Below are 230,686 nucleotides of genomic sequence, written 5' to 3'. Positions count from 1 at the left end.
ATCCATTTTATCAATCAAAGAAACCACATCCTTGAATTTCTCACCACCCGGAGCCTGATAATCGCCAAGATTAATTCCTGATATTACTACTTCCTTATATCCTGATTCTACAATCTTATAAATATGTTGAGGAATACGTTCGATTTCCATACTACGGCTGTTTCCTCTTGCATAAGGAATCGTACAAAAGGTGCAAAAATAATTGCAACCGTCCTGCATCTTGAAAAATGCTCTTGTGCGGAGTTCATTATCTGTAGTAACAGCACCGTCAAAAGGCAAATCGTCAATACAGGAAACATTTACCTGAGTTTTTTCACCGCCTAATATATCATTAATCAGAGTTGGAATTCTGAACTTCTCTCTTTGACCAAATACTGCATCCACCCCTTCGATTGATGCTACTTCTTCAGGTTTCAACTGAGCATAGCAACCCATCACACCTAAAAATGCTTTGGGTGACTCCCTCTTCAGGCGTCTGATAAGTTTGCGCGCTTCGACATCGGCATTATTTGTTACAGAGCAAGTATTAATCAAAACAATATCAGCTAAGCTTCCATTTGCACCAACCTGATAGCCCATCTGTTCAAATTTATCTTTAATCTGGGCTGTTTCGGCAAAATTCACCTTGCAACCCAATGTATGTAATGCTACTTTTTTCATAATTGTAAATTCAAAATAATTCGAACATTTATAGACGTTATATTTTTTCTTTAATTGAAAATTAATGTTAATTGCAAATCACCAACAAATTATTATTTGATGAATAGATTTAAGTATAATTTATTTAACAAAGCGAAGAACATGTGAATTGAATTTTGATAAGTTAATTGACTGTTGAATTGATTTATTGTTCATGAATTTATAAAAATATTTCCCAATGTTTGCATTGACATTTTCGTCATTTTATTTTTTTGAACTCAATTCTAAAAATATAAAATAGTAACATACTGAGACAAAAACATGAAATTATATATACCGATCTTATTTTTATTGATTTTATCTTCAGCTTATTCACGAAAGGACTTCACCGGAAAAGTTTTTGAGCAGGGAACGGAGCAGTCTTTACCGGGTGCAAGTGTAAGAATTGAAAATACTCAATACGGTGCTAATGTAAATTCAAAAGGCATATTTACAATTAAGAACCTTCCTCAAAATTTTAAGAATGGTACATTAATTATATCAATGATCGGTTATGAATCAATCAAAAAAAGGGTTGATTTTGATTCTGATAATGCCGCTGTCTATTATCTCAAAGTTCAACCGCTCCAAACAGGCGAAGTAATTGTATCGGCAAATAAAAAAGTTCAGGCAATTCAAGATGTACCGATTTCTGTATCGGTAATTGATAAAAGAGTACTTATAGATAGAGGCATTAACCGCCTTGATGACGCTCTTGAATATGTTCCCGGAATAGAAGTAAATCAGGATGATGTCAGCATTCGCGGCTCTGCGGGATTCTCTTTTGGAGTCGGTTCAAGAGTTACTCTGTTAATTGATGGCTTTCCAATGATGGCTGGTGATAACGGAGATATTAAATTTGACGCTTTGCCAATTTTTAATATTGACAGAATTGAAGTTGTCAAGGGTGCCGGCTCTGCTCTATGGGGTACAGGTGCAATTGGCGGTGTTATTAATTTGATGATTGAAGAGCCAAATGAGAAGGCAAATATCAAGTATCGCGCATTTTCAGGGCTGTATACTCAGCCGAGATACGAGCAATGGAGATTCACAGACGGAGCGAACCTCAGTAGCGGTTTAAATTTGTCATATTCCCAAAAATTTAATAAATTATCGCTTGTTACATCAGGCAGTTTATACGGCGATCAAGGATACCGCGATTTTGACGATAATTTCCGCTGGAACCTTTTCTCGAAAGTTGGCTATGAATTTTCTGCCGATACTAAGCTAAAAGTCATACTGAACGGGGCACTTGAAGACAGGGCAGACTGGGTTTACTGGAATTCTCTCGATTCTGCTACAAGACCTCCAACTTCTGCTAATCGTGATATAAGAATTGATTCCTACAAATATTCTGCATTTTCCGAGCTTTCTCATTCATTTAATCAGAATCATTTTGGTTTAGTCAAATTAGGAATTAATCAAACTCAGTATAATAATTCATATCCTCTTGATAATCCCGAATACCGCCAATCAGATGCAACTGCCTATTTTGCAGAACTTCAGGGGGTAAGTAATTTCGGTATTTTAGGTAGAGGCATAAACCTGACTTACGGAGCATCACAAGTTTATACCGATGTGAAATCGTTTACTTATGGTGACCGCTATCAGCATATTGTTTCAGGATATGCTCAGGCAGAATATTCACTTCCTGATGTTTTTACTTTGACATTTGGGGGTAGACTTGACAAAGAGCTAACCGAAGGAATCGAAAGCGATTTAGAGTTTTCTCCAAAGGTTGGAATCAACGTTCCTGTGGCTCAAGGTCTTAATCTCAGGGCTTCAGCCGGTCGCGGATTTCGTGTTGCTGCTGTTGCCGAAAGATATTCAGCAATATTGCTTCAGGGATTTGAAGTATTGCCAAATCCGGACTTGAAACCCGAAACCAGCTGGTCTTACGAAGCAGGTGGCTCTTGGCAGACATTGCTTGGAAACACACCGTTTGAAATTGATTTTGTAGTATTTAATAATGATCTCGAAAATTTGATTGAGCCGACTTTTGTTACTGACGGAGCTGCAAATATTCAGTTCAGAAATGTTGTCAAAGCTAGAATTCAAGGGGTCGAAACCGGATTGCGCACATTACTTTTTGGAGCTGTTGGACTTGAAACATCACTAACTCTGATGAACCCGCGTGATTTATCAACAGACAGGATACTGAATTACAGATCTGAAGTATTATGGTATTCCAGAGTATTGCTTCCACTTAAATATTTTGAATTCCAGATAGACTACCGCTATAAATCAAGAGTTCAAAATATTGATGCTCAGCTCGGATTAATTGTTCGCGACACAGAAGCAAGGGTTGATATGAATGTAGTTGATGTCAGACTCATTTTTGATATGAAAAAACTTGCGGACCTGCCTTTCAGATTTACTCTGAATGCAAACAATTTGTTTGATTATTATTATACAGAAATGGTTGGAAATCTTGCTCGTACAAGATATCTCAGTTTGCAGTTCGATGGAGAGTTATAATCATTGATTAGGTTTATAATTATAACTATTATCAATACAATATTTTTAACTCTAAATTGACTTAAATGATTATTTATTTTTCTTCCGGAGCCAACACAATGCTTAGAAATATTTTAGCGGCAGTCTTCATTTTCGTAATATCACTTCCACTGATAGCGGAAGATAATATTCCAAATAAAAGTAATCATCCTGTAATTGGATTTATCAACAAAGAAAAATTCAGAGTAAATGTCAGAGAAATTGTCGACAGATATATGCACCCTGAAAAGTACGAAAATGAAAAGCAATTTACAGAAACAAGTCCGAATTTTCAGGCATCGGAATCCGAGCTGCTTATCTCAGGGAAAAACCTACCCGAGTCAGAAGTTCATGCGGCAATAAGCCCTATCAATCCTGACATTATGGTAGTATCGCCAATACTTCAAAATGTCTCAAACCCCTCGATGACTGTCACTTGTCCTGTATATTTCAGCAAAGATGGCGGGAAAAACTGGTCACAGAGTTCATTTATATCAAAACCAAAAATTGATAATGTTTTACTTGTAGGCGGAGGTGACCCTGTATTTGTATTTGATGCCGAAGGAGTGCTTTATTTTTCATGGATAAATCTGTATTTAACAACAAAAGGCGGCAATCCTGATTCAATTCATGTGGCTTTATTCTGGGCAAGATCTTACGACGGAGGAGAAACATTTGAATTCGAGAATGACTATTATTTTGGTAATAGAATATTCAGTAATGTTTATACTCAACAAGTAGATATACCCGGAATGCTTGACAAGCAATGGATGGCGGCTGATTATTCAAATTCACAATATCGCAACAGTGTTTATACCTCAGCGTTGTCGCTCGTAAATAGCGGTTTCTTTCCTGAAATAAATATGAACGTTTACAGAAAAGGTCCTGATGATGATGTATTTGACAGAATACCGGCTGTAATCAATACCGGTCAGTTGTTTATTGTCCAATATGGCAGTATTGATGTTGATAGTAAAGGTACCGTTCATTTGACTTTCTACGGTTCAAATCTTGTAACACAGTCATTATATTACACTTCTTCTAATGATGGTGGCAAAACTTTTTCAAATCCTGTTTTAATCAGCAATCTTGTCGGCTCCATGAGACAAACGCAGAATGTTACTAATGTACCCGGTATTTCTACGGAAAGAATGTACCCATCTCCATATATGGTTGTTGACAAAAGTGGTGGAGTTAATGACGGCAACATCTATATTACTTGGTCAGCTACAGGAATAAATGCACCTCTTGCCAAGGGGATGGATGTCTATTTTTCTAGTTCAACCGACGGCGGAAAAACATGGGCATCTCCAGGACTGGTCAATAATGACAATCTAAACGGCATTCATAATTTTTATCCTTCAATAGGTATAAATTCAAAAGGTGTGATAGCTGTCAGTTGGTACGATAACCGCGAGCATATTGCTTCGTCAAACCAATCACTTACAGATTATTATATTGGATTTTCTCACGATGGCGGCAAGTCTTTCTCAAATATCAAGATAAGCAGTACTCCATCAAATTTCAGAACAATTGGCAATATCAATGATGGTTTTGGAATTGGAGAATATAATGCAATAATGATGACAGATGATTACGCTTATCCTGTTTGGGGAGATGGCAGAACTAATAACGGAAATGTCAATATATATATGGCAAAAGTTTCGCTTGACCCTACAGTTTCAGTAAAAGTAAGCGAGATAACTCCTATTAGTGAGGCTGTGAAAATTGATAATTTGTCACCAAATCCTGCTAACGATTTCCTGAATTTGGAATTTTCATCATTACGCTCTGATGATTTGATTATTGAAATTTATGATAATTCAGGTAAATCATTTCTAAAGTTTTATAAACATTCTTCATTAGGTAAATGCTTTGAGAAAGTCAATATTTCAAACTTACCTTCAGGAGTTTATATGTTGAGAGTTTCAGGTAAAGACAGCTACTCAGTTAAACAGTTCAATATTGTCAGGTAATTTTATATGAAATTATTATCAGGTTATGTTGTTATAGTATTGTTGACTTGTTTTGCATTTTCATGCAACTCGACAAAAGTCGCTAACACAGATACTATTTCAGGAAAATATTGGAAATTAGTGGTATTAAACGGCAAAGATATTGAAGATTATACCACTCCCGGTAAGGAGCCGCATATTATTTTCGATGGCAATGAAAATAGAGCTTACGGAAATGCCGGCTGTAATAATTTTTCCGGTGGATATGAAATAAGTGAAGACAGCAGAATTCATTTTAATGCAATGGCATCTACGAAAATGATGTGCGAAGAAATGGAAATTGAGCAATTTTTTTTAAATGTTTTTTCAAACGCAGAAAAATATATTTTAACAGGAGACACTCTGGAACTTCATAATTCCAAAATGGAGACTCTCGCTATTTTTGTGGCAATGAAACTAAATAAACTTCAGTAATGATAGAAAAATTATTAAATAATCTTAGTAATATTAAAATTGTATTGATATATGTACTCCTCGGATTTGGAGGATTATGGAATTATCTCGGATATTTTCAGAATGTTATGCAGACTCTTGCGGGACCTCTGATAATAATTATATCTCTTATTCTGCTTTATGAAATGCAGAATAAGAAATTCTCAGCAGCTGAAAACTTAATGGAAAAATCTGAATCAAAATATAAAAAGAACCTTATTTTCTTTTTTATATTTGTTGTAATTGCAAGCTGGATACTTGAATTTGTTGGTGTTAAAACCGGCTATCCTTTTGGCACTTATGAATATGGCAAAGTTCTGAAACCACAAATTTCAAGCGTCCCTGCAGCTATTGGATTTGCATGGTTCAGCACGCTTATAGTTTCCGTTGGAATCATGCAAAAATTCACAAAAATTAATTTGAGACTTTTTTCACCTTTAAAAAAAGCATTAATAGCCGGCTTTCTAATGACAGTATTCGATTATGTACTCGAAATGGCTGCAATCAAACTTGGCTACTGGACCTGGCAGATTGGCATTGTTCCGACCGTTAATTATTTGGCGTGGTTTGTTTTTGGAAGTATGTTTGCATATATTGGCTACAAATTTGAAGTATTGGATATTAGGCTACCTAAATCTGCTCATCATTTTTTCTTTGCCCAAATTATATTTTTTATAATTTCAATTTTATAAAAAAAAGAAACCTAAATTAACAAAAAATAATCTTTTTATTAACAAAATTTCCTTATTTTTGTTAATTATGTTATTTGTATTAAAAATATATTAGGTGGATTTATGTACAGACAATTTGCACTAATTTCAATGTTATTGATTTGTTCTTTCAGCATTACCCTTTTTTCCAACACACCGGAAATTGGGAAGACTGCCAACGGTATAGAATATGTTAAAGGCGAATTAATAATCAAACTTGCAAGCCATGTTGATATTAATAATGTTGATGCTGTAAATCGCTCATCGAGTCCCGGAAGCTTTTTCGGTATTCCATCTCTCGACCGCACTTTACAGCAAAATGGTGGATATGCAACTCAAAAATCCTTTAGAAATGCCGAACAAGTTACATTTAAACGTGCTGCCGGTAATAATAAATTAATTGAGCAAGCACGTAGCTTGGAGCGATATTACAAGGTAATGATTGACCAGTCAATTCCAATTGAAAAAATTATCGCCGGTTTAAAACGCGACCCGAATGTTGAATTGGTCGAATATTCATACGTTTACGAGCCATACGATGTTCCTAATGACGCACTTTACAATACTTTGCAACATCTTCCCCAAATCAAAGCTGAAGAAGCGTGGCAGATTCACAAAGGAGAAAACGGACCGGAAGTAATTATAGGTATTCACGACACAGGTTGCCAGTGGGACCACCCTGATTTATTTGCAAATCTTCATATTAACTACGATGAATGGACTAACCAAAATGAACCGCTTTTCGTTCAGCAAGGCAGCAGACTTGTAATTAATCCTCTTGCAGTAAATGGCGAGGATAGTGACGGAAACGGCTATATTGATGATGTTATCGGATACAATTTTTATCCTTATGACACAACTCCACGTAACGACCCATACGGCTCGACTTCAAATACTCATGGAACACATGTTGCAGGTATAGCTGCGGGGGTCACCAACAATGATGTAGGTATTGCTGCAATCAGCTATAATGTTAAATTTATTGCTACACGTCATAGTGCACTTAGCGGTGCTCAATACTTATATGCTGTTGACCAGGGGTTATGGTATATGGCTGCAGCAGGAGTGGATGTTGTCAATATGAGCTGGGGCGGTGGTGGATTTTCATTTATGATGGCTGAACTGTTCCATTATCTCGATGACATTGGTGTAACTCTTATTTCATCAGCCGGAAACAGCAACCGCGACGAAATTCTATATCCAAATTCATATCCAAAAGTTATGAGTATTGCTTCAGTAGCATCAAGTGATGCAAGAGCATACTATTCAACTTACGGCATTCAGGTTGATGTTTCATCCCCGGGCGGAGATGCTTATGTAGATGGTGGTATTAACAGTACATACCCACTAAATACTTATAGGAAACTTCAGGGTACATCAATGGCAGGACCGCTTGTAGCAGGACTTGCAGGTCTTATTAAATCTTACAAACCAAACTGGACTCCGCTTCAGATTCGCAAGCAGATTGCTGGAACTGCCGATGATATTTATCCCGTGAATCCATCTTTGACAGGGAAACTTGGCGCCGGAAGGATTAACGCCTATCGCTCTCTAACGGAAACGAATGTAACTGTTTCGACTGAGCCAAGACTTGCACTTTTAGATGTTGATTATTACAACCAAGATGGCTCGCAATCAATAAATCCCGGCGATATTGTTTATATTGATGCGCTTATGCGTAATTTCAATATGTTTCATGATGCCGGTGCTCTTGTTTTCAAACCTGTTTCAAGCAATCCGTTGATAACTCCTTATGGTCAAAATATTGTGCATTATGTCAAAGCAGACGATATGACCACAGTCGAAGGTATTGCTTTAAAAGTATCAGATAATGCTAAACCGGCAATTGTTGAAATTGATATTTTAGTTGAAAAATTAGACGGTACATTCCTGATGCAGTTCCCTGCACAATTTAATATATCAGGTGGTGTGCTTGTATTCGAACATATTATGCAAAGCCAGTATCAATCAGGTACATTCATAAAAGATGAACTTGAGAGTAAAGGATTTGATGTAGTCTATACAAATAAAATGCCTGGAAGTTTTTATGGATTTGATGCTGTTTTTATGTCGTTTGGTAATTATTCACAGTCTCCGATTTATCAACTCTCTAACTCTGATTTTGATAAAATAGGTTCCTATTTACAGTCCGGCGGGAAGTTATATTATGACGGCTCATCTTTGTTTGCCGGCCAGGTTGTTCCAAATATTTCAAATTTTGACTTACAGATACTTTTCGGTATCAGTGCCGCAAATTATGGCAATCCAACCAATCCTGCTTTCGGTTCTGTTGCCGGACAAGCAAACTCTGCTGCAGAAGGTATGCTCTTCACAGGCACAAATCAGCCGGGAACATATTTAACTGAACGATATACACCATCGGCTAACTATGGCGGCAAAGCAATGCTTAATGAAGCAAACTACGGTACTGTCGGTATTCAGACGGCAGGCTTAATGGGACAGAGAGTAGTGCTTATGTCATTTGCTCTCGGTCAGCTTCAGGATGGCGACTGTCCTTCAACCCGCTCGACACTACTTGATAATATTATTGATTTTATGGGCTTACTAAGACCTATTCAAATTAATTTGCCATCTCACTTATCAATTTGCAAGAATGGCGAAGTTGAAATTCATCCGGGACTAACTTACGATTGTAAAACTGATTCATATTTGAATAAATCAGTAACAGGTGGCTCAGGTAATTATAATTTCAGCTGGACTAACAGTCAATATTTGGAAAATTCAAATACTGCCAATCCAACTGTTGCTAACTTGCCGAATAATACTACTTTCAAATTAACTGTAACTGACCAGTATTTTGACCACTCCGCTGAGACGATAACTAATGTAAGCGTTGTTCAACCTCCGAATGTCGGTATTATTACTTTAGTAAGAATCAAAGCAGGTACTTATGTGAATATTAATAATTATATTACAAATTATTCAAGTGATAATACTTATTACTGGTATGTCGGAAACAGCTCTGAACCACTTGATACTGAAGAAGCAGAAAACTGGAAAGTTCCAACCGGAATGACATATCTCTATGTTGTTGCAGCTAACAGCCACGGATGTGTTTCGGAACATACACGTCGTGTTACTGTTGTTGGTTCATTCAGAAAAGACAATATTGACATCACAGAAAGCATAAATGGTTTTGCTTCAATGATTTCATATCCTTCAGTAGTCAATGATTATATGAATATCAGTGCTGAATTTGCTTCCGAAACACAATACTCTGTAGTAGTTACCGATTTGCTTGGCAATACTGTTTATATCGGTGAAAATGGTTATTCAAACAATTATGAAAGCGTAATTGACCTTACGAATCTGACTTCCGGGGCTTATATGCTGATAATCAAAACTGATTCTGACAGACTTGTCAAGAAATTTATTAAAATGTAATTATACTATCATTTTTATTTAATTAAATTAAATAAGGGCTGACCGGCATTTCGGACAGCCCTTAAAATTAATAAAGAGAAGAGTGAGATTCTTAAACTATGAAAATAATATCAAAATGTCAATAAAAAAGTTATAAATATTTTTTAATAAAATAATATATTAATATAAACTTTTTAACTATTTTAAATTGGTAATACTAATGATAATTGAAGAATCTAACAAATTACTAACGATTAAGGAAGCAAGTAATTGGGCAACCGATTACTTAGGAAAATATGTTACTACCTCGAATATATCGTATTTAATACAATATGGAAAAATCAGAAAAATAGGTGATAACGGTTCAACTGTTATTGATTTGAAAGAGTTAATTGAATATTACGAAAATCTTCACGGTAATAAGGAAGATAACTGGAGACGCCAATTAGGTGAAGACCTCAACTGGACTTTATCATTTGATGGATATAAAGAGGCAGAAACAACAAAACATGTTCACAGACTGCATCCATACAAGGGTAAATTTATACCACAGTTAGTTGAATATTTCTTAGATAGTCATACTGATAAATTTAAAAAGGAAGTCTATTTTAAGCCAAATGATATAGTATTAGACCCTTTCAACGGAAGTGGAACAACAATGGTACAGGCAAATGAACTTGGAATTCACGCAATTGGTGTAGATGTCTCTGCATTTAATGCTTTGATTTCAAATTGCAAAGTAAAACGGTATGATATTTTAAATCTTCAAACCGAAATTAACAAAATAACCAATAATCTAAAAGAATTTTTAAAACTTAGCAATACTACACAATTTGAAGAAACACTTTTATCTGAATTAGCTAAATTCAATAATAAATATTTTCCTATACCTGAATATAAATATAATGTTCAGAGAAAAATTATTGATGGTGATAAATTTGGAAAAGAAAAAGAAATTGAATTTTTACCAATTTATATGAATTTAGTTAAGCAGTTCGGAATTGAATTATTGCAATCCAGTTCATCATCATTTTTAGAAAAATGGTTCAGCCGACATGTCAGGAATGAAATTGATTTTGTGTTCTCACAAATTAAAGAGATTCAAAATTTAAGAACAAAAAGTTTAATGAGTGTAATATTAAGTCGTACAATTAGGTCATGCAGAGCAACAACTCATGCAGATTTGGCTACTTTAAAAGAACCAGTTGTTACTACTTATTATTGTGCCAAGCATGGTAAAGTTTGCAAACCACTTTTTTCAATACTGAAATGGTGGGAGAGTTACAGTAAAGATACAATCAATAGACTTAACCAGTTTCAAAAGATAAGAACAAATACTTATCAATATTGCATAACTGGAGACAGTAGAAATGTTAATATTTTTGAAATACTTGAAACTAAAAAGCCTGATTTTGCTAAAGTATTAAAAAATCAAAAAATTAAAGGTATTTTCTCAAGTCCCCCTTATGTTGGATTGATAGATTATCACGAACAGCATGCTTATGCTTATGATTTATTTGGATTTGAACGAAATGATAATCTTGAAATCGGTCCTTTGTTCAAAGGTCAGGGAAGAGAAGCAAAAGAATCTTATATAAATGGTATTTCAGATGTATTGTTGAACAGCAGAAAATATATGATTGATGATTTTGATGTTTTTCTTGTTGCAAATGACAAATATAATATGTACCCTACAATCGCAGAAAAAGCAGGTATGCAGATAGTAAATCAGTTTAAAAGACCAGTACTAAACCGCACCGAAAAAGATAAAGGTGCTTATTCAGAAATAATTTTTCACTTAAAAAGGAAGTAAAAAATGGATAGAATTAATAAAAAAATCGAAGATTTTATTGAAAAATATTTTTCTGACGTAGATTTTGAATTCCAAAATACGAACAAAAGAAAACCAGATTCAGAAAATTTTTCAGATGAAGAAATTTTAGAACAGGATAAGTTGATTAATTCTATCTATTCAAATATATTTTGGGTTATCAATGACAAAGAAATTTTTCAAAAGTCAGTAAATTACATAATTGATGTTTTAAATAATGACTATCCTATTCTTACTGCAAATCTTACGAAAGATAAAGAAAAAATTCTATACAAAACAGTAGATAGTATTCAACAAGGCGAAAAGGTCTTTGGTAATTTTGATGAAAAATTCCAAAAAACAATTAAAGAAATTATTCAAAGCTAAAAAAGAAATAAATGCCCCTTACTAATACACAAACAGAAAATATTGAAACTGTTCTTAAAAACAGTTTAAGACGCAGGTTTCAGACATATAATCCAGAACCTGCGGTAATGCCTTTTCATACCAGATTATTAGGAAAAGACAGATTAGCTCTGTATGCTTTTATTCATTCATTGAATACAAATTTTGGTACTACTATATTTGAACCGGTTGCATTGGTTTTGGCTTCAACAAGTTTCGCCGAAGCTTCATCACAACAAATTGCTGGCGTAAAGATTTCTACTGAAGCACATCATGTGATTCAAAATATAATGGATGGTCTCTCAATCGCGGTTAGAACTCCAAATAAAGCTGACGAAATTGAAGCAATAAGAGAAGTTTGTCAAAGTGGTGAAATGCGAACAGTTAAACCGACTAGAGTTGATTTAAAATTGATTAATCATGAAAATACAATTTATCTGATTGATATTAAAACCGCTAAACCTAATGCTGGGGGTTTTAAAGAATTCAAAAGAACATTGTTGGAATGGGCAGCTTCTACACTTGCAATTAATCCTGAAGCTAAAGTTGAAACTTTAATTGCGATTCCCTATAACCCTTATGAGCCACAACCATATAACCGATGGACAATGAGAGGAATGTTGGATTTGGATAAAGAATTGAAAGTCGGTGCTGAATTCTGGGATTTCCTCGGTGGTGAAGGTGCATATACAGATTTACTCGACATATTCGAAAGAATAGGCTTGGAGTTACGAGATGAAATTGATGATTATTTTTCAAGATTTATAAGATAACCATATATATATTGACAATTTGATCACTTTACGATACTTACAGAGCGAGTTTAAAAAACTCGCTCTGTAATGAAGTAATGGCTTAATCAATTCTTAAAACGGCACTTCATCATCATCTGATACTTCAGAATCGTAATCAGGCGAAGGTGGGTCGTAAGATTTAGTTGGAGCAGGAGATGAACTTGTTACATTTGCTGAGCCACCATAACCTCCACTATAACCACCACTACTGCTGCCTCCTGAGTAAGAGCTGCCACCTTCAACTTTCTCCATACTGACAACTTCTCTTCCAAGAACTTCGGTAGTATATCTTGTTACGCCATCTTTTTCGTAGCTTCTATGTCTCAGCGAGCCTTCAATATAAGCTTTGCTTCCTTTTTTAAGCCGTTGAGCCCAATATTCGGCAAGTCTTTCCCAAAGAACTACATTGTGCCATTCAGTGGCATCTTTCCATTCGTTTGATGCTTTATCAAGGTATCTTTCAGAAGTTGCAATACTAAATGTACATACAGATTTGCCCTGAGGTGTTGAACGCAATTCGGGGTCTTTACCCAGATTGCCGACTAAAATTACCTTATTTACACTAATCGCCATAATATCTCCAAAATTTGCATTCAAAAAAAAGTAAAATAATGAAATATTTTGATTTTTCAATCAAAAATATATAATTTGGAATCCAATTCCATCATAATTATCAAAATCTTTATAAAACATTCCGTGCATACTGCTACCGTGATATTTATAATATCCGATAAATATACCAAAATCTTTAAAAAATTTGAAATTGAGACCCAACTGACCTGCGATATTTGTTCTGGAGACTTCACCATTTCGTATGTCAAGACCACCTACCAGTGCAATATTTTTAGATAATAGTTTGGTAAAGTCAGCACCTATGTAATACGTAATATTGTTAACATCATCAGGGGTAGTTGAAAAAATATACATAAAACCTGAATAAATTCTGTAATCAATGAATCCTGATTTTTTATTCAAAGCGATTGACAAATCTGTAAATTCCCGGCTGTAAACAAATGGCTCACTAAAAAATATCCCATCCTTTGAATAACCGTCAACTAAATGCGAAGAAATATGTGCAAGGCGAAATCTGGAAGTAAAATTCTGATTAAATGCTTTAAACACAGCAGCAGAATTAATTCCGAAGAAATAGTCAGAGGTTTCGACGGGAAATTTAAAATTTTCTTCTGAGCGTAATCTGGTGAATGTAAAGAAATCAGTACCCATGCTCATCTTAAAATCTGAGTTGATTTCAAAACGGTATAAATCGAATGAAGCGCCGATATCAAGTCGCAGATTTTCATCAGTAGTATTTATTATACTTCCAATTCTCGGTTCGAATACTGATGCGGTAAACGGTTTGAACATCAATACACCGTCATTTGCATTAGCAATTACGGCGAATGATATAAATAAAATTAAATACTTCATAATTTCGGAATAATGTTGGTGATTACCGGTGAATTCCTCTGACAGAATTTTCTATAAAATCTATGCAATACTTTACATCATCACAGATTTGCTTACGCTCATTAAATTTAGCTATTCCGTCGCGGTTATTAAATCCCGAGAAAAGTATTGTATCATAGAATTGTTCAATTTCCTGAATTGTTTCTTTGGAAAAACCACGTCGCCTCAAACCTACTTTATTAACACCCTCAACCTGCGCTGGTTTTCTGTCAACCAAAGTAAACGGAGGCACATCTTTAACAACCTTGCAGTCAGCACCAACCATAGAATGTTTACCAACTGTGCAGAATTGATGTATCTTGGCTGCACCACCTAAAACTACCCAATCTTCTATATTTACGTGTCCTGCAAGTTGAGTAATATTTGAAATAATGACATTATTACCTATATGGCAGTCATGAGCTACGTGGCAGTAAGCCATAATCAGGCAGTTAGAGCCAATTACAGTTTCGCCGGTCTCATTGGTTCCACGATTAATAGTAGCAAACTCACGAACTACTGTGTTATCGCCAATTCGAACATAAGTAGGCTCACCATCGAATTTCAGATCCTGAGGCTCTGTACTTAAAATAGCGCCGGCATATATTTTGCAGTTATTGCCAATTCTGGCACCATCAGCGATTATAACACTTGAGCGAATCTCGCAGTTATCGCCAATTTCAACATCATCTTCAATAATTGTAAAAGCACCAATCTTTACATTTGCTCCGATTTTAGCTTTCTCGGATACAATAGCGGTGCTATGAATTAAACCTAGCATATTATCTTTCCACAATTGCGGCTTGAAATTCGGATTCAGTAACTAAAGAACCATCAACATAAGCCTTGCTGTCAAATAAATAAGTATTGAATCTTTTTGAAACCAGCTTAACTTCCATGATAAGTTGGTCACCCGGAAATACCGGTTTGCGAAACTTCGCATTTTTAATTCCCATAAAGAATGCAAGTTTGCCATAAACTTCAGGGAATCTTTTGAAAAGCAGTAAGCCACCTGTCTGAGCAAGAGCTTCAAGAATCAGAACGCCGGGCATAACTGGTTTGCCGGGAAAATGACCGTTAAAATATGGCTCATTGATAGAAACATTTTTATAGGCAATGAGTATTTCATTTTCTTCATCGAATGAAGTAACTCTGTCAATTAACAAAAATGGGTATCTGTGAGGCATTATATCAAGTATCTGATGAATATCCATCAGGGTAGTTTGGTTTTTGGAAGGCAATACTCTTTGAATTTTTTTCTTCTCAAGATATAATTTTCTTATTTTTTTACCAAATTCAATATTACTTGCATGTCCCGGTCTGGCAGCTAAAATCTGTGCTTTAATCGGAACACCGACAAGAGCCAAATCACCAATCATATCCAGCAGTTTGTGCCTTGCAGGTTCATTTTTAAACCTGAGTTCTTCGCCGTTCAGTATGCCGTTATTACCTCTTATTGGCGGTTTATTAAGTTTGAAGACTTCCTTAAGTTCTAAGAGCTGCTCATCAGAAATTTGTGCATCATTTATAACAATTGCACTATCAAGGCTACCACCCTTAATAAGTCCTTGCTTATGAAGCTCCATAACCTCAGTCAAAAAGCAAAATGTTCTTGCCGGAGCAAATTCTGTAACAAATTCTTTCTCAAGGTCAAACATTCCTGTATGTTGACTTCCTAAGGCAGGATTGAAATAGTCAATCATCACTGTAATTCTGTACTCAGGATTTGGGAGTGCTACAATATCAACATGCTTATCTTCATTTGTATATCGAAGAGTTTCATCTACAATGAAATACTCTCTTTCAGCATCCTGATCATGTACGCCCGCTGAAATCAAAGCATTTACATAGGGCATTGAGCTTCCATCAACTACCGGAGGCTCATTTGCGGATAACTCAATTCTGCAATTGTCAATTTTAAGCCCGACCAGTGCAGCTAATACATGCTCTACAGTATGAACGTGAATATCACCTATACCGAGTGTTGTTCCTCTTGAGAGGTCAACAACATTTTCTATTAACGCTGGTACTTCAAAATTAGGTTCAATGTCTGTTCTGATAAAAACATAACCATAATTAGCCGGAGCCGGATTGAATGTTATAGTTGAAGGGTTGCCCGTATGTAAACCTGTACCCGAAAATGATACGGCTCGTGCAATTGTGCGTTGTTTTTCCATATATCTAATTTAAATTTATATTCGATATTTCAGATGATACTTCTACAAAATACAAAAATACGAAAATCTATGTTAAAAAGTTGCATTTTTTTCTAATTATATTAATTTCAAACACCTTAAATTGCAATTATGTATAAAAATTAATTATTATTATATTTTAAATTTATATTATAAATAACGACTTTTGCGTCTCTAAATTTTTAGTATTAATTCATTTATTTATGATAATTTCAGAAGATACAAAAGCAGTAGTTGATTATTTAAATCAATATACAAATGGAAATTTAAGAAAGAAAAATGATTTCGAATCAATATTGGAAATATGTGCCAATTATGATAATGCTGACACTTTAAACAGATTGGTTTTCTCAGGAAAAAGTCTGTGGAATATATATTCTAAGATGAGAAAAGTAAATCCAAACGCTGAGGGTATCGAGCTTCTTCAAAAGGAAACCGAGCGACTGTGCAATGAAATGTCAGAATTCCTGAGAGAAATTTCAGAATTTGCTGATTTTGAATTAAAATCAAGATTTGAAGATGTTTATTTAGCTCTGACACGCGGAGCTGTAAAGAATTTAATTGATTTAGCGCACGATCTTGCAAAATTTAAGGATTTGCAGACGGAATTAAGGCAAAGAAACAGTCATTAAGTCAATTATATTTGAAATGCTGATGTTTATTATTTAGTAGTCGAAAATTAAGAAAATTATAAAATACATAATTTCTATTTATTAACTCTTATCACAATACTAAGTATTGTATTTCAGTAAATCATTATATGCAAAAGGCTGAATTAACTTCAGCCCTTTGAAAAATTTTGTAAACAAATAAATTACTTCGCAGATATAGGATTGCTCAATACCGGTGGTTTTCTGAAATCTTCATCGGGAGTTTTGATTTCCATATCTTCGAAAAGAAGGTCAGGTGTTACAATACTAGCTCCGACATACTGGTCACCGCCCGTCATAAAAGGCGAAATTACCGAAGGAGATAGATAATTATAAACAAACTGTCTGTTGCTTGCCATTATTATATCCTTAAAAGTCTGTGGTGAAATTCCTGCAACTTCAGCTCCGCGAATAAGTTCTTCACTTCCATCGGGATAAACTTTATATGCGTTAAGCAGATTCATCGCTCCGTCACCTCTGGCAAATCCAAGCCCACCCATTGATAATTTGAATAGTGTAGTGAAAATCATATTCTGGTTGGAAGTCTTTCTTACTATAACACCAAAAGGCAATTCTCTGTCTTTGCAAAGCATCATCATACGGTTTTTTAAGTCTTTTAATTCGGCAGTATTTGTTTTGTCAGTCGTTACTATCATATTGCTAAGCATAGCACCGCCTCCTCTTCTGTGACCATTAGATGATTTAACACGTCTTGTGGGTACTCTTTCAGAAAGTAAATTTCTGAGGTAACCATTTTCAACAAGTTTAACATCCTGTGGTTTTATACCTGATTCATCAAGGTCATATGTACCGATTAATTTAGTAGAAGCATGTTTTTCAATATTTGGTTTGGCTTCAACGGACATAAATTCGGGTAGAACTCTTCCGCCAATTTTTGTTTGAAATGCCTGAAATCTGTTAGGCTGCTGAATGCCACCTTCGCTGAGCTGAGAGCGTTGAGCCACAAGATTAGGCATAAATACCTGTGCCCAGACTTCTGCAGCGGCAGCACCTTCAAATATTACAGGTCCGGAATACGGCTCTTCAAGAAATGGTGCATCCAAAATTTTTGAGAATGTGGCTGCCATTATTTCTGTACCACGTTTGAGCGAGTCGGCATTAGGCAAGTCCTGCGGCGCAAGCGAAAAAGCAGTGTAATAATCTGAAAGCGGCATACCGTCATTTGCCTGAGCGAAAGCTGCTACTTCAAGTCCTGTTTGATACTCGGTTTTGATATATTCCATTCCTTCGCTATTGACATAATATACAGTTTCGGGAATAAACTCAAATCCTACCTGAGAGCGGTGAATTGACGGATATTTTAGGAAAACACCGGATAATTCCTTAGCAACATTTTCAAAATATTTAAAGTCAAAATTTGGATATTCCTTCTTTTGATAATTTTTTTGTGGCGTTACCTGAATAAAATCGGGTGTTGTATCTCGTCTCATTCTGCCTTTGAGAGTAGATTCCTTCTTTGTGTAAATTTCTGACGCTTGTTTGTATGCGGCATCAGTCGCAAGCCAAAGTTCTCTCCGGAGCGTGTTGTAATCCTGCTCATATTGAACTCTTCGGTTTTTGAACGACTCTTCATCATCCGAACTGCCAAAGAAACTCAATCCAACATCAAAGAAGTTGGTATTATCGAAATTATAATCACCAATTCGCAGATCAACTGTAAGTTGTGCAAATTTTGTATTATCAGATTCCAGGACTTTCCCAAGCGAAGCAACGACTTTGCCGGCTTCACGAAGGCGCAATTTATACTCAATAAAGTAAGGCTTCTTGAGCGATTCGAGTTGGAGGCTTTTCATTGAGCGTTTAATTTCATCCCGCATTGCCATCAGAATATCTTCATCGTTCGCTGAAAAAAGTGATTTTAATGAAGTAAGAAATATTAGAAATATTATAATTAAAAATTTATTCTTTTGCATTTATTTTAATTGCCTTGTTATTTATTAATATAAATTAAGATTATTGTCCTGAAGCAACCGGAGATGATAATATCGGTGGTTTCGCCTGAGATTTCTGCTTTTTCTGAACCTCAATAGTTGATACAAGCAGGCTCGGTGAGCAAGCCGATACAGGTACTCCACCGGATTCAGCTCCGCAGATTCCGTTAAAAATTCCCATATCATCAGCTGCAGCAACTATATTTGCGAATGTCATAAGTGGGGTACCGATTAAATCAACACCACGAACCAGCTCGTCAGGACGGTCATCGGGGAAGACTTTATAAACAACCAGCGGAGTTACATTAAAAGCATTTGGAATTGTCCGGGATGTAAAAGTAAAACCACCGGAAACTTCCTCGAAATATAGCCCATAATCCTTGTTTTGTTTTTTTATTTCTGCTTTTAGCATATCTTTAAGCTGTTTGTTTGAAACAGCTTCCTTAGATTCAACTATTAAATTGGACTGCCGCGATACAGCCGAATATCCGGCCTGACGCCTGCCATGACCGTTGGAATTATTGAAGCCCTCTATAGGTGAGCGACTCATAAGAAAATTCTTGAAAATACCTTCCTCAACTGTAACTACACGCTTGCCGGGCATACCTTCATCATCATATTTGTAATAACCTGAAAGCTCTGTACCACGAAGATTATTCATAGTTGGGTCAAAAACAACATCTATAAATTCCGGTAAAATTTTCTTGTCAATTGATTTTTTAAATGTCTGGCTGGAATTTGGGTCTTTTTCGCGGTGACCTTCCACACGATGACCAAAAATTTCATGGAAAAATACGCCGGATGCTTCGCCTGATAATATTGCCGGACCCGAAAATGTCTCAGCAAGCGGAGCAAATCTTAATGCAGAAAGTAATTCTACCATTCGCTCAATATCTTTCATTACTGTTTCTGCTGAAGGGAGCCCATCGGGAGTAAACGAAAAGTAACTTTTGTAAAGAGGCAGGCTCATTCCGTCATCGGATTTTGTTGATGCACTGACGAACAAACGGCAAGCCGTTTCGTACCATTCCAATTTACTTCCTTCAGTTGAGATAAAATATTTGGCTTTATTCTCACCAGTGAATGAAACAGAACTGCTTAATATCCATGGGTATTTATTAAACTCAGCCGAAATTGATCGAGTATATTCTTCCCACTTTGATTTGTTGATTGCTATTTTACTTAATTCACCCTTATACTTTACAGGCTTTTCGCGGGAAAAGTCTGCCGACTCGTCATCTTCTTTCACTTTAACTGCCTGATTAGTGATTGCTTTGTCGAGTCTTTCGATTGCTGAACGGTATTTCTTGTCAATAGCAAACCAAACAGCATTTCGGATTGTTGACTCATCATCCTCGAGTGGAAGAAGAATTGTGCCTGCGCCACCACCAAAATTGAATGGATTACCGCGAATTATATGAGTATTATCGAACTCATAATCACCAACTCTTAAATCAATATCCAAAATTCGTGAATCATTATCGCTTGAATTTATCAACTTGCCGAATCTTGACGAAATGCTGACTGTTTCAACATCAGTAACATTGAGGGATATGAAATATGGCGGTTTTTCCTCTTTGGAAAGCACATCCATTGTGCGTTTAAGCTCTTTATCCATCGCTCGGAAAAGCGTTTCGGAATCATTTGAAAAAGCATTTACCGCATAAATAAATAAAATGAGTATTATCAGCGGGGATTTAATTATTGTCATTCCTGAGACTTATTTTAATAAAACATTTATATTGCAATAATATACGCAAATTAAACAGAATTATTGGAGTATCTTTATGGATTTAAATATAAGTAGGAGAAATATAATTTGATTTTGAATAATAATGCCGGTAGTCAAGTATATTATATCGTAAGATATTATATAGTTTACTTATATTTTGAATTGTCTTCAACCAAAATTTGAAATAGCTGCAGAACCTGATTTACATATTTTAGTTAGATTTGGTATTTGGACATCATTTTTCTCGAATTACTGTCAAGTTTGATCAGGAAAAGACTCAATCGGAATTGTGAACCAGAATTTACTACCTTTACCAATCGTACTGACCACACCAATCTCTCCGCCGTGCATTTCAACAAATTCTTTGCACAAAATCAATCCAAGCCCTGAACCTTTCTCATTAGAAGTGCCAATAGTGGTAGTACTGATATCTATTCTAAAGATTTTTTCAATATCTCCAGGTGACATTCCTATTCCATTGTCTTCGACTGAAATAAGTGCTTTTTTATCTTTAACTTCATAATAAATCTTTACTTCGCCATTAATATCAGTAAATTTAACTGCATTTGAAACAAGATTACGAACTATAGCATTAATTAAATTCGGATCAGCAAATATGATTGAATTTTCAATAGTATTATTGATTATCTTTATATTTTTATTCTCAGCTGCAGGATTCAAAAGATTTATATTGAATGAAACAATTGAATGAAAATCAAATGGTTCCGGGTTGAAATCAATTTTTCCTTTTTGAGTTCTTGACCACTCCAATAAATTTTCAAGGAGATTATATACTTTATCAGCAGACTCATTCATCAATCTCAAAAAATTAACTCGCTCTTCAGCAGAAAATTCATCATGTAAATCAAAGAGTGTTTTTGTTATATCACGAAAACTTCCAAGAGGATTTCTTAAATCATGTGCAATAATAGAGAAAAATTTATCCTTTGTGGCATTAAGCTGTTGTATATCTTTATAAGCAGCTTCCAGCTCACTCTTAGCCTGACTTATTTCTTCCTTTTGCTTAATTAGAACCAGATTTTCTTTCATTTTATTCTTAATCTGAAACCATAAAAGAATACCCGCAATAATTACAAGTACCACAATTATTATAAGGAGATAGTTAATCAGCTGATTAAAAATACTCTCTTTTTTTAGTAAATTAAATTCATTCTCTTTCGCTTGAAGTGAACGCTCGACTTCTATTGCTGAGATATTTTGCTGATACCTTAATTTTCCGGTTATTTTCTCAAGTTCATACAAATTGAATAAATATTTTATAAGCGAATCTTTCTTATTCAGCTCTTTGTAAATATTTACAGCTGCTTCATAAGCATTATACAACTCATAATCAGAGTGTCTGCCATCAAGCATTTCAATTGATTTGGTTATGTAGCTGATTGCTTCTTTTGACTTTCCGTGCTTAAGATTAAGGTCAGCAAGGGATGTGTAATTTTCGGCAGCCTCAGAAATTTCTCCTGTAGGCAATAGCCACTCCAGAGATTTATTAAAATAATAGGCGCTTGAATCATAATTATTTCTTAGCATGAATAAATCGCCTAAATTATTGAAATTATTTGCCATTACTGCTGTATCAAGTTTGTCTGCAATAGAAAGGCTTAGGTGATAATAATGAAATGCGCTATCAATTCTACCCATATCTCTTAAAATATCACCATAATGATTCATCACTTTCGATTTTTCTCTAACATTGGTATCAGGAATAAACTCGAGTGCTTTAGCAAAATAATGACTTGATTTATCAAAATCTTTCATGTGCCTGTAAGCCGCTCCTATGCTACGGTAAACGATACCTAAATATTCATTGTTCCCTGCTTTTAGGAAATATTGTTCAGCTTTAAAATATTGTTGAATTGCTTTCTCAGACAGTCTTTTCCTGCCATAAAAAAAACCGGTATAGAGTTCTGCAAGAGCAAAAAGCCCGGGAGATTCTTTTTCGTTTTCAATTTTTTTAAGTAAATCGGCTTCAAAAATAAGGGAATCCGGATTATTATTTAATAAATCATCAAATTTCTCTTTATAGTCCACGAACTGATTGGAATAGAGAGATACTGCATTAATGCAAATAATAATAAATAAACTTAATACAATTTTCATAATTTCAAAATAATTTTTAATATCTTTGCAAAGTACTCAAAATTTATTAAATAGAGAGTAATTTTTTTTTATTTCACGAGATTAAGGTTGATATTTTTTTATATAAATTTAAAATGTTGTAGAAATTGAGCGCAAAAACAATCAAAAATGAATTTTTCTTCCAAGGAATTATCTCTTGATTAAATCATTCAAATACTTATAAATGCTTTGAGGTACTAAATCTTTTACATCTTGGTTCTGATTAAGGAGTTTTCTTATATTTTCAGATGATATATCCAAAAGCGGAGTATCCAAAAAAATTACCTTTTCTGAATTATAGAATAAGTACTCCGTTAATACATCATTGATAGAATTATTTTCAATATCACGACCTGCGATACATAGTTTTACCTTATCCAGAATGAGTTTCCAGTCTTTCCATTTATGAAAACTAACCCATTGGTCAGACCCAATCAGCAAACAGAGTTCAGATCTATGCCCAAATTTATCAACAAAATAATTTATAGTATCAATGGTAAATGATGTATCGCCTTTCGTAATTTCATAATCGTCAACAAAGATTTTATCCAAATTGGTGGCGACGAGATTCAGCATCTGAATTCTCTGGCTGTCACTGAACATAAAATCACCTCTTTCTTTAAAAGGTGATTTATATGCCGGAACTAAATATACCGCATCAAGATTTAAAATATCCCGAAAGTGCCCTGCCAAGTCAATATGTGCATTATGAACCGGATTGAATGAGCCGCCGTATATTCCAATTTTCATTTATTATCCAATTATCAGGAATGTTTCTTAAGAATTTCACGCGCAATTACTAATTGCTGAATTTCAGATGTTCCTTCGTAAATCTCTGTAACTTTTGCATCACGCATCATTCTCTCAACCTGATACTCTCTGACATAGCCGTAACCACCATGAATCTGCACAGCTTCTCTTGTAACTTCGTTTGCAATAGTAGAAGCAAAAAGCTTTGCCTGTGATGCTTCCTGTATATGGTCTTTGCCATTATCTTTGAGCCATGCTGCTTTGAGAGTGAGTAGTCTTGCGGCATCAATTTTCATCGCCATCTGAGCAAGTTTTGCCTGAATAAGCTGATGCTCAGCAATCGGCTTGCCCATTGTTTTGCGTTCCAGAGAATATTTTACAGCAAGTTCAAATGCCCCCTGAGCAATTCCGACAGATTGAGAAGCTATACCAATTCGTCCGCCGTTAAGCCCTCGCATAGCTATATAAAAGCCCTCGCCTACAGAACCAATCAGGTTGTCATTACTTACTTTTACATTAGTCAGTCCAATTGAGCAAGTTTCGCTTGATCGCATACCCATTTTGTCTTCTTTCAGACCCGGTTCCAGACCGGGAGCATCCTTTGGAATAGCGAAGCAAACTATACCTTTGTGCTTTAGTTCAGGATTCGATTGAGCAAAAACAATATGAACATCAGCATTTTTCGCAGTTGAAATCCAGTTTTTTGTACCGTTAATAGTCCAGTATCCATCGCTGTATTCTGCAAGTGTATGTTGGTCGCGTGCATCTGAACCGGCTTCAGGTTCACTCAGACAGTATGCACCAAGATATTTTCCTTCAGCAAGCGGCTTGAGATATGTTTCTTTAAGATAATGATTTCCGTAATTTTCCAAAATCCAACATACAAGCGAATTTTGAACGGAAGTAGCGATTGCTATACTTGCATCAACTTTGGCAAACTCTTCAAGTGCCAGCACATAACTCACAGCGTCAAGTCCACTTCCACCCCAATCAGGCGATACCATCATACCAAGAAATCCGAGTTCGCCCATTTTCATTAGAATATCGCGTGGAAATTCTGTAGAAATATCCCGCTGAATAACTCCTGGAGCTATTTCTTCTCTTGCAAATTTTCTTGCTGCATCCTGAATTTGTTCTTGTATTTCACTCAGTTCAAAAGAAATCATTACTTATCTCCGATTAAATTTCTAAAAATCATTTTCATATAATCATAATTAACTATTTAGATGGATATTTATTTAATCATAATGAAACAAAATCTACTTTTATCAGTCTTATTACATATTAACTATGTTTTTAAACAAATTGATTTTATATTTATTCAGGAGTTATATTCATGTTAAATATACTTAAGTTATCAATAGTTGCATTAATGGCTGCTTTTATATCACTTTCTGCACAGCCAAAACTATTCATCGAAAACAACTCAGTTCATGACTGGGGAAACGTCAAGCCTGAGCAAGGCGTTTTAAAAGGTGATATCAAATTACATAACAAAGGCGACAAGACTCTGGAAATCAAAAGGGTTAAGCCGGGTTGCGGATGTACTACCGATTCGCTTGATACCGACATTATTGCTCCGGGGAAATTCGCTACTTTAAGAGTAAATCTTAATATTTCCGGTTATCAGGGTAATACTGTTAAATCAGTAAGAATATCTTCAAATGACCCTGAAAAACCTGAGCAGAATTTACTTTTAAAATGTAATGTTGTAGTACATGTTGGTACTGCACCAAAATATCTGGGCTTCAACAGATTGATCGTAGATGAGGAATCATCAACGCGCTCAGTTATTACGAACAATACGGATAAACCAATCAAAATTATAAATTTTTCACTAAGAATGGCTTCTAAAGATATTGACCCTACCGAACTTAAACATAATATCAGAAGAAATACAATTATCGAACCTAAAGCTTCTTATACTGTTGAAATGAAATATAAGCCAAAGAAAACCGGCAGACTTCAGTCTACTTTGACTATCCAAACTGACAGCAAGGAATCCCCAACAATAGAATTACCAATTTGGGGTAACATTATAGAACCACAAACCGGCAAAAATTAATTTCAATAATTTATTATATTAAAAAAACTGCTTCATTACTTGCATTTTGAAGCAGTTTTTTTATTATAAATACTGAATATTTTTAGCTAAATTCAAAAAAACTAATCTGCTTAATACTAATCAACAAAATAATTCGTATTTTCATTTTATTAATTATATATTTGCTTTTTGATTTTTTCCTAATTCTGAAAATTCGTTTTTATAATAAATGGAGTTAATATGCTTTCTAACCATAACCTGAAAGTAAAATATGATTCTGATGATGTTGATGTTTTAGAAGCATATCAGCATGAAACTAACGGGCAGTATGGTGCAGCAATTGAGCATTACCATAAAGCTTTAGAGAGGAACCCTGAACTTGGCATTGTACATAAACATCTTGGCAATGCATATTACCGCTTGGGCAATATGGATGATGCTGTAAAGCATTTAGAAATTGCTACAAGTTTTTTACCCGAATTCCCAACAGTATATTATGAATTAGGTCTTGCATATTATAGAATAGGCAGTATCAAGAAAGGATTGAAATTTCTTGCAAAAGTAATTGAACTTGACAAGGAATTCATTATGGCTTATTACTGGTCAGGGATTTTGTCTTATCACTGTGGTCACCTAAACGACGCCCATGGGTTTTTCAAGCATGTTACAAGAAATAATCCAAAGTTTCTGGTTGCTTTTTTTCATCTTGGTGTTGTATGCCTTAGACTTGGTCTGTATGAAGAAGCTGCAGCGAGCTTGAATAAGGTTGTAACGGATAATCCTGAAAGTCCTTCTGCCTATGCACTTCTTGGTGATGCTTACTTAAGTCTGGACAGAAGATTTGATGCAAGAACTGCATACCGTAAAGCTTTAGAGCTCGACCCGGATGACATCAAAGCAAGGAATGGGCTGTCCCATCTGGATGACTTTGGCGAAACTGTGATTTGATTTCATAGAATACATATAATGAAAAAAGCCCTGACAATAATATAATTTGCAGGGCTATTTTATTACGATTATAATCATAACAACATTTCTGTCGGAAATGTTACTTTTAAATATTTATACTAATTCTCAAAAACCAGTGTTTCGGCTGTTTCGCGTTTTCCGTGAACTACATTAAGTGCTTTGAAAGTACGTTTGTCCTGAACTCTTGCTTCAAATTCATCCCGGAATTTCAGTATAAATCCTCTCACGGGCCAAGCCGCTGCATCACCAAGAGCGCAGATAGTATTGCCTTCGATATTATCGCAAACAGAAAGAAGTAAATCAAGGTCTTGTCTTGTTCCTTCACCCTTACTGATACGTTTCAGGATTTTTTCCATCCAGCCACAACCTTCGCGGCAAGGAGTACACTGCCCGCATGATTCGTGATGATAGAAGTGTGCAATTCTCTGGGTAATTTTAACAATATCTGTGTCTTCATCCATTACCATTACTCCGGCAGTACCGATATGAGTGCCCAATTTCTTGAGTGATTCTTCATCCATCAGTATGTCGTCAATTTCGTCACCTCTGAGCGGAGGCATTGATGAGCCGCCCGGAATAACTGCCTTGATTTTTTTATCGCCGGGCACACCCCCGCATACTTCATAAATTAATTTCTTGAGCGGAAAGCCGGTAGGCAGTTCGTAAACTCCTGGTTTGTTAACATGGCCGCTAACACCAAAAAGTATAGTTCCGGGATGACCTTCAGCACCGATTTTAGCATATTCTGCAGCACCGATTCTGAATATAGCGGGGACAGTTGCAATAGTTTCCACATTATTGATGGTTGTAGGCATCTGCCATAATCCTACTTGAGCAGGAAATGGCGGTTTGAATCTCGGGTAACCTCTGTCGCCTTCGAGTGAGTTCATCAGTGAAGTTTCCTCACCGCATATATAAGCACCGGCACCTTTGTGTACATAAATATCAATTGTATAATCAGAGCCGAATTTTTCTTTCATTTTCTCACCGATATAACCTGCAGAGTATGCCTCGTCAACTGCATCCTGCATACAATTTACCCATTTATGGTATTCACCGCGGATGTAAATATAAGCGGCTTTAATACCCATAGCATATCCGGCAATAAGTATGCCTTCAATCAACTGATGGGGATTGTATTCAAAAATCTGTCTGTCTTTAAATGAACCCGGCTCGGATTCATCTCCGTTAATAGCAAGATATTTCGGTTTATCATTGCCTTTTGGCATGAAACTCCATTTTAATCCCGTTGGAAAGCAGGCGCCACCACGACCACGAAGTTTGGAAGCTTTCACTTCATTGATTACTTCGTCTTTAGTCATTTGACATGCTTTGCGATATTGTTCGTAGCCACCATTTGCAACATAGACATCTATTTTATGCAAATCAGTTATATCAGGTAACAACAGTTTAGGAAAATTTTCACTCATATTTATTACTCGAAAAATTATATAATTTCATATTTTTAAAAATATTTTTCATTTTTGTAAAATACAAATTTGAAAAATAAGCAAATTTACTTAATTTTACAATCAGTTTTGTTACAAAAATAAAAATAATTATTTAAATTGAACTTATCAGATATTTTTGGAGACGTATTTACTTCATGGTTCTTGATACCATTTTTAATTTTTCTTGCAAGAATTTTAGATGTCAGTATAGGAACCATAAGAATTATACTCATTGCAAAGGGATTGAAGAAGATTGCACCTATTTTAGGATTTCTGGAATCATTTATATGGATTATCGCTGTAAGCCAGATTATGCTTAATCTCAATAACTTTTATTACTATTTTGCTTATTCTATGGGATTTGCCACGGGCACTTATTTTGGGATTGTTTTGGAAGAGAAATTATCTTTGGGATTTGTTATTGTTAGAGTGATAACTTATAAAGATGCTACCGAACTTGTAAGACATCTGAGAGAGTCCAACCATCCTGCAACAGTCATTGACGCAGAAGGTCAAAATGGAGACGTCAAAGTAATATTTCTTGTTATTAAACGCTCAAGCAGTGCTGATCTTATCCAATCAATCAAGCATTATAATCCTAATGCTTTTTATACAATTGAGGATGTCAAATTTGTTAGTGGAGGGGTATTTCCCTCGCAAACCAATCCAATGTTTGCAGGCAAGTATTTCAGATTTATAACGAGGAAAAAATAAATATGGTGATGTTAGGTGTAATTACCGACAAACGTGGATTTAACGGCGAAATGAGTGTTAGCAATCTCATAGCCGAGAGAATTGAAGTTCCGGCTGATATTGATGTATCAGTCGGATATTCTGAAAGATTTTCACATAAGTATAAATTAGTCTATTGGAAATCAGGCAAGAGAAGTGCTAAGCTAAGGCTTGAAGGAATCACAAGTGATGAAAGAACCAAGGCGCTTATGGAAATGGGTGTTTTCGTTGAAGAAGATATGCTTAAGAAAAGCAATCCCGAAACGACTTTTTCTCATGAAATTGTCGGGCTTATGGCAATTGATAATTCTACCAAAAATGAAATCGGACTGGTCGCTGATTTGATTATGCTTCCGGCAAATGATGTTATCGTTATTGATACAGGGTTGACAATACTTAGTCTTCCCTTTGTTGAAGAATTTATTGCAGATATTGATCTGAACGCCGGAAAATTATTTCTAAATCTGCCTGATGGAGTTGAAGAACTTGAAGAGCCAAAAACAGGTGCAGGCAATGATTCAATTGATTAGAATTGATATTCTCTCGGCTGTGCCTGAAATAATGGAATCAGCAATTAATGCAAGCATCATCAAAAATGCCAGAAACAAAGGCATTGCGGAGATTATTTTGCACAATTTGCATGACTATGCTGATAATAAATTTAAACATATAGATGATTATCCCTTTGGTGGTGCTGCCGGTATGCTTATTAAATGTCAGCCGGTTTTCGATTGTATCGAAAAGCTGAAAGAAGAACGTGATTACAATGAAATTATCTATATGTCAGCTGATGGTGAAAATCTAAATCAAACAATTTGCAATGAACTATCACTTAAATCAAATATTATAATTATCGCCGGACACTACAAAGGTATTGACCAGAGGATTCGCGATACTTTCGTAACACGCGAAATCTCGGTCGGTGACTATGTACTGAGCGGTGGAGAGCTCCCGGCTATTGTTCTTACTGATGCTATCGTAAGACTACTTCCGGGAGTGCTCGGAGATTTATCTTCAGCTCTTGAAGATTCATATCAGGATGGTCTTCTTGAGCCGCCAAGATATACAAGACCGGCTGATTTCCGCGGCAAAAAAGTACCGGAGATTCTCCTTTCAGGTGACCCGAAAAAAATCCGTGATTGGGAAATTGAAAAATCAATTGAAAAAACAAAGCTCAGAAAACCTTATTTACTTGAGTAAAAATTCAATCTGGAAATTTATTCTTTGCCTGAATTCCGAAAATGTTTCGGGATAAAGCCTATTGTTGTACAGAAGTAATCCGCCATTGATAATATTTATAAACAAATCAAGCATTTCTCTGGATTTATCACCAAATATACTCCCGAACTCTGTACCAAATACATTTTGGTGCATTTTCAGTAATGCATGATTATAATTTTTAATATCACCAATTGATTTTTTTCCTGATAAAAATAATAAATTATAAATACCGCTATATTGAACAAAATATTCAATATACTTACCGGATTTAAACTTAATTCTGTCGGATGGATTAGTGCTTTCAGGAGTATTTTCAAGAACATATTCTTCACATTCTGCAATAAATTCAAGTCCGCTTTGAGTTACTAACTCCTTGATATCTTTAAAATATTTATACAGTGTACCAAATGAGTATCCTGCATTATCAGCAATACTTCTGACTGTTAGAGCATCTACTCCCTCAGATTTAATAATATTCTTTGTACTTTCCAGAAAGTAACGGAGTAATCTCTCTGTTTGAATATCCTTTTTAGACATTTTAATAATTCCTTTAATAATAAGCAACAATGTTATTTAAATATAACGTAGTTAACGTATTGATAATAAATATATTATAAGCATTGTATAATGATTTAATAATAAAAAATTATTTTCTTTTTCAAGTTCTCGTAAACAATAATATTAAAACTTTTTATAAAAATAATTAATTAATTGGAAAATTAAATAAATAGTCGTATTTTTATATCAGATGAATTTGTCTGATTTAAAAAACTTTTGGAGAATTACTATGAGTTACAAAAAATACTGGTATATTTTAAGTGCAGTAATCGGTATTTCGTTCGCCGTATTGCTTTATTATGGCGGAGAAATCTACCGTGAAAAACCGCCCATCCCTTTGAAGATAATAGATGCTAACGGCAATCTGATTGCAGAAAGCGAAGACATACTTGACGGACAAAATGTATGGCATTCTACGGGTGGTCAGCAACTGGGCTCTGTTTGGGGACATGGAGCATACATTGCTCCGGACTGGACAGCAGACTGGCTCCACAGAGAAGCAGTTTTTATACTGAATGACTTTAGTAGAGCCGAATTTGGCGTTGAGTATGAAAAACTTGATGTCGAAAAGAAAGCAGCACTGAAAGCGAGATTAATCAAGGACATAAGATTCAATTCTTACGACCCTGAAACAGAAACTGTAGCAATATCTGAAGTCAGAGCAAGAGCATATCAGTCAAACAGCGAGCATTACAGAAAGCTCTTTATGAATGACCCTGAGTATCTCGAGTTGCGAAAAGCGTATGCAATGAAAAATAATACAATCCAGGATGAAGATAGAATGGAAAAGTTAAATGCGTTCTTCTTCTGGACTGCATGGGCGGCAGTAACTCAACGTCCCGGACAGGATATATCCTATACTAATAACTGGCCCCACGAAGAATTAGTAGAAAATAAACCGGCAGGAAGTCTTATGCTCTGGACAGGTTTCAGCGTAATTATGCTTATAGCCGGTATTGGTGGAATGATATTCCTGCATGCATCTACGAAAGAAGACCACCCTGATTCCTATCCAGTTACTAATCCGATGGCTGGACTTACCATCACCCCATCAATGCATGCAATACTGAAATATTTGTGGGTTGTGGTATTGTTAATTGTAGCACAGATAATTTCAGGTATTGTAACAGCTCACTATGGTGTTGAAGGTCAGGCTTTCTATTCAATCCCGATTGCTGATTTTATGCCTTACAGTCTTACACGTACCTGGCACGTTCAGCTTGGGATATTCTGGATTGCTACTTCATGGCTTGCAACCGGAATGTTCATTGCTCCGGCTATTTCAGGTTATGAGCCGAAATATCAAAAATTTGGGGTGAATTTCCTGTTTATAGCTCTTTTAATTATAGTTGTCGGCTCTCTTGCAGGTCAATGGTTCGGAATTATGCAGAAATTAGGTTATACTGCAAACTTCTGGTTCGGTCACCAAGGTTTGGAATATGTTGATTTAGGGCGATTCTGGCAGATATTCCTCTTCGTAGGTTTAATAATATGGTTAGTACTGATGTTCAGACCACTTATGCCTGCCATCAAAAAAGCTGATGAGAACAAACCCTTGCTGATACTTTTTGCAATATCAATCATCGCAATAGCTCTTTTCTATGGTGCAGGATTGATGTGGGGACAGCGCACTCATCTTGCTATTACTGAGTACTGGCGCTGGTGGGTGGTACATCTCTGGGTTGAAGGTTTCTTTGAAGTTTTTGCAACTGTTGTAATTGCATTCTTATTTGTGAAACTTGGTTTGCTTAAAATAAAGACCGCAACAGTCGCATCATTAACATCTACTACAGTATTCCTGTCCGGTGGTATATTAGGTACATTTCATCACCTGTATTTTTCGGGAACACCAATCGAAGTACTGGCTCTTGGAGCAACATTCAGCGCTCTGGAGGTCGTGCCTCTTGTGATGATTGGCTTTGAAGTATTTCATAATCTGAAAATAAGTAAAGCAACTGTTTGGCTTGAAAAATATAAATGGGCAATATACAGCTTCATTGCAGTTGCCTTTTGGAATCTTGTAGGTGCCGGAATTTTTGGCTTTTTGATTAATCCGCCTATTGCATTATACTATATGCAGGGCTTAAATACAACGCCACTCCACGGTCATACTGCACTTTTCGGAGTATATGGAATGTTGGGTATCGGATTGATGCTATTTGTTCTCCGCAGTATGAATACAGAGATCGCGTGGAATGAGAAACTGTTAAAATATTCATTCTGGAGTATAAATATTGGTCTTGCGGCAATGGCATTACTCAGTTTGCTTCCGGTCGGACTTTTGCAGACAATAGCAAGTGTAAATCACGGATTATGGTATGCACGTTCAGCTGAATTTTTGCAGACACCGGTTGTAGGTTTCTTCAAGTGGATGCGTGTTTTTGGTGATACTATTTTCGCAATTGGTGCAATCGGATTTGCCTGGTTCGTATTGACATTAAAAGTTAATAGAAAGTAGAAAGAACTATCGCAGATAAAAATAAATCCATCGTATGAAAAATATACGGTGGATTTTTTTATAAAAATGGAAAACATTTAAAATATTTTAAAATAAAATTTGGAAATTAATTGAAAATGAATTAAGTTGCATATAGGAATCAGCACTTTGATAATTTATTTTAATGATTTGGGGCTTTATCATGTACAAATTAACAAAATTTGTACCAATTTTATAAATTTTTGGAGGATTTTTTATGATGTCGAATATTTACTTAGTAGCTGCTCGCAGAGCTGCAGAGCAGCAGAGCAGCAGAGCAGCAGAGCAGCAGAGCAGCAGAGCAGCAGAGCAGGTTTAATGGTTCTACTTTATTCTTTACAATAATAGTTGCAATTATGATTTGTTATCATAATTCATACTCTTTAACAACGTGTCCCGAAGGAGTTTGTTGTTGGTGTGTCAGTGTAGATTATAGACCGGCTGACAATTGCTGTGTTGAGATTTCTGCATACAACCTGGATTGTGACGCCAATTTTAAGTTCCAATACTATAATCCTGTTACCCAACAATATGAAACAAAACATTTAGAAGGAGTTTATAATGATACAGTTAAGTTCATTATTTGTCCTGAAAATGGGGAAACTATTTTAAAATTCAGAGTTTCGGTTGTTGATACGGGAGATGAAAATAAGTACTGGTGTAATACAGGATTCTATCGCGAAGAAGGGTGGAATTCATTTACCTTTGAAACTGATGCCAGCCAGTGCTGCGAATGTCCTCCTCATCAAAATACTTGGTTTACCGTTCAAGCTTTTGCAGACCCAAGTTGTCCTGATGGATGCCGATACGTTCATACCCTAAATATACCTGAGAATATTACTTGTTATAAATATTACTCTTATGAAAATATCCCACAAGGCATTAATGATATTAATATAAACAGAAGTCTTACAAATGAACCTATTTCGATGTATGATGGTTGTATGCCTTATGGTACAACTACATCACCGGCGATAATGCTGCAACGCTATCCTAATGACCCGGAAGCTTGTGAGATGTTTGCTGAAGCAATATGTGATACTACTATAGCACCTGATCCTGATGTTCCTGACCCTTGTTCAACAGATTGTGCAGGAATATGGGATTTGAGAACAATTGATATGCCATTGGATGTTGATTGTAACGCGAAAATTTACTATTATACAAGAGACAACTGTGGTAAACAGGAATTAGAAATTACTATGATTTCGATAAGTGGCCCGGGATGTAGTAGCAGTTATAATAATGCTTCATTAATGAGAAAGGCTTTTAATTTTATTGTTTATGAAAATCAGATGCAATTTCAACCTCAAGATCCAGGTCAATGTGATACTACTTGGCAGGTAGGTTCAGGTGGCTGTTGGGCGTCATACTATTTGTATTATTGGAAAATCGTATTTCCAGACCCAATGCCTGACCCAACTCAAAATCCATTTCCCATATTCGTTCGCGACTCAATACTTCATCATGTGAAATGTGATTCTACAGACTGTTGTTTTATCCCAATTAAAGTTTGTAGGTATCCTGATGGTATTAGAGTTTATCGTGATATTGGACCACTTCACAGCAATTGTGATTCTATTAAGACTACTGACATTTATGGAAGACAATTTGACTGTGCTCCTAATTGTAACTGGTTAGATTCCCTTGAAATAGAACCATGGTCTCCCCCAGTGTATGAGAATATTATGTTAAATAAAAATATTATTAAGAATTTAAATAACAAGGAAATACATACTCAATGGGTTAATTCAAAATTAGGACTTACTTACTTTAAACCGGACATTACGAGTGCTTCTATTAAAATATTCGATCTACAGGGCAGAGTAATTAAGAATATTCAATTGAAAACAACTAATAATGTAACAAATGAAGAATTCGATTTTTCAGATTTGAATAACGGTATTTATTTTTATAATATTTATTTTGATGGTGTTGTTATCAAATCCGACAAAATTATTATTATAAAATAGACACTAATAAAAAGGAGAAACTAATGATTTTCCACAGATTGCTTATACTTGTTATTTTAATATTGCTTTCTTATATAAATAACTCATTTGCAGAAATCACTTGGGCACAGAAAAATATTCCTGCAAAAGATATGATGTACCGAAGTCTGATATGTGCAGATAACAGTAATTGTTATTGTCTTACAGCTATGCAAGGTTATACAGGAGTTTTGAAATCAGAGAATCCACAAAGACTTTGGCGAAGTAAGTTGAATGAGTTTTATACAAAAGTGGATACATTTCCCCGACCTAAATATTCTAAAGCGTATGAAATTGCTGCACCTTTTAACGGGCATGTTTTTTTGGCATCAGACCGAGGTATGATACGAAGAACAAAGGACGATTTTAAAACTATGGATACAGTTCGTCTTATACTTCATGAAGAATGGGAAGAAGAAAATTTATATGCTTCAGGTATAAGACATATATCTATGGTTGATACAAATTATGGTGTAGCTTCAACCTCAAAACAAATGTTTTTCACCAGAGACGGGTGGAATACTTTTGATAGTATTCCGGGTCCTTTGGAACATAAACCTGACGGCTATATAATGGCATTAGGACTTGGTGCTGGGAATCCATTATATATGATTGACAGTAATAATTTTTTACTTTATGTTAAATTTTATCATAATCCCAGTCAATTTGTCTTTATAAGTAAATCAGGAATAGCAAAAACAAGCAATCGTGGAAAATCATGGGACTTTTTTACTTTATGTGATAACGATACACATGAACAACCAGTATATTATGTCATACGCTTCGACTTTGTAAATGACAAAATTGGTTGGGCAGTAGGTAGTGGTAGAATTGGTAATGATTCATCCTATGTCTATAAAACAACGGATGGTGGTTTAAACTGGAAGGTTCAACTTGCATATTCTGACCCATTTGTATTTGAACTTAATAATTTGTTCTTTCGTGATTCACTTCACGGATTTGTATTAGGTAGAATCGGAAAAATACTTTCCACATACGATGGCGGAGAGACCTGGAATGATGAAAATCCAAATATGTCAAGCGAATGGAGTCATGGTAAATCACTTATGAGTGGTGATTTTGCGGGCGATATACCCATGTTAAGTTGTCTTGATGATGGAATATTCGTCGGCACTTATAATACATCATCAGTTGATTATCAGGATGGTGGATTTGGTTTATACCCCAACCCTGCAAGTGATTATATTACAATTTCTATCCCTGAAATCAACCCTACGGTTAACCGCAGGGTTGATGGGTTGGTTGATAAAGTGCAGATATTTGATATGCTTGGAATTGAAGTCATATCTACCCCGTCAGCTGCGCTGACACCCACGGGTGAGGGGAATTTAAGAATTGATGTCTCTCATTTGCCGGCAGGAGTGTATTTCATAAGAATTGGAAGTTATTTTGATAAATTCATTAAAATGGAGAGATAGAGATGAAAAGAATAGCAATAATTATCATATTTTTTATGTTGTATTTTGTAATCGGCTCAGTATCTAATGAGATACTTATAAAAGAAATTGCATCAAAAGTCAATATTGAAAATATTGAACAGATAATCAAGGATTTGTCAGGCGAAAACACTGTGATTGTTGATGGACAGGAGATTAAATTTATTAACAGGTATTACAAGTCAGACCTTAATAAATTAGCTGCAAAGTATATAACAAATAAATTAGCCGAATATGGTTATGATGCACACTTTGTATCAGTATTTCCTTCAAACTGGACTGTTTCTTTGGAAACCTCTTATGCTATTAAGCCCGGAAGAACTAAACCTCAAAATGTTGTTTTATTTTCAGCTAACTTTGATACACGCTATTCATTAATGGTAGATCCACTAACTGATACATTGCCCGGTGCAAATTTAAATGCTACAGGTATTGCCATTATGCTCGAAGCAGCAAGAATCTTGAAAAGTTACGAAAATGAGAAAACTATTGTATTTGCAGGATTTGATGATGTTTATGATTCAGGTTATGGTCCCGGTCATTTGTTGGATTCTTTAAATAAATCAGATATTGAATTTCAGGAGAATATTTTTCTTACGGGTTTAGGAAGAGAACTTTTCCAAAATGAAAATACATTTTTTACTTCAGATACTGTAAAAGCATCTCATCTTGTATCCACTTTTAAATTCTCCACTGAGGTTTTGAATCTGAATACTTTTAAAAACAATACAGTTAAAGGCTTTGCTACACTTAGGTCGCAATTACCTCATGTTTCTGACCTAACTTTTACTAATTCTTACAGAGCAATAGATAGCATTGCTTCCGGTATAAATGATAAGTTCGAAAATTTGAATTTAGATTATTTGTATGATAACTCAAAAATAGCAATTTCTTCATTATCGGTTTTGGCAGAAGTAATCTCTAAAAATACTTCCGTAAATTCTAAAGAAGCAACAGAATTAGGGATCTATCCCAACCCGGCAAGTGATTTCATTACAATTTCTATCCCTGAAATCAACCCTACGGTTAACCGCAGGGTTGATGGGTTGGTTGATAAAGTGCAGATATTTGATATGCTTGGAATTGAAGTCATATCTACCCCGTCAGCTGCGCTGACACCCACGGGTGAGGGGAATTTAAGAATTGATGTCTCTCATTTGCCGGCAGGAGTGTATTTCATTAGGATTGGCACACGTGTAGAGAAATTTGTGAAGATGTAAATCAGTTTAATTTTATAGAGTTAATTTTATAGATGGACTCCACTTTGTCAGTGTAGTCCATCTGCTTTTTGATTAATCCGCCTATTGCATTATACTATATGCAGGGCTTAAACACAACGCCACTCCACGGTCATACTGCACTTTTCGGAGTATATGGAATGTTGGGTATCGGATTGATGCTTTTCGTTCTCCGCAGTATGAATACAGAGATCGCGTGGAATGAGAAACTGTTAAAATATTCATTCTGGAGTATAAATATTGGTCTTGCGGCAATGGCATTACTCAGTTTGCTTCCGGTCGGACTTTTGCAGACAATAGCAAGTGTAAATCACGGATTATGGTATGCACGTTCAGCTGAATTTTTGCAGACACCGGTTGTAGGTTTCTTCAAGTGGATGCGTGTTTTTGGTGATACTATTTTCGCAATTGGTGCAATCGGATTTGCCTGGTTCGTATTGACATTAAAAGTTAATAGAAAGTAGAAAGAACTATCGCAGATAAAAATAAATCCATCGTATGAAAAATATACGGTGGATTTTTTTATAAAAATGGAAAACATTTAAAATATTTTAAAATAAAATTTGGAAATTAATTGAAAATGAATTAAGTTGCATATAGGAATCAGCACTTTGATAATTTATTTTAATGATTTGGGGCTTTATCATGTACAAATTAACAAAATTTGTACCAATTTTATAAATTTTTGGAGGATTTTTTATGATGTCGAATATTTACTTAGTAGCTGCTCGCAGAGCAGCAGAGCAGCAGAGCAGCAGAGCAGCAGAGCAGCAGAGCAGCAGAGCAGCAGAGCAGCAGTTATTACATAACAGCTTTTCAAAATATTTACTGATAGCAGCTATTATGATTCTATTTTTGTCAAATTATAACAAAGCAATATCAGATGAAATAAGTAGTAGTTTATGCTGTGACTATATTGATGTGAATTTCACTGATACTACAAATTGTTGTGTTTTTATTGAAATTTATAATCCCTACTGTTCTGCAAAAATCCTGTTTCAGTTGTTTAATCCAATAACGCAAGAGTATGAAACAGTTGACTACAATGATTCTTATAATTCAAATATCAGCTTCTTAATATGTCCGAAATATGGATTGGACATCTTTGAAATAAGAGTCGCTTTCATTGACCCGGGAACAAGTAACTATTTCTGTATTTGGAGTTCAGAACCTGCCGAGGGTTACAATTCATATTCTTATTCAAGAGATGCCAGCCAGTGCTGCGAATGTCCTGATGAAACCACTAATGGCTGGTTTACAACTACGGTTGGACCTAATCCCGATTTATGTCCTGATGGATGTGCCGTTGTTCATAATCTTAATATTCCTGATAACATTACTTGCTTTAAATACTACTATTACGATAATCTGCCTATGAATGTTATTGCTTCAGAGCCACCTCATAGTATAGAAACTTATCCTATATCAAATTATAACGGATGTATTAATCCGGGTGAAACAAGTGAAGCATATATAACACTTCTCAGGTATCCGGGCGACCCTAATCCATGCATTCTTTCACATACCAAATTTTGTGATACAACAAATATTCCTGACACAATTGATATTGATTTACCCGAACCATGTATGACAGAATGTGAGGGAGAAACTTGGGAATATCATGTAGCAATCTACCCATCTGATATTTGCCCGGGATGTAATGTTCAAGTAAATTATGTTACAAGAACTTGCCAAGGCAAGCAAGAATTGGAAATACTTGCATTAGTTAGAAAAAATTGGCAATGTGAGTTATGCAGCAAGGATTTGTTGATGAAAGAAGCTTTCGGAAAAATTATTAATATGAACGAAATGCAATTTAAACCTCAACAACCAGGTCAATGTGATACTACTTGGCAGGTAGGTTCAGGTGGCTGTTGGGCAACTTATCCTGAGTACTATATGAGAAGAGCTGACCCGATATTAGACCCTACTTATAATCCTTTCGATTTTGTGATTGATTCTGTTATGGTGTCTGTAAAATGTGATAGTTCTGATTGTTGTATATTGCCAATCACAGTTTGCAAGGATTCAAATGGTGTGCATGTAATGCCAAATATTGTACCGGATTGGCTTTCAATTTGTGGTTTTAATTTCATAAACATTTGGGGAAATTTGTATTTTTGTTTGCCAAATTGTGATTGGATGCTATTAATAGGTGATTTTTACCCTTTAGCAATAAATAAAAAATTAATTGAAAATTTCAACATTGAAAATATAAATACTACAATCGGTACTATTAATTACAATAAAGAAAGTATTGATTTAAGTAAATACATAAAAAAAGGTCAGAAAGCAGAACTTAAAATTTATAATTTGCATGGTTCTGTGATTCATAATATTGTGTTTACTGATACAAACAAACATCTTAATCTTAACACTATAAACCTTTCAAACGGTGTTTATTTTTATTCACTTGTTATTGATGGTATTTCAGTTAAGACTGAGAAAGTGATTATTGTCAATTAACTTTAAATACAGAGCTACTTTTCATAAAAGTAGCTCTACCTTTTGGGAGAAAAATGAAATGAAATTATTTGTATTAATTATTCTTATTACCTGTCATAGCACATTGCAAAGTCAAATAAATTGGGAACGAACAAAAACTGTTGCTCAATTGGAAGATTTTTTGTACATTAATTGTCTTGGAAGCAAATGTTATGTATTAGGACATCATTTTGAGGATTTGATAAATGTAATTAGTTCTTCTGACTATGGCGAAACCTGGAATCAGGTTTATAGTTCTTATACAATTCCGTACCTTGCTTATGGATGTGCAATGTCCTGTCCATCACCGGGAGTAGTTTATATATCAACGGATTTCCCTGTTTTATTACGTACATTGGATGATTTTAAAACGATGGATACAATACCTTTAAGAGATTCAATCCACCCTTCTAAGAAAGAATATTTCAGAAGTCTCAGTATGTCTGATTCGCTTTCCGGTATAACTTTTTCACTTACCTCATTATTTAAAACAACCGATGGATGGAAAACTATTGAAGACTTAACTGATATAAGATATAGTTCTATTATTCCCGAGGGCTATACTATGTACTTTGGAGGTTTATTTGGCAATACAGCCCATACATTTGACAAAGATAATATTTTACTCAACATAAATGCTCTTAAGTATGTAACTCAATATGAAGCAATTAGGTATAATTATATTTCAAGATCAAGCGATGGCGGTAAAACATGGAATATGTTTGAGTTAGCAAATCAGGAAACCTTAAATGACACTTCAGTCATTTTATATGATTTTCATTTTTTAGATAAAATGACAGGGTGGGCATTGGCTCTAAGATATAATGTAAAAGTTTATCCCAGAGTGGAACATAATATAGTTTATAAAACAACTGATGGTGGATTTAATTGGGAAATAATATGGGAGGATGATCCGCATATTAGTCGGGAACTATTCAGTATTAGCTTCAGAGATTCAGAATTCGGCATAGCAGCTGGGCGTATTGGAACTATAATGGCTACTTATGATGGAGGTAGGAATTGGATTGATGTTACAGATTCCAATATCACAGCCCACCAAATGAGCAAAAGAGCAGTTCAAAGAGTTGCATTTGCAGGTGAAAACCCTATTCTTGTAACAATTGGCGATGGTATTCTAAAGGGATATTATACAACTTCATTTCTAGATAATAATGAATCATTTCATAATATCTATCCCAACCCCGCAAGTGATTTCATTACAATTTCTATCCCTGAAATCAACCCTACGGTTAACCGCAGGGTTGATGGGTTGGTTGATAAAGTGCAGATATTTGATATGCTTGGAATTGAAGTCATATCCACCCCGTCAGCTGCGCTGACACCCACGGGTGAGGGGAATTTAAGAATTGATGTCTCTCATTTGCCGGCAGGAGTGTATTTCATAAGAATTGGAAGTTATTTTGATAAATTCATTAAAATGGAGAGATAGAGATGAAAATTCGATTTATTATAATTGGTTTAATTTTCATAACATTTGTACCATCCATATTAAATTCACAAATTGAATGGGACAGGGTTCGAACAAATAGTGAGTATGTGCAATCAATTGACTGTGCAAACGGTAGTCTTTGTGCTGCTTTAGCACATAAGTCTTTTTATAGAAGACTTATGTATTCTACTAACGCTGGTTTAAATTGGGATGTACTATACGATGATGTGAATCAACCAAACAAACCATTTCCACTGACTTCAACCAATATTTCATATCCTGTTGGGGATAAAATATTTATTGGTTCAAGTGATGCACATTTGATTATTCATAACTTGATTACTAATATTCATGATACAATTATTTTTGTAAGTCAGAAACATACAGGAAAAATAAATATGCCTGTATGGGATATTGATATGTATAACAATTTATCAGGAATAGCCGGATTTCCTGCTTATGTTTTTATAACAAATGATGGTTGGAATAGTTACCGTGAGTTAATTTTTGATGAAGAAATGATACCTGAAGGATTCAGTGTTCGTAATAGTAATACTCCGACAAAATTTGTATGTTCAATTGATGAAAGAAATTTCTTTGTGAGTGTGATTTTTCACAAGAAAATAACTGAGCAATTTCTTGAAACAAAATCAGTAATAGCAAAAACAAGTAATTTTGGAGATACCTGGCATCTAACAACATTGTTTGAAAGGAAAACGATGGATGAGCCATATATATTTATAAAGAATATATATTTCTTCGATAAATCAACTGGCTGGATTATAGCAACAGAAGATGACAATGTTGAAAAAGACCAAAAAAAGTCTGTACTTCTCAAAACCATTGATGGCGGTGAAAGTTGGCAAGTTATCTATGAATTTATGGATTCAAGTTCAACATTCAGCAATATTTCCTTTCATAATTTAGATATTGGTATTTTAGTCGGTTCAAACGGCTTAATACTTAGAACGACCGATGGTGGCAACTCGTGGATAAATGAAAGTCCTGAGGATGTTAGTCAAAAGCAAAACAGAGTTTATCAATTTATCACATTTTTAGGAGAAAATCCTCTGTTAGCCACTTCAAATGATGGTATTTTTAAAGGGAAACTACCTTTATCTGTAAATTCTAAAGAAGCAACAGAATTAGGGATCTATCCCAACCCGGCATACTCATTCATCACTCTAAGTCACGATATGATACAACATTACGAACGATACAAAATTTACGATATTAAAGGCAGGAAATTGCAAAGTGAGTTGTTGTCAAGCTATCGTATAGATATTTCCGGTCTTGAGCAGGGAACGTATTATTTGCAGCTTTACAATAGTTCCGGCTTATCTGTTACAAGCGGTTTTGTGAAAATAGGTAATTGATAGAAAAATTATGGCACCACACATAAAGTTGGGATTTATTTTATCTCTATATTTGCAGTAGGTTCAATCGGCTTTGCCTGGTTTTTGATAATGCAAATATTAAATAAATTATTTAAATAATATTATTATTCAATCCGCTTTTATAACTTAGTATAAAAGCGGATTTTTTCTTATTTTTGTAATACTTATAAATTTGAAAATGGAAAAAAGATGAATAAGTCAACCGACAATTTTGGATTTTATCGTGTTGCAGCAGTCAGTCCTGAGCTCAGGATTGCAAATCCTGAATTTAATACCAATGAAATTGCAAGAATAATCTCAGAAAATAAAGCTGCTTTGTATGTTTTTCCGGAGCTGAGCATTAGCGGATATTCTTGTCAGGATTTGTTTTTTCAAAAGAAACTTTTGAAATCTGTAGAGCAGTCACTGGTTGAATTATGCAAAATCAGCAAGAAATCAGGGGCAGTCATAATTGTCGGCGCACCACTCGAAACTGAATCCCGACTTTTTAATACCGCTGTGGTTATTTCAGGCGGGAAAATTGCCGGAGTAGTTCCGAAAACATATCTTTGCAATCATTTGGAATATTATGAGGAAAGGTGGTTTGCCTCAGAATTTGACAGAGATACTGAAACAATAATGATTGGCAATGAGGAAGTTCCTTTCGGCGGGGATTTAATCTTTGAGAATATTTTCGATAAAAGATTCAAAATTGGTATAGAGATTTGCGAGGATATGTGGTCTCCAAAGCCGCCTGCAGGTGATTTATCTGTATCAGGAGCAACAGTTCTGGTTAACTTATCTGCAAGCAACGAATATTTAGGCAAGTCTGACTACAGGTTAAATAATGTCAAAATGCACTCCGGAAGATATTTAGCAGCATTGATTTACTCATCTTCAGGTGTATGGGAATCATCAGCAGAAACAGTATTTGCAGGCAAATCAATGATATTTGAAAATGCATCACTTCTTGCTAAGACTGATAATTATTCTTTCAAATCTGAAATATGTATTGCTGATATAGATATCGAAAGGTTGATAAATGACCGCCTTAAAAACAATACTTTTTCCGGGACTTCATCGGATATGGATTTCAGGATTGTTCGGATTGAAATTCAAGCAAATCTGAATCAGCCACTAATGCGTAAAATATCCAAAACACCATTTGTACCTGAAGATGAAAGCTCTATCAATAAAGTGTGCTCCGAAATAATTGATATACAGGTAGCAGGACTTGCTCGCAGGCTTGCCCACATATCATCGAAAAACGCTGTGATAGGAATATCCGGCGGTCTGGATTCCACTTTGGCACTGATTGTAACATATTTTGCGTTCAAAAAATTAAATCTTGATACAAAGGGAATTCATGCTGTTACGATGCCGGGATTTGGTACAACTCAACGCACAAAAAATAACGCTCTGAGATTAGCCGAAAAGCTGGGGCTAAATACATTGGAAATATCAATAAATGATAGTGTCAAACTGCATTTTGAAGAAATCGGACACGACCCTGAAATTCATGATGTGGTCTATGAAAATGCTCAAGCCCGCAAAAGAACCCACATACTTATGGACCTCGCAAATAAATATAACGGGATTGTAATCGGCACAGGCGATTTGAGCGAGACTGCACTCGGTTGGTGTACATATAATGGCGACCACATGTCAATGTATGGTGTTAATTCGGGTGTACCGAAGACACTTGTCCGCTATCTTATCGAATGGTATGCACGCACTAATGGAGACCTCGAGATTTCAGAAATTCTAAATGATATTTCAAATACTCCGATTTCACCTGAGCTACTTCCTCCGGATGAAGCCGGAAATATTGCTCAGGAAACAGAATCTGCAATCGGTCCTTATATACTACACGACTTTTTTCTTTATTATGCCGTAAGACATTCATTTCAGCCTGAGAAAATTTTATTTTTAGCCGGAATCGCATTTGATGGAATATATGATAAGAAATTTATAAAAAATACTTTAAATACTTTCTTTAAGCGATTTTTTGGAAATCAATTTAAACGAAATACTCAGCCTGACGGACCCAAAATCGGTACTGTTGCACTATCGCCAAGAGCTGACTGGCGTATGCCGCCTGATGCTGACTCAAAAATCTGGATGTTGGATTAGTATTGTTTTTCCACAATTTAAATAAAATATTGTGGAAACATATTTTATAAAAAGTCCTCAAAAATTGATATTTTTAAGGTTCTGAATTTTGCAATTTTCAAAAAAGTCATAAACACAAATTTATGTATCTTTCTGACATAGAAATAATTGGTTTTAAATCATTTGCACAAAAGACTAAGCTCAAGTTTGCTCCGGGTCTTTCGGCTGTTGTTGGACCGAATGGCTGCGGTAAAACGAATGTAGTTGATGCAATCAGATGGGTTTTAGGTGAAAAGAAAGCATCTACTCTTAGGTCAGACGTTATGGAAAATGTCATTTTCAATGGCACTCGCGACCGCAAACCCCTAAGTCTTGCAGAAGTTTCGATTACTTTTGATAATACAAGAAATATTTTACCTACAGATTATAATCAAATAGTTGTTTCTCGCCGACTTTTCAGAAATGGCGACAGCGAATATCTTCTCAATAATACTCATTGCCGGCTAAAAGATATACTCGATTTGTTTATGGATACCGGTATAGGCTCCGATTCATACTCAGTAATTGAGCTAAAAATGGTTGATGCAATTCTCAGCGGCAAAGTTGACGACCGCAGAGCTATGTTCGAAGAAGCAGCCGGCATCAAAAAGTATAAAGCGCGCCGAAAGGAATCAATGAAAAAGCTCGACTCAGTCACATCCGATATGGAGCGTATTCAGGATATTTTGCAGGAGGTCAGAAAAAATGTCAATTCTCTTTCCCGTCAGGCAGCAAAAACAAAACGATATAATCAATATTTGGGTGAACTCAAAACTCTTGAAATTATGCTTTTTGCTCATGAGTTTGCACATTTCAACAATAACAAAAAAGTAATATCAGAAAAGTTGAAAGTGCTGTCAGCTGAAAAAATTAAAACTGAAATTGCTCTAAGCAGCAATGAAACTGAAATTGCAAAACAAAAGGAAATTCTGTTTCGAATCGAGCAGGAACTTACATCGGCAACTGAAAATGAGCGAATCCTTATCCGAGAAATTGCCGATTTGAAGCAAAAAATAGCAGTATCATCTGAAAAAACAACTTCCTTCGACTCTACAGCCAAAAGACTGACCGATGATATTTTGGAATCTGAAAATAGTTTAAAATTAAGAGAGCAGCGACATAAAGATATTTTACTGAATATTGAGGAAGTTAAAAGCAGACTTTCAGAGCATACCGAAAGAGTAAAATCTTTGTCAGCATTACGAGATACAGCTTTAGCCAAAGTTCGGGATGCTGAATCTAAAGTTAATAATGCAAATAATGAAATCTCAGGTATTAGAAATAAAATTGAATCTCTGAATAATATACTCAACAGAAGTAAAGAGAGAAAAATAAATCTTGAGAGAAAAATTCAGCAGTTATCAGAGGATAAATTTCGTTACTCAAAGCAAATAGAAGAGATTAACGAAGACAACCGTCGTAATAAATTGAAGTTACCTGAACTTAAAGATTACCTTCAACATTTAGAAAATGAGCTGAAACTTGCTTTTGAAAAGAAAATTTCCCTTGAAAGTGAAATCGAAAAAATAAAGCAAAAAATCAACGATAACAAGAATGCTCTCGGCGGTAAAAAAGCATCCCTTGATTTTCTTAATTCGCTTGTTGACAGCAGTGCTGCAACGAAATTTTTATCTGATTCACAGAGCTGGCAAACAAGTTCAGAAAAAGTCATTCTCGGAGAAATTATCGGGACTGATGATGAATATCGTCTTGCTGTACTTACTGCACTTGGTGATTTTGCCCATAGCTTTGTTGTAGAAAATCAGAATGAAGCATTTTTTGCGATAAATTTACTTCGTGATAAAGCCAAAGGTAAATCCGGTTTTATATGTCTGGACATTATTCCTGAAGTAGCAGATTTAGGTGTCAAACCCAATATTTCCGGCGTTATTGGATGGCTAAGCGAAACCGTTAGGGTCGAAAACAATATTCGCAACCTGCTTCGGGCAATTTTAGGCAAGACCTTGATAGTTGAAAATAGTGACACAGCAAACAGAGTAATAACGGAGAAACTTGCTGATGTCTGTGTGACCACTGATGGTACTCTTTTTCACTCTGCCGGTATTATTTCCGGTGGTTCTGTTTCACAAAAAGAAGGACAATGGGTCGGCAAGAAAGAACGTATTTCAAAGTTAAAAAAGGAAATTGGTGAACTATCCTCCAATATTGATGAGCTTCAAGTTAGTCTTTCCTCTCTGAATGAGGAACTCGCTTTTATTGAAATCAGCAAACTTCAACAGGATATCAAACTTGCAGAAAATGAAATTGCCGAAAACAGCCGCAAGTCCGAACAGTTAAAACTTAAGCTTGAGTCGCTGACAAATAATATTAATTTCATCGAGGATAATACTTTTCGACTACAGGACGAAATCAGCGAAATAACAAATGATGACTCATCCTCGGCTGATGAAATAAGTGAACTTACAAATAAGCTCACTCAAAAACAAACAGAGCTTCTTGAACTTAAAGCAATGCTTGCTGATGCTCATAGCGATTTATCCGAAAAGCAAAACATATTAAGAGATGCTGAGCTCGAATCGGTTGAAATTGAGTCAGAAATTAAATCACTGGATGGCGAAATAAGAAGAATCGAAAACGAAATTCAGCAATACCTGCAAAGGATTAAATCAAGAAAGGATGAGTTTGATTCTCTTGATTTACAAAAAGATGAATTAGCCAAGAAAATTGAGACTTATACTGAAAATCTTAGCAGTTCTGAAGTCAGAATTACCGAACTGAAAAATAAAATTGATATTCTTTCAGACAACAAAAAAAGCACAAATTCAAAATTTGATGAAGTTAATAACGAATATAAAATTTTGATGCGTGATTTTGATAAATTGAAGGAAAATATTCACCAGCTCGAAATTCAGGAGACTGAAGCTAATTCTCATATTCAAAATATCACCGAACGGGCTTTGGAGCAATATGAAACAGACATCGAAACTACTTTGGTGGAGGATAATCCCGAATTTGATATACAGTCATCAAAAACTGAAATTCTATCACTGAAAGAGAGACTTTCCCAGCTCGGAAATGTCAATTTTATGGCTCTCGAAGAATACGATGTTCAAAACGAAAGGCTTGAATTTTATGAAAAGCAAATGGGCGACCTTGAAGAGTCGGGCAAAATATTGCGAGAAACTATCGAAGAAATTAATTCTACAGCCGAAAGAAATTTCAAAGAAACTTTTGATAAAATACAGAGTAATTTCAAATTACTATTCAAAAAGCTATTTGGCGAAGAGGGTGAAGCTGACCTTAAGCTTGAAAGTGATGATTTGCTCGAATCCGATATCGTAATTACTGCCAAGCCACCAAACAAAAGACCACACTCAATAGAAATGCTTTCAGGTGGCGAGAAAACACTCACAGCTATTGCACTTCTATTTGCAATTTATCTTGTAAAGCCAAGCCCATTCTGTATCTTAGATGAAGTTGATGCTCCGCTTGATGATGCAAATATAGAAAAGTTTGTACATCTAATCAAAGAATTCAGCATTGACACGCAGTTTTTGATTGTAACGCATAATAAAAAGACTATGGAAGCCGCCGATACTCTCTATGGCGTGACGATGCAGGAAGACGGTGTATCAAAAGTAGTTGCTGTTCGTGTTGATAATGAAGCAGCTTAAAATATGTATCTCAGTGCAATTTCCGGATTCGTGCCTAATAATTCATTATGCTCGATAGACAGCATAATTGATATATCCTGAAATGCCGAATATATGACACCAAGCTCAAAAATATTAGGATTTGTCCTGTAAGCCGTCCTTACAGAAATATCCGTATGAGGCATATATTTAAATCCCAGACCTAATGTTGTATTAGAGTTTATGATTATCCCTGCATCAGCTTCGATTATCATATTGTCTGCAATTCGGTATGCCAATCCGATAACAGACTGCTGATAGATTGTTTTGTCATAGGATTCCGTGTAATTACGTGTGACATTTCTTAGCAAAAATCCAGCGTTTAAATCATCAGCCATTTCAAGTACTGCACCTATATTAAAAGTTGAAAGCCCTGTAATGCCGTAATCTTTTATTGAAAGACGTGAATATTCGTAAGATAATCCAAGTGTCAAAATATCTGCAAACTTATTTGAAAATCTTATTTCACCGGATACTTCTGAATATAAATTTCCACCAAGCCCTGTGAGATTTAGCCCGATACTACGCATTTCATCAATTGAAAATTTGCTGTTTAACATAAATGGCGATAGCTCGCTGATTCCGAATCTCGACGGTTTTGTTCTTAGAATTACATAATCAGATGTGTCCAATGTCATTGCAGCAGGATTTACAGCAGAATTTGACTCAAGCAGGGACTGACCTAATGAATTAGCCATAGAAAAATAGCTTACGCTTCCAAAGTTTTGCGATAAAATAGAATAATTGCAAAATATGAAACTAAATAGTACCACAATCAAATACTTATTCGTCATAAAATAAAAATCGCAGTATGTTGTTTTTAAAAATACGAAATTATGAAAAAAATTATTAATAATATTCAAATATTTTAGGTGAAGTAATGAAAAAACTATTTTTTGTATGTTTTTTGAGCATTTTCTTATTTGCTTTTACAAAAACTGATGCTCAGGAGATTGAGGCAACAGTAGTAATAAATATGGACCAAATTCCACAGGAATACAGAATCAGTGTCAATTCTCTTGCTACAGATATAGAAAGATATTTGAGTTCGCAAAAATTTACAGATATAGATTGGGAAGGACCAAAAATTCCGGTTGATATCAGTATAGCACTTGCCGGTGGTGCACGCAATATGTATTCGGCACAGATTTTCATTGCTTCCAAGCGGCATATCGCCGGAACTGACGGCGGTCAATCTATTGTCTTGAGACTTCTTGACAAGACATGGTCATTTGAGTACAATATGGGCGCAAATCACTCATATAATCCACAAAGGTATGACCCATTCACTACATTGCTTGATTTTTATATGTTACTTATCATCGGATTCGATTTGGATACTTATGGTGAGCTCGACGGTACACGCGCTTATGAGCAGGCAAAACTAATAGCTACTATGGCAGCATCTTATCAGGCTGATGGCTGGCAGACAATTTCACAGCCCGGAGAATTTACAAGATTCAATTTCATTAACGAACTTACTAATATGCGATATGAAGATTTGAGAAAGCTCATTGCCAGCTATTATCTTGACGGACTGGATTATATGAACGAAGACAGAGAAGCAGCTCTCGAAAATCTTGCTTTTGTGATTCAGGAAATGGCGGACTATAAGAGAAATAAACTTGTTGAGCAGAGTATAATTTTTCAGGCATTTTTTGAAGCTAAATCATTTGAACTTGCTGAAACATTTAAAGGCTACACAAAGCATCCCGGTGTTTTTCGTGATTTGATTTATCTCGACCCCTCAAATACTCCTGTATATGAAGATGCTCAAAAAGGCAAGTAATTTATTTAATTAAATTCAAAGTGTCACATTGGTTTATTTAGATTACAACCAATGTGACATTTTAATATTAATTTAATCAATTCTTACCATCATACGCTTTGTTATTGAGTTGTTATCAATGAAGAGTACGAAATACACGCCTCTTATGAAATTGTTACTTATATCATTTGGTGTGCCGCTATATAGTTCTCTGCCGGATAAATTAAATACTTTCATAATTATATTCTGACCAAAGTCATTATTTGCTGCAATACTTCTCAAATCACTAACGATTGTAAACTCCAGAGTTACTTCACATTTTGTATTTATATCGGAGGGGAAATCAGCAATTGTATAACTCACAGGAATCCTGTACTTACGGTTACAATCATCAAGGAGGATCAAATTATCGCTTGTACTGCCCATAAAATCTGCATAAACACAAAATGGTACGATTGTATCCCTTGTCGGCTCTAAAGTTATTGTAGCATAGCTTGGCGGGACAGATATTTCAGTATTTTTTTCAAAATAAAGATGAAATGTACGCTTTGATAAGCTGCGATTTGACAATTTTATTGAATCGCATCGAAATTCTGAATAAAACAATGTATCAAAATAACCTGCAAAATGATGGGATAAATCAAATCCGAAAAGCCGCATTGTATCAAGCCGCTCATGCCCTTTTACATCACGGGACTTCAGAATAGCAAAGCCATCGAGGTTTTCATCAATAAGCTTCATGTTTATTACAGCTTTAAATGCACCCTTTTCAAAAACCGGAATATCCACTGTTAAATTATCTTGTTCAACTAGCTTAATGCTTTCAATCCCTGAATCGTATTCATTTAATTCAGTTATGACAATTTCGGCATCGCAATGAATTTTTGACTGTAATTCAGGCGGATTTGAATCCATAATTTTTTCGAGCAGTCTTTCGGTCTTCATACCGCCTGTGTAGCCGTAACTGATTATTATACCATAGCCATAAACTAAAAGAGAAAAATTACTATCTGCTTCAATACTGTGAAGTCCCTTTTTTACTTCAACATAACCGGAATAGTACTCTGTTCCTTCCACATTTGTAAAATTACCGGTATCAATAATTTGACCATCAAGAATAATTGAATTTAGTGAATTTTTATGAATAGCAATATTTATCCAATGTTCTGTAAAATCCTCAAGTTCAGGACTGAAAAATTTATAATTATTCTTCCACTGCTGAATAGGTGGAATGAAAGCTAAAAATGGGTCTCCTTTAGTTAAAGGAATCTTTGCAGATTGCTCGAATTGAGAGAATAGAACAGATTTATCTGATTTAATGTAGAATGGTTTATTACTATTTAAAATTAAGAACTCTCCTTTTGATATAACAGTATCATTGTTCATCCAAGTGATAGTTGTTGAATCAAAAGCTGCGACTATTTTTGAGTATATATTACTATTAAATAATGGGAACTTAGTTAAAGTAAAAATTGTTTCATTTCCAAGTATATTGATTGGTGGTACTTGTTCAATAATGTGATCTTGGGTACCTATATGAGTTGGCAAGGAAGTTCTGTCATGTGATGAAAAAATTGAGATCGGATTGTTTGAAGTTATATGAGTACCTGAAAAATCGCTATTATCTTTAATATTTGCTACAAGCACATAGACTTCGCCTTCATCTAAATTTAAGGTTTTCTTTAATCCTAAATCTACATGACTGTTGTATATTCTGACATCAGAATTGATCTCAACTAAAGTATTATTTGTAATAGCAACAATATTAATTCGTGCTAAATTAAATTCATCTCTATTAGAAATATTAGCGATTACATAACTATTGCTAATAGATGAAATAGGAAGAAGAAGACACGCATCAGCAGACTCTCTTGTTTTTGAAAGCATTAAAACTGAAATATCGGTGTTTGATTTAATTCTTATACTATTTCTTTCAATGCCATTTATTGTTGCTAATTCATATTTCGAATCAATTTTTATAATTTTTGATCCTAATGGATTAATATTATCATTGAGTAAAGTATCATCATAACTAAAATTTATTGATAATTGAGTTTCTTGATTTTCATAATTAATAATCAATAATTGTAAAATTGCACCAATACTTTCTCCATCATCATTTTTTGGAAAACAAACGATAAATTCCTTGCCAATATTATCCGGATTTTGAGATTTTAAAAATATTGGGATTAAAAGCAATAAGCTGAATATAAATATTCTTAGCCGAATCATCTGCTTACAGGTATTTTGTAATTAAAAATATTTCCTGATGAATGTATTTGAAGAAAATAAATGCCACTACTTATATTTGAAATTGGTATAGATACATCACCAAAAACAATAGTCTTTTGAAAAACAAGATTACCGTATAAATCATAAATTTTAATCAAATCAATTTTATTTATAAATTCTGAATTTGATTTGATATTAAGTACATCGTTAGCGGGCTGGGGATATATTAAAAATTTTGAGCTGACTTTCTCAGACTCAACAATACTTGAAAGTGTTAATACAGTAATATTTATGTCTATGCATCTGAAGAATTTATCGTTATTAGAATTTGAAAAAACTGCACAAACTTGCTTCTGTCTAGTTCCTGGTTTTACTGATTTAAATTCAATAAAAGCATTATAATTTGAATCAGTATTAAGAAAAATAGGAAATGAATCAAATGGTTCGAAAATAGTATATATTTCATCTTTCTCGTTATCAACTAAATACAAAGTATCTAAAACCATATTTTCATTTTTGCATGTTAGTAAACTCATTCTGACTTTTTGTGATTCTCCTTGATAAAAAACAATACTTCTGTTTGACATTGATAACTTACCTTCGTCTGCAACTGAATGATATTTTATAACTGTTGAATCCTCTGCTATTAAATTTAGTTCATTATTATTCTTATCAGAAGCATAAAACCTGACTTTTCCTATTGAATTTTCAAAATTCTTATATTCATATTTGAATTGATACCACAAATAGCTATCTCTTAAAAGTAAATCGGTTTCAAAGCCATCTCCATCTATCAATTTGTCTGGTATTAAATTATCCCCAAGTATATTAACATCAATCGAATCTATTTTTAAATCTGAGTTTGATTTGTTTATTACTCCAACAAAAAAATGATTGCTTATAAATTTCGAACCTGATTCACATAGATAAAAATCGTATTTATGTCCAAAGGCTTCTATTTCACTACCTTCAACCGACCTAGCATAAAATGAAACAGAATCTATATTGTATTCAGTTTCATTCTCGTATCTATAAAATATATATACAGATTTACTCAGTTTTTCCCCGGACTGACTTATTGGATCAACATAAACAGAGTTATAGGAAACATTCATTGTATATGATGAATTCGGTTTTATCTCAAGGGGTCCATTCATATATCTGAAAATATATCCCGGTATAAATCTGATAATATTTCCACTGTCAACAATTTTTCGGTCGTAATTATTCACTACAGACATGTGCTCAATAATCAGTAGATTATCACTTTTATTAAGAATTGAAAAAGGGAGCATTTTAATATTGGGCATTGATTTATTACCGATTGGTACATCCCCGAAATCTATTTCAGTATACTCTATCTGTGTTGAAAAAATTTTGCTTGATATTATTGTCAAAGAAAATAATATAAAAAAAACTCCCTTCATTTCACTCTCTCTCTATTTTATGATTGAAAAAATAAATGTAGCTAACACTTCTGTCCCATAATTTCGGCTAATATAGCCAAAATATTTACCATTACTGAGGTTTGATAAATTAATTATAGATTGATTATGATTAAAAATATCATTAAGAAGATTCTCACCATTTAGATTGCTAATTATTATTCTCAAATCTTTTTGTTGAAACTTTGTAATTAAGTGGCTGTAGTCAATAAATAGATTCTCTTCTTTGTGGTTGTAGTGTACGTATTCACTAATATCATCAGGTGTAACAGAGCTAACCCATGCAAAAGTTAAAGTTTTGTTAATAGTAGGACATGGTGGGTCACCTTCAGCAAATATTAAATTGATACCAATGTTAAAAGATTTATATCTGCAGTGCATAATGTTTTCAGGGCATATTCTAAAAGAAAATGGTCTTGTTTCGCAAGGTTGTACTGGCGGATCAAAGAAACCAAATGTCGGATTAGTTACAGTTGGATTATAAATGCCAATAATCTGGTTAGTTACCTTGTCTCTAACTGTCCAATTCTGATTCAAACAAGGATCATCGGGGTCAATCGCAAAATCCAAAGTAAAACCTAAAACAGTCCTTTCGTTACATCCTGTTATATCAACAGAAAAAATTGAGCAATCATTCCCATCATCTAACAATATAATGCTGTTCTCGTCATAAAAATACTTAGGTTTTAAAATTTCATTGCAATTGCAATCACAAGAGGTGGGATCAGAATCAGCATAAATGTTCATATTACCTAAAATGAACATTATCAAAACAAGTAAGAAGGTTTTATACTGTACTGTACTGTACTGTACTGTACTGTACTGTACTGTACTGTACTGTGAATTAAGTAATTGTTTAGGCATAAAAGTACCTTTTATTAAAAGTTTGACAAATAAACATACTCAAATCTAAATAAAATTTAGTAAACAACCAAATTTTTTTTTATTTTTAATAAATATATTTAATTTCACTCCATATTTCTTCCTATCATCCATCATTAAGGGTTGCAATGTATTAAAAATATTCAGAACAGAAAATTATACTTCTTCAAATCAACATAGTCTCTTTATCGCCAGAAAAATACTTCGTAAAACTACAAAAAGAAATTAACATCTTAATTTTATTAATTTTTCAGAAAATATTGAAGAAAAGAACAAGGAAAATATTAATAATTATCCTTGAAGTAATATTATTAGCAGTAATCTGCTTTTATATGAAGTTTTATATTCTTATTTTTGTAATCTTATTTTATATACAAATTACAGAAATATGTTAAACTTAATATTATATATATCAAAAGATCTGAATATTGAAATCAGTAGAGTAGAAAATGCATTAAAGCTTCGCTCTGAAGGTGGTACTGTTCCATTCATTGCCAGATACAGAAAAGAAATAACCGGAAATCTTGATGAAATAGAGCTAAGGAATATTTTTGATAAATTCGATTATCTCACTGAACTTGAAGACCGAAAGAAAACAATACTTGCTTCAATTGAAGAGCAGGGCAAACTTTCTGATGAATTAAGAGAAAAAATAGTTGCCTGTCTCCAAAAAAATGAGCTCGAAGATTTATACCTGCCTTATAAACCAAAGCGCCGGACACGTGCAACAATTGCTAAAGAAAAGGGTCTGGAGCCACTTGCAGCATTTATTAAAAACGCAAATTTAAATAAAATACAGAATCCAAATCTTGAGCTTGAAGCTTCCAAGTATATATCTGAGGAACTTGGAGTTACAGATATTAAGTCAGCTCTTGCAGGTGCATCAGATATCATAGCTGAGGAAGTTGCCGAAAATGCTGATTTTAGAAATTGGGTCAGAGATTTCTTTATTAAAAATGGTAAATTTAAATCAAGCATTAAAGATGAATTTCCGGAAGGCTCAACAAAATATGAAAATTATCGTAATTTTGAGAAACCGGTAAGTGAGATTGCACCTCACGCTATGCTTGCATTAAGGCGAGGCGAGACAGAAGGAATTCTTAATCTGGACATAACTTTTGATGAATCAGAAATTTTAAATTTTATGAATTCTAAAAATATTCATAATTCAAATATTGAAATATCAAATTTTCTTGTTTCAGTAAATAAAGATGCTTTTTCAAGGTTAATGAAACATTCTCTGATTGGTGAAGTGAGAATGTTAAAAAAAGAATTTTCAGATGAGGAATCAATAAAAGTATTTGAATCAAATTTACGTCAAATGCTTCTTGCCGCTCCGGCGGGTATGAAACCAACTATTGGTATTGACCCCGGATTCAGAACAGGTTGCAAAGTAGTAGTTCTTGATGGTACGGGAAGATTCCTTGAATATTCGGCAATATTTCCGCATAGTTCAAAATTTCAAAAAGACGAAGCAACAAAATATCTGAAAAATGCCATTGAAAAATATGGTATAGAACTCATCGCCATTGGAAATGGTACTGCAGGCAGGGAAACAGATGAGTTTGTTACTGAGACAATAAAGGATGTGCCTAAAAAGCCCATAAAAGTAATGGTTAATGAATCAGGTGCATCAATTTATTCAGCAAGTGAAACTGCAGGAAAGGAATTTCCTGAATTAGATCTTACTGTCAGAGGTGCTATATCAATTGGAAGAAGACTGCAGGACCCTCTTGCTGAACTTGTAAAAATAGACCCAAAATCAATTGGAGTAGGGCAGTATCAGCATGATGTAGATCAAAAACTTTTAAAGAAAAAACTTGATGAAACAGTAGAAAGCTGTGTAAATTATGTTGGTGTTGACTTGAATACTGCTTCAAAAGAGCTGCTTACTCATGTTTCGGGACTATCAGACAAAATTGCTGAAAATATTATAAACCGGAGAAATGAAATAGGTATGTTCAAGAACAGAAAAGAGTTATTGTCAGTACCTAAACTTGGCAACAAGACTTATGAGCAGTCAGCAGGTTTTCTAAGAATCAGAAATGGTGAAAATCCACTTGATAATACAGCTGTTCATCCGGAGAGCTATCATATAGTAGAAAAAATAGCTAAGGATATAAATGTTGGACTTAAAGAAATCACCAAAGCTCAGGATAAATTGTCTGCAATTGACTTAAAAAAGTATCTCAGTGATAAAATTGGTGAGCATACATTGAAGGATATATTGTCTGAACTCGAAAAACCCGGTCGCGATCCTCGTGAAGAATTCAAATACGCAATATTCAAGGAAGGAATAACTGAAATTTCTCATCTCAGACAAGGAATGGAGCTTGAAGGTATTGTAACTAACATTACTAATTTCGGTTGCTTTGTTGATGTTGGAGTTCATCAGGATGGACTTGTTCATATTTCTGAAATGTCCGATTCATTTGTTAAAGACCCGACAAAGATTATTAAAGTCGGTCAGCTTGTCAAAGTAAAGGTGCTGGATGTAAATGAAAAATTAAAGAGAATTCAGCTTTCAATGAAATCAGGCAAAGGAAATATTGTATCAAAGCAAAAAGAGCAAATAAGTTTCAATTTGAATGACCTTAAATCAAAATTCAAATGAAATTAGTTATCCAAACATATTATTAACATATTTATTTTTTTCATTTTTATCTATATAGTAATATGTTATAATAATAAGGTCTGTTGAAATGTTGATTTTATTAATTGGATTACTGATAAATAGCTGCAATTAAATAATTTAATTGATATAGATTGAGAAATTTTAAGTGTTGAAAACTATGTTGACAATAAAAAGTTTTCAACGATAATGTTGACAAAAATAAATTTTAGGTTAAGAAAATACTTTTCCACAAATTTATAGTAAGTTTTCCGTTAATTATTAGTGAATTTACTAATAGTTTGTGGAAAAAAATATTATAAATACTAAATAGTTTTATAAATCAGAAGAAATACAGATATTTAAATATAAATGAAGGAATTTATAAATATGAAAATAGCATTGGCATCAGACCATGCAGGTTTTGAGCTAAAGGAGTTCATAAGAGAATATTTAACCCAAAAAGAATATAAAATACTTGATTTTGGTGCATTTTCATCAGAATCAGTGGATTATCCTGACTATGCCTTTCCGGCATCAGAAGCGGTATCAAGTGGAGTAGCAGATATAGGAATACTAATTTGTGGCACCGGAACAGGTATGGCTATTACTGCAAATAAAATTCACAATATCAGAGCCGCTAATTGCGTAACACCTGAAATGGCAGTAATGGCAAGAAGCCATAATAATGCAAATATACTTACTTATGGCTCGAGATTAATTTCACCGGAATTAGCAGTCGAAATTACAGAAAAATTTATATCTACTGAATTTGAAGGTGGAAGACATCAGAAAAGAATAATTAAAATTCACTATCTTACCGGGAGCTGATAAGAATTGTATTCAGGCGGTCTAATAGTTATTTTTTTGTTTTTCTTAGCAGCAATTTTATCCCCTGATTTTTTCTGGGGGCTTAACTTGTGGTCATATTTGGGTTTGCCTGTTATAATAGCTTTTACAGGCGGTGGGATGATATTGCTTAACAAAAAGACATATCTGAAATTTGATGAATTAATTTCGAATCTAAAAATATCTAATAATCAAATTATAGCCGCAATAATAGCATTTACTATATTATTTATAATATTCAGTCAATCGGCATTCTTCCTTGGTGATGGATATCTGAGAATTAAAAATACTGAAGCACTCCAGTATTACTCATCCGGCTCGCCACTAGGAAATTATATTACAATTTTATTTTATGATAAAATTCTTAAGCCGATGGGATTTCCTGCGATAACTGTCTGGAGAATTATCAGCTATTTAGCAGGAATAATCTCACTCATTACATTTTATGTAATCGGAAGGAAGTTGTTTGATGATTCAAAGCAATTCACTTATGCCGGAATGATACTATTTTCATCTGCAATTATTCAAATGTATTTCGGCTACGTAGAGTCTTATCCTTTCTTTTTTACATTTCTTTTTGGATATTACCTTTCAACACTTTTAATGCTTAAAACCGGAAATTTTTCATTGAATCCGGCATTATGGATAATTTCTGCTTTTTTTATTTCGCCGACTGCTGTGTTTTTATCACCTGCAGTGCTTTATGCATATTATGAAGTAACAATCAGGAAAGAAAATTCACAATGGTTTAATTTTGTGCTTCCTGTTATTTCAGTTGTATTTATAACTGTCGTTGTTGCTTTATTACTTAATTACTTAGGCTTTACAGCTGAAAAATATTACGACGGGCTTACGAAAGTAAATCATATTTTGAGCATTTTTCCAAGCGAAAGTGACCAGGGAATACTGGATTTTACACATTTTAATGATATTTTAAATCAAATTTTCCTTGTCTCGCCGGGGATTTTTCTAATTTTCTTTTCATTGAAGAATATGAGAAATTCGATAAATGACAATAGCATCAGATTTACAATTTTATCAATCATACTTGCACTGTTATTTATGCTGATATTCAGAGCTGATATCAGCTTTGTTCGTGATTGGGATTTATTTTCAATCGTTGCTTATCCTTCATTATTGCTGATGATCCTACTTTTTTCAAGAAATAATAATTATTATGGAAAATATGTCATAATTGTTATAGGCTTGCTTCAAACTATACCATTTATTATAATTAATTCAAATGAAAAACTTTCGCTTGAACGAATGATGAGCATCTCGAATATATCGTATCTGCCTGACTATGCAAAAAGTAATAACTATGACATATTGAGACAATACTTCAAAGAAGGGGTTGAAATAGTAAATCCTTCGGATTTTAAATTAACAGAATTAACCCGGTTTAAAATTGAGAAATCATTATATTATACAGAGCTTGCATATAATTACGAAAAAAACGAGCGATATCTCTATAATATGGCACTGTATGCTTATGTGCTTAAAAATGCTGAATCAGCAAAAAAATATCTTAGAATGCTTCTTGAATCAGACTATGATAATAAGCATCTGGCATATGCTCTACTTTCGAAAATATTTATAGATGAAGGAAATCTGACAGCGGCAATTGATGAGCTTAAGAAAATTGAAGAAATATTTCCTGACAATGAAACTCCTAAACTTGACCTTGCACATTTGTACTACAATGCCGGCGAACCCAGAAATTCCTATGATTATTTTAAAAAAGCATATAGCATTAATCCTGAAAATGAAGAAACTCTCGATTATCTGATAGAGTTAAGCTATTTATCCGATAATCGGAAAAGTACAATTGAATTTTACAGAAAATATGATAAAATAAAGCCCGGAAATCCTGCTACATATTATAATATGGCGTTATGCTTTAATGATTTGAAAATGGCAGACTCAGTTAGATATTACGCCGTTAAAGCTGAAAAAAGCGGAATGGGCAAAGAAATAATTGAAAAATTACTAAAAGAATTAAAGAATTAATAAATAAAAAAACGGAAAAAGGGATTGTCTCAAAAATTTAAATAATATGTAGTAAGACTACTATATTACTTACTAAAATATTTTGAGACAACCCCTTTAAATATTTCTAAGGGATATAATCCTAAATTACTTAATTTCTTTATGTAAAGTATGTCTTCTTAAGAATGGATTATATTTCTTAATCTCCAGACGGCTTGGCGTATTTTGTTTATTCTTTGTAGTCGAATATCTTGAGGGCGGCTTGCCTTCGGCTCTCGCTTCAGTACATTCAACTGTAATTACAATTCGTTGCTCTTTCTTAGCCATTGTTATAATCCTTAAATTCAAATATTGAAAATTATAGAACTACAAAAATAATACTATTTTTTTAAATAAGAAAATATTTTTTTCATAAGTTTATTAAAAAGCAAACATTTCTCAAAATTATACATTATTTTTAAAACAAAATCATAGTGCTCTTAATAAAAAAATACGCAAATAGTTATAAATTATATATTAAAAAAACAATTACTTAAGAATTTGGAACAATTGATTTTGATAGTGTACCAAAGCAAAATTATTAAATATATATAATTAATTTCTCTGCTTAACCACTTTTGCTGTTTAAAAATTACAGTAGTTTTACTGAATTTTAAGTTGTTTATTATAAAAATCAAATTAATTCAAACTTAATTAGCAATTATATCGTTTATTGGTACTTAATCATACAAATAAAATGAACGGAGATATTTTAAATGAGAAAAAAAATTATTTTGACAGGTGCGATTCTTGTTATTGGTATAGTGCTTGGAGTATTGATTAATCCCGTCGTATCAAGTGACAATGTATATAATCAATTTGAAAAGTATAAGAAAGTATTTGGTTTGACTGTCAAAAATTATGTTGATGATGTAGATACCCAAAAGCTTACAGAAGCCGCAATCAAAGGGATGCTTAATGACTTGGACCCTCATTCGGTATATATAGATGCTAAAGAAATGAAAGATGTGCAGGAAGATTTTCAAGGCAGTTTCGAAGGTATTGGTGTTCAATTTGACATAATAAATGACACTATTACAATCATCACTCCTATTACCGGCGGACCTAGTGAAGCACTTGGAATACAATCCGGTGACAAGATAATTAATATTGACGGCGAATATGCAGTTGGTATTGACCGTGGCGAAGTTCCAAAAAAATTGAAAGGTCCTCGTGGAACGACAGTAGTAGTAGATATTCAACGCGGTGATAATCCTGAATTAATCGAATTTTCAATTATAAGAGATAAGATTCCATTATATAGTGTAGATGCTTCATTTATGTTTGATGGGACTGATGTAGGCTTTGTAAAAGTAAACCGCTTTGCAGCTAATACATATTCAGAACTTAAAGAAGCATTAAAAGATTTGAGGAGCCAGGGTATGAAAAAGTTGCTTCTGGACTTGCGAGGCAATCCGGGTGGATTTTTGCAACAAGCATATTATATGGCAAATGAGTTTTTAAAATCAGGCGATACTATAGTCTATACTAAGGGCAGAAGACCTGAGTTTGACGAGTTTTTGATAGCTCAGCGTACAGGAGAGTTTGCAACTATTCCTATAATTGTACTGATTAATCACGGTTCAGCATCTGCCAGCGAGATTGTATCAGGTGCAATTCAGGATTTAGATAGAGGGCTTGTTGTAGGCACTACTTCTTTTGGCAAAGGCTTGGTGCAGCGCCAGTATGATATCGGAGACGGGTCAGCTTTCAGACTCACAGTATCAAAATACTATACACCATCTGGTAGAAGCATTCAAAGACCTTACAAAGATAAAAAAGAGTATCGTATGCTCGCCGGAAGACTTGAACTCGAAGAAGGCTCTAATATCGAACATGCTTTGGAAAAAGTAAGAAAAGCAGTTGATGAAGAGAACGCCAAAGAGTTAGAGAAAAATCCAAATAGCAAAAATATTTATAATCTTGACTCACTGGCAATACATTACACTAAAAGTGGAAGAATGGTAATGGGTGGTGGTGGTGTTACACCTGACTTTATTGTCAAGAGTGATACTATAACTAATTTGTCAGTTAATTTGAGAATTAAGAGAATATTTTATGAATTTGTTAATTCAAATCTCAAAAACGGAAGCGAAATAAAAGCTAAATATAAGAACAATTTTAACGACTTCAAAAATGATTTCAAAATTTCAGATAAGATGTTCGAAGACTTCCGCAAACTTGCAGAAAGCAAAGATATTAAATGGAATGAAGAGGAGTTTGTAACAGATAAAGAGTTTATCGTAGCTGAGCTTACAGGCACTTTGGCAAGCAGTATCTGGGGCTCTAAAGAAAGACATGAGCTTTTTTATACGACTATTGACAGACAAATTCAAAAAGCTCTGACTCTATTTCCTGAAGCAGCAAAAATTGCAAAAATTAAATAATTTATTTGGTTGATATTTTTTAAAAATGGGTTGACTATATTTTATATTGGTCAACCCATTATTATATAAAAATTTATTCGTTTTTATAGTCCAAAATTGGATATCAAATTATACAATAGCTGCCTTTAATTAAATTTGAATTATTTGAATCCAAAAATCTGACTAATGTACCATGCCTTCTGTCAACTACAAATCCACGCTTCAGATAAAAATTCTTAAGGAAGAAGTGTGCTTTTACTGAATCAAATCCATGCGATGCCATTCTTCCGCAAAAATCTTCGAGCATAGCACTTCCAAGCCCGCGATTACTCAAAGCTGAAATTACGACACTGCCATCAATTAAGACTGAATTTTTATCGGTTTTTCGGTAGCATATTCCTCCGACAATTCGGTCAATCGAATCGAAAAGTACAATATATTCATCATTTTCTGAAATTACTTTAGGATATTTTTCCTTAAAAAATATTCTGTATAAGTTGCCGACTTCGGATGCACTTTCAGCTTCTCTGAATGTATAAATCTCGCCTGCCTGGTCTTTTATGAATGTCTTGACTACCGGTGCTGAAGTATCCGAATAAACAGGTTTTGCCAATTTGAAATCCACCGCTTCTGATTTAGGAAATAACATTCTTGAAAATATTAGTCTGTCGTCAGTATTTTCAATTAAATTTTGAAGGTCAGTAGTTTCAATAAGGTGTGTGGCATATTCATCAGAATTTCTATATAAGCGATGAATAATCAATAGGATTTTATCCTTGACTTCTTTGCTTGCATTTTTGAAGTAAGTATGAAGATAAAGATAAAATCTTTCGGGTTCACTTTTAACATTTATGTTGTATAAGCTGATAAGCTCACGGATTGTTTGCTCTTTAGCCTGTACTGTAGCTTCTTTATTGAGGCTGAACCAATCATCATATCTCTCTATCGCATTTGATATTCTAAGAGGAGGGAAGTAATAAGTGTTAATTTCATTTAGATATTCATTCAGTTTTTTCAATAGCAGATCACTTCCGCTCTCAAAATTTTCCAATTCAGGTCTAAGCTGAGTTAAAAATATTTTTGTTTCTTCTATTCCAATAGCTTCGTGGCAGGCTTCGAATATCCACCTGTAATCAAGAAAACTCTCTATCCATGGATAGTGAAGAGCCGGTTTGACATAAAAATTTCTTATTAGTGGGCTGATTATTGAAACAGGTGATTTATATTCTTTCCAGTCATTTATTGAATTTATAATTGCTCCATCTCTGAAATCAAGCTCGGGGATAATCACATTTTCGGGCGACATAATTCCCGGTAAAATACTCTTGCCTGAATTTCTCCAACCTACAAACAATGCTGACATTGCAGAAATATAATATTTTCTGAGTGATAAACCTTTGTCAAAATATGAACCTGTAATCCTTCTTCCTGAAAATTCACGGATTTTTGCCCAAAGAGACAGCTCTCCGAAATATTCAAAAGACCACGCTCTCAATTCCTCACGGTATGCACCTAATTTTGGAAGTACTCTATAGCCAAAAGGATAACCCGAAATCGCTACATGTCTTAAAATCGTTTGTAAGATCTCATTTTCATTGGCAGATTTATTGATAAAAATCTGCAAGTCAAATCGGCGGTTATTTTTAAGTACTATAACAATTCGGTAGTGCAAAGTATGGCTGTAGCTGTTTAGAGGTGATATCCAAACGCCTCCGTCTTTAGCATTATCAATTACAAAATCCTGCTCATCAAAGCAAAGCATAACTGATTGCTTAAGAAATCCTCTGTTGATGATAACTGAACGCAAGACCTCTTCTTCATTTTTTGAGATTCCATCATCAAAAACAAGTTTAGAGTTCCATAATTCAGCAGGAAATTTAAGAGTTGTTGAATCAAGCATTTGTTCGTAAAATTCATGAATTTTATGGAAGTAATCCTCAGCAATTTCCTGTATTTCTGGAATTTTGTCATAAAGCATCCATGAAATAAGCTCATAACGGACAGATGTGTAATAATCGGGGTTATGCTTGAGAAAATTATACAAAAGTCTGAATAAATTCTTGAATTGCGTTATCATAAATTCGTCATTTGTTATCTCTACACCTGTTCTGTAAGCTAAAAGTCTTTTCCTTAGAGCTTCCAGCCTACGGATTTCGAGCTTGCCGGCGGCAATTTTCTTGATTGAATTTTCGGTAAGATAAGATAATCCAGACCTGACAAATGCCGGAAATGCCTTGCTGTAATCAGGGCTTGGCTCATCAAGAAGCAATATCCTGTAAGCTTCAGCTCTTATTTCCTCAGCCGGATGTCTTGCAAGAGTTTGAAGTCTCTTTCTCAATAGCTGAATCATTTTCTCAGAGCCGGATTCCAGTCTCCGCTCTATCTCAGAAAGAGCGTATTCTGCTTTTTCGATGTCCCCGAAATATGTATCGCAAAAGAAAGTATTTATTATTCTGAAATTATAGCTGATTTTGAAATTATCCGATATTTCAATATTGGGGTAGTCTTCCGAAGCCGGAGTATAGGGTAAAAATACATTATCCGATATTCCTTCGATTTGTGCGTCCCAACCCTCCATAACAGGAGCAAAAAGAAATAATGAAGGATTACCGGTCCATAGCAAAGGTTGCCTTGAGAATGCGCCAAGATTAATTAAATTGCCTGATAATTCATAGTATAAATCACCAATTTGTACTTTGCTTTCCTCAACAAATTTTATGGTTAGTTTTCTGCCGCTCCGATGATTTATAAGTCCGTGATTATCAGCGGATATATCGGTTTCGAGTATTCCTAAATCACGGAAAAACCAGCGTGGTATTCTAATTACAAATGTATCAAATTTAATATCAATATGATTTTTCTCATATAACTTTTCAATATCATTATTGAAATTAGCTAAAATATTTTTTCGATTATACGAACCTTTTGGTGTTAGCTCACCCCTTTCAAGCTCGAAATCCCTTTCAAGAATTGTAAAGTTAATAATCCTTTCGTATGGAATTAGCTCTGTATTTGCTGTTAAAATTATTTGTTTTAAATAATCGCTAATTTCATTTTCCGGCTTTGACATAATTATTTCTTCTGACCTGTCAGGTACTATGAAAAGGGTATTGTAAGGCTTTCCATCTCCGACTAAAAATGTTCTTTTTATTCCGGGTACACCCTCAAATTTATTCTCAACATTTTTGGGTGATACAGTTTGACCGCGATTATTTTTATAAATATCCTTGACTCTGTCCACTATCTCGTAATAGCCTTCTTCATCTTCTTTGAAAACATCGCCTGTAGAGATGAAATCCTCTGCTTGGTCAGGATAAGGAATATGAGAATATGGAGAAGCTGTTTCCAGATATCTGGCTACATAATGACCGCTGATTTCAAGCACACCTTCGTTGTCAATTCTTATGAATACACCGGGAAGTGGTTTTCCAACTGTTCCGGTTTTATATCCGTAAGGTGGAGTCATTGTAATGCCGCCGGTAGCTTCAGTCATACCGAAACCGCTACATAATTCAACATCATTTTTACTGAAAAAGTTGAATACTTTTGGGTCTAAATATCCGGCTGCAGAAAGTCCCCATTTAAGTCTTGTACCAACAACTGATCTGAATATTTCGCGTATTTCATTGGAGTCTTTGGCTGAATTCATAAGCTCAACTGCTGACTCATAAAGCTGAAGCCATCTCAGAGGAATACTTATAAATACAGTTGGATTGACCTTCGGGAATAGTCCTAATAATGTATCGGATGATGTATTTCCTGCAAAAGTATAAGTTCCACGCCAGTATATTGAACCCATTAGCTCTAGAAATCTACCGAATGTATGATAAAGCGGAAGATAACAAAGCATGACTTCATCATTGCCGACTTCCGGAACTGCGGCGCCGCGTGCATATCGCTTAGTAATCAGATTATACATTGTAAACGATATTCCTTTCGGCATTCCGGTGCTGCCTGATGTGAACATTACTGTACACACCTGATTGACATCAAGAATCTGCCGCTTTTGTAAAATTTTGTCAATTTCGCCTGTTGAAAACTTGGTTTCATACTCTCCAAGATAGAAAATATCGTTGCCATATTCGAGAAAATCATTTTTTGTAGAAAATATTTTCAAGTCTCGTCCGCTACTTTCCTTAATGCTTAGCAACAAATCCAAACGAGATTTTGAATCACTGATTACAATATTGATATCCAAAGTATCAAAAATATACTCTATAATATCCCTGTCAAAACTTACATTAAGTGGCGTTACAAATATATCATAGCTCAGGCATGCTAAATCGCAGCTTGCTGAAACTACGCTATTCTCGCATAAAATTGCAACTCTAGGAATATCACCTTCTTCGCATACATCATAAAATGAGGCAGCAAGCTCTTTTGTATAGTGGTGAATTTTTTTATAAGTCCATTTTCCGGGCTTTCCTATTGACATATCCCTAAAGAGAATTCTGTCCTGAAGTTCGTTTGTCCTTGATGTAAGCAAATCAAGAAGTTTATAGTTGAATTTTCTGATAATTTTAAAGCATAATTCTGCCCATTCAAGGCGCTTTTCGTCAGATGTTAAGCCATTTAGAAATTGTGGTTTGGATGTAAAATCAAGGAAATATGAAGCATCCTCTTTTGAAGAGAGCTTTCCATTTTCGAAAATCATACTTACATTTTGAAGTATATCATCAGAATTTTCTGTATTATTAAGTATATATTTCATTTTATGCCGGAATTATTGCCAAAAAAAAATATACGTAATAATCTTAAGAATAGTATTAATATATTTATTAATATATGTAAGAATATGAACACATTTCATTTTTCCGATAAAGTGAAAATTATTGATATTTTATAATTATGATTTGGATAAAATTTTGTATTTTTGCGTAACAATACGGTGTGTAGCGCAGCCCGGTAGCGTACTTCGTTCGGGACGAAGGGGTCGCAGGTTCAAATCCTGTCACACCGACAGCAAGCATTGAATAATAAAGACTTACGTATATTTATCCTCCAATTCTTTCATATAATTTGCCGATAAATATAATTTCAATCAAGCTAATGCCAACATTACTATTTTTCGCAAATATCAATTATCAAAAGTCATTATTGCAAAATTCGTTTTGTAAAATAAATCAATATATTATTTCCAAATAAACAACTACAAAAATATTTTTTTAATTAAGATTCGTCGAAATATATTATTAAATAAAAGGATTTAAATTATGCAAACACATATAGCAATCCGATACGAGCAGATTCTCAATCCAGCTTACTTTCTCCCCAAACAGGAGAATAACAATTTGAATTTGGTAATTAGGAAAATTTGTCCGATATAATTCATATATTCTTAAGTATATTTTAAAATCTATAGTTAAGGGCAAATTATATATATGTTTTTCACGATTCATTTTATATTATTAGCAATAAATATGTGTAAAAATATATAATATTTTGGGAAATAGAAAATAATTCCATAGATTTGTAATGACACATATCGAAGATTTTCAGATAGTTATATTGTCGCATTAGTTTCTTAATCAAAAATGCTAAATTATCTGTTTAAATTTGTAAGAATGAATACAAATATACTGAAAAATGCAAGTTCATATAATTGATATATTGGTATTTACACTATACATGATTGCGATGCTTAGTGTCGGGTTCTATTTCTTAAAACGCAATAAATCACAAGAAGACTATTATGTAGGAGGTAGAAAATTATCGTCATTACATATAGGTTTATCATTAGTAGCTACAGATGTAGGTGGTGGATTTTCAATTGGATTAGGTGGGTTAGGATTTTTGATTGGCTTGTCGGGAAGTTGGATGCTTTTCACAGGTTTGATAGGTGCGTGGATTAGTGCTGTCATTCTAATTCCAAGGATATACCCCTTGTCCAGTAAATTTGATTTCTTAAGTTTTCCTGAAGTATTAAAGCATTATTACGATGGCAGGGTAGCAATAATTGCCGGTATAATTTCCTTGATTGGCTATATTGGATTTACAAGCTCTCAAATATTAGCCGGAGCAAAATTAGCTTCTGCCACTTTCCCTTCTGTAACAATCGTGGATGCAGTGTTATTTATGGGTGTAATCGTTATTGCTTACACAGTCCTTGGCGGGCTGAAAGCAGTTATCTATACAGATACCATTCAATGGATAATTCTGATGTCCGGACTAATTTTAATCGGTATTCCTTTAGGATATATTAAAGTTGGTGGTTGGGATGCTATCGTTATGTATTTACCGGAAAATTTCCTATCATTAACAAATATTAGTTTTGTACAATTTGTAAACTGGTTGATTACAATTGTGCCAATTTGGTTTGTTGGTATGACACTATATCAAAGAATTTACGCTTCCCGAGATGAAAAAACTGCAAAAAAAGCATGGTTTATTGCAGGTTTGTTTGAGTGGCCCATCATGGCATTTATGGGAATAACATTAGGATTATTAGGTAGGGTAGCATTTGAGCAGGGAATGTTTACTGATTTTGGCTATGCTCCGGGAGACTTAATTGATGAGGAAATTGGGTTGCCTTTGCTGTTAACACATATTTTTCCTGTTGGTTTGATGGGATTGCTAATGTCATCTTACTTTTCGGCAATAATGTCCACCGCTGATAGCTGTCTGATGGCAGCTTCAGGGAATTTTATCACTGATATAGCCAAAATTTCAAAAAACAACACAAAGAGTATCAGATATTCACAATTGGCAACATTGGTGATTGGAATATTCGCAATTTTACTTGCTACTATGATGGAAAATGTGCTTGATTTGATGTTGTATTCTTATGCTTTTATGGTGTCGGGATTATTCGTGCCTGTTATCGGCACTATTCTATTGAAAAAGCCCTCTGCAATAGCAGCATTTTATTCAATGATTATAGGAGGTGGTATCACACTGTTACTGATATTGACGAAAATCATATTGCCATTTGGCTTGGATGCCAATTTCTTTGGAATTACTTGTTCGGCAATGACTTTTATAATAATTCAATCACTTTTTACAAAGAAATAAATTTTATATTGGAGTTAAAGTTGAACAAGATTGCATTACGATACCACAAAATTCGTTGATGGATATACTAAGAAATCAACCGGAATCAATACTGATAGAAATATTTGATAAACTTTTAATAAGTTATGATACTTCACCCCTGATAGATGAAGAAAAAATTGATATTACCGATGCCAAAAAGGAATATTATTATGAATTATTAAGTTCATTCAAATCCACATCTACAAAATAATTTGATATACAGATTCGTCGATATATTATTAAATAAAAGGATTGAAATTATGCAAACACTAACACTTCAGATTCCGGATTCTCAATTTCCTTTAATTTTAGCTGAAATTAAAAAATATAAGGATGTTAAAATTGAATTCAGTTCTAAAGAAGATGTTGTTCGATTGTCCGATGAGATAAAACAAGCTGTCAAAGAAATAAATTTAGTAAAAAAAAGCCTTATGAAAGCACGTCCTGCACGTGAATTACTCAATGAGTTATGAATTATTTATTTGAACGGAAAATGTCTATTTCCAAATTAATAATTCTTATTATAGATAACACACCTCAAACTTCAACATCCTCCTCCTCTATTCAAAAAAATTAAAAATGTATCAAGAATAATGTTTACAAATTTCCTTTTTATTAATTAATTATTAACGTTATACTTATAGTAGAATATTACTTTTGCATAATTATTTTTTTCATTTGGAGGTTTATATGTTAAGATTTATTTCTTTAGTTTTTTTACTCAATACTTATTATTGTGCAATCGTTTATACTCAAACACTTAACTTTAAAGATAATCCCGGGCTACAGTCTATGGGTAAAGTGGTTTTTTCGGATAAAGTGTTAAGCAGTGATATAAAGCATTTATTCGATGAAGCACTAAAGCCATTCTACCATGGTGTTGCCTCAGGTGATCCAACAAGTAACAGTGTTATAATATGGACAAAAATTACACCTGATAATGTTGATGACCAGACAATTTCGTGGAAAGTTTCAACTGATGTTGAATTAAAGAATATTGTCAAATCCGGTGAAGTTGTAACAAGCTTTGAAAGAGATTTCACAGTAAAAGTTGATGTAACTGGTTTGGAAGCAGGTAAAGTATATTATTATGGATTTACAAACAAAAATATAAATTCAATAACCGGACGTACCAGAACTCTACCAACTAACAATGTAGATAGAGTTAGGTTTGGATTAGTAACAGGGTCGAATTTTGCTTGGGGTTATTTCAATGGTTACGGTAGATTAGCTGAGAGAAATGATTTATTCGCTATCATACACACAGGTGACTATTTCTATGAATATGGAAAAGATACTTATTATCAACCATATCTTGAAGGACGTGAAGCATATCCTGCAAACAAATGTATAACTGTTGATGATTATAGAGGGCGTTTTTCTCAATACAGGTTAGACCCTGATTTAAGAAGATTACATCAGCAATTACCAATGCTGTCGGTATGGGATGATCACGAGACAGCAAACGACTCTTGGACCGACGGTGCAGAAGCCCATAATGTTGAAACTGATGGTGATTGGAAAACAAGACGTGATAACGCTGTTAGAGTTTATTATGAATGGATGCCTATAAGACAACAAGATGCAAATAATCCTCTTAAAATATACAGAAATTTCAAGTTCGGGGATTTGATTAATTTGACTATGTTAGAGGCAAGACTTGTAGGCAGAAATCAACAACTTGCACCAAAAGGGCAAGGAGATGTGAAAATCAATCCACTCGAATGGCTAAATCCAAGCAGAACATTATTGGGTGCCGAGCAATTCAATTGGGCATTGCAAAATATTCTTACATCAAATACTAATTGGAAAATATTTGTAAGTTCTGTTATGATGACGCAACTATTTGGGTTCGGTTACCCTGTAGAAGGATTTGGTGAAGATCCTATGGGAAATCAGGATTCTTGGGATGGATATCCAATAGAAAGAGCAAGAATATTAGGTGCTGTTTTACAAAATAAAGTATCAAATTTCGGAGTTCTTTCGGGCGACTTCCATACAGCTTTTGCTTCATATTTAACTCCTAATCCACACAATCTACCTATTAATCCGGTTAATCCTACAGAAGCTAATCCCTGGCCCAAGTTCGACCCTAAAACCGGAGAAGGTTCTTTGGGATTTGAATTTACGACACCAAGTGTAACAACTGCAAATTTGAACGAACAAACAAGTTTTGCAGGTATTCCTGTTTTTGGATTAAAGGAAAGAAGTCCAGAAGCATTTATGATAGAATCATTGGTTATGAACGGAAATCCGCAAATGGTTTATGCAAATACCGACCAGCACGGTTATACCATTATTGATTTTAGTAAGGACAAAGTTCAAGCGGATTGGTGGTATACTGTTAATAATGTATTTGAAAAACCTGCTGATTCATTATATAAATCATTCCCTAATTTGATTAGGGTTAATACTGAAATGTTTGGTAAAGGTTTATATATCAAATCCGGTGAAAATAAAATCAACGATGCAGATGAGCCAATGACGGACATACCTAACGCTCCAGCAGCAACACCATTACTACCTCCGGTAAGCACCTCTGTAAATGAAAATAACCATGGCATTATTATTCATAGAAATTTCCCAAATCCTGCACAAAATAGTACTACTATTAATTATCTTAATTCTAAGCTTCAAAATGTAACAATTAAGTTATACAATAGTTTAGGTAATCAAATTGCACTTATACTTAATGAATTACAGGAACCGGGTGCTTATGGGGTAGAATTTAATTGCTCCGACCTCTCTACAGGTGTTTATTTTTACTCTATAGAAACACCAAGCGGTAAAGTTATTAGAAAATTTAATGTTATGAGATAATCTTATAGTAAGAATAATCCTTTTGCGATAGTTGTGAAGATTTTAATCATTTAAAAACACTCGATAATATGAATGTATTAATTCATTATTGATGCCATAATTCAGCACAATTTTTAAAGCCAGTCCTTTGGTAATTAAATTACATATTAGGATTGGCTTTTCCATAATTTACAATCCTTGTTAAAAAAATAATCCAAAAAAACAACGACTAATATGGTAAAAAAAATGATTTCAAAATAATCAAATCCACATCTACAAAATAATTTGATATACAGATTCGTCGAAATATATTATTAAATAAAAGGATTGAAATTATGCAAACTCAAATATCTATTGGTTACGAACACATTCTAAATTTGGCTTACCTTCTCCCCAATCAAGAGAAGAAAAAATTAATTCTGGATTTACAAAAGCTCGTAGAACCCCAAAAAGACCGCGTATTTGGTGAATATGACGGACAGGGCTGGATGTCACATGATTTTAATGAGCCTTTGGAAGAATTTGCAGAATATATGCCATGAGATACTTAATTGATACACAAATATTTACGGTCATTTTACCCCCTCTTACCTGTCTCCAATAAATCCAAAGAATCAATCTGCTGTTGAGCAAGAAATTCGTTAATGTCGCCGATGTACTCTCTAATTTTTCCTTTTTTGAACTCATAAGTTTTGGTAGTTATGCCCTGCAAAAACTCTCTGTCGTGGGATACAATAATCATAGTTCCTTTGAAATCAAGCAGTGCATTTTTCAATACGTCTTTCGATAACATATCAAAGTGATTTGTCGGCTCGTCGAGAATCAAAACATTGATTGGAGAAAACAACATTTTGCATATACTCAAACGGGATTTTTCCCCACCGGAAAGCACTCGTACTTTTTTATCAACAGCGTTTCCGCTGAAAAGAAAAGCACCAAGCATTGAGCGGATTTTCTTTCTCATTTCACCTGTGGCAACCCTGTCAATAGTTTCAAATACAGTTGCATCGGGGTCAAGTGATTCTGCCTGATGTTGAGAGAAGTATCCAATGCTAAGATTAGCACCTTTCTCCAAAATACCTTCGCAGTCAATCATTCCGGCTAATATTTTTGATAAAGTTGATTTACCTTCACCATTCTTTCCGACAAAACAAACCTTTTCGCCTCTTTCAATTTCAAAATTAATATCACTCAAAACAAGTTTTCTGTCATATCGTTTTATGAGATTTTTCGTTTCAAATATCAGTCTTGATGAGCGTGGTGGCTCAGGGAACGAAAACCGCATTTTTGATAAATCTTCTTCTTCAACTTCAATCAAATCCATCTTTTCAAGTTGCTTAACCTTCGACTGTGCACGAGCAGAGAATGCCGCTTTTGCCTTAAATCGTTCTATGAAACGCTCCTGCTGTGCAATTTGCTTTTGCTGATTATTATAAGCTGCGAGCTGTAATTCCTTTTGGGTTGACCTTTCAGCCACAAATCTTGAGTAAGGATAGGGTAAATCATAAATCTTGCCAAGTGAAAATTCAATCGTTCTGTTTGTGATATTATCGAGGAATCTTTTATCATGGGATACAACCATAATTGCACCCTGATAAGACTTCAGAAAAACCTCAAGCCAACGGATTGATTCAATATCAAGGTGATTTGTAGGCTCATCAAGGAGAATACAATCATTTTGTCTGAGGAGAATTTTTGCAAGGTGAACACGCATCTGCCAGCCACCACTGAACTCATCCATACCTCTGGTAAAATCAGAACGCTCGAACCCGAGACCGATTAGCACTTTTTCGATTTCCGCTTCGATTGACTGACCACCTAAATGATGAAAAACGTCACTTGCTTCGGTTAGCCGTTCGATGATTTTCATATATTCATCTGATTCGTAATCAGTACGCTCTTCAAGTTCTTTAGTATATCCGTTAATATCATCTTCAAGCTTTTTAAATTCATCCAAAGCAGATTCGGCTTCTTCAAAAATAGATTTCGTTGAATCGGTTTTGATTTCCTGTGGCAGGTAACCAAGTTTATAATTATTGGGAATCGAAATTTTACCGCTTTCAGGAGATTCCAAGCCATAAATGAGTTTAAGCATAGTAGATTTTCCGGTACCATTACGACCAATCAGACCAATTCTGTCATTCTCACCAACTGAAAAAGAGACATTATCAAACAGATAACGTCCTGCAAATTGAATAGTTACATTTTGTATATTAAGCATAATATTTTTCGGATTTCAAAATTAAATAGCTACAAAAATAATCATTTTTTGGGGGAATAATGGTGAATTTAATTATTAATACTAATTCGATATAAATATTATCAAATTGATTTTGAATTATTTCCAAATTATTTCTCTTTTTGGTGTTCCTCTTTTGCCGTATTTTGAATCAAGCAATTTATCAAAATCTTTCACATCATTTTTTACCTTAGAAATAATCCTTTTTTAGTTTTTTGTTCCACAACTAACTACTATGCCATCGCAGTAATTATTGAAAGGAATCTGCCTCATTTTTAACAAGGTCAAGTTTAACAATGATTTCCTTTAAGGTTATAATTTAATCCGAAATTACATCTAATTAATTCAAAGACAAAGCTAATATTATAAAATTGTACAAAGAACAAATTACGATTTCTTTGAAGACAATCGAATCTTCCCAATTATTTTGAGCAATTCTTCTAAATCCAACAACAAACTGTCTGATTCATAGTGCACAATCATTTCTTTCCATTACCTTGCATTAGTTTCTTTTCTTCACCAACAAGTTTTCGCTTTAGTTTCCTGACATCTTCGTCTGCCGGTAAGTTTTCCGGAACTATACCTCTTTGTGTAAGCATGTTTCTAACCGCAAGGTTGTTGTCAATATGTTCTGTTGCAATATTTGTCTGACCTGTTAAATCTTTGATTTGAACATTATGACCGGTCATTTCAGCCGCAAGGTCTTTAGCTTTAATACTTATGATTGGAAGGAAATCTGCAATAGGTCTGCTATCCGGTACGCCCAATTTGCGTTTAAGCATTTGAGTGTTTAAGCGGAACAGTGCCTGGTCACCTTTACTTCTAATCACTGCGAAATCCTGATTGTCAATACCTCTTTCGTATAAAATACCTGATAGTTGTTTTTCAGTTTGGCTCAGTTTTTCACGGGCTTTTACACGTTCATATTCCAACAATCTCTTTTCAACCAATTCTGCTCTGCGTGTTTGCACAGCGAAGTAATTTTGAGCAAAAGCGATTTCAACTTTACGGCTATCCCCATTCTGAGCGATTAAATAGCAGGCATAACGTGTTAAAGCTATATCATCCAAGGGTCTTTCGGTATTTGAACCAATTTCGACCATTTTCCTGATGTCAGGAAAATGGTTTTCTAATATTTCACCGGCATTAGTGCAGGCATCCTTAGCTTTTTGAATTACTTTTTCAAAGTTTTCCCATTTGCTGTAACCCAATAATTTTTGCAAATCACGGGCGCTCCAACATTCTACCCCCTCTAACTCTGAAGCGGCGGCTTCAAACTTTGAGAACATATTTATAATATCGTCTGTTTTCATTGTTTTAATTTTCCAATTTTGTTACTAATGTTTTAACCTAATTTCTAAATCTTTCACATCATTTTTTATCATCGAAATACTCCTTTATAGTTTTTTGATTCACAGCCAACTACTATGCCATCGCTGTAATTATTGAAAGGAGGATTTCTTCGCCAACATAAATGTCAACATAAGCTCCTCCAACTAATGCAGCATTTTTGTTTCCCCATTCAACATCCTCAATAACAACTTTTTTTATAAACTTCTCAGTTCGTTTATCATAAATCCAACAAAGTTCATTTTTGATTAATAGGTAAACAATTTCACTACTTATCACTTCAAAATCGGGTGGATTCAGACACACGACAGTATCTTTTTCGGGAAATTTGTCTATAACATCTTTTAATAAACTATACCTTGGGATTTGTTTGATTGTTATGTCAGCATCTAAGCTTTCTGAACATGAATAAACCATGAAATGTTCAGTATCCATAAGAAGTAAATATTGACTGCAATCCAATGACGGTTCCAACGAATATGTACTTCTTGACCTCTCAGACCAGAAACCTTCCGAGTCATAAGTTCTGCAGCTGCTGCAAAGTATTATGACTAATAGTATAGCATAATATCTGACAATAGTTTTCATATATTAATCCAGATTAAACCAACATCATACCATTAAAAGACTTAAAACTATCCGCCTCATTTTTGAACTATTAAATTTTTTAAACTCGTAATTGATTCTACTCCCACTCAATTGTTCCCGGTGGTTTACTCGTAATATCATAGACTACTCTGTTGATACCACGCACCTCATTTATGATGCGGTTGCTCATTTTGGCAAGGACATCGTAAGGCATTGGGAACCAATCAGCTGTCATGCCGTCCACGCTCGTTACGGCACGGAGAACGCAGGTGTTTTCGTAAGTGCGTTCATCGCCCATAACACCTACGGATTTTACAGGTAAAAGCACTGCAAATGCCTGCCAGATTTGGTCATAAAGTCCGGCATTGCGGATTTCCTCGATGTATATTGCATCTGCTTTTTGCAGAGTAGCGATTTTTTCGCGTGTGATTTCACCAAGTATGCGAATTCCAAGCCCTGGACCCGGAAATGGATGACGATTTACAAACCAGTCCGGTACACCAAGCTCACGACCTACAGCACGAACCTCATCTTTGAATAATTCACGGAACGGCTCAAGCAGCTTCAGACCCATTTTTTCAGGTAAACCGCCGACATTATGATGAGATTTGATTACAACTGAAGGGCCCTTCACTGATACTGATTCGATTACATCAGGGTAGAGGGTTCCCTGCGCAAGCCACTTTGCATTATTGAATTTTTTAGCAGCAACATCGAAAAGGTCTATAAATGATTTTCCAATAATTTTGCGCTTCTGCTCGGGGTCACTAACTCCATCAAGCCGCCCAAGAAATGTATCAGTACCGTCAATAAGTTCAATTGACATATTAAAATTTTCATCAAAAAGCTTCATCAGTTTTGAGCTTTCGTTCAGTCGCATTAGTCCGGTATCTATATGAATACAATGGAGCTTATCACCAATAGCTTTATGCAGAAGAACAGCCAAAACAGTAGAATCTACTCCACCGGACAAGGCACAAATCACTTCACTCGTGCCGACCTGCTCACGAATACTTTCAATGGCACGTTCAACGAATGAATGCGCATCCCAACTTTCCTTACATCCGCAAATTTTGCGGAGGAAATTATCAAGAATCTTTTTACCCTCTGCAGAATGATGAACTTCCGGATGGAACTGCACGCCACGAATATTCTTTTCCAAAGAGCGGATAGCACAAATTGGAGCATTTCCGGAATGGGCGATAATTTCAAATCCGGCAGGAATTTTTGTCAGTGAATCACCATGGCTCATCCATACGGTAGAATTTTCAGAAATACCTTCAAAAAGTTCATCTTTAATGTCAATGACAAGTTCAGCCCTGCCGTATTCACGGTGTGCGGCTTTGTCCACTGCACCGCCAAGTTTGTAGGCAATAAGCTGGAGTCCGTAGCATATACCAAGCACGGGAATATTCAGTCCGAAAACATCAAAATTTGGATGCGGTGCTTCTTCAGCATATACACTTGAAGGACCACCGGAAAGAATTAATCCTTTCGGGTTTAGTTCCATAAGATTCTCTTGCGAGATATTATAAGGGAAAATTTCAGCAAAAACGCCACATTCGCGGACTTTGCGTGCTATTAGCTGCGTGTATTGCGAGCCGAAATCAAGGATAACTATTTTTTCTGTATTTTTCATAATGTATTTTATTTAATTAGTAATTTCGATGATGTAGATTTTAATCTATACCTATTTTTACCAAAATATTTGTTTTTACAATTTATAATAATATTAAGATAATTGAAATTTCTCAATTTCCAAAAATACTGATTTTTATTCAGTTTAAAAAGGAATTCAAGTTGATAATGGGGAATTTGTTAATATTTTGATAACACAAAGTAAATTTATAATTTGATTATTTCCTTTATTAGGCATTTCCTCGCATAGAATGCACGACTTGTCGAACCGTGACCTGTTCCTTTTGTTCTTGCCTGAATCCATTTACCGTCTCTGCCTGTTAGGGATTGGAATCCTTGTTCAATCAATTTATATCGAATAAACTCATAATCTGCCTGAATTTCCTGAATCAAAGTATTACTTTCTAAAAAGTCAAACGATTCAACCTTTAGTAATTCCGATTTTACATTGTGTTTTCCATTCCATGTTACTGCACAGTAAACGAGCGACTTTAGCTTATCCCAACAATGGCTTTCAAAAAATGATGTTTCAATTAAATATTTCGGATTAATCATAGTAATTGCAAATGTTTCTTTTGGTGTCCAAACCCCTTTTACTTTATAAAATGCCGTTGATTTCAATTCAAATCCAAGTCCGTTTGGTGCTTGCTTGTTATCATTTGATAGCCCAGCCAAATGTTCTAATGTCAATCCCTTCCAACCTTTATTTTGTTTGCCGTCTTTATAGGTTGTAATTCCATGTTTAGCTGCTAATTCAGATAAGTCTTGCCCAATGTATTTTTCTAAGTTGCGCATTGCAACAACACGTGTTACCATTTATTCTTTTCCTCAACCCATGTATAAATATATTTCAAATGTTGTTGACCATCTTTCAAATTTAAATTTGAATCGAATATAATGGGATAAAATCCGAAAGCTGATTAATTTTCTATCATCTCCAACACTTGATTCATTAATAATGAAATTGGATTCAATTGGATTATACTTGATACTTTCAATTAGAAAAATTTCAATTAATTTCCATCCTGCTTTAGATCCATCACCCAGCATATCAGAGCTAAGAAAATAACTTTGCCTTTTAATCCAACTCCCTTTTAAAACTTTATTGTTAGTATAGCTTTTCATTATAAAAATCCATTCTGCATTTTCAAAGACTCATACTTTCTTATCGTTAAATCAATATATTCACTATTTAAATCGCAACCAATATATTTACGTGCTCCAATCAAAGTTGCAGCAATACCTGTGGTACCACCTCCATTGAACGGGTCAAAAATAATATCGCCCGGTTTAGTTGATGCCAATACAATTCTTTTTAGTAATGCCAAAGGTTTTTGAGTTGGATGCTTTCCAAACTCCTTTTCACTTTGTGAAGGGGTTGGAATGCTCCAAACTGATCTCATTTGTAAGTCAGGTTTCTTTAAATTATCTTCAGGATATTTTCCGTTTTTCATTGATTCATAATTGAAATAATGTTTAGCATTTTTATCCTTTCGTGCCCATAATAAAGTTTCGTGTGATGCTGTAAAAAATCTGCAACTCAAATTGGGTGAAGCGTTCGGTTTAAACCAAGCGATGTCATTAAGTAAATGATAGCCAAGTTTTTGTAGTAAAAAACCGCATTGGTATATTGAATGATATGTGCCACTAATCCAGATTGTCCCCTCAGGCTTCAATACGCGTTTACATTCTTTTATCCATGTTTCATGAAATTCTAAATCATTATCAAATCCATATGATTTATCCCATTTCCCCTTATTGACACTAACCATTCTACCATTATGACATGTAAAACCGTTATTTGAGAGCATATATGGTGGATCCGCAAAAATCATATCAATGTAATTATCTGGAAAGCGGCTCATTATTTCTAAACTATCACCTTTATACAGTGCAAAGTCTTCTGTTTTGTAAACGGGTTTAATCTTTTGTTGAACTCCATTTTTTGAAATGTAACTAACTAATTCTTCAAAAACTGAATTTGCTGTATCAAAATTATTCATATTTATAATTTCCTAATTGCTTTAGAAATGCTTTAATAAATTACATACTTTTACATTTACATTTTCTACAAAGCATAAATGCAAAAATACTCATTTTATTTTAGTTTATATAGTAATTGAATTTAAAAAATGTATAATATCATAAAATTAATATGTAAACAGCTTGCTGTATCAAAATCTGAAGGATATAGTAAAATACGATATTGTAGTTTGTAAAAAAATGTATATTACAAGCAACTTAGCATAAATATTAGCACTAAATATCAATCTTTTGTTTGGGATCCGAGTTCATAATTTTACGAATTATGATAATCTCAAATTTAGCATTGAATATTTTTTCTAGAGTTTCTTTTATATCAATAATTATACATGCATTATACATAAGTTTCCTGGTGAATATATCTAAATATCTAATATTTGTATTGGTTTGATTTACAACAGACCCCAAAATAGCTAAATCAATATTCCCACTTAACAATAAAAAATAGAATATTTAAATAATGTCATTTTATTCAGTATAGATTTTTAATTTTTTCTCATATACCTTAACACACCTAAAGTAATATTCCGGCAATCGTTGCTGTGAGCATATTTGTCAGAGCACCAACAAGCATAGCTTTAAATCCGATTCGTGATAATTCTTCTTTTCTTTCAGGAACCAGCGAACCAATACCCCCAATTTGAATAGCTACGGAGCTGAAATTGGCAAATCCGCATAAAGCAAATGTCGAGATTACAGCAGTTCTTTCGCTGATTGCACCTGTTCTGATAAGTTCACCCAGGTCTGAGAAAGCTATGAATTCATTAACAGCGAGCTTAGTTCCTAATAATCCACCAAATGCTCTCGCTTCTTCCCATGGAATATTTGTCAAAAATGCAAATGGCATAAATATATAGCCAAGTAATTCTCTGAATGAAGAAGGAAGAAATGCCATCCCATACGGACTTAACCAGCTATGAACAAGCCCCAATCCTCCATCAACAATCGCAATAAGAGCAATAAATGCGATAAGCATCGCCATTATATTAATTGAAAGCATAATGCCGTCTGTGGCTCCATTTGTTATTGCCATCAGCAGATTATTTGCTTTAGGAATTTCAATATCATTGATTTCACTTAGAGAAGTGCCTTTTCCTGATGGAGGGATAACAATTTTTGATAGTATTAATCCTCCCGGAGCTGAAATAATACTTGCTGTAACAAGATATGTAGCATCAATTCCCATCGCGACGTAAGCAGCAAGAACACCGCCTGCAATAGTAGCAAATCCAACGGTCATTATGGAAAATAGTTCCGAGGTTGATACATCTTTGAGATAATGCCTGACCAGCAGAGGCGCTTCAGTTTGTCCTAAAAATATATTTGCTGAGGCTGAAAGAGACTCGACGCCTGAAGTGCCAAGAGTTTTCTGCATTACCCAAGCCATTCCGTACACAACTTTTTGGATTATGCCGTAATGATATAGAATTGATACGAATGCTGAGAAAAATACAATAGTACAGGTGACAATTATAGCAAATTGAAAGCCAAAGAGACTAAAACTGTCTGGATTTATAGCATTTCCAAAAAGGAACTCGGCGCTTTTCAGACTGCTGTTAAGAAAATTTGTAATTGCTGCTCCAAAGTGCTTGAAAGCATCAACTCCTGCAGGAAATTTAAGCACAAGATATGCAAGTGTCAACTGCAAAATTATACCAACTATAACGATTCTGAATGGGAAGCGTTTTTTCTCAGTTGAAAATATCCAAACAAGTCCGATTATAAATAATATGCCTAAGAATCCAACTAAAATATTCATTCGATAAATGATGTTTATATAAAATACAAATTTACGAAAGATTATTATTGTAGAATAAATAAATTAACATAATAATAATTATTCATACAATTTTTATAAAAAAAGGGGCTTACGAAAAGCCCCTGAACATAATATTTAAAAAAATAATTGAATTATTTAAATTTAAATGATGCAACTGATTTCTCGAAAACTGGTAAGAAATCTTTTTCTTCACCTGTAAACCAATTGATTGTAACTCTGTACATCTTATCGCCGCTGAGAGCAAACCATACTTTACCTTTTACAGTTCCGGCAGGTTTGTATTCAAGCAAGTAAGCTTTTTTTCCGCCAAGAGTAGTTTCTTTAGGATTCGCATTTTGGAAGCTTGCACGGTTTTCATCAACAATTTTCTTCAAATCTTTTTGTTGTGAAGCATCAAAAGTTTCGATTTTAATGAAACTGTCGCCTCTTCTTGCTCCTAAGAAACTCCATGCACGTTGAGCATTAGCAGCTTTACCGATATTTTCAGCTTTGAAATTATCAGGTACACCTATTTCAAATCCATCACCGCCTCTGACTTCAAGATTTTCTGATGGTGGAGGAGCTTCTTCAACCTGAAGAATTGTATCAATTTTCTTTGGTGCAGGAGCTTTACCAAGCACAAAAGATGAAGCTATTTCATCAAATGTTGATTTGTATGTTTCGAAGCTGTTATCAAATGCTTCAATAATTAGGGTTGTTGCTTTTACAGTATCTTTAGCAGCCATAAGCATCATACCGTTGAACATACCACCGGAAAGAGGAAATGAGTAAACAAGTTTCTTGCCGGGTACTCCATCAATTGTAACATCAGCTACTTCATAGATTTCGTCTCCGAATATCTTTGATATTTTTACCAAAGAGTCAAGATTCCATCCGGGTTTCAAATCGTTGCAGATTACATCAATCTTTGCACCGGGAAATCCTTCTGTGTCGTATTTGTTGAAGCGTTTCTTTCCTTGGTCATTAGAAAACACTACAAATCTTGTACCTGGAATTGCACTTTTGATCCAGCTTTCAGGATATTTTACAGAAAAACCTGTTACTTCATCTGTATGAGTTGTTAATTCACCTACAGGTACAGGATCAGGTCCGCTTTTTCCGCAAGATGATAAAATCAAGCCGGACATTGCAAAAATAAGAATCAACAAGTTCAATTTCTTCATCACACCACTCCTATAAATATTAATAATTACATAAATTTCTATTTTTCAAAATTTGTCTTAATAAGAATACAAATATAACAAAAAAATACTTTATTATCACAATATCAAAAGTGTTTAAGTTTTTACACACTATTTTTTTAATAAATATTTTTTATTATTTTTTTATGATTATAATTTAAGAATATCAGGCAAATTGAATATTGGCAAATATAATAAATTAAAATAATAATTCAAAAAAATATTTCACTTATTTTTATATACGACTTAAAAAGGTGGCTTTCATAAATGACTGGCATTGGGTTTTTATGGGGCAATGCAATATAAACCATGCCTATGCCTCAAACTCTTAATTATGGCGACATAAACAACGAAAAATAACGTCTTCAAAACTTGCAAGATGCAATTTTATGCTCTTGAAATAGTGAACTATAAGTGATAAATAATAAAGTTAGTCGCTCATAATATTAAGTAGTCTAAAACATATATAATAAAAAAACGTTTATTATAAATTATATTAATTACAATATTACTATGGGAAAAACAATTGCAGCAGTTGCTACTCCGCCGGGAATTGGCGGATTGGCTGTAATAAGAATATCAGGGGAAAGATCATTTGATATTCTTGATAAATTCTTTATCCCGAATCGCAAAATTGATTTTGCTAAAGGTGGAAGAATATATTATGGCAAAATTATCTATCATAGTAAAATTATTGATAGCGTAACTGCTAGTATTTTTGTTGCCCCGTATTCATATACAGGTGAGAACGTCGTTGAAATAGGCTGCCACGGGAATTCTCTTCTTGCGTCAATGATTATAGATATTATAGTCGAATGTGGCGGATCTTATGCCGAACCGGGCGAATTTACAAAGCGAGCATTTCTTAACGGCAAATTAGACCTAACTCAAGCTGAGGCTGTTGCGGACTTAATTCATTCAGTTTCAGTGCCCGGAGTCGAGACTGCAGCAAGACAATTGGAAGGAAATTTTACTGAGCGGCTTTCAGCAATGAGACAACAATTATTAGATATTTCATCCCTTCTCGAACTTGAGCTGGATTTCGCCGACGAAGGACTGGACTTAATCCCCAGACATGATATATTAAATAAAATTGAAGTAGCTGAAGAATTTTGTAAACTTTTGATTGATTCATTTACAGCTTCTGAAATTTGCCGTTCAGGATATTATGTAGGGCTTGCCGGATTTCCAAATAGCGGAAAATCAACTTTGTTTAATAAATTACTTGGACGAAGTCGGGCTATTGTTAGTGATATCGCCGGAACAACCCGTGATTATTTAGAAGAAAGTCTTTATATAAATGGCTTGAGAATTGTACTTGTTGATACCGCTGGCATAAGAGAAACTAATGATACAATCGAAATTGAGGGTATTAAATTTGTAGAAAGTGTAATCGAGAAATCGAACCTTGTTATTGTTCTCAATGACAGTGGCTTATCGGAAAGTACTTCCGATGCTTTAATTCAAAGCCTAAATGAAAAATATTACGGTAAAGATATTCTTAAAATACAAAATAAAATTGATATTTCAAATCTGTATTCATCCAATGAAATTTGCATTTCTGCGAAAAATGGTGACGGTGTAGATGACTTGAAAAATCTTATTTATAAAAAAGCTATAGAAAGCATAAGTTCATTAAGTGATATTTTGATAAATAGTCGTCACAGGCAATTGCTTCAAGATGTAGTTATACTTCTTAGAAACGCTAAAGAATCTTTAAATAACAATATGGAAAATGAAATTATCGCCGTTGACCTTCGTGATGCAACCAAAATACTTGGAGAGCTGACTGGTGAATCATGGAATGAAGAAGTTCTTGCAAATATATTTTCTAGATTTTGTATAGGAAAATAATGTTTCACGTGAAACATTTAATATAATAATCAGATAATTTTTAAATTGATTTTTAGTAAATGAATAATAAATTTGATATAATAGTAATTGGCGGAGGTCATGCTGGAATAGAAGCGGCAGTTGTATCTGCAAAGATGGGACTGAAAGTTGCTCTGTTATCAATGGATTTGAATGTAATGGGGAGACCATCTTGCAATCCGTCAATAGGTGGAAGTGCTAAGGGGCATCTTGTTAAAGAAATTGATGCATTGGGTGGAGTGATGGGTCTTCTTGCTGATAGAGCAGGGATTCACTTTAAGATGCTGAACAAATCAAAAGGACCGGCGATTTGGTCACCACGGGCTCAGATAGATAAAGATTTGTATCCTCATTATGTAAGTAATTTACTTGTAAAACAAAATGGAATTACTTTAATCAAAGGTACTGCCAATGAGATACTTATTAAAAGCGATAAAGTATCAGGAATTATTACAGATGATAATGAAAAGATTTTTGCTGATGCGGTAATTCTTTGTGCCGGCACTTTCCTGAACGGGCTTTTATATACAGGTGATAAAATAACTAAAGGTGGTAGAGTAGGGGAGAAGGCGTCTGACAAAGTATCAGATATGCTCGATTCCTATGGATTTGAAAGAGGGCGACTTAAAACAGGCACACCACCAAGAATACACGCAGAATCTATTAATTATTCAAAAGTTGATTATGAATCTGGCGATGATAATCCTAAGCCTTTTTCATTTCGTTCATCTGAAGTTAAGAACAGGCTTGTATGTTATGGAACTGATACAAACCTCGAAACACACGATATACTGAAAGAAGGATTTGAAATGTCTCCAATGTTTACAGGCCGTATAAAAGGGGTAGGTCCGAGATATTGCCCGTCAATTGAAGATAAAATCAATCGTTTTACAGAACGTAACTCACATAAAATTCTACTTGAGCCGGAAGGTCTGAACACATATTCAGTCTATGTCAATGGTTTTTCTACAAGTTTACCGGAAGATGTTCAAATCAGAGGTTTGCACTCAATTCCCGGACTTGAAAACGCTGTAATGTTGAAACCCGGATATGCTGTTGAATATGACTTCTTTTACCCTTATCAGCTAAAATTCACATTGGAAACAAAAGCTGTCAGGGGATTGTACTTTGCAGGTCAGATTAACGGTACTTCGGGATATGAAGAAGCAGCTGCTCAGGGGATGATTGCCGGAATAAATGCTTCGCTTAAAATACTTGGTAAAGAACCCTTTGTACTGAGAAGAAGTGAAGCATATATTGGAGTATTAATTGATGACTTGGTAAATAAAAGTACTGATGAACCATACCGCATATTTACTTCGCTCGCTGAATACAGACTTCTGCTCAGACAGGATAATGCAGATGAACGATTAATGAAATACGGGTTTATGTTGGGGCTTATACCTGATTATGTATATGATAGAGTATTGAAAAGAGTAAGTATGATAAATGAGGGTATCGAACTCAGCAAGAAAATAAAGATTAAATCTGAAACTGTCAATAAATATCTTGCAGAAATCGGCGAATCTGAAGTGAATGCTTCTACTGATATTCACACTCTTGCTAAACGTTCAAAGACTGATATTACGGAATTATTCAATATTTCAGAATATGATGATGAAAACCTAACTAAAATATTAGCTCGTGAAGATATAATTTACGGTATAGAAACAAATATCAAATATGAAGGATATATTGCAAGACAGTTAAAAGAGATTGATTACTTCCTGCAGAATGAAAACAAACGTATCCCTGAAAATTTTGACTATTTAAGATTAACTTCTCTTTCTAAAGAAGCTATGGAGAAGCTAATTAAGATTCGACCTGCATCACTTGGGCAGGCATCAAGAATATCAGGAGTATCAGCATCTGATGTGTCAATACTATCTGTATATCTGAAGTAGCATGAAATTATGTATAACAGAATTTGTTTCACGTGGAACATTTATATTATGAAAAGAATACTTATACTAGGAAAACAAAGCCGCCTTGCAGTAGCAATATATGTGATGCTGACAAGAGAAACAGATTGGAAGGTATATTTCGATTTAGACAGTTTGGATAGTGAAAAAGTAACAGATACAGGACAATACTACCCAATAGTCTATGAAAAAAAAGATTTAAGAAAAGTAGTAATGGAATATGACCCTGATTATATTGTTAATTGTCTGAGTTTTGATGTTCCTGAAATCGCTGAAGTTGACAAAAAGTTTGCTTGGGATTATAATGTAGGGAATATTGAAGCAATATCTAAAGCAGCAATGATGACAGATTCAAAATTATTGATGTTTTCTACAGATAATATTTATAGTGGTATCAATGGTCCTTACGGAGAAGATCATCTTCCCGAGCCTGTTAATTACTATGGCAAAACAAAATTGGGAAGTGAAAATCATTGCATATCTAATAATGTTCCTTTTATATCTGTGAGGCTTCCTGAATACTATGGCGGTACAGGTAGCAATGCTTTTAATATATATTATAAGTTAATTAATAATATTGAGCAAAATTTAGCCGTTAATTGCTTTACTACGCCTGTCTATATTGATGATGCAGCTCTTGCAGTACTGAAAATTATATTAAAAGATAAATTTGGATTTTATAATTTGGGTGGACCTGATTATGTTAGTGAATATGAGTATGGTGTAAAATTAGCTGATGTATTAGGCTTTGAAAAAGAATCTATTAAGCCATATACATATTCAAATAGCAAAAATGAATGTCGAAAACTTATAAGAGGTGGACTGATTAATATCAAATCAGAAACTGATTTAAATATGAAGTTCGTCAATTTACATTCAGGTTTATCGTCAGTGAAATTTCTGGAAAATTTAAAATTTTAATTGGAAAGTCTATATGCCAAAAATAAAGGAATTTGATAGATTCTCAAAAGATGTTGAAGATTTTTTCTTTGAGCTTTCTCAAAATAATAATAAGGAATGGTTCGATATAAATCGCTCTATTTATGAATCTGAAATAAAGGATAAATCAAAATCATTTGTTCTAAAAGTAAGCGAACTATTCGAAAAGAACAAACTTCCTTTGATAGCTGATACTAAAATAAGCCTTTTCAGAATTAACAGAGACATTCGATTTTCAAAAAATAAAGACCCGTACAAAACGAATTTAGGTATATTTTTTCCATACAGTGAAAATCCAATTGCTTATAAGAAAGAACATTCCTTGGGCTTGTATATTCATTATGAAAAAGATAAATCCTTTATAGCAACGGGATATCACAATCCTGATTCAACTGCACTTAAAAGCATCAGAGCTGCACTTGCAGATGATTGGGAATTTTACAAAAGTATTACCGAAAACACAAAATTTATAAAATATTTTCCCGATGAATATGCAGCTGAAAAGCCTCTGAAAAGGCTTACCGGATATGAGCAAAATCACCCCGGTGCTGATTATATGAAAAAAAGAGATTTTTCATATGGTAAGAATATTTCCGATAAAATAATATTTGACGAATCTTTGCCACAATTCATAATAGAAAACGCAGAAGCCAGTTTGGAATTTATGAAATTTCTATACAATGCTATTTACAAAAATTAATAACAAAATTTGATGAAAGATTTAACTAATAATCGTGCTGCTGAAATTATAAATAATGCTTCAGGCAAAACTGTCGCTGTAATTGGAGATGTAATGCTGGACCGCTATTTTTGGGGTTCTGTTACACGTATTTCGCCGGAGGCTCCGGTTCCGGTAATTGATGTTGAGAAAGAAAGTATCCATTTGGGTGGAGCTGCAAATGTTGCACAAAACCTGAAATCGCTCGGATTGGAAACATTGCTTTGTGGAGTGATTGGTGATGATAACTCAGGAAAAAGTTTCCTCGATGTTTCGACAAGTTTAGGTATAAATCCTGACGGACTTTATATTGACTCTTCCAGGCCGACTACAGTCAAAACCCGTATCATTGGTAATAATCAACAAATTGCGAGAATTGACCGTGAAGTAAGAGATAATATTGATGACAAAGGGCTTGGCTTCATTATTGATAAGTTGAACTCTATCAATGACTTATCAGGTATTATACTTCAGGATTACAATAAGGGCACAGTAACAAAAGAGCTGATAATTTCAGTTATAAAATATGCTAAAAGCAATAACATTCCTGTACTGGTTGACCCGAAAAGTGATAACTTCTTTTTATACAAAGGTGTTACGCTGTTTAAGCCTAATAGAAAAGAAGCTCAGCAGGCACTTGGTCTTCCTTTGCGAAATAAAGATGAAGTGTTTGACGCAGGTAAAAAACTTCTTGTTATGCTTGAATGCGAAAATGTGCTCATTACATTAGGTGCGGAAGGTATGATGCTTTTTGAAAGTGATGGCTCAATCTCTTCTGTACCAACAAAAGCACGTCACGTAGCTGATGTCTCGGGTGCAGGCGATACTGCTATCGCTACACTTTCTGCTACTATATCAGGCGGTGCAAATATTCGCGAAGCATCTTCAATGGCAAATTATGCTTCGGGATTAGTATGTGAAAAGCCGGGAATTGTGTCAATCAAAATTGATGAACTGTTAGAATCAATCAGGAATAATGAATTATGCTGATTTCCGATAAACTGTTGGCTGAAATTACTAAGGAACTAAAAAAGCAGGGCAGAAGTATTGTTTTTACAAATGGATGTTTTGATATAATTCATTCAGGTCACACGAAGTATTTAACTGATTCAAAAAAATTAGGTGATATTCTGGTAATCGGATTAAATTCTGATGATTCAGTCAGAAGATTAAAAGGGCTATCAAGACCGGTTAATTCTCAAATTGACAGAGCTATAGTTTTATCTGCATTAAAACCCGTGGATTATGTTTGTATATTTAATGAAGATACACCTTTTGAGCTTATTTCAAAAATATTGCCTGATATTATTACTAAAGGTGGAGACTATAATCCGGAGGATATCGTTGGTGCCGATATTGTAAGGAAAAATGGTGGTCAAGTTGTTGTAATAAATTATGTTGAAGGCAAATCAACAACAAATATTATTGAAAAAATGAAGTATTAAGATGCTGAAATTCCTGTCTATTATTTTATTCAGTCTTATAATTATTTCCTGTGGAAGCAGAGAAATTGATAATCAATACAAGGTTATTGCTGATAATAAACCTATCGAAACTGCTCAAAAAGTAAAATTGCCACCAACTTTAGAATGGGAGCTGATAGAAACAATTGAGCATGATAAAACTGCATATACTCAAGGACTTGTTTTTTACGATGGATATTTATACGAGTCAACCGGGCACTATGGCAAATCTACAATTAGAAAAATAAACCCCAAAACTGGACAGATATTAAAAAATGTATCAATACCTGATTCATATTTCGGCGAAGGAATCACTATTTTTGAAGATAAAATTTATATGCTTACCTGGGAATCACGACTATGTCTCATTATCAATCTTGAAACATTCAAAATTGAAAATACATTTTCATATAATGGTGAAGGCTGGGGAATAACTGATGATGGAAAACATCTGATAATGAGCGATGGAACAAATCTTCTGAGATTCATTGACCCGGCAATGAGGCAGGTTGTCAAAACCCTTCCGGTTTCTTATAATTCAAGACCTGTTTCGCTTTTAAATGAGCTTGAATTTATTGAGGGAAAAATCTGGGCAAATTTGTATGGCGAAGACAGAATTGCTATCATTGATCCTGTAACAGGAGCAATTGAAAATGTGATAGATTTCTCTGAGCTCCGAAAATTTGAAAAAGGAAATCCTTTTGCTGAGGTTTTTAATGGTATTGCTTTTGATAAAAATGAAAAATATATTTTCCTCACAGGCAAGAACTGGAGCGGGTTACACCGTATTAAAATAAATTAATTTATTTTTTATGCGATTTTTTTTAATTTTGTGTGTTACTGTAAGTACAAACAGAAAACATTTTTTTAAAACTTTTTTTTGGAGTGCATATATAGCTGATAAAAATACTTAATTATTTTTATTGATAATCGGCAGTTTGCTTATATAAATATATACATCATAACTAATTTTCTCTTGTTAATTTTGGAGGATTTATGGATATAGTTCATGGTGTAGAGCCGCAAAAAATCTTAGAGCTTAGGCAGGCTGTTGAGAGCAAAGATATGTACATTGCTCTGAAAAGAGTATTCGATTTTTCTGCAGCATTCTTTCTAATCATACTTTTTCTGCCATTTCTGGCAGCAATCTATTTAATTATAAAATTTACATCACCCGGTCCTGCTATTTTCAGGCAAACAAGAATCGGTATGTACGGCAAAGAATTTACTATGTATAAATTCAGGTCAATGTATGTAGCTGAGAATAATGACTTGAGTAAATTTGTTTCCGAAAATGAAAGAAAGAAAGGTTTTTATATAAAATCTGACGCTGACCCAAGAGTTACACCATTTGGAAGATATATCCGAAGAACAAGTATTGATGAACTTCCTCAGCTGTTTAACGTACTAAAAGGCGATATGAGCCTGGTCGGACCAAGACCTGTAATCAGATATTTTTTATCAGCATATCCGCATATTTTGGAAATGCGAACAGTTGTAAAGCCGGGAATGACAGGATTATGGCAAATAAAAAATCGTGCACATTCTGCTACAATACTTGATATGCTTGATTACGACCTCGATTATATTGATAATTTATCCCTTTATATGGATATAAAAATCTTACTCCAAACAATTCCTTCAGTTTTGAAATGTGAAGGAGCCGTTTAGTAGTATATATTTATGCTTCATCTGTGCGGCTCAGTTTGACACAGAGTATTGTCAGTCTGAGCCGCTTGATTTGCTTAAAAGCATGTTCATAATATTTGAGTTATAATATGTAGTGCACCTATTATGTTGCAAATAAATTATTGAAGTTGCTTACTATTAACAGTAAATGGTTATGAATTAGGAATAGCTACTTAGTAGCGTACCATTAATAGATAATGTAGCAGATGGCTACGGACGGGTTTCAACTCTGAAAGAGTTGTATGTGTATAGCAAAACAAAAGACCAAGACACCACAAAAACCAATTTCACAGAGAGAAAAGGGAAAGAAAATGATAAAAAAAACGAAAAAAATTTCTTGTTTGAAAACTTATTTACTTAAAAAAAAGATTTTACTTAATTTTGAAAAAGCTAGTTTGACATTTTAAAATAACTAATAAAAAGGCGATTTAATGATAACAGAATTAACTGATGAGCACAAAATTGAAATTAACAAGTTGTTTGAGCAATATTCAGAGGACAAAGATAATAAGAAATTGCTTGAAGCGCTGGAAGAATATGCGTATCCAGATGGTTCGTTGACGTTATATATCAGATGGCAATTAGACAATATTAGATAATTTCAACAATTGATTCTTCAAAAATTTATTAATTTTGTTTAAATTATACAATTAAGCAATGACTGCAGATTAATCATATTGTCAGCACTCATAAGTTACCACAATATAATCTCTTCGAGATAAAAGTCGAAATCTGGAACCCAGCCCTCTAAAACTTCATAAACAAAAAAAGCCACCCGATATTGCTATCAGGCGGCTTGATATTATTGAACAATCTTCGCAGAATTAACGAACTATCGAAATCGCTTTCGAGACAGTACCGTCTGCTGTTTGAAGTGTTACATAGTAAATGCCGGCAGTTAGTTTGCTGACATCTACAGTTTGTACATGAATGCCACGCTCCAGAACGGACATATCATCTGTAAGTATAATTAATTCACGTCCAAGAACATCCATGATGCTGAGTTTTGCACCTCTGATTGTCCGCTCGGATGTGAAAGTAATAGTTGCAATACCACTTGCAGGATTCGGTACTATAGATGTAATATCAACGCCTGAATTATTTCCGGTCTCGATGCTGAATACCTTCGAAATTGGATTTGATAAAACTATCGAGCCCATAGATATAGCATTTGCGTTAATATCGTAAGTTGTAAATTCAACTGTAGCATTATCTTCAGGTACACCTGAAAGAGTTATGTAAATCGGTTTGACCATTGTAGTTGCCGGAACTCCAATCGTTCCACCAGCACTTGTGATGATATACGAGCCGTCATCCTGTTTGCGTGGAATCATATAAGTATCTTCGCCATCAATGTTGGCAGGACCAATTGCAAGCACCTTCATACCATTTGCAGGTTTTAGACCGATTGCGGCTATACTTTCTTTGTAACCATTAGTATTGCTGAAATACAGTGCGAAAGTACTGACTTTCTCAGGACGCGTTGCAATGTCAATATCCATCCTATCCTGTGTTGCATCCGGTACTCGTGCAATGTATTCAATTTGGTCTGTATAGAATACTTCGTCATTATTTTCAATTTGATAAATGTACCGAACTATAACAGGGAACTGCATAACCGAAGCTTTGTTATCGAAAGACAATTTAATGGAACGAGACTGACCGCGAACAATATTCACAGGAATGTAAGCAACATCACCTTCTATATAGCCCTGATTTCCTTCACTTGACAGTGATAGCAAAGGAACAATATGAGAACGTAATTCTACGCCGGTAATTATGGTATTATTTTCGGCATCATCCGGGCTGATAATCCACAAATCACCCGTATTAGCATTATCCATTACGATGCTTGTTGAAGCAGGTTCATCGCTTTGGAAAGCACGCTCTCTGCCAAGCTTGTTTTTCAAATCACCAAGTTTGATGTCGCCAAGATCCCAATCCCATGGAAGGAATGTCATTTTGCGTACAACTGTATAAGTGATTAATGTATCGCATGTATTACATTCGCAATCTGTAAATGAATACCTGATTTTGAACATTAATGTATCTCTGCAGAATTTGTTACCGCTGAATGGAGGATAAATCATTTTCAAATCCACATTTGCTCCTCGTGTCCAGTCAACACATTCACCCGGTCCCCAAATAGCTTCACGGCTGAATATTGAAAGAAGTTGTGGTCCGGCGGCAGGCGGTGTAACAAGGCTTCCTCCGGTAATATCACCGAAAATTCTTGTCCAAGCTCCAACGCTGTTATTACAAACTCTCCGCAATTGTGCACTTACAATTGTAGCAGAAAATTTCTGTATAGGAGCGGGTCCGGCTGACATACCGAAGCTAAGCCCGACAAATCCGGTAGAGTTGTTAGTTTGAATTGATGGTTTCTCAAATTTGCTTGTGAACTTCTCGCAGCATTTTTCTACAGGAGTAGTATTATCGCAATGAGGAACATCAAGCATAATGCTGTCACGACAAACTTCATTTTCACAAATCAGAGTATAATAAATCATAATCGGATTATTTGTTGAAGTGTAAGTTAATGTTGTATTCATCGTCCATGGGCTTGAAGCAAATGTAAACGAAGCAGGTGAGAATGTACCATCAGGCGAGCTGATTAGTAAAGTAGCCGGAGTACAACTATTAGCCACAAGACTAATGCCGTAATTTTGGTTCCCATCTGCATTTAAGCCGGCACATTCTATTTTCATTCTATCCACTTTAATACATGGTTCAGGTGTTACTACTGTATCAATGGTAGCACAAGCCAAAGGAGACTCAAGCTGTCCGGCAAGCTGGAAAGTAGGAATACTACTCTGAATTAAGTGCTTAGTCCATCCGCTTACGGCAAATGAATTACAAGCAGTTTCATTTGCTTTTGCAGTTGATGATATGAGTCCGTCGAAATCAATTGTAGCTCCGCCTGCACCAATAGCATTCGAGCCGAAGTATGCACCAAGATTCTTCTGGTTTGCCGCCCAAGCACCTGAACTCCACGACCCGGCAGTACCGCAACTGTTTGTAAATGATGCTCCGGGTGCTCCTGTCGGAGTCCAGAGATTCACATTTGCCTGTGTTGCTGCCGTATTATTCCAGAACGAAGCAACTGTTGGCGATGCCGTTGTAAAGCTACTGAAAGGAATATCGAACTGACTTCCACGTGAAGCACAACCAATCAGGATTTTCGAATCTGCTGTTCCGTTATCAAGCGGGAGTAAATCCACAAAAGTAACATGACGTAAAGCCGCAGTACCGGATGAATTCATTTTCAGGCGGTAATTGACAGTAGAGCCGGCGGCTGTTGTCGTACTCGTACCATAATTGGTATCAGATGGTTTCTTGATTCCCTTTTCGAGATTATATCCTACAACACCTGTAACTAATATATAATCAATATTGGAAGTCGTTGGGGTAGATCCTAAGGAGCCACCACTCAGTGAGAACGAGTTAGGTATGCTGCCAAGAGCAGAAGTATCTCTTACCTTAACATCAACTTCTATGAAATAAAACGGAACGCCGCTTGTGCCATACATACCACACTGAGCATAGAATATATTCTGGCAGGTTGCCGGAATAGTATCTAAAAGAGCAGTGATTGTATTTGTGCCTGCATTGTAAGAAAGATTTACACCTGTCCAAGGTGTTGCAGGCGAGCTTGTACAAGGAGTATTCCAGGTATTGCTTATATAATATGATGGATTTCCGACATATTCCAGATTTGGATTAAGAACATCTGTTAAAGTAGCGCCTGTAATCGGCATTCCACCAATATTTTGAATTCTCAGTCTGTAACGGAATATTGAGCCGGGTGTGTAATCAGTTTGTTTGTTACATACTTCTTTCCAAACACAAGGTTTTGGAGCAGGAGTATCAACAACAAATGAATTACAAGTTGTAATTGGAGTTTGACCTGTAATGGTTACAGTAACACAATTTGTAACAGTCGAGCCTACTGTTATAGTCTGAGGAATTGTAAATGCAACATATACATATCCGCATTGACCCGGTGCAAGTGTGCCTGAAATTGTTGCAATTCCACCTGTTATTGATGCAGTAAGATTCCATACACCACTAATACTATAATTAGATAGTGATGTTGGTAGTGTATCCAATGCATTTACAGTAATTGGAGTTGTACCAGTGTTGCAAATGTAAATCAGGTATTGTCCGGCGCATCCGGGCTGACGATTTGTATATACCCATTTGCTAACCGAGCCGCTTGTAATGGATTTTTTCTCTACGCAAGTTGTATTGCTTTGTAAAGTAAAATTACTACAGGGTTGATTTATACTTCCTAGGCTTCCGCTCAAAGTTGCTTTATTAGTAATTAGAGAGCCATTTGGAAATAGAGCTATCGGATAATACACGACAAACTGGCAACAAACAGTATTATAGGGCTGATTTGCACTCATATTCCCTACATTCCAGGTTATGATATTGCCGGATTGTGTAGCTCCGCAGTTTGAGCTGACTAATTGTGCTCCTGCAGGCAGAGTATCGGTAACAAGTCCGCTAACAAGATTTAGCTGTCCGGTTGTACCAACTGATTTGTAAACACAAACCTGATAGGTAATTGTATCATTTGCTGTTAAATATTGACAATTGCCGCCCTGCCATGCTGCTCCAAGCGGATATTTGTTTATTCCCCATGGATTTGTAGCGATTGCGGATGTTGATACGTAAGGAGTGCAAAATTCATAAGTTTTGCCCGCTAATGTACCGAACATACAAACATTATTTCTTGCACTTACTCCGGGGCAGGTAGTTCCATTCGGGAATGCTACACTTATTGTAAATGAGCCCGTACAGCCACTCGGCAAACTTGCCCAGCTTACTGAAAATGTTCCGCCCATTGCATTAATTGCAGGAGCTGTAACTGTAGGAGTTCCGCAAGCACCGGTTATTGAGTGTCCCAAAAAGGTTAGTGAACTTGGGAGAGCATCAGTAATGGTAACATTTGTTGCTCCGGCAGGAATGGTAAAATATATTGTATAACTAAAAGGTTGTCCCGTAGCGATAGTGGTATCACTAACCACCTTTTTTAGAATGAACCCTTCCTGTTGTGCTTCAGCAACCCAGGACTGGGAGTAAGAATCTATACCTGCTATTAATAATAACATCAATGCAAATAAGTATAGCTTACTTTTTTTGATTAAACTTGTACAAATTTTCATAAAATTACTCCGAAAATTTATGAGGAAAAAAAACGAAATGACATTTGTCAATAAATATGACAATGAACAGTAAAACTCTATTATGTACTGACAAATAATAAAATTAATTATTTTAATTATTAAGATAGTATAAATAATATATAAAATTTGTCATAAGATAAAATAAAATTAATTAATGCATTAAATTCGTTATTGATTCTTATATGCCCTCTAAAGTTGCATTTAGACCATGATATTTGTGAGTATAATTATCGGGAACGGATGTTATGATACGACATTGAGAAGAATACAAATTCAACAGAAGTAAATCGCAACTTTTTAATATTCTAATTATCTAATTTCACGAATAAAAAAAGTTCCTGTATTAAAATCAATATTGTTTTTTAATACAGGAACATAATATAAGCTGTCAAAGACTCTTATTCTATTACAAAAACTGTCGAAATTGAATTAGAAGCTCCTTTTAGTCTTATTAAGTAAACACCTGCCGGGTATCTGCTTGCAGGGTTCCAATTAATAATCTGTTTCTGACCAGAAAGCTCACCCTCGTATATCACTTCAAGTTTTTCTCCTAGCAAACTGTATAGTGCAATTTCATTTAAGCTAAATTGTTTGACATTCACTTCAATATTAATTGATTGATTTCCATGCCCGGGATTAGGAATAATTTTCAGTTCATATTCATTGCGTGAAAGATTATCTTTGACATCAGTATAAATTACAGTTGGATCATAAGCAACTGTAACAAAAGATTCAATTATACATTTACTTTCAATGTCGGATAATTCAACTATATAAAGATGATCTTCATCAGTTTTATTCAAAGTTAGAAATGAAGAAGCTAAACCATTGGTTTCATTAGCATTCCAATCTTTGAAAATGCGAATTAGTCTCACTCCGTTCTGTTCAATTAATCCGGTAATAGTAGCCCAAGTTCCATACTTTCTTCCATTGTGGTCATACCAGGCAAGTTCAACAATAGAGAATCTGTTTTCATCAGACATTTTGCTGAAAATCCATTTCCAATCGGGTATTCCGTTGGCTGGAGTCATATTTTCAGCTGAATTATTGAATATTCCGCCTGAAAATACATTCTCTGTCGCTTTTCTTAAACTTTGGAAATGAATACTAATCGGTAATTGTTTATCTTCCAAAAAAAGTAAGCATGACTGCAAAAGACTTTCTCTGTTCAAGCCTTTGTTATTTTCACGATTTGACTTGCGGCTAAGTGAATAAAGGATTTCTCTTGAGTCCATTCCAAGCTGAATTTGAGAATGATTTTTCTCAATCAATTTGAGTATTCCTGCAAGACTACTCAAGCCTGAAGCATTTGCATCACCCAAATAATTCTGTACTGTATTTGAATTGTAGCTGCTATTATCCAAATCAATATAAGTACTGAAATCACTAATGAAAATACTATCGCTGATTTCAGGTGTAGTGCTTATATAATCAGGAAACAGATTGGAACTCAGGTCAATATTCAAAATTGGAGCGGAATTATCAATCGAAGATTCGTCCGGTAAAGTGTTATTTGTTTCGAAACTGTAATAGAACCAATCATTTTCATCTACCATTGGCATTTGTTGAATTGTATTATCAGAATATATTATTTTAAACTGAATAGAATCTACTAAATCATTAAAAGCATTTGTAAAATTGCTTAAATCAAAATAAGCAAAGCGTAAAGTGTCAGATTCTAAAGGATATAAAGGGTAATTTCTTAGTATCCATTTTGGATGTGAAGATGGTGTTTCTTTGCCAACAATATTGATATACTCAGGGTTAGGGTTACCGGCTTCGACAATTTCTTCATTCCACAACCACCTTCCTAATTTCTTAATTCCGTCATAACCTCTTTCAAGATATCCTTTTTCCTTGAAAACGACTGTTGAATCATAGCTTTCAGAAACACCAGCAAAAATAGTAGTATAGAAAGTTGTATCATTCACCACAAACGGTTCATTCAGAATAGGCGTACCATCCTCTAATACCTGCCATTCGTTTTTTGGTTCTCTCATACCTCCGGGCTTGTTCTGATTTAGGTCATCTTTATACCATAACTGCTTTTTACCTCCACCTTCGCTCATACCACTTAGAGTAACAGCATGACGACCGGTAATAATATCTTGATTTCCAAATTTTTTATGATATTCAAGAAACAATTCTACATCTTCATCATCCTTCATTTCCTGCAGAAGAAAATCCCAACTTGGTGCAGAACCATTTCCTTTGTTAATAGCATCGTTTGAGATTTTATCAGGCGAATCAACATCTTCATTCAAATTTTTTACCTGAAACTTCACTCTTATGGGTAGTTTGTGTTTGTTGATAAATGCTAACTTGCCTTCAATAAATTCTCTAATATATACGCCTTCATTATCCGGGCGTCCCATTAATTTACTTAAATCCTCAAGCTTTTCTCTATGGCTTAATTTTGAATTTATTTTTGGTTCAATTTTCTCAAGCCATTGCATACTATTAGCGGCAGAAGCAGGAGCACATGCATTCCAATCGCCGGCGTATCCCGGTGTTGAACCGGCTCTATGTGCTGAAGAATCCAAATCAATATTTGGAATTGTACAACCTCTGTAAACCAAACTTTCAATTGGTGCTGAAGTTGGTGTTGATGGAGTGAAATTAATACTTGAATTTAATATTGTATCATTCAAACCTAATACGCCTGTTGAAATATTTAATGTATCAATTAAAAGTTCAATCTCTGCCCAATCAAAATCATAATCATTATAGTCAATTATTGATGTATCAGCAACAGTAAAATATGTGAAAAACTTTGATTTGTATGTCTTATCAGGATACCACGATAAATCAATATGTATATCAAAAGAAGTGCTGTCTTCTCTTTTAGGTAAAATTGAGTTTTGTACAATCCATTCAGGTTCGCTGGTACCACTTGTATCCATACTTGTAAATACATTAAAGAATTTATTTTTATCAAACGGCGGATAACTTATTCTGAGACTTCCATAACCATAGTCGGGCATTCCTAAGGGATATTCATAAACATGAGCAAAATAATTGAACTTTAATTGCGGTTGCTCATTGGGTCTATCATAAACATTGAAAAATACAGGCATAGTATCGTTACTTCTATCAATATCATCTATGAAATCAACAAGAGTTGTTATTTTATATGTACCGGCAAGAGATAATTTGGGCATTTTGTCAAGTTCAAGAATGATTTCACTGAAAGGGTCAATTCTTGGACCTTTCGTCTCATATGAATATTCAAGATTACCAAATGAGTCTTGAATATAAGTTTTAATATCATAATTCTCAGCTGATAATATGTTAATATTCGCAAGTTCTAATCGTATTTTGAATTCGATTCCTGCAAAAACAGAATCAGGTAATAAAACCCTACCTATTGTAAGGTCAGTAGAATAGCTGCTTCCGATTGAGATAAATAATACAATCAGAAAAACTAAGCTCTTAAAAATCTTTAGTTTGTAATTGTAAAGCATAATCAAATCTCCATATGTGATAATTCAATTAAATACATATTATTTAGCAAAATCAAAAGTCTAAAATTATTTGTCTGATATCTAATACAAAATTATAATAATAATTATTATAAACCAAATAATTTATTATTATTTCAACTATTTATTATTAATATTATTAATATTTTTTTTAAGATATAACTAATAATATTCTGAAAGTGGCATAAGACTAATTTCATAATTTTGACTGCAAAAATAATTTTGTAAAACTTTAAAAGCTGAATATGTGCCACACTTTAAAAGTTAGGCTCATTTGCCCTACATTTGAAAAAAATGAATATCTTGTTTTTGGCTGAATCAAAAAAAGGGAGGGTGGATATTTATAAATCAATTGTTCATCTTATTCTTACGATTGGTAAGGAAAAAACTTTCGATAAAAATCTCACAGCGGTTTATATTGGAGCTTTTGATTTAAAAAAAAATTGAGTTCTTTGTTTTTAATGATATTCTATCAAAAAAGTGATAAGGTTAGTTTTTCACTAAAAATAAAAAAATCCTGTAAACGCTTTTTTAATTTAGCTTTTACAGGATTTTTTTTCTATTTGTGTGGGGACAGAGGGAGTCGAACCCCCGACCCCCTGCTTGTAAGGCAGGTGCTCTAGACCAACTGAGCTATGTCCCCGAAAAGGAATTACAAAAATAAGACTTTTTTTTGAATCTGCAAAATTATATTTTCAAAATAATTAAGATATTGTTAAATTTTTTCTACTCTGCGTATTTCAGGAATGTCCTTGAGAATGAATCTTTCAATCCCGCCTCTAAGTGTCATCAGAGCCATTGGGCATCCTGAGCAGTTACCAAGAAGTCTTAGTACAAGTGTGCGTGTATCAGTTTCATAATGCACATATTCTACGTCCCCACCGTCTAATTGAAGGTAAGGACGTAGTTTTTCCAAAATAGATTCAACTTTCGGTCTTAGTGGTGAATTCACGATTATAGCTCGATTGTTGGCATAGAAATTTTACTTTTTGCGTAGTTAAGCTGTCTTACTCCCTTAACAACATTTGCAGTGATATTTTTGAGAACTTCTTTTTGTTTGCCACCTTCTTTGGATAGAATCACAGGCATACCACCGTCGTTTCCTTCACGCATAGAGATATTGAGTGGAACTTGTCCTAATAAATTTACATCGAATTCTTCTGCAATTTTTTTTCCGCCGCCTTCACCAAAGATAAAGTACTTTTTATCGGGCATATCGTCGGGCGTGAAGTAACTCATATTTTCGACGATACCTATAACATCAACTTTAACACGATTGAACATTGTAATGCTTCGTCTGACATCAGCAAGTGAAATTTCCTGAGGCGTTGTAACAATAACAGCACCGGTAAGTGGGATTTTTTGGGTCAGAGTTAGTTGAATATCGCCAGTGCCGGGAGGCAGGTCAAAAACAAGGAAATCAAGGTCGCCCCAAGCTACCTGTTCAAAAAGCATAGAGAAATAACCTGCAAGCATTGGACCGCGGACTATGGCAGCTTCATCACGGTTAATCACAAAGCCCATAGAGGCAATTTTAACTCCGAACTGCTCAATAGGAAGTGCAGCCTGAGTGCCATCAGGAAGGGTTGTCACCTGAAGCCTTTCTTCTGTTACGCCATACATTGTAGGCTGACTCGGTCCATAGACATCGCCATCTATAATACCAACTTTTGCCCCGCTAAGAGATAGTCCTGCTGCTAAATTAGAAGCAATTGATGATTTTCCTACGCCGCCTTTGCCTGAGGCAACTGCTATTATATTTTTAACGCCTGAAAGACTTTGCCTTCCGGTATTAGGTGTATCAGCTTCATTAATAAAAATTTCGTGGATATGGTCAGGTGCAAGCTCGTCAAGTTTGCGTTTGATTTCACTTTTTATATCTGCATAAATCCACTGTATCGGCTGAATTAAATTTACAGAAATCTGAACGGCTGTATCATTTATTAATATGCTGCTGATGGCATTTAGATCGGTTAATGTTACTCCCAAATCTGAATCATTTATCTTTCCGATTTCGTCATACAATAATTCTTTTGTCAATTCCAATTTCATCTCCGAAATATTATTATAAGTTTTTCTAATATAGTATAAACGATTTGATAGACATTGAATTATTTCAGTTATAAATTTAGTAGAAAATTTCTAATTTCATCTTCATTATTATTGCTGATACAAGCAGTTTTAGTGTCTCGAGTTGAGTAGAACCTGATTAAAATTAAAAAGAAGGGCTTCCTTGCGGAAACCCTTCTTCAAAAAAAGAAATATTCGAAATGAAATTATTGTTTCATCAATTTCTTAACTACTATGTCAGTTCCCGAATCAATAACCAACATATAAACGCCACTTGAATATCGGCTCATATCTATATTAAGTATTGCTTCGTGACCACTTGTCATCTGATTTCTGTAAACTTCATTTCCTAAGATGTCGGTAATTTTGATTGTCAGATTATTTAATGGCTCTGCAAATGTGGCAATTACTTCCACCATATTTTCAACAGGATTTGGATATGAATAAAGCAAAGAAGAATTATTCAAGCCTGCAACAGCTTCAAATCCATCTTTCCTTGGTGAAACATAAATCGTTACTTTGTGTGATTGACTCATACATTCGTTGTCATCATAGACTACAACAGTATATTGACGTGCTCCTACAGGAGGAATTACGTTAGTAGGGTCATTTATTTGATTCATATTATGGTCATACCAAACTGCAAAGTAAGGAGCTATTCCACCTGATGTAGTAACTAATGTATTTAAGTCTAAGGAAGTATTTCTTGGATGTCTTACAAGGAAAGGACCTGTAACGTTTGGCAGCTCATTTACGAATATTGTAAGTGAAGCAGATGCCATTTCGCCTGTAATATTGTCAAATACAGTAACTGTAAACACTTGAGTGAAATTCAAAGTGGTAAACGGGTTCAAAATATTCGGGTCACTTACAAGTATTGCAGGATGCCAGAAAATTGAATAATCGCCTGAGCCGCCTTCAATCAAATTGGCATCTCCAAGCTGAATTGTTTCACCTTTGCAAAGATAACCGTTAGCAGGATTGAGTTTGATAGAATTTCCATCAGTAATATTATATCTGCGTGCAGGTGAGAAGTTGCAATAGTCATCACCGTTCCACATTCTAACTCTCCACCAATATGAACCTAATTCATAATTTTGAAGTGTATGAGCATGAGTTAAATCGCTTGTAGTATTTGTATAAATAACATTCGTAAATGTTGAATTTGTAGAAATTTGAATTTGATAATGAACAGCGCCTTCAGCTTCCAACCATTCAAAATCAATAGTCATAGGTGAAACCTGTTCAAAATTTGTATTATTATCAGGCATTGACAATATAACAACAGGGCATGCAGCGTCAAGTGTTGACATAGCTTCATTGCTGTAAGGGCTGTAATTCGGACGTGTGTCAAATGCTTTCAACGCAAAATAATAAACTTTGTTAGGGTCTAAACCTGTCAAAGTATAAGTAGTAACATTACCAACATTTATCGGAGATATTCCCTGATCAGCGTCAGTGCCTGAGTATGGTGCTCCTGAGCCGTCGTTATCATAGTATAATTCATAACCAAATAAATCGGCTTCTGAGTTAGGATTCCATGATAATACTATTGTACCATTTTCAGATGATACGACCTGAAGTCCTGTTGGAGCAGAAGGAGGAACATTGTCAGGTACATTGATTTGTCTTGATACTTGCTTCTCATCGGCATTTGAAGCATCAAATCTCATAGAATATTTTAAGAAACCTGAAGCATCTCCGTTTGCTATAACAAGCCAAGTAACAGTTGCAGACTGTTTTCCTGGGATATTTCCTACATTAATCAGAGCAGGACTTCCGCTTGGGTCAAGTTCCAAGCCGGCAGGTAGAGCAAGCATTTCTGCTACTACATTTGTAGCTGCCACTGTCCCGTTATTAAAAATTACAGCTTGAACTTCAAATGGATTTGGTGTCAGAGTATTTCCAGATATATTTAAGGCGAATGGTGCATTAATCTGTATTGACAATGGTGGCTGCAAATCTTCATTAGGAATAAGTGCACGGCTTGCAAGATTGTTTGATTCGTTTGATTCAGTAATTGTATTCAGTGGGTCTATCCAAACATAAACGTACTGCCCTTCTGCATCCTGAGGCACAGTCCAGTTCACAGATACATTTGCATTAGAATTAGCAGCAAGAGTCGGAATAATCTGGTCACTTCCTATCTGAATACCATTTTGATTAGGGTTTCCAAGGTAGAACCTTACCAAGACATCAGTAGCTGCTACCTGAGAGAAGTTATTCACTTGTGCAGTTAAAATTATAGGATTACCTTCTACAACAGGGTCGGGATTGAAGAAAATCTCTGAAGATGTAATTGATAAATCTGTGAGATTTGTTGAATAGTTCATTGGCATAAAGTCAGCACCTGCATTACCGCTATTGCTTGTAACTACAGAGATGTTTTTCTGACTTTCAACTTTATAAACAGCTTTAACAGAAGTAAATGAATAGCCTTGACCTTCGTTTAAATTGCCATTGAATATTACTTGATTATTATCCATTCTTGTTATAACAACATTGTTGTTATCTTCGAATGAAAATACATCGAATCTGTTAGCAATCGTTGGTACATAAAATAAAGTGCCAATTCCGAATCCACCATTGTCAATATGCCTTGTTAAATATGCATAGCAACAATTCCAGCCGGCATAAGGATGATTGCCGAGTGTGATATTTTTGTCGGACTCTACCGAGAAAAATATTTGTTGATTTGTTGGAATTGCGTGAACCTGACCTTCGTTCAAATTTCCTTGCCATATTATGGCGTTAGTTTGTAAATTTCTTACTGTAATGTTATTATCATTATGGTAGCTTGTCATAATAATACCATTTGTCCAGCCACCTACAGTTCCAACATAACTGTAAAATTTAGTTCCAGCAAAAGAGCCGTTATTTGATGGCACCATATAACCCTGGTCATTGTATGATAGCGCCGAAACAGGTTTATTGGCAGTAACACTTACAAAAACACCTCTTCCTGAATACTCATACCACTGACCTGCATTAAGCACGCCAGCTGAGATAGTAACACCCGTAGTAAGATTCTTAAGTGTATATTCAGTATTATCCTGATAAGCAAAAATCAAGAATTTATCTGTTGAGTATAACGTTGGTATGTAAGTATTAAGTTTGGTTGACAAGCCATAACCATTTTCATTAACGGCATAATAGCCTAAAACATAAGTGGAAATAGGGTCTCCAACTAAAACAGAATATGATTTGTTGCCAACAACACGATAAATTCCTTCTGCAACTGTTAATACTTTGTACTCATCCAAGTCAATTGTAAATGATGAAACAAGTACATTAGCTGAGTTGTAAACTTCGATTTGTGTATTATCAAAATATGAAAATACAACTATATCATTAAATGTGAATACTGTCGTAGCGTAAGGATTTAACGACTGAAGTTCGTCAGCATCCTTATTTTTTTTACTCATTCCGGGAACTTCATAAAGTCCTACCGGAAATGCTTCTTTGATTTCGGCTCCCTCCGGAGCACCCGGATATTGCACGCCTTGGGAGTGCAGATTGACTGACAGCAAAATGATAGCTGCCAAAATGTAGTAGTAAAATCTATACATAAGAAACTCCTTAAAATATAATAAGTAAAGTTGAAACAAAAATATCTATTATAGGCTGCTAAATAATTAGATAGAAGTATGTAATATTATTTTATTTTGTCATTAAATTACTTAGGTAAAAATTAATAATTGTAGTATAAACAATATATTCATATATATATTGCGTAATTAATGAGTATCTTATTTATTTAAATCGAAATTAATTTCAGTAACAATGCTGTAAAAATTCGCATAATCATACAAATTCCAATTTAAAATATTAATTTCTTATGTCATTAAAAATAAATAAATTATAAAAAATCAATGAAAATTAAAATAAAAATCGTATTTTTGAATTTTTGAAAATGACTATCTTTTTAAAAGAAACAAGAATATGGAATTGAATGTAGAGTTTTCCGAAAGGACATTCGACAACCGAAGAAGAATACCCGAGGAATATAAGGAAATCACATTAGAAATCCGCAAAGACATTATCAAGAGCTTAGTTTTGGCGAAATCCGGTCATAGTGGCGGACCGCTCGGAATAACTGATTTGATGGCTGTTTTGTTCTTTGGTGGAATAATGAAATACGACCCGAAAAATCCCAAATTATCCAAACGCGACAGATTTGTACTCAGCTCCGGTCACATGGCGCCTGTATTGTACTCAGTCTTGGCAAGAGCCGGATATTTTCCTGCCAATGAGCTCAAAACTCTCAGAAAATTTGGTTCAAGGCTTCAGGGACATCCCGGACTTGATGTCAAACTTCCTGGTGTTGAAACTTCATCAGGCTCGCTTGGACAAGGAATTTCAATAGCATTGGGAATGGCTGTCAGCGATAAAATTATTGATAAAAATGAGTGTGAAGTTTATTCCATTACCGGTGACGGTGAACTTCAGGAAGGCATTTGCTGGGAAACAGCTATGTCAGCCGGTTCACTTGCTATTGATAATTTTTGCTGGATTGTTGATAATAATGATTGTCAAATTGATGGCAGAGTTAAAGATGTAATGAGCATATACCCGCTTAAATCAAAATTTGAGGCATTTAACTTTGATGTTATCGAAATTGATGGCAACAGCATTCCTGAAATCATTTATGCTTTTGATAAGTTTAAAGAAAATCATAAAAATAAAATCGGAAAACCAACTTGTATCATTGCTAAAACAATAATGGGTAAGGGTGTTTCGTTTATGAATGATAATTATAAATGGCATGGTAATCCACCAAATGCTGAACAGGCAATCAAAGCTTTAGAGGAACTTGTTTGATGGCTTTTCGTCTCAAAATATCAAAAATCATCTTATTTCTTTTCTCACTTTTTGTCATTTCTTGTCAGGATAGTAAAATTGATGAGCCGATAGAAATTATTTCTGAGGTGCAGGATCATACCGCTATAAAATCTGATAATATTGATTCCTTGCGAAAATTAAAAGAAGTTGAATATTTAGAAAGGCAAGAGACTCAGACAAAGAAAGCAGAGATTATTGAGCAGGTTTCAAAAGAAAAAAATCTTACAAAAGAAGTTCTGCTCACCTTTTTGCCGGATAAATTGACCGGATTTAATCAGTTGCCTTCAAATACCGGTAAGACCATTGAAAATGATACAACGATAACAGTATTTGCAAAAAGGCAGTTCAAAGATGATAAAGGCAGAGTGATTATTTTTGATTTATTCGATTACGGGAAAGGGAACTCCGTATTGAATTCCAAAATTTATGAGATGGTTCCTACAGATCTGGATGCCCCTGCATATTCAGTGGAGCTTCCAAATGCCAAAGGGTTTTTCTACTGGCTTGACCAAAGAGCCTACGGACATATTGAAGTACTTATTGAAAAAAGATTTGTACTTATGGTAAGGCTTAGCGGTTTCAACAGAGATGACGAAATGCTTCATAATTACCTCAAAATAATTGATATTAATAAGATTATTAAAAGCAGTAAAAATTAAATAATGAAAAATTTAGAACATAGCGGACTTAAACCTACCCGAGCCGGATTTGGCAAAGCACTTGTAGAAATGGGAGAAAAACATTCCAATTTAGTTGTAATAGGTGCTGATGTAACAGGTTCAGTCCTCACATCATACTTTCAGGAAAAATTCCCCGAAAGATTTATCTCAGTTGGAGTAGCTGAGCAAAACGCAACTACAGTAGCAGCAGGACTTGCTCTGTCGGGCAAGATTGCCGTATTCTCCAGTTACAGCGCTTTTTCGGCTTTTAGAAATGCCGACATGCTCAGAGTTTCAGTTGCATACAATGATGTCAATGTTAAAATCGGTGGTGGTCATTCAGGCGTTACGGTCGGTCCAGACGGTGCAACACATCAGTCGCTCGAAGAAATTGCTTTTCTAAGGGCACTGCCTAATATGACAGTTGTTGTTCCTGCGGACTACGAAGAAACAAGAAAGGCGACTATTGCCGTGATCGAAAAACCTGGACCTGCGTTTATTCGTTTCGGAAGACCTGCAGTGCCTGCGTTTACAGATGAAAACAGCACTTTTGAAATCGGAAAAGCAAATATCCTGCGTGAAGGCAATGACCTTGCGATTGTTGCTTGCGGACATTTGGTCTGGCAGGCGCTTTTAGCAGCTGAAGAACTTTCTTCAAAGCATGGTATTGAAGCAAGAGTTATAAATAATCATACTATCAAGCCAATTGATCTCGAAACTATTACAGATGCCGCAATGCAGTGCAAAGCGATTGTTACAGCTGAAGAACATCAGGTTCATGGTGGTCTTGGCGGTGCGGTTGCTGAAGTAGTTGTGAAAAATTATCCAAGCCCGATTGAATTATTGGGAATGAGAGACACTTTCGGTGGCAGTGGTGAACCGGAAGAATTACTTGAAAAATATGGTCTTACATATAAGGAAATAGTGTTATCCTCTCTTAAAGTTATCGAACGAAAGGAAAAAGGATTCATAGGTTATAGAAAAGTTAGTGATGTTCCAATAGCAGAATAATTAAAGTGAATAATATTCAAGACCCGCCTAAGAGAAAAAGAATAAGAAAGACAGTTCAGGTATTTACTCAACTTACAGAATCACCTGACAGAGTTGAAATTAATGAAAAGTTGTTATACCAGCTTGGTGAATTAGCTGATGCCAATGGATTTGAAATTTATGCCGTTGGAGGCTATGTTCGGGATTATTTTTTAGATTTACCAAGAAAAGACATTGATATTACAGTTGTTGGTGATTCCCTAAAATTTGCAAAACTGGTTGCTGATAAATTCAATTCAAAATCTGTTGTTTACGAAAGATTTCGTACTGCAATGGTTCCAATTGGTCAATATCAGGTTGAATTTGTTGGAACAAGAAAAGAAATTTATCTTCCTAATTCCAGAAATCCGATTGTTGCTGAAGGAACTCTTCACGATGATCTCAGAAGACGGGATTTCACAATAAATGCTATGGCTGTATCGCTAAATAAGCTTACTTTTGGCGAATTAACTGATTTATTTGGTGGGAAAGAAGACCTTGACCTCAAAATTTTAAGAACTCCGCTTGATCCGGGAGTTACATTCAGCGAAGACCCATTGCGAATGATGCGTGCTGCGAGATTTTCTTCACAACTTGATTTTGATATTGCCCCACTTGCTTTTCTGCAAATGGAAAAACTTGCAGACAGAATAAAAATTATTTCTCAGGAAAGAATTTCAGAAGAATTTTTGAAAATTATTGAAAGCCCAAAGCCTTCGGTTGGATTATCAATACTTTACGATAGTGGAATTATCAGAAATATATTTCCTGAACTTCAGCAGCTTGGTGGTGTTGAAATCAAGCAGGAGGGGGATAAATCCTATGGTCATAAAGATGTTTTTCACCACTCTTTAAAAGTAGTTGATAATATTGCTCAAGTAACAAATAATAAGTGGCTTAGATTCGCTGCACTTGTTCACGATATTGCCAAGCCTCGCACCAAAAGGTTTACCGAGGGTGTTGGCTGGTCTTTTCATGGGCATGAAGAACTCGGAGCAAGATGGATGGGAAAAATTTTCAGACGTATGAAATTCCCCCTTGAGCACCTCGATTATGTCGAAAAGCTTATCAGATTACATCAAAGACCAATGGCTCTGGTTGATGAAGGCATTAGTGACTCGGCTGTAAGAAGACTTGCATTTCATGCAGGCGAACATCTGGATGATTTATTTACATTGGTAAGAGCAGATATTACTACAAAAAATCCGGATTTATCGGAAAAATATAAAAATAACTACGAAAAAGTCTTTAAGAAAGTTCAAACGGTTCAGGAAAAAGATAAGCTCAGAGAATTTCAGTCGCCTGTAAGGGGTGAGGAAATTATGGAAATTTGTAAAATTGAGCCTTCCAAAACTGTAGGGCTTATTAAAACCAGAATTGAAGAGGCAATTTTAGATGGATTAATTCCAAACGAATACGAAGAAGCCAAGAAATATTTCATTTCTAACAAAAAGGAATGGCTCAAAGAATTTGCTCCGCCTGTTGTTCCTAAAAAGCGTGGAAGAAAGAAAAAGAAAAATGATGATGATGATATGTCTGATTTCTTATTATCTGATAATCAAAAACCTGTATTTAACGAAGAGGATACTATACTTGGTATTTTAATAAAAGATAAGGGCACGATGGATAAATATGAAGAATTTGAAAGAAAATATGGTGGAAGATAAAATTCTATTTTTAAGGCTGTAAAATAAACCATTAACCTGCTGAGAAAGTCACTCTTAGCCTTCACCAGTCAAATTTATAATCAAGTATTAATATTTGATGAAACTGTGATTTAGTAACATCAATAAATTTATCAAAACAGGGTTGTCTCAAAAATGTTGATTTGCAAGAATTTGTGGCAACCCTGTTTTAAATAAAATAATTTTAATCTTCTGTAAATATCTTATGATTCACATCAATTTCCTTGCTTGCATTTGATTTTTTCAAATATTTCATTTCAAAAACATAGCTGAGTATAATGAAGGCTCCACTAAAAAGTAAAGTAGAGGATAAAATTATACCTTCTTCATCCTGGCTGAAATATGGTGCTATTAACATACCGATTATAAACCCAAATCCACCCCCAAACAACAAGAATCCAAACCTCAAATACGTATTCTTATCTTTCCTGTTATAGAATTTTTCTGTATCAACTCCACGCTCAATTAAAGCCATTTTCTCGCGATGATTCGACGTAACATATATAAAAATACTACCGAATGTAAAAGCAAAGAAAAAGAACGGAACTAAAATTTCTACTAAATGCATTTTATTCTCCAAAAATATTTGTAAACTGATTTATTTGATTATATGCTTGATATTTTTTTTGGTTACAAATAAATATTTTGTAACCTTTTTAATTATGTTGCATATTACTATATATGAGCGATAACAATATAAATATTCATATAAGAAATGTTCAGAATGGCGACCTTAATGCTTTTAGGTTTCTGATTGATAATTATAAACAAATGGCAATGAGTATTGCGCTTAGAATTTTGAAAAATCGAGATGATGCCCAGGATGCAGTACAGGAGTCATTCATATTAGCGTACCAAAATATACAAAAGTATAATTTTTCAACAAAATTCAGTACATGGTTCTATAAAATAGTACTTAATAAATCTCTGTCAATAATCAGAAAAAGCAAACCTGAATTTATATCAATTGACGAAGATCCTGCTATTGAAGAAATACCTGATGATGAATTTGATCATTATGATAGTGAATTAATTCAAAAAATAATTGAATCCGCAATTGAACGTTTAAATGATAATGAAGCGATTATATTACGATTATATTATTATGATGACCTAAAAGTTGAAGAGATTGCAAAACTGTTTGAAGTTACTTATACAAATGCAAAAGTTATTTTACACAGGGCAAGACTGAAACTTAAAAAAATTCTGATGAATGAATTTAAAAGTGAAATGGAAGAAAGATTATGAAAACGAAATTTGATGATGCATTAACAAAAGCTATTAAAATAAGTTCAAAGGAAGAATTACCTGAAGGTTTTACCGAAAGTATTATCAGTCGGGTACTGGTTTTGAATCGTTCAAAAACATTCGAGCCACTTATTCCAAAAAAATTTTTATTTGGGTTAATTCTAACAATTTTGGCGATACCGGCAATACTGATTATTTTATTTGATGATGCGGTCTATACTTCAAATATTAATTCGACACATTTTAGCAACATTTTAGAAGAATTTGCCGGATATTCCATGGAATTTTCATTTATGATTTTCTTAATTGGAATATTTACCATTATTGATTTTTTAGCAGATAAATATTATAAAAGGAAGATTATATAATTGATTTTTTAAAATGATAATCTTTCTACATATATTTCGTATTTTTGCATTAGAATAAATATTGATTTAAATTTAAATTGACAAATGATTGTTACAAGCGAAGGAATCGTTCTAAACTCAAGAAAATACAGCGAAAGCAGTAAAATACTTAGTTTGTACTCAGCTGATTACGGAAAAATATCTCTCATTGCCAAGGGAGCCCGAATGCCAAAGAGTAAGTTTGGAAGCTCGCTTGAACCACTATCTTGCGCAAGTGCAACATTCTATATGAAGCCCAATCAGGAATTATACCTTCTTTCAAAATCTGAACTTGCCAGAAAATGGCTGCGAATTTATAATAGTTCTGAGCATCTGACTGCCGGATTCGTGATTATTGAAACAATATCATTAACTCAGCTTCAGAAACATCCCAATCCTGAACTTTACTCGCTTCTCAGCGACTGCATTGAATATCTGAATGAACTTCATGAAAATCCTTACAGTATTGTTATTTGGTTTTTTTGCCGATTTTCAGAAATTATGGGATTTGAACTTAATATCAACAGTGTAGCTATTCGGGATGGTTTAATATATCCAATTCAAGTTGACAGTGGTAGTGTAGAATATGAAAATTCCGGTGAAAATGTTAAATATTTCAAGATGAATTCTATTGTATTAGCAAAACTTGTTGAACTGAATCAAGCTGAAATTGATTTATCAACAAAAATTAATTTAAATAAAGTAGAAATCGCTACTATTTACAATTTTTTCGGCACATATTTTTCTTATCATTTTGATATGAAATTTGTTTTAAAAACCGGAAATATATTTTAATGGATATAAGTACCGAAATTGGTATATATTTAGTTTTGTTAATATTGATTAACTTAAAAGTAGCTCTGTCAAGGAGAGCACTCACGAAATTTAAAGCATATTGTGACGAACACCAGATTGAATCAAAAAGTTTACTTAATAAATCAGCTATCAAAATTTCACAGAATATAAAAAGTTACAAAGTAACTTTTGGCTTAATTTTGATAATTGTATATTTGTTGACAGGATATATTACAGGCAAGCTTATCGCAATCGAAGTATTCAATTTCGATATTAATGATTTTTGGGGAAATTTTAATGCCAATATTTTTCTTATAATTTTTATAATTCTGGTAGTTTATCCCTTTATGCTGTTTTCAAATAACATTCTTCCGAGATATGTTTCAGGCAAAGTTCAGTATATAATTGCTCTTTGGTCGGTGATACCTATACAAATAATACATTTTATATGTTACCCTGTCAGATTAATAGTCAAACTTTATGACATTATTTTTGGTGTTTTTTTTGAAAATACACAAACAAACTCCGATCACAATTCTGAAGAAGAAATTCGTGTAATTATTGAAGAAAGTACTAAAGCCGGCAATCTTGAACTTAACGAAAGTATTCTGATTGATAATATTTTCGAGTTCAAAGATACTGTTGCAAGGCAAATTATGACACCAAGAAAAAATATTATAGCTCTCGGTGATGACTGGAGCGAAAATGAAATACTCGATACAATAACAGGAGAAGGATATTCGAGATATCCTGTGTTTTCTGAAACACTTGATAATGTAACAGGAATTCTTCATGCTAAAGACTTAGTCAATTTGCTGATAAATAAAGAATTAATTAATATTAAAGATATTCTCAGACAAGTTTCATTTGTAAAGGAAGAAGATTATATTGATGAAATACTAAGAGATTTCCAAAAGAATAAAATTCAAATGGCAGTTGTTCTTGACGAGTTCGGTGGCACTTCAGGCATAATTACGATGGAAGATATTTTAGAAGAAATTGTTGGAGAAATTCATGATGAACACGATGAAGTAAATAAATTACTTGAATTTATTGGAGATAACGAATTTCTTGCGGATGCTACCGCACCTATAAGAGATTTGAACGAGATTTTACCACAGCCCCTGCCTGCCAGCGACGATTATGAATCTCTTGGCGGATTAATTATTAACGAAACTGAAATTATTCCTGAAATAAATACAGAAATTAAGTTTGGGAATTATGTATTCATTGTCGTTAAAAGACAAAAATCAAGGCTGGAAAAAATTAAAATCAAATATTTTCCTATAAATGAGTCATAATTACTTGTAAAATAATTGTTTTGTAAGTGAAAATTGACATATTGATTTTTTTCTACACAATATATAATGAAAATTCATATAAAATTGTTAGATTTGTAATGTGTAAGTTTTAATAATTTTGATAACAATATTTATTTTTGAAATGAAAAGAATAATTTTAGTATTAACAATGATATTGACTATTAGTGCTGCCACAATTTCAAATGAAATAAATGCAGGGATGAATTCATCATTTTATTTTGATGGAATTGATGACCTCATACTTGTACCAAGCGATGTCAGTATCAATTCTAAATCAATGACAATAATGATGGATTTTAAGGTTCTTGATTCAGGATCGCTGAAATCCGGTATGAACAAAACAAGTCAATTCCTTCTGTTTAAGAAAAATCCTGAGATACACTTCAATGAAGGTATAGCAATATTTTATGATGAGTCAGCAAAAAATATTTCTGCTGTTGCAAGCAATCGTAATCGTAAACAGGTCTATGCCTATAGCCCAAAAGGCTCTATAGAAAACAATACATGGTACTCACTTATTGTTTCTGCTGACAGCATAAATATAAGACTGATTCTTGACGGTAAGGAACAAAAGAGTAATCAGACCGGCTTCAGTTTAGTTTTTGACAAAGAACCCTTATTGATTGGAGGAAGAAGTAACGTTTTGCTGGAGAATGAAAAGTACGGCGGTATGTTTGCAGGCGAAATGAGAAATATCAAAATTTTCAATCAATCCTTAAATGAGATTGGTGATGATTTCCTGTTTTCCGATAATGCAAATGATTCAATTTTAATTTTGGATTTCAGTTATCATGAGTCTAATGGAATTATTCATGATAAATTAAGTAAGAACAATGGTGTTATGCTACGTGGCAGACCTTCAACAAAAGAAAAAGGAACACCTGATTATATAAGAATTCACCCTAATCCTGCAAAAGGCAAAACCGAAGTAAGATTCAAACTTAAAGATGATTCTGATTTGAAACTCATTATTCGTGATTTATCCGGAAAAGAAGTACAAGTATTACATCAAGGTATTTTAAAAAAAGGTGAGCATGAATTTAATTTCATTGCAGATTCACTTAGTACAGGCTATTATGTCTGCTATTTGGAATCCGGTTCGAGCATAAGAACAGCATCATTTATCATTGCAAAATAAATTTGATAATCACAAAAGAAGAAATATCGCCCAACAGTTTAAATTCCGAAGTCCTGATTAATGAGCTTCAGGATGTCGAATTGTCAATTGTTATGCCTTGTCTCAACGAGGAAGAGACTGTTCATATTTGTGTTTGGAAAGCACGTACTTTTATGAATGAATGTGGTATAAATGGCGAAGTGATTATTGCAGATAACGGCTCGACAGATAGGTCTGCCCTGCTTGCTGCCAACGCAGGAGCCCGTGTTGTCAATGTAAAAAACAAAGGCTACGGCTCTGCTTTGATGGGTGGTATAAATGCTGCTCGAGGTAAATATATAATTATGGCAGACTCTGATGATAGTTACGACTTTTTATCCTTAATGCCATTTGTAGAAAAATTAAGACTGGGTTGCGATTTTGTTATTGGAAATCGTTTCAAACAAAAAATTGCAAGCAATGCAATGCCATTTCTCCACAAATACCTTGGAAATCCAATTCTGACATTTATAGGCAAATCATTTTTCAAAAGTAAAATTGGTGATTTTCATTGCGGTCTGCGTGGATTTTCCCGAAAAGCATTTGATAGTCTCGAACTTCAGACAACAGGAATGGAATTTGCAAGTGAGATGATTGTTAAAGCTACACTTAATAAATGTACAGTATCAGAAGTGCCTGTCAAACTCTATCCCGACGGAAGAAGCGGGAAATCTCATCTCAATACATGGGGGGATGGCTGGAGGCATTTGCGATTTTTGCTTTTGTATTCGCCGAGATGGTTATTCCTATATCCCGGATTGATGCTTATGCTGATTGGTTTTGGCGTGACTGCATGGTCACTTCCCAACCCCAGGCAGACTCTTGATATACACTCAATTATTTTTGCAGTAGGAGCACTTTTGATTGGATTTCAGGCAGTATTTTTTGCTGTTTTTACTAAATCTTTTGCTGTGCATGAGAGATTACTTTTGGGAAGCTCCAAGATTGAAGGCTTGCTTGACAAAATTTCACTCGAAACTCTTATAAAAACAGGTATACTGCTGATACTTCTTGGTATCTCCGGTGGAGGCTATCTTGTTTATATTTGGCAGGAAGGCACTTTTTTCGAGTGGGGAGTTACCGTAACAATGCGTATTGCAATATTCTCATTTACTTTTATGGTGTTCGGATTTCAAATCATATTTTCGGCATTTTTCTATAGCTATCTTAAATTGCAAGTAAGAAAATGACCAAAGTCATCCTTGTTACCCATTTCTATCCGGCACATCGGGGAGGTGTGGAAATTGCGGCATATAATACTGCCAAAATACTCGCTGAAAGCGGGAACTTCCAAATTGCATGGTGTGCAGCTGATTGTGACAAGCCACCTGAAAATGAATATTTTTTTGATTACAAGCCTCTTAATTCGACTAATATTATTGAAAAAATACTTCCATTCCCGTATCCGATAATTTCGCCATTGGAAAAGTTGAAATTATGGGGTGTCCTAAAAAAAACGGATGTTGTACATATTCATGATTTTATATATCATTCCAATTTGATGGCATTTTTCTTAGCAAAAATGATGAAGAAAAAGGTTATTCTTACTCAGCATATTGGCTTTATACCATATAGAAATAAAGTGCTGAGGCAGGTGCTTACTTTAATTAATAAGACATTAGGTAAGTTTGTTATTTCAAGATGCGATAGTGCAATATTTATTAGCAAAAGTGTAATGCAATACTTTTCGGAAATATGCAGCAGAAATGAACACTTCGTGCATATACCAAATCCACTTGATATTAGTATTTTCAAACCAGTGGACGAAAGCTCAAGGATAGAATTAAGACAAAAATTAAATCTTTCAGAATTTACTTTTCTTTTTGTTGGGAGATTTACTGAGAAGAAAGGGCTTGAAATCATTAAAATTGTTGCTGAGAACTTCCCTGATTGTACATTTATAATGGCAGGACATGGAGCAATCAATCCGAAAGATTGGAAACTTCCAAACATACACGTATTGTCAGACAGAAAGGGTAGTGGAATATCCGAGCTTTATTCTGCTGCCGATGTGCTTATATTGCCAAGTTACGGAGAAGGATTTCCTCTTGTAGTGCAGGAAGGAATTGCCTGCGGAATTGATTTGATTGTATCATCTGAAATTGTAGAATCTGAACCCGACATTAGAAAGTTTGTAAATCTGGTTTATAATCCATCTGAGAAGATTGAATATTTCATTTCAAATATCAAGGAATATTTAAGCAATTTTAAATATAATTATGATAATCGTCTGTCAAAATATAATTTTGCAATTAAAAAATGGTCTGAGGAAACTATAATGCAAGATTATAAAGATATTTTCAATTAATTTTCGATTTTATATAACAGCAGAAAAATAACAAATACCTGATGTATCAACAAATATTAAAAAGTCAGGATAGTTACAGGAGAATATTGATTGGGAATAAAGTAGTTGGGGTACAGGAAACAGTATGAAGAAATAAAAATTACCTATACCCCAAATTTAAAAATAAATTAAAAATCATTTATTATGATATATGTCGAACCTATATATTTTTTCCCTTTTGCTCTTTTCTCAGTAGGAGGCGGTATGTTTGGGTCAGTACTTTCGGATTCCTTTATTGAAATTCTTGAAGGTTCAATGCCTTGAACTATGAAATAATCCTGTAAAGCATCTGCACGCTTATTTGTCAATTCTTTATTTTCCTGAGGGTTTGCATCAGTGTCGGGATATGAAACAATTGTAAACTTTACATTTGGATTATTTTTGAATGTATTTGCAAGCTTTTCAAGAGCAACAGCAGAACCGAAACGGAGCTTTGATTTATTGTATTCAAAAGGTGATACAGTTAGTGGAATTTTGGCATTCCTTTGCATCGGCTTTAACGTAAAGTCCCTTGAAACCTCAATGTACTTGTCTGTATTTGGAAGTGACACAGTATAATATTCTTTTAAATAATTTTCTGCAAAAATTTCAACAGAGTATGTAAGTCCCGGTTTGAGAGTAGTTAGGAAATAATAACCGTCTTCGTGTGCATTGCTTTTAGTTGAATTTATTCTTTTTCCGGTATTGTCAAAGATTTTTATATCTGCTTTGAGTCCTTCTTTTGTAATTTCATCTTTTACATGTCCAGTGATGGAAATCACTGTACTTGTAAGCTGAGCCGAAAGAGGGCTGAATGATATAAAAATAACCAATACTAACATTAAAAGATTTATAATTTTCTTATTCATTATTTTTTACCTCCTTTTTTCTTTGCATCGGACTTTTTCATTGTACCTTTTTTCCCATCGGTTTTGCTTGTCATTAGCCTGACAGTTCCGTCAGCGCAACCTAATATAATATTTTTCAAGTCCGTAGTCAAATCAACTGACCATATTTCAGTATCGAAGTCCATGCTAAAGAGGTTAATGCCGTTAGTAACATCCCAAAGTTTAACAGATTTATCAAGACTTGCACTCACAAGAGTCTTATTATCACCTGCGAAGGATACATCCTGAATAAGCTCATTATGTGCCTTGATTTTCCTCATCATTTGTCCGTGTGGCATTGACCAAATAATAATTTCGCCTGCCTGGTCACAAGAAGCAAGGTATTTATTGTCGAAACTAAAAAGAACTGAAAGTACCGGTGCTTCGTGCCCATTCAATATTTGAAGAGCTGAGGATGTATTGAGATCTGTGGACCATATACGGATTGTTTTGTCGTCGCTGCAAGAAGCAATAAATTCGCCGTCATAGCTGTAAGCAACATTATTAGTGGGCAATGTGTGTCCTCTTAGTGTCTTGATTTCACTGCCAAGACTGACATCCCATAGTTTAACAGTTTTATCAAAACTGGTGCTGGCAACAAATGTAGAAGCATCATCCTGACTGTAATAAACACCTATGACCTGGTCGGTATGACCTGACAGTACTTTAACCTGAGAACATTTCTCAATATCCCATATTCTGACTGTCATATCGCTTGAGCCGCTTGCAATCATCTTGTCATTGCCTGAAAATGACAAATTATTGACCTGTCCCAAATGTCCCTGCAGTTTGCAAATCTCTTTACCATCAGGAAGAGACCATATTTTTATAATTTCATCTAGGCTGCAGGTTGCAACCTGCGAGTCAGCTTCGTTAACAAAAACACCCAAAACTTCATCTTCATGATTGCCTATCACACGCACTTCATAATTGAAATTTTGAGACAATAATATGTTTAGTGGCAAAATTAGTGAAATCAATATCAGCAAAATATTCTGCTTAGTTAACATATATTTTTCTCCATCATTTAAAAAGTAATAACCATTGATTTTTTAAGAGACGCTGAGAAACTTTTTAAAGTCTATTAAAAGGTTCTTTAATTCGCTAAGTTCTTGTTGCTCAAAAGCTAAAATGTCGGTAGCATGTTTTTCAAATGAAACATTGACTTCAGACTGGCTTTCATCAGCTAACATAAGGGCATCAAAATCATCGGGCTTAATATCTTTAATACGATTTTTTGCTTCTTTTAAAGATATTTTATCATCTCTGAGCATTTTTTTAACAAACTTGATAACAGATAAATCCCTAATTGAATACACGCGATTTCCTGCACGATTTTTTCGAGGCTTGATTTCGCTGAATTCTTTCTCCCAATAGCGGAGAATATGTTGCTCTTCGTCAACTAATTTACTGACTTCGCTGATAGAATAATACAATTTTTCCATAATGTAATCTAATAAATTGGAAATTTTTAAATTATTTACAAAAACTATTTTTAAAATATAACAATTTTAAAACGTTAATATAATACTTTTTTACTTAATTTAAAAAAAATCGTAATAATATAGAATTATTTCGTATTTTTGTAGTTTGTTTAGATGCAATAATGAGAGGGTTACATTGGCTAAATATGTTGTAAATCCGGTAAAAGTCAGAATGCAGGAATCGAGTAAAGGTTCGATTTATCAATCAATTGTCGCAATGGGCTTCCGTGCCAGACAAATTAATGATTATATCAAGCAAGAACTCAATGAGCGTATGGCTGATATTGTTCCGACACCTGACGATTCAGAAACAGTAAATTTTGATCAAATTTCAATAAGCCGTGAATTTGACAGAATTCCAAAGCCAACTTTTTTGGCTATGAAAGAAATCTTTGACAATAAATTGAGATTTGAACTACCAACTCCAATCAGTAACAAAACTGAAGACGATTTGTAAAATTCTCATGGAAAAATATTTATTGATGAGCGGTAGTTGATATTACCGCTTTTTTTTTATTTTTGAATTATATTCATAAACGAAAAGTTAATAACTGATGCTTACTTTAAGTAATTTATCTGTTCATTTCGGAGGCAGACACCTTTTTGATAATGTCTCTGTTATGGTCGGTGAAAAAGATAAAATTGGTCTGATTGGCAGAAATGGTACCGGAAAATCAACATTGCTGAAAATTATATCAGGAATTGATGAAGCCTCTTCCGGAGATGTTGTTATTCCTAATGAATACACAATCGGCTATCTTCCTCAAGAGATTCAATCAGAGTCAGAGCTTACAGTAATGGAAGAAACTCAGTCTGCTTTAAAAGAACTCCAGTTTCTCGAAAATGAAATCAATAAATTAACAGAGCAGCTTGGTGAGCGTCAGGACTACGAGTCTAATGAATATATGAAAATCATAGAGCGTCTTAATCATCATACTGACAGGCTCAAGATTTTAGGTGGTGATTCAATTCAGGGCGATATTGAACAGGTTTTGAAAGGACTTGGTTTTTCAAGAAGTGATTTTGTAAGACCTATGAATGAATTCAGTGGCGGCTGGCAAATGCGGGTCGAACTTGCTAAAATTCTGTTAAGTAAACCGAATTGTGTACTGCTGGATGAGCCGACAAATCATTTAGATATCGAATCGGTTCAGTGGCTTGAGAATTTTCTCAGAAATTATTTTGGTGCAATTATACTTGTTTCACACGACAGGCGATTTCTAGATACTGTAACAAACAGGACTTTCGAGCTTACGGGCGGCAAAATTATTGATATGAATTTTAACTATACTGATTTTATGCAAAAACGTCAGGAGCAAAGAGAACTCGAACTTGCTCAATACAAAAATCAGCAGAAAGAAATCGAGCAAACTGAGCGATTTATTGAAAGATTCAGATCTAAAGCATCTCTTGCTACAAGAGTACAATCCCGCATAAAAGCCCTTGAAAAAGTAGAAAGAATTGAGCTCGAAGAGGTTGACTCATCTTCAATCCGATTAAAATTTCCCGAACCGCCCCGCTCTTCTCGACTTGTATGCGAAGGCAAGAAGCTCTCTAAAAGCTATGGAGACTTACTTGTACTTAAATCAATTGATTTTGCAATTGAAAGAGGCGAAAAGCTTGCTTTTGTAGGTAAGAATGGCGAAGGAAAGTCAACTTTAAGCAGGATTATTGCCGGAAGCGAACCTTATGAAGGCGAACTGATTATTGGTTCCAATGTTCAGATTGGTTATTATGCTCAGCACCAGTCAACACTATTTAATCCTGACTTGAATGTTTTTGATGTAATTGATACCGAGGCAACAGGCGACGCAAGACCTTACGTTCGTAGCATTTTGGGTGCATTTATGTTTTCAGGAGATGATGTTTACAAAAAAGTTAAAGTGCTCTCCGGTGGTGAGAAATCTCGTCTTTCACTTGCAAGATTGATGCTTAAGTCATATAATTTGTTAATTCTTGATGAGCCGACTAACCATCTTGATATGGCGGCAAAAGATGTGCTGAAACAGGCTCTGATTGATTATCAGGGTAGCCTGATAATTGTTTCACACGACAGAGAATTTCTCGAAGGATTAACCAATAAAACAATTGAATTCAAGAATAATAAAATTCATGAGTTCTTGGGAGATATAAATTATTATCTTGAGAAAATGCAAATGGAAAATCTCCGCGAACTCGAACTATCCTCAAAAAAAGGGAATTCAGATAGTGATAATCAGGCAAGCCAAAATCAGTTAATACGAGAAGAACGCAAAAATATTCAGCGACAAATTGGTAAACTTAAAAAAGAAATCGAACAAATCGAAGCTAAACTGGCTTTACTCGAAAATGAAAATGCAGAGTTTGAAATCAGTTTTTCAGACGCCGAATTTTTCAAAGATATTGAATTATCTGCACAAGCTCAGTCAAAATACAAAGAGAATAAAACTCAAATTGAAGTATTATTCGAGAAATGGGACACTCTCTCAAGCTCACTCATGGAATTAGAGAGCTTGATTTAAGGAAAAAGTCTTTATATTTATAATTGTCCGATAATTTCTTCGGAAAATTTAAGAGCTGACTGCTCATCTCTGAAGTAAATTTTTAATAATTTATTGTTAAAACCGCTCTCAAATGCCATTATTCCTGAATCAAGCAATTCCGGGAATTTGTCTAAAATAAATTGAATTATACGTGACTTTTGAGAATTTATAATAATTACTTCATTATCCCAGCCTTCCATTCTAATATTTGTATTTAATATTAGCAATTTTCCATCATTGATATTATCTGAACTAATTACAGAAAATTTTTCAGATGAAGTTAAACCATTTCTGAAAATTAGTTTGATATTTTTTAATTTAGCAATATCAATCATAGCCGGATAAATTAGTTTTAATCCGGAATTGCCGGCTAATTGAGCTGTATCATAAGATAAATACGGGACTAAACTAGTATTCGAAAAAATCTTCGGATCTGCTGTATAAATCCCGTCAATATCAGACCAAAGTGTAAGTTCGTGGGCATCCAAGCAGTCAGCAATGACAGTTGCTGTAAGATTTGAGCTTTCAAATCCCATTGTGGTTGTATTGCCATTATTGTCAGATGCGATAAATCCTTGTGTTATAACTGTCCCACAGCTGCATAGTATTGGAACTAATTTATTGTCAATATTTATTCTGGTTAGATCTTTATCAATTTTCGCTTCAGTAAAGTCTGAATTTGTTGCAATTATTTCCCTTGCATCCAAAAAATGAACTGATTTATTATCTGCGAAATAATATTTTATCAAAATTGCGGCAAGTTCTTCTCCAAAAGCTAAGAATCTGTCTAGTGTTCTGCCACTGACTTCACGGGTTATGGCAACACTTTCCAAAATTTTATAAATATTTTTTGATAAAATTTCTATTTCATACTCATATTTTGATAAAATCGGCTCATTTATGATAGATTTTGCCAGTATTTTATGCTCTGAAAGTAAAAAATTTACATTTTTTTTTGCCTCCGAAATTCCGCCATTTTCAGATTGAAATATTGCATTCTTTAAGTTAGAACTTGTCTTTCCTAAAGCAGAAATTATGACTACATTTTTTACTGAGTCATCAGACAAAATTCCTTTCAAACATTGCAATCCTTGTGCTGTATTGAGAACAGAGCCGCCAAACTTATGTATGCTTATTTTCATATTAACTTTTATTAAATTTATTATAATAATTTTATGACATTATTAAGAATTCAAAATTAACAAAAAAAAACGAATTAATAAACTTTAAATAAATTAATTATTATTTATTTATAAATAAACAATTAATTAAAATTAATTAATGTAATTTATAAAATATAATCTTAGTTATTGTGTTTATTTCCTTTATTTAAATGCATAATATATCAATTGTTTATAATGTTATCTATCAGTTTGTAACTTTTATTAAATTAATTTGTTATTGAATTCAAAAGTAATATAAATTTGTTTTTTTTCAAAATATAAGGAATTTTTACAATGTTTAAAAAATCTACATTAAAGTATTTTGCTTCATTTTTGGGGGCATTAATTTTGATGCTCGGCGTTCAAAATATGAATGTGGCAAATGCTCAGGATATGGGTCCTGACAATTACTGTATTCCCGGACCGGAATATGCATCTGCAAATCAAGGAGTATTTGGAAGAACGGATATCTGGTGCTACCCTTCATATTTGAGCAGTATTAGTACTTTTTATAAAGAGTACATGACTTCTCCTATTTTAGAAGTAAAAGTTACAGAAGTTGGCTCAAATGAAGTTAAAATTCACAGAATAAGTCGTGCTACTGCAGTTGACGGACCTTGGGAAGGCTGTTATGTGTTTACAAATTCTCGTTTTGAAATGTCACCGGGTGAAACTTATGACATCGAAATGATAGGTCTTCGTAATTATGGTATATTCAATACTACTAATTACTGCATTTATAACTGGAATTCATGGTATAATAACCGTATATTTATTGACTATAATTTGAATGGGGTATTCGAATATAGTCCAACAGGTTACAGTGAATGGATAAACAGTCCTCAGGAAATCTCTTCAGGCAGAACCCAGAGAATTGGTCATAATTTCACATGGAGAAATATGATGCAAGCAAACTGTACAGAACAGAAATACACATATAGAATTACAGTATCTGACGACCAGGAAAATGGTGTAGGCAGAATGAGAGTTATGCATTCAATAAATGCTCCTACTACAATCAATAATACTAATCCAATGCTTCCCGGTACAGCCGGAAGTGCTTGTTGGAATGGTTATTTATGGCCCTGGTGGAATGACCAGTCGCAATATTATGGTTACAGTTATGGAGAAATTGAGGATTATATAGTAGAATTCTCGCTTCCATTAAAAGGTTCATTCCCTAATAACATTGCTCCTGATGATATATTACTTGCAGGTGAAGCTTATGACGGTACAACAAGAATGTTAAGCGGTCAGATGACATATTTCGAAAGACCTTATGTTCTTTTTGGAAATCCAATGCCTCCGGGTTCAATTCTTAACTATGCTATTGTAGGTCCACTTCCTGATGTAGATAACGTTATATATGAAGGTCGTGACTTAGCAACCAATCTAAAAAATATTAGAGTAGGTACTGATGTAATTGGAACCAATGTACACTTTAATATTCAAAGAGCAACAGGACCCGGTGTAGTAAACAACTATGGTTTCCGTTGGCTTAATGGTGGTGAATATCAGCTTGTCATCGGTCTTGGAAAAGATGAAAACAGCCTTAAATTCATGAGAAAGAATTTCGTAGTATCCTGGGAATGGGATATGGCAGCAGTTGATATCAGCGAGCCACTTTCAAGCGGTCCTCCACGTTTCCACAAATATCCGAGAGGCTTAAGTCTCAATCTTAAAGGTGCTGTTCAGAACGTAGGTCTTCGCGGTGTAGCTAAATTTGATGCTTACTTTGATATATACGATTCAAAAGGCAACAAAAAAATAACAAAAGTTATTGAATGGGATACAGTAAACTTCGGTCAGTATGTAGTAGCTGCAAAACAAAGAGTTAATCTTGACTTTGGCACTTGGAGCACTACTCAAACAGATATTTATACTGCTACGCTTACAGTTAAGCTCCGTAGCGCAACAGATATGGAATCATATAATGACTATTTCCGCAGAGAAGATCAGCCTGCATACGAATTTGCAGTCAAAGATGAAATCGAAGCAGCAGCTCAGACGATTAACGTGCCTGAAAGCAATGGTGATTACATAGCAGGACGTCCATTCTTCCCTGTAGGAACTCTTTCCAACGAAGGTGTGGGTGATATATCCAACGCACCAACAAGAATGATTATCACTAAGATTCCTGAAAACACAGTAGTCTATGACAGAACAGTTAACGTAGAAGATATACCACAGGGTCGTTACAATTTGAAACAGGTAATCTTCCCGCAAACAGAAATTATGCAGCCCGGTACGTACCTTGCAAGACTCATAGTATCACATCCTGATGACCTTGAAATCTCAAACAACGAGTATTCACATCAGTTTACAGTATCAAGCGGACTTATCGGCAAATATACAATCGGAACAAAGTTCTCTGGCAATGCACGCAACTTTGCAACAATTCAGGATGCAATGGATGTGCTCTATCTCCGCGGTATGAACGGCTCAGTAACATTTGAATTTACAGATGCAGAATACGATGTTTACAGTACCAGCAATGGCGCTCCTGCATGGGACTTATCAACAGCAATTATGGGTCTTGGCTATAATCAAAACACAGGCGATTACTGGACACTGACATTCAAGCCTTCTGAAGACAGACTTGTAACACGCGCCTCAGTAAAGATTAACCTGCATTCAGGTAATGGTCAGGGTGTTTACTTTGGTCAGTCAGTACTTTCAACAAATATGTACGCTGTACAAGGCGAGAACTTTGGCAACCAATATTATGTCCCATATTCAAACAGTGGTGGTTATATCACATTTGACGGTGGCGCTAACAAATCCTTCCGTTTTATTTTGAATACAGATCAGGAGGCATTTGGAGCAGTATTCTATCTTGGAGCGGGTTCACAGAACATATCAGTGAAGAACACCATCATGGAAAACAACAAGCTTTCGATAGCCAATAAAGTACGTCTTCCAAATGCACATTACTCAATCGTAGACGGCTTCTTGTTTACCCCAAACACAGAAATAACTGAAACCGGCTGGGTAGGCTATTCCGCAGGTATCGTAAACCGTGCAGAACTTTTAGCACTTAACACAGAAGCATTTGTAATCGCACTTGATACAATTACAAACAAAAACAACACATTCATGGGCAATGACATCAGCGGCTTTGGCTACGGCATCGTATCACTCGGTATCGGCGTACTCCGCGTACCACAGCTTGCAGACTTTGCACCATTCTACAACGAAAACACAATAATTGAAGGCAACAAGATTTACAACGTATCCGGCGCAGGTGTAGTCGTAGGTAACGAAGCAAAAGCAAATGTAAAGAACAACGTAATCTTTGATGTCAAAGGTGACGGCGGAGCATTTGCAGCAGGTATTATCGCAGGTGGTAATGCAACCCAAAACTTCCTTGGCTACAATAACTATGACCTCAATATTGACGGAAACGCAATCCACAACGTACGCGGTAACCAGGCAGTATATGGTATCTTAGTAGATCAGAACGCCAACAAATATCAGGTGGGAACAGAATTCAGAGTATTCCCTCCTGTCGAAGACAATATCAATGTAATGAACAATGCAATGTGGAAACTCAACGCACAGAACGCAAATACAATGCGTGCGGGTATTCACATGCTGACACAGCGTAACCTAAAAGTAGCAGATCCTGTAGCCCGTATGATTACACCAAACTATGCAGACTACTTCATCCGCAGCTCAACCATTGCCAACAATACAATCCTTATCACAGAAGATGGTATAAATAATGCCTCAAATGTAGCAGGTATCGGCATACAGCAAGCACGCGGATTACATTTGCTCAATAATGCAATCGCAGTAAATGATGCAACAGTAAATGCAGGCAATGAAGTAGCTTCAGGTATCTTCTATCATGGCGACTATCCTGAAAAAGACGGTCTTGTAGCAGACCGTAACGCATACTGGTTCGGTAACGCAAACATCTCAGCATACCGTCACATCTACACAGACTTCAAGACCCGCGTAATCGAAACGGGAGCCCGTAACGAATACCGTACTTTAACACAGTGGCAGATGGCAACCAAGAGCGAACTTAACTCAATCTCAACCGGTAACTTCATCAATGACCATTACTTTATGGGTAGCTATCCAGAAGAAATCCGTTTGCGTACAAATACAAAAGGTTCAGTCCTAACCCGTCGCGGTGAAAGATTAGACGAAGTAACACATGACATTTATGGTAATATCCGTGGTGTAGCAGGTGGCAGATATGACATCGGTGCAGTAGAATTCAATGGTGCACTTTACAACCACGATGCAGAAATGCTTGTAATAACCGAACCCGGTACTTACCGTGCAACAGATGGTATGTTCAGCGATGCCGAATACTTAATGACCACAGCTCCTGTAGAAGTAAAAGCCATAGTACGCAACAGCGGTAATATGCCTGTCTTCAACAAGAAACTTTATGTCAACATCTATCGCGAAATGCCAAACGGAACATTTGCCTTAGCATTTGGTCCAGTAGAGCGTCAAATAGACTTAGATGCAACAGAAAACCTGGAAGTCAGCTTCAATATCGGTGACGGTATCGGCAATGACTTCGTACCTGAAACATACAACGACTTACGCAACCAGAACTATTCCGTACCTTCACAGTTCCTCGGAATGGAAGCAAACGTAACTCCACGCTACCGTATAGTAGTAAGTACAGATCCTGATGAGTTCAACTCAAACAACGCAACAGAAAAGATCTCACGTTTCTATATACAGCGCAGTGGTATCCGTTTCTTGGTCAGCAACCAGCAGCACTTTGCAGCGGGCGTAACACCAACAGCAGATGAACTTGCTTATGGCTTAAACTACGAACAAATCAAAGAAGGTATGAAGCAGCTTAACTGGGAAATCGACCTTATAGCAGCACGTTACGACTTTGACTTATTCAACCGTTATGGCTGGGAACCACGCAACGTAGACTATACAATTTATCGTTCAATGATTTGGTCAGATGGTCACAACAAGACATTAAGCCGTCTTGAAAAACTCAATCTCACAAACTTCGTAGAAGCAGGTAATGTATCAGAGAAGAAAAACCTTCTTATCGGCAGTGAAGAAATGGTAAGAAACAACGTCAACATAGACGATGCAGACGAAGTATATGTAACCAACATCCTTCGTGGAGAATACCGTCATCCAGGTAATCCACTTGGAGCAGGCAGCAACTACAGCGGTCGTAATGTAACAGGTATAGCAGTAGGACGTGATGTAGTAATGGAAGTAATGGCAACAGGCGTAGCCGGAGATATGTATCCACAGCCTGCATTAATGAACATCGTCAATACCGGAAACGGTATCAGCCAGATGGCATTCCGTTACAACAGCGTACAGAACCCTGAATGGCCGGATGCAGCAAGAATCGGCGGTATTGCAACTACAACACTTACTTCAAACGTAGTATATCTTGGTATAGACTGGCGTCACTTTGCAGATATCGAAACAGTACTTCGTGCCAGCTTCGACTTTATGGAAAGAAACGACGGTACAGTTGTACCTGTAGAACTCTTAAGCTTCGATGCAAAAGCAGCCGGCAAGAGAGTAGATATCAGCTGGGCAACAGCAAGCGAGCTAAATACATCCCGCTTCGAAGTAGAGAAAGCAGCTCAGGGTAGCAACTTCTTTACTAAGATAGCAGAAATGGAAGCAGCAGGCAACAGCTCAGTAACATTAAACTACGGACCTGTAGTAGATAACAACGTAGAATACGGCAAGACATACATCTACCGTTTGAAAGCATTAGACCGTGACGGCAGTTTCTCATACAGTGACGAACGCACAGTAACACTAACCGGTTTAAGCGGCGTAATCGAACTCGGACAGGCAAGACCAAATCCTGTACGCAGCGAAAGTACAATCGAATACACAATGAGCCAGTCAGCAAATGTGGAAATCACACTTGTAGATGCAAGCGGCAAAGAAGTTGCAAGACTTTACAGCGGCATGCAGACAGCCGGTCAGCACATACTTAACGTAGATGCAAAAGACCTCGCAAGTGGTGTATATCAGGTAGTATTGCGCAGCGGTGATGTAATGCTTATAAGCAACGTCAACGTAGTAAAATAACCCAAATGCTTAGACCTGATTAATTCAGGTGCTGAGACGACTAATAGGCAGACGCTCTGTTGGATTTATTCCGGCAGAGCGTCTTGCGTTGGTGGGTTTGATTGGATTTGAAGTCAGTCCAAATAATATGGAGGATTGTTAATGAAAAGCAAAAAAACATTGAAAAGTTTAATAGAAAAAACAACTTAAATATATAAATATTTAAAAAAAATATATATTTTTGAATATACAAATATGAGAAAAGGTATTTCCTTATAAATATAATTCTATGACAAATTTAACTGTGGAAAGTATTCAATGATCAGAGATATAACAATTATAATAATTTGCTTATTTAGTCTTAATTTGCAGGTAGCATTTTCGCAAGTAGAAAATTTACAGATTTCGCATCCTGTTTATCAGTATCTCGAAAGGGCTGAAGCCCGCGGTTTTCTACCAAATATGTCACTCAATGATTTGCCTTTGCAAAGAGGTCAGGTTATTGAAGCTCTTAAGATGATTAATGAAAACGATACACTTCTAAGTGATTCAGAAAGGAATACTTTAAGAAGATATTTGATAGAATTTGGGATAAATAGTCAAACGTCTCGTATAGTTTTCCCAAGCTCTACTGACAGCACTCAAATACTTTTTTCGGGTCTTTTGACTGATGATGAAAAATTTATTTACAGATACAAAGACTCTACCCATTCAGCAAGTTTTATACCACTTGCATCAGCAGAACTTATGACAAGAAATAACAACGACGGATTTGATAAAGCATTTTTAGGGCATCTTGGATTCAGACTTTTTGGAACACTTGGAAATTCGCTTGGTTTCAACCTCCAAGTTACAAATGGAGCATTGCTCAATGGCAATAGGGAATTAGCTCTCACTGACATGAAATATTCCCAAAATATAAAGTTTGCAGTTTTGGAAAGTGATATTGATTATACCGAATCTCATATCAGATACCAGCATGATTGGTTCTATGCAGGAATTGGCAGGGAATCACGTCTGACCGGTGCCGGCTTTAAGCAGCGTCTTATAATGTCTGATAACCCGCCGGCTTTTGATGCAATTGTAATTGGAGCAAGAACTAAAGGATTTGAGTATAAATTTATGCATGCATCACTTCTCTCGCTTCCTCAGACCTACTTTGGCTGGGAGACAGGACCAAATGTAAAGTTTGTACCAAAATATATGGTAACACACAGATTATCGGTCAGACCATCATGGGGTGAGATATCTTTCTTCGAGAATATAATTTATTCCGATAGATTTTATGATTTGGGCTATCTGAATCCTCTAAGTTTTCTAAAATCGCTCGAACATGCACTCAGAGACAGAGATAATGCCGGAATGGGTATTGATGCAACAGTAAGAATAGTTGATGGTGTGCAGGTTAAAGGCACATACTTTCTTGATGATGTGATTTTTTCAAATATCGGAAAAGGTTATTGGGGAAATAAAGCCGCATGGAATCTTGGTGTAATGTATAGTCCGACGATCCCTTTTGATTTTGGTGTTGAATATACGAGAGTTGAACCATTTACTTTCTCTCATTTCAATATTCAGAACTCAATGACACATGATAGCTATATTGTAAGCTCTTACTTACAGCCAAACTCAGACAGATTTACATTCTTTGGAAATTATTGGTGGGGAAATCGGTATCCGCTCGAGTTCGCTGTTTCCTACAGGCGATGGGGCAGAAATGTGTTTGATGAGGATGGTGAATTAATTAAAAATGTTGGCGGCTCAGCGCTTCAAACTCATCGCCCGGGCGACCCAACGCTTGGATATTTGTTTATGGATGGTGATGCTGAATACTTAACGACTTTAGATTTAAAAACGGGCTATGAATTTTTTCGGGGATTTAATTTTATGGTTCATTATACATTATATTCAATAAATAGTGAAATTGACCATTTTGTTAGATTTACTCTCAGATTTGATGAGTTTTAATTTGTGTATTGATGTAATATAATTTAATGAATAAAATTTTTTAAAATTTTATTCTGATACTTACTGCAGGAATAGGAAGTGGAGCAAAATTAAAATTCATTGACAGGTTGTCATCAACCTGAAAATCGTATAAATGTGCTCCAACATAAGCATCAACTGCTGCAAGTATATAAACTGCCAGGAAATAGAACCCGCTCATATCACGATTATCGCGGTAAAACTCGCGGTAAGATTTTGCGAGGTTATAATCGGCAGTGCCTTTTTCCAAGGCTGAAAGTCTGTTGTCATAATCATTAAATTTAAGCTGGTTGTCAATTATAAAATATACTAATGTGCCTGATGCAACAAAAAAAATTGGTGCTTTCCAGTAGCTTTCGACATAAACCTGACCCCAACCCGGTACAGCCAGAGAGCGCCATATAGCGCCCCCTGTTGATTTTGTCATCTTGAATTGACTAACTTTTTTATCGCTTTTCTTATTCTCGGGATTCTCATCGGCTCTGAGAATTTGAAATGACAAAGCATAAATAAATATAAACAATATTGATATAATGAATTTTTTCATTAGATTATTTTGTTATTGCAATTGCTTCAATTTCAATTTTTACATCTTTTGGAAGCCTTGCAACCTGATATGCCGCTCTTGCCGGCTTGCTTGAACCGAAATACTGATTATAAATTTCGTTCATAGTTGCAAAATCATTCATATCAAGCATGAGTACGGTTGTTTTTACTACATCATCAATTGTGCAGCCGGCAGCTTCCAAAATTGCCTGAATATTTTGAATTGCCTGATGAGTTTGAGTCGTAATATCATCACCTGATAGAGTTCCATCAGCTTTAAATGGAATCTGACCTGAAATAAACAGAAATTTGCCTTCAACTTTAACGGCTTGAGAGTAAGGTCCTATAGGTGCAGGTGCTGCATTTGTTAAAATAATTTCTTTCATAATAATTTCTCCTGATTTATATTTTAAATAATAAGACGAAGCAGATTAATTTGCGTAATATTTAGCAAGAACTGCTGCGCCAAAAATACCTGTGTCCTGAATAAACTTAGCTTTAATAACTTTTACCCGTTCGGATATTGAAGGTATACTTCTTAACTTTAATATTTTTTCAATTTCGTTGATTAAAATTTGTGATTGCGATATACCTCCACCAATAATGAAAGTAGGAATATCAAGAATATTAGCTGAATTTACAAGTGCCGTACCGATTCTTTCGCCTGTGATTTTCAGTATTTTCAACGCGGCTAAGTCACCTGATTCAGCATCACCTGCTATCTCGCCGACATCAATATTATCATAATCATTTAATTTCGAATTTGGATAGTCGGGAAGAATTTCAGCAGCTAAATTCAATATTCCCTGCCTTCCGGCTAAAACTTCAATTGTACCAATTCTATAGCTGCGGGAGTCATACCTGGTATTTGTGTAGTCAATTATCGTATGACCAATTTCACCGGCACCACCGCTGCTGCCCCTGAAAATTTCACTATTTGAAATAATAGCACTGCCAATTCCTGTTCCTAAAGTAACGTAAACGAAGTGTTGATATTCAAGTCCGCTACCTAATTTTAATTCAGCAAGTGCAGCCACATTGGCATCATTATCAATTGCAATTGGAAGATTGATTCTTGATTTAATAAGTTGCTTAATTGGAAAATCTACAATTCCTAACATATTTGGAGCGACTTTTATAACGCCTTCTCTGCTTACGACTCCCGGAACGCCAAATCCGATTTTTTCAATATTAGGAAAATTCTCAATTGAACTATTGATTAAATTAAATAATTCATCAATTAAATATTCCGGAAAATCCCGGGATTTTGCATTTTCAAGGTAAGGAATCTTGAATTTATTAAATAATTTAAAGTCATAATCAAAAATGCCTGCTTTAATGCTTGTACCGCCAATATCTATTCCTAAGAGCATTATTGTTCTTCCTTAGGTAAATAGTAAACTTCCTCATTTTTACGCTTCATACCGTATTTCTCACGGGCTATACGCTCGATTGTAGCGGGATCGCTTTTCAGCAGTTCAATTTCCTGACGAAGTGAATCACTTATTCGGTTTTTCTCTTCGATTTCTCTTTTTAATGTAAGTTTCTTGTACTCAAGTTTGAACCGGTTCAAAAGCCCATAATCTGAAAATAAAATTACAGCAAAAAATATCATAATAACTGAAACGCCGATTATGATTGCTCGGCGTTTCGGGTTATTAAAAATATTTTTAAAATTAATCATCTCAGTTATTTAGCAAATTTCTTAAGGAAATTAATAAAATCATCCATTTGTTCTTTTGTTCTTTTTTCGGTTACAGCAATCAGAAGTGTAGGTTTGCCATTATTCTGAGCTGTTACATCAAGTCCGGCAATGAATCCTTCATCCAATGCTTTTTTAGTAATTTCTCCGGACGGAACGGGAGTAGTTACAGCAAATTCATTGTAGAATGGCTTATCATTTATGAGCTCAAAGCCTTTGATTTTTGAAATCTCTTCAGCAACATAATGAGCTTTTCTGAAGCACTGTTCAGAGACTTCCTTAATGCCCTGCTTGCCCATAGTTTCCATATATACAGTAGCAGCAAGCATAAATAAACCCTGATTTGTACAAATGTTGGAAGTTGCTTTTTCGCGCTTAATTTGTTGCTCACGTGTTTGAAGTGTCAAAACAAAACATCTTTTACCATCGAGGTCTTCAGTTACGCCTGCGAGACGTCCGGGGATTTTACGAACAAATTCGTTTTTGCAGGCAAATAATCCTAAATATGGTCCGCCAAAATTCATAGGAATTCCGAATGGTTGTCCTTCACCAACTACAACATCTGCATTGTAACTGCCGGGAGCTTCAATAATTCCAAGTGACATTGGATTAACAACCACAATAAATAAGGCTTTTTTAGAATGAGCAATTTTTTCTATTTCAAATACATCTTCAAGATTACCCAGAAAATTAGGCATCTGAACTATTACACCCGCCGTATTTTCATTCATAGCGGCTGCAAGTCCTTCGAGGTCTGCTGTACCGTCTTCTTTAACAAAATGCTTGAATGTATAGTTTCTTCCGGCAGTTATTGTATTTGTGACAGTCACATAGTTTGGATTGACTGTCCCGGCGTAAAGGAATTCGGATTTTCTATTGTGTGCATTTGCCATGAAGCATGCTTCTGCAAGACCGCTTCCTGCATCATAAAGTGAAGCATTTGATACATCCATACTTGTTAGCTCAGCTATCATACTCTGGAATTCATACATCGCCTGAAGCGTTCCCTGTGAAACTTCAGCCTGATAAGGCGTATAGGCAGTTTTGAATTCCGGTTTATTAAGAACAGCGCCTACAATTGAAGGTATGAAGTGGTCATAAGCACCGCCACCCATGAAACAAACATGAGTATCAGCGGTCATATTCTTTTTGGAATATTCTCTCAATAACTTCATTGCTTCAAATTCTGAAAGTGCAGGTGGTAAATTCAGTGGTTGTGTAAGCTTAACCTGTGGAGGTATGTTTTGCAGTAAATCATCAATGCTATCAATGCCAATAGTATCAAGCATTTTCTTTCTTTCTATATCCGTTGAAGGGATAAAATTCATTTCTTAACTCCTAAATAAAATAGTTTTTTCTAATTTGCTTTTTTATCAACTACAAAATTACTTCTTTTAAGTCTAATCTCAAAAGAATTACAAATAAATATATGTTTAAAATTGTAATTATAGCAATCAATTGTGTAAGAAACCAGCAATGTAAATATTAAGTCGCTTATAAGTGTACCTTTTATTCGAAGTTATATAGTATTGACATTTCAAATAATCAATAATATTTGTCCGGCTCGAAGTGAATGTTGAGTTGGCAAAGGATATATGAATTCTAAAACAAAGCCTATACTGATCTAAACCTATCGTTTTGGCAAACTGTAACCTTGAAATATTTGGTTCAGCTCAGAATCGACAAATTATAAGTCTTTTAGCCATAAACTTGTTTAATAAATATCCTTATATTTTCATAAGCATAATCCGGCTGGATTTGTTTCATGCATCTGAAATGAAGCAGAGGACAGAAGTTCCTACCGATATGAGAGCATGGTCTACAAGATTGTTCTGACTCAAGAATCAAATTTGCAACTCTAAAGGGTTCAAACCCCAACTCACGTACAGATGAACCAAAAAACGCAACTACAGGCACTTTCCTGGCTGCAGCAATATGCATGACACCGGTATCATTAGTAATCAGAAGGTCTGATTGGTCAATAATTTCGCAAGTTTGCTGAAGATCAGTTTTCCCGCACATATCAATCATACCCGGATTTAATTCTATTATTTTTCCGGCATATTTGGAGTCATTAACACCACCTATGATTGTGACTTTTCCGACAATTGGTTGTAATTTCCTGAGTAAGTGGGCATAATTAAGATATCCCCACTGTTTAGTCTTGTAATGAGCTCCAGGTGCAACAGTAATATTTAACTTGCTTTTGCTTATGTAATTTCGCTGATGTGGTGAATATATTTGTTTTGCTTTGTCAGATGGTAACCAAAACTCAAGTCCTAAATTATCATCTGCAATATCATAATCTTTGAAAAGTTCGTTATAAATATCAAAAATATGGGGATAATTTTCGCCTATACCTTTCTTAAGCCAAACGAGTTCAAGTTTAAATACACGTCTTTTATCTACCTTATGAACGGTTGTGGCAAAATCCTCAGAAAAATATTTGCTTACTGAATTATTTTGAAGGTCAAATATTATGTCATAAATTCCTTGCTTTTTATCTATATTACTTTTCAAAAGACTAATTGCCGAGTCTGTTGCATTCTTTTCGCAAGTGATTATTTGGTCAATATATGGATTGTTCTCAAATATTTTTCTGAATGGTTTATGAAGCAAAAAATCAATTTTTGCATCCGGAAATTTGCTTCTGAGAAGTCTAACAAATCCGGTTGTTAAAACAATATCGCCGATTGAACTAAATCTTATGACAAGAATTTTTCTAATTTGACTATTTTTCATAAATATTTGTAAAAAAAATTGTAAATTCGCATAATGTAAAATAACACAATTTAAAAACATATAAAAATAATATTTATGAATTACACCGTTGAACACAAAGATAATGTTGTGATTTTCAAACTTGAAGATCAAACAGTAGAGAGTTCTATATCTGCAGAGCTCAAAGCAAAGATGTTAATCCTTGCACAGCCGGATATAGATGCTCTGATAATTGATATGTCTAAAGTAGATGCGATTGACAGTTCCGGTCTTGGTGCATTGTTGCTTGCAAACCGTCAGCTAAAAGAACATGAAATACCTGTGATACTTATCGGAGTAAGGGATTTTGTTCGTAGTTTAATGAGTATGACAAAAATTGATGAAGTATTTGAGTTTTATCCGTCAATTGAAGTAGCTCTTGAGGATCTTGAGGCTTAATTAATTTTCCATTAAATTTATAATACACAGTCCAAATTGTTATTTGAGGAACAATTTGGACTGATAATCATTATATTTTTTTATAAGCTAAATGAACGTTTGAATAAATCTTCGATAGCTTTTTTCCCGTTTTCTTTTAATAATCTAGTGCCGGTTCCAGTAAAGTGTCCGGAAGAGATAAGAGGTTCATTTACAGAAATCCAATCTTCTTTATTCCATTTGAACCAACGATTTTCATCTTGATCAAACACAAAAAGAGGTTTGTTGCAGATTTTGCCAAATTCAGCACCCCAGCCGGTTCCACCTTTAACTGTTTTATCGTCAAGGATTTTGCCTATAACATAAATTTCCTGACCATTGTTAATTTGGTACCAAATAGTCTGCAGAATTTTGCGAAAAGTTGGTGTTTTGGGATATTCGCGGTTCATTATTTTTGAAGCATAAGTGAGGCTTATATCGCCTTGTTTTAATTCTTCGTGATTTAAAATGCGAATACCACGCAAACGTGAATGCTCGTGACCCTCAAATGAAAAATTGACTTCTTCGATGCCAAACTTTTCAGCGGTCGTTCCAAAATGTGCTTCAGCTCCCGGAGCTGCTCCGCTAAATAATATAGCGTCTTCTTTCTTTACCATTTCTTTCTCTACTAGTAGTATAAAATTTTGATTTCTATTAATATTGTTAATACGTATGAACTGGTAAAATAATTTATTTATTTAATTTAAAATCATCATCATGTTGTTTGTATTTACACTCAAAATAGGAAAAAATAATCTTGTGTAAAAATGCAGAATTGAATAATACATCTCTAATCTGAGCGATATTTAAAGATGATTATTGCATAAGAATTGATTTAGTCGTTAACATAATCGAATGACGTTTCTTTCAGATTAAGAATTTAAGACTATTTTGATTTGATAATCGAATTATAAAAAAGTTTCAGATGTAAAAAAGTTGGAATAATTTTTGATAATTATAAAAATATGAACATTAGTGATTTTATATTAAAATACTTGGAATATCTTAAAAGTGAAAAAAGTTATTCCCCAAAAACTTTGGAAAGTTATGCATTTAGTCTTTCAGAGTTTTCCGATTATTATATATCAGAATATGGCGAACTACCTGAAATTGATTTAATTGAAACAGACGATATCAGGCCATTTCTTGGATGGCTTCACGATAAGGGGCTTAAAAAAAATTCGCTGCGTCTGAGGATTTCGGCTGTCAGGTCCTTTTTTAAGTTTTGCTATAAAAAAGGATACATCTCGAGTAATCCTGCATTACTGATTTCAACTCCGAAAAGAGATAAACGATTGCCATCATTCCTTGTTGAAAATGAAATTAGTCAGCTTGTGCAGGTATTTGAAGCTGATGACTTCAAAACAGCCCGTAGTCTCGCACTTATTGAACTGCTTTATGGCTCTGGTTTGAGAATTAGTGAAGCTCTTGGACTTAATATTAACGACATCAGTTTTGAAGGTAATTATGTTAAAGTTACCGGAAAAGGCAGTAAGGAGCGTATAGTACCGCTAAGCTCCAAGTCGGTTGAAGCAATCAAATCATATATGAAATATCGTTCAGGCGAAAATATTATAGATAAAAAAGCTATATTTATTGCAGATAATGGTAAAAGAATGTACCATAGCGCAGCATACAGGATTGTAAAAAATGGGATGACGGGTGTTACCGAAAGCAAAAAGAAAAGTCCTCACGTATTGAGACATTCTTTTGCTACTCATTTAATTTCTAATGGTGCTGACATTAAATCTGTAAGTGAGATGCTTGGACATTCGTCACTATCTACAACACAGGTATATACACATTTATCAATTGAAAAATTAAAAGAATCTTATAAAAAAGCACACCCCAAAGCATAAAATTGATTATATTTATCTTTTTTAAATTGACAATATTGAGAAATGAATTATGAAATTGAAAATAGGTGTAATAGGTGTTGGACATTTGGGAAGTATTCATGCTAGATTGCTTGCTGAAAATCCTGAAGCAGAGCTTCTTGGAGTCAGAGATATCCTGCCTGAAAGAAACTTACATCTCGCTGCGGAATTGAATGTTAAAGCATATCAGAATTTAGAGGAAATAATAAATGAATGTGATGCTCTTGTAATTTCTGTACCTACATCTCTTCATTATGAAGTTGCAAGTAAATGTATAGCTGCCGGAAAGCACTGCCTGATAGAAAAGCCGATTACAGCAAAATATAGCGAGGCTGTTGCATTAATAGATGAAGCCCATAATCGTGACGTTTTGATTCAGGTTGGTCATGTAGAGAGGTTCAATCCTGCCCTCGCTGCTGTTAAAAGCTATGATCTGAAACCCCTTTTTATTGAGTCACACAGACTTGGGCAGTTCAAACCAAGAGCCAGAGATGTTTCTGTTATTCATGATTTGATGATACATGATATTGATATTATTCTTCAGCTTGTCAATTCCGAAGTGAAAAGCATTGATGCTAATGGTGTAAATGTATTGACTGACACAACCGATATAGCCAATGCCAGAATTACTTTTGAAAATGGGTGTGTGGCAAATATTACTGCTTCCCGAATTTCGGCTCATCCTATGAGAAAGATGCGGATTTTTCAGAAAGATGCTTATCTTTCATTGGATTTTCAGGAGCATAAAGTTGAAGTTTATAGGATTCATGATTCTGATTATTCTCCCCAATCAGGAATTCCTGCTACTATGTTAGGCTCAATCGAAACTGGAATAAATAACAAAAATATATATTTCGAAATTCCCCAGGTAATCAAAACTAACGCAATTGCTGAAGAGCAAACAGCATTTATCAGAGCAATCAAAAATGAAGGCGAAAATCCTGTTGGAGCTGATGAAGCTGCGCTGGCATTAAAAGTAGCTGAAGAAATAATTGAATTGATATATCGATGATTCTGCTTTTTTTTTGTTATTCAAGCTGAAATAAAATTAGCATTTATATCTAAGAAGTATCAATAATATAAAATGAATCCAAACTTAGCGAAACCGAAGGATGAATAAAATCTCTACTATTTAGCTAAGTTTGAGCTTATGTAAGACAATGAATTATTCTTATGCATTCAGCTTATTAATATCCAATACCATGATAAATAATTTCTTTAGAGATAATATCTTGTTTGTTGAGGCAATTTTTTCCGTCAACCACAATTTTGACATTATGTTTTTTTAGTATTTCGCCTTTAATTTCCTTGAACTCTGTATGGTCTGTAGCTATAAGTATGGCTTCAGATTTTTCAAGAATTTCATCTAAACTATTGGTATTGCTCATATCAGGGAAAAATGGGTCGAAAATATAAAGATTTGCTTTTTTGTCTTCTAGAATTGAACGCAGTTTGATTGAAGGACTCTCTCTCAAATCGCCGACATTTGCTTTGTAGGATAAACCTAAAAGTCCAATAGACGTATTTTTGATTGGCTTTTCAAGCTGATTTAGTGCATCAACGAGCTTATCAATTGCATATTCAGGCATTGAATTGTTTATTTCGCGTGCCAGTTTAAGAAACTTGTGGTCGAATCCGCTTTGTTTGGCTCTTTCGATTAGATAATACGGGTCAACCGGAATGCAGTGACCGCCGACTCCACAGCTTGGAAAATGTGGCATAAATGCAAATGGTTTATTAGAAGCGCCCTTAATAACAGCTATCAGGTCAATTCCAAGTACATCAAAAGATTTTGCTAATTCGTTTACGAATGCTATATTTATATCTCTGAAAGTATTTTCTATTATTTTTGTTGCTTCGGCAGTCTTGAGATTTGGCATTTCGTTAATTTCAGCATCAATGAATTCACGATAAAATGCAGCAAGTTTCTTTGTTGCTTTTAGTGAAGTCGAGCCAATATTTCTTGGAATATTATAAACATTCCAGACAGGGTCACCCGGATTGATTCTCTCAGGACAATGAGCTACATCGAAATCTATTCCTGATTTTAGTGTGGTAAGACTTTCAAGAAGAGGGACAACAATTTCATCGCAAACACCGGGATTGATTGTAGATTCAATAATTACACTCTGACCTCTTTGCAAATAATTTGCTATTGTCTGAGTAGCTGATTTTATTGGGGTGAGGTCGGGTGTGTAGTCATTTAGAACCGGTGTCGGAACGCAAACAATATAAATGTCTGAATTATTGATTATCTCTGGGTTGGCAGAACAATTCAAACTTACAATTTTTAAATCCGCAGCACACTGCACATCATCTATAGGACATAATTTTTCTTTAATCATCGAAATTTTTCTTTCGCTTTTATCAAAACCTACAACTTCGTGAGAAGTCAGTTTGGCTATTGCACAAGCAAGTGGCAATCCTACGTAACCTAATCCTAATACTGATATTTTCATATTTTTCTTTTAATTAAAATTATTATTCAACTGTAACACTTTTAGCTAAATTTCTTGGTTTGTCAATGTCGCATTCAAGGTCTAAAGCTATATAGTAAGACAATAGCTGCAGAGGAATTACAGAGAGCAATGGAGTTAGCGGTGAAATTGTTTCCGGAATATAAATAACATGGTCTGCAACAGCTTTGATTTTTTCATCCCCGATATTTGCTATTGCAATAACTCTACCTTTTCTTGCACGTACTTCTTCAATATTTGAAAAAACTTTATCGTAAATCTCATCTTTAGTAGCGATAATTACAACTGGCATATTTTCGTCTATCAGGGCGATTGGTCCGTGTTTCATTTCAGCTGCCGGATACCCTTCAGCGTGAATATATGAAATTTCTTTAAGTTTGAGTGCTCCTTCCAAAGCGACCGGGAAGTTATAACCCCTTCCAAGGTAAAGAAAATTCTTGACATTTGAATATTGTAAAGCTATATCTCTTATTTGGTCTTTTAGCTCGAGTATTTGCTTAATTTTATCAGGTATAAGAGTTAACTCCAAGGCGATTTTTTGTCCGTCCCATTTACTGAGATTTCTCATTCTTCCGAGCATTAAAGCTATTAAGCTAAAGACTGTAAGCTGAGATGTAAATGCTTTAGTGGATGCAACACCAATTTCAGGACCTGCATGAATATAAACACCGGCATTAGTTTCTCTTGCTATTGAACTGCCGACAACATTTACTATTCCGAGAACTGTTGCACCTTTTTGTTTGGCTTCCTTAACTGCTGCAAGAGTGTCGGCTGTTTCACCGCTTTGACTGATAGCGAAAATAATGTCATTTTTTTTGATAATTGGATTTCTGTACCGAAATTCGGAGGCATATTCAACTTCTACAGGAATACCGGCGAGTGATTCTATTAAATATTCTGCGACCAATCCTGAATGCCAAGAAGTGCCACAGGCAGTAATGATTATCCTATTACAGTCAAAAAGTTCGTCATATACGTTTCTAAGACCACCGAGCTTGACGTTGCCTTCGTCTACAAGCAGTCTGCCTCTGAATGCATCGTGAATTGTATCAGGTTGCTCAAATATTTCTTTTAGCATAAAATGCTCGTAGCCACTTTTTTCTATATGCTCAAGGTCAAATTCGATTTGCTCAATTATTGGCTCTGTGGATTCATTTTCGATTGTCTTGATATTATAACCATCGCGAGTAATTGTGCAAATTTCATTATCATTAAGATAAATTACCTGCTTTGTATATTGTATGACAGCTGCGGCATCGGAAGCTGCCAAATATTCGTTATTACCAATTCCTAAAAGAAGTGGTGAGCCTCTTCGTGCTGCAATCAGTTTTTCAGGCTCATAAGTTGAAATTACCAGCACGCCGAATGTCCCGTCAACCTCTCTTAAAGCCAGTCTTACGGCGGTTTCCAAATCATTTACACGTTCATAAATCGAACCAATAAATACTGCCAGCACTTCAGTATCTGTATCAGATTTAAATGTATAGCCATCGCTTACAAGTTTTGTTCTGAGTACGGAATAATTCTCAATAATACCATTATGAACAATACTGATATTGCCTGAGCTGTCGCTGTGGGGATGTGCATTCACATCATTTGGATAGCCGTGAGTAGCCCAACGTGTGTGGGCAATTCCAAAGGTTGAATTAAAAAAAGAATGGTCAACAAGTTTTTCGAGCTCTGTTACTTTACCTTTCTTTTTAAGTGTATGTATTTTACCGTTCTGAAGAATTGAAACACCTGCCGAGTCATACCCGCGGTACTCCATTCTGTTCAGTCCGTTTAATAAAATCGAAGATACTTTTCTATCGCCTATATAGCCGATTATTCCACACATAAAGAATAATACCAATAATAAATAACAAATAATCAATAACTAACATAGTAATAACTTATTGTTTCATTACAAAAATAAGTATTTTTTGGCATTCTGATTTGTAAATTATTTATTTAGAGACAAAAATCTTAATGTATGTTTCCTGCGATATATTCCATAAGATATTTATTTTCTACTTTGCTTTCTCTTAATGTAGCCTTTACGATATCACCAATTGATATTAAACCTACCATTATTCTATCTTTCATAATCGGTATATGCCGAACTTTGTTAGAAGTCATTATATTTTCGATATAGCTTAAATCGTCTTCGTAATCTGCAAAGAGTATTTTTCGGGTCATTAAATCAGAAACAGGAATATTTAAAAAATTCTCCGGTTTTCTGTGAACTGCACGAACAACATCACGCTCGCTCATTATGCCGGTCAACAAACCAGTATCTCCAAGAACAAGCAGTACACCGATATTATTGTTGATTAGAATATTGAGAGCCTCACTGAGAGGCTTGTTTTCACCAATTGTGAACACTTCGGGACCTTTGTTTTTGAGAATATCTTTTGCTTTCATTGCATCACCTTTTGGAGAATTGTTGTACATACCTTATATATCGTATATAAAAAAGTAATATTTTAACAATAATTGCAAATATTATGGGAATTTTTCCCAATAAATTCAATATTAATAATAAATAATCAAATATTAATAATAAAAATCCATTTAAAATTAACTTATCTCACTAAAAAATAATATTTTTGTATTCATGTCTCTTTAACAAAAAGTTAAAGATTTTGTAATAATTTTAAAAAAAGTAAAAATAAATTGTAACTTTTTGAGCATTCAATGTGTAATAGTGTTTGAATAAGTTGCAAAACCAAAAATTATTTGAGCGATGATTTTTAAGAGAAAAGAAATATCGGAAGAAGAGATAAAGCACAATGCCGAAGAAGCAATGGTAAAGGGCAGTGCTGAAGCTTTTCAGATATTATACAACAATTACGCTCAAAAAGTTTACAGGTTCTGTCTAAGAATGCTCGGAGAGGAAGAGAATGCAAATGATGCATTTCAGGAAGTATTCGTAAGAATATACGAAAACCGCCATCAATTCAAAGGTGACAATTTTGGAGCTTGGCTTTTTACTATCGCTAGAAATACGTGCCTTAATTACATCCGAACTAAAAAGGAACAGACATCTTTTGACGAAAGTTATCACCATAAATCAGATGATAACGAAAAAATGGATTTCAGCACCAAAGAGCAAATTGAAAAGGCTATAGCTGAGTTGCCTGTTCCTATGAGAGAAGCATTACTATTGAGAGAGTATGAAGATATGTCTTATCAGGAAATTGCTGAAACACTCGGTATCGAACTGTCACTTGCTAAAGTACGTGTCCATAGAGCAAGACTTATTCTTAGAAAGATTTTAAAACCATTAGTGAAGGAATTAAATGAGTCTTGAAATGCTCATATCGAAATATATTGACGGGGAACTGACAACTCTTGAGGATGCCAAGCTCCGCTCAATTCTAAAGGAAAATCCTTACGCAAAAGAAAAATTTGACAGCTCAGTCGAACTTCACATGGATTTGCTTGATGACAGAGACAGTATTCAAGTTCCTAAAAATTTATTGAAGCAAACTGAAGAAGCTGTTTTGATGAGAATATTCTCTACTACGGAAGTAATGGCTGCTCCTCAGCCTGTGAAAAAAGCGATTAAACTACCTGCAAGAATTGCAACACTTGCTGCAGTTGTGTCATTTTTTGCTCTGATATCATATTTGAACTTTGGAGATAAAGAATACCCAAGAATAATTGATATTTCAATGATTGAATCACCTGCTGAAATAATTGTTTCAAGCAATGAGACTGCTTTATCATCGAAAAATACATCATTTCAGTCGGTTAAATCTGATTTTACAAATATTGAAACTACTCAGTCGGATGAAAATTCTATAGTATTACTTGATAATGACAGTCAGGAAATTGCAGAACTTATACCTGAAATCGAAGAGTTTTTATCAGATATTTCACATATTACTACAGAGACGACTGAAAGCAATATCGCAGCTGAAAAAATTAAGCCTTCGGAAGATAATCAGCCTTTGAACATGATGTCTGACAAAATTCATGTTGCTCAGGTAAATTCAGGTAATAACAGCAATTTGGCAATAAGTAATATCCCACAGGTTAACTTTGGATTTACAGGTCCTGAAGTTACTTCAATTCAGCTGAATACAATTGTAAGTCGTGATTTCTCAAGAGCCGGCATTCAGACAAGTGGAAATTCACACATAATAAATATGTCTCAAAGTATTGGTTACAGCCTAAGCAGTAAATCTGTATTAGGAATTGAATTTGGTATCACTGAGTTTAATTATGACTATATCAAAATAATTCCTGTAGGCGGCTCAGCCGGACACTCATCAGGATTTTCTATTAATGAGCCAATTGGTGATGGTGGCTCAGGTGGCGGTACTTTAGTAAATCTGCCTGTCAGACTTGAGCGGCAGCAACAGTTTTTCTGGGGTATGGCTTTCTTTGACAATAATATTTACGATTACGACAGATTTTCGTTGAACGGCAGAATCGGGTTTGGTGCCACAAATGACGGTCCACTCGGACTTGGTAGAATTACTGCAAGATACAACATTTTAAGTAGTATTGCTTTTACTTTGGGTGCTGAGGGAAGGTTTTTTATGGTTAAAACACCGTTGCTTGAAAATAAAATTTCTACTGTTTCAAGTTACGGATTTGTTTACGGTATTCAATTGAATTTATAAAAATTTAAAAAATATGACGGTTATTTGAAATTTTCTTATTATATTTGACATTTGTTTTTTGGTAATTTGATTTAACGCGAAATTAACTGAAACTAAATATAGGTGATAAAGAGAAAAGTTGGTACATATTGATATTTTTAAATAGGCAAAAGTCTATAAATCTCCTGTACTTGCATAAAGCATTTTATCAATGCTGACACCTCTTTATTATTTATAACGATAAAATTCAGATAAAGTTTCAAAATTTATTTTGCAAATTAAAAAAATTGGTAATAGTTCATTAAAAGGAGTTGCCACTATGCATAAGTTTTTTGTACTTTTATTTTTAGGGCTCATAGCTATACCCTCGATGACCTTTTCACAGGTTTATGGAACCTTGAGAGGTAAGGTCGTTGATGAGGAAGGTAAGGGCTTACGAGGAGCCTCGGTTTTTGTCGAGGGTACTCAGAAAGGCGCCGCTGTTCGTGAGAATGACGGTAGCTACGTTATAACCGGTATTGTCGCCGGGGAATACACAGTCAGATTTACCTTCACCGGTAGAACTACAGTTCGAAAACAGGTGAGAATATCTGCAAGTTTAACAGCTACACTTGATGTAACAATGAGAGACGCTTCAGTTCGAACTGAAGAACTTGTTGTAGTTGCTCAGCGTGAAATTGTAAATCACACCAAGCAGGGCTCAATGGACAAGCGTTCAAATGAGGACATCATCAATACTGCCCGTGAAGGTATAGGAGCTGTTATCAGTTTAAGTGCCGGTGTTCTTCAGTCAGGTTCAGGTTTTTCTATTCGTGGCGGTAGAGCTGATGAAACTGACGTAAGAATTGACGGTATATCAGTAGGTAATGCATTTACCGGTGGCTTCGGTGCATCCGGAGCTGCTTACTTCCCAATGGTTTCATCATTTGCAACTGAAGAAGTTCAGGTTCTCAAAGGTGGCTTCTCTGCTGAGTATGGTGATGTTACTTCAGGAGTTGTGAACTCTGTTGTACAGACAGGACGTGATAATAAATATGATGGCTGGGTGCGTTGGAGAACTGATGTTCCGGCTTTGTTCGGAAGTCAGTCAACCGGAACCAGAATTGAAAGAGACGGTAGCCGTTTCAGAGCTGTTGAAGTCGGTGAAGGAGCTAAATGGCAGGGACAGAACGAGCACACTTTTGAGTTCGGTACAGGTGGTCCTCTTCCGCTTATGGCAAAAGGAAATACTTTTTACCTTACAGGAAGGTATTTTCATGAAGCTAACCGTAATGCCAGCTATGAAATTTATGACCCATGGGGTAATAATATTGGTCAAAGACCTGACAACGGCTCTTGGGTAAGAAACCTAACCGGACGCTTGAAATTTGCAATAGCTGATGGAGTTTCATTGACTCTTGGAGGTTCTTACGGTGTTTCCAGCTTTGAATTCTCAGGCTGGGCTTGGCTTTATGCTAACCGCGAAGGCTATGTTTATGACAAAAATGAAAACGGAAATTACTTATTAAGAACAAATGAAGATGGATCCCCTGTTACTAACGGGATGGAAGAAAGACTCTTCAAACAAAATGTTCTTGATAATTTCGTAATAAATTATTTTGCTTTACTTACTCATACATTAAGCCCAACAAGCTTTTATGAAGTACGTATCTCACAATCTACAAATAATGACTACTCAAGCAGAAGAACAAGCACTGACGGTCCCGGATTCTTTTCAGGCTGGGATATGCAGACTCCTTCTGACAACTATATGGTTATGGGTAATCAGCTTATACCGGGTAAAGACAAAATTGTTGACCAATACACACAATTAATTGAAAATACTTTTACTTCTGATGGATTTTTAAGACTTAACCTTCCACAAAGAAATCCTTTGACAGGATACTATGAAGGTCAGGCAAATGCATCAGGTTCTTATAACCCTTGGGGTATTCCTAATGTTGGTTTTGCAACATCAGGTTCCGGCGGTTTTAGTTTCCGTGATGGCAGCAACTGGACAATTGACGGTTCATTCAACCAGTATCTAAAAACAGGCGAATTCGAACACAACTTTAAAGCAGGTTTCCAGGGACAGATTCTTGAGATGTACAAACACTCAAACAGCAACCCTTACGATGGTAACCCGTTTTTTGATGTATTCGATGATGGTAGATTCGGTGGTAACTTGTATGCTGATAATGAAGTAGTAAGAGAAAGAACAAATCGTCCTTATAATCCAATGAAACTTGGTATGTATGTTCAGGACCAGATTTCATACAAAGGGATTATATTCAGCCCTGGTTTGAGATTTGACTTCTTTGACCCTAATGCTCAGTATCGCGTTAATCAGATTCCATTCGTTTCAATCAGAGCGGATTCGGGCTTTGCTGATGCTTCTGTTAAGATGCAGGTCAGCCCGAGAGTTAACGTTGCTTATCCAATAACAGAAACATCCAATATCAGACTTTCTTACGGTATGTACTTCCAGATGCCGATGCTTCAGTATCTTTATGATGCCTTTGCAGTTGATATAATTCGTGGAGCATCAATTCTTGGAAATCCCAATATGGATGCTCAGAGAACAAATCAGTATGAAATCGAGTATAGTCTTGGTTTGACTGATGACCTTGTATTTTCGGCAACTGCATTTTATAAGGATGAATATAATAAAGTAGGGATAGTATATGTTCCTGCTGTACCGGACCCATACAGTCAAAGAGATGTGACAGAATATGGTACATCACGCGGGTTTGAGCTTAATTTCCGTAAGACACCTCTGCCAACTGAAAATTATGCATTTGATATTAATTATAATTTAGGTTATTTGGCAGGTACAGCTTCCGGTCCAAATTCTAATTATGGTTTAACTATTGACCCTTATACAAATTTACCTGCTTTCCCTCTATCTGAATATCCTATGCCTAATGACATTCGTCACTTTTTTAAAGGTAACTTCAGATTTTACTGGTTAGATGGTCAGGGTCCTTCAATTGGTGGATTAAAAGTATTAGAAAATTCAGACATCATTATTACATCTACTTACAGAACCGGTGTTCCTTATACAAGAACTGACAGAAACGGAACTCCTCTTTCTGAAGTAAACTCAGACCGTCAGCCGTCATTCTGGGGCTTGGATGCAAGAATACAAAGAACTATACAATTAAAGAGTATCTTTGGTGAAAGTGCCGGAAATACTATGATTCAGCTATTTGTTGACGTTAATAACCTCCTCAATCGTACCGTAGTAACAGGCGTATATGCTACAACAAGTGACCCGCTTGATGATGGACGTACATTTGACCGTCAGGTTGGTGACTTTAACAGTATAACATATTACAAAACTCCAACTTATGAAAATCCTTCAACATTTGCATCTACCCAGTATGATGCTTATGGCGACAGATTATATAATGAGATGGCTGATTTTGACGGTAACGGACTTGTAACCCAGGCTGAAGTTTTTGAAAGTTATTTCAGATATATTGATAAAGTTATATCATTCAGAGGTAACTTCCAGATTCCAAGAACAATTTTCTTTGGTATGATGTTTAGGTTCTAATTTAACTATGAAAAAAATTTTAAGAATAGAATTGAGGATTTTATAATGATAAGATTAATCAATAAGGTCAGAAGCCCGCTCTTTGCAGTAGCTTTTATGCTAACTGTCCTTTGGTCTTATAATCTTCAGGCGGCTACCATAAATACCCCTGAGGATGGTCAGGACTCAAAAGTGGAATTTGACCTCAATAAATTGCAAAACAGGACATATTCAGGCGTTTTCGACCTTCAGCAGAATACCGTTAGTAATTTGCAGTTTTATACTACAAACTATGGTATTTTCGGGTTCGATATTGCACGTGGACGAGGCGGCGGTTTCTGGCCCAGAGGCTCACAGAACCAGTATTTATTCGCCGGTGGATTTTGGTTTGGTACCAAAAAATTCAGAGAAGTTCAAAAAGACACAGTAAGTTATGTTACAATTACTTATAATCCAAACTCAGGTAAAGGCTGGTTCGTACCCGGTAGAATTAACTACGGTGGTCCGGGCAATAAGGAAGTTCCTGATGAAGAGTTAGTAAATAACGACGAATTACTTCGTTACAGAACTTACTTCTCAACTGATTTTAACCCCGGTACAGGTGAGCCTATTATCTCAGCTCACACATTTAACTGGCCCATTTGGGACTCCTCTACCAGAATCGAAGATACTTTAAAAGTTGACCGTTATTTCGGCAAGTTTGTGCCTCAGGTCGAACTTAGAAATACAGCAACTTACAGTAAAGGACCTGCTTTTATTTCAGGTGAAGATATTTTCTCTACTTACAAAGATACTGACCTCAACTTCTATGAAGGTGGTGTTGCAGCTCGTCGTGAAAGAGGATATCCGTTGAGATTGCAGGTTGACCAGATGATTTATTCATGGGGTTTTGGCGATTATCGTGACTTTATTTTTATTAAATATGAGCTCACAAATTATTCTTCTGACACGCTCTGGAATTGCTGGCTTGCACCGGTAATGGACGTTGATATTGCACGTGCCTTGCAGGCAAGCTTTGGTGCCGGTAATGACCGCGCCAAATTCTATGATTGTGATACAACACTTAACATGGCTGTTCAGTGGACAAATACTGACCGCGGTGAATTCGGACATGGATTCGGATATTTGGGTTTCGACTTCTTGGAATCTCCTGCAGTTCAGAAGTTTTATGATATTACAATTAATGAAATCAGAGATGATGATGGAAATTTAATCAGAATTGATACTATTCGTACATTAAGACCTTATGACCCAAATAGAGATACAACTCTTCCAAATTTTGTTCGTAAGGACAGTGCTTTTTATAACACATCATCACAGCTTGGTCTTGTAACTTTCCGTAACTGGTCAATCGAATTCGATCCTAAAGAGGACGAAGAAAGATACCAATTTATCTCATCAAGAATTAAGGAAGGCGATACAGGTCCCGGTGACAAACGCTTTATGATGGCAACGGGTGAATTCCACATGCGTCCCGGTGATACTGCCAGAGTAGTAGTTGGTATCATTCTTGCAAATACCGCAAAAGGCGGTGAAGCTGATGGTACTTGTGAAGACATGGCTGAACTTGAAAGAAAAGATAAATTTGCCCAACAGGTTTATGACAATAACTTCCGCGCTCCTACTCCACCTGACAGAGCTGTAATTCGCAGAGTTGTTCCGCTCAATAATGGTGTTACAATTATGTGGGACAGCACTTCAGAAATGTCAAGCGATATTGATGAGCAGGGACTGGACTTTATGGGTTACAGATTATACCGTGCTCGCAGAGCTAATCTTGATGGCTTTTCTCCAAATATCGAACAAGGCAGTTCTGAATTTCCACTTGGGCGTGGTCCTTTGGGCTGGAGACTTGTCGCTCAATACCCATTGAGAACACCTTTTGTTAAAACTGAGTTCAGAGGTGGTCCTGACAATGATGATATGACTATGCCGCTTATTGATGATTTTGAAGTAATCGGTCCTTATGTTGATGCGTCCGGTGCAATTATTGACTCTATGGCATTGCGCGTTGTAAGACGTGGTATCGGTATGCAGGGATTCTCAAATGCTCGTGGCGGTATTGCCTTTGTTGATACTGCTATGTTCTACTCTCCATGGGGACAGGACTGGTGGAGAATTCTTGAAGAAGATGAAAGGGTATCAGTTGCTAACAATGGTACAATTAATGTAAATTACGGTGGCGCACAACCTTCAAGTTTGGTTTGGAGTACATCACCGCAGCGTCGTCATTATATTTTTGATAGTGTAATGGCAGGTGTTGCTTATTTGAACCGAAGTTTATTAAAATTCAATCCAATTTTCTACGAAAGAAAAGTTCTTCAAAGAAGTCAGTCATATTTTGATTACCTTGATTCAAACTTTGCTGATTGGGTTGTAGGCGAAAGAATGCCTGTTTTAGATCCTGCAACGGGTAGGGATGTTCTTGTCAGAATAACTACAGACTCAATATATCTAAGAAATACAATTAAATCCGGTGATATAAACGGTCAGCCAATGACACTTATAGAAGCCTGGGTGCCAAGAAGAATGACTGATATCCAAAGAGACCCGATCATTCCTTTGACAGTGAAGGATTCACTACACCTTGTTGAAGTAAAAGATTCTATCATTACATGGGTAAAAAATTCTCAAACGAGAATGGAATTCCCCGCTTATGAAGGAAGACTTCACACAAGAGAAAAAGTTATTGCTCCTTATATGAGATGGATAACTAATAACAGAACATTTACTGATATTGGTGATGATAATCGTGACGGTTGGGTAAGGAATGATCCCGATCCGACTATCACTGAAAGACTTATGAATAATATTGATTATCATTACAAAGTACTTGCTTACGATGAAGGTGACTACTCGCAACCAACTGAAAGTAAAGTAAATATTGGTTCACCCGGTCTGTCAAACTTTGTTACTGCACTCCCAACAGCTGCGCCAGCCGGAAAATTACCTGAGCTTGAAGTTATTTATGTTGACTCAGCCAGAATGGGTGGTCTTTATAACTGGAGATTTTTCGCAGTTGATAATGACAGAGTTATGCAAAGATTCGAAGGTGATACATTAGAGCTGAATTTAGAGCCATTCTGGAATCAAATACAGTTGACTTTGTCAGGTACTGTCCCCGGTAGAGTGGGGCTTTACCGTACTCTTGCTACTATGACAAGCCGAAAAACCGGCGATACGCTTTATCGTGGTCTTTTAAGCTATGAGGCTCAACCTTGCCAATTTAGCTTCACAAATCTCTTTACTGAAAACGCTGCATCATTTGTGCTTTCTGACTCAGTAATTACAGATCCTGACACAGGAATTCCTTACGTAAATCCTGAAACCGGTGGTTTCTATGATTTTGGTGTAGGCAATAAAAAAGATTTTATTACACGTACAGGCAGATTTTTCTCCGGCGATTTTTCTTATCCGGGCTATTGCTATACAAATAGCTGGACTCAAAATGCTTATGGCATCTTAGGTTTCAGTTTTGACTTTACACTTCAGCAATTTGCCGGAAGACTTAGAGCCGATACGGTTGAATTTGCACAAGGTGTTACTGCTGATACTTATGTGCATCCCCTTTCAGACGGATACAACAGAATAACAAGCGGTCTGCTGGATAAGGTTCTTTTGACACAACCTGTTGCTTTTGATTTTGCGACTTATCAGAATATTGATGCCAGCTTTAATAATGGTCCCGGTATATATGAATTAGAATTCCTTCCCGGTGACAATGAGCAAGTCACACTTTCTTATGATGAAGCAAAAGCGTCCAATACATTCAATGTTCCGTATCTCAATATGAGAATGAGAAATATCATTGAGTATTTACGTCCAACCGGCAACGGGCTTGACTCAGTTCCAGTGAGATATCCTCTTGAAGTTACTCACATGAATTTGCCATTGATTGAAGGAAGAACTATTAGGGATGGATTTCAATTTACATTTTATACTACGAGATTATTTCCTTCTCCTTTAAACTTGGCTCCTAACGATTTAGCTTCAAATGATTTCATTGGTAAGTTTAACTCTTATGCAATTGGTTATGTTACATTTCCTACACCTACTATGCCTGTAAGTCGTTCTGAATCAAATAATCCACGTCTCAGAAGGCAGTTTGCAAGACCGGTAGATGGTCTTGGTTCCCGCGGAAATGCTAATTCATTTACAGGATTGCAGGGAAGATATTACAAGACAGGTGTATCAGTTGATGGTAAAGATACTATTGACTTTATGAATGTAATTAATGTCGCTGGTTTGTACTTTATTTCTGATTATCCGAACCAGTGGAGAATTTGGGGGGGCTTTGAGTTCGATAAAGCTCAGGCTAATTACAATATTTGGACTGCTCAAGACTTCAAAGCAGGTGACAAGATTTATCTTAAGACTTATGGCGGTGCATTAGGGCTTCCGATGCCGGGTGCTCAGGTGCTTGCAGTTGTAAGTCCGCAAGAAAAAGATGCCAACTTCCTTACAGATGATATGATGGACCAGATTCAGATTTCTCCGAATCCATATTATATCACTCATCAGGCGGTCAGGTCACCTTATGATTCTAAATTGTTCTTCTCTAAATTGCCTCCTGTCTGTACAATTGAAATCTATACAGTAGCAGGTGATTTGATTACAACTTTGAATCATGATGAGTATAACAATGAAGGTACTCGTGACCGTCACGCAGTTGAGGTATGGGATCTTCTGACCCGAAACAGACAACGCATACAAAGCCAGGCATTGATAGCTGTAATTACAGCTCCAAATGGCGCCAAAACTATTAAGAATTTCAGTGTTGTTGTCGGCGGTTTCCGATTAATTGAACAATAATATTAGCATTTAAGCTGCCTGCCGATGAAAAGCAGGCAGCTTGTGCCAAATAATAACTTGGAGAATAAAATGAAAAAAATATTTATATTACTTGTTATAATTACAATGCCACTGGCATTCTTAAATTTGAAAGCGGTAGATGACTTAAGTGCATTCGGAGCTTCAGGCGGTGAATTTACTAAAATTGGTGCAGCCGGCGGTCAGTTCCTGAAAATCCCAGTAGGTGCTCGTGCAACCGGTATGGGTGGTGCTTATGGAGCTGTTGCTAATGACTTGTCGTCAATATTTTGGAATCCTGCCGGTCTTGCTGAAGTAAGCTCTATGGCTGCAGATTTTTCATACACTCAATGGTTTGCGACTTATTCGCATAACTTTGGTGCTATTGCTATGCCAATTGGTGATGGCTATACAGCAGCTTTTAGTGTTGTGAGTCTCTCAAGTGGAGATATTAACGTAACGACTGTCGAAAGACCTGAAGGAACAGGTTCAATTTATCAGGTTAATGATATATCAGTTGGTGCATCATTTTCAGGATATCTTACTGACCAGTTTTCATTCGGTGTAACTGTTAAGTATATCCAGAATGCGTTTTCTTCAGTCGCAGCAAGCGGCTTTGCTTTTGATATCGGTACAAAATATGACACCGGTATTCAGGGTATTAAGCTCGGCTTCTCTATGCACAATTTATCTACTCAGCAGAGATATGACGGTACTGACCTCCGCACATCAAAAAAACTCGAAGAATCACTTGAAATGGCTCCGCTTGATGCAACTTATCTTGCATATCCATTCAATCTTCCTATAATTTTCCGTGCTGGTGTTACAACTGATATTATTGATACTGATGAACATAAATTGCTTGCTGCAGCGGATTTTGTTACATTGACTGACATACCTGAGCAATTTATGCTTGGTGCAGAATATGTATGGAATGATTTCCTTGCTGTACGTGCAGGGTATGTATTCGGTCAGAATTCCTTCGGTATAGCCGGCGGTGTTGGATTGAAATATTTTGGCGGTGCTTTTGGTGGTACAATTGATTATTCAATTAATCCTTCTGTTAATCTTGGATTAGTCAATCGTCTTACAATTGCCTTGAATTTCGGTTCATAATATATCAATTTTTAGATATTGATTTTAATTGCCGCCAAACATTTGATTGTTGGCGGCAATTTTTCTAAGTACATATTCGTTTATCAAAATGAGGCACTTATGAAAAAATATTGTAACATATTGATAGTAATTTTACTACTGCTCTATACAGCAAAATTAAATGCTGAGGAGGAGTTGCGAATTGCGTTTGACGCTGCCACTTTCTTTTTTGATGATGTTGAAAACAAGTGGGAACTATACTATTCCGTTCCCGATAATATGTTTACTTATGAATTCGACGAGAACTTGAATCTTTTTATAGGTAAAATTTCTGTTGAAGTTTCGATTTCATCATCATCCACTGTTGTTGTATCCGACAGCTGGGTTATTCCAAATACTGTTGAATCAACTAATGCTCTTAAGCAAAATTATATTTTCGGAACAAGATTATTTTTATTAGCATCCGGTCAATATGAAATTCAATTATCAGCTTATGACATCAATAATCCTAAAAGGAAATTAAGTTATTCTAATAATATTATTATTTCTAAATTTGAAAAAAACAGAATAAATCAAAGCGAAATTCAATTTGCCTCGTATCTGGAAAAAATCAGTGAATCGCCTTTAGAGCTTGACCACAGCTATATGAAATATGACTATTATGTAATACCCAACCCGAGAGCCGAATTTTATGGAAGCGATTCTAAGTTGATGGGTATATACGAAATTTATAATTCTGATATATACGCAAAAGGCGGTATGTTACGCTCATATAAAATACTTGATAATGCAGGAAGTTGTATGGTTTATCATGCCGATACATGCAAGATAATCTCAGACAATATTCTGACAACTTTTAGTTTACCTATGGACACTTTACCATCAGGAGTGTATTTTTTATCGGTAACAAGTTCGTATCCGCTTGATAATCCTATAGATTCAGTAACTTCGACAAAAAAATTCTTTTTTTACAATCAGTTTAAGCCGCCTGTAATGAGGCAATACTTTACTGAAAATGAATTATTCGAACGAAGTGAATTCAATTCAATGTCAACCGAACAGACAGATTTGGAACTTGCTATGGCAATGGTTATTTCGAGTGAGGAGGAGATTTATCAGGCGAGATCTCTAACTGATCCAAAAGCAAAACAAAGATTTTTGTTCAAATTTTGGGAATCGAGAAATCCTGATTCTACTCTTGCCTGGAATCAGGCACTAAGAGATTTCCGTAGAAATGTTGAATTTGCTAACAAATTTTTTGCTTTTCGAAATAATAATCAGGGCTGGAAAACTGAAAGAGGTCGAATTTTGTTAAAATATGGAATGCCTACCCAGCGTGATATGCACATTGCTACAGGCGAAGAAAGACCTTATGAAGAATGGTTTTATGAGAATGTGCAGGGTGGAGTGCAGTTCTTTTTTGTTGACATCTCTCAAATGGGTAACTTCATTCTTGTTCACTCTACGGCGATTAATGAACCATTCAACCTTGATTGGTATGACCGTTATGTACCTGCGTCACGCGATAAAAGAATTGAGCGTGACCTTCAAAATACAAATCAAAGAAATGCTAATCCTTTAGGAAACCGAGCACCTTGAAAAAGATTATATATTTCTTCTCTCATTATTTTATGATGAGTTTAGGTTTTATTTCCCAAAAGCTTAGTATTAAAAATCGAGCTGCTTTTGGGAAGTTAATAGGTGGATTTTTAAGAATCCTCAGCAAAAGTCGCTCTGATATTACATTGAAAAATATCAAAAATGCTTTTCCTGAAAAAGAGGAATCTGAAATTATTTCGATAAGAAATGAATCTTATCAAAATTTAGGTATTACATTGGCTGAACTTCTTGCTTTTCCTTCATTAAGAAAAGAAGACTTTCTAAATTATGTTAAGTTTGAAAATATTGATTTGGTAAAAGAAAAAATTGCTGAAGGAAAGGGCTTGATTTTCATTTCCGGTCATTTCGGAAATTGGGAGTTAACAGCCTACACGGCAGGATTAGCTCTTGATGTGCCTATCACAATCATAGTAAAACCACAAAGAAATCATATATCTGATACTTATTTGAATAGTCTTAGAACAAGTGGTGGTAATAAAATTGTGCCTATGGGAAGAGCAGCGAGAACTATTATAGAGACTATCAAAAAAAACGAAGCAGTTGCTATGCTGGTTGACCAAAGTGCCCATTCACAAAAAGATGTTTTTGTTGAATTTTTTGGCAAGCCTGCGGTTACTTACGAAGCGCCTGCTATGATTGCCCTTAGATTCAAGACGCCTATTGTTACAGGATTTGCACATCGACAGCCGGATATGACGTATAAAGTAGTTATAAAGGAAATAAAATTTGATGATTTAGATGACTCCAAGGAGTCAATTGTCGAACTCACTCGCCGCCATGTGAAGGAACTCGAAGATAATATTATACAAAATCCCGGACTATGGGCATGGCAACATAAGAGATGGAAATATTCTTCTCCTGATAATAAAGCTCAATAATGAATATTAGAGAATATAGTAAAATAGCGATTTTGCAGACTGCATTTATTGGTGATGTAATCCTTACTATTCCACTTGTTGATACTATCCGACGTAACAATCCGGATTGTGAAATCACTTTCATAACCACGCCACAAGCCGCTGAAATTGCTGATATCGCCAGTTCAGTAAATAATACATTAGTATTTGATAAACGAAGCAAGCAAAAGAGTTTGAGTGGTATTCGCAGTTTTGCTCGTGATTTGAATTCTAATAATTTTGACTTATGGATTTCGCCGCATCGCTCGTTCAGGTCTTCATTGTTAAGCTATTTAATAAAAGCAGACTATAAAATTGGATTCAAAAATGCCGCATTTAGTTGGCTTTATGATTATAGGGCTAAATATATTCCGAATTTCCACGAAATTGAAAGAAATTTTGAGCTCTTAAATCCTTTTGAAATTGATAATTATTCAAATCTGAATGAATGTCTCTTTTCGATTAGTGAAACCGATAAAAAATCTGCAAAAGAAATTACTTATGATTTGAATGAATATATTGTATTGTCTCCCGGCTCTGTTTGGGAAACAAAAAAATGGCTTCCTGAATATTTTGCAGTGCTTGCTGAAATGTTGAAAAATTCCGGTTTTGGTGTTGTTCTAAGTGGCTCTAATGCCGATTATGATATTTGCGATTTTGTTTCAAAGCAAAGCGGAGCCCGGAATTTATCAGGTCTGACAAATATTCCTACAACACTCGAAATAGTAAGAAATGCTAAACTTGTAATAACAAATGACAGTGCTCCTACTCATTTTGCCGGATTTATGAATACTCCTGTGATTACAATTTATGGACCGACATCACCAATTTTCGGGTTTTCACCAAGAGCTGATAAAAGCCGAATAATCTATAATGATAAATTGAAATGTTCACCGTGTCGAATTCACGGTAGCAGGAAGTGCCCAATCGGAACTCACGACTGTATGAAGAGCATTAAACCGGACTTTGTATTCAGTGAATTTCTTTCCTTCATTGATTAAGAGATAAATTGTTTCACTAAAACCAAGTACCAGGAATATAAAATATATATAATTATATTCTTATTAATCAAAATTAAATTTGTCATTAATTCGTAAATTAGTATTTTCAAATTACGGGCGATGTGATAAGTGATAATTTTAAGTTCATTAGAAAAGATATTTCAGGAAGGATTAGCATCACACAAGGTTTTGGATTCGATTGATTTTGAATTTGAAAAAGGTAAAATTTATATAATGTTCGGCAGAAGTGGGTCAGGCAAGTCCACTTTGCTGAATTTAATCAGCGGTATTGACACTCCAAGTTCAGGCTCAATATTTTTCAAAGGCGAAGATATTACAAAGCTTGACGAAAGAGGCAGGACTTTATATCGTCGAAATAATATTGGATTTATATTCCAATTCTTTAATTTAATTCCAACTCTTACAGTTCTTGAAAATCTGCTTTTGCCGCTTGAATTGGTGAAAAATCTAAGCAAGTCAGATACAGAAAATTCTATGCAGCTGCTTAGTAAAATCGGACTTGTAAATCGTGCTAACGCCTATCCTGACAGGCTTTCAGGTGGAGAGCAGCAAAGAGTAGCGATTGCTCGGGCATTGATTCATAATCCTGATGTAATATTAGCCGATGAGCCTACAGGTAATCTCGACTATGAAACAGGAAAGAGTATTGTAAATCTGCTTGATGATTTAGTTCGTAAACAGGGAAAAACTATGATTATGGCAACCCACAGCCGTGATGTTATAGGTTTGGCAGATTATATTTTGAAAGTACGTGATGGTAAAATCGAAGTTGATACCGGAGCATCCGGAAGATGAAGGCAAATCTTTTCAAATCCGGTATAAATTACTCAATCAAAAATCCCTGGCAGACACTTCTTTCAATAATTGGAATTATGCTTGGTGTTGCAGTAGTAATTTCGATTGATATTGCCAATCAGAGTGCGTATAAAGCATTCGAACTTTCAATGGAAAGTGTCTCCGGAAAAGCTACTCACCAGATTATTTCAAATCCGCCCGGACTTGCCGATTCGTTATTCAGAATTATAAAAACCGAGCAATATATCCCGAAAGCAGCGCCTGTGATTGAAAAATTTGTAGGCTACAAAGGTGATATTCCGAGGACTTTCACTCTTATTGGTATAGACCCATTTCACGAAGCTCCATTCAGAGATTATACAGCGGATTTTAGAGCAATTGGTGGATTTGACATCGCGGCATTTCTGACGAAAAAAGGTGCTGTTGTTATGTCCGAATTTACCGCAAGAAGCTTAAATATTAATCCCGGTGAAAATTTTTTAGTCGAATCTGACGGCAAACCTAAAGAACTATTCCTTCTTGCTACGATTAAAACCGATAATGAGAAGCAGGCAAAGATAATCGAAAATTTATTAATTTGCGATATTTCAAATGCTCAGGATATTGCTGAATCACAAGGTTTTATAAGTCGAATTGATTTAATTTTGGATGATAGTTTTGATTTTGAAAATCTTGAGGCAATTCTGCCGGAATCCGCCCGATTACAGAAGTCTGATACCCGCTCGGAAACAGGCAAACAAATGACTGAATCATTCAGAATAAACCTCACTGCAATGAGTTTACTTGCATTAATTGTAGGTATGTTCCTGATATATAATACCATGACATTCTCGGTAGTCAGACGACAAAAGTTAATAGGACTTCTTCGATCAATAGGTGTGACAAGGAAAGAAGTTTTTCAATTAATCATATTCGAGGCACTGGCAGTAGGTTTCATAGGTACTGCTTTAGGAATTGCTGCCGGAATATTCCTTGGAACAGGTATCATTAATCTGGTTACCAAGACCATTAATGATATGTATTTTGTGCTTCAGGTACAGGAAATCTCGATAACCCCATTCAGTATATTCAAAGGATTTGCACTTGGAATTTCCGCAACCTTGATTTCAGCCTATAAGCCTGCTTCAGATGCAACAAAAGTAGCTCCAAGGACTGTTTTAATCAGGTCGCAAAGTGAGAGCGATATAGTTGTAAAATTTAAAAAATATCTTATATATGCTGTTATATTCGGGTTTGCCGGCTTTTTGATACTGCTTCTCGACAGCAAAAATATCTACTTCAGCTATCTTGGAATAGCCCCCATTATTCTTGCATTTGCACTTGTTACACCCGCATTCCTTGTAGTTTCAATGAAATTATTATCGCCGTTTATGAAAAGGCTTTTTGGCTCAATCGGAAAGATGGCAGCACGTGGTATCTCAACTCAGCTCAGCAGGACAACCATAGCTGTGGCAGCATTAAGTATATCAGTTTCGGCTGCTATCGGGGTAGGAACAATGGTGTCAAGTTTCAGGCATACAGTAGTCGAATGGCTGAATATGCGTCTTAAAGCCGATATATATGCTTCAGTTCCTACGATGGTTTCGAGATTTAATGACGGTGCTTTTGATTATGAAATTGCTGATAGAGTAAGCCAGATTGACGGTGTCAAGGGAATGAATCTTTACAGGGAATATCAAATTAATCACGAAGGAAATATTAAACATATATTAGCTGCAAGAGTACAAAATTTTAACTATGAAACATTTAAAGACAATGAAGTTCCAAATAATATTCTATGGGATAAATTCAATACAAAGGAAGGTGTCTTTGTTTCGGAATCCTATTCATTCAAAAATAGTACAAAAATCGGAGATTCAATTGATTTGCCTACAAATTTCGGATTGAAGCGGCTGGCAGTTATTGGAATATTTATTGATTACAGCTCTGATATCGGTCTGATTATGATGGAACTTTCGACTTACAGGCGCTATTATAATGACAGTTTGCTTTCGGGACTGGCGGTATTTGTCAAGGACAAATCACAAATTGACAGAATAATGGATGAAATCCGCATAGCAGCCGGTGAGGATTTGAATTTTATAGTCCGTTCAAACCGACTTTTGATAGATTCTTCAGTTGAAATTTTTGACAGAACATTTTTGATTACAAATGTATTGCAATTGCTTGCAATTGTCGTTGCATTTATCGGCATTCTGAGCGCTCTGATGGCACTTCAGCTTGAGAAAGCAAGGGAGTTAGGAGTACTGCGAGCAATTGGAATGATTCCGGCTCAGCTCTGGAAGATGGTCATTCTTCAGACTGGGCTTATGGGATTAATAGCTGGAATTCTTGCTCTGCCTCTTGGAAATATTCTGGCTTATATTCTGATTCATATCATCAATCGCAGATCTTTCGGCTGGTCTATAGATTTCTATTTTATACCTGAATATGCTTTTCAGGGTGTTCTTGTTGCAATATTTGCCGCTGTGCTTGCAGGAATTTACCCTGCATATAAAATGAGCAAATCTTCGCCTGCAATAGCATTGAGAGAAGAATAGTGTTTTTATTCCAAAATATGAATTGTTAAAAAACTTAGATGGTTTTTAATCGTCTAAATATTTACTTAAAAGAATTATATGGGTTAACTAGTAAATATGAATTACGATTATATCAAATATGAGAAAATAGAAGGCTCGGTGTATATAACTATGAACCGACCTGACGTTTTGAATAGTTTTAATAATCAAATGTCGAAAGAGTTTCAGGATGCCCTTGATATAGCAGGTAATGATAAGACGGTTCGTGCAGTTTGTCTGAAAGGAGAAGGTCGGGCATTTTGTGCAGGTCAGGATTTATCGGAAGCAATCAGCGGAGAATATTCAATTAAGGATATTGTAATTAATCAATATAATCCAATTATTTTGAAAATTCGTGAAATCGAAAAGCCTTTAATTGCTGCCGTCAATGGTGTTGCTGCCGGAGCCGGTGCAAATATAGCTCTTGCCTGCGATATAGTAATTGCTTCTGAAAAAGCATCGTTTATTCAATCATTTTCAGCAATCGGACTTATTCCCGATAGTGGCGGGACATACTTCCTCCCAAGGCTGATTGGACTTCCTAAAGCAAGCGCAATCATGATGCTTGGTGATAAAATTCCTGCGAAAGTCGCTGAAGAGTATGGCATGATTTACAAATGTACTCCGGAAAATGAGTTTCAGGATTCTGTTAATGAAATAATGAGTAAGATTTCTAAAATGCCTACATTTGGTTTAGCTTTAACAAAGAAGGCTTTGAATATGACCTATAATAATAATCTGACTTCTCAACTCGAACTTGAAGCAGAATTACAAAGTATGGCAGGTGATTCTTATGATTATTCTGAAGGAGTAAATGCATTTTTACAGAAGCGTAAACCCGAATTTAGAGGACAATAGAATATGGAGGATGGAAAAATGATAAATTTTAATAAGCATGTAAAGGTTGGAATTCTGGGTGCCGGAACGATGGGTGCAGGTATTGCTCAGGTAGCAGCAACTGCCGGACATAATGTGATATTATGTGATTCGAATTCTGAAGCATTAGACAAATCAATCAATTCAATTGCAGCGGGTCTTATTAAACTTGTTGAAAAAGGAAAAATTGAAAAGATCGAAGCTGATAATATTTTGTCGAGAATTACTAAAACAGATGATATAAATAATTTCTCTCAATGTGGAATGATTATTGAAGCTATTGTGGAAAATCTTGAAGTCAAACAAAAAGTATTTCAGCAAATTGAATCAATAGTCAAGGGCACTTGTTTTTTAGCCACAAATACTTCATCAATTTCAATTGGTTCAATCGCCTCAGCTTGCAAAAATCCGGAGAGAATTGTCGGCTTGCACTTTTTCAATCCGGCTAATATAATGCCACTTGTTGAGATTGTTCCATCAATTCTTACTGATAAAAATGTTGTGGATATTCTTTACGAATTGATGAAAGAATGGAAAAAAGTACCTGTAGCCGCTAAAGATACACCTGGATTTATTGTAAATAAGGTTGCCAGACCTTTTTATGGTGAAGCCCTTAGAATCTATGAGGAAGGCATTGCAAGCTTTGAAGAAATTGATCATGCTATGAAAAAATTCGGTGGTTTCAAGATGGGACCTTTCGAGCTGATGGATTTGATTGGAAATGATGTAAATTATAAGGTTACTGAGACGGTATTTACTGAATTTTACTTCGATGGCAGATACAAACCATCAATCACTCAAAAAAGATATGCAGAAGCCGGACTTTTAGGTAGAAAAAGCGGACGTGGATTTTACGATTATCAAAATCCCAGGACTAAATCCGAGCCCGAAATTGACAACGCTAAAGCCAAAGAAATTTTTGAGCGGATTTTGGTGATGCTGATTAATGAAGCTGTTGACACATTACATCGGAATATCGCTTCAAAAGAAGATATAGACTTAGCTGTAACTAAAGGCGTAAATTATCCAAAAGGACTTCTCAGATGGGCAGATGAAATAGGCACGGAGAAAGTTTTTTATCAGCTTAAATCATTGTATGATATTTATTTTGAAGAACGCTACAGACCGAGTCCATTGTTACGAAAAATGGCTCTAAAAGGCATGAATTTTTTTAATGACTAAAATGAGAGAATTATGACAGATTTTTCAATTCCAGAATATGTTAAAGCATTAGATCCTTATAAACCGGGTAATCAAAGGCAGGCAATTAAGCTCAGAGAAAATGTCAGTGAGGTTTTCAGCCTTGCTTCCAATGAAAATCCGCTTGGAACTTCTCAAAGGGTTATTGATACGATAGCTGAAGTATCAAAAAATTTGGGTATTTATCCTGACCCGGCATCTTCTGAACTTGTAAATCTGATAGCCCAAAAGTTCAATAAGAAACCTTCTCAGATCGTATGCGGACATGGCTCTGAATCTCTCATAGCTCATATCGTGAATGCATTTTCAGACATCAACACAAGAGTTCTTACATCAATGGGTACTTTTGCCGGAATTTATGTAAAAACTAATAAAATTGGCAGAAAATTAAACCGTGTTCCGCTTAAGGACTGGGGTTATGACCTCGAAGCACTTCTTAGGCGTATTCATAGTAACACCAGAATTATTTACATTTCAAATCCGAATAACCCAACTGGCTCGATGATTTATAAGGATGAGTTCGAGTGGTTTATTCAACAGGTGCCGGAAAATATTGTAGTTGTCCTTGATGAAGCTTATTCAGTTTATGGTGCTCAGCACGAAGGATATGTTGACGGGCTTTCTTATGATTTGCCAAATCTGATAGTGCTTCATACATTATCAAAAACTCATGGTCTTGCAGGGCTTAGAGTTGGTTATGCAATTGGTCCGGAAAATTTAATTGATATACTTTATAAAGTCAAACTGCCATTCGAGCCAAGTCTTATAGCTCAAAAAGCGGCAGTTGCAGCACTGAATGATTATGATTTCTTGACTGAAACAATCCGAATTAATAAAATCGGAATAGATATGCTGATTAATACTTTTCTTAAATTAGAAATTGAATTTATTTACCCAAGAGCAAATTTCATTATGATTTTGCTAAGCAGTGATGAATTTGTTGAAGAATTTGTACGTCATTCAAATGAGCATGGAGTAGCCATCAGAAATTGCAGACCTTTCGGTATTTCACGAGGAATAAGGATTTCAACAGGTACACCCGAGCAAACTGAATATGCCTGTCATGTATTCGAGCATGTGTATAACGAAATTAAAGATAAGTATAAATTATAATATTTAAAAAAATAAATATTTTAGCTTATAAACAAAATATTTTTTGTAGCTCCAAGTTATATTAAAAATATAAAATGCATTATTTATTAATAATTGGGAGTTGCTATGAAGTTTATTGTACTTGTTTTATCATTTATAATTTTTGTGTCATCAAATGTATTCTCTCAGGAAAATGTATTGAGACCCAAAAAACCGGTTTCAGAACAACAGACCGAAATGAAATCAGACCCTTATAAAATCAGATTCGGTATCGAAGCCGGCATTAATTACAATATGTACAATGCTGATTTAAGTTGGTTTCCTGTTGTGGAGCAATCGCTCCTGAATGTTTATGGCAAAGGCGACGGTATATCTCCGTATTTTTCAGCTATGCTTGATTTCCCTGTGAGCCCTCAGTTTGGAATTCAAGCACGTGTAAGCTATGACATGAGGTCTTTTGGTAATGACTTTAATGGTATTGCCGATTGTTATGTTGATGATTTTTCGCAGATTATTGATGCTGATGTGAAAATAAGCACAGCATTCAGTGGTGCAGATATCGGACTTTCTGCATTGCTGCGTTACAATATTTCCAATGAAATTGAATTTACTGTTGGACCAATGGTTCTTGTTCCGGCTGGAAATTATACTATTGAAGAAACTCAAACTGTTCTGTCTGATGAGTGCTTCTTTAATTTTGATACTGACCCTACTAAACAAATTGTCAGCGAAATTACACTTGACGATGTCCAGACAAGATTCGGTATTGATGTCGGCTTTTCTTACAATATCCCACTTTCAGAATCTGTAACACTTGCTCCATCGCTAAGATTTAATTATTTGTTTAACGACATTTTCCCCGGTGAAATTGGTATTGACGATACAAGATTCAGCCTTTTTGGTGATTCACTCTTTGAACTCTCCAAAACCAGACTTAATCTGCTTAAATTTGGTTTAGCTTTGTGGTTTTAGTAATTATTATATTTAAAGGAAACAAAAATTATGAGATTGATAATATATTTACTGATAATATTTCAAATAGCATTTTTAAGTGCGTTTAGTCAGGTTACAGTAAGTCCTGTGGAGTTTAATTCGGGCAAAGATGATTTTAATTCGAATATTACCCAAAATGGTAAAGCTATTTACTTTACAAGCGACCGGAAAAGCGGCAAACAAAAAGTGTTCTTTGTTCAGGAAGTAAATGGCAAGTGGCAATCACCGAAGGAAGTCGTTGGCGCAATTAATGACGGCAAAGAAAGCGGTGCGGTCGCTCTCACATCGGACGGTCAGTATATGTTGTTTGCTGCATTTGAGCATGAAGTCGGCGGATTCGGAAGGACTGATATTTACAGTGCCGAAAAGGTCAACGGCAAATGGACTAATGTCAAAAATTTAGGTGCTAACATTAATTCAAGTGCTTGGGATTCACAGCCTATGATTTCTAATGACGGTAATATTTTGCTGTTTGTCAGTGATAGACCCGGTGGTTATGGAGGTACAGATATTTATGTCTCTTTCAAGACAGCAAATGGCTGGTCTAAAGCCGAAAATGCAGGCTCAATTATCAATTCCGAGTATGATGAAATGACTCCGGTTTTGGGAGTTGATAATACAAATTTCACTTTTGCTTCGAACCGCCCGGGCGGATTTGGCGAATTTGATATTTATGTTTCAAAATATAAAAACAACAGATTTGATAAGCCGACAAATGCAGGTGAGCCTATTAATTCATCAGCCGATGATTTTTATTATTATTCAATGCCAAATTCGGATGTTGCGTATTTTTCATCCTCAAGAAAAGGTGGCTCAGGAAATCTTGACATTTATAAAGCTGTACCAAATCCTTATGAATCTGATGCCGTATTTCTGCTTAGTGGCGAAGTTCGTGATGCCAAAAACGGCAATCTGCTTGGTGCAAATATAATTATTACAGACCTTGTGTCAGGCGAGAAAGTTGCAGACCTGCGCTCCGATGATAAAACCGGCGAATATTTTGTAATTCTTCAACAAGGCAGAACTTACTCAATCACTGCCGATAAAGAGGATTATTTATTCTTTAGCTCAAGATATGAAGTACCTTCAAGTAAAGATGGGAGTTCTCAAACGAAAAATATTGAACTCTCGCCTATTGCAGGTGGCAATACAAGACTGCTTGTATTCTTCGACTTTGATAAAGCTACTCTGAAAAAAGAATCTATTCCTGAACTTGACAGAGTTGCAACTTTTTTGAATAAATATAAGGATGTCAAAATTTCTCTGGAAGGTCATACCGATGATGTCGGTGCTGCTGACTATAATTTAAAGCTATCCGAAAACAGAGCAAGCTCGGTAAAAGATTATCTCGTTAAGAAAGATATTGATGCTAACCGAATCAAAACTGTAGGATTTGGCTTGACAAAACCTCTTGTAAATGACAAAACAGAATCTGCAAGAGCGACAAACCGAAGAGTTGAAATGAAAATAATTCAATAAAATTACTTTTTAAATGCAGGGGCATAGCAGATTATGTCCCTGCAAATTATCTCCTTTCATTGATGACCAACACATGCACTTTCTCAGCATTTAATGCATCAATAAATTATCTCTTATCTACAATCATTGCGTTTGCCTGAGCTGTTGGGGTAACCATAATATCCTGAATGGCTACATGCTGAGGGCGAGTTGCTGCAAAAAGTGCAATTTCGGCAACATCGCGTCCTTCAAGAGCTTTGAATTGCTTATATACAGCATCGGCTTTATCCTTATCCCCGTGAAATCTTACAAGTGAAAACTCGGTTTCAACCATACCCGGGTCAATATTGCAAACACGGACACCTGTGCCGTTTAGGTCTATTACCATTGATTCGGATATTGCTTTGACAGCGCTTTTTGTACCGCAATAAACATTACCTTTCGGGTATGCCGCACGACCTGCGATAGACGAGATATTAATAACCATACCATTTCCACGCTCGACCATTTGGGGAAGTATCATTCTCGACATATAGAGAAGCCCTTTGATATTTGTATCAATCATTTCTTCCCAGTCGTTAATATCGCCATCCTGTATTGTGCTCAGACCTCTTGCAAGTCCGGCATTGTTAACCAAAATATCAATGTTATTAAATCTGTCGGGTAGATTACTAAGCATTTCCCTGACCTGCTCTAAATTTCTTACGTCATTTTGGGAAGTATGAATATCCACTCCGTATTGGGTGCTTAGTTTAGTAGCAAGTTTATCAATCAAATCCTTTCTTCGTGCTGTCAGTATCAAGTTTGAACCTGCTTCTGCGAATACTTCCGCTATTGAAGAGCCGATTCCGGCTGATGCACCTGTTATTAATGTTACTTTTCCGTTCAATTTCATAATTAATACCTTATTATGTTATAATTTTTACTTTTTAAAATTTCAACAAGACCTTTTTCACCTATTAAATGAGCAGCACCAACAATAATGAAATAGATTTTGTCATCATTGTAATATTCTTCAATTTTTTCTGCCATTCTTTTGTTCCTCTCGAAATTCAGAAGATTCATCACTTCGGCATATTCTGCTTTGTCATCGCCTGATTTGGTAAATTCTTCCATTTTGCCAATGTCTCCTGATTTCCATATTTCCAAAATATTTGCCATAGTACTATCTGCATTATCAAGCTCATCAATCATATTACCAAGATATTCGCCGGTATAGCTACCTAAATCTTCAAGTAATTTAATTTGCGATTCGATATTCTCGATTTCGTCAACTTTTTTACCTTCTTTTCTGGCTTTATCCAAAAAATACATATCAATTCCCTGTGAAGCAGAAAATCCTGAACTCTTAAACATTCCAGATTGTAGAGTAAGCATAGCAAACCATGGCTTGAATTTATTATATACAATTTTACTGATTCCAATTTCCTCAAATTTTGCACTTACTTTTTCAAAAACATCCTTTGAAAGCTCAGATTCAAGGGTCCTATGGTCTTTGTAAGTAAGATGCTGCATCAGTTTCAATGGGTTGACTTTGTCAATAACTACTTCTAAAATCAGAGCATCGGATTTCTCGTAAGCCGATTCTATTGCATCCGGCAGAGGATAGAGCCGTTTATCAGCTATATGAATAGAGCCAAGTAAATAGATTTTCGGGCTGTTATCAATATTATTCACACTCCACAAAAAAGTGGAAGGTTCAGAAACTGCTAATCCGGAGTTGAATAAGTAATATATTACAATAAGAATAAATATTTTTTGCATTAAATTTTATAAAAATTCTTAAAAAAATAATTAAACGTATTAATTAATGCAGCATTTTTATTAATCAGACAATATTTATAAAAAAAATTGATAATTAATTAGAATAATTTTGAAATTATGTGAATTATAGTCACATTCGTAAACATAATTTATGATAAATATATTTGTATTTAATATAAAATAAATAATATGCCTACAAATCAAAATATGTATAGCTATATAAATCATAATATTATATTATTTTAAGTAGTTCAAAATATGAAAAATAAATAATATGATATTACTGCAATATTAAATATTATTCATATAAATAAATTTCAAGAATAAATCAATATAAGCATTACATTAATCATTATTAATCATATAATAAATTATAAAAACCATTTAAATGAATTGAATATTAAAAATATATTGCATAATTATTAAAAAAGCATCGTTTTTAGAATAAAATAAGATAATGACGTCCCTATTATGTATTGAAAATGAAAAAAAATATTTAAATATTTCAATTTTCTTTGTAACATTTTTTTTATTTTTGTGTTATTACATTTAAACAAGGTATAAAAAGTTTATATTTTGTTCATATTCAGATAATTATTTGTTCTTTTTTAGTTAAATTTTTAAAAAGGTGTTTAAAATGAAACATTCATTACAAATCGGTAGAAAAGTAATGGCATTTATGGCAGCTCTTGTTATCATGCTGTCCTATAATGTAGTTACATCGCAGGCTCAGGACATGGGACCTGACAACTACTGTATTCCTAATGACCAAATGATGGGTGCAAACCAGCAATTGTTTGGTCGTACAGATGTATGGTGCTATCCTTCATATTTGAAGGCAGTCAGTACTTTTTATGACTACTACTTTACAACTCCTATCAAGGAAGTTAGAATCACTGAAGTTGGTTCAAACGAGGTAAAACTTCTTCGTCAAAGCTATTCTGACGGTGGTTTGGGCATGGGTCCTTGGGAAGGTTGCTATGTTTATACCGGTGCAAGAGGCGAAATGGCTCCGGGTGAAACATATAATATTCGTTTCATAGTTGAAAACAACTATTATGGTTACAATGGTACAAACTATTGTATTTATGGATGGACATCATATTACACTCACCGTATTTTCATTGATTTTAATATGGATGGTCACTTTGACCATTTGACAGAGTGGATAAATCAACCCGGAAAAATTAATTCAGGCTGGACAACAAGAATTGGTGCGGGTACTCCAACTAATTTCTGGTATCAGGCTCCTGCAAATTGTACAGACCGTACAATTGAATATCAAATTACTATTCCTGATGACCAAGAAACAGGTGTTGGTCGTATGCGTGTTATGCATTCCTACTATTATCCTTCAACTTATACACAGACAGCTGCACAGCTTTATAATCAAGCCGGTAATGCCTGCTGGAACGGTTATGCTTATGACTATACAGCATATTATGGCGGTTGGTATGGCTATAACTATGGTGAAATTGAAGATTATTTAATTGACTTCTCACTTCCGTTCAAAGGCTCTTTCCCAAGCAATCAGGCTCCGGATGATATATTGCTTGCAGGTGAAGCTTATGACGGTACAACAAGAATGTTAAGCGGTCAGATGACATATTTCGAAAGACCTTATGTACTTTTTGGCAAGCCACTTCCTCCGGGAACATATTTACAATATAAAATAGTAGGTCCACTTCCTGATGTAGATAATGTGGTATATGAAGGTCGTGACTTAGTCACTAATTCATCAAATATCAGAGTAGGTACTGATGTAATTGGAACCAATGTACACTTTAATATTCAAAGAGCAACTGGTTCTGCTGTTGTAAATAATTATGGATTCAAACGCTCAAGTGGTGGCGAGTATCAAGTAGTACTTGGACTTGGTCAGGATTTGAACGCAATGAAATACCAACGTAAGAATTTCGTAGTATCCTGGGAATGGGATATGGCGGCAGTTGACATCACTGAACCACTTTCAAGCGGTCCTCCACGTTTCCACAAATATCCGAGAGGCTTAAATCTTAACCTCAAAGCAGCTGTTCAGAACGTAGGTCTTCGCGGTGTAGCAAAATTTGATGCTTACTTTGATATATATGATTCAAAAGGAAACAAAAAAGTATCAAAAGTTATTGAATGGGATACAGTAAACTTCGGTCAGTATGTAGTAGCTGCAAAACAAAGAGTAAATCTTGATTTCGGCACTTGGAGCACTACTCAAACAGATGATTATACTGCCACGCTTACAGTTAAGCTTCGCAGCGCAACAGATATGGAATCATATAATGACTATTTCCGCAGAGAAGATCAGCCTGCATACCAGTTCTCAATTAAAGATGAAATCGAAGCAGCAGCAAAGACAATTAATATTCCTGCAGCTAACGCTGACTACATCGCAGGACGTCCATTCTTCCCTGTAGGAACTCTTTCCAACGAAGGTGTGGGTGATATATCCAACGCACCAACAAGAATGATTATAACTAAGATTCCAGAAAACACAGTAGTCTATGACAGAACAGTTAACGTAGAAGATATACCACAGGGTCGTTACAATTTGAAACAGGTAATCTTCCCGCAAACAGAAATTATGCAGCCCGGTACGTACCTTGCAAGACTTATAGTATCACATCCTGATGACCTTGAAATCTCAAATAACGAGTATTCACATCAGTTTACAGTATCAAGCGGTCTTATAGGTAAATATACAATCGGAACAAAGTTCTCAGGCAACGTCCGTAACTTTGTTACAATTCAAGATGCAATGGATATGCTCTACCTTCGCGGTATGAACGGTTCAGTAACATTTGAATTCACAGATGCAGAATACGACGTTTACAGCACCAGCAATGGCGCACCTGCATGGGACTTATCAACAGCAATTATGGGTCTTGGCTACAACCAAAACACAGGCGATTACTGGACACTGACATTCAAGCCTGCTGAAGACAGACTTGTAACACGCGCCTCAGTAAAGATTAACCTGCATTCAGGTAATGGTCAGGGTGTTTACTTCGGTCAGTCAGTTATAAATACTAATGGATATTCAGTTCAGGCTGAAAACTTTGGTAACAGCTACTATGTCCCATATTCAAACAGTGGTGGTTATATCACATTTGACGGTGGAGCGAACAAATCCTTCCGTTTTGTACTTAATACAGATCAGCAGGCATTTGGAGCAGTATTCTATCTTGGAGCGGGTTCACAGAACATATCAGTGAAGAACACCATCATGGAAAACAACAAGCTTTCGATAGCCAATAAAGTACGTCTTCCAAATGCACATTACTCAATCGTAGACGGCTTCTTGTTTACCCCAAACACAGAAATAACTGAAACCGGCTGGGTAGGCTATTCCGCAGGTATCGTAAACCGTGCAGAACTTTTAGCACTTAACACAGAAGCATTTGTAATCGCACTTGATACAATTACAAACAAAAACAACACATTCATGGGCAATGACATCAGCGGCTTTGGCTACGGCATCGTATCACTCGGTATCGGCGTACTCCGCGTACCACAGCTTGCAGACTTTGCACCATTCTACAACGAAAACACAATAATTGAAGGCAACAAGATTTACAACGTATCCGGCGCAGGTGTAGTCGTAGGTAACGAAGCAAAAGCAAATGTAAAGAACAACGTAATCTTTGATGTCAAAGGTGACGGCGGAGCATTTGCAGCAGGTATTATCGCAGGTGGTAATGCAACCCAAAACTTCCTTGGCTACAATAACTATGACCTCAATATTGACGGAAACGCAATCCACAACGTACGCGGTAACCAGGCAGTATATGGTATCTTAGTAGATCAGAACGCCAACAAATATCAGGTGGGAACAGAATTCAGAGTATTCCCTCCTGTCGAAGACAATATCAATGTAATGAACAATGCAATGTGGAAACTCAACGCACAGAACGCAAATACAATGCGTGCGGGTATTCACATGCTGACACAGCGTAACCTAAAAGTAGCAGATCCTGTAGCCCGTATGATTACACCAAACTATGCAGACTACTTCATCCGCAGCTCAACCATTGCCAACAATACAATCCTTATCACAGAAGATGGTATAAATAATGCCTCAAATGTAGCAGGTATCGGCATACAGCAAGCACGCGGATTACATTTGCTCAATAATGCAATCGCAGTAAATGATGCAACAGTAAATGCAGGCAATGAAGTAGCTTCAGGTATCTTCTATCATGGCGACTATCCTGAAAAAGACGGTCTTGTAGCAGACCGTAACGCATACTGGTTCGGTAACGCAAACATCTCAGCATACCGTCACATCTACACAGACTTCAAGACCCGCGTAATCGAAACGGGAGCCCGTAACGAATACCGTACTTTAACACAGTGGCAGATGGCAACCAAGAGCGAACTTAACTCAATCTCAACCGGTAACTTCATCAATGACCATTACTTTATGGGTAGCTATCCAGAAGAAATCCGTTTGCGTACAAATACAAAAGGTTCAGTCCTAACCCGTCGCGGTGAAAGATTAGACGAAGTAACACATGACATTTATGGTAATATCCGTGGTGTAGCAGGTGGCAGATATGACATCGGTGCAGTAGAATTCAATGGTGCACTTTACAACCACGATGCAGAAATGCTTGTAATAACCGAACCCGGTACTTACCGTGCAACAGATGGTATGTTCAGCGATGCCGAATACTTAATGACCACAGCTCCTGTAGAAGTAAAAGCCATAGTACGCAACAGCGGTAATATGCCTGTCTTCAACAAGAAACTTTATGTCAACATCTATCGCGAAATGCCAAACGGAACATTTGCCTTAGCATTTGGTCCAGTAGAGCGTCAAATAGACTTAGATGCAACAGAAAACCTGGAAGTCAGCTTCAATATCGGTGACGGTATCGGCAATGACTTCGTACCTGAAACATACAACGACTTACGCAACCAGAACTATTCCGTACCTTCACAGTTCCTCGGAATGGAAGCAAACGTAACTCCACGCTACCGTATAGTAGTAAGTACAGATCCTGATGAGTTCAACTCAAACAACGCAACAGAAAAGATCTCACGTTTCTATATACAGCGCAGTGGTATCCGTTTCTTGGTCAGCAACCAGCAGCACTTTGCAGCGGGCGTAACACCAACAGCAGATGAACTTGCTTATGGCTTAAACTACGAACAAATCAAAGAAGGTATGAAGCAGCTTAACTGGGAAATCGACCTTATAGCAGCACGTTACGACTTTGACTTATTCAACCGTTATGGCTGGGAACCACGCAACGTAGACTATACAATTTATCGTTCAATGATTTGGTCAGATGGTCACAACAAGACATTAAGCCGTCTTGAAAAACTCAATCTCACAAACTTCGTAGAAGCAGGTAATGTATCAGAGAAGAAAAACCTTCTTATCGGCAGTGAAGAAATGGTAAGAAACAACGTCAACATAGACGATGCAGACGAAGTATATGTAACCAACATCCTTCGTGGAGAATACCGTCATCCAGGTAATCCACTTGGAGCAGGCAGCAACTACAGCGGTCGTAATGTAACAGGTATAGCAGTAGGACGTGATGTAGTAATGGAAGTAATGGCAACAGGCGTAGCCGGAGATATGTATCCACAGCCTGCATTAATGAACATCGTCAATACCGGAAACGGTATCAGCCAGATGGCATTCCGTTACAACAGCGTACAGAACCCTGAATGGCCGGATGCAGCAAGAATCGGCGGTATTGCAACTACAACACTTACTTCAAACGTAGTATATCTTGGTATAGACTGGCGTCACTTTGCAGATATCGAAACAGTACTTCGTGCCAGCTTCGACTTTATGGAAAGAAACGACGGTACAGTTGTACCTGTAGAACTCTTAAGCTTCGATGCAAAAGCAGCCGGCAAGAGAGTAGATATCAGCTGGGCAACAGCAAGCGAGCTAAATACATCCCGCTTCGAAGTAGAGAAAGCAGCTCAGGGTAGCAACTTCTTTACTAAGATAGCAGAAATGGAAGCAGCAGGCAACAGCTCAGTAACATTAAACTACGGACCTGTAGTAGATAACAACGTAGAATACGGCAAGACATACATCTACCGTTTGAAAGCATTAGACCGTGACGGCAGTTTCTCATACAGTGACGAACGCACAGTAACACTAACCGGTTTAAGCGGCGTAATCGAACTCGGACAGGCAAGACCAAATCCTGTACGCAGCGAAAGTACAATCGAATACACAATGAGCCAGTCAGCAAATGTGGAAATCACACTTGTAGATGCAAGCGGCAAAGAAGTTGCAAGACTTTACAGCGGCATGCAGACAGCCGGTCAGCACATACTTAACGTAGATGCAAAAGACCTCGCAAGTGGTGTATATCAGGTAGTATTGCGCAGCGGTGATGTAATGCTTATAAGCAACGTCAACGTAGTAAAATAACCCAAATGCTTAGACCTGATTAATTCAGGTGCTGAGACGACTAATAGGCAGACGCTCTGTTGGATTTATTCCGGCAGAGCGTCTTGCGTTGGTGGGTTTGAATTGATAGTATTCTGTAAGAATTAAAAAGCAATAGTCTAATACTTTCATAGATGTATGATTTATAAGAAAAAATTTAAACCGGGTGCTTGTCTCAAAAAGTAAAATATAAAAATGAATATTAAATACCTATAAACACAATTGATTACAAAATAACGAAATAATTTATTTATTTAGTCAAAATTTATTAACTTTGTACAGTATAATATAACAATATATAAAAATAATAATTAGGACTTTTTTATGCCTTCAAAAAGTAAGAAAATTGATCTTGGTAATAAATATATAAAAACAAATGATGTATCAGAACAGAATTACTATAACGACGACAACTTCCCAATTGCCGGAGTAGGTGCTTCGGCGGGCGGTCTTGAAGCTTTAGAGCAATTCTTTAAGAATATTAAACCGGATAGTGGACTGGGTTATGTAGTGGTTCAGCATTTATCACCTGATTATAAAAGCCTGATGGTTGAGCTTCTCGGTAAGCATACATCAATACCGATTTACCGCGCAGAAGACGGAATGAAGGTACAGAAAAATTCAATATACTTAATACCTCCCAAAAAAAATCTCACAATATTTCACCGTAAGTTATATTTGACAGACCAATCACTTAATCTTGGCCTTAACCTTCCGATAGATATTTTTCTTAGGTCGCTGGCTGAAGACCTTGCCGAGCGTTCAATCGGCATAGTGCTTTCGGGTACAGGAAGCGATGGTACACTTGGAATAAGAGCAATTAAAGGTGCTGGTGGTATGGTTATGGTGCAGGATGAAGAAACTGCCAAATTCGACGGAATGCCAAAAAGTGCAATAGCTACAGGTCTTGTGGATTATATTCTACCTCCGTATAGAATGGGTGAGCAACTTTTGAAGTATGTTGAACATCCATTTCTTAAAGCTTCAGACAAAAAACTTGATATTGACATTGAAGAAAATGATGTGATTTCAAAAATACTATTAGCTATTCGCGCTCGCACAGGTGTTGATTTCACATACTATAAGCCAAATACAATTGTAAGAAGAATAGAAAGAAGAAGCAGCGTTCATCATATTCCTGATATTGAGGATTACTACAGACTTGTTAGCGATTCACCTACTGAGGTGAATGTCCTTTATAAAGAACTTCTGATTGGAGTTACTAAGTTTTTTAGAGACTCAGAAGCATTTGAGCTTGTTAAAGAAAAAGTAATTCCTCGTTTATTTGAAAGTAAAGTAGTTGGTGAAAGTATCAGGGTTTGGGTGCCGGGTTGCTCGACCGGCGAAGAGGCATATACGCTTGCAATATTATTAAGAGAGTACATGAACCTGATTGAAAGAGAATATGATATTAAGATTTTCGCTACAGATATTGACAAAGATGCTATCGAATATGCAAGTATGGGCACATATCCCGAAAGTATAGTAACAGATATTAGCGAAGATCATCTGCGTAAATATTTTACTAAGAACGGCTCGACATTCAAAGTTGTTGATTCAATCAGACAAATGGTCATTTTTGCAACTCATAATTTAATAAAAGACCCTCCATTTTCAAAAATTGACCTTGTTAGTTGTCGCAATCTGTTGATTTACTTTCAACCGGTTATGCAAAAAAAAGTATTATCTTCATTTGGCTTTTCACTAAGCAACGGAGGTATTCTGTTTTTGGGTTCGAGCGAATCAATAGGTGAACTATCCAGCTACTTCAATGTAATTGACAATAAATGGAAGATTTACAAAAGTAACGAAAAAATTCTGCACCCTATAATGGATGTTTTGCATCTACCACATTCGAGTATAAAAATGTTTCCCGCTCATCAGGATAAGAGAAGTAAAATTTATTCGGACTCAGATTTGCTCGATTCAATCAATAAAGAATTATTTAATGATTTCGTTCCACCTTCTATTATCATTAACGAGAAATACGAACTGATTCACGTTTTCAAAGATGCAAATAAATTCATGAAACTTCCTTCGGGAAAGGTTTCTTTGAATATTTTGAATATGGTTCCTCAGGAGCTGTCTGTAGCTCTTGGTACAGCAATTCATAGAGCAATTAAGGAACAGGGTGAAATTGTATATAAAGATATAAGTTTTATGAGAGATGATAAATCCGTATCTCTCAATCTAATCGTTAAGATGTTCAAGCATGATAAGACTAAAAATAATATGATGCTTATTATTTTCGAAGAAACAGGCAATGCAGAAAACAGTCTTATTACCAGTGAATTATTTGATATCGGTAGTAATGTTAATCAAAGGCTATTTGACCTCGAAGGTGAATTGAAATATACTAAAGAGAACCTTCAGGCAACAATTGAAGAGCTTGAAACAAGCAACGAAGAGCTTCAGGCAACTAACGAAGAGCTTATTGCTTCCAATGAAGAGCTACAAAGCACAAATGAAGAACTGCAATCGGTAAATGAAGAGCTTTATACGGTAAATTCTGAGTATCAGAATAAAATTGAGGAACTTACTGAACTCAATAATGACATAAATAACTGGTTTAATGTAACAAATATAGGTACTATTTTCTTAGACCTTAAGCTAAAAATACGTAAATTTACGCCTGCTACCAAATACTTTGTAAATTTGATTGAAGATGATATAGGAAGACCTATAAGCCATATCTCTTATAACTTCGTATATAACGAATTTATTAATCAGATTAATCTGGTTTTAAAAACTCTGAATCCATTTGAAATCGAGCTAAAATCAACTGACGAAAAGTGGTTTTTGCTAAAAGTATTACCATATCGAACAGTGGAAAATGCAATAAAAGGCATTGTGATTACTTTTATAGATATTGATAAAATCAAGAGCTATGAACTTCAAATCAGACGTGATAATGAATTTTTATCAAGAATTTTGGAAAATAGTCCAAATGCAAAAGTAATGCATGATGCCAACGGCAAAATATCTTATGCAAATAAAAAGGCAGTGGAAATTCTTGAACTGAGTCCATCAGAATTAAAAGGGAAAAAATACAACGATCCCAAATTCGTTGTATGTTATGAAGATGGATCAAGAATGAAAGAAGAAGATTTTCCTTTTAATTACGTTATGAAAAATAACGCTGTTATCAATAACAAACTACTTAAAATGAAATTCAAAAATGATGTAGTAAAATCACTTCTTGTTAATGCCTCGCCAATGTTTGACATAAATAACAATATTGAAGCCGTTTTAATTTCATTTGTAGAGTACTGATTTGGTAACTGATGAAAAAAAGTAAAATAAATATATTCGACGAAATAAGGGAAAAAGCTGAAAAGCTTATGACTGCAAAGAAGTCCGATCCTGATGATTATAAAAATTATGACCTGAGCAAACTCCTGCACGATCTTGAAGTGTATCAGATTGAGCTCGAATTACAGCATGAAGAACTCACTAATACACGTGATAATTTGCAGTTCTCAAGTGATAAATATATTGAGTTATATGACTTTGCTCCAATTGGTTATATTACTCTGGATGAGAATAAAAAGATTTTGAGAATAAATCAAACAGGATGTCAGATATTTGCAACAGATAAACCCAAAGCAACAGGTAAAAGTATAACCGATTATATTTCAAAAAAATCTCAGGATGACTTCTACATATTTTATAATGATTTACTTGAAAAAAACTTGAGGCAATCTGTCGAAATAATGATAAAAAATTCTAATGGAAGTGAATTTTATTGTCAAATGGACGGTGTAAGAAACAAGAACACTTCTTCAGATGAGATTATAAGTATTTCAATAACTGACATCAGCAAGCAAAAAAATACCGAACTGGAATTATTCTCAGAAAAAAATCGCCTCGAACTCATTTACAGGCATGTTCCTGTTGCTCTGATAACTCTTGACGAAAAGCTAAGAATAAAATCTTGGAATCCTAAAGCTGAAACTATAATCGGTTATACTGAAGAAGAAGTCCTCAGAAAATATATTTATGAAGTGTTAAAATTTAATTTTGAAGAAAAAGTTCTGTTTGAGGATATTATAAATAAAGGTAAGCTACAGGGGCTTCAAATAAAAACCAAGTTTGATGAAGTACTGACTATCAATTTCAAGTCCGATAAATTAATTGATGCTACAAATATCAACAGTGGCTATATCATTACACTTGAAGATATTACAAGCGAAACAAGAACAAGCGAAAGTCTACAGGAAAGTGAGAGGCGATTCAGAAGCATCATCGAAAAAACTCCAATTGGTATGTGCATTACAGATGATGAGGGACTATACGAATATGTAAATCCCGCGTATTGTAAAATTTATAAATATATGCCTGATGAACTTCTCGGGAAGCATTTTACTATAGTTGTAAATGATGAAGTTCGTTCATTTTTCAAAGAACTGCACGATAGATTTATATACGAAGGCGAACATGTCGAAATTCGCGGAGAATGGGATGTAGTAGATAAGTACGGGGATAAAATCAGTATTCTTGCTGATGCAGCACGTATAATCGGTATTGACAATAAACCCAAAAAAGTAACTTTCGTCATTGATGTCAGCGAAATGAAGAAAGTTGAAGATAATTTAAGAAAAGCAATTAATATTGCCGAAATTGCAAATAAATCAAAAAGCGAATTCCTTGCAAATATGAGCCATGAAATTCGAACTCCACTTAATGCAATTTTAGGTTTTTCAGAATTATTAAAAAATAAAAAATTCGATTCTGACAAGTATGAATACTATCTTGATGGTATTTCGGTTGCAGGTGTTAATCTACTAAATCTCATTAATGATATACTCGACCTCTCGAAAATTGAAGCAGGAAAAATGATAATCAAAACTGAACCGGTGGATTTATCTGAGCTTTGTGAAGAAGTCATAAAAATATTCATAATTAAAATTACTGAAAAGAATTTAAAAGTTGAAACCAGAATTTCCGAAAATACTCCGCTCGGACTTGCATTGGACGAGATAAGATTAAGACAGATTTTATTTAATTTGATGGGTAATGCCGTAAAATTTACTGAAAAAGGCAGCATTACAATTGAAGTCAATTTTAATAAGAACAACGAAATTTCCGGAGATTTACAAGTAAATGTTGTTGATAGCGGTATTGGAATTCCTGAATCACAAATTCAAAGAATATTTGAACCATTTATGCAGACTGAAGGACAAAATGCACGTAAATACGGCGGTACCGGACTTGGGCTTCCAATAACCAAACGACTGGTCGAAATGATGAACGGCTCAATAGAAGTAGAAAGCGAGCTTGGTAAAGGTACACGCTTCAGCTTCATTATTAAAAATGTCGAAATTTCCGACTCAAGTGTTGTGAAGAGCAAAACAAAATCTGAAAACGCTATCGGTATTACCTTTAATAATCAAAAAGTATTGGTGATTGATGATAATTATGATAATATTGAAATTGTTAAGGGATTTCTGAAGAATTCAGGTTTAGAGATATTATCCATCAGTGATGCCGAAAAAGCAATAAACAAAGCAATCGAAACACTGCCTGACATTATACTACTTGATATGCAACTTCCGAAAACAGATGGCTTTGAGCTGAGCAAACTACTGAGCGAAAATCCTGCAACCAAGGATATACCGATTATTGCAATGACTGCTTCTTCGATAGAATCATTCCCGATTACTACACGTCTGATGATAACAGGATATATTAGAAAGCCGTTTACAAAAAATATATTGATTGGAGAGATTTCTAGAATTATTGTTCCTGTTGAAAATATTATCGAATCAGAGCCTTTTTATCTTTCATTTTTAAAATTCAAACAAAATCTTGTTAATATACCTGAAACTAAAGTAGAAAAAAACTCTTATCTTTATCTTACTAAAATACTTATGAAAGAATGGGATGATGTAAATAATACTCTCATAATTGATAAAATCAAAGATTTCGGTAAGCATATAATTGAGTTCTCTGAAAAAACGAATATACATTTCTTTAAAGAATACTCCAATTATCTGATTAGTGCCATTGACAATATAGATATTGAAAGTCTGATTGAAATACTTCCGCTTTTCGAAGAACTTGTAAAAAAGATTAAATCAATATAATATAATATGAAAATAATTGTCTAATCTTCAATTGAAATTATTAATTTTAATATTTTTTATTGCATATATCATAAAAAACAAATAAATTTGAAGTTCGACAAAATGCAAAATTTAAAAAACAGGTTTGAAATATGATTGAAACTTATTTACCTTTGATAGTAATGCTTGTAGTTGGATTTACGGTAGGGCTTGCTTTTATGCTGCTTTCGGAGTGGCTTGGTGCCAGACGCACAACGGAAGGTAAGCGGACAACTTATGAGAGCGGTATGGTACCTCGTGGTACTGCCCGCGACAGATTCTCTATAAAATTCTATATGGTAGCTATGAGTTTTATAGTATTCGATATAGAGGTTGTGTTTATGTATCCTTGGGCTGTTCAACTTGGTGAATTGGGAATGACGGCTTTTTGGGCGATGTTTGCATTTATAGTTATATTATTCGTAGGTTATATCTACGAATTTAAGAAAGGAGGATTCGAATGGGATTAGAAAATACATTGGCAAAAGAAGGATTTATAACAACATCAGTTGAAGCAGTAGTTAAATGGGCACAAGCAAATTCAGCGTGGCCTATGCCATTGGGTATATCATGTTGCGGTATTGAGATGATGGCTTTTGCTGCAGCAAGATTTGACGTTGCAAGATTCGGTTCAGAGGTATTCAGAATGACTCCTCGCCAGTCCGATATATTACTTGTTGCCGGAACAGTAACTTTCAAAATGGCACATGTCGTACGAAAAATTTACGACCAGATGCCGGACCCTAAATGGGTGATTTCAATGGGTGTTTGTGCTTCAACAGGTGGTATGTTTCGTAGCTATTCAGTTGTTCAGGGAATTGACCAATTTCTGCCGGTTGATGCTTATGTATCAGGATGTCCGCCAAGACCTGAAGCTGTAATTCAGGCATTAATGTCAATTCAGGAAAAAATTAAAAAAGACCATAAGCCTGACCTGTACAATTTAGGTAAAGACGTATCACGAATGCCGGTTCAGCATAAATATGACGGAAGTTTGTTCTTCGACCCTCTCAATAAAGAGGCTATATCCAAATAATTCTTAAAAAGCCGGAGCTATTTGTTCCGGCTTTTTTGTTTTCATTTAAAATGCTTTTGAAATATGAACTCCGTTAAAAAGGTAATTACTTCTTCCATATCTATCATATTTGACTAAGCTGAACTGTTTTCAATTATAGCATAAAATCCATTTCTGACAATTTTATAAATCAGAAACAACTCTTGTACTTGCTTTAATTCAACAAGACAAATATACTAAAGCTGAAAATGCTCTTAATAATAGTATGTCGAGCAATAAATAATATTACAAACATTCTAAACTATGTCGGTTTTTTCTCTTCTAATATTCGCACCGAGTGAGTTTAATTTCTTTTCGAGGTCTTCATATCCACGGTCTAAATGGTAAATGCGGAATAATTCAGTTGTTCCTTCAGCGATTAGAGCTGCAAGGACAAGGCATGCACTTCCGCGCAAATCAGATGACATTACCTGGGCACCTTTCAGTATTTGCCCGCCTTTTACTATAGCCGCATTGTCAATTATATCAATATCTGCATTTAGTCTGACCAGTTCAGGGACATGCTTAAATCGGTCTTTGTAGATATTGTCGGTAACTTTTGTATTACCCTCAGCGGCGAGCATATAAGCCGTCCATTGAGCTTGAATATCAGTAGGTATTCCCGGATAAACCGCAGTAATTATATCTGTTGGAATCGGTTTTTCGTTCATTTCGAGAGTTATTGTATCAGAATTCACATCAATTTCGGCTCCCGATTCTTCGAGTTTTGCAATAACAGCTGTCAGATGGTACGGATTTGTCTTATTGAGTTGAATTTTTCCTTTTGTCATAGCAGCAGCAATCAAAAATGTAGCTGCTTCGATTCTGTCGGGAATAGTTTCCTCATCAACAGGCTTCAGCTCGTCAACGCCCTGAATTTCAAGTTGAGTAGTACCGATACCATCAATTTTTGCACCCATTTTGCAAAGCATACGTGCAAGAGCAGTAATTTCAGGCTCAAGTGCTGCATTGGTAATAAGCGTTCCTCCTTTTGCGAGTGTAGCTGCCATAAGAACATTTCCGGTAGCACCGACACTCGAAATATCGAAATGTACTTTGCCACCTCTGAGTTTGTCAGATTTTGCAAGGACATATCCTTGTTCAAGTTCGATTTCTGCACCGAGCTTTTCAAGTCCTTTGAGATGCAGGTCTACAGGTCTTGGACCCCATGCGCATCCACCGGGAAGTGATACTTTCGCCATTCCGTATCGTGCAACAAGTGGTCCCAGAACATAAAATGAAGCACGCATTTTTTTTACGTGTTCGTAAGGTGCCTCAAATGTATGAATATTACGTGTATCAAGAAATAAATCATTGCCGTTAAGCTCACAAAATGCACCCAAAGAGCCCATCAGACGGGACATTGTCCAGACGTCGCGAAGATTTGGGGTATTAGTTAAGTGATAAGTGCCCGGTGCAAGAAGAGTAGCAGGCATTAATGCCAAAGAGCCGTTTTTTGCACCCGAAACACTTATTGTTCCATTTAGCTGAGTGCCGCCTTGAATTACAAATTTGTCCATTTAAATATTAATATTTTCTGAATTTCTAAAATAATTATTACAAATAAATATACCTTAGTCGAATTAAACAAATAATTTATTATATTAGTTAAGATTTTGTCAAATTAAGTTGCATTTATTTACAATATCATTTAAAAAAAACTCTCTAATAAAGAATTTAGATTAATTTTTAAATATTGGTTCAAATTATGAAATCATACTTAATTTTACTTTTGGCAGGAATTTTATCTGTGTTCAATATTCAGGCAAATGATAATTATATTATTTACGATACAAAATCTTCAAAAAAAGTAAATCTTGAAGACATGGTTATCAAGACTTTGGAAGCTGATGTTATATTCTTTGGCGAATTTCATGACGACAGCTTAAATCATTTTCTTCAAGCTGATTATCTCAAAAAATCTTTTAAGCAGAATAAAAATATTACTGTTTCGATGGAAATGTTCGAGCGTGATGTTCAAATACATATAGACGAATACTTCGCAGGAAGTACTGATGAAGAGGAATTCATGAAAAATTCACGCCCTTGGCCCGATTACAAGAAATTCTACCGGGAAATTGTCGAAACTGCAAAATCAAATAATTCATATCTGATTGCTGCTAATATTCCCAGAAAATACGCCTCTCAGTATGTGTCCGGTGGAATGACTTCATTTAAGGAATTGCCTGCTGAAGAGCGTAGCTATATCTCCAGAAAAATGGTGCTGGCTGAAGACGGCTATCTTGACAAGTTTCTTGAAACCATGACAGGCTCTAAGGAAATGGTGAAATCACTCAATTCAAATAAAGAAAATACTCTTTATCTTTATTATGGTGCTCAGTGCATTAAAGATGAAACTATGGCAGAATCAATTGCTGATTATTTAAAACAAAATTCTGGCAGGAAAGTAATTCATTTCAACGGAGATTTCCACTCTAACAGCTATCTTGGTACTGCATCAATGCTACAAAGAAGAATGCCTGAACTGAAAATTTCAGTCATTACACCAATTTATTATGAAAGTATTGATTCAATTGATTATAATGCTGATTTAGCATCTTTTGGCGATTTTGTTATTTTTCTGCCTCAATTCGAGCGTCCCCAAATGCCAATGATGAGTGGCGGGACTTCCCACTTTGGTGAAAATTATGCTACTGAGCATAATATCAATGTTGAAATTGACCCTGCAAAATCATTTCTGAAGGGTTCTGATAAAATCAAATTCAAAAACCCGATTCTCAAATCATCAAGCCTGAAATTGATTAATTCCCTTGAAGTTACAAAGATGAGTTCAAAAGATAATAATCTGAAATTCAGTATTCGTAAGGCAGATGATTTTTACAATGAAATACTAATTGAAAATCTGTCGCTAAAGAATCAATCTTATGACAATGATGGAATTATTGAGTCTTTTGAGGTAGAAATTGAATATCAGGGTATTGTGAATTTCCCTCCATCAGAAACCAATATGGTCAAGAGACACTCAAATACTCCCGGCATAATTTCAGGTAAGGATGGCGAGGGCATTTATCTTCCGGGAGGTGCATACTATCCACAAGCAGATAAGGATTTGGCTAAATTTACAGTTTATGTAAATTTACCTCTTGAATACAAATTAGTAACAAGTGGGGAAATTGAAGAGAATCCCGGCTCAAAAAATATGATTTACAAAATAACATCCGAGATGCCTATTGATGAAATGATTCTTGTTGCGGCAAAATACAAGATTATGGAAGAAGATTATGACGGAGTGAGGTTTGCTTTATATTATTTTAATGATGCACCTCATAATTTAAAATATATATTATCATCTAAATCCTATTATGATGAATATACAAAGCTATTTGGCAAGTATCCTTATAAATCATTCATAATTGCAGAGAACTTCTTTCCTACAGGTTTCGGAATGCCGGGATATACTCTGCTATCGAGCCGACTTACAGCAATGCCCTGGGTTACTCTTTCACCGGGTTCGCTGGCGCATGAATTTGTTCATAACTGGTGGGGTAACAGTGTGTTTACAGACAATGAATCGGGCAACTGGTGTGAGGCACTGACTACATTTTCGACTAATTATTATTTTAATATCATTTCAGGATATGATTCAGATGCACTTGACTGGCGAAGGAAAGCTCTGATTGCTATTGACGCTCTCCCTGAAGATAAAAATTATCCTGTTAAAGATTTTAAATATCAAAAAACTACCTTTGACGCAGTCGTTGGATATTCTAAAGGTGCGTTTATATTCGAAGAAATCAGAAAATTGATTGGTGACGAACTCTTTTTCAAAGCATTAAAGTCATTTGCCGAAAAAAATACAGGTAAACGGGCTTACTGGATGAACCTGACAAGTGAATTTGCTTCTGTTACGAAGGATACTTTGCAAGACCTTAAGATTCGCAAATTAATAAATGAATGGCTCAATTCTACAGATATTGCAGAAATCAGGTTTGCAGATGTTCCTGTATTTGAGGGTGACAGTGTAGAAATATCAATCTCAAGTTCATTGGGAAGAGTGCAGTCCGTGCCTGTAATAATTACTTACAATGCCGGTGGCAAATATAAAGATTATCTCGTACTGCGCGATACAATCAATAAATTCAGATTTCCTGTGTCTTCAGGAATTAGTTCTGTTAAACTTGATCCCGAACTCGAAACTCTTAGAAAAATTAACCGTTGGGAAAAACCTTTTAGTTTTAATCAAGTACTCTCCTCTAAGCCGATTGTTATTCTGCCCGATAAAAAATCGCCTGATTTTAAAATTGCTATGGATTATGTTAATATACTAAAATCAAGTGGTTATGATTTCGAATACTACACCTATGATAATATTTCTGCTGATGATTTGAATTACTCCTCATTGATTTTACTTGGCAATGTAAAAAATAACAAATTGATTCAGGAATACGCCGGACAGCTGCCGGACAATCTAAAACTCGATGAAAATGGTTTTCTGTATAACAAAAAACTTGTTGATTTTAAAGAAGATATCCTTATGGCAAATGTAGAGCATCTTCATAATCAGGATAAATTTTGCAATATTATATACTTTGATGGGCTAAGCGATGTAGCACCGCTGAACAGACTTATTCACTATCAGTCTTATTCTTTGGTGCTTTTAAGTCTTAAAAGAACAGGAAGACCTTCTTACAGCACTGAGATTTATCCTAAATCTGCAGACATGAGCCCACTTTACTGGAATAATTCTATGGAATCAACTATAAGAGGAACTGTGGATTAATTTTTTTATGCGGGATAAGTACATAAATATTTTTAAATAAATATTTATTTGCTGGTTTATTCATATTTTATTATATTGCATTCTGAAAATATGTGTAAGTATTTTTTTGAGGGATGGGTTATGAGATATTTAATGTGCATCATCTTAATCCTTGGGATAGCGTCAGGCAGTTTATTTGCTCAAAAGCACTTTAACAACTGGTATTTCGGGGAAAAAGCCGGTATTACTTTTAATACCCGCTCTGGAGAACCGGTTGCTCTACTTGATGGAGTACTATCAACAAATGAAGGTTGTTCAAGTATTTCTGATAATGACGGGAGATTATTATTTTATACTGATGGGATTACGGTTTGGAATAGAACTCATAAAGTCATGAAAAATGGTGACAGTCTTGAAGGACATTCTTCATCGGCACAGTCGGCTTTAATTGTGCCAAAACCAGGGTCAGATTGCCTGTATTATATATTTACTGTAGGTGCAGGCTCATGGTATTACAACCCACCGGAAAAGGGTATTATGTATTCTATTGTTGATATGACATCAGATAATACTCTTGGAGAAATAAAGCATAAAAACATTCCAATTTTATATACAAATTCTGAAAGACTTGCAGCAACAGTTCATGAAAATGGCAAAGACATTTGGATTGTGGCAACAGATATGGAAAATAATGAATTTGTTTCCTATTTGTTGACTGCTGAAAATTTTAATTCAACACCGGTCATAAGCAAGTTTAATAACAACCTTGGTCAAATTGGAATCATGAAGTTTTCTCCGGATGGTAAGAAAATTGCGTTAACAAGCACCTATACTAATTTTTGGCAAATCTATAGATTTGATGATTCAAGCGGATTAATCACAAATGAAACTACTATCACAATGCCGAATGTAAGTATTCCTTATGGTTTGGAATTTTCTACAAACGGAGAGTTCGTATATGTTTCAGCAGGGAACATATCCAAAAAAGAAGTATTATTTCAATTTAATGTAACTTTCGATGAGGCTGAAAAAATAATTTCTTCAGGATATAAAGTTTATGAAGCCGAATCCAATAAGTACATGGTTTTACAAATGGGTCCGAACGATAAAATTTATGTGACGGTTAATAGAAATGAATATTTGTCAGTAATAAACGAACCAAATCAAAGTGGAAAAGAATGCAATTTCATATTAGATGCTGTTTATTTAGGTGGGAAATTTTCAATGATTGGACTACCTTCAGTAGTGCAGAATTATAATCCTTCAATAAAAAACTGTCCGCTTGATAACATTGTTATTTGTTCCGGTGATACTTTACATCTTCTGTCAGCTTTCTATTCGGAAGCAATCTATGAGTGGTCAGGTCCAAATGGTTTTAAATCAAATATTTGGAATCCTGTACTTAAAAACACAACTCCTGATATGAGTGGAGAATATTATTGTAGAATGATGTTGGATGATATTGAATTAAATAGTACTATAAATGTTATTGTTCACAATAGCCCACAAATTCTCTTTTCGGATATGTCGGAAATAATAGCCAACACAAAAACATATAAATTAAAAGCCGTAGAAAATCCAGAAAAGACGAAATTTATATGGTACGGAATTGATTCTGATGAAAATGAAGTCTCAATTACAAAAAGTGGCAGATATTCAGTAGTTGCAGAAAATGAAGGCGGCTGTAGTGATTCGGCATCGGTTATTATTTATATTTATCCTCGGTTTTGTGCCGGTGATGATATCATCCTTGATTCACAGTACAAGGAATCTGATAATCCTACTATAACTACAGAGTATCTATGGTTCGGACCAAATAATTTTACATCAACGGAAAGATACCCTCTGCTTGAAAATGCAAATGAAAATATGTCGGGTGACTATTATGTTAGAATTACTACAACAGTTGGTAGTGGAGGGTTTATTGGTGAGAGAGATACAATTAATTTGAGAGTGCCTGTTTATGTGTATGGAAATTTAGGGCTTGAACTTTTTGCAAGTAAGTTGAGAATATGCGATAACGATTCCACTGAAATTTTTTCACTTGATTCTTACGCTGAATACTTATGGTCAACCGGTGAAACGTCGCCTTATATTAACGTGAAAGAAGCGGGAATTTACCAGTTAATTGCCAAAAATGAATTTGGCTGTGCCGATACTGCGGAAATCGAAATTTTTAAATATGATGCAAATATTGTATTTGACAAAGATAAAATAATTTTTGATGAACTTTGTGTTGGAGATTCTCAAATTGAAAATTTACAATTTAAAATTGAAACGGAAACAGAATTTCCGATTTCCGATATTTCAACAACAAGTAATTCATTTGAAATTGTCAATTATAATTCGCTAATAAAATCATATAAAAATGGCGATATTGTCAACATTGAAATCAAATTCAAACCGAAAGATGCAGGTGTTTTTGAAGATGAATTAGTGATTAGTTCATCAGAACCATGTGAATTTGTGCAAACAATTCCAATTTCAGCAGCTGCAAAGCAAATCATTGAATTTTCAATTGACGAAATTTATTCTGAAGCCGGCAAGTCCATTGAAATACCGCTTCACGGAGAAATTAAATGTCCCGCTCCCCCAAATCTGACTACTGATTATGAAATTGAAATAGCCATTGACAAAGAATACTTTGCACCGGAAAGTGTGAAATTTGGCAATTTAATTCAGAATGAAATTATCGGAAATGAGAGAATTCTCAAAATCAAAGCAGATGGTGATTTCAGCAAAATAAAATCTGAAATTAATGTAATATACGGTAAGGCACTTTTGGGCAGGTCAGAGTTATCGCAAATCAGAATTGCAGATGTTAAACTCGCAAGAGACCGCTATTTCCCTGAATATATCAACGGCTCGCTGAATGTTGATGGCTGCTTAAATGACATCACTACAATTCAGATGTTCGCCCCAACACGTATGAAAATTTCACCAAATCCAACAGACGGAGAGCTGAAAGTCAGTATCGCAACGCAAGAACAGGGCAGTTTCCGCCTGGTAATTTATGATGTTCAGGGTCGGGAGGTTTACCGCACCGAATTTGCAAAATCAGACAAAGCATTCGAGCAAAAGGACTTCAAAATCAACACGCAAAATTTGGGTAAGGGCTTTTACACAATCCATTTAACAGCTCCCTGGACATTGCTCATGGAGCAGGTAGTGGTGGTGAGATAGGAATCGTGAGACAAGTAATATACTTAAATAGTTGGCACTGAGCTTAGAATACTAATTGTGAATTAGAAATTTGATGTTTTTATGAATTTATAAAGATGGAAATACTAATAACCATGATAAATATTTTAACCAGATTTTAGATTAAAATAGCGATATAATTTTATCATGTTTTCGGATTATATCCCTCTGGAATTCTTGTTCAGTTTATTGCAATATTATTTTCTTCAAATTATTCCCAATTTTCAGAAAATAAATTCCTTTCGCAAGGTTATAATTAAAAGGATTAATTCTAATGATATTCGAAAATGGATAATCAAATTTGAAAATTTGATTTCCAAGCAAATCAAACATTTCAATATTTGATATGCTATTCATATCATCATTAAAGTTTATTATTATTTCATCATTTGAATATTTTACTATGTATTTGGTATCATTATACACTTTACTATTCACACTTACAGTTGATTTACCTTTGTAGATTTTCCCATCTGAACCGGCAATAATAATGTCATCTCCAATAACATCAAAAGTTAAGCGCTCAATGTCATTAGGTATCTGATAGTATTGCCAATTTTCACCACCGTCGTCAGTATATAAAAGCGAGTTTTTATCAAACGATGCCCAAGCTCTGTTTTTATCAATAACCATGAAGTCTGTTATAATAAAAACAGTTGTTGATATCTGAATATTCCACGAGCTGCCTCCATTTGTTGTTTTTACTATGAATCCAAAACCAGATATCCAGCCATTTTCCCTGTCAGAAAAGTTTACATTTAAATTTCTGTAAATAGCCGGAGTAATAATTCTCTGCCAAGTACTGCCACCATCAGTAGTTTTCAACGTAGTACCCTGTTCTCCGACAGCCCAGCCATTCATTTCATCAATGAATTGAATTCCAAAAAGATGTTTTCCCGGTTCGCCTTCACGGATTGTCAGCCATTCGGCTCCTCCGTTTGTTGTTTTGATTATTATCCCATCAAAACCAACTATCCAACCTAAATTTTCATTAAGAAAAAAAGATTTCAACAAGTATTTGTCAGTTCCACTTTTTTGTTCAACAAATTCATTCTCATTATCATTATTGAAAAAATGAAGTATCTTACCATTTTTCCCTGCAAACCAAGCTTTTCCATTTTGTACAATTGATAGTGTTGATAAATCAAAACTACTAAGAGTAAGAATTTTTTCCCAGGTTTCACCTGCATCATCCGTTTTCAATATAAAATTATCACTTAATATCCAGCCATTTTTTGTATCATTGAAACGCATTCTGTAGATATCTTCGGTTACACCTGATGAAATCTGCCTCCAATCAATTGAAAATAATTTAGATGTAAATGCAAATAGGATAATTGAAATTAATAGTAAATTTTTCATAAATCACCTTTTTTATTTATTGATTTTTATTCGTTTTAAAGTGCTGTTGTAACCCTCAATTATATAAAGGTTATCGCCAAGTATTTTCATTTTTCCGGGCCAATCGTTATTCATAGTTTTGTCAAATTCTTTCCATGATTTGCCAAAATTATCTGAAAAGAAAATTATCCTTTCCTTATCCCAATGGCTGTAAATCCAAATCTTGTTATCAATAATTTCAAAATCGCCAAGGTATAATTTAGTTTTAAGATTTTGCCAATTCCAGTTTTTCCCAAAATCTGTAGAATTTGCAAACAAGCCACCTGCTCCGCTGACCCATAATTTATTATTAATTGCTTTCATTCTGTATATTTTTTCTCCCGGAAAAAGTGATACCAAATCCCAATTTTTGCCGCCATCATTTGATTTGAAAATAACAGAAGTATCACGGTTGCCAGTTGCAAGAAACAAATTTCCATTGATTTCGGTTATATCCATCATTTCAAAATATTTGTGAAATTCACTTACAACATCCCATTTTTTCCCTCCGTCACTGGTTTTCAGCAGATACATCTTTTCTGAAAGCATATATCCGGTTTGATTATCTGTAAACATGAATTTCTTGAGATTATATACCGGCTCACCGCTTCTATCCTCAAACTTTGAACCAGATTTGCTGAAATAAACGATTGTTCCTTTATGTCCGGTCAGCAAAATTCCACCTTCGGGTGTAAATCCGGCATAATTCAAAAAGACATCTGTACCGGAGTAGTGTTTTTGCCATGATTTACCAAAATCTTCAGAAATAAAACAACTTCCTCTTGTTCCGCACATAACAGACATTCCGCTACTATTTACATCAAAACCCCAATGCGGAACTCCCTCAACTTTATTAAGCACTTCCCAGTCTGCTGAAAATAATTTGCTAATCGAAATAAACACAATTATAATAATATATCTAAACATTTCATTTTCTCCTAATTGATTACGATTCGTTGTGAAACAAACTCATTCATATTTGATTTAATTCCGATGATATAAATTCCGGTATTAAGTTTGCCCAGATTTAGCTTCATTGATTGATTTCCTCTTTCCATTCTTTGCGGTTTACTGATAAGTCCTATAAAGCTGCCCTGCAAATCGTAAATATTTATTTCAATATCTCTCATTTCATCGAGTGAAAAATCAAGAGTAACATTTGCATCATAAGTAGGATTTGGGTAAATGCCTCGAATTGACAATCCACCGCTTTTGAATCTGCAAATATCGAAAAAGGTTTCTTCAGACGACATTTCGCAGGCAGAATTGATGTCTATTTCGCCATTGGAAAGTTTGTTAATGATACTGATTTCACTTACTAATATTTTTCTGTATCTCTCGGGCAAAGAATTAATAAATTCCGGCGAAGGATAGTACCAAAGAATTAATTTTTCTATGCTTTTATCATTAAATGTAATTTCCAAAGGAATCAGCTTAGAATAGTCAAATCCTTTAAGATAGTACAATCTCATAGCAGAATTAAACGGCTGATATACATAACTGTGAGGCGTTCCGCTATATTTGAAGGCAGCTACTATTGGCGATATTTTGCTGAAATCAGATTTTTGCCAGCCACCGTATTTAATAACTTCCATTTTGTAGCCCTGCAAAAATCTCTTTTCCCACAAATCAAGATACTCAAAATAGTCTGGATATTTATTATTGCTACTACTACTGTCGGTATTGTTAATTAATTCATTGAAGTTATCAGAATTTAATACTACTCTTCTGAGATTTCGTCTGACTTTTCCGTTAATTGTATCTATTCTCGGCAATTCTCTGTAAGAACGCTGAAAATAAGATTTTTTATTCATCAAGTTCAAATCCACAGAATAATTTAAATCTATTTTGTGCAATGTTTTAACTAAAATTGTATCACCGTTTACAGGGTATTCTTGCTCTGCAACTTTTTTATTATCCGGGTCGTTTCTGTAAGAATCATTATTCCGAATTGGAATAGGGTGCAAGGTATGTAAATGCTCAATTAGATAAGAAATTTGATTATCTTCATAAATAATTCCAAGCTCAGCAAGTTCCTCTTTTGTTAGCTGAAGAGTGAGGAATCCCGGAATTGCTTCACCGGTACTGTCTGATTGTACGGTTGCGGGCAGCATAAAATCAATATCCTTACCACTTGTACCAATAGTAACTCCCCGAATCAACTCTTCACGTGGTTCTTTTCTATCCGGATTTATTTTTAACGGATTATCATCTTCTTCGATAGAATTATAAGCTACATCATTTCTAACAGCTTGTTCGAGAGCAGTTTCATTTTGTAAATCTTCGTTAAGCTTTATGACATTTTCGGATCCGGCAACCTGATTCTGAGATTCCTCTGAGTTTTCAATCAGCGGAGAGTCAAAATTCAGGTATATCAATAGTAAAGTAAATAAAATCATAATAATACCTCCAGCAATTCTAAATTTAAAATTTCTTTTTGTTGTTGTTGCACTATTTAATAAATTATCAAATTCCAGCGGCTCAAAAGGTTCATTCAGATTTTCCAACTTTTTAGCTGAATGAAAATATTTATCCAATTCTTGCTTCATCACCTACTCCCATTAGTTCTGCTAATTTTTTTCTCGCTCGCGAAAGTCTTGATTTGACAGTGTCTTCTGAAATATTAAGTATTTTGCTGATTTCCTTTCTTGAAAATCCTTCGATTTCAAACAAAATCAAAGTTTCTTTGTAATCATCATTAAGCTCGCTCATTGCCTGCCTTAAAAAATTTATATCCAGCATCGTTTCAGCAGAAAGAACTTGTCCTCCTAATTTCTCAAAATCGAAATCATCAGCAAATTCAACCGGCTTTCTCTTGCTTTTATAATATGCTCTTGAGCAAATTGTGAAAATGAATGATAAAAATGCTTCCTTTTTTTTCAAACTACTAAATGATACGAATGCCTGATAAAGAGTTTCGCTCAGAAGCTCCTTTGCTTCATTGTAATTACGTGTCATAAACAGGCAGTATCTCCAGATCCTATCCTTGTTCTGCTTATAAAGTTCAGTAAATATTTCTTTATCGTTTTTCAGTTTATTTAACCGTTTAAAAGATTCAACAATAAGTAAGTGTTCAAAAAAACAGAAAAGGGTGCAGACGAATAATATTTTTTTATTCGATGTAATTTTTTCTTACTTTTGCTTTTATTTAAATGGCATAAAATGAATATCCAAAATTTAAGACCGGATTCACGTGTTGAGGGTATCGAATTCAAAAGCGGTTACGTCCAGTTTTACTACGAAGATTACTTCAATGACAAAATTTATGAAGTAAAAATCAAAACTGATTTGGTTTATATCAATTACAAGTTGGATGAGATAGCTTATGAATTTTGCCATATCAGGCAGTTCACACTTAGTGACCACCTTCCGATTGATGAAAAGTCGAAACTGTATTTAATGCCGGATACATTCATAAAGCAAATGAAAGCCGCCCGCCAGAAGTTTAACCTCGCGATTGGTCTTAATTCAGCCGAATGGAAAAACTTCCTTCAGGTTTATGGTGACGGGCTAATAGTCGCCTGTCCGGTGAAGTCTTGGGAGAATATTGATATTGAAGAAGTCGGAACAATCGTCAATATCAACCCGAATTAGAAAAAAATACCAGTCCTCACTTGTTTTTACCTCCCAAATCCCACTTTGGTACAATATTTGTATTGTACAAATCTATTGTTTTGTAATAGATTAGAACTAAAGGAGCTTGTTTTGGAAATCGAAAAGTTTTATAATGAAATTTTATTCGAGCAATTATTTAAATTTATTAAGGGTAATAAACGAATTGATTATGCAATGGATACAATTCTTAGATATTCTGATGAAGAACCATTGAATATTATTGATTTAGGATGTGGTATAGGAGATACAACTTGGAAAATCTCTAATCTGTTTCCAAATTCATCAGTTACCGGTATAGATATCAGTCAAGATTCAATTAAATTAGCCAATATTTTATTTGGGAGTAAGAACCTCCATTTTGAGCAAGGCAATATCTATGAGTTTGATACAAAAAAAAGTTTTGATTTGATTACACTTATAGATTTTTATGAACATATTGAATTGGATAAAAGAAGTATCGTAAATGAACTATTAAATTCGATATTAAATGAGAATGGAAAAATAATTCTAACTTATCCATCACCATATTTATTAAAAAAATTATATGATGAAAAAAGTATTTTGCTTCAACCTGTTGATGAGTTAATTTGGATAAATGATTTAAATAAATTATCAATAGCTACTAAGACTGAATTAATATATTATTCTTATGTGAGTGTTTGGGAAAAAAACGATTATGTCCACGCAGTCTTATCGAAGTGCGGTATTAATAAAGAAATTAATGAAACAATAAATCCAAGGTTCTTTACTTTTGGCTCAAAAGAATATAGAATTAACCTGATAATGGACAGAATTAAAGATTTGATTGAATATAAGGAGATTAGATTGAAAATTCTAAATAGCATAAAAGATTCAAATTTTAATTCAATGTTCATACATCTTCGACCAAGAGTTTATGATTTAATTTCAAGTCTAAAACCAGATACAGAAAAAATAAATATTGAATTTTTTAACATTTTGAATAATGGTTTCAGCGATATAGATATTTTAAAGGTTGCTAATCTCTTAGAAAAAAATGATAATAAATTAGGATTCTTTTTATTACTTGCTTTTGTAAATCAACAATTCCCAAATTCTATATTATTTCAAAATGTTCTTAATCAATATTCAAAAATATGGAATTAGTAATGAAGTTAATGTATGTCTCCTTCTGCAATTCAACACACTATCAATTGTTAGAAAAAATTGATGAAAGAATAAAATCTTTAAAGCATATTCACAAAGATATTGACACTTATGTAATAGGAAAAAGTGGTAATATTGAATATCCAGAATTTTCATTTCGTTATATCAATTTAGAAAAAAAATACGATATATACAACTATGAATCATCCAGAAAATATTCATTTGAAGAATTAGAGGATTGTATACTACTTGGTGATTACGATGTTATTTTACTTCGGTACCCTCTGGCTGATAAATATTTAGCTGATTTCCTAGCTAAGCACTCTAATGTAGTCTTTGAACATCATACTAAAGAAGAGTTAGAGTTATTAAATATCAATCAGTCTTTATATTATGATGAGCTAAGGTATTCAATGGTGGTTCTACCAAAAGCTATGGGCATAACTGCTGTAACAGAAGAAATTTTAAATTATGAGTTGAAGAGGGCAAATAAAAAATTATCTTCGATAGTAATACCTAACGGAATTAATATAAAAAATATTAACTTAGTTGATAAATATGAACCAATGATTAACGGCAAGTATAATTTCCTGTGTATTTCAAAGGATTATCAACCTTGGCAAGGTTTAGAAAGACTTTTTCGGAGTATATCAAAATCAAATTTTAAAGATAATATATATTGCCATATTATTGGAAATATTTATAATGAGCAGTTAAACTTAATCAAAGAACTGAAATTAGAAAACAATATCAAAATTTATGGGCAATTATCAGTAAAAGAAATTGATAAAATATCACAACTCTGTCAAATGGGAGTCGGAGTTTTAAGTCCATATTTAAAAGGTTTAAATGAAGTATCAGCACTAAAACATAGACAATTTTTTGCAATGGGATTACCTTTTTTCTATGGTGGAATTGATTTACCTTTTGATAAAATACCAAATTATGCTATATCAATACCAAATAATGAGAGTCTAATAAGATTTGAAGAAATAATTGCATTGTGTGACAAATATCAAGAAGATTCAACAATCAGAAATAGAATTTATCAATTTGCATTTGATAATTTAAACTTAGATAATATTAATAAAAGGCTTATTGAATTTTTAAAAGGTTTGGAAAAAATCAAAACAACTCAAACTAAAAATAATTTCCAAAAGAATAAAAAAATTGTTTTTTTTGCTGGTGATAATAATAACTTCCATTTTGTAGAAGACATAATAAAATATTATGATTCAATAGGTCTTTCAACAAAGAAAGTTTTTTATAACCCCTCAATTCCTCCAGAATTAATATTTAATGAATTACAGAATAATGATATCGCTTGGTTTGAATGGGGCAATGGCCCGATAGAATTGGCTAGTAATATGCCCAAAACCTGCAAAGTAATACTTAGAATTCATAGATATGAAATTTACTCCAATTCAGTTAACTTGATTAATTTTAATAATATTGATAAAGTAATTTTTATAAATGATAATGTTCGTGACGATTTTTACAAATTACATAAGCATATTGATTTGGATTTATCTAAAACAGAAGTTATATATAATGCAATAGATTTAAAGAAATATTCATTACCTGAAATAAAAATTAAAAATTTCAATATTGCTTTCATTTCACGTTTTCATTATGTTAAAAATCCGGCACTTATACTGCAGATTTTAAGCAAATTAGTAAAAATTGATAAACGATATAAATTATTTTGGATAGGCTCAAAACAAGATAAAGTTATTGAACAATTTATTGAATATTCAGTTGAAAGATTAGGACTAAAAGATCATTTAATATACGATGGATTTGTAGAAAATGTAAATGACTGGCTCAAAGATAAAAGTTATATATTAAGCACTAGTTTTATTGAAGGTCTTCCTCTGAATATTCTTCAAGCTATGGCAATGGGATGCAAACCAATTATCCATGATTATTATAAAATGCCTGAAAAAATATTTGGTAGCGAATATATTTTTAAAACAGTTGACGAAGCTGTAGAATTAATTACAATTGATATATTTGAACCACATAAATATAGAGAACTAGTTCAAAATAAATTTAATATCGAACTGCATTATGATATTTTTCACCAATTTACTAATTTAAATTCTAATAATAAAAATTATAAATCTGAATTTAAATTTCTTATTTTCATAAAAATTAACAAAAACAATTATAATAAGCTCAATACTACAATACAATCTATTGAAAAACAAAAGAATAATTATTTTAAGATAGTCATAATTTCAGAATTTCAATTAGAATATTTCAATGACAATATGTTTATTGAAGTTGTTTTTATTGATAAGAATAATTCAATCGAAAAAATATTAAGAGATACAATACTTAATTCGTATTATGACTATTTTATGTGGATAAATCCAGGTGACATTTTTATTAATGAAGCATTTGATGATATTTGTATCAACACCAGACTTTATCAGCAATTTGATTTAATATTATTGAATTTCCACTTATATACAAATGACCAAAAAATTTTAAGTTTAAACGAAATTAATTTACTTGGTAATAAAACTATAACAAATCAATATTTATTAAATAATCAAATTCCTAATAGCGGCTTATTAATTAGTAAAAAAATTTATACTGAGTATTTTAAGCAAAAAAATCAATTTTTTAATTTTGATATTTTTATAATTCAAAATATTATAAATAGTAATTATTTTATTTTTTCTACAAAAAATATTAGATTATTGAAACCACAATACGACTTGAGTAATGCCAAGCCTTTTAAATTTATTCCAAATATTGACAATTTTATTGAAAACATAAAATTAGAAAGAGTTTTTCCATATTTAGATTGGTATAATAATTATGATAAATCTTATTCAAACGCATTATTTAATCTTTCTTTAATATGTTACAATAATGGTCATTTATCAAAAGCACACGAACTATTACTTATCTCAAAAATTTATGATAATTCCATTGAGCTTAACAATCAAATATTCTCATTAATTACCAATCATTTATCAATATTCATTGTTGCGTTAATGCTTTTATTTAATTTGAAATCATTCATCCATAATATTGAAAATACTTCAAAATTATTTATGGAATGTTTCAATTATTTCATAATGAGGAAAAATATTGTTGTTTGCAAAGCACTGACTGAATTAACTAAAAATGAAGCCTCATTTATCGAATTAAGTTCGATAATTAATTCTAAATTTATTGAATTAATAAATCAAACAAATCCGAATTCGACTTATAATAATAAACCTTTCTTCTCTATCTGCATACCCACTTATAACCGTGGCAATTATCTTAAGGATGCAATTAAAAGTGCATTGAATCAAGATTATGATAATTATGAGATAGTTATTGTTGATGATGGCTCAACTGATAATACAAAACAAAATGTTGATAGTTTTAATTCAGATAAAATTAAGTATTTCTATCAAAATAATTCCGGAAGACCTAAAGCGAGAAATCGTCTTATTAAGGAATCAAAAGGTGAATATATATTATGGCTTGATAGCGATGATATTATTCATGAGAAAATAATTTCAGAGTATATTACCATAATTCAAAAATTTAGTCCTGATGTAATTTATTGTAATATTGAAATTACTGATAAATCTTTAAAGAAAAGGATTGACATAATTGAGGCACCTGATTATACAATCGGTACAAAATATTTATTACTAAGAATAATAAATGGTGTCGGAATTACTTCAGGTGGTGCATTATTTAAAAAAAATGTACTTATTGAAGTAGGCTTAATAAATACCGAATTCCTAAGAGCACAAGACAATGAATTATGGACACGTTTGGCTAATAAAGCGAAGTTTCACAAAGTTGATAAAGTGTTGTATTACTATAGAAAGCATGATGATAATATTTCACTAAATGATGTAGTTGATAAATCTTTTGAGTCTTTGGTTATAAGAAATATTATTAAATCAAATCCATTGTCAGTTATTTTCCCTGATTTTGATTTTAATGATGAAAAATCTCAAGACAAAGCATTGCTTGAAATTGCTTCGGGACTTTTTAGATTTGAAGATTATTATAATACAATAAATGTTCTGAATTATTATAATTATTATGATGATAAATTATCAATTCAAATTTTTATCAAATCTCTTATTGGTTTGGGAGATTACAAGAAAGCGAAAGAAATTATTAATAAATATTTGAGGAATAATAAACAAATATTTGAGGATTTAGATAACACAATTGATTTATTATTATCGTTGAATAAAATTGAAATTAAAGCAAGTAATGCTAAAACTATAAACGATATAGTGAATCGGGTAACTCAATCTTTACAATTTATACCATCTGAGATTTATCTTTTAAATGCAAGAGTATTAAGCCTCAAAAATGAATTAGATACTAGTTTTAATTATTACAAAAAAGCTATAGGCACTTCACCTGAAAATGCACTCATTTTAAATGAAGCATTAGAAATAGGCAAAAAACTCAATAAAGAAAATGAAATTCTTGATTTGAAAAATAGAATACTAAGACAAATTGAGTTTTATGATGAAAATAATAGTTTAAACAATCCAAGCCCTCTCGTTTCAGTAATCATTCCTACAAAAGACAGACCATCTCAGCTAAGGGATGCTATTTCCAGCGTTTTGGCTCAAACTTATCCAAATTTTGAATTACTGGTAATTAATGATGGCGGTGAGAATGTTTCGGGGCTAATTCAATCATTTTATGACAATAGAGTCAGATACTTTGAAAATCCTGTATGCAAAGGTGCTGCAGGTGCAAGAAATATCGGGCTTAAGAATGCTAAAGGTGAATACATCTGCTACCTCGATGATGATGATATTTATTATGAGAATCATATTGATACTTTAGTAAAAGCTGCAAATAGTCATCCTGAAATCAAATTCTTTTATACAAAAGCCTATGAACATATAATTTTAAAAGAATACGGATTTCAAAAGACTATCACAAAAAAAATTGTTTATCAGAATGATTACTCCAAAAGATTGCTGCTTTTAATGAATTTATTTCCAACACTTTGTGTAATGCACCACTCCAGTCTGATAAAACTATCTGGCTACTTTAATGAAAATATGAAAACTCACGAGGATTGGGAATACTGGCTTAGAATATCAAATTTTACCGATTTCAAGTTTGTGGATGAGATTACTGCCGAGTATCGGACAATACAAGGTAAGCAAAGCTTAACAAACGAAAAGTTTTCAGATTTTCTGACAACCATGAAATATATTTATAGCAATTATGGAGATGATAATGATTTAACTCTACGCGATTTGAGAAATAATCAGTTAAGAGATTTAGAGAGCAGAGTTATTAAGTACCAAAATTTGCAAAATAATTCAATAACGTCAAATACTAAAAATACTCCTGTCTCAATCATAATACCGGTATTCAATAAATCGGAACTTACTAATAACTGTTTAGATTCAATTTATAAGAATACTGATATAAATTCATTTGAATTAATTATTGTTGATAATGGGTCAACTGATAATACTGAAATTATCATTAATTCATACAAAGAGAAATATAACAATTTAGTTTATATAAGAAATTCTGAAAATCTTGGCTATTCAAAAGCAAATAATATTGGTGCCAAGATAGCAAAGTATGATTACATTCTTCTTCTGAATAATGATACAATTGTTACTGAAAACTGGCTTGAACCACTTACCAATATATTGAATGTTGATACAAATGTTGCAGCAGTTGGCTCCAAACTTTTATTTGAAGATGATACAATTCAGCATGCAGGTGTCTGCATTGTGAATGATAAAGCTTTTGGGGATCCATTAGTTGCAAGACATATTTATTATAAAATGTCAAAAGATGCACCTGAAGTAAATAAAGTAATGAAATACCAAGCACTTACAGGTGCTTGCCTTATGCTTAATAAATCTGCATATTTTGAAGTAAATGGCTTAGATGAAGAATACTGGAATGCTTATGAAGATGTTGATTTATGTTTTAAATTAAGGGAAAAAGGATATATATTAGTATATCAACCCAAGTCTGTTGTTTATCATTTGGAGTCTCAGAGCGGTCCCGAAAGGATTAAAGGAGTGCAGAATAGCATCAAGAGACTTCACGAGAAATGGCTTGGTAAAGTTGAAGTTGATTTCATAGTACACGAAGACAGAAAAATTTCTGTTGTTAAGCCTCAAAAGATAAAAGAATACAAGATATTGAGTAATATAAAAATAGCGGAAAATGCTAATACCTCTTTCCCCGCTTCAATTATCATCCTAACCTACAACTCCTCTGCTACTATTGAAAAATGTTTGGGGTCTGTGAAGGAATATTTAAGACATGTAGATGAGGTTATTGTTGTTGATAATAATTCGAAAGATAATACAATACAATTAATTAAGGAAATAATTTCATGCGATAGTCGCTTTAAAATTATACAAAATAATGAGAATATTGGTTTTTCTGCAGGTAATAATGTCGGCATAAGACTTAGCAAGAACCCTGTTATCGTGTTGCTTAATCCTGATACTATCGTTACGCATGGGTGGCTTGATAATTTAACTTCACATTTTTCAGATGAAAATATTACTGCTGTCGGACCACTATCAAATAGTGTTGCCGGAAATCAAAAGCTGGAGCTTTATGTAAAAGATGAAATTGAAATAAAATCCCTTGGTGATATTTCAAATTATTTGGTTAGAAAATATTCGGGTCAAAATCTTGATGTAAAGGTTTTGATGGGATTTTGTCTTGCTGTGAGACGTGAATTTATTGAGAAGCATGGCGGATTAGATGAGGATTTATTCCTTGGCAATGACGACCTTGAGTTAAGCTGGAGAATACGCACTAACGGCGGAAAACTTGCTGTAGCTCTTGATGCTTTTGTTTATCACGTTGGGCAGGCAAGTTTTAAGACTGAAAACAAATCGCATACAGATAGATTAGTTCAGGAAAGTACAGATTGTTTATATCGTAAACTTGAGAATTATTACGGCGCGGGTAATGTGCCAAGTCCAATGGAAATTTGGGGAATTAACTGGTTCAAACCAAGCAAGATTAATTCCAATAATACTCATCAGTCGCCGAGTGTTGCTAAAACAAGTAAACATAAAAATTTGACTTCAATTATTATTCTTGCACGAAATCAGTACGAATATACAAAAGAGTGTATAGACTCAATCTATAAATTCACTAATTCCCCGTTTGAGCTTGTGCTTGTTGATAATGGAAGTAATGATAATATTCCGCATTATTTCGCTGAATTGGAGCACAGTCAAAATAATGTTAAAGTAATTTCAAATCCTGAGAATGTTGGCTTTCCGAAGGGTGTTAATCAGGCATTGAGGCAGTGTGAAGGGCGTTATATCTTGATTGGAAATAATGATACGGTTGTCACTCCGAATTGGCTTGAAGATATGATTGAAGCGATTGAAAAGTCGCCTGAGAACGGGCTTGTCGGACCAATTTCAAATAATATCAGCGGCTATCAGATTGATAGAAATGCCAAATATCAAACTATGCAGGAAATGCTTGACTATGCGGTAAAAGTCAGGCGTGAGAATGCGGGACAAATGATGAAATTCCCACGTGTAGCGTTTTTCTGCACTTTGATTAAGCGTGAAGTAATTGATAAAATTGGTGGTCTTGATGAAATTTTCTCTCCCGGAAATTATGAAGATGATGATTTCTGTATGAGAGCTCAAATCGCAGGATATAAAACGTTTATTCTGAAATATGTCTTTATTCATCACTATCGTTCACGCAGCTTTGCCGATGAAGGCAATGATGCTTATCAGCAAAGATTAATGAGAAATAAACAGATTTTTGTTGATAAATGGGGCGGCACTCCTGACGAGATTTGGCTTGATGGAAAATTAGTGCAGAGAAGAGATATCTATGTGAATTATTGAGTTAATCAATTATTATTTGATATTTTGATAAAGGCGAACATATGAGTTCGCTTTTTTTGTATAAATAGCTAAATAATTTTGTAAAATATTTGGTAGATATTAAAATATTTACTAAATTGTATTTGAAAAATTATGTTATTTGAAAAATATTTTTGGAAAGTAATTTAACATATATTATGTTAAATCATTATTTATAATTTTTACTAATTTCTTAAAAGGAGCTAAGTATATGTATTTAAAGAACTTAACCCCCCCCCCCCCCGGAAACACAGCTATGTAGTAAGGGATTCTGCCGGAACTTCAGGTTTTGGAATGAAAGCTAAGCTTTCAATTGTTGAAAGTTTTAATAAGGTACTAAACAAAAGATATTACGGTATCAGAGCTATGTACTTTCTTGTAATAATTACTTTATTATTACCGTTACAGAAGGTTGATATTTTTTCTTATGGAGATAGTCCTTATTGCAATGACTATATTTGTCCTGAAATTGAGTTTGTTTATCAAGGAATTGAACCACTACCAGATCTCCTTTACCCAGCTTGTAAATATGATGTTCATTGGTCATACAGATTTGTAGATTGCCCGGAAGCTGGAATGAGTTGGTGTGATTTTAGAATTGATTCAATTGTAGGAAGTCTTGAAAATGGTCCCGCATGCGAAGGTAATCGAACTGTCTATGAGCTTGTCCGAGAAATGACATTTCTACTTTTGGAAAAAAAGGTACCTTTTACAAGTTGCTTCGCAGGATTAAGCAATAGTTCTTGTACAACCAATATTTCTGTTAGTTACGCATCTTGCTGGCAATATGAAATAGATCCCTATACAGGAGGAGGTAATCTAAAAAAATTAGTGCCCTGCAAAAATTTAACACAATGCTGTAGAGAAGTATGGCAAATCTGTAAAGATGCTACAGGACAATTACACCCACCACCAACTCATGTTTCTACATTAGGCATTAATCCGATATGCCCAATAGATGAACAGAATCCAGAAGATGCCTGCTTTGCTGTATGCGAAAATCCTTCTCTTAAGCAAACTATAAATAATCAAGAAACTTATCTTTCCGGGTATGGAGATAAATTAGTAGTTTTTCCAAATCCGGCAAATGATATTCTAAATTTAAATTTTGTTTCTGATGCGAAAGGAATTTATTCTGTTGAAGTTTATGATATTGCCGGAAACTTGGTTTTGATTGAAAGTTTCTCAATAAGCCAACTGGATAAAGATATACAACTTGATATACACAAACTTACAAGTGGTACTTATGCTTTTATGATTAAGCATAATGACATGGTAAGAATTAGTGGTAACTTCGGAATTGTAAAATAGTTTAAAATAATAATGGCTGTCAGTATGTTTTTATACATTGAAAATGCAAGAGTATTTTTCATTTTAATCAATATGATGGTTTATATTTCGTTTTTTAGAATAATGTTCAAAATTTTATAAACAATTAAGTATAAAAATAACTGGCAGCTTAATTTTAGAATTTTCAATCCATAATTTGATTGAAATAAGGAGAATCTAATATGAGAATCATTTATATATTTGTATTATTTTTATCATATTCATTAGTATTTTCTAATGACATAACAATCACATCTCATCCATCTTCAAAAGTGGAATGTGTCGGAAAGGCAATTTCTTTAAGTGTTTCGGCTTTCTCGGAATCAAATCAGCAATTAAATTTTCAGTGGTACAAAGACAATCAAAAAATAAATGAAGCAAATACACCTGTAATTTATATAGAAAATCTTCAACACATCAACTCAGGAATTTATCATTGCGAAGTATCAAATTCGGAACTCACAATAAAATCAAACGCCGCAACTGTATATGCACTCAGACCGACTAATATAACAAAAGAGCCTCAGGATATATTAACTACCCTGAATAATGAAACGGTTTCATTTGAATTTGAAGCACATATTAATGGTTTAGAAATTTTTGAAGCAGAAAATAATAAAGAATTTGTCAAAATTCAATGGTTTTTATTTGACAATTTAACAAGTCATAAATTAGAAAACAACGAAATATACGATGGAGTAAGCAGTAGCAAATTAAGTATTAATACTAAAAATATTCCTGACACAACTTATTACTTTGCAGAATTAGAAGGCAAATGCGGAACAGTCACAACCAAAACAGTCAGACTAATAAAAAATCTTATACTTCTCGATATTTCAATTAACGGCATATACACATGCTTAGGTAATTTCGAAACAATCAAATCACAGATAGAAAATCCTGAAAATCATAAACTAACTTTCAGATGGTTTAAAGATGGCAAAGCATTTTATCACAAAGAAAATGTTCAGGGAGTATTTTCTGACGAGCTTAAATTCAATCCAATTGAAATGAATGATGCAGGAAAATATAAACTTGAAGCAAGAATTGATAGTATTAATTATGCCGTTTTTTCAAATGAAGTTGATGTTGAGATTTGTACAAAACCTGAAGTCATAGCTATTCGTATTGATTCTATGACAGGTACTTTTTTGGGCTACAAAAGAATCTCATTACGTGTATTTTTAAAAAAATCATGCAATTCAGTAATGAATGTTTATGAAAATGACAGTTTATTTGATTCTATTAAATTAGATGACTATAAAATGAGTTATTATGATATTCCGAATCCGGCTTATTCAATGGGAGCTTTATCTAAATTTTTTGTAAGAGATAGAGATATAGACGAAAAATATAGTATAGCTATTTATAATGACTGTGGAATGAGCCAATCCGATACAGTAACAGTTCGTGATAATTTAAATGATTTCGAAGGCAGGGACCCACTAAATCAATACAGAGAGTTTTGTGAAGATGATACCACATCATTGCGATTCTATTTTACTTATATGAAGCCGAATAATAATAAAATAGATTACCTATGGCGATCTGATATACGATTTGATTGTAATCCTGAATTTTATAGTGGCTGCAGGACAAATGTATTGCATTTTAAAAGTCTTAGAAAAATTGATAATGGTCTTTTCTATTTAAGGGCGAGTATCTCAGGAGATCCCAATGAGCAAGATTATTCAGTTTCTTCACCAGCCGGTTTTGTATTTAAAGTAAAACCAAAGCCTGATATAAAACGGCAACCAATATCAAAAAATGTAGCAAATGAAGACAGAGACACACTTATATATATTCTTTTTGATAATGAACCTCAATTACCAATATCTGTCGAACTATATTATATGGCAAGCCTTTCCGGCACACCAAGATTAATAGATAAAACAGAAGCAGAATACGGTATGTGGTACAGATATATTAAAGATATTGGCTTTTCGGATGCAGGGTATTATTTTGCTAAAGTCAACCATTATAATGAATGTGCACCAAGATTTTCAGATACAGTCAAAATATCTGTAATATCGAAAGGTGCAACAAGTATAAGCAATCCCGATAGTGAGAGGAGCATAATTGTCCACCCAAATCCTGCAAGTGATTTTATTACAATCCAGCTCAGCAACACAGGGCTTCAGCCCTTTGCTACGACTGATAAAGTGCAAATATTTGATGTACTTGGAATAGAAATCAAAGACCTCACCCCAACCCCTCTCCAAATTGGAGAGGGACTAAGAATTGATGTATCTCATCTGCCCGCAGGAGTGTATTTCATCAGAATTGGGAATAAGGTGGAGAAATTTGTGAAGATGTGAAATACCGTAGGGGTAGGTTCGGAACCTGCCCTTGCTTTTTGCAATTCGCGATTTTTTTTTAATCCGTTTAATCAGCGATTCTGACCCCATTTTAAAACTTCCGAAGTTTTCAAAACTTCGGAAGTTTACGAACTGAGGGATTTTTCTTGTTGTGTTTTTTTTAAATCCGCGAAATCTTTTAAGCTACATAATGAGTGATTCTGAAGGAAATATAAAACGTCGGATGTATTGAGAAAAGTAATTAAGTGTAGAGTTTGACTTTGTTATATTAAGTAGATAGCAATAAATATCCTATTTAAATGATATTGAAAATAATATTCAATTCATTGCGTTTAACATTCAATGAAGCAAAGATTATATATTGATACTTCAGTTTATGGAGGTTACTTCGATGAGGAATTCTCCAAGCACACAATTCCTTTATTTGAAAGGTTAAGGAATGGCGATTTTATATTCTTGTATTCTGCTGTCATTCAGGACGAACTTGAAAATGCACCACAAAATGTAAAGAATCTTGTTAACAATCTAAATTCATCGAACACTGAATTCCTTGAAACAACAAGTGATGTTATTGATTTAGCTAATGAATATATAAACGAAAAAGTTGTTGGGAAAACAAGTTTTGCCGATTGTTTACATATCTCATTAGCAACAATATATAATTCTGATTATTTAGTGAGCTGGAATTTTAAGCATATAGTAAATGTTTAGAGAATAAGAGGATATAATGCCATAAACATAAAAAATGGATATAAATTATTAGAAATTCGTTCACCAAGAGAATTTGAAAATTATGAAAGCGATTGACAAGAAATTTGATGCAGTCAAATATATGCGTGAGCAAAGAGACAGATTAAGCCAAAAATTAGTCAATTTGCCTAAAGAAGATATTTTGGAATATTTCAGACAAAAACAATTTTCTGTTAAGCCAAGTAATTGACGAAGTTTTAAGCAAACCTGCCCTCAAAATGATTAATTGTCGCAATGGAGCTTGCTCCATTGTTGAGAAATCAAATTCGTGAAATCTTTTAATCAAAGTAATCAGCGATTCTTGCGGATAAATTGTGATGTAATGTCAAATCCCTCTGCCCCCTTTGGCAAATGGGGAAAGTGAGCGAAGGTCTTGTCCTGAAATAGGTTTATAAAATAATGGATAAAAAGATGTCAGATAATAATATTATTATTATTTTTTATCTTTCTACATTGAATTATTTAATTTTTGGAAAATAAATTTGGTAGTCTAAGGAAATAATGTTATTTTTAAATCAGAGTTATTGTTCTGATTATATAAAAGAAATTTATATGAAGAAAATTATTGAATTACTTAAAAGAATAATGCCGCCTGAAAACTGGCAGTCAGTAGTGCTGGTTTTAGTCGGAATATTATTTGGCGTGGGAATTACAGCTTTTCATTTATCCAATGCTTCTTCATACCTGAGCGATGAATCGAGAACTTGTATCAATTGCCATCTAATGACCCCACACTATGCAACCTGGTCAAAAAGCAGCCATGGCAGAAGTGTGAGTTGTAGCGATTGTCATGTACCTCATGATAATATATTCAGAAAATATATGTTCAAGGCAAGTGATGGTATGCGTCATGCAACGGTATTTACACTTAAAACTGAACCTGATATCATTCAAATCAAACCTTCCGGGATAAAAGTTGTTCAAGACAATTGCATTCGCTGCCACGAAAAGCAGTTGGGCGAGTCAGGACTTGCAAGTCACACAGGTAAAGCCTTCTCGCATGGAGAAGGAAGATTGTGCTGGGATTGTCACAGGACAGTACCGCACGGTATCGGCAATAGTCAGGCATCAACTCCTTATGCTTTAGTACCGGATCAGACACCATCAGTTCCGGAGTGGATTCAGAAATTAATTAAATCAAAAAATTAAAGGTTTTAATCATGGAAAACAAAAAAAGAAACCCTATGCTCAACTGGATACTATTCTTTGTGACAGTAGCAGTTGTTTTTGCTGCAGGGATATTTACAGCTTCAATTATGGAACGTCGTGCAGAAAAAGCGGCAAGACTTCAAATAGTCCGCGAAATTCCTGAGTGGGAGCCTCGTAATGAAATCTGGGGAGAAAATTTCCCAAAAGAATGGGAATCTTACTTAAAAACAGGTGATACAAGTTTTGCAAGTTTGCACGGCGGTTCTGCTACTATTGATTATTTAGAAGAATATCCCGAATTGGTAATCCTCTGGGCTGGATATCCTTTTTCAATTGATTACAAACAAGGCAGAGGCCATTTGCATGCTGTAAAAGATGTCCGCCAGACCTTGAGAACAGGTGGAGTTGACAATAGCCCACTTCCTGCTACTTGCTGGACTTGTAAAAGTACTGATGTTCCTCGAATGATGAATACCGTGGGAGTTGAGAATTTTTACAATAAGAAATGGATTGAATATGGTGAAGAAATCATTAATCCGATTGGATGTCAGGATTGCCACGACCCGAAAACTATGAAACTTAGAATCACAAGACCGGCTCTTGTGGAAGCATTTGAAAGGCAGGGCAAAAGCATGAAGGAATTTTCAAATCAGGATATGCGTTCACTTGTTTGTGCTCAGTGCCATGTGGAATATTATTTCCAAAAAGATAATAAGTATCTTGTTTTTCCATGGGATAAAGGTTTTTCTGCTGATAATATGGAAGAATATTATGATAATATTGAGTTCTCCGACTGGACACATAAACTAAGCAGAGCACCAATGCTTAAAGCACAGCACCCTGATTATGAACTTTACAAGACCGGAGTTCATGCTTCCCGCAATGTTTCTTGTGCTGATTGCCACATGCCATATAAGGTAGAAGGTGGTATTAAATTTACAGACCATCATATCGGCAGTCCGCTTCAAAACATTGCAAATGCCTGCCAGACCTGCCATAGAGAAAGTGAGGAGCAACTTCGTAATGATGTATATTCACGTCAGGATAAAGTTCTGGAAATCAGACGTATTGCCGAAAAAGCTATAGCGGCTGCACATATTGAAGCAAAAGCTGCATGGGATGCCGGAGCAAGCGAAGCTGACATGGCACCGGTTCTGAAAAACATCAGACACGCACAGTGGCGTTGGGACTGGGTAGCCGCTGCCAACGGTGTTGGTTTCCATTCTCCTGTCGAAGCACTCAGAGTGCTTGGTACCGCTATTCAAAAAGCTGAAAAAGCAAGAGGCGAAATTAATGTGATACTGACTAAACTTGGGCAACCGATACCATATTCTCTACCGGATGTTTCTACAAAAGAAAAAGCTCAGAAGTTTGTCGGTATTGATATCGAAGCTCAAAAGAATGATAAAATTAAACTACTTGAAACAGTAGTTACCGAATGGGACAAAGCTGCTAAAGAGCGTCAGGGAACTTTGATGAATTACTAAAATTATTGTACAGTAAACAAATTAAGTCTGCAGGGAAAATTCTTATGCAGACTTTTTTGTTATTATAATGGTGAACATATAGCAATAAAAAAATATTATATATTAACTCAGAAATTGAAACTTTTTTCAAGTTAAATCGAACTTATATAATTAGATATATCAATACAAGAAATTGCTTGAAAAATCGTTATTATCTACAAATATCATCACAATTTAATGGAGTAATATAATTATGAAAAAGACTATCATAGTCTCAGTGTTATTGGTTGGAATTGGAATATTTATGGGCATATTATTAATTAGTTCATTGAATTCAGATGTACTAAGCCCGCTTTTCGCAAATGAAAAAACTAAAATCGGAGCTTCAGTAGCGCCTGTCCAGATGGATAACGCTATGAAGATTATCAATGATGCTATGTCTTCAGCCAGCGCTGCTGTCCTGCCTACAATTGTGTATATCAATGTAGAAACCGAAATCAAGGGACGCGGTAGTATGCCAAGAGATGAGTTCCATGATTTCTTTAGATTTTTTGGTGGACCTGAAGGAGAAGATGGTCCAAATCTCACCAGAGGTAGCGGCTCAGGCGTGATTGTATCCGAAAACGGATATATTGTAACAAATAATCACGTAGTTGAAAATGCTACCGATAAGGGTATTAAAGTCCAAACCATTGATAAGAAAGAATATACTGCCAGTCTGATTGGTCGTGACCCATATACAGACCTTGCACTTCTAAAAATTGAAGCTGAAGGGTTGCCGGTTGCACACATAGGCGATATGGATAAAATTCGTATCGGTGAAATGGTACTTGCTGTCGGAAATCCAATGGGGCTTGAGCATACTGTAACAAGCGGTATTGTAAGTGCTATCGGACGTGGAAGAATAAGCGGTCGCGGTGGTGCATCAATTGAACATTACATACAGACTGATGCTGCGATTAACCCGGGCAACAGTGGTGGTGGACTTTTTGATTTAAATGGAAGTCTGGTTGGAATAAATACTGCTATTGCTACACGTACAGGAACATTTATGGGATATGGCTTTGCTATTCCTGTTGATTTAATGACAGCAGTCATTGATGACTTGATTGAGGACGGAAAAATTGACCGTGGTTACATCGGTGTTTTTATAAAAGATGTTGATGAAACTATGGCAAAGGGTTTAGGATTAGACAAAGTTCGCGGTGTTTTAGTTGATGGATTGGTCGAGGACGGAGCTGCAAAAGCAGCCGGTATAGAAAGCGGTGATGTAATTCTTGATGTTGATGGGAAGGAAGTCAATTCACCGAGCGAACTGCAATCAAGAATTGTATTCTACAAAGCAGGTGATAAAATAAATGTCAGACTTTGGAGAGACCGCAAAACCATAACTAAAACCGTAACTCTAAAAGCACGCGAAGAAGATGATTTAGCTGCTTCTACTCCAAATAAAAAAGAAAATGAACCCAAACCTGAGGATAACGCACCGGTAAAATTTGAATCTCTTGGATTTACTATTGCTCCGATTGATTCGAAAATCAAGAAAGATTATGGTGTTGATTATGGTGTAATAGTTAGCGATGTAAAAAGATTCAGCATGGCTGCAGACCGTGGACTTGCTAATCGAGCAGTTATAACTGAAGCTGACAAAAAATCAATCAAATCACCGGGCGACCTAAAGAAAATCATTGACTCTAAAAGTGAAGGCGATGTTATCATTCTTAATGTCAAATATCCCGAAAGAAGTCAGATTGTTGCTCTTGAGGTTAGAAAATCTTAATTTGATTTTGTGATTAATTTTGGAAAACCGGCATCCTTAATAGGTGCCGGTTTTTTTATTCTCAATCAGTAGAGCCGGATTGTTATAATTCTCAAGTGCAGTAAGGAGTGAATACTTATAAAAAACTCCGGTAAGAAGAATCAAAGGCTAATGGATATGTTTTGTAGCCACGAATCTTATCAGAATTTACTTGAATACTATATTTTTCTCTACTGTATTTTTTTCACAATAATGGCACTGAAGAACGATTTTATCTTTTGATATTACTTTAAATTTGGTATCAACATTTTGTACATTTGTTATGCAATTTGGATTAAAGCATTTAACAATCCCTTCGATTGTATCAGGAATTTCAACAGTACTCTTTTCAATTACCTGAAAATCTTTTATCACAATTAAAGTTGCTTTAGGGGCTGCAAGTGATATTTTGTTAATATCTGAACTTTCAAAAAATCTATTTCTTACTTTGATAATGCCCTTCTTACCGTACTTTTTACTCTCAAGATTAATTCCGAATAAAATTTGATTCTCAACATTCTCAAGGTTCAATATTTTGATTACCTGAAAAACGCTTTTTGTTGGAATATGGTCAATTACGGTGCCATTTTCAATGGCTGAAACAATTAATTCTTTTGCCATTATTTTAACCCTAAAATAGTTGTTATCAATGCTTGTCTCACAAATACGCCGTTAAGTGCCTGTTGAAAATAATATGCCTGTGGCAAGTCATCAACATTTTCAGAAATCTCGTTCACTCTTGGTAGAGGATGCAGGATTTTCATGTTTTCCTTTACATTTTCGAGCATGCTTTTTTCTAAAATATACAAATCCTTAACTCTCTCGTACTCCAGCGGGTCTGAAAATCTCTCACGCTGAATTCTTGTCATATATAAAATGTCTGATTTACTTATTATATCTGACATATCGGTATATTGATGGTAATCCAGATTATTATTTTTTATATGCATTTTAACGGAACTCGGCAGTTTTAGCTCATCCGGTGACACAAGATGAAATGTAGTATTATAGTTGCAAAGAGCAATTACAAGGGAATGTACAGTTCTGCCGTATTTCAGGTCACCGACAAATGCTACATGCAAATTATCAAGTGTGCCTTGAGTTTGCTTGATGGAATATAGGTCGAGAAGAGTTTGGGTAGGATGCTGGTTTGCTCCGTCACCGGCGTTTATTACCGGAACAGTAGCCACTTCGCTGGCATATCTTGCACTACCTTCGATAGGATTTCTCATTACAATTAAGTCTGAGTAGTTGCTTACTGTAAGAATAGTATCCTTGAGAGTTTCTCCTTTCTGAACACTTGTTGATGATGTATCGGAAAAACCTATAATCTTTCCTCCAAGGCGATTTACAGCACTTTCAAAGCTGAGTCGTGTGCGTGTTGATGGCTCGAAGAAAAGAGTTGCTACAACATATCCGTCAAGTATCATTTGAGTTGGATTTTTCTCGAAGTGAGATGCAAGTTCCAAAATCTCAATCTGTTCTTGTTTGGTATAGTCGTTAATAGATATTAAACTTTTACCTTTCATTTATTATACTCATTTTTATTTAAAAATACTTTTTCATTATTTTACGAACTTAACGATTATTTCACAATTTATTTTACTGATTTTCTTAACAATTTACCGATATTTTTATTCTTCATGATTTGCCATAATTTGCTTTGCCTTAATTTATCCTTAATCTTACTATTTGATTTTGAAATCACAATGCAATCCGCATCCATAAATTTTATTGATTTGATTAAAAATTCGGGTTGTAATTTATTCAGATGTTCTTGATATCGAATAATTAATTCTCTACTGTTGGTCATCATTATTTTATCATCAAATATTGCAAAAGGAATCAAGTTGGAATCATTGAGAAGTAAATGCCTCATAAGTCCCTCTGAAACTCCTGGCCATGACTGGTCAAAATAGTCGTCTAATAACGCTATACCACCCTTAGCAAGACAGTACTCGGCTAATTTCAAATCGCTTTCGACGACGTCAGCACTATGACCGCCATCAAGTGAGAAAAAACGTATCTTTTCACCTGATTTACCAATCAAGTAATCTGCATTTACATCTTTTGAATTCGAACTTATAATTTCAATTCTTTCAATCGGGCAGTTAAACTTTGTCAAATTATTCTTTACGATTGCAAGGTTACCTTTGCCTGATAACTCCGGATTCTCAAATTGATTTTCAAATAAATCTATTGCAAAGCATTTTTCGTTACTTGCCATCATCAGCGAAAGTAAAATCAAGGAACGACCATGATGAACTCCTATTTCAGCAATATTTCCGGAAATTAAATTATTAATTTGATAAGAATTAATATGATTTATAATCCGGAGAGAATCCTGAGAATACCAGCCCTCAACTGATCTATAACCTGATTTTATATAATTTTGCAGATTAATATTCATTAAAATTTGAATTTATATATTTCATATATGCAAAAGTATAATAATTATATCTAAATAAATAATATTATACGAAAGAGTTGATATAATTTTAGTTTTATAATAGGAATAAACCTCATTATTGAATTAATCCTTTTTAATTTCAGAAAAATTTAGTATTTTTAAACTTAGTCAAGTAAAGAAAATTATTTTGTGGAATGAAATACATACTATATCCTATATTTCTGTTATTTATTCTTACAAATTCGGAATCTAAAACAAGAATTGAAATTTTTGATTCCGAATCAGGTGAGCCAATTTCTTATGCCCGATTTGTAATTTTAAAAGCTATGAATTCAAAAGACACCTTAGTATCTCAGATGACAAATAAAACTGGTACTGCGGTTGTGGACTGTAATCTGCCTTTTTTGATTTCAGTTAACCATACAGGCTACGAGAAATTTGCAAAAACAATTAATACTGAGGAAGATTGTAAGATACTGCTTAATCGAAAAGTTTTTGTTCTTGATGAAATAGTAACAACCGGACAATTTACGCCGCAAAGCAGTCAAAAATCTGTTTATAAAATCAATGCTATTTCCGAAGAGCGAATTGTTGCCCAATCGGCTTTCAATCTGCGAGAGCTGATGATGACTGAAATGAATATCAGAGTCAGTCAGGACAATATTCTTGGTAGCAGTATGAGCATAAATGGACTTTCGGGACAGAATGTCAAAATTATGATTGATGGTGTTCCGGTGGTCGGCAGGTTGAACGGCAATATTGACCTTAGTCAGATTAATCTTAATAATGCCCGAAGAGTAGAGATTGTGGAAGGTCCTATGTCTGCAATTTACGGTACGGATGCTCTGGGTGGTGTTGTCAATATTATTACAAAAGATGTTGTTGAAGACAGTTATTTCATAAATGGAAATTCATTTTACGAATCTGTTGGTATTTATAATTTTGATGGTATTGTCGGCTATAATTTCGGCAGAAATAATATAATTGCCTCAGGCGGAAGAAACTTTTTCGATGGATTTTCAGAGATTGATACCTCTCGCTTCAAGCGCTGGAAGCCTAAGGAACAGTATTTTGGAGATGTTCAGCTTAATCACTTCGGTGATAATTTTTCAATAAGGTATCAGGGACAATATTTTAATGAATACATCCTTAATCGCGGAATGCCACGTGCACCATATCGCGAGACAGCATTTGATGACCATTATAAAACTCTGAGACTAACTAATACACTTTCAATGAAGGGTGAGGTAGCGAAAAATCGTTTTTATGATATAATAGCAAATTATTCTACCTTTACAAGAACAAAGAATACATACTTCAAAGACCTTGTTACACTCAATGAACGGATGACTGCTGACCCTGCTGATCAGGATACAAACACATTTGACAACTGGATGCTTCGGGCTGTTTACAGCCATGACAATATACTGAAATCTGTCAGTTATCAGGCAGGCATTGATTTGCACTTAAGTACTGCAGCGGGCAGGAGGATAGATCTACGTGAGCGTGAGGTTGGTGATTATGCCCTTTTCGGGTCTTTGCAAGCATCGGTTTTTGATAATTTGATTTTACAGCCATCTGTAAGATTTATTCATAATACAAAGTATGAAGCTCCTGTCGTGCCATCACTTAACATTAAATATGATTTAAACAGCAAGTGGTCTTTCAGAGGCTCATATGCTAAGGGATTCCGCGCTCCTTCGCTTCAGGAGCTTCACTTTATGTTTGTTGACATTAATCATAATATACTCGGCAATACTGATTTAAAAGCGGAAACCTCAGACAGCTATATTTTGGGCATCAACTATCATTCAACCTCAGAAATGCATTCTTTCAAGATTGAAAGTGGTTTATTTTATAACAATGTTAAGGATTTAATTTCGTTAGCCAATATTGAGGGTGATTTATATTCATATATTAATATCGGCGAATTTCATACTATGGGTGGCAATATCGCACTTAGCTATATCAGAGAAAATATTAATTCTCGAATCGGATTTTCTTATACCGGTCGGCAGTATCGCTCGAGTGGATTAATAGGTTCGACCGAAGTGATTTTTACACCTGAAGTTATGACAAACCTGATTTATAATCTGCCATTTTGGGATTTGAGACTTAATGCCTTTTACAAATTTACTGGACGCCTTGTAGGTTTTTTTGCTGTAAGTGATGTAGAGTATGATCAGTTCGAAATAGGAGATTTTCATACAATGGATATGTCACTTTCACGTGATTTTATTGATAAAATGATTACATTTACTCTCGGAATAAGAAATTTATTTGATGTAACTGAAGTTGACAGAATAGGTTCAACTGGTGGATTTCATGCAGATGGTTCTGCAACAAATCCGGTTGCCTGGGGAAGAACATTTAGTGCAAGTTTTAGATTTAATATTAAATAATCAATATGAAAAATTATATCATATATATAATAGTATCAGGTTTTATAATTACAGGCTGTTTTGATACAGAGCTGCCAGTGAAGCCTTATCCTCGTGGAGATACTAAGGTGACTGTTGTTGAAATGTCGCCTGATTATACAAATCAGATATATTTCAATTTTGAAAAAAACTTAGTTATTAAAGAAAATCACCGTGACGCATGGGATTTAGCTTTTCAGTGCTATGACGAGGAATATTTTATCCTTCTGAACGGTGCCAAGCTTATGGAAGCAGCCGATATGGGTCCTGTTGATTTCAGCTCTGTAACAAGCAGAAGCGGAGCTGAATTTAAATATGATTCGACAAACGGTGATTTTGAAAACTATTCTATAGGAAAATGGTGGGTGGATGGTGGCAATGAAGCTCAATCAAAAAATCATGTATATATCATTAATCGGGGAAGGGATATAGAAGGAAAGAGGATGGGATTTGTGAAAATGCAACTTTTATCTGCAAATTTTGAAGGCTATAAAATTAAATTTGCAGAGCTTGACGGTAGCAATGAATCCACTGCTTCAATTCCAAGAAATAACAAGTATAATTACATAATGTTTTCTTTTGACTATCCTGAACAAGCTCTTGAATTAGAGCCGGAAAAGCAGGATTGGGATATTCTGTTTACAAGGTATCTTGCATTCCTGCCGTTTAATAATTCGCTTTTGCCTTATGGTGTGACAGGTGTGATGATTAATCATACATTAACTGAAGTTACAAGCGATTCATTAAGACCATTTTCTGATATTGTTTTAAATGATATTGACAATTATTCATTCTCTAAATCCCCCGGTTTCATTGGGCACGAATGGAAAGACTTTGAACTTAATGGTGAAATTTATACCGCAAAAGATTATGTTACGTATATTTTCAAGGATGTTAACGACTTTTACTGGAAATTTAGGTTTATTGACTTTTATAATGATGATAAGCAGAGAGGGTATCCAAAATTTGAGTTTAAAAAATTATAAACTTTCAAATAATTAAATAATTTATAAATTAAATTGACTATTTTTGTAAATATTTTATTCAATAATATTGAAATTTATGACTAACAATCAAACTACAATTCTCTTAGTTGATGATAGCGAAACCTTCCTCAAAGGTTTGAATAACTTTTTATCTAAAAATTTGTCCAATGTCAATATCCGTGCTGTAAATTCCGGTATGGAAGCAATCCGTGTTCTTGGAAATAACATAGTAGAATTAATCATTATGGATGTCTTTATGCCAGTCTTTGATGGAATGGAGATGGCAAAGATAATTCGAAGTAACCCTCGAACAAGCAGAATTCCAATAATTTTTATGACATCGGCTGAGATTAGTCCCGAACTTGAAATGAAATCGTTAGAGTATGGCGGTATTGATTTTATAAGCAAATCATTTGATGAATCAAAACTGCTTAGAATGATAAATCTTTATCTGAGATTTATAAATTGGGAAAAAGAAATCAATCTTCAGCTTGAAAACAAAATTGCTGAACTTAATGGTGAAATCAAACAAAGAAAAGAAATAGAAGCTGCACTTGTAAAGACAACTAACCTTCTTCAGGATGCAAATAAAACCAAAGACAAGTTCTTTTCAATTATTGCTCACGATTTGAAAAATCCTTTAGGCTCTTTCAGAAATCTTACCGATATGATCCTTGAGTATTATAATACATTTAGTGATAAGGAATTAATAGAATTTATTACTATTTTGAGAGAATCATCCAATAATCTTTACTCACTTTTAGAAAATCTGCTTGTCTGGTCAAGATCGCAAACAGGAAATATTAAGCTTAATAAAAATGATTTCAATGTAAAATTTCTGGCTGAGCAAATTAAATCATTGATTTCTCAAATTGCTGAGGATAAGAAAATTTCCCTATATTTTGATATTGATGATGAGTTGGAAGTTGATGCTGATATCAATATGATTAGTACTGTTATTAGAAATTTAATGACAAATGCAATTAAATTTACTTCGTTTGGTGGTAAAGTTGAATTAAGCGTTAAGAAAAATGATAATCTGGCAATATTCAAAGTTTCAGACAATGGAGTTGGAATGTCCGTGGAAGATTTGAATAATTTGTTCAAAGTTGGTACATCTAATACCAAGCTTGGCACTAATATGGAAACCGGAACCGGGCTCGGATTGATAATCTGCAGAGATTTTATTGAGGCTCATAACTCAAAAATAGAAGTATCTTCAGAAGATGGCAAAGGAACTGAATTTTCATTTTCACTGCCTGTAACTTTATAAATTTGAATTAAATCTTATATTGGATCATCTTGCAAGAGAAATGCTGATTTTAATTATCAAAATAATATCAGGGCTATGATTAATTCACAGCCCTGATTATTTATTGCAGGTAACAATTTAAAAAATTACTTCACTAATTTATTTCTGACTCTTCCGCCTTTTTTTAATGGGTCATCATTATAGCCAAGCGCCTTCCAGTCAAAACTGCCTTTATTACCATGGCAGTCATTACATTTCAAAGTTTCACCTTTTGAGACGACCATGTGATTAATTGGGTAAAGCATTTCGGTTTCAATAAATCCATAATTACCCGAATAAGCTAGATTTACTTCTTTCATACCGAGTTCAGCAGCTTTATTCCAATCAAAATCCTTCCAGAAGCCGCCTTCTCCGAACAATTTCGGAACTATGAGATAATTATTTTCAGTATCATAAATTTGTTTACCTTTCATATTTTTAAAAGGATAAATCTTACTTTTTGCATCACTGACATCGCCCCTTAGTTTGTTTAACAAAAGCGGTCTACCGGCTATTTTGTCGCCAAGCATATAATAATCCGCTCTGCCATTGAACCATCTGTAAACAGGCTTAACGTTTTTCTCCCATTTGATATCCCCTTTTTGTTTGGAATAAGCAAGATGCTTATCGTCAAATTTGACATCATCTTTCAATCCGGCAGTTGACCAATCCCAATAAGTAGCTGTAAAGTAATCGCGTGCTACATTGGGAATATGACAGGATTCGCAGGCAACTGCACCCAAGTGCTTACTAATAGTTGCATTTTTGTGGATTTGCTTTTTACTGTCGTCGTGGCAATCTGTGCAGGAAGTATGATTAAGTCCCGCTGCAATTGAGCCATGGCTCGCTCCTGAAATCTGATGTTTATCAGTTTTGTGGCAATTTGTACACTGCAAACCGTGCTTGTTCATGTGAACATCAACCTGTTTGGACTTATCAAGTAATGTAGGGTCTAAATCGCCATGCTTGACGGCAGTTCCACCGCCACCTTCAAAATGGCAACTTCCGCAATTCTCTTTTGTGGAACGTCCAACTGATTGAGCTGCTTTTTCAAGGTCAATTCCGTCAGCAGGCATACCTGCACCGGCAGGACTTTTTTTGTAAGTTCCATTTTGAGCATGACAAACAAGGCAGTCAATATTTTCAGCATCGGTAAAATCAAAACTTGCATCTTTCCAGCCGTAACCCGGGTGGCAGCTTGTGCATCTTGGCTCATTGGAGTTAATATTGATACAGAAATTATTAAAATTATTACGTTTGCCGAATTTTACTTTACCTTTGCCCTCTACTTCAAATTCATCGCCGAGCCAAAGCCAGTGACGGGATTTGAGTACTTCGTCTGCCTGTTCATCATGGCAACCGATACAAGCCCGTGTAACATCCTGAGGAGTATCAAATGGTCCAGAAACCATTTCGGAGTGGTCAACACTGCTAACCTTGGTTGTTGTATCAATATTTGTAATCAACAAAGCAACCAAAGTAAACAATACGATAAAAATCATGTGCTTTTTCATGATAACCTCCAATTTTTATTAAGTTTATTTTTTCTTCAATTCCATAAAAAACTTCATGTTTTGAAGACAATAATTCAAGTAAAGTCAGATATTACAAATTCCCGCTAAACCTTAAGTCATGGTAATTAAGTTATCTGAATATGTGTAAGTTATTGCATTTATATGTAAATCATAAGTATTATCCATACTTGAAATGGACTTTAAAATAATTGCTAAATCACATTTTAAGAGGGATTTTTCATATGCCTGTACCTTAATACTGTTGTCAAAATATAATTTTTGTAAAAATATAAAATATATTTGTAAATTCAAAAAAAATATCAATCAAAATCAATTTTTGATGGTAATATCATAGTTTATTCTGATTTTATTAAATATTTTATAAAAAAAAATCCTCCGTGCAAATAGCATTGGAGGATAAATTTTAAAAAATAAATTATGTGATTAGTCTTCGAGTAATTCTTTTTCTTTCTTATCAAGAATCTGGTCAACTTGTTTGACATACTCATCAGTGATTTTTTGAACATCGTCTTCACCGCGTTTTCTGTCATCTTCACTAATTAATTTGGATTTTTCTTCAGCTTTGAGTCCGTCAATCATGTCACGACGAACATTACGGATTGCAACTTTCGCTTCTTCAGCATATTTTTTACACATTTTGACAAATTCTTTTCTTCTATCTTCAGTAAGCGGCGGTACGGGAATGCGAATAATCGTACCGTCATTCTGAGGATTGAATCCAAGATCAGCTGCCCTGATAGCTTTTTCAATATCAGAAATAATGCTTCTGTCATAGGGCTGAATAATGATAGTACGTGCATCAGGGGCTGATACGCTTCCAACTTGAGAAACAGGAGTTGGCTGACCGTAATAATCAACATTTACACCGTCAATTAGGCTACCGGATGCTCTTCCTGTACGAACTTTGCCGAGTTGAACTTTGAAATAGTCAACACACTTGACCATTTGGTCACGGCCCTCATTTGAAATATCATTAATTGGCATATTATTTACCTCAATTATTTATTATCACTTATAATTGTACCTATCTTTTCACCAAAGATAAGACGTTTTAAATTACCTTTTGTGTTAATATTCATAACACTCATCGGAAGTTTATTTTCATGACACAGCGTAATGGCTGTATGATCCATAACTCTAAGGTCTTTTTCAATTATTTCACGATATGTAATTTCGTCATATTTGACAGCATCAGCATTTTTTTCAGGGTCACTGTCATAAACGCCGTCCACACGAGTGGCTTTGATAATAATCTGAGCTTCAATTTCGATAGCTCTTAGCACAGCGGCTGTATCTGTTGTAAAATAAGGGTTGCCAGTACCGGCTCCGAAGAGTACAACACGATTCTTTTCGAGGTGTCGAATAGCACGTCGTCTAATTAACGGTTCGGCTATTTGCTCCATTTTGATTGCAGTCTGAAGGCGTGTCGTAACACCGAGTTCTTCGAGTGCATTTTGAAAGGCAATGCTATTGATTACAGTAGCGAGCATACCCATCTGGTCACCGCTTACTTTGTGAATTCCATGAGCGGCAGCCTGAATTCCGCGGAATATATTTCCGCCACCAATTACAATACCAATCTGAACACCAAGATGATAAATTTCTGCTATTTCAGCGGCAAATGTCTTGAGTACACCCGGGTCTATTCCAAATTGACGTTCGCCCATCAGTGCTTCACCGCTGAGTTTTAATAATATTCTTTTATATGAAACCATAATAAAATAATTTTATTGATTTTTTTAAAAATAAATTTTCATAGGTTCTCTACATTAAAATAACAGAGGAGTTGATGCTCCTCTGTCAATATTTAATTACGCCATATTTGCATCAAGCAGTAAATTATAATTCACCAAGTGCAAATCTTAAAAATCTGTTGACTTTAACATCAGTGCCGGTAATTTCAGAAATTTTCTTTAGCACATCAGATACATTCAAACTACCGTCTTTAACAAAAGCTTGTTCAATCAGGCAATTTTCGGTAAAGAATTTTTCAAGGCGACCCTGAGCAATTTTTTCGGCGATTTCTTCTTTTTTACCTTGTTCAATAGCTTGCTGTTTGTAAATTTCGATTTCTTTTTCAAGTGTAGTCGTATCTACTTGTGAACGATCAACGAACTGAGGATTCATTGCAGCAATCTGCATTGCAATATCGCGAACAAGTGCCTGAGCTTCGTCATTAAGTGAAGAAGCAGAAATATCAATCATTACACCAAGTTTGTTGCCAGCGTGGATATAGCCGGAAATAAAACCTTCACTTTTCCAGCGGGCTAATCTTCTTGCTTCGATTCTTTCGCTGAATTTAGCAAGAATATCATTGTGCATATTAATTAGAGAAGAACCATTGTGAGATAATTTGTAAAGGTCTTCTGCATTGTTGACATCATTATTCAGAAAAGCACCTGCTACTGTATTGACATAATCAATAAATTCCTGATTACGTGCAACGAAGTCAGTTTCACAGTTAATTTCAAGAATAGCGGCAACTTTGCCGTCTTCGGAAGTATTAACAACAATCATACCCTCGTTAGCACTTTTATCTGCACGTTTAGCAGCAGAAGCAGCGCCTTTTTTTCTAAGGATATCAATTGCAAGATTCATATCGCCATCGGCATCTACAAGAGCTTTCTTGCAGTCTGCCATGCCTGCACCTGTTTTGTCACGCAGGTCTTTGACCATTGAAGCGGATATATCAGCCATAATATTTAAAACAACTCTATAATATTAATAAAAAATATTTTTTCTATTCGGAAACAGCAGTATCTTCACCTGCTTCTGTGTTAGTATCAATAGTTCCAGACGGAGCCGGTCTGCGACGGTCAGAGCGTTTAACTCTTCTTTCGCGGATGCGTCGCTTTACTTTGCCGTCTTCATCTTCATTATCGCTGTCTTTGTCGCTGCCTTCGCTTGCAAGTTCCGCCTGACGGACTTTAGCAACTTCAGCACCTTCAACTACTGCATCAGCCATAACGCTTGCGATAATTTCAACAGTTGAAATTGAATCGTCATTTGCCGGAATTGGGAAATCTACCTCATCAGGGTCTGTATTTGTATCAACTATACCAATAACTGGAATACCCAATATTTTAGCTTCTTTAATTGCGAGATGTTCTTTACGAATATCTACAACAAATAATGCACCCGGGAGGCGTGTCATAGTTTCGATACCGCCGAATACTTTACGTAATCTGTCACGCTCGCGTGAAATAAGTAATCTTTCTTTTTTGGTAATTTTTTCAAATGTACCGTCAACTTCCATTTTATCAATTGCATTAAGGCGTTTGATAGATTTGCGGATTGTGACAAAGTTTGTAAGCATACCGCCAAGCCAGCGTTCAGAAACATAGTTCATACCTGAGCGACTTGCTTGTTCAGCGATTGCAGTTTTAGCTTGTTGTTTTGTACCAACGAATAAAACAATCTTTCCTTTGCTTGCAACATCATAAATAGCTGATTTTGCAATGTCAAGCAAGATTTGAGTTTTACGAAGGTCAATAATATGAATACCGTTGCGCTCCATAAAAATAAAAGGAGCCATTTTAGGATTCCATCTGCGTGTGAGATGTCCGAAGTGAGCGCCTGATTCGAGCAGGGCTTCAATTGAAACTGAATGTTCCATTTAAATAATCTCCAAGAAAAATAATGTTAAACTACTGCCATTCATCAACTTGCAGGTTCAGTCACAATGACCACGCGAACCGGCAATCCGAAGGCATGATTATTTAGAAAAAATAAATGCCTTGCAGATGTAAACTCCAAGGCACGAAAAAACAAAAATATTAACGTTTTGAGAACTGGAAACGTTTACGGGCTTTCTTCTGTCCGTATTTCTTACGTTCGACCATTCTCGGGTCACGAGTCATAAGACCACCCTGGCGCAATGATGAACGTAATTCTGCATCATACTCGACTAAAGCTCTAGCAATACCAAGCTGCATAGCGCCTGTCTGACCGCTTTTGCCGCCACCTCTGACCGTTACTGCTACATCAAATTTTCCGTCGTAATCAGTCAGCGCTAACGCTTTGATAGCTTCCTGACGATTTATAGCGACAGGAAAATATTCTTCGAAACTTCTCTTGTTGATAACAATTTTTCCACTTCCCGGAGAAATCAATCTAACTTGAGCTGTTGATGTTTTTCTTCTGCCTGTTGCCAAAAACACCTTCATTAAATACCCCTTAGTTCACTATTAATTATTTATATTTCAATTCATATACTTGAGGCTTCTGAGCTGAGTGCGGATGCACATCTGAACTGTAAACCTTAAGCTTTTTGTAAATCTGGCGTCCAAGTCTGTTCTTTGGAAGCATGCCTTTGACGCTGTGCTCTATAATCTTTGTAGGATTACTCTGCTTGAGATCTTTAAATGTATCAATTTTGACACCGCCCGGATAACCGGTATGTCTGAAATATTCTTTCTGTTCAGCTCTTTTGCCTTCGAGAATTACTTTTTCAGCGTTTAAAACGATTACAAAGTCTCCTGTATCTACATGAGGAGTGAACCATGGTTTATGTTTGCCACGCAATAATGTTGCTATTTGTGTTGAAAGTCGTCCAACTGTCATATTTGCAGCATCCACAATCCACCAATCTCTAATAACGTCTTCTTTTCTAAATGACTTAGTAATTTTTGCCGAGGGTTCCACGTAACACTCCTGAGAAAAATTTAAATTATAACAAATATAGTTTACAAAAATAATAATTTTTGAACTATTTACCAAATAATAACTTGTTTGCTTTTTAGCGAACTACAAAAATAATAAAAAAAGTTGAAATCAAGTCCATAAATTTCAACTTTTTAAAAAAAATTGTTTTTTTTATCCAAAATTTCTATAATGTCTCTCTCCGAATATCGCTGTGCCGATTCTAACCATTGTAGCACCTTCATCAATTGCAACTTCGAAATCACCTGTCATTCCCATCGAAAGCTGATTTAATTTAAGTCCAAACGATTTGTTGATATTATCAAGAGTGTTTCTTAATAATCGAAATTCCTTTCTCTGAAGATATTCATCATTTGTAAAGGTGCCGATTGTCATCAGACCGACTACACGTATTGAATTAAGCTTGATTATACTTCCCATCAGATTTTCAGCATCGTCAGGGTCGCAGCCTGATTTTGAGATTTCCCCGCTGGTATTAATTTGCAGAAGACAATTGACAATTCTACCTTCGCTTTCGGCTCTTTTGTCTATTTCATTTGCTAGTTTGAATGTATCAACTGAATGAATAAAATTTACAAAGGGAGATAAAAACCTCACTTTATTTGACTGCAAATGACCGATGAAATGCCATTCAATATCATCAATGCCTTTATTTTTAAGTATATCAAATTTGTCAGACATTTCCTGAACATAATTCTCACCGAAACATCTTAAACCAGCACTGTAAGCACATTCAACTGTTCGAGCAGGCTGAGTTTTCGAAACAGATAAAACTTTTACTTCTTCAGGGCTTCTTCCTGCTTTTTTTGCAGCAATTACTGCTCTTTCCTTAATTTCATTATATTTTTGTCCAATTTCATTTTGAACTTCTTCGCAGTCCATACTTTCCTCTAATTTACTATACTTATTTTATGAGTATAAGTTTCATTTTTTATTGTAATATTCAGAAAGTATATTCCGGAATTTAAATTCTCCAAAATAATTCTTTCGGAATTCATTCCGGATTTGTTATAATTACTACGGCTCAGTATTGTATTTCCAAGAACATCAATAATAATGATTCTAACTTCTCCTCCAGCAGACTGGTAATTTATACATAAATAATTGCCTTCCTGATATATTTCGGGAATATTTACATGGTTGCCTTCATTTACTGAAACATAAGATTTAAAATCCCTAAGCTCATAAATTCCGGCAACTATATTGCCTTCATTTATTTTTATGGAATCAACCAAAGAAGGATTTTCAGGCAATATTCTATGTTTTGTTACCGGGTCGGAAATATTAACTACTTCACTTAATTTACTACCGTCATTTAAATAATAAGTAATTTCTAAAGGTACATTAATAAAAAGTTCTCCTTCCTGAACCTGACGTATTTCAATTTCATCGCTTACAATTGTCGGCATATCACTAAATGTAATTATATCGAAAATTGGCCAACCACCGCGATATATCCATTGGTCAGCAAACCAATCCCAGTTCATATCTGTTTCATATTCAATAACACGAAAAACGTCGTTAGTTTGAGCATTACCATAAGCAAATATTTGCAAATACTGAGTTATCAGTTCTTCAAATTTCAGCCCTTCCTGCTCAAGTTGCCAATCAAGCATCCCCAAAATCACAGCACCTTTTTCATAAATTGTCATAGGATAATTTGATGACGGCAAATCTCTTGGAAAGTCATAAAGCGGGAATACACCTTCTTCTTTCGATATTAACTTAAGATACTCATCAGCTTTACCTTTTTGATTCAATAAATATGCCTGCTGCCCATTTCGACATCGAAGCCAAAGTGATTCACAGTAGGTCGCAAAAGATTCATTCATCCACGCATGCCTGAAATCTAATGGCGTAACCAAATTCCCAAACCACATGTGAGAGAGCTCATGAGCAGCAATTTCGTTATTAGAATCCTTGTTGACACTTAATCTTACAATTATGCTACGAGGCATAGATACCATAGTCTGGTGCTCCATAGCTCCCTTCCGAACATTAGTATAACCGATTTTCTCAAAGGGATAATCGCCAAAAAGACTTTCATAGCAGTCATTCATTGCAGTTACTTCACTATAGGCAAATTCGCTGTCAGTGGAGTCAATCGGCAATGAAAATATCTGAATTGGAACTTTGTAATCATTATTTTCTATCAATACATAAGGACCGGCTGCAAATGTAAGTAAGTATGTAGCGGCAGGATAGTTATGCTCCCAAACAAATTCTTTTGCACCTTCATCAGTATCACGCACTTCGGCTAAATAACCGTTGGATGCAACTTTGAAATTGTCCGGAACTTTAAATGTCCCACGATATGTTGCTTTATTCTGTGGATGGTCGAAGCAAGGCATCCAGTGCCTTGTTGTTGAAACATAAGGTGCTCTGAAGCCTACACCCAAAGCATATAGAACAGCTTCTTCATAATGAACTCCACCCCATGACATAGTTCCGGCATTTTCTGCTGTCATT

General features: G+C 34.8%; 162 protein-coding genes, 2 tRNA genes and 1 pseudogene (2 of these 165 only partly in view). 98 read left to right on the top strand and 67 right to left on the bottom strand.

The genetic code is table 11. The features are described 5' to 3' along the window. A protein-coding gene (gene mtaB / locus KF896_08600; protein ID MBX3043762.1) for a tRNA (N(6)-L-threonylcarbamoyladenosine(37)-C(2))-methylthiotransferase MtaB crosses the window boundary here: on the bottom strand, positions 1-660 show its 5' portion. It extends 633 nt beyond the left edge of the window; 660 of the gene's 1,293 nt are visible here — the first part of the coding sequence; it begins with the start codon at positions 658-660; the stop codon falls past the left edge of the window. 300 nt (positions 661-960) lie between these two features. Between mtaB and KF896_08595 the strand changes: the two genes are divergently transcribed. The 8 genes from KF896_08595 to KF896_08560 all read left to right on the top strand — a co-directional run bounded on the left by KF896_08595 (position 961) and on the right by KF896_08560 (position 12,703). Continuing rightward, positions 961-3,156, top strand: a complete 2,196-nt coding sequence (locus KF896_08595; protein MBX3043761.1) for a TonB-dependent receptor — start codon at positions 961-963, stop codon at positions 3,154-3,156. A 98-nt stretch (positions 3,157-3,254) separates the two neighbouring features. Beyond that, entirely contained in the window at positions 3,255-5,150 is a 1,896-nt protein-coding gene (locus KF896_08590; GenBank protein ID MBX3043760.1) for a T9SS type A sorting domain-containing protein, read from the top strand. 6 nt (positions 5,151-5,156) lie between these two features. Beyond that, positions 5,157-5,603: an META domain-containing protein gene (locus KF896_08585; GenBank protein ID MBX3043759.1), complete on the top strand. Its 447-nt coding sequence runs from the start codon at positions 5,157-5,159 to the stop codon at positions 5,601-5,603. Next, a complete protein-coding gene (locus tag KF896_08580; GenBank protein ID MBX3043758.1) occupies positions 5,603-6,313 on the top strand; it encodes a carotenoid biosynthesis protein in 711 nt (236 codons plus the stop codon). Before KF896_08585 ends, KF896_08580 begins: the two co-directional genes overlap by 1 nt. Positions 6,314-6,415: 102 nt before the next feature. Beyond that, entirely contained in the window at positions 6,416-9,736 is a 3,321-nt protein-coding gene (locus tag KF896_08575) for a S8 family serine peptidase (GenBank protein MBX3043757.1), read from the top strand. Positions 9,737-9,941: 205 nt separating this feature from the next. Next, positions 9,942-11,528 (top strand): site-specific DNA-methyltransferase, encoded by a 1,587-nt coding sequence (locus KF896_08570; GenBank protein MBX3043756.1) that lies wholly within the window; start codon positions 9,942-9,944, stop codon positions 11,526-11,528. A 3-nt stretch (positions 11,529-11,531) separates the two neighbouring features. Next, a complete protein-coding gene (locus KF896_08565) occupies positions 11,532-11,912 on the top strand; it encodes a hypothetical protein (protein MBX3043755.1) in 381 nt (126 codons plus the stop codon). A gap of 11 nt (positions 11,913-11,923) precedes the next feature. Continuing rightward, complete coding sequence (locus KF896_08560; GenBank protein ID MBX3043754.1) at positions 11,924-12,703, top strand: TdeIII family type II restriction endonuclease; 780 nt, start codon at positions 11,924-11,926, stop codon at positions 12,701-12,703. A 93-nt stretch (positions 12,704-12,796) separates the two neighbouring features. Here the strand turns inward: KF896_08560 and ssb are convergent, their stop codons facing one another. The 4 genes from ssb to KF896_08540 are packed head-to-tail and all read right to left on the bottom strand — an operon-like array spanning position 12,797 to position 16,347. After that, positions 12,797-13,297 (bottom strand): single-stranded DNA-binding protein, encoded by a 501-nt coding sequence (ssb, locus tag KF896_08555; protein MBX3043753.1) that lies wholly within the window; start codon positions 13,295-13,297, stop codon positions 12,797-12,799. A gap of 60 nt (positions 13,298-13,357) precedes the next feature. Further along, positions 13,358-14,152 carry a DUF1207 domain-containing protein gene (locus KF896_08550; GenBank protein MBX3043752.1) on the bottom strand — a complete coding sequence of 265 codons (795 nt, stop codon included), beginning with the start codon at positions 14,150-14,152 and terminating at the stop codon, positions 13,358-13,360. A 22-nt stretch (positions 14,153-14,174) separates the two neighbouring features. Continuing rightward, on the bottom strand, positions 14,175-14,951 hold the full coding sequence (gene lpxA / locus KF896_08545) for an acyl-ACP--UDP-N-acetylglucosamine O-acyltransferase (protein ID MBX3043751.1): 777 nt from the start codon (positions 14,949-14,951) through the stop codon (positions 14,175-14,177). A 1-nt stretch (position 14,952) separates the two neighbouring features. Beyond that, positions 14,953-16,347, bottom strand: coding sequence for a bifunctional UDP-3-O-[3-hydroxymyristoyl] N-acetylglucosamine deacetylase/3-hydroxyacyl-ACP dehydratase (locus tag KF896_08540; GenBank protein ID MBX3043750.1), 1,395 nt, complete (start codon positions 16,345-16,347; stop codon positions 14,953-14,955). A gap of 221 nt (positions 16,348-16,568) precedes the next feature. On the opposite strand from KF896_08540, the gene KF896_08535 reads away from it, so the two are divergent. Then, positions 16,569-16,997: a hypothetical protein gene (locus KF896_08535; GenBank protein MBX3043749.1), complete on the top strand. Its 429-nt coding sequence runs from the start codon at positions 16,569-16,571 to the stop codon at positions 16,995-16,997. 182 nt (positions 16,998-17,179) lie between these two features. On the opposite strand, the gene KF896_08530 is transcribed toward KF896_08535, so the two are convergent. From KF896_08530 to KF896_08510, 5 genes are all read right to left on the bottom strand, one after another. Then, complete coding sequence (locus KF896_08530) at positions 17,180-18,949, bottom strand: hypothetical protein (protein MBX3043748.1); 1,770 nt, start codon at positions 18,947-18,949, stop codon at positions 17,180-17,182. 40 nt (positions 18,950-18,989) lie between these two features. Continuing rightward, the gene (locus KF896_08525) at positions 18,990-20,678 is read right to left on the bottom strand and encodes a hypothetical protein (protein MBX3043747.1); all 1,689 of its coding nucleotides are present in this window, start codon (positions 20,676-20,678) and stop codon (positions 18,990-18,992) included. 276 nt (positions 20,679-20,954) lie between these two features. Next, positions 20,955-22,817: a tetratricopeptide repeat-containing sensor histidine kinase gene (locus KF896_08520; protein ID MBX3043746.1), complete on the bottom strand. Its 1,863-nt coding sequence runs from the start codon at positions 22,815-22,817 to the stop codon at positions 20,955-20,957. Between the two features lie 168 nt (positions 22,818-22,985). Further along, positions 22,986-23,585: a nicotinate (nicotinamide) nucleotide adenylyltransferase gene (gene nadD, locus KF896_08515; protein MBX3043745.1), complete on the bottom strand. Its 600-nt coding sequence runs from the start codon at positions 23,583-23,585 to the stop codon at positions 22,986-22,988. A gap of 14 nt (positions 23,586-23,599) precedes the next feature. Continuing rightward, entirely contained in the window at positions 23,600-24,748 is a 1,149-nt protein-coding gene (locus KF896_08510; GenBank protein ID MBX3043744.1) for an acyl-CoA dehydrogenase family protein, read from the bottom strand. A gap of 173 nt (positions 24,749-24,921) precedes the next feature. On the opposite strand from KF896_08510, the gene KF896_08505 reads away from it, so the two are divergent. Next, positions 24,922-25,650 carry a DUF1573 domain-containing protein gene (locus tag KF896_08505; protein ID MBX3043743.1) on the top strand — a complete coding sequence of 243 codons (729 nt, stop codon included), beginning with the start codon at positions 24,922-24,924 and terminating at the stop codon, positions 25,648-25,650. A gap of 219 nt (positions 25,651-25,869) precedes the next feature. Next, a complete protein-coding gene (locus tag KF896_08500; protein ID MBX3043742.1) occupies positions 25,870-26,577 on the top strand; it encodes a tetratricopeptide repeat protein in 708 nt (235 codons plus the stop codon). A gap of 119 nt (positions 26,578-26,696) precedes the next feature. Here KF896_08500 and nuoF read toward each other — a convergent pair whose 3' ends face one another. Further along, complete coding sequence (gene nuoF, locus KF896_08495; protein MBX3043741.1) at positions 26,697-28,028, bottom strand: NADH-quinone oxidoreductase subunit NuoF; 1,332 nt, start codon at positions 28,026-28,028, stop codon at positions 26,697-26,699. 153 nt (positions 28,029-28,181) lie between these two features. Here nuoF and KF896_08490 point away from each other — a divergent pair, with 153 nt between their 5' ends. From KF896_08490 to trmD, 3 genes are read left to right on the top strand one after another with little or no spacing between them, the layout of a single operon-like run. Next, positions 28,182-28,763 carry a DUF2179 domain-containing protein gene (locus KF896_08490; GenBank protein MBX3043740.1) on the top strand — a complete coding sequence of 194 codons (582 nt, stop codon included), beginning with the start codon at positions 28,182-28,184 and terminating at the stop codon, positions 28,761-28,763. 8 nt (positions 28,764-28,771) lie between these two features. Next, a complete protein-coding gene (gene rimM, locus KF896_08485) occupies positions 28,772-29,311 on the top strand; it encodes a 16S rRNA processing protein RimM (GenBank protein MBX3043739.1) in 540 nt (179 codons plus the stop codon). Further along, positions 29,307-29,981, top strand: a complete 675-nt coding sequence (gene trmD, locus KF896_08480) for a tRNA (guanosine(37)-N1)-methyltransferase TrmD (GenBank protein ID MBX3043738.1) — start codon at positions 29,307-29,309, stop codon at positions 29,979-29,981. Before rimM ends, trmD begins: the two co-directional genes overlap by 5 nt. On the opposite strand, the gene KF896_08475 is transcribed toward trmD, so the two are convergent. Next, positions 29,970-30,539 (bottom strand): TetR/AcrR family transcriptional regulator, encoded by a 570-nt coding sequence (locus tag KF896_08475; protein ID MBX3043737.1) that lies wholly within the window; start codon positions 30,537-30,539, stop codon positions 29,970-29,972. The genes trmD and KF896_08475 overlap by 12 nt on opposite strands. A 250-nt stretch (positions 30,540-30,789) precedes the next feature. Here KF896_08475 and KF896_08470 point away from each other — a divergent pair, with 250 nt between their 5' ends. The 10 genes from KF896_08470 (at position 30,790) to smc (ending at position 48,818) form a co-directional block, all read left to right on the top strand. Continuing rightward, a complete protein-coding gene (locus tag KF896_08470; protein ID MBX3043736.1) occupies positions 30,790-33,018 on the top strand; it encodes a nitric-oxide reductase large subunit in 2,229 nt (742 codons plus the stop codon). 374 nt (positions 33,019-33,392) lie between these two features. Next, a complete protein-coding gene (locus KF896_08465; protein ID MBX3043735.1) occupies positions 33,393-35,009 on the top strand; it encodes a T9SS type A sorting domain-containing protein in 1,617 nt (538 codons plus the stop codon). Between the two features lie 23 nt (positions 35,010-35,032). Continuing rightward, on the top strand, positions 35,033-36,466 hold the full coding sequence (locus KF896_08460; GenBank protein MBX3043734.1) for a T9SS type A sorting domain-containing protein: 1,434 nt from the start codon (positions 35,033-35,035) through the stop codon (positions 36,464-36,466). Between the two features lie 2 nt (positions 36,467-36,468). Then, positions 36,469-37,704 carry a T9SS type A sorting domain-containing protein gene (locus tag KF896_08455; protein ID MBX3043733.1) on the top strand — a complete coding sequence of 412 codons (1,236 nt, stop codon included), beginning with the start codon at positions 36,469-36,471 and terminating at the stop codon, positions 37,702-37,704. A gap of 98 nt (positions 37,705-37,802) precedes the next feature. Then, complete coding sequence (locus tag KF896_08450) at positions 37,803-38,186, top strand: cbb3-type cytochrome c oxidase subunit I (protein MBX3043732.1); 384 nt, start codon at positions 37,803-37,805, stop codon at positions 38,184-38,186. 235 nt (positions 38,187-38,421) lie between these two features. Next, the gene (locus KF896_08445; protein MBX3043731.1) at positions 38,422-40,188 is read left to right on the top strand and encodes a T9SS type A sorting domain-containing protein; all 1,767 of its coding nucleotides are present in this window, start codon (positions 38,422-38,424) and stop codon (positions 40,186-40,188) included. 58 nt (positions 40,189-40,246) lie between these two features. After that, positions 40,247-41,656, top strand: coding sequence for a T9SS type A sorting domain-containing protein (locus KF896_08440; protein ID MBX3043730.1), 1,410 nt, complete (start codon positions 40,247-40,249; stop codon positions 41,654-41,656). 2 nt (positions 41,657-41,658) lie between these two features. Then, the gene (locus KF896_08435) at positions 41,659-43,032 is read left to right on the top strand and encodes a T9SS type A sorting domain-containing protein (protein MBX3043729.1); all 1,374 of its coding nucleotides are present in this window, start codon (positions 41,659-41,661) and stop codon (positions 43,030-43,032) included. Positions 43,033-43,242: 210 nt separating this feature from the next. Next, positions 43,243-45,165: an NAD(+) synthase gene (locus KF896_08430; GenBank protein MBX3043728.1), complete on the top strand. Its 1,923-nt coding sequence runs from the start codon at positions 43,243-43,245 to the stop codon at positions 45,163-45,165. A gap of 122 nt (positions 45,166-45,287) precedes the next feature. Beyond that, positions 45,288-48,818, top strand: coding sequence for a chromosome segregation protein SMC (gene smc / locus KF896_08425; protein ID MBX3043727.1), 3,531 nt, complete (start codon positions 45,288-45,290; stop codon positions 48,816-48,818). Here smc and KF896_08420 read toward each other — a convergent pair. Further along, positions 48,815-49,534, bottom strand: coding sequence for a hypothetical protein (locus tag KF896_08420; protein MBX3043726.1), 720 nt, complete (start codon positions 49,532-49,534; stop codon positions 48,815-48,817). The two genes, smc and KF896_08420, sit on opposite strands and share 4 nt — an antisense overlap. Before the next feature lie 182 nt (positions 49,535-49,716). On the opposite strand from KF896_08420, the gene KF896_08415 reads away from it, so the two are divergent. Further along, positions 49,717-50,625 (top strand): DUF4835 family protein, encoded by a 909-nt coding sequence (locus KF896_08415; protein ID MBX3043725.1) that lies wholly within the window; start codon positions 49,717-49,719, stop codon positions 50,623-50,625. A 72-nt stretch (positions 50,626-50,697) separates the two neighbouring features. Here KF896_08415 and KF896_08410 read toward each other — a convergent pair whose 3' ends face one another. From KF896_08410 to KF896_08400, 3 genes are read right to left on the bottom strand one after another with little or no spacing between them, the layout of a single operon-like run. Then, positions 50,698-52,836 carry an IgGFc-binding protein gene (locus KF896_08410; protein ID MBX3043724.1) on the bottom strand — a complete coding sequence of 713 codons (2,139 nt, stop codon included), beginning with the start codon at positions 52,834-52,836 and terminating at the stop codon, positions 50,698-50,700. Beyond that, a complete protein-coding gene (locus tag KF896_08405; GenBank protein MBX3043723.1) occupies positions 52,833-54,263 on the bottom strand; it encodes a T9SS type A sorting domain-containing protein in 1,431 nt (476 codons plus the stop codon). Before KF896_08405 ends, KF896_08410 begins: the two co-directional genes overlap by 4 nt. 12 nt (positions 54,264-54,275) lie before the next feature. Continuing rightward, the gene (locus KF896_08400) at positions 54,276-55,145 is read right to left on the bottom strand and encodes a hypothetical protein (GenBank protein MBX3043722.1); all 870 of its coding nucleotides are present in this window, start codon (positions 55,143-55,145) and stop codon (positions 54,276-54,278) included. Positions 55,146-55,551: 406 nt separating this feature from the next. On the opposite strand from KF896_08400, the gene KF896_08395 reads away from it, so the two are divergent. The 3 genes from KF896_08395 (at position 55,552) to KF896_08385 (ending at position 60,633) form a co-directional block, all read left to right on the top strand. Next, positions 55,552-57,777, top strand: coding sequence for an RNA-binding transcriptional accessory protein (locus tag KF896_08395; protein ID MBX3043721.1), 2,226 nt, complete (start codon positions 55,552-55,554; stop codon positions 57,775-57,777). Positions 57,778-58,164: 387 nt separating this feature from the next. Further along, positions 58,165-58,605, top strand: coding sequence for a ribose 5-phosphate isomerase B (rpiB, locus tag KF896_08390; GenBank protein ID MBX3043720.1), 441 nt, complete (start codon positions 58,165-58,167; stop codon positions 58,603-58,605). 36 nt (positions 58,606-58,641) lie between these two features. After that, a complete protein-coding gene (locus KF896_08385) occupies positions 58,642-60,633 on the top strand; it encodes a hypothetical protein (GenBank protein MBX3043719.1) in 1,992 nt (663 codons plus the stop codon). 126 nt (positions 60,634-60,759) lie between these two features. Here the strand turns inward: KF896_08385 and rpmG are convergent, their stop codons facing one another. Then, complete coding sequence (gene rpmG / locus KF896_08380; GenBank protein ID MBX3043718.1) at positions 60,760-60,939, bottom strand: 50S ribosomal protein L33; 180 nt, start codon at positions 60,937-60,939, stop codon at positions 60,760-60,762. A gap of 428 nt (positions 60,940-61,367) precedes the next feature. Between rpmG and KF896_08375 the strand changes: the two genes are divergently transcribed. After that, positions 61,368-63,038 (top strand): S41 family peptidase, encoded by a 1,671-nt coding sequence (locus tag KF896_08375; protein MBX3043717.1) that lies wholly within the window; start codon positions 61,368-61,370, stop codon positions 63,036-63,038. A 103-nt stretch (positions 63,039-63,141) separates the two neighbouring features. Here the strand turns inward: KF896_08375 and KF896_08370 are convergent, their stop codons facing one another. Next, positions 63,142-67,728, bottom strand: a complete 4,587-nt coding sequence (locus KF896_08370) for a GNAT family N-acetyltransferase (GenBank protein MBX3043716.1) — start codon at positions 67,726-67,728, stop codon at positions 63,142-63,144. A gap of 175 nt (positions 67,729-67,903) precedes the next feature. On the opposite strand from KF896_08370, the gene KF896_08365 reads away from it, so the two are divergent. The 6 genes from KF896_08365 (at position 67,904) to KF896_08340 (ending at position 73,390) form a co-directional block, all read left to right on the top strand. Then, a tRNA-Pro gene (locus tag KF896_08365) sits at positions 67,904-67,977 on the top strand. A gap of 626 nt (positions 67,978-68,603) precedes the next feature. Continuing rightward, on the top strand, positions 68,604-70,028 hold the full coding sequence (locus KF896_08360) for a sodium:solute symporter family protein (GenBank protein ID MBX3043715.1): 1,425 nt from the start codon (positions 68,604-68,606) through the stop codon (positions 70,026-70,028). A 58-nt stretch (positions 70,029-70,086) separates the two neighbouring features. Next, on the top strand, positions 70,087-70,260 hold the full coding sequence (locus tag KF896_08355; GenBank protein ID MBX3043714.1) for a hypothetical protein: 174 nt from the start codon (positions 70,087-70,089) through the stop codon (positions 70,258-70,260). A gap of 49 nt (positions 70,261-70,309) precedes the next feature. Next, positions 70,310-70,522: a hypothetical protein gene (locus KF896_08350; protein MBX3043713.1), complete on the top strand. Its 213-nt coding sequence runs from the start codon at positions 70,310-70,312 to the stop codon at positions 70,520-70,522. A gap of 217 nt (positions 70,523-70,739) precedes the next feature. Further along, positions 70,740-72,869 carry an alkaline phosphatase D family protein gene (locus KF896_08345; protein MBX3043712.1) on the top strand — a complete coding sequence of 710 codons (2,130 nt, stop codon included), beginning with the start codon at positions 70,740-70,742 and terminating at the stop codon, positions 72,867-72,869. 314 nt (positions 72,870-73,183) lie between these two features. Then, a complete protein-coding gene (locus KF896_08340; GenBank protein MBX3043711.1) occupies positions 73,184-73,390 on the top strand; it encodes a DUF2281 domain-containing protein in 207 nt (68 codons plus the stop codon). A 35-nt stretch (positions 73,391-73,425) separates the two neighbouring features. Here the strand turns inward: KF896_08340 and KF896_08335 are convergent, their stop codons facing one another. The 9 genes from KF896_08335 to KF896_08295 all read right to left on the bottom strand — a co-directional run bounded on the left by KF896_08335 (position 73,426) and on the right by KF896_08295 (position 83,649). After that, positions 73,426-75,069, bottom strand: a complete 1,644-nt coding sequence (locus KF896_08335) for an ABC-F family ATP-binding cassette domain-containing protein (GenBank protein ID MBX3043710.1) — start codon at positions 75,067-75,069, stop codon at positions 73,426-73,428. A 497-nt stretch (positions 75,070-75,566) separates the two neighbouring features. Continuing rightward, positions 75,567-76,400, bottom strand: a complete 834-nt coding sequence (gene dinD, locus KF896_08330; protein ID MBX3043709.1) for a DNA damage-inducible protein D — start codon at positions 76,398-76,400, stop codon at positions 75,567-75,569. Positions 76,401-76,512: 112 nt separating this feature from the next. Then, positions 76,513-77,025, bottom strand: coding sequence for a hypothetical protein (locus KF896_08325; protein ID MBX3043708.1), 513 nt, complete (start codon positions 77,023-77,025; stop codon positions 76,513-76,515). 97 nt (positions 77,026-77,122) lie between these two features. Then, a complete protein-coding gene (gene guaA / locus KF896_08320) occupies positions 77,123-78,667 on the bottom strand; it encodes a glutamine-hydrolyzing GMP synthase (GenBank protein ID MBX3043707.1) in 1,545 nt (514 codons plus the stop codon). A 203-nt stretch (positions 78,668-78,870) separates the two neighbouring features. After that, positions 78,871-79,479, bottom strand: a complete 609-nt coding sequence (locus tag KF896_08315; GenBank protein MBX3043706.1) for a hypothetical protein — start codon at positions 79,477-79,479, stop codon at positions 78,871-78,873. 12 nt (positions 79,480-79,491) lie between these two features. Continuing rightward, positions 79,492-79,788 carry a hypothetical protein gene (locus tag KF896_08310; GenBank protein MBX3043705.1) on the bottom strand — a complete coding sequence of 99 codons (297 nt, stop codon included), beginning with the start codon at positions 79,786-79,788 and terminating at the stop codon, positions 79,492-79,494. Beyond that, complete coding sequence (locus tag KF896_08305) at positions 79,788-80,666, bottom strand: site-specific DNA-methyltransferase (protein ID MBX3043704.1); 879 nt, start codon at positions 80,664-80,666, stop codon at positions 79,788-79,790. Before KF896_08305 ends, KF896_08310 begins: the two co-directional genes overlap by 1 nt. A 554-nt stretch (positions 80,667-81,220) precedes the next feature. After that, the gene (locus tag KF896_08300) at positions 81,221-82,465 is read right to left on the bottom strand and encodes a NupC/NupG family nucleoside CNT transporter (GenBank protein MBX3043703.1); all 1,245 of its coding nucleotides are present in this window, start codon (positions 82,463-82,465) and stop codon (positions 81,221-81,223) included. A gap of 152 nt (positions 82,466-82,617) precedes the next feature. Further along, on the bottom strand, positions 82,618-83,649 hold the full coding sequence (locus KF896_08295; protein MBX3043702.1) for a hypothetical protein: 1,032 nt from the start codon (positions 83,647-83,649) through the stop codon (positions 82,618-82,620). Between the two features lie 531 nt (positions 83,650-84,180). Between KF896_08295 and mnmE the strand changes: the two genes are divergently transcribed. The 9 genes from mnmE (at position 84,181) to KF896_08250 (ending at position 92,869) form a co-directional block, all read left to right on the top strand. Continuing rightward, positions 84,181-85,521: a tRNA uridine-5-carboxymethylaminomethyl(34) synthesis GTPase MnmE gene (gene mnmE / locus KF896_08290; GenBank protein MBX3043701.1), complete on the top strand. Its 1,341-nt coding sequence runs from the start codon at positions 84,181-84,183 to the stop codon at positions 85,519-85,521. A gap of 59 nt (positions 85,522-85,580) precedes the next feature. Beyond that, a complete protein-coding gene (gene mnmG, locus KF896_08285) occupies positions 85,581-87,443 on the top strand; it encodes a tRNA uridine-5-carboxymethylaminomethyl(34) synthesis enzyme MnmG (protein ID MBX3043700.1) in 1,863 nt (620 codons plus the stop codon). 48 nt (positions 87,444-87,491) lie between these two features. Continuing rightward, positions 87,492-88,382 carry a sugar nucleotide-binding protein gene (locus KF896_08280; GenBank protein ID MBX3043699.1) on the top strand — a complete coding sequence of 297 codons (891 nt, stop codon included), beginning with the start codon at positions 87,492-87,494 and terminating at the stop codon, positions 88,380-88,382. Positions 88,383-88,395: 13 nt separating this feature from the next. Next, positions 88,396-89,100, top strand: a complete 705-nt coding sequence (locus KF896_08275; protein ID MBX3043698.1) for a TIGR02453 family protein — start codon at positions 88,396-88,398, stop codon at positions 89,098-89,100. A 12-nt stretch (positions 89,101-89,112) separates the two neighbouring features. Further along, complete coding sequence (rfaE1, locus tag KF896_08270) at positions 89,113-90,108, top strand: D-glycero-beta-D-manno-heptose-7-phosphate kinase (protein MBX3043697.1); 996 nt, start codon at positions 89,113-89,115, stop codon at positions 90,106-90,108. Next, complete coding sequence (gene rfaE2, locus KF896_08265; GenBank protein ID MBX3043696.1) at positions 90,102-90,563, top strand: D-glycero-beta-D-manno-heptose 1-phosphate adenylyltransferase; 462 nt, start codon at positions 90,102-90,104, stop codon at positions 90,561-90,563. The genes rfaE1 and rfaE2 overlap by 7 nt, the downstream gene beginning before the upstream one ends. A 1-nt stretch (position 90,564) precedes the next feature. Next, a complete protein-coding gene (locus KF896_08260; GenBank protein ID MBX3043695.1) occupies positions 90,565-91,383 on the top strand; it encodes a glutaminyl-peptide cyclotransferase in 819 nt (272 codons plus the stop codon). Positions 91,384-91,577: 194 nt separating this feature from the next. Then, the gene (locus tag KF896_08255) at positions 91,578-92,252 is read left to right on the top strand and encodes a sugar transferase (protein ID MBX3043694.1); all 675 of its coding nucleotides are present in this window, start codon (positions 91,578-91,580) and stop codon (positions 92,250-92,252) included. A 449-nt stretch (positions 92,253-92,701) separates the two neighbouring features. After that, entirely contained in the window at positions 92,702-92,869 is a 168-nt protein-coding gene (locus KF896_08250) for a hypothetical protein (protein ID MBX3043693.1), read from the top strand. A gap of 225 nt (positions 92,870-93,094) precedes the next feature. Here KF896_08250 and KF896_08245 read toward each other — a convergent pair whose 3' ends face one another. Beyond that, entirely contained in the window at positions 93,095-97,441 is a 4,347-nt protein-coding gene (locus KF896_08245; GenBank protein ID MBX3043692.1) for a T9SS type A sorting domain-containing protein, read from the bottom strand. 419 nt (positions 97,442-97,860) lie between these two features. After that, the gene (locus KF896_08240) at positions 97,861-100,926 is read right to left on the bottom strand and encodes a T9SS type A sorting domain-containing protein (GenBank protein MBX3043691.1); all 3,066 of its coding nucleotides are present in this window, start codon (positions 100,924-100,926) and stop codon (positions 97,861-97,863) included. Positions 100,927-101,238: 312 nt separating this feature from the next. Here KF896_08240 and KF896_08235 point away from each other — a divergent pair, with 312 nt between their 5' ends. Further along, on the top strand, positions 101,239-101,391 hold the full coding sequence (locus tag KF896_08235) for a hypothetical protein (protein MBX3043690.1): 153 nt from the start codon (positions 101,239-101,241) through the stop codon (positions 101,389-101,391). Positions 101,392-101,512: 121 nt separating this feature from the next. Here the strand turns inward: KF896_08235 and KF896_08230 are convergent. From KF896_08230 to KF896_08215, 4 genes are all read right to left on the bottom strand, one after another. Continuing rightward, positions 101,513-101,587, bottom strand: a tRNA-Val gene (locus KF896_08230). Between the two features lie 72 nt (positions 101,588-101,659). Continuing rightward, on the bottom strand, positions 101,660-101,896 hold the full coding sequence (locus KF896_08225) for a NifU family protein (GenBank protein MBX3043689.1): 237 nt from the start codon (positions 101,894-101,896) through the stop codon (positions 101,660-101,662). Positions 101,897-101,898: 2 nt separating this feature from the next. After that, positions 101,899-102,990 carry an Mrp/NBP35 family ATP-binding protein gene (locus tag KF896_08220; protein MBX3043688.1) on the bottom strand — a complete coding sequence of 364 codons (1,092 nt, stop codon included), beginning with the start codon at positions 102,988-102,990 and terminating at the stop codon, positions 101,899-101,901. A gap of 230 nt (positions 102,991-103,220) precedes the next feature. Beyond that, on the bottom strand, positions 103,221-106,583 hold the full coding sequence (locus KF896_08215) for a T9SS type A sorting domain-containing protein (GenBank protein MBX3043687.1): 3,363 nt from the start codon (positions 106,581-106,583) through the stop codon (positions 103,221-103,223). A 373-nt stretch (positions 106,584-106,956) separates the two neighbouring features. Between KF896_08215 and KF896_08210 the strand changes: the two genes are divergently transcribed. The 4 genes from KF896_08210 to KF896_08195 all read left to right on the top strand — a co-directional run bounded on the left by KF896_08210 (position 106,957) and on the right by KF896_08195 (position 111,211). Beyond that, positions 106,957-107,835 carry a transketolase gene (locus KF896_08210; protein MBX3043686.1) on the top strand — a complete coding sequence of 293 codons (879 nt, stop codon included), beginning with the start codon at positions 106,957-106,959 and terminating at the stop codon, positions 107,833-107,835. Next, entirely contained in the window at positions 107,835-108,515 is a 681-nt protein-coding gene (locus KF896_08205) for a hypothetical protein (GenBank protein MBX3043685.1), read from the top strand. The genes KF896_08210 and KF896_08205 overlap by 1 nt, the downstream gene beginning before the upstream one ends. A 3-nt stretch (positions 108,516-108,518) precedes the next feature. Then, on the top strand, positions 108,519-109,526 hold the full coding sequence (locus KF896_08200; protein ID MBX3043684.1) for a transketolase family protein: 1,008 nt from the start codon (positions 108,519-108,521) through the stop codon (positions 109,524-109,526). 98 nt (positions 109,527-109,624) lie between these two features. Beyond that, entirely contained in the window at positions 109,625-111,211 is a 1,587-nt protein-coding gene (locus KF896_08195; GenBank protein ID MBX3043683.1) for an HD domain-containing protein, read from the top strand. Between the two features lie 202 nt (positions 111,212-111,413). On the opposite strand, the gene KF896_08190 is transcribed toward KF896_08195, so the two are convergent. Next, positions 111,414-111,797 (bottom strand): hypothetical protein, encoded by a 384-nt coding sequence (locus KF896_08190; GenBank protein MBX3043682.1) that lies wholly within the window; start codon positions 111,795-111,797, stop codon positions 111,414-111,416. Positions 111,798-111,910: 113 nt separating this feature from the next. Between KF896_08190 and KF896_08185 the strand changes: the two genes are divergently transcribed. From KF896_08185 to KF896_08155, 7 genes are all read left to right on the top strand, one after another. After that, the gene (locus KF896_08185) at positions 111,911-112,477 is read left to right on the top strand and encodes a sigma-70 family RNA polymerase sigma factor (protein MBX3043681.1); all 567 of its coding nucleotides are present in this window, start codon (positions 111,911-111,913) and stop codon (positions 112,475-112,477) included. Then, complete coding sequence (locus tag KF896_08180) at positions 112,474-112,845, top strand: hypothetical protein (protein MBX3043680.1); 372 nt, start codon at positions 112,474-112,476, stop codon at positions 112,843-112,845. The genes KF896_08185 and KF896_08180 overlap by 4 nt, the downstream gene beginning before the upstream one ends. A gap of 84 nt (positions 112,846-112,929) precedes the next feature. Beyond that, on the top strand, positions 112,930-113,658 hold the full coding sequence (recO, locus tag KF896_08175) for a DNA repair protein RecO (protein ID MBX3043679.1): 729 nt from the start codon (positions 112,930-112,932) through the stop codon (positions 113,656-113,658). Further along, positions 113,658-114,959: an HlyC/CorC family transporter gene (locus KF896_08170; GenBank protein MBX3043678.1), complete on the top strand. Its 1,302-nt coding sequence runs from the start codon at positions 113,658-113,660 to the stop codon at positions 114,957-114,959. The genes recO and KF896_08170 overlap by 1 nt, the downstream gene beginning before the upstream one ends. 142 nt (positions 114,960-115,101) lie before the next feature. Continuing rightward, entirely contained in the window at positions 115,102-116,118 is a 1,017-nt protein-coding gene (locus KF896_08165) for a T9SS type A sorting domain-containing protein (protein MBX3043677.1), read from the top strand. A 92-nt stretch (positions 116,119-116,210) separates the two neighbouring features. Then, positions 116,211-117,326 (top strand): glycosyltransferase family 2 protein, encoded by a 1,116-nt coding sequence (locus tag KF896_08160; protein ID MBX3043676.1) that lies wholly within the window; start codon positions 116,211-116,213, stop codon positions 117,324-117,326. Beyond that, positions 117,323-118,444, top strand: a complete 1,122-nt coding sequence (locus KF896_08155; protein ID MBX3043675.1) for a glycosyltransferase family 4 protein — start codon at positions 117,323-117,325, stop codon at positions 118,442-118,444. Before KF896_08160 ends, KF896_08155 begins: the two co-directional genes overlap by 4 nt. A gap of 167 nt (positions 118,445-118,611) precedes the next feature. Here KF896_08155 and KF896_08150 read toward each other — a convergent pair whose 3' ends face one another. Genes KF896_08150 through KF896_08140 form a run of 3 tightly spaced genes read right to left on the bottom strand, consistent with a single transcriptional unit; the run spans position 118,612 to position 120,794 of the window. Beyond that, positions 118,612-119,331 carry an OmpA family protein gene (locus tag KF896_08150; GenBank protein MBX3043674.1) on the bottom strand — a complete coding sequence of 240 codons (720 nt, stop codon included), beginning with the start codon at positions 119,329-119,331 and terminating at the stop codon, positions 118,612-118,614. Continuing rightward, positions 119,331-120,359: a WD40 repeat domain-containing protein gene (locus KF896_08145; protein ID MBX3043673.1), complete on the bottom strand. Its 1,029-nt coding sequence runs from the start codon at positions 120,357-120,359 to the stop codon at positions 119,331-119,333. The genes KF896_08150 and KF896_08145 overlap by 1 nt, the downstream gene beginning before the upstream one ends. A 42-nt stretch (positions 120,360-120,401) precedes the next feature. Next, positions 120,402-120,794, bottom strand: coding sequence for a MerR family transcriptional regulator (locus KF896_08140; GenBank protein MBX3043672.1), 393 nt, complete (start codon positions 120,792-120,794; stop codon positions 120,402-120,404). 175 nt (positions 120,795-120,969) lie between these two features. On the opposite strand from KF896_08140, the gene KF896_08135 reads away from it, so the two are divergent. Beyond that, positions 120,970-121,290, top strand: coding sequence for a DNA-directed RNA polymerase subunit omega (locus tag KF896_08135; GenBank protein MBX3043671.1), 321 nt, complete (start codon positions 120,970-120,972; stop codon positions 121,288-121,290). A 97-nt stretch (positions 121,291-121,387) separates the two neighbouring features. Further along, the gene (locus KF896_08130; protein ID MBX3043670.1) at positions 121,388-123,334 is read left to right on the top strand and encodes an ABC-F family ATP-binding cassette domain-containing protein; all 1,947 of its coding nucleotides are present in this window, start codon (positions 121,388-121,390) and stop codon (positions 123,332-123,334) included. Between the two features lie 17 nt (positions 123,335-123,351). Here KF896_08130 and KF896_08125 read toward each other — a convergent pair whose 3' ends face one another. Further along, positions 123,352-124,497 (bottom strand): hypothetical protein, encoded by a 1,146-nt coding sequence (locus tag KF896_08125; GenBank protein MBX3043669.1) that lies wholly within the window; start codon positions 124,495-124,497, stop codon positions 123,352-123,354. Between the two features lie 315 nt (positions 124,498-124,812). Here KF896_08125 and KF896_08120 point away from each other — a divergent pair, with 315 nt between their 5' ends. Beyond that, positions 124,813-130,575, top strand: a complete 5,763-nt coding sequence (locus KF896_08120; GenBank protein ID MBX3043668.1) for a T9SS type A sorting domain-containing protein — start codon at positions 124,813-124,815, stop codon at positions 130,573-130,575. 297 nt (positions 130,576-130,872) lie between these two features. Beyond that, on the top strand, positions 130,873-132,522 hold the full coding sequence (locus tag KF896_08115; protein ID MBX3043667.1) for a hypothetical protein: 1,650 nt from the start codon (positions 130,873-130,875) through the stop codon (positions 132,520-132,522). Between the two features lie 40 nt (positions 132,523-132,562). On the opposite strand, the gene KF896_08110 is transcribed toward KF896_08115, so the two are convergent. The 6 genes from KF896_08110 to KF896_08085 all read right to left on the bottom strand — a co-directional run bounded on the left by KF896_08110 (position 132,563) and on the right by KF896_08085 (position 137,530). Beyond that, positions 132,563-133,087: a hypothetical protein gene (locus KF896_08110; GenBank protein MBX3043666.1), complete on the bottom strand. Its 525-nt coding sequence runs from the start codon at positions 133,085-133,087 to the stop codon at positions 132,563-132,565. Between the two features lie 4 nt (positions 133,088-133,091). After that, positions 133,092-133,472 carry a RidA family protein gene (locus tag KF896_08105; protein MBX3043665.1) on the bottom strand — a complete coding sequence of 127 codons (381 nt, stop codon included), beginning with the start codon at positions 133,470-133,472 and terminating at the stop codon, positions 133,092-133,094. Positions 133,473-133,517: 45 nt separating this feature from the next. Further along, entirely contained in the window at positions 133,518-134,459 is a 942-nt protein-coding gene (locus KF896_08100; protein ID MBX3043664.1) for an ROK family protein, read from the bottom strand. After that, complete coding sequence (locus KF896_08095) at positions 134,459-134,770, bottom strand: septum formation initiator family protein (protein ID MBX3043663.1); 312 nt, start codon at positions 134,768-134,770, stop codon at positions 134,459-134,461. Before KF896_08095 ends, KF896_08100 begins: the two co-directional genes overlap by 1 nt. A 5-nt stretch (positions 134,771-134,775) precedes the next feature. Next, positions 134,776-136,116 (bottom strand): aminomethyl-transferring glycine dehydrogenase subunit GcvPA, encoded by a 1,341-nt coding sequence (gene gcvPA, locus KF896_08090; GenBank protein ID MBX3043662.1) that lies wholly within the window; start codon positions 136,114-136,116, stop codon positions 134,776-134,778. Positions 136,117-136,486: 370 nt separating this feature from the next. Further along, complete coding sequence (locus KF896_08085; GenBank protein MBX3043661.1) at positions 136,487-137,530, bottom strand: glycosyltransferase family 9 protein; 1,044 nt, start codon at positions 137,528-137,530, stop codon at positions 136,487-136,489. Positions 137,531-137,605: 75 nt separating this feature from the next. On the opposite strand from KF896_08085, the gene KF896_08080 reads away from it, so the two are divergent. After that, positions 137,606-137,947: an STAS domain-containing protein gene (locus KF896_08080; GenBank protein MBX3043660.1), complete on the top strand. Its 342-nt coding sequence runs from the start codon at positions 137,606-137,608 to the stop codon at positions 137,945-137,947. A gap of 80 nt (positions 137,948-138,027) precedes the next feature. Here the strand turns inward: KF896_08080 and KF896_08075 are convergent, their stop codons facing one another. Continuing rightward, positions 138,028-138,582, bottom strand: coding sequence for a hypothetical protein (locus tag KF896_08075; protein MBX3043659.1), 555 nt, complete (start codon positions 138,580-138,582; stop codon positions 138,028-138,030). A gap of 348 nt (positions 138,583-138,930) precedes the next feature. Here KF896_08075 and KF896_08070 point away from each other — a divergent pair, with 348 nt between their 5' ends. Then, positions 138,931-139,824, top strand: a complete 894-nt coding sequence (locus KF896_08070; GenBank protein ID MBX3043658.1) for a tyrosine recombinase — start codon at positions 138,931-138,933, stop codon at positions 139,822-139,824. A gap of 49 nt (positions 139,825-139,873) precedes the next feature. Beyond that, positions 139,874-140,854, top strand: a complete 981-nt coding sequence (locus KF896_08065) for a Gfo/Idh/MocA family oxidoreductase (GenBank protein ID MBX3043657.1) — start codon at positions 139,874-139,876, stop codon at positions 140,852-140,854. 175 nt (positions 140,855-141,029) lie between these two features. Here KF896_08065 and KF896_08060 read toward each other — a convergent pair whose 3' ends face one another. The 3 genes from KF896_08060 to KF896_08050 form a co-directional block, all read right to left on the bottom strand. Then, positions 141,030-142,301 (bottom strand): nucleotide sugar dehydrogenase, encoded by a 1,272-nt coding sequence (locus KF896_08060; GenBank protein ID MBX3043656.1) that lies wholly within the window; start codon positions 142,299-142,301, stop codon positions 141,030-141,032. Positions 142,302-142,323: 22 nt separating this feature from the next. Continuing rightward, positions 142,324-144,156 carry a glutamine--fructose-6-phosphate transaminase (isomerizing) gene (gene glmS / locus KF896_08055; protein MBX3043655.1) on the bottom strand — a complete coding sequence of 611 codons (1,833 nt, stop codon included), beginning with the start codon at positions 144,154-144,156 and terminating at the stop codon, positions 142,324-142,326. A gap of 128 nt (positions 144,157-144,284) precedes the next feature. After that, a complete protein-coding gene (locus tag KF896_08050; protein MBX3043654.1) occupies positions 144,285-144,752 on the bottom strand; it encodes a CBS domain-containing protein in 468 nt (155 codons plus the stop codon). 292 nt (positions 144,753-145,044) lie between these two features. Between KF896_08050 and KF896_08045 the strand changes: the two genes are divergently transcribed. The 15 genes from KF896_08045 (at position 145,045) to KF896_07975 (ending at position 168,863) form a co-directional block, all read left to right on the top strand. Next, positions 145,045-145,611, top strand: coding sequence for an RNA polymerase sigma factor (locus KF896_08045; protein ID MBX3043653.1), 567 nt, complete (start codon positions 145,045-145,047; stop codon positions 145,609-145,611). Further along, on the top strand, positions 145,601-146,932 hold the full coding sequence (locus KF896_08040; GenBank protein ID MBX3043652.1) for a hypothetical protein: 1,332 nt from the start codon (positions 145,601-145,603) through the stop codon (positions 146,930-146,932). The genes KF896_08045 and KF896_08040 overlap by 11 nt, the downstream gene beginning before the upstream one ends. A 298-nt stretch (positions 146,933-147,230) precedes the next feature. Continuing rightward, entirely contained in the window at positions 147,231-150,449 is a 3,219-nt protein-coding gene (locus tag KF896_08035; protein ID MBX3043651.1) for a TonB-dependent receptor, read from the top strand. A gap of 45 nt (positions 150,450-150,494) precedes the next feature. Continuing rightward, positions 150,495-155,240 (top strand): hypothetical protein, encoded by a 4,746-nt coding sequence (locus KF896_08030; GenBank protein ID MBX3043650.1) that lies wholly within the window; start codon positions 150,495-150,497, stop codon positions 155,238-155,240. A gap of 69 nt (positions 155,241-155,309) precedes the next feature. After that, positions 155,310-156,353 (top strand): PorV/PorQ family protein, encoded by a 1,044-nt coding sequence (locus KF896_08025; protein MBX3043649.1) that lies wholly within the window; start codon positions 155,310-155,312, stop codon positions 156,351-156,353. Between the two features lie 99 nt (positions 156,354-156,452). Continuing rightward, on the top strand, positions 156,453-157,931 hold the full coding sequence (locus tag KF896_08020) for a GWxTD domain-containing protein (GenBank protein MBX3043648.1): 1,479 nt from the start codon (positions 156,453-156,455) through the stop codon (positions 157,929-157,931). After that, positions 157,928-158,830: a lysophospholipid acyltransferase family protein gene (locus KF896_08015; GenBank protein MBX3043647.1), complete on the top strand. Its 903-nt coding sequence runs from the start codon at positions 157,928-157,930 to the stop codon at positions 158,828-158,830. Before KF896_08020 ends, KF896_08015 begins: the two co-directional genes overlap by 4 nt. Then, positions 158,830-159,849, top strand: a complete 1,020-nt coding sequence (locus KF896_08010) for a glycosyltransferase family 9 protein (GenBank protein ID MBX3043646.1) — start codon at positions 158,830-158,832, stop codon at positions 159,847-159,849. Before KF896_08015 ends, KF896_08010 begins: the two co-directional genes overlap by 1 nt. A gap of 129 nt (positions 159,850-159,978) precedes the next feature. Further along, a complete protein-coding gene (locus KF896_08005) occupies positions 159,979-160,665 on the top strand; it encodes an ABC transporter ATP-binding protein (GenBank protein ID MBX3043645.1) in 687 nt (228 codons plus the stop codon). After that, positions 160,662-163,205, top strand: coding sequence for an FtsX-like permease family protein (locus tag KF896_08000; GenBank protein ID MBX3043644.1), 2,544 nt, complete (start codon positions 160,662-160,664; stop codon positions 163,203-163,205). The genes KF896_08005 and KF896_08000 overlap by 4 nt, the downstream gene beginning before the upstream one ends. A gap of 96 nt (positions 163,206-163,301) precedes the next feature. Continuing rightward, positions 163,302-164,081, top strand: coding sequence for an enoyl-CoA hydratase/isomerase family protein (locus tag KF896_07995; protein MBX3043643.1), 780 nt, complete (start codon positions 163,302-163,304; stop codon positions 164,079-164,081). An 18-nt stretch (positions 164,082-164,099) separates the two neighbouring features. Further along, positions 164,100-165,281, top strand: a complete 1,182-nt coding sequence (locus tag KF896_07990) for an NAD(P)-binding domain-containing protein (GenBank protein ID MBX3043642.1) — start codon at positions 164,100-164,102, stop codon at positions 165,279-165,281. A gap of 12 nt (positions 165,282-165,293) precedes the next feature. Beyond that, positions 165,294-166,412 (top strand): aminotransferase class I/II-fold pyridoxal phosphate-dependent enzyme, encoded by a 1,119-nt coding sequence (locus tag KF896_07985; GenBank protein MBX3043641.1) that lies wholly within the window; start codon positions 165,294-165,296, stop codon positions 166,410-166,412. 105 nt (positions 166,413-166,517) lie between these two features. Beyond that, entirely contained in the window at positions 166,518-167,363 is an 846-nt protein-coding gene (locus KF896_07980; GenBank protein ID MBX3043640.1) for an outer membrane beta-barrel protein, read from the top strand. 30 nt (positions 167,364-167,393) lie between these two features. Continuing rightward, entirely contained in the window at positions 167,394-168,863 is a 1,470-nt protein-coding gene (locus KF896_07975; protein MBX3043639.1) for an OmpA family protein, read from the top strand. A 106-nt stretch (positions 168,864-168,969) separates the two neighbouring features. Here KF896_07975 and KF896_07970 read toward each other — a convergent pair whose 3' ends face one another. Together KF896_07970 and KF896_07965 are read right to left on the bottom strand one after the other, a co-directional pair. Next, positions 168,970-169,740: an SDR family NAD(P)-dependent oxidoreductase gene (locus KF896_07970; GenBank protein ID MBX3043638.1), complete on the bottom strand. Its 771-nt coding sequence runs from the start codon at positions 169,738-169,740 to the stop codon at positions 168,970-168,972. Further along, positions 169,740-170,606 (bottom strand): TraB/GumN family protein, encoded by an 867-nt coding sequence (locus tag KF896_07965; protein ID MBX3043637.1) that lies wholly within the window; start codon positions 170,604-170,606, stop codon positions 169,740-169,742. Before KF896_07965 ends, KF896_07970 begins: the two co-directional genes overlap by 1 nt. 637 nt (positions 170,607-171,243) lie before the next feature. Here KF896_07965 and KF896_07960 point away from each other — a divergent pair. The 5 genes from KF896_07960 (at position 171,244) to nuoB (ending at position 184,164) form a co-directional block, all read left to right on the top strand. Further along, positions 171,244-177,006, top strand: coding sequence for a T9SS type A sorting domain-containing protein (locus tag KF896_07960; protein ID MBX3043636.1), 5,763 nt, complete (start codon positions 171,244-171,246; stop codon positions 177,004-177,006). Positions 177,007-177,348: 342 nt separating this feature from the next. Further along, positions 177,349-180,297, top strand: a complete 2,949-nt coding sequence (locus KF896_07955) for a PAS domain-containing protein (GenBank protein ID MBX3043635.1) — start codon at positions 177,349-177,351, stop codon at positions 180,295-180,297. Positions 180,298-180,308: 11 nt separating this feature from the next. Further along, a complete protein-coding gene (locus KF896_07950; protein ID MBX3043634.1) occupies positions 180,309-183,110 on the top strand; it encodes a PAS domain S-box protein in 2,802 nt (933 codons plus the stop codon). A gap of 131 nt (positions 183,111-183,241) precedes the next feature. Continuing rightward, entirely contained in the window at positions 183,242-183,598 is a 357-nt protein-coding gene (gene ndhC, locus KF896_07945) for an NADH-quinone oxidoreductase subunit A (GenBank protein MBX3043633.1), read from the top strand. Continuing rightward, the gene (gene nuoB / locus KF896_07940) at positions 183,589-184,164 is read left to right on the top strand and encodes an NADH-quinone oxidoreductase subunit NuoB (protein ID MBX3043632.1); all 576 of its coding nucleotides are present in this window, start codon (positions 183,589-183,591) and stop codon (positions 184,162-184,164) included. Before ndhC ends, nuoB begins: the two co-directional genes overlap by 10 nt. 275 nt (positions 184,165-184,439) lie before the next feature. Here nuoB and murA read toward each other — a convergent pair whose 3' ends face one another. Beyond that, positions 184,440-185,702 (bottom strand): UDP-N-acetylglucosamine 1-carboxyvinyltransferase, encoded by a 1,263-nt coding sequence (gene murA, locus KF896_07935; GenBank protein ID MBX3043631.1) that lies wholly within the window; start codon positions 185,700-185,702, stop codon positions 184,440-184,442. A gap of 188 nt (positions 185,703-185,890) precedes the next feature. On the opposite strand from murA, the gene KF896_07930 reads away from it, so the two are divergent. Next, positions 185,891-188,923, top strand: coding sequence for a ChaN family lipoprotein (locus tag KF896_07930; GenBank protein ID MBX3043630.1), 3,033 nt, complete (start codon positions 185,891-185,893; stop codon positions 188,921-188,923). A 120-nt stretch (positions 188,924-189,043) separates the two neighbouring features. Beyond that, on the top strand, positions 189,044-192,085 hold the full coding sequence (locus KF896_07925) for a T9SS type A sorting domain-containing protein (GenBank protein ID MBX3043629.1): 3,042 nt from the start codon (positions 189,044-189,046) through the stop codon (positions 192,083-192,085). 204 nt (positions 192,086-192,289) lie between these two features. On the opposite strand, the gene KF896_07920 is transcribed toward KF896_07925, so the two are convergent. From KF896_07920 to KF896_07905, 4 genes are read right to left on the bottom strand one after another with little or no spacing between them, the layout of a single operon-like run. Continuing rightward, positions 192,290-193,465: a T9SS type A sorting domain-containing protein gene (locus KF896_07920; protein ID MBX3043628.1), complete on the bottom strand. Its 1,176-nt coding sequence runs from the start codon at positions 193,463-193,465 to the stop codon at positions 192,290-192,292. Positions 193,466-193,477: 12 nt separating this feature from the next. Beyond that, positions 193,478-194,410, bottom strand: a complete 933-nt coding sequence (locus tag KF896_07915; protein ID MBX3043627.1) for a hypothetical protein — start codon at positions 194,408-194,410, stop codon at positions 193,478-193,480. Between the two features lie 11 nt (positions 194,411-194,421). Then, positions 194,422-196,032, bottom strand: coding sequence for a T9SS type A sorting domain-containing protein (locus tag KF896_07910; protein ID MBX3043626.1), 1,611 nt, complete (start codon positions 196,030-196,032; stop codon positions 194,422-194,424). After that, positions 196,013-196,609, bottom strand: a complete 597-nt coding sequence (locus tag KF896_07905; protein MBX3043625.1) for an RNA polymerase sigma factor — start codon at positions 196,607-196,609, stop codon at positions 196,013-196,015. The genes KF896_07910 and KF896_07905 overlap by 20 nt, the downstream gene beginning before the upstream one ends. Before the next feature lie 36 nt (positions 196,610-196,645). Here KF896_07905 and KF896_07900 point away from each other — a divergent pair, with 36 nt between their 5' ends. The 10 genes and pseudogenes from KF896_07900 to KF896_07855 all read left to right on the top strand — a co-directional run bounded on the left by KF896_07900 (position 196,646) and on the right by KF896_07855 (position 214,895). Beyond that, positions 196,646-197,077: a hypothetical protein gene (locus KF896_07900; protein ID MBX3043624.1), complete on the top strand. Its 432-nt coding sequence runs from the start codon at positions 196,646-196,648 to the stop codon at positions 197,075-197,077. A gap of 111 nt (positions 197,078-197,188) precedes the next feature. Next, on the top strand, positions 197,189-198,223 hold the full coding sequence (locus tag KF896_07895; protein ID MBX3043623.1) for a class I SAM-dependent methyltransferase: 1,035 nt from the start codon (positions 197,189-197,191) through the stop codon (positions 198,221-198,223). Between the two features lie 2 nt (positions 198,224-198,225). Further along, on the top strand, positions 198,226-206,085 hold the full coding sequence (locus KF896_07890; protein ID MBX3043622.1) for a glycosyltransferase: 7,860 nt from the start codon (positions 198,226-198,228) through the stop codon (positions 206,083-206,085). A 312-nt stretch (positions 206,086-206,397) separates the two neighbouring features. Continuing rightward, positions 206,398-207,414, top strand: coding sequence for a T9SS type A sorting domain-containing protein (locus KF896_07885; GenBank protein MBX3043621.1), 1,017 nt, complete (start codon positions 206,398-206,400; stop codon positions 207,412-207,414). Positions 207,415-207,614: 200 nt separating this feature from the next. Beyond that, entirely contained in the window at positions 207,615-209,750 is a 2,136-nt protein-coding gene (locus tag KF896_07880; protein ID MBX3043620.1) for an immunoglobulin domain-containing protein, read from the top strand. 342 nt (positions 209,751-210,092) lie between these two features. Further along, positions 210,093-210,557 (top strand): annotated as a pseudogene (locus KF896_07875) (PIN domain protein). After that, complete coding sequence (locus tag KF896_07870; GenBank protein ID MBX3043619.1) at positions 210,544-210,690, top strand: hypothetical protein; 147 nt, start codon at positions 210,544-210,546, stop codon at positions 210,688-210,690. Before KF896_07875 ends, KF896_07870 begins: the two are co-directional and overlap by 14 nt. Before the next feature lie 374 nt (positions 210,691-211,064). Then, positions 211,065-211,649: a cytochrome c nitrite reductase small subunit gene (nrfH, locus tag KF896_07865; protein MBX3043618.1), complete on the top strand. Its 585-nt coding sequence runs from the start codon at positions 211,065-211,067 to the stop codon at positions 211,647-211,649. Between the two features lie 35 nt (positions 211,650-211,684). Next, complete coding sequence (gene nrfA, locus KF896_07860; GenBank protein ID MBX3043617.1) at positions 211,685-213,136, top strand: ammonia-forming cytochrome c nitrite reductase; 1,452 nt, start codon at positions 211,685-211,687, stop codon at positions 213,134-213,136. Positions 213,137-213,368: 232 nt separating this feature from the next. After that, positions 213,369-214,895, top strand: a complete 1,527-nt coding sequence (locus KF896_07855; protein MBX3043616.1) for a Do family serine endopeptidase — start codon at positions 213,369-213,371, stop codon at positions 214,893-214,895. 186 nt (positions 214,896-215,081) lie between these two features. Here the strand turns inward: KF896_07855 and KF896_07850 are convergent, their stop codons facing one another. From KF896_07850 to KF896_07840, 3 genes are all read right to left on the bottom strand, one after another. Beyond that, on the bottom strand, positions 215,082-215,534 hold the full coding sequence (locus tag KF896_07850; protein MBX3043615.1) for an aspartate carbamoyltransferase regulatory subunit: 453 nt from the start codon (positions 215,532-215,534) through the stop codon (positions 215,082-215,084). Then, positions 215,534-216,442 (bottom strand): aspartate carbamoyltransferase, encoded by a 909-nt coding sequence (gene pyrB / locus KF896_07845; protein ID MBX3043614.1) that lies wholly within the window; start codon positions 216,440-216,442, stop codon positions 215,534-215,536. Before pyrB ends, KF896_07850 begins: the two co-directional genes overlap by 1 nt. A gap of 68 nt (positions 216,443-216,510) precedes the next feature. After that, positions 216,511-217,323, bottom strand: coding sequence for a class I SAM-dependent methyltransferase (locus tag KF896_07840; GenBank protein ID MBX3043613.1), 813 nt, complete (start codon positions 217,321-217,323; stop codon positions 216,511-216,513). Positions 217,324-217,517: 194 nt separating this feature from the next. On the opposite strand from KF896_07840, the gene KF896_07835 reads away from it, so the two are divergent. The 3 genes from KF896_07835 to KF896_07825 all read left to right on the top strand — a co-directional run bounded on the left by KF896_07835 (position 217,518) and on the right by KF896_07825 (position 222,002). Continuing rightward, positions 217,518-219,725 (top strand): TonB-dependent receptor, encoded by a 2,208-nt coding sequence (locus tag KF896_07835; GenBank protein MBX3043612.1) that lies wholly within the window; start codon positions 217,518-217,520, stop codon positions 219,723-219,725. Between the two features lie 5 nt (positions 219,726-219,730). After that, positions 219,731-220,729, top strand: coding sequence for an HmuY family protein (locus KF896_07830; GenBank protein MBX3043611.1), 999 nt, complete (start codon positions 219,731-219,733; stop codon positions 220,727-220,729). A 76-nt stretch (positions 220,730-220,805) separates the two neighbouring features. Beyond that, positions 220,806-222,002, top strand: a complete 1,197-nt coding sequence (locus tag KF896_07825) for a response regulator (protein MBX3043610.1) — start codon at positions 220,806-220,808, stop codon at positions 222,000-222,002. A 125-nt stretch (positions 222,003-222,127) separates the two neighbouring features. On the opposite strand, the gene KF896_07820 is transcribed toward KF896_07825, so the two are convergent. The 9 genes from KF896_07820 to KF896_07780 form a co-directional block, all read right to left on the bottom strand. Next, positions 222,128-223,522 carry a tetrathionate reductase family octaheme c-type cytochrome gene (locus KF896_07820; GenBank protein ID MBX3043609.1) on the bottom strand — a complete coding sequence of 465 codons (1,395 nt, stop codon included), beginning with the start codon at positions 223,520-223,522 and terminating at the stop codon, positions 222,128-222,130. Between the two features lie 456 nt (positions 223,523-223,978). Next, a complete protein-coding gene (gene frr, locus KF896_07815; GenBank protein ID MBX3043608.1) occupies positions 223,979-224,539 on the bottom strand; it encodes a ribosome recycling factor in 561 nt (186 codons plus the stop codon). A 14-nt stretch (positions 224,540-224,553) separates the two neighbouring features. Continuing rightward, complete coding sequence (gene pyrH / locus KF896_07810) at positions 224,554-225,270, bottom strand: UMP kinase (protein MBX3043607.1); 717 nt, start codon at positions 225,268-225,270, stop codon at positions 224,554-224,556. A gap of 124 nt (positions 225,271-225,394) precedes the next feature. Further along, complete coding sequence (locus KF896_07805) at positions 225,395-226,252, bottom strand: elongation factor Ts (protein ID MBX3043606.1); 858 nt, start codon at positions 226,250-226,252, stop codon at positions 225,395-225,397. Between the two features lie 43 nt (positions 226,253-226,295). Beyond that, on the bottom strand, positions 226,296-227,171 hold the full coding sequence (rpsB, locus tag KF896_07800) for a 30S ribosomal protein S2 (GenBank protein MBX3043605.1): 876 nt from the start codon (positions 227,169-227,171) through the stop codon (positions 226,296-226,298). A gap of 160 nt (positions 227,172-227,331) precedes the next feature. Next, positions 227,332-227,721, bottom strand: coding sequence for a 30S ribosomal protein S9 (gene rpsI, locus KF896_07795; protein MBX3043604.1), 390 nt, complete (start codon positions 227,719-227,721; stop codon positions 227,332-227,334). Between the two features lie 25 nt (positions 227,722-227,746). Beyond that, positions 227,747-228,118, bottom strand: coding sequence for a 50S ribosomal protein L13 (gene rplM, locus KF896_07790; GenBank protein MBX3043603.1), 372 nt, complete (start codon positions 228,116-228,118; stop codon positions 227,747-227,749). Positions 228,119-228,370: 252 nt separating this feature from the next. After that, positions 228,371-229,099, bottom strand: coding sequence for a YggS family pyridoxal phosphate-dependent enzyme (locus KF896_07785; GenBank protein ID MBX3043602.1), 729 nt, complete (start codon positions 229,097-229,099; stop codon positions 228,371-228,373). Positions 229,100-229,107: 8 nt separating this feature from the next. Then, positions 229,108-230,686, bottom strand: the 3' portion of a protein-coding gene (locus KF896_07780) for a T9SS type A sorting domain-containing protein (protein MBX3043601.1). It continues 398 nt past the right edge of the window; 1,579 of the gene's 1,977 nt are visible here — the last part of the coding sequence; its start codon lies beyond the right edge, outside the window; its stop codon occupies positions 229,108-229,110.

It is taken from the genome of Ignavibacteriota bacterium, assembly GCA_019637995.1.
GTDB lineage: Bacteria > Bacteroidota > Ignavibacteria > Kapaibacteriales > UBA2268 > JANJTB01.
The sequence above is the reverse complement of the archived record's forward strand: the minus strand, read 5'-3'. Positions and strand labels throughout refer to the sequence as shown.

What these genes read in the sequence shown, in the direction of transcription:
- KF896_08595 (MBX3043761.1), top strand. Translation starts at nt 961, where the DNA reads ATGAAATTATATATACCGATCTTATTTTTATTGATTTTATCTTCAGCT.
- KF896_08590 (MBX3043760.1), top strand. Translation starts at nt 3,255, where the DNA reads ATGCTTAGAAATATTTTAGCGGCAGTCTTCATTTTCGTAATATCACTT.
- KF896_08585 (MBX3043759.1), top strand. Translation starts at nt 5,157, where the DNA reads ATGAAATTATTATCAGGTTATGTTGTTATAGTATTGTTGACTTGTTTT.
- KF896_08580 (MBX3043758.1), top strand. Translation starts at nt 5,603, where the DNA reads ATGATAGAAAAATTATTAAATAATCTTAGTAATATTAAAATTGTATTG.
- KF896_08575 (MBX3043757.1), top strand. Translation starts at nt 6,416, where the DNA reads ATGTACAGACAATTTGCACTAATTTCAATGTTATTGATTTGTTCTTTC.
- KF896_08565 (MBX3043755.1), top strand. Translation starts at nt 11,532, where the DNA reads ATGGATAGAATTAATAAAAAAATCGAAGATTTTATTGAAAAATATTTT.
- KF896_08560 (MBX3043754.1), top strand. Translation starts at nt 11,924, where the DNA reads ATGCCCCTTACTAATACACAAACAGAAAATATTGAAACTGTTCTTAAA.
- ssb (MBX3043753.1), bottom strand. Translation starts at nt 13,297, where the DNA reads ATGGCGATTAGTGTAAATAAGGTAATTTTAGTCGGCAATCTGGGTAAA.
- KF896_08550 (MBX3043752.1), bottom strand. Translation starts at nt 14,152, where the DNA reads ATGAAGTATTTAATTTTATTTATATCATTCGCCGTAATTGCTAATGCA.
- lpxA (MBX3043751.1), bottom strand. Translation starts at nt 14,951, where the DNA reads ATGCTAGGTTTAATTCATAGCACCGCTATTGTATCCGAGAAAGCTAAA.
- KF896_08540 (MBX3043750.1), bottom strand. Translation starts at nt 16,347, where the DNA reads ATGGAAAAACAACGCACAATTGCACGAGCCGTATCATTTTCGGGTACA.
- KF896_08535 (MBX3043749.1), top strand. Translation starts at nt 16,569, where the DNA reads ATGATAATTTCAGAAGATACAAAAGCAGTAGTTGATTATTTAAATCAA.
- KF896_08530 (MBX3043748.1), bottom strand. Translation starts at nt 18,949, where the DNA reads ATGCAAAAGAATAAATTTTTAATTATAATATTTCTAATATTTCTTACT.
- KF896_08525 (MBX3043747.1), bottom strand. Translation starts at nt 20,678, where the DNA reads ATGACAATAATTAAATCCCCGCTGATAATACTCATTTTATTTATTTAT.
- KF896_08520 (MBX3043746.1), bottom strand. Translation starts at nt 22,817, where the DNA reads ATGAAAATTGTATTAAGTTTATTTATTATTATTTGCATTAATGCAGTA.
- nadD (MBX3043745.1), bottom strand. Translation starts at nt 23,585, where the DNA reads ATGAAAATTGGAATATACGGCGGCTCATTCAATCCGGTTCATAATGCA.
- KF896_08505 (MBX3043743.1), top strand. Translation starts at nt 24,922, where the DNA reads ATGTTAAATATACTTAAGTTATCAATAGTTGCATTAATGGCTGCTTTT.
- KF896_08500 (MBX3043742.1), top strand. Translation starts at nt 25,870, where the DNA reads ATGCTTTCTAACCATAACCTGAAAGTAAAATATGATTCTGATGATGTT.
- nuoF (MBX3043741.1), bottom strand. Translation starts at nt 28,028, where the DNA reads ATGAGTGAAAATTTTCCTAAACTGTTGTTACCTGATATAACTGATTTG.
- rimM (MBX3043739.1), top strand. Translation starts at nt 28,772, where the DNA reads ATGTTAGGTGTAATTACCGACAAACGTGGATTTAACGGCGAAATGAGT.
- KF896_08475 (MBX3043737.1), bottom strand. Translation starts at nt 30,539, where the DNA reads ATGTCTAAAAAGGATATTCAAACAGAGAGATTACTCCGTTACTTTCTG.
- KF896_08470 (MBX3043736.1), top strand. Translation starts at nt 30,790, where the DNA reads ATGAGTTACAAAAAATACTGGTATATTTTAAGTGCAGTAATCGGTATT.
- KF896_08465 (MBX3043735.1), top strand. Translation starts at nt 33,393, where the DNA reads ATGATTTGTTATCATAATTCATACTCTTTAACAACGTGTCCCGAAGGA.
- KF896_08460 (MBX3043734.1), top strand. Translation starts at nt 35,033, where the DNA reads ATGATTTTCCACAGATTGCTTATACTTGTTATTTTAATATTGCTTTCT.
- KF896_08455 (MBX3043733.1), top strand. Translation starts at nt 36,469, where the DNA reads ATGAAAAGAATAGCAATAATTATCATATTTTTTATGTTGTATTTTGTA.
- KF896_08450 (MBX3043732.1), top strand. Translation starts at nt 37,803, where the DNA reads ATGCAGGGCTTAAACACAACGCCACTCCACGGTCATACTGCACTTTTC.
- KF896_08445 (MBX3043731.1), top strand. Translation starts at nt 38,422, where the DNA reads ATGATGTCGAATATTTACTTAGTAGCTGCTCGCAGAGCAGCAGAGCAG.
- KF896_08440 (MBX3043730.1), top strand. Translation starts at nt 40,247, where the DNA reads ATGAAATTATTTGTATTAATTATTCTTATTACCTGTCATAGCACATTG.
- KF896_08435 (MBX3043729.1), top strand. Translation starts at nt 41,659, where the DNA reads ATGAAAATTCGATTTATTATAATTGGTTTAATTTTCATAACATTTGTA.
- KF896_08430 (MBX3043728.1), top strand. Translation starts at nt 43,243, where the DNA reads ATGAATAAGTCAACCGACAATTTTGGATTTTATCGTGTTGCAGCAGTC.
- smc (MBX3043727.1), top strand. Translation starts at nt 45,288, where the DNA reads ATGTATCTTTCTGACATAGAAATAATTGGTTTTAAATCATTTGCACAA.
- KF896_08420 (MBX3043726.1), bottom strand. Translation starts at nt 49,534, where the DNA reads ATGGCTAATTCATTAGGTCAGTCCCTGCTTGAGTCAAATTCTGCTGTA.
- KF896_08415 (MBX3043725.1), top strand. Translation starts at nt 49,717, where the DNA reads ATGAAAAAACTATTTTTTGTATGTTTTTTGAGCATTTTCTTATTTGCT.
- KF896_08410 (MBX3043724.1), bottom strand. Translation starts at nt 52,836, where the DNA reads ATGATTCGGCTAAGAATATTTATATTCAGCTTATTGCTTTTAATCCCA.
- KF896_08405 (MBX3043723.1), bottom strand. Translation starts at nt 54,263, where the DNA reads ATGAAGGGAGTTTTTTTTATATTATTTTCTTTGACAATAATATCAAGC.
- KF896_08400 (MBX3043722.1), bottom strand. Translation starts at nt 55,145, where the DNA reads ATGCCTAAACAATTACTTAATTCACAGTACAGTACAGTACAGTACAGT.
- KF896_08395 (MBX3043721.1), top strand. Translation starts at nt 55,552, where the DNA reads ATGTTAAACTTAATATTATATATATCAAAAGATCTGAATATTGAAATC.
- rpiB (MBX3043720.1), top strand. Translation starts at nt 58,165, where the DNA reads ATGAAAATAGCATTGGCATCAGACCATGCAGGTTTTGAGCTAAAGGAG.
- rpmG (MBX3043718.1), bottom strand. Translation starts at nt 60,939, where the DNA reads ATGGCTAAGAAAGAGCAACGAATTGTAATTACAGTTGAATGTACTGAA.
- KF896_08375 (MBX3043717.1), top strand. Translation starts at nt 61,368, where the DNA reads ATGAGAAAAAAAATTATTTTGACAGGTGCGATTCTTGTTATTGGTATA.
- KF896_08370 (MBX3043716.1), bottom strand. Translation starts at nt 67,728, where the DNA reads ATGAAATATATACTTAATAATACAGAAAATTCTGATGATATACTTCAA.
- KF896_08360 (MBX3043715.1), top strand. Translation starts at nt 68,604, where the DNA reads ATGCAAGTTCATATAATTGATATATTGGTATTTACACTATACATGATT.
- KF896_08355 (MBX3043714.1), top strand. Translation starts at nt 70,087, where the DNA reads ATGGATATACTAAGAAATCAACCGGAATCAATACTGATAGAAATATTT.
- KF896_08350 (MBX3043713.1), top strand. Translation starts at nt 70,310, where the DNA reads ATGCAAACACTAACACTTCAGATTCCGGATTCTCAATTTCCTTTAATT.
- KF896_08345 (MBX3043712.1), top strand. Translation starts at nt 70,740, where the DNA reads ATGTTAAGATTTATTTCTTTAGTTTTTTTACTCAATACTTATTATTGT.
- KF896_08340 (MBX3043711.1), top strand. Translation starts at nt 73,184, where the DNA reads ATGCAAACTCAAATATCTATTGGTTACGAACACATTCTAAATTTGGCT.
- KF896_08335 (MBX3043710.1), bottom strand. Translation starts at nt 75,069, where the DNA reads ATGCTTAATATACAAAATGTAACTATTCAATTTGCAGGACGTTATCTG.
- dinD (MBX3043709.1), bottom strand. Translation starts at nt 76,400, where the DNA reads ATGAAAACAGACGATATTATAAATATGTTCTCAAAGTTTGAAGCCGCC.
- KF896_08325 (MBX3043708.1), bottom strand. Translation starts at nt 77,025, where the DNA reads ATGAAAACTATTGTCAGATATTATGCTATACTATTAGTCATAATACTT.
- KF896_08315 (MBX3043706.1), bottom strand. Translation starts at nt 79,479, where the DNA reads ATGGTAACACGTGTTGTTGCAATGCGCAACTTAGAAAAATACATTGGG.
- KF896_08310 (MBX3043705.1), bottom strand. Translation starts at nt 79,788, where the DNA reads ATGAAAAGCTATACTAACAATAAAGTTTTAAAAGGGAGTTGGATTAAA.
- KF896_08305 (MBX3043704.1), bottom strand. Translation starts at nt 80,666, where the DNA reads ATGAATAATTTTGATACAGCAAATTCAGTTTTTGAAGAATTAGTTAGT.
- KF896_08300 (MBX3043703.1), bottom strand. Translation starts at nt 82,465, where the DNA reads ATGAATATTTTAGTTGGATTCTTAGGCATATTATTTATAATCGGACTT.
- KF896_08295 (MBX3043702.1), bottom strand. Translation starts at nt 83,649, where the DNA reads ATGAAGAAATTGAACTTGTTGATTCTTATTTTTGCAATGTCCGGCTTG.
- mnmE (MBX3043701.1), top strand. Translation starts at nt 84,181, where the DNA reads ATGGGAAAAACAATTGCAGCAGTTGCTACTCCGCCGGGAATTGGCGGA.
- mnmG (MBX3043700.1), top strand. Translation starts at nt 85,581, where the DNA reads ATGAATAATAAATTTGATATAATAGTAATTGGCGGAGGTCATGCTGGA.
- KF896_08280 (MBX3043699.1), top strand. Translation starts at nt 87,492, where the DNA reads ATGAAAAGAATACTTATACTAGGAAAACAAAGCCGCCTTGCAGTAGCA.
- KF896_08275 (MBX3043698.1), top strand. Translation starts at nt 88,396, where the DNA reads ATGCCAAAAATAAAGGAATTTGATAGATTCTCAAAAGATGTTGAAGAT.
- rfaE1 (MBX3043697.1), top strand. Translation starts at nt 89,113, where the DNA reads ATGAAAGATTTAACTAATAATCGTGCTGCTGAAATTATAAATAATGCT.
- rfaE2 (MBX3043696.1), top strand. Translation starts at nt 90,102, where the DNA reads ATGCTGATTTCCGATAAACTGTTGGCTGAAATTACTAAGGAACTAAAA.
- KF896_08260 (MBX3043695.1), top strand. Translation starts at nt 90,565, where the DNA reads ATGCTGAAATTCCTGTCTATTATTTTATTCAGTCTTATAATTATTTCC.
- KF896_08255 (MBX3043694.1), top strand. Translation starts at nt 91,578, where the DNA reads ATGGATATAGTTCATGGTGTAGAGCCGCAAAAAATCTTAGAGCTTAGG.
- KF896_08250 (MBX3043693.1), top strand. Translation starts at nt 92,702, where the DNA reads ATGATAACAGAATTAACTGATGAGCACAAAATTGAAATTAACAAGTTG.
- KF896_08245 (MBX3043692.1), bottom strand. Translation starts at nt 97,441, where the DNA reads ATGAAAATTTGTACAAGTTTAATCAAAAAAAGTAAGCTATACTTATTT.
- KF896_08240 (MBX3043691.1), bottom strand. Translation starts at nt 100,926, where the DNA reads ATGCTTTACAATTACAAACTAAAGATTTTTAAGAGCTTAGTTTTTCTG.
- KF896_08235 (MBX3043690.1), top strand. Translation starts at nt 101,239, where the DNA reads ATGAATATCTTGTTTTTGGCTGAATCAAAAAAAGGGAGGGTGGATATT.
- KF896_08215 (MBX3043687.1), bottom strand. Translation starts at nt 106,583, where the DNA reads ATGTATAGATTTTACTACTACATTTTGGCAGCTATCATTTTGCTGTCA.
- KF896_08210 (MBX3043686.1), top strand. Translation starts at nt 106,957, where the DNA reads ATGGAATTGAATGTAGAGTTTTCCGAAAGGACATTCGACAACCGAAGA.
- KF896_08205 (MBX3043685.1), top strand. Translation starts at nt 107,835, where the DNA reads ATGGCTTTTCGTCTCAAAATATCAAAAATCATCTTATTTCTTTTCTCA.
- KF896_08200 (MBX3043684.1), top strand. Translation starts at nt 108,519, where the DNA reads ATGAAAAATTTAGAACATAGCGGACTTAAACCTACCCGAGCCGGATTT.
- KF896_08190 (MBX3043682.1), bottom strand. Translation starts at nt 111,797, where the DNA reads ATGCATTTAGTAGAAATTTTAGTTCCGTTCTTTTTCTTTGCTTTTACA.
- KF896_08185 (MBX3043681.1), top strand. Translation starts at nt 111,911, where the DNA reads ATGAGCGATAACAATATAAATATTCATATAAGAAATGTTCAGAATGGC.
- KF896_08180 (MBX3043680.1), top strand. Translation starts at nt 112,474, where the DNA reads ATGAAAACGAAATTTGATGATGCATTAACAAAAGCTATTAAAATAAGT.
- recO (MBX3043679.1), top strand. Translation starts at nt 112,930, where the DNA reads ATGATTGTTACAAGCGAAGGAATCGTTCTAAACTCAAGAAAATACAGC.
- KF896_08170 (MBX3043678.1), top strand. Translation starts at nt 113,658, where the DNA reads ATGGATATAAGTACCGAAATTGGTATATATTTAGTTTTGTTAATATTG.
- KF896_08165 (MBX3043677.1), top strand. Translation starts at nt 115,102, where the DNA reads ATGAAAAGAATAATTTTAGTATTAACAATGATATTGACTATTAGTGCT.
- KF896_08160 (MBX3043676.1), top strand. Translation starts at nt 116,211, where the DNA reads ATGCCTTGTCTCAACGAGGAAGAGACTGTTCATATTTGTGTTTGGAAA.
- KF896_08155 (MBX3043675.1), top strand. Translation starts at nt 117,323, where the DNA reads ATGACCAAAGTCATCCTTGTTACCCATTTCTATCCGGCACATCGGGGA.
- KF896_08150 (MBX3043674.1), bottom strand. Translation starts at nt 119,331, where the DNA reads ATGAATAAGAAAATTATAAATCTTTTAATGTTAGTATTGGTTATTTTT.
- KF896_08145 (MBX3043673.1), bottom strand. Translation starts at nt 120,359, where the DNA reads ATGTTAACTAAGCAGAATATTTTGCTGATATTGATTTCACTAATTTTG.
- KF896_08140 (MBX3043672.1), bottom strand. Translation starts at nt 120,794, where the DNA reads ATGGAAAAATTGTATTATTCTATCAGCGAAGTCAGTAAATTAGTTGAC.
- KF896_08130 (MBX3043670.1), top strand. Translation starts at nt 121,388, where the DNA reads ATGCTTACTTTAAGTAATTTATCTGTTCATTTCGGAGGCAGACACCTT.
- KF896_08125 (MBX3043669.1), bottom strand. Translation starts at nt 124,497, where the DNA reads ATGAAAATAAGCATACATAAGTTTGGCGGCTCTGTTCTCAATACAGCA.
- KF896_08120 (MBX3043668.1), top strand. Translation starts at nt 124,813, where the DNA reads ATGTTTAAAAAATCTACATTAAAGTATTTTGCTTCATTTTTGGGGGCA.
- KF896_08115 (MBX3043667.1), top strand. Translation starts at nt 130,873, where the DNA reads ATGATCAGAGATATAACAATTATAATAATTTGCTTATTTAGTCTTAAT.
- KF896_08110 (MBX3043666.1), bottom strand. Translation starts at nt 133,087, where the DNA reads ATGAAAAAATTCATTATATCAATATTGTTTATATTTATTTATGCTTTG.
- KF896_08105 (MBX3043665.1), bottom strand. Translation starts at nt 133,472, where the DNA reads ATGAAAGAAATTATTTTAACAAATGCAGCACCTGCACCTATAGGACCT.
- KF896_08100 (MBX3043664.1), bottom strand. Translation starts at nt 134,459, where the DNA reads ATGCTCTTAGGAATAGATATTGGCGGTACAAGCATTAAAGCAGGCATT.
- KF896_08095 (MBX3043663.1), bottom strand. Translation starts at nt 134,770, where the DNA reads ATGATTAATTTTAAAAATATTTTTAATAACCCGAAACGCCGAGCAATC.
- gcvPA (MBX3043662.1), bottom strand. Translation starts at nt 136,116, where the DNA reads ATGAATTTTATCCCTTCAACGGATATAGAAAGAAAGAAAATGCTTGAT.
- KF896_08085 (MBX3043661.1), bottom strand. Translation starts at nt 137,530, where the DNA reads ATGAAAAATAGTCAAATTAGAAAAATTCTTGTCATAAGATTTAGTTCA.
- KF896_08080 (MBX3043660.1), top strand. Translation starts at nt 137,606, where the DNA reads ATGAATTACACCGTTGAACACAAAGATAATGTTGTGATTTTCAAACTT.
- KF896_08075 (MBX3043659.1), bottom strand. Translation starts at nt 138,582, where the DNA reads ATGGTAAAGAAAGAAGACGCTATATTATTTAGCGGAGCAGCTCCGGGA.
- KF896_08070 (MBX3043658.1), top strand. Translation starts at nt 138,931, where the DNA reads ATGAACATTAGTGATTTTATATTAAAATACTTGGAATATCTTAAAAGT.
- KF896_08065 (MBX3043657.1), top strand. Translation starts at nt 139,874, where the DNA reads ATGAAATTGAAAATAGGTGTAATAGGTGTTGGACATTTGGGAAGTATT.
- KF896_08060 (MBX3043656.1), bottom strand. Translation starts at nt 142,301, where the DNA reads ATGAAAATATCAGTATTAGGATTAGGTTACGTAGGATTGCCACTTGCT.
- glmS (MBX3043655.1), bottom strand. Translation starts at nt 144,156, where the DNA reads ATGTGTGGAATAATCGGCTATATAGGCGATAGAAAAGTATCTTCGATT.
- KF896_08050 (MBX3043654.1), bottom strand. Translation starts at nt 144,752, where the DNA reads ATGTACAACAATTCTCCAAAAGGTGATGCAATGAAAGCAAAAGATATT.
- KF896_08045 (MBX3043653.1), top strand. Translation starts at nt 145,045, where the DNA reads ATGATTTTTAAGAGAAAAGAAATATCGGAAGAAGAGATAAAGCACAAT.
- KF896_08040 (MBX3043652.1), top strand. Translation starts at nt 145,601, where the DNA reads ATGAGTCTTGAAATGCTCATATCGAAATATATTGACGGGGAACTGACA.
- KF896_08035 (MBX3043651.1), top strand. Translation starts at nt 147,231, where the DNA reads ATGCATAAGTTTTTTGTACTTTTATTTTTAGGGCTCATAGCTATACCC.
- KF896_08030 (MBX3043650.1), top strand. Translation starts at nt 150,495, where the DNA reads ATGATAAGATTAATCAATAAGGTCAGAAGCCCGCTCTTTGCAGTAGCT.
- KF896_08025 (MBX3043649.1), top strand. Translation starts at nt 155,310, where the DNA reads ATGAAAAAAATATTTATATTACTTGTTATAATTACAATGCCACTGGCA.
- KF896_08020 (MBX3043648.1), top strand. Translation starts at nt 156,453, where the DNA reads ATGAAAAAATATTGTAACATATTGATAGTAATTTTACTACTGCTCTAT.
- KF896_08010 (MBX3043646.1), top strand. Translation starts at nt 158,830, where the DNA reads ATGAATATTAGAGAATATAGTAAAATAGCGATTTTGCAGACTGCATTT.
- KF896_08000 (MBX3043644.1), top strand. Translation starts at nt 160,662, where the DNA reads ATGAAGGCAAATCTTTTCAAATCCGGTATAAATTACTCAATCAAAAAT.
- KF896_07995 (MBX3043643.1), top strand. Translation starts at nt 163,302, where the DNA reads ATGAATTACGATTATATCAAATATGAGAAAATAGAAGGCTCGGTGTAT.
- KF896_07990 (MBX3043642.1), top strand. Translation starts at nt 164,100, where the DNA reads ATGATAAATTTTAATAAGCATGTAAAGGTTGGAATTCTGGGTGCCGGA.
- KF896_07985 (MBX3043641.1), top strand. Translation starts at nt 165,294, where the DNA reads ATGACAGATTTTTCAATTCCAGAATATGTTAAAGCATTAGATCCTTAT.
- KF896_07980 (MBX3043640.1), top strand. Translation starts at nt 166,518, where the DNA reads ATGAAGTTTATTGTACTTGTTTTATCATTTATAATTTTTGTGTCATCA.
- KF896_07975 (MBX3043639.1), top strand. Translation starts at nt 167,394, where the DNA reads ATGAGATTGATAATATATTTACTGATAATATTTCAAATAGCATTTTTA.
- KF896_07965 (MBX3043637.1), bottom strand. Translation starts at nt 170,606, where the DNA reads ATGCAAAAAATATTTATTCTTATTGTAATATATTACTTATTCAACTCC.
- KF896_07960 (MBX3043636.1), top strand. Translation starts at nt 171,244, where the DNA reads ATGAAACATTCATTACAAATCGGTAGAAAAGTAATGGCATTTATGGCA.
- KF896_07955 (MBX3043635.1), top strand. Translation starts at nt 177,349, where the DNA reads ATGCCTTCAAAAAGTAAGAAAATTGATCTTGGTAATAAATATATAAAA.
- KF896_07950 (MBX3043634.1), top strand. Translation starts at nt 180,309, where the DNA reads ATGAAAAAAAGTAAAATAAATATATTCGACGAAATAAGGGAAAAAGCT.
- ndhC (MBX3043633.1), top strand. Translation starts at nt 183,242, where the DNA reads ATGATTGAAACTTATTTACCTTTGATAGTAATGCTTGTAGTTGGATTT.
- nuoB (MBX3043632.1), top strand. Translation starts at nt 183,589, where the DNA reads ATGGGATTAGAAAATACATTGGCAAAAGAAGGATTTATAACAACATCA.
- murA (MBX3043631.1), bottom strand. Translation starts at nt 185,702, where the DNA reads ATGGACAAATTTGTAATTCAAGGCGGCACTCAGCTAAATGGAACAATA.
- KF896_07930 (MBX3043630.1), top strand. Translation starts at nt 185,891, where the DNA reads ATGAAATCATACTTAATTTTACTTTTGGCAGGAATTTTATCTGTGTTC.
- KF896_07925 (MBX3043629.1), top strand. Translation starts at nt 189,044, where the DNA reads ATGAGATATTTAATGTGCATCATCTTAATCCTTGGGATAGCGTCAGGC.
- KF896_07920 (MBX3043628.1), bottom strand. Translation starts at nt 193,465, where the DNA reads ATGAAAAATTTACTATTAATTTCAATTATCCTATTTGCATTTACATCT.
- KF896_07915 (MBX3043627.1), bottom strand. Translation starts at nt 194,410, where the DNA reads ATGTTTAGATATATTATTATAATTGTGTTTATTTCGATTAGCAAATTA.
- KF896_07910 (MBX3043626.1), bottom strand. Translation starts at nt 196,032, where the DNA reads ATGAAGCAAGAATTGGATAAATATTTTCATTCAGCTAAAAAGTTGGAA.
- KF896_07900 (MBX3043624.1), top strand. Translation starts at nt 196,646, where the DNA reads ATGAATATCCAAAATTTAAGACCGGATTCACGTGTTGAGGGTATCGAA.
- KF896_07890 (MBX3043622.1), top strand. Translation starts at nt 198,226, where the DNA reads ATGAAGTTAATGTATGTCTCCTTCTGCAATTCAACACACTATCAATTG.
- KF896_07885 (MBX3043621.1), top strand. Translation starts at nt 206,398, where the DNA reads ATGAAAGCTAAGCTTTCAATTGTTGAAAGTTTTAATAAGGTACTAAAC.
- KF896_07880 (MBX3043620.1), top strand. Translation starts at nt 207,615, where the DNA reads ATGAGAATCATTTATATATTTGTATTATTTTTATCATATTCATTAGTA.
- KF896_07870 (MBX3043619.1), top strand. Translation starts at nt 210,544, where the DNA reads ATGAAAGCGATTGACAAGAAATTTGATGCAGTCAAATATATGCGTGAG.
- nrfA (MBX3043617.1), top strand. Translation starts at nt 211,685, where the DNA reads ATGCTCAACTGGATACTATTCTTTGTGACAGTAGCAGTTGTTTTTGCT.
- KF896_07855 (MBX3043616.1), top strand. Translation starts at nt 213,369, where the DNA reads ATGAAAAAGACTATCATAGTCTCAGTGTTATTGGTTGGAATTGGAATA.
- KF896_07850 (MBX3043615.1), bottom strand. Translation starts at nt 215,534, where the DNA reads ATGGCAAAAGAATTAATTGTTTCAGCCATTGAAAATGGCACCGTAATT.
- pyrB (MBX3043614.1), bottom strand. Translation starts at nt 216,442, where the DNA reads ATGAAAGGTAAAAGTTTAATATCTATTAACGACTATACCAAACAAGAA.
- KF896_07840 (MBX3043613.1), bottom strand. Translation starts at nt 217,323, where the DNA reads ATGAATATTAATCTGCAAAATTATATAAAATCAGGTTATAGATCAGTT.
- KF896_07835 (MBX3043612.1), top strand. Translation starts at nt 217,518, where the DNA reads ATGAAATACATACTATATCCTATATTTCTGTTATTTATTCTTACAAAT.
- KF896_07830 (MBX3043611.1), top strand. Translation starts at nt 219,731, where the DNA reads ATGAAAAATTATATCATATATATAATAGTATCAGGTTTTATAATTACA.
- KF896_07825 (MBX3043610.1), top strand. Translation starts at nt 220,806, where the DNA reads ATGACTAACAATCAAACTACAATTCTCTTAGTTGATGATAGCGAAACC.
- KF896_07820 (MBX3043609.1), bottom strand. Translation starts at nt 223,522, where the DNA reads ATGATTTTTATCGTATTGTTTACTTTGGTTGCTTTGTTGATTACAAAT.
- frr (MBX3043608.1), bottom strand. Translation starts at nt 224,539, where the DNA reads ATGCCAATTAATGATATTTCAAATGAGGGCCGTGACCAAATGGTCAAG.
- pyrH (MBX3043607.1), bottom strand. Translation starts at nt 225,270, where the DNA reads ATGGTTTCATATAAAAGAATATTATTAAAACTCAGCGGTGAAGCACTG.
- KF896_07805 (MBX3043606.1), bottom strand. Translation starts at nt 226,252, where the DNA reads ATGGCTGATATATCCGCTTCAATGGTCAAAGACCTGCGTGACAAAACA.
- rpsB (MBX3043605.1), bottom strand. Translation starts at nt 227,171, where the DNA reads ATGGAACATTCAGTTTCAATTGAAGCCCTGCTCGAATCAGGCGCTCAC.
- rpsI (MBX3043604.1), bottom strand. Translation starts at nt 227,721, where the DNA reads ATGAAGGTGTTTTTGGCAACAGGCAGAAGAAAAACATCAACAGCTCAA.
- rplM (MBX3043603.1), bottom strand. Translation starts at nt 228,118, where the DNA reads ATGACAGTTGGACGACTTTCAACACAAATAGCAACATTATTGCGTGGC.
- KF896_07785 (MBX3043602.1), bottom strand. Translation starts at nt 229,099, where the DNA reads ATGGACTGCGAAGAAGTTCAAAATGAAATTGGACAAAAATATAATGAA.